The 230,686-nt window shown below is 52.6% G+C and carries 180 protein-coding genes and 2 pseudogenes (2 of these 182 cut by a window edge); 79 read left to right on the forward strand and 103 right to left on the reverse strand.

The window, feature by feature from the left end:
- The 5 genes from IMCC3135_RS17660 to IMCC3135_RS17680 form a co-directional block, all read left to right on the forward strand.
- A protein-coding gene (locus IMCC3135_RS17660; protein WP_088918807.1) for a DUF3141 domain-containing protein crosses the window boundary here: on the forward strand, positions 1-1,019 show its 3' portion. The gene continues 736 nt to the left of window position 1, outside the view; the window shows 1,019 of its 1,755 coding nt (coding positions 737-1,755); its start codon lies beyond the left edge, outside the window; it ends in the stop codon at positions 1,017-1,019.
- A gap of 179 nt (positions 1,020-1,198) precedes the next feature.
- On the forward strand, positions 1,199-3,601 hold the full coding sequence (locus tag IMCC3135_RS17665) for a copper-transporting P-type ATPase (protein WP_236994615.1): 2,403 nt from the start codon (positions 1,199-1,201) through the stop codon (positions 3,599-3,601).
- An 87-nt stretch (positions 3,602-3,688) separates the two neighbouring features.
- Positions 3,689-4,258, forward strand: coding sequence for a hypothetical protein (locus tag IMCC3135_RS17670; protein WP_088918808.1), 570 nt, complete (start codon positions 3,689-3,691; stop codon positions 4,256-4,258).
- Between the two features lie 3 nt (positions 4,259-4,261).
- A complete protein-coding gene (locus IMCC3135_RS17675; RefSeq protein ID WP_088918809.1) occupies positions 4,262-4,522 on the forward strand; it encodes a DUF2933 domain-containing protein in 261 nt (86 codons plus the stop codon).
- Positions 4,519-5,169 (forward strand): methyltransferase family protein, encoded by a 651-nt coding sequence (locus tag IMCC3135_RS17680; protein ID WP_088918810.1) that lies wholly within the window; start codon positions 4,519-4,521, stop codon positions 5,167-5,169. The genes IMCC3135_RS17675 and IMCC3135_RS17680 overlap by 4 nt, the downstream gene beginning before the upstream one ends.
- A 53-nt stretch (positions 5,170-5,222) precedes the next feature.
- Here the strand turns inward: IMCC3135_RS17680 and IMCC3135_RS17685 are convergent, their stop codons facing one another.
- Positions 5,223-5,708 (reverse strand): hypothetical protein, encoded by a 486-nt coding sequence (locus IMCC3135_RS17685; RefSeq protein ID WP_088918811.1) that lies wholly within the window; start codon positions 5,706-5,708, stop codon positions 5,223-5,225.
- A gap of 446 nt (positions 5,709-6,154) precedes the next feature.
- Between IMCC3135_RS17685 and IMCC3135_RS17690 the strand changes: the two genes are divergently transcribed.
- The 3 genes from IMCC3135_RS17690 (at position 6,155) to IMCC3135_RS17700 (ending at position 9,281) form a co-directional block, all read left to right on the forward strand.
- Positions 6,155-7,483, forward strand: coding sequence for an APC family permease (locus IMCC3135_RS17690; RefSeq protein WP_088918812.1), 1,329 nt, complete (start codon positions 6,155-6,157; stop codon positions 7,481-7,483).
- Positions 7,484-8,129: 646 nt separating this feature from the next.
- Positions 8,130-8,291, forward strand: coding sequence for a hypothetical protein (locus tag IMCC3135_RS34190; RefSeq protein ID WP_157736078.1), 162 nt, complete (start codon positions 8,130-8,132; stop codon positions 8,289-8,291).
- Positions 8,292-8,813: 522 nt separating this feature from the next.
- The gene (locus IMCC3135_RS17700) at positions 8,814-9,281 is read left to right on the forward strand and encodes a hypothetical protein (RefSeq protein ID WP_205737586.1); all 468 of its coding nucleotides are present in this window, start codon (positions 8,814-8,816) and stop codon (positions 9,279-9,281) included.
- Between the two features lie 185 nt (positions 9,282-9,466).
- Here the strand turns inward: IMCC3135_RS17700 and IMCC3135_RS34525 are convergent, their stop codons facing one another.
- Together IMCC3135_RS34525 and IMCC3135_RS17705 are read right to left on the reverse strand one after the other, a co-directional pair.
- Positions 9,467-9,886, reverse strand: a complete 420-nt coding sequence (locus IMCC3135_RS34525; RefSeq protein WP_335589276.1) for a GNAT family N-acetyltransferase — start codon at positions 9,884-9,886, stop codon at positions 9,467-9,469.
- Positions 9,789-10,127: pseudogene (locus tag IMCC3135_RS17705) on the reverse strand (transposase); the annotation flags it as partial. The gene IMCC3135_RS34525 and the pseudogene IMCC3135_RS17705, both read right to left, overlap by 98 nt.
- 579 nt (positions 10,128-10,706) lie before the next feature.
- Between IMCC3135_RS17705 and IMCC3135_RS17710 the strand changes: the two are divergent.
- Entirely contained in the window at positions 10,707-10,985 is a 279-nt protein-coding gene (locus IMCC3135_RS17710) for a hypothetical protein (protein WP_088918814.1), read from the forward strand.
- Positions 10,986-11,289: 304 nt separating this feature from the next.
- Here the strand turns inward: IMCC3135_RS17710 and glgB are convergent, their stop codons facing one another.
- The 5 genes from glgB to IMCC3135_RS17735 all read right to left on the reverse strand — a co-directional run bounded on the left by glgB (position 11,290) and on the right by IMCC3135_RS17735 (position 19,610).
- A complete protein-coding gene (gene glgB / locus IMCC3135_RS17715) occupies positions 11,290-13,470 on the reverse strand; it encodes a 1,4-alpha-glucan branching protein GlgB (protein ID WP_088918815.1) in 2,181 nt (726 codons plus the stop codon).
- 53 nt (positions 13,471-13,523) lie between these two features.
- On the reverse strand, positions 13,524-14,798 hold the full coding sequence (gene glgC, locus IMCC3135_RS17720) for a glucose-1-phosphate adenylyltransferase (protein ID WP_088918816.1): 1,275 nt from the start codon (positions 14,796-14,798) through the stop codon (positions 13,524-13,526).
- A gap of 10 nt (positions 14,799-14,808) precedes the next feature.
- The gene (locus IMCC3135_RS17725; RefSeq protein WP_205737587.1) at positions 14,809-16,344 is read right to left on the reverse strand and encodes a mannitol dehydrogenase family protein; all 1,536 of its coding nucleotides are present in this window, start codon (positions 16,342-16,344) and stop codon (positions 14,809-14,811) included.
- Positions 16,345-16,449: 105 nt separating this feature from the next.
- Positions 16,450-18,222 carry a purine-cytosine permease family protein gene (locus IMCC3135_RS17730; protein ID WP_088918817.1) on the reverse strand — a complete coding sequence of 591 codons (1,773 nt, stop codon included), beginning with the start codon at positions 18,220-18,222 and terminating at the stop codon, positions 16,450-16,452.
- 68 nt (positions 18,223-18,290) lie between these two features.
- The gene (locus IMCC3135_RS17735) at positions 18,291-19,610 is read right to left on the reverse strand and encodes an ABC transporter substrate-binding protein (RefSeq protein ID WP_088921915.1); all 1,320 of its coding nucleotides are present in this window, start codon (positions 19,608-19,610) and stop codon (positions 18,291-18,293) included.
- A gap of 458 nt (positions 19,611-20,068) precedes the next feature.
- On the opposite strand from IMCC3135_RS17735, the gene IMCC3135_RS17740 reads away from it, so the two are divergent.
- On the forward strand, positions 20,069-20,956 hold the full coding sequence (locus IMCC3135_RS17740; protein WP_088918818.1) for an AraC family transcriptional regulator: 888 nt from the start codon (positions 20,069-20,071) through the stop codon (positions 20,954-20,956).
- A 50-nt stretch (positions 20,957-21,006) separates the two neighbouring features.
- Here IMCC3135_RS17740 and IMCC3135_RS17745 read toward each other — a convergent pair whose 3' ends face one another.
- The 8 genes and pseudogenes from IMCC3135_RS17745 to IMCC3135_RS17775 all read right to left on the reverse strand — a co-directional run bounded on the left by IMCC3135_RS17745 (position 21,007) and on the right by IMCC3135_RS17775 (position 32,574).
- Positions 21,007-22,833, reverse strand: coding sequence for a bifunctional protein-serine/threonine kinase/phosphatase (locus IMCC3135_RS17745; RefSeq protein WP_088918819.1), 1,827 nt, complete (start codon positions 22,831-22,833; stop codon positions 21,007-21,009).
- A gap of 125 nt (positions 22,834-22,958) precedes the next feature.
- Positions 22,959-24,425: a NarK family nitrate/nitrite MFS transporter gene (locus tag IMCC3135_RS17750; protein WP_088918820.1), complete on the reverse strand. Its 1,467-nt coding sequence runs from the start codon at positions 24,423-24,425 to the stop codon at positions 22,959-22,961.
- A gap of 189 nt (positions 24,426-24,614) precedes the next feature.
- Positions 24,615-27,050 (reverse strand): molybdopterin-dependent oxidoreductase, encoded by a 2,436-nt coding sequence (locus IMCC3135_RS17755; RefSeq protein ID WP_236994828.1) that lies wholly within the window; start codon positions 27,048-27,050, stop codon positions 24,615-24,617.
- A gap of 39 nt (positions 27,051-27,089) precedes the next feature.
- Positions 27,090-27,250 (reverse strand): annotated as a pseudogene (locus IMCC3135_RS35585) (hypothetical protein); the annotation flags it as partial.
- Positions 27,250-27,579, reverse strand: a complete 330-nt coding sequence (gene nirD / locus IMCC3135_RS17760) for a nitrite reductase small subunit NirD (RefSeq protein WP_088918821.1) — start codon at positions 27,577-27,579, stop codon at positions 27,250-27,252. The gene nirD and the pseudogene IMCC3135_RS35585, both read right to left, overlap by 1 nt.
- Positions 27,576-30,011, reverse strand: a complete 2,436-nt coding sequence (gene nirB, locus IMCC3135_RS17765) for a nitrite reductase large subunit NirB (protein WP_088921916.1) — start codon at positions 30,009-30,011, stop codon at positions 27,576-27,578. The genes nirD and nirB overlap by 4 nt, the downstream gene beginning before the upstream one ends.
- 13 nt (positions 30,012-30,024) lie before the next feature.
- On the reverse strand, positions 30,025-30,969 hold the full coding sequence (locus IMCC3135_RS17770) for a GAF domain-containing protein (RefSeq protein WP_088918822.1): 945 nt from the start codon (positions 30,967-30,969) through the stop codon (positions 30,025-30,027).
- 498 nt (positions 30,970-31,467) lie between these two features.
- Complete coding sequence (locus tag IMCC3135_RS17775; RefSeq protein ID WP_088918823.1) at positions 31,468-32,574, reverse strand: sulfite oxidase; 1,107 nt, start codon at positions 32,572-32,574, stop codon at positions 31,468-31,470.
- Positions 32,575-32,893: 319 nt separating this feature from the next.
- Between IMCC3135_RS17775 and IMCC3135_RS17780 the strand changes: the two genes are divergently transcribed.
- Complete coding sequence (locus IMCC3135_RS17780; RefSeq protein ID WP_205737589.1) at positions 32,894-34,216, forward strand: NAD(P)/FAD-dependent oxidoreductase; 1,323 nt, start codon at positions 32,894-32,896, stop codon at positions 34,214-34,216.
- Between the two features lie 114 nt (positions 34,217-34,330).
- On the opposite strand, the gene IMCC3135_RS17785 is transcribed toward IMCC3135_RS17780, so the two are convergent.
- The gene (locus IMCC3135_RS17785; RefSeq protein ID WP_088918824.1) at positions 34,331-36,613 is read right to left on the reverse strand and encodes an NADP-dependent malic enzyme; all 2,283 of its coding nucleotides are present in this window, start codon (positions 36,611-36,613) and stop codon (positions 34,331-34,333) included.
- A 256-nt stretch (positions 36,614-36,869) separates the two neighbouring features.
- On the opposite strand from IMCC3135_RS17785, the gene IMCC3135_RS17790 reads away from it, so the two are divergent.
- Together IMCC3135_RS17790 and IMCC3135_RS17795 are read left to right on the forward strand one after the other, a co-directional pair.
- Positions 36,870-39,227: a DUF3772 domain-containing protein gene (locus tag IMCC3135_RS17790; protein ID WP_088918825.1), complete on the forward strand. Its 2,358-nt coding sequence runs from the start codon at positions 36,870-36,872 to the stop codon at positions 39,225-39,227.
- On the forward strand, positions 39,224-40,297 hold the full coding sequence (locus IMCC3135_RS17795) for an alpha/beta fold hydrolase (protein ID WP_088918826.1): 1,074 nt from the start codon (positions 39,224-39,226) through the stop codon (positions 40,295-40,297). The genes IMCC3135_RS17790 and IMCC3135_RS17795 overlap by 4 nt, the downstream gene beginning before the upstream one ends.
- A 617-nt stretch (positions 40,298-40,914) precedes the next feature.
- Here IMCC3135_RS17795 and IMCC3135_RS17805 read toward each other — a convergent pair.
- Both IMCC3135_RS17805 and IMCC3135_RS17810 read right to left on the reverse strand, forming a co-directional pair.
- Positions 40,915-42,561 carry a hypothetical protein gene (locus tag IMCC3135_RS17805; protein WP_205737590.1) on the reverse strand — a complete coding sequence of 549 codons (1,647 nt, stop codon included), beginning with the start codon at positions 42,559-42,561 and terminating at the stop codon, positions 40,915-40,917.
- A 285-nt stretch (positions 42,562-42,846) separates the two neighbouring features.
- Positions 42,847-43,434, reverse strand: a complete 588-nt coding sequence (locus IMCC3135_RS17810; protein WP_088918829.1) for a hypothetical protein — start codon at positions 43,432-43,434, stop codon at positions 42,847-42,849.
- Positions 43,435-43,789: 355 nt separating this feature from the next.
- Between IMCC3135_RS17810 and IMCC3135_RS17815 the strand changes: the two genes are divergently transcribed.
- A complete protein-coding gene (locus IMCC3135_RS17815; protein WP_088918830.1) occupies positions 43,790-45,556 on the forward strand; it encodes a fibronectin type III domain-containing protein in 1,767 nt (588 codons plus the stop codon).
- 527 nt (positions 45,557-46,083) lie between these two features.
- On the opposite strand, the gene IMCC3135_RS17820 is transcribed toward IMCC3135_RS17815, so the two are convergent.
- The 5 genes from IMCC3135_RS17820 to aldA form a co-directional block, all read right to left on the reverse strand.
- Positions 46,084-47,058, reverse strand: coding sequence for a hypothetical protein (locus tag IMCC3135_RS17820; protein ID WP_088918831.1), 975 nt, complete (start codon positions 47,056-47,058; stop codon positions 46,084-46,086).
- Positions 47,059-47,315: 257 nt separating this feature from the next.
- Entirely contained in the window at positions 47,316-49,745 is a 2,430-nt protein-coding gene (locus tag IMCC3135_RS17825) for a GcvT family protein (protein WP_088918832.1), read from the reverse strand.
- A 92-nt stretch (positions 49,746-49,837) separates the two neighbouring features.
- Positions 49,838-51,460 carry a GMC family oxidoreductase gene (locus IMCC3135_RS17830; protein WP_088918833.1) on the reverse strand — a complete coding sequence of 541 codons (1,623 nt, stop codon included), beginning with the start codon at positions 51,458-51,460 and terminating at the stop codon, positions 49,838-49,840.
- 2 nt (positions 51,461-51,462) lie between these two features.
- Positions 51,463-52,698: a mandelate racemase/muconate lactonizing enzyme family protein gene (locus IMCC3135_RS17835; protein ID WP_088918834.1), complete on the reverse strand. Its 1,236-nt coding sequence runs from the start codon at positions 52,696-52,698 to the stop codon at positions 51,463-51,465.
- Positions 52,699-52,836: 138 nt separating this feature from the next.
- Positions 52,837-54,261: an aldehyde dehydrogenase gene (gene aldA / locus IMCC3135_RS17840; RefSeq protein ID WP_088918835.1), complete on the reverse strand. Its 1,425-nt coding sequence runs from the start codon at positions 54,259-54,261 to the stop codon at positions 52,837-52,839.
- Between the two features lie 301 nt (positions 54,262-54,562).
- On the opposite strand from aldA, the gene IMCC3135_RS17845 reads away from it, so the two are divergent.
- Positions 54,563-55,324, forward strand: a complete 762-nt coding sequence (locus IMCC3135_RS17845) for an IclR family transcriptional regulator (protein WP_088918836.1) — start codon at positions 54,563-54,565, stop codon at positions 55,322-55,324.
- Between the two features lie 17 nt (positions 55,325-55,341).
- On the opposite strand, the gene IMCC3135_RS17850 is transcribed toward IMCC3135_RS17845, so the two are convergent.
- From IMCC3135_RS17850 to IMCC3135_RS17885, 8 genes are all read right to left on the reverse strand, one after another.
- The gene (locus tag IMCC3135_RS17850; RefSeq protein WP_205737591.1) at positions 55,342-55,482 is read right to left on the reverse strand and encodes a DUF1016 N-terminal domain-containing protein; all 141 of its coding nucleotides are present in this window, start codon (positions 55,480-55,482) and stop codon (positions 55,342-55,344) included.
- A complete protein-coding gene (locus IMCC3135_RS34530) occupies positions 55,479-55,742 on the reverse strand; it encodes a Rap1a/Tai family immunity protein (RefSeq protein WP_088918837.1) in 264 nt (87 codons plus the stop codon). Before IMCC3135_RS34530 ends, IMCC3135_RS17850 begins: the two co-directional genes overlap by 4 nt.
- Before the next feature lie 101 nt (positions 55,743-55,843).
- On the reverse strand, positions 55,844-56,215 hold the full coding sequence (locus IMCC3135_RS17860; protein ID WP_088918838.1) for a hypothetical protein: 372 nt from the start codon (positions 56,213-56,215) through the stop codon (positions 55,844-55,846).
- Positions 56,216-56,306: 91 nt separating this feature from the next.
- Positions 56,307-56,624, reverse strand: a complete 318-nt coding sequence (locus IMCC3135_RS35590) for a GNAT family N-acetyltransferase (RefSeq protein WP_418251400.1) — start codon at positions 56,622-56,624, stop codon at positions 56,307-56,309.
- Between the two features lie 284 nt (positions 56,625-56,908).
- Complete coding sequence (locus IMCC3135_RS17870) at positions 56,909-58,534, reverse strand: FAD-dependent oxidoreductase (protein WP_088918840.1); 1,626 nt, start codon at positions 58,532-58,534, stop codon at positions 56,909-56,911.
- 99 nt (positions 58,535-58,633) lie between these two features.
- Positions 58,634-58,960: a YnfA family protein gene (locus tag IMCC3135_RS17875; RefSeq protein ID WP_088918841.1), complete on the reverse strand. Its 327-nt coding sequence runs from the start codon at positions 58,958-58,960 to the stop codon at positions 58,634-58,636.
- Positions 58,961-59,019: 59 nt separating this feature from the next.
- Positions 59,020-59,763 carry a MauE/DoxX family redox-associated membrane protein gene (locus IMCC3135_RS17880; protein ID WP_088918842.1) on the reverse strand — a complete coding sequence of 248 codons (744 nt, stop codon included), beginning with the start codon at positions 59,761-59,763 and terminating at the stop codon, positions 59,020-59,022.
- 159 nt (positions 59,764-59,922) lie between these two features.
- Positions 59,923-60,231, reverse strand: a complete 309-nt coding sequence (locus tag IMCC3135_RS17885; protein WP_088918843.1) for a BON domain-containing protein — start codon at positions 60,229-60,231, stop codon at positions 59,923-59,925.
- A 522-nt stretch (positions 60,232-60,753) separates the two neighbouring features.
- On the opposite strand from IMCC3135_RS17885, the gene IMCC3135_RS17890 reads away from it, so the two are divergent.
- Positions 60,754-61,200 (forward strand): DUF305 domain-containing protein, encoded by a 447-nt coding sequence (locus IMCC3135_RS17890; protein WP_088918844.1) that lies wholly within the window; start codon positions 60,754-60,756, stop codon positions 61,198-61,200.
- A 22-nt stretch (positions 61,201-61,222) separates the two neighbouring features.
- Here IMCC3135_RS17890 and IMCC3135_RS17895 read toward each other — a convergent pair whose 3' ends face one another.
- From IMCC3135_RS17895 to IMCC3135_RS17905, 3 genes are all read right to left on the reverse strand, one after another.
- A complete protein-coding gene (locus IMCC3135_RS17895) occupies positions 61,223-62,602 on the reverse strand; it encodes a heavy metal sensor histidine kinase (protein WP_088918845.1) in 1,380 nt (459 codons plus the stop codon).
- On the reverse strand, positions 62,599-63,291 hold the full coding sequence (locus IMCC3135_RS17900; RefSeq protein ID WP_088918846.1) for a heavy metal response regulator transcription factor: 693 nt from the start codon (positions 63,289-63,291) through the stop codon (positions 62,599-62,601). The genes IMCC3135_RS17895 and IMCC3135_RS17900 overlap by 4 nt, the downstream gene beginning before the upstream one ends.
- Before the next feature lie 117 nt (positions 63,292-63,408).
- A complete protein-coding gene (locus IMCC3135_RS17905) occupies positions 63,409-63,837 on the reverse strand; it encodes a heavy metal-binding domain-containing protein (RefSeq protein WP_169727383.1) in 429 nt (142 codons plus the stop codon).
- A 289-nt stretch (positions 63,838-64,126) separates the two neighbouring features.
- Between IMCC3135_RS17905 and IMCC3135_RS17910 the strand changes: the two genes are divergently transcribed.
- Entirely contained in the window at positions 64,127-64,426 is a 300-nt protein-coding gene (locus tag IMCC3135_RS17910; protein WP_088918847.1) for a BON domain-containing protein, read from the forward strand.
- A 106-nt stretch (positions 64,427-64,532) separates the two neighbouring features.
- Positions 64,533-64,808 (forward strand): hypothetical protein, encoded by a 276-nt coding sequence (locus IMCC3135_RS17915; protein WP_088918848.1) that lies wholly within the window; start codon positions 64,533-64,535, stop codon positions 64,806-64,808.
- Between the two features lie 263 nt (positions 64,809-65,071).
- Here the strand turns inward: IMCC3135_RS17915 and IMCC3135_RS17920 are convergent, their stop codons facing one another.
- On the reverse strand, positions 65,072-65,617 hold the full coding sequence (locus IMCC3135_RS17920; protein ID WP_088918849.1) for a cupredoxin domain-containing protein: 546 nt from the start codon (positions 65,615-65,617) through the stop codon (positions 65,072-65,074).
- Between the two features lie 308 nt (positions 65,618-65,925).
- Here IMCC3135_RS17920 and IMCC3135_RS17925 point away from each other — a divergent pair, with 308 nt between their 5' ends.
- From IMCC3135_RS17925 to IMCC3135_RS18000, 16 genes are all read left to right on the forward strand, one after another.
- Positions 65,926-66,612 carry a hypothetical protein gene (locus IMCC3135_RS17925; RefSeq protein WP_088918850.1) on the forward strand — a complete coding sequence of 229 codons (687 nt, stop codon included), beginning with the start codon at positions 65,926-65,928 and terminating at the stop codon, positions 66,610-66,612.
- Positions 66,609-68,042, forward strand: a complete 1,434-nt coding sequence (locus tag IMCC3135_RS17930) for a TolC family protein (RefSeq protein WP_088918851.1) — start codon at positions 66,609-66,611, stop codon at positions 68,040-68,042. The genes IMCC3135_RS17925 and IMCC3135_RS17930 overlap by 4 nt, the downstream gene beginning before the upstream one ends.
- Before the next feature lie 105 nt (positions 68,043-68,147).
- Positions 68,148-69,557, forward strand: coding sequence for a multicopper oxidase domain-containing protein (locus tag IMCC3135_RS17935; protein ID WP_088918852.1), 1,410 nt, complete (start codon positions 68,148-68,150; stop codon positions 69,555-69,557).
- A 34-nt stretch (positions 69,558-69,591) separates the two neighbouring features.
- Entirely contained in the window at positions 69,592-70,098 is a 507-nt protein-coding gene (locus IMCC3135_RS17940) for a cupredoxin domain-containing protein (RefSeq protein WP_205737592.1), read from the forward strand.
- A gap of 77 nt (positions 70,099-70,175) precedes the next feature.
- On the forward strand, positions 70,176-70,481 hold the full coding sequence (locus IMCC3135_RS17945; protein WP_205737593.1) for a copper-binding protein: 306 nt from the start codon (positions 70,176-70,178) through the stop codon (positions 70,479-70,481).
- Positions 70,482-70,639: 158 nt separating this feature from the next.
- Positions 70,640-70,873 carry a hypothetical protein gene (locus IMCC3135_RS17950; RefSeq protein WP_157736082.1) on the forward strand — a complete coding sequence of 78 codons (234 nt, stop codon included), beginning with the start codon at positions 70,640-70,642 and terminating at the stop codon, positions 70,871-70,873.
- Positions 70,874-71,042: 169 nt separating this feature from the next.
- The gene (locus tag IMCC3135_RS17955; protein WP_088918854.1) at positions 71,043-71,849 is read left to right on the forward strand and encodes a DeoR/GlpR family DNA-binding transcription regulator; all 807 of its coding nucleotides are present in this window, start codon (positions 71,043-71,045) and stop codon (positions 71,847-71,849) included.
- A complete protein-coding gene (locus tag IMCC3135_RS17960) occupies positions 71,846-72,802 on the forward strand; it encodes an N-acetylglucosamine kinase (RefSeq protein ID WP_088918855.1) in 957 nt (318 codons plus the stop codon). Before IMCC3135_RS17955 ends, IMCC3135_RS17960 begins: the two co-directional genes overlap by 4 nt.
- A 14-nt stretch (positions 72,803-72,816) precedes the next feature.
- Positions 72,817-74,094: an extracellular solute-binding protein gene (locus IMCC3135_RS17965; protein ID WP_088918856.1), complete on the forward strand. Its 1,278-nt coding sequence runs from the start codon at positions 72,817-72,819 to the stop codon at positions 74,092-74,094.
- Positions 74,095-74,124: 30 nt separating this feature from the next.
- On the forward strand, positions 74,125-75,030 hold the full coding sequence (locus IMCC3135_RS17970; protein WP_088918857.1) for a carbohydrate ABC transporter permease: 906 nt from the start codon (positions 74,125-74,127) through the stop codon (positions 75,028-75,030).
- Positions 75,030-75,908 (forward strand): carbohydrate ABC transporter permease, encoded by an 879-nt coding sequence (locus tag IMCC3135_RS17975; RefSeq protein ID WP_088918858.1) that lies wholly within the window; start codon positions 75,030-75,032, stop codon positions 75,906-75,908. Before IMCC3135_RS17970 ends, IMCC3135_RS17975 begins: the two co-directional genes overlap by 1 nt.
- 107 nt (positions 75,909-76,015) lie before the next feature.
- Positions 76,016-77,098 carry an ABC transporter ATP-binding protein gene (locus IMCC3135_RS17980; RefSeq protein WP_088918859.1) on the forward strand — a complete coding sequence of 361 codons (1,083 nt, stop codon included), beginning with the start codon at positions 76,016-76,018 and terminating at the stop codon, positions 77,096-77,098.
- A gap of 101 nt (positions 77,099-77,199) precedes the next feature.
- Positions 77,200-78,162 (forward strand): SIS domain-containing protein, encoded by a 963-nt coding sequence (locus IMCC3135_RS17985; protein ID WP_088918860.1) that lies wholly within the window; start codon positions 77,200-77,202, stop codon positions 78,160-78,162.
- A complete protein-coding gene (locus IMCC3135_RS17990) occupies positions 78,159-79,466 on the forward strand; it encodes a D-tagatose-bisphosphate aldolase, class II, non-catalytic subunit (RefSeq protein WP_088918861.1) in 1,308 nt (435 codons plus the stop codon). Before IMCC3135_RS17985 ends, IMCC3135_RS17990 begins: the two co-directional genes overlap by 4 nt.
- Before the next feature lie 353 nt (positions 79,467-79,819).
- Positions 79,820-80,188, forward strand: coding sequence for a phasin family protein (locus tag IMCC3135_RS17995; protein ID WP_157736083.1), 369 nt, complete (start codon positions 79,820-79,822; stop codon positions 80,186-80,188).
- 133 nt (positions 80,189-80,321) lie between these two features.
- Positions 80,322-80,678 carry a phasin family protein gene (locus IMCC3135_RS18000; protein WP_088918863.1) on the forward strand — a complete coding sequence of 119 codons (357 nt, stop codon included), beginning with the start codon at positions 80,322-80,324 and terminating at the stop codon, positions 80,676-80,678.
- 182 nt (positions 80,679-80,860) lie between these two features.
- On the opposite strand, the gene kce is transcribed toward IMCC3135_RS18000, so the two are convergent.
- The 10 genes from kce to IMCC3135_RS18050 form a co-directional block, all read right to left on the reverse strand.
- A complete protein-coding gene (gene kce / locus IMCC3135_RS18005) occupies positions 80,861-81,790 on the reverse strand; it encodes a 3,5-dioxohexanoate:acetyl-CoA acetone transferase (RefSeq protein WP_088918864.1) in 930 nt (309 codons plus the stop codon).
- Between the two features lie 2 nt (positions 81,791-81,792).
- Complete coding sequence (locus tag IMCC3135_RS18010; RefSeq protein WP_088918865.1) at positions 81,793-82,818, reverse strand: branched-chain amino acid ABC transporter permease; 1,026 nt, start codon at positions 82,816-82,818, stop codon at positions 81,793-81,795.
- Positions 82,815-83,678 (reverse strand): branched-chain amino acid ABC transporter permease, encoded by an 864-nt coding sequence (locus tag IMCC3135_RS18015; RefSeq protein WP_088918866.1) that lies wholly within the window; start codon positions 83,676-83,678, stop codon positions 82,815-82,817. Before IMCC3135_RS18015 ends, IMCC3135_RS18010 begins: the two co-directional genes overlap by 4 nt.
- 2 nt (positions 83,679-83,680) lie before the next feature.
- Entirely contained in the window at positions 83,681-84,388 is a 708-nt protein-coding gene (locus IMCC3135_RS18020) for an ABC transporter ATP-binding protein (RefSeq protein ID WP_088918867.1), read from the reverse strand.
- Complete coding sequence (locus IMCC3135_RS18025; protein ID WP_088918868.1) at positions 84,381-85,109, reverse strand: ABC transporter ATP-binding protein; 729 nt, start codon at positions 85,107-85,109, stop codon at positions 84,381-84,383. Before IMCC3135_RS18025 ends, IMCC3135_RS18020 begins: the two co-directional genes overlap by 8 nt.
- 59 nt (positions 85,110-85,168) lie before the next feature.
- Positions 85,169-86,467, reverse strand: a complete 1,299-nt coding sequence (locus IMCC3135_RS18030; RefSeq protein ID WP_088918869.1) for an ABC transporter substrate-binding protein — start codon at positions 86,465-86,467, stop codon at positions 85,169-85,171.
- Between the two features lie 122 nt (positions 86,468-86,589).
- Positions 86,590-87,516, reverse strand: coding sequence for a 3-hydroxyacyl-CoA dehydrogenase family protein (locus IMCC3135_RS18035; RefSeq protein WP_088918870.1), 927 nt, complete (start codon positions 87,514-87,516; stop codon positions 86,590-86,592).
- A 3-nt stretch (positions 87,517-87,519) separates the two neighbouring features.
- A complete protein-coding gene (locus tag IMCC3135_RS18040; protein WP_088918871.1) occupies positions 87,520-88,317 on the reverse strand; it encodes an SDR family NAD(P)-dependent oxidoreductase in 798 nt (265 codons plus the stop codon).
- Positions 88,314-88,664, reverse strand: coding sequence for a cupin domain-containing protein (locus IMCC3135_RS18045; protein ID WP_088918872.1), 351 nt, complete (start codon positions 88,662-88,664; stop codon positions 88,314-88,316). Before IMCC3135_RS18045 ends, IMCC3135_RS18040 begins: the two co-directional genes overlap by 4 nt.
- Before the next feature lie 147 nt (positions 88,665-88,811).
- Positions 88,812-89,648: a cyclase family protein gene (locus IMCC3135_RS18050; RefSeq protein WP_169727482.1), complete on the reverse strand. Its 837-nt coding sequence runs from the start codon at positions 89,646-89,648 to the stop codon at positions 88,812-88,814.
- A 220-nt stretch (positions 89,649-89,868) separates the two neighbouring features.
- Between IMCC3135_RS18050 and IMCC3135_RS18055 the strand changes: the two genes are divergently transcribed.
- On the forward strand, positions 89,869-90,642 hold the full coding sequence (locus IMCC3135_RS18055; RefSeq protein WP_169727483.1) for an IclR family transcriptional regulator: 774 nt from the start codon (positions 89,869-89,871) through the stop codon (positions 90,640-90,642).
- A gap of 84 nt (positions 90,643-90,726) precedes the next feature.
- Here the strand turns inward: IMCC3135_RS18055 and IMCC3135_RS18060 are convergent, their stop codons facing one another.
- Positions 90,727-92,454: a putative bifunctional diguanylate cyclase/phosphodiesterase gene (locus tag IMCC3135_RS18060; protein ID WP_088918874.1), complete on the reverse strand. Its 1,728-nt coding sequence runs from the start codon at positions 92,452-92,454 to the stop codon at positions 90,727-90,729.
- 560 nt (positions 92,455-93,014) lie between these two features.
- Between IMCC3135_RS18060 and IMCC3135_RS18065 the strand changes: the two genes are divergently transcribed.
- On the forward strand, positions 93,015-93,389 hold the full coding sequence (locus IMCC3135_RS18065; RefSeq protein WP_088918875.1) for a hypothetical protein: 375 nt from the start codon (positions 93,015-93,017) through the stop codon (positions 93,387-93,389).
- A gap of 115 nt (positions 93,390-93,504) precedes the next feature.
- Here IMCC3135_RS18065 and IMCC3135_RS18070 read toward each other — a convergent pair whose 3' ends face one another.
- Positions 93,505-94,731: a S8 family peptidase gene (locus tag IMCC3135_RS18070; RefSeq protein WP_088918876.1), complete on the reverse strand. Its 1,227-nt coding sequence runs from the start codon at positions 94,729-94,731 to the stop codon at positions 93,505-93,507.
- 189 nt (positions 94,732-94,920) lie between these two features.
- On the reverse strand, positions 94,921-97,065 hold the full coding sequence (locus IMCC3135_RS18075) for an endonuclease (protein WP_169727484.1): 2,145 nt from the start codon (positions 97,063-97,065) through the stop codon (positions 94,921-94,923).
- 476 nt (positions 97,066-97,541) lie between these two features.
- Between IMCC3135_RS18075 and IMCC3135_RS18080 the strand changes: the two genes are divergently transcribed.
- Both IMCC3135_RS18080 and IMCC3135_RS18085 read left to right on the forward strand, forming a co-directional pair.
- Positions 97,542-98,126: a hypothetical protein gene (locus IMCC3135_RS18080; protein WP_157736084.1), complete on the forward strand. Its 585-nt coding sequence runs from the start codon at positions 97,542-97,544 to the stop codon at positions 98,124-98,126.
- A 181-nt stretch (positions 98,127-98,307) separates the two neighbouring features.
- Positions 98,308-99,096, forward strand: coding sequence for an IclR family transcriptional regulator (locus tag IMCC3135_RS18085; RefSeq protein WP_169727485.1), 789 nt, complete (start codon positions 98,308-98,310; stop codon positions 99,094-99,096).
- A 104-nt stretch (positions 99,097-99,200) separates the two neighbouring features.
- On the opposite strand, the gene IMCC3135_RS18090 is transcribed toward IMCC3135_RS18085, so the two are convergent.
- On the reverse strand, positions 99,201-100,499 hold the full coding sequence (locus tag IMCC3135_RS18090; protein WP_088918880.1) for an NAD(P)/FAD-dependent oxidoreductase: 1,299 nt from the start codon (positions 100,497-100,499) through the stop codon (positions 99,201-99,203).
- 261 nt (positions 100,500-100,760) lie between these two features.
- Here IMCC3135_RS18090 and IMCC3135_RS18095 point away from each other — a divergent pair, with 261 nt between their 5' ends.
- The 3 genes from IMCC3135_RS18095 (at position 100,761) to IMCC3135_RS18105 (ending at position 103,903) form a co-directional block, all read left to right on the forward strand.
- Complete coding sequence (locus tag IMCC3135_RS18095) at positions 100,761-101,762, forward strand: taurine ABC transporter substrate-binding protein (protein WP_205737594.1); 1,002 nt, start codon at positions 100,761-100,763, stop codon at positions 101,760-101,762.
- Between the two features lie 69 nt (positions 101,763-101,831).
- The gene (locus IMCC3135_RS18100) at positions 101,832-102,638 is read left to right on the forward strand and encodes an ATP-binding cassette domain-containing protein (RefSeq protein ID WP_205737595.1); all 807 of its coding nucleotides are present in this window, start codon (positions 101,832-101,834) and stop codon (positions 102,636-102,638) included.
- Entirely contained in the window at positions 102,635-103,903 is a 1,269-nt protein-coding gene (locus IMCC3135_RS18105) for an ABC transporter permease (protein WP_088918882.1), read from the forward strand. Before IMCC3135_RS18100 ends, IMCC3135_RS18105 begins: the two co-directional genes overlap by 4 nt.
- 156 nt (positions 103,904-104,059) lie before the next feature.
- On the opposite strand, the gene IMCC3135_RS18110 is transcribed toward IMCC3135_RS18105, so the two are convergent.
- The 5 genes from IMCC3135_RS18110 to IMCC3135_RS18130 all read right to left on the reverse strand — a co-directional run bounded on the left by IMCC3135_RS18110 (position 104,060) and on the right by IMCC3135_RS18130 (position 109,971).
- A complete protein-coding gene (locus IMCC3135_RS18110) occupies positions 104,060-105,655 on the reverse strand; it encodes an FAD/NAD(P)-binding protein (protein WP_088918883.1) in 1,596 nt (531 codons plus the stop codon).
- A gap of 152 nt (positions 105,656-105,807) precedes the next feature.
- Complete coding sequence (locus tag IMCC3135_RS18115; RefSeq protein ID WP_169727486.1) at positions 105,808-107,937, reverse strand: ATP-binding protein; 2,130 nt, start codon at positions 107,935-107,937, stop codon at positions 105,808-105,810.
- A gap of 103 nt (positions 107,938-108,040) precedes the next feature.
- On the reverse strand, positions 108,041-108,799 hold the full coding sequence (locus IMCC3135_RS18120; protein ID WP_157736086.1) for a substrate-binding periplasmic protein: 759 nt from the start codon (positions 108,797-108,799) through the stop codon (positions 108,041-108,043).
- A 187-nt stretch (positions 108,800-108,986) separates the two neighbouring features.
- On the reverse strand, positions 108,987-109,454 hold the full coding sequence (locus IMCC3135_RS18125) for a DUF2383 domain-containing protein (protein ID WP_088918886.1): 468 nt from the start codon (positions 109,452-109,454) through the stop codon (positions 108,987-108,989).
- 37 nt (positions 109,455-109,491) lie between these two features.
- On the reverse strand, positions 109,492-109,971 hold the full coding sequence (locus IMCC3135_RS18130; protein ID WP_205737596.1) for a DUF4112 domain-containing protein: 480 nt from the start codon (positions 109,969-109,971) through the stop codon (positions 109,492-109,494).
- A 271-nt stretch (positions 109,972-110,242) separates the two neighbouring features.
- On the opposite strand from IMCC3135_RS18130, the gene IMCC3135_RS18135 reads away from it, so the two are divergent.
- From IMCC3135_RS18135 to IMCC3135_RS18145, 3 genes are all read left to right on the forward strand, one after another.
- Positions 110,243-112,195, forward strand: a complete 1,953-nt coding sequence (locus tag IMCC3135_RS18135) for an AsmA family protein (protein ID WP_088918887.1) — start codon at positions 110,243-110,245, stop codon at positions 112,193-112,195.
- 44 nt (positions 112,196-112,239) lie between these two features.
- Positions 112,240-112,551 (forward strand): BON domain-containing protein, encoded by a 312-nt coding sequence (locus tag IMCC3135_RS18140; RefSeq protein WP_088918888.1) that lies wholly within the window; start codon positions 112,240-112,242, stop codon positions 112,549-112,551.
- Positions 112,552-112,806: 255 nt separating this feature from the next.
- The gene (locus IMCC3135_RS18145; protein ID WP_088918889.1) at positions 112,807-114,360 is read left to right on the forward strand and encodes a Ppx/GppA phosphatase family protein; all 1,554 of its coding nucleotides are present in this window, start codon (positions 112,807-112,809) and stop codon (positions 114,358-114,360) included.
- Between the two features lie 85 nt (positions 114,361-114,445).
- Here IMCC3135_RS18145 and IMCC3135_RS18150 read toward each other — a convergent pair whose 3' ends face one another.
- Both IMCC3135_RS18150 and IMCC3135_RS18155 read right to left on the reverse strand, forming a co-directional pair.
- Positions 114,446-115,513, reverse strand: coding sequence for a polysaccharide lyase family 7 protein (locus tag IMCC3135_RS18150; RefSeq protein WP_088918890.1), 1,068 nt, complete (start codon positions 115,511-115,513; stop codon positions 114,446-114,448).
- 267 nt (positions 115,514-115,780) lie between these two features.
- Complete coding sequence (locus IMCC3135_RS18155) at positions 115,781-116,278, reverse strand: MarR family winged helix-turn-helix transcriptional regulator (RefSeq protein ID WP_088918891.1); 498 nt, start codon at positions 116,276-116,278, stop codon at positions 115,781-115,783.
- 144 nt (positions 116,279-116,422) lie between these two features.
- Here IMCC3135_RS18155 and IMCC3135_RS18160 point away from each other — a divergent pair, with 144 nt between their 5' ends.
- From IMCC3135_RS18160 to IMCC3135_RS18175, 4 genes are all read left to right on the forward strand, one after another.
- A complete protein-coding gene (locus IMCC3135_RS18160) occupies positions 116,423-117,370 on the forward strand; it encodes a TRAP transporter substrate-binding protein (protein ID WP_088918892.1) in 948 nt (315 codons plus the stop codon).
- Positions 117,371-117,446: 76 nt separating this feature from the next.
- Positions 117,447-117,923, forward strand: a complete 477-nt coding sequence (locus tag IMCC3135_RS18165) for a TRAP transporter small permease (RefSeq protein ID WP_157736087.1) — start codon at positions 117,447-117,449, stop codon at positions 117,921-117,923.
- Positions 117,920-119,221: a TRAP transporter large permease gene (locus tag IMCC3135_RS18170; RefSeq protein ID WP_088918894.1), complete on the forward strand. Its 1,302-nt coding sequence runs from the start codon at positions 117,920-117,922 to the stop codon at positions 119,219-119,221. Before IMCC3135_RS18165 ends, IMCC3135_RS18170 begins: the two co-directional genes overlap by 4 nt.
- A gap of 18 nt (positions 119,222-119,239) precedes the next feature.
- On the forward strand, positions 119,240-122,446 hold the full coding sequence (locus IMCC3135_RS18175; RefSeq protein WP_088918895.1) for a 2Fe-2S iron-sulfur cluster-binding protein: 3,207 nt from the start codon (positions 119,240-119,242) through the stop codon (positions 122,444-122,446).
- Positions 122,447-122,511: 65 nt separating this feature from the next.
- On the opposite strand, the gene IMCC3135_RS18180 is transcribed toward IMCC3135_RS18175, so the two are convergent.
- The 5 genes from IMCC3135_RS18180 to IMCC3135_RS18200 all read right to left on the reverse strand — a co-directional run bounded on the left by IMCC3135_RS18180 (position 122,512) and on the right by IMCC3135_RS18200 (position 127,968).
- A complete protein-coding gene (locus IMCC3135_RS18180) occupies positions 122,512-124,788 on the reverse strand; it encodes a hybrid sensor histidine kinase/response regulator (RefSeq protein WP_088918896.1) in 2,277 nt (758 codons plus the stop codon).
- Positions 124,789-124,986: 198 nt separating this feature from the next.
- Positions 124,987-126,240 carry a type II toxin-antitoxin system HipA family toxin gene (locus IMCC3135_RS18185; RefSeq protein WP_236994830.1) on the reverse strand — a complete coding sequence of 418 codons (1,254 nt, stop codon included), beginning with the start codon at positions 126,238-126,240 and terminating at the stop codon, positions 124,987-124,989.
- Between the two features lie 3 nt (positions 126,241-126,243).
- Entirely contained in the window at positions 126,244-126,462 is a 219-nt protein-coding gene (locus tag IMCC3135_RS18190; protein ID WP_088918898.1) for a helix-turn-helix domain-containing protein, read from the reverse strand.
- A gap of 304 nt (positions 126,463-126,766) precedes the next feature.
- Positions 126,767-127,567 carry a metallophosphoesterase gene (locus IMCC3135_RS18195; protein WP_088918899.1) on the reverse strand — a complete coding sequence of 267 codons (801 nt, stop codon included), beginning with the start codon at positions 127,565-127,567 and terminating at the stop codon, positions 126,767-126,769.
- Between the two features lie 77 nt (positions 127,568-127,644).
- Positions 127,645-127,968: a hypothetical protein gene (locus IMCC3135_RS18200; RefSeq protein ID WP_088918900.1), complete on the reverse strand. Its 324-nt coding sequence runs from the start codon at positions 127,966-127,968 to the stop codon at positions 127,645-127,647.
- Between the two features lie 821 nt (positions 127,969-128,789).
- On the opposite strand from IMCC3135_RS18200, the gene IMCC3135_RS18210 reads away from it, so the two are divergent.
- The 8 genes from IMCC3135_RS18210 to IMCC3135_RS18245 all read left to right on the forward strand — a co-directional run bounded on the left by IMCC3135_RS18210 (position 128,790) and on the right by IMCC3135_RS18245 (position 135,985).
- Positions 128,790-129,272, forward strand: coding sequence for an MSMEG_0572/Sll0783 family nitrogen starvation response protein (locus tag IMCC3135_RS18210; protein ID WP_088921923.1), 483 nt, complete (start codon positions 128,790-128,792; stop codon positions 129,270-129,272).
- Positions 129,260-130,303 carry a Nit6803 family nitrilase gene (locus tag IMCC3135_RS18215; protein ID WP_088918902.1) on the forward strand — a complete coding sequence of 348 codons (1,044 nt, stop codon included), beginning with the start codon at positions 129,260-129,262 and terminating at the stop codon, positions 130,301-130,303. The genes IMCC3135_RS18210 and IMCC3135_RS18215 overlap by 13 nt, the downstream gene beginning before the upstream one ends.
- The gene (locus IMCC3135_RS18220) at positions 130,248-131,366 is read left to right on the forward strand and encodes an MSMEG_0568 family radical SAM protein (RefSeq protein WP_088918903.1); all 1,119 of its coding nucleotides are present in this window, start codon (positions 130,248-130,250) and stop codon (positions 131,364-131,366) included. Before IMCC3135_RS18215 ends, IMCC3135_RS18220 begins: the two co-directional genes overlap by 56 nt.
- Positions 131,366-131,908, forward strand: a complete 543-nt coding sequence (locus tag IMCC3135_RS18225; RefSeq protein WP_205737597.1) for an MSMEG_0567/Sll0786 family nitrogen starvation N-acetyltransferase — start codon at positions 131,366-131,368, stop codon at positions 131,906-131,908. Before IMCC3135_RS18220 ends, IMCC3135_RS18225 begins: the two co-directional genes overlap by 1 nt.
- Positions 131,905-132,897 (forward strand): sll0787 family AIR synthase-like protein, encoded by a 993-nt coding sequence (locus tag IMCC3135_RS18230; protein WP_088918904.1) that lies wholly within the window; start codon positions 131,905-131,907, stop codon positions 132,895-132,897. The genes IMCC3135_RS18225 and IMCC3135_RS18230 overlap by 4 nt, the downstream gene beginning before the upstream one ends.
- 67 nt (positions 132,898-132,964) lie before the next feature.
- Positions 132,965-133,243, forward strand: a complete 279-nt coding sequence (locus IMCC3135_RS18235; protein ID WP_088918905.1) for an MSMEG_0570 family nitrogen starvation response protein — start codon at positions 132,965-132,967, stop codon at positions 133,241-133,243.
- The gene (locus IMCC3135_RS18240; RefSeq protein WP_088918906.1) at positions 133,240-134,514 is read left to right on the forward strand and encodes an MSMEG_0569 family flavin-dependent oxidoreductase; all 1,275 of its coding nucleotides are present in this window, start codon (positions 133,240-133,242) and stop codon (positions 134,512-134,514) included. The genes IMCC3135_RS18235 and IMCC3135_RS18240 overlap by 4 nt, the downstream gene beginning before the upstream one ends.
- Before the next feature lie 103 nt (positions 134,515-134,617).
- The gene (locus IMCC3135_RS18245) at positions 134,618-135,985 is read left to right on the forward strand and encodes an aminotransferase-like domain-containing protein (RefSeq protein WP_088918907.1); all 1,368 of its coding nucleotides are present in this window, start codon (positions 134,618-134,620) and stop codon (positions 135,983-135,985) included.
- Between the two features lie 28 nt (positions 135,986-136,013).
- Here IMCC3135_RS18245 and IMCC3135_RS18250 read toward each other — a convergent pair whose 3' ends face one another.
- A complete protein-coding gene (locus IMCC3135_RS18250; protein ID WP_088918908.1) occupies positions 136,014-136,964 on the reverse strand; it encodes a LysR family transcriptional regulator in 951 nt (316 codons plus the stop codon).
- A gap of 131 nt (positions 136,965-137,095) precedes the next feature.
- Here IMCC3135_RS18250 and IMCC3135_RS18255 point away from each other — a divergent pair, with 131 nt between their 5' ends.
- On the forward strand, positions 137,096-137,854 hold the full coding sequence (locus tag IMCC3135_RS18255) for a class II aldolase/adducin family protein (protein ID WP_088918909.1): 759 nt from the start codon (positions 137,096-137,098) through the stop codon (positions 137,852-137,854).
- A 30-nt stretch (positions 137,855-137,884) separates the two neighbouring features.
- Complete coding sequence (locus IMCC3135_RS18260) at positions 137,885-139,021, forward strand: TauD/TfdA family dioxygenase (protein ID WP_088918910.1); 1,137 nt, start codon at positions 137,885-137,887, stop codon at positions 139,019-139,021.
- A 186-nt stretch (positions 139,022-139,207) separates the two neighbouring features.
- Here IMCC3135_RS18260 and aqpZ read toward each other — a convergent pair whose 3' ends face one another.
- A complete protein-coding gene (gene aqpZ, locus IMCC3135_RS18265) occupies positions 139,208-140,062 on the reverse strand; it encodes an aquaporin Z (RefSeq protein WP_088918911.1) in 855 nt (284 codons plus the stop codon).
- A 408-nt stretch (positions 140,063-140,470) separates the two neighbouring features.
- Here aqpZ and IMCC3135_RS18270 point away from each other — a divergent pair, with 408 nt between their 5' ends.
- The gene (locus IMCC3135_RS18270; protein WP_088918912.1) at positions 140,471-142,066 is read left to right on the forward strand and encodes a gamma-glutamyltransferase family protein; all 1,596 of its coding nucleotides are present in this window, start codon (positions 140,471-140,473) and stop codon (positions 142,064-142,066) included.
- A 9-nt stretch (positions 142,067-142,075) separates the two neighbouring features.
- Here IMCC3135_RS18270 and IMCC3135_RS18275 read toward each other — a convergent pair whose 3' ends face one another.
- The gene (locus IMCC3135_RS18275) at positions 142,076-144,349 is read right to left on the reverse strand and encodes a methyl-accepting chemotaxis protein (RefSeq protein WP_088918913.1); all 2,274 of its coding nucleotides are present in this window, start codon (positions 144,347-144,349) and stop codon (positions 142,076-142,078) included.
- Entirely contained in the window at positions 144,346-145,422 is a 1,077-nt protein-coding gene (locus IMCC3135_RS18280; RefSeq protein ID WP_088918914.1) for a cytochrome-c peroxidase, read from the reverse strand. The genes IMCC3135_RS18275 and IMCC3135_RS18280 overlap by 4 nt, the downstream gene beginning before the upstream one ends.
- 417 nt (positions 145,423-145,839) lie before the next feature.
- On the opposite strand from IMCC3135_RS18280, the gene IMCC3135_RS18285 reads away from it, so the two are divergent.
- The 5 genes from IMCC3135_RS18285 (at position 145,840) to IMCC3135_RS18305 (ending at position 150,172) form a co-directional block, all read left to right on the forward strand.
- A complete protein-coding gene (locus IMCC3135_RS18285; protein WP_088918915.1) occupies positions 145,840-146,991 on the forward strand; it encodes an endo alpha-1,4 polygalactosaminidase in 1,152 nt (383 codons plus the stop codon).
- 106 nt (positions 146,992-147,097) lie between these two features.
- A complete protein-coding gene (locus IMCC3135_RS18290) occupies positions 147,098-147,625 on the forward strand; it encodes a YaeQ family protein (protein ID WP_088918916.1) in 528 nt (175 codons plus the stop codon).
- 231 nt (positions 147,626-147,856) lie between these two features.
- A complete protein-coding gene (locus tag IMCC3135_RS18295; RefSeq protein WP_088918917.1) occupies positions 147,857-148,366 on the forward strand; it encodes a chalcone isomerase family protein in 510 nt (169 codons plus the stop codon).
- Positions 148,366-148,917: a DUF3833 domain-containing protein gene (locus IMCC3135_RS18300; protein WP_088918918.1), complete on the forward strand. Its 552-nt coding sequence runs from the start codon at positions 148,366-148,368 to the stop codon at positions 148,915-148,917. Before IMCC3135_RS18295 ends, IMCC3135_RS18300 begins: the two co-directional genes overlap by 1 nt.
- Positions 148,918-148,987: 70 nt before the next feature.
- A complete protein-coding gene (locus tag IMCC3135_RS18305) occupies positions 148,988-150,172 on the forward strand; it encodes a BaiN/RdsA family NAD(P)/FAD-dependent oxidoreductase (protein WP_088918919.1) in 1,185 nt (394 codons plus the stop codon).
- Positions 150,173-150,221: 49 nt separating this feature from the next.
- On the opposite strand, the gene IMCC3135_RS18310 is transcribed toward IMCC3135_RS18305, so the two are convergent.
- From IMCC3135_RS18310 to IMCC3135_RS18375, 13 genes are all read right to left on the reverse strand, one after another.
- Positions 150,222-151,703: a tripartite tricarboxylate transporter permease gene (locus tag IMCC3135_RS18310; protein ID WP_088918920.1), complete on the reverse strand. Its 1,482-nt coding sequence runs from the start codon at positions 151,701-151,703 to the stop codon at positions 150,222-150,224.
- Positions 151,700-152,200 carry a tripartite tricarboxylate transporter TctB family protein gene (locus IMCC3135_RS18315; RefSeq protein ID WP_157736088.1) on the reverse strand — a complete coding sequence of 167 codons (501 nt, stop codon included), beginning with the start codon at positions 152,198-152,200 and terminating at the stop codon, positions 151,700-151,702. The genes IMCC3135_RS18310 and IMCC3135_RS18315 overlap by 4 nt, the downstream gene beginning before the upstream one ends.
- Before the next feature lie 45 nt (positions 152,201-152,245).
- The gene (locus IMCC3135_RS18320) at positions 152,246-153,208 is read right to left on the reverse strand and encodes a Bug family tripartite tricarboxylate transporter substrate binding protein (protein ID WP_088918922.1); all 963 of its coding nucleotides are present in this window, start codon (positions 153,206-153,208) and stop codon (positions 152,246-152,248) included.
- A gap of 88 nt (positions 153,209-153,296) precedes the next feature.
- Positions 153,297-154,448 carry an enolase C-terminal domain-like protein gene (locus IMCC3135_RS18325; protein ID WP_088918923.1) on the reverse strand — a complete coding sequence of 384 codons (1,152 nt, stop codon included), beginning with the start codon at positions 154,446-154,448 and terminating at the stop codon, positions 153,297-153,299.
- A 3-nt stretch (positions 154,449-154,451) separates the two neighbouring features.
- Complete coding sequence (locus IMCC3135_RS18330) at positions 154,452-155,123, reverse strand: GntR family transcriptional regulator (RefSeq protein ID WP_088918924.1); 672 nt, start codon at positions 155,121-155,123, stop codon at positions 154,452-154,454.
- A gap of 204 nt (positions 155,124-155,327) precedes the next feature.
- Positions 155,328-156,569, reverse strand: a complete 1,242-nt coding sequence (locus IMCC3135_RS18335; RefSeq protein ID WP_088918925.1) for an MFS transporter — start codon at positions 156,567-156,569, stop codon at positions 155,328-155,330.
- 82 nt (positions 156,570-156,651) lie between these two features.
- Positions 156,652-159,675 carry a bifunctional diguanylate cyclase/phosphodiesterase gene (locus IMCC3135_RS18340; RefSeq protein ID WP_088918926.1) on the reverse strand — a complete coding sequence of 1,008 codons (3,024 nt, stop codon included), beginning with the start codon at positions 159,673-159,675 and terminating at the stop codon, positions 156,652-156,654.
- Complete coding sequence (locus IMCC3135_RS18345) at positions 159,668-178,216, reverse strand: DUF4347 domain-containing protein (protein WP_088918927.1); 18,549 nt, start codon at positions 178,214-178,216, stop codon at positions 159,668-159,670. Before IMCC3135_RS18345 ends, IMCC3135_RS18340 begins: the two co-directional genes overlap by 8 nt.
- 8 nt (positions 178,217-178,224) lie before the next feature.
- Entirely contained in the window at positions 178,225-179,160 is a 936-nt protein-coding gene (locus tag IMCC3135_RS18350) for an efflux RND transporter periplasmic adaptor subunit (protein WP_088918928.1), read from the reverse strand.
- Positions 179,157-181,265: a preprotein translocase subunit SecA gene (locus IMCC3135_RS18355; protein WP_088918929.1), complete on the reverse strand. Its 2,109-nt coding sequence runs from the start codon at positions 181,263-181,265 to the stop codon at positions 179,157-179,159. Before IMCC3135_RS18355 ends, IMCC3135_RS18350 begins: the two co-directional genes overlap by 4 nt.
- Positions 181,262-183,409 carry a M50 family metallopeptidase gene (locus tag IMCC3135_RS18360; protein ID WP_157736089.1) on the reverse strand — a complete coding sequence of 716 codons (2,148 nt, stop codon included), beginning with the start codon at positions 183,407-183,409 and terminating at the stop codon, positions 181,262-181,264. The genes IMCC3135_RS18355 and IMCC3135_RS18360 overlap by 4 nt, the downstream gene beginning before the upstream one ends.
- Positions 183,406-184,881 (reverse strand): GAF domain-containing protein, encoded by a 1,476-nt coding sequence (locus IMCC3135_RS18365; protein WP_088918931.1) that lies wholly within the window; start codon positions 184,879-184,881, stop codon positions 183,406-183,408. Before IMCC3135_RS18365 ends, IMCC3135_RS18360 begins: the two co-directional genes overlap by 4 nt.
- Positions 184,882-185,414: 533 nt before the next feature.
- A complete protein-coding gene (locus IMCC3135_RS18375) occupies positions 185,415-185,603 on the reverse strand; it encodes a hypothetical protein (protein WP_157736091.1) in 189 nt (62 codons plus the stop codon).
- Between the two features lie 217 nt (positions 185,604-185,820).
- Between IMCC3135_RS18375 and IMCC3135_RS18380 the strand changes: the two genes are divergently transcribed.
- Entirely contained in the window at positions 185,821-186,837 is a 1,017-nt protein-coding gene (locus tag IMCC3135_RS18380) for a lipoate--protein ligase (RefSeq protein WP_088921925.1), read from the forward strand.
- 389 nt (positions 186,838-187,226) lie between these two features.
- Positions 187,227-188,951, forward strand: a complete 1,725-nt coding sequence (locus IMCC3135_RS18385; RefSeq protein WP_088918934.1) for an ABC transporter ATP-binding protein — start codon at positions 187,227-187,229, stop codon at positions 188,949-188,951.
- A gap of 27 nt (positions 188,952-188,978) precedes the next feature.
- Here IMCC3135_RS18385 and IMCC3135_RS18390 read toward each other — a convergent pair whose 3' ends face one another.
- The 4 genes from IMCC3135_RS18390 to IMCC3135_RS18405 form a co-directional block, all read right to left on the reverse strand.
- Positions 188,979-189,350 (reverse strand): hypothetical protein, encoded by a 372-nt coding sequence (locus IMCC3135_RS18390; RefSeq protein ID WP_157736093.1) that lies wholly within the window; start codon positions 189,348-189,350, stop codon positions 188,979-188,981.
- Between the two features lie 8 nt (positions 189,351-189,358).
- Entirely contained in the window at positions 189,359-189,955 is a 597-nt protein-coding gene (locus IMCC3135_RS18395) for a DUF411 domain-containing protein (RefSeq protein WP_088918936.1), read from the reverse strand.
- 75 nt (positions 189,956-190,030) lie between these two features.
- Positions 190,031-190,240 carry a heavy-metal-associated domain-containing protein gene (locus IMCC3135_RS35595; protein WP_088918937.1) on the reverse strand — a complete coding sequence of 70 codons (210 nt, stop codon included), beginning with the start codon at positions 190,238-190,240 and terminating at the stop codon, positions 190,031-190,033.
- Between the two features lie 95 nt (positions 190,241-190,335).
- Entirely contained in the window at positions 190,336-192,063 is a 1,728-nt protein-coding gene (locus IMCC3135_RS18405; protein WP_169727488.1) for an adenylate/guanylate cyclase domain-containing protein, read from the reverse strand.
- Positions 192,064-192,193: 130 nt separating this feature from the next.
- On the opposite strand from IMCC3135_RS18405, the gene IMCC3135_RS18410 reads away from it, so the two are divergent.
- Positions 192,194-193,189, forward strand: coding sequence for a tyrosine-type recombinase/integrase (locus IMCC3135_RS18410; RefSeq protein ID WP_088918939.1), 996 nt, complete (start codon positions 192,194-192,196; stop codon positions 193,187-193,189).
- Positions 193,190-193,275: 86 nt separating this feature from the next.
- Here IMCC3135_RS18410 and IMCC3135_RS18415 read toward each other — a convergent pair whose 3' ends face one another.
- Positions 193,276-194,319, reverse strand: a complete 1,044-nt coding sequence (locus IMCC3135_RS18415; RefSeq protein ID WP_088918940.1) for a LacI family transcriptional regulator — start codon at positions 194,317-194,319, stop codon at positions 193,276-193,278.
- A gap of 196 nt (positions 194,320-194,515) precedes the next feature.
- On the opposite strand from IMCC3135_RS18415, the gene IMCC3135_RS18420 reads away from it, so the two are divergent.
- The 6 genes from IMCC3135_RS18420 (at position 194,516) to IMCC3135_RS18445 (ending at position 200,718) form a co-directional block, all read left to right on the forward strand.
- Positions 194,516-195,745 carry an ABC transporter substrate-binding protein gene (locus IMCC3135_RS18420; RefSeq protein ID WP_088918941.1) on the forward strand — a complete coding sequence of 410 codons (1,230 nt, stop codon included), beginning with the start codon at positions 194,516-194,518 and terminating at the stop codon, positions 195,743-195,745.
- Between the two features lie 103 nt (positions 195,746-195,848).
- On the forward strand, positions 195,849-196,742 hold the full coding sequence (locus IMCC3135_RS18425) for a carbohydrate ABC transporter permease (protein WP_088918942.1): 894 nt from the start codon (positions 195,849-195,851) through the stop codon (positions 196,740-196,742).
- Positions 196,735-197,655 (forward strand): carbohydrate ABC transporter permease, encoded by a 921-nt coding sequence (locus tag IMCC3135_RS18430; RefSeq protein ID WP_088918943.1) that lies wholly within the window; start codon positions 196,735-196,737, stop codon positions 197,653-197,655. The genes IMCC3135_RS18425 and IMCC3135_RS18430 overlap by 8 nt, the downstream gene beginning before the upstream one ends.
- A gap of 4 nt (positions 197,656-197,659) precedes the next feature.
- Positions 197,660-198,736 (forward strand): ABC transporter ATP-binding protein, encoded by a 1,077-nt coding sequence (locus IMCC3135_RS18435; RefSeq protein ID WP_088918944.1) that lies wholly within the window; start codon positions 197,660-197,662, stop codon positions 198,734-198,736.
- 68 nt (positions 198,737-198,804) lie between these two features.
- A complete protein-coding gene (locus IMCC3135_RS18440; RefSeq protein ID WP_088918945.1) occupies positions 198,805-199,548 on the forward strand; it encodes a sugar phosphate isomerase/epimerase family protein in 744 nt (247 codons plus the stop codon).
- A gap of 3 nt (positions 199,549-199,551) precedes the next feature.
- On the forward strand, positions 199,552-200,718 hold the full coding sequence (locus IMCC3135_RS18445) for a Gfo/Idh/MocA family protein (protein ID WP_088918946.1): 1,167 nt from the start codon (positions 199,552-199,554) through the stop codon (positions 200,716-200,718).
- Positions 200,719-200,724: 6 nt separating this feature from the next.
- Here the strand turns inward: IMCC3135_RS18445 and IMCC3135_RS18450 are convergent, their stop codons facing one another.
- Positions 200,725-201,162, reverse strand: a complete 438-nt coding sequence (locus IMCC3135_RS18450) for an Rrf2 family transcriptional regulator (protein WP_088918947.1) — start codon at positions 201,160-201,162, stop codon at positions 200,725-200,727.
- 132 nt (positions 201,163-201,294) lie between these two features.
- Between IMCC3135_RS18450 and hmpA the strand changes: the two genes are divergently transcribed.
- On the forward strand, positions 201,295-202,482 hold the full coding sequence (gene hmpA / locus IMCC3135_RS18455) for an NO-inducible flavohemoprotein (RefSeq protein WP_088918948.1): 1,188 nt from the start codon (positions 201,295-201,297) through the stop codon (positions 202,480-202,482).
- 44 nt (positions 202,483-202,526) lie between these two features.
- Here the strand turns inward: hmpA and IMCC3135_RS18460 are convergent, their stop codons facing one another.
- The 6 genes from IMCC3135_RS18460 to IMCC3135_RS18485 form a co-directional block, all read right to left on the reverse strand.
- Entirely contained in the window at positions 202,527-202,850 is a 324-nt protein-coding gene (locus IMCC3135_RS18460; protein WP_088918949.1) for a Dabb family protein, read from the reverse strand.
- Positions 202,847-203,896, reverse strand: a complete 1,050-nt coding sequence (locus tag IMCC3135_RS18465) for an oxidoreductase (RefSeq protein ID WP_088918950.1) — start codon at positions 203,894-203,896, stop codon at positions 202,847-202,849. The genes IMCC3135_RS18460 and IMCC3135_RS18465 overlap by 4 nt, the downstream gene beginning before the upstream one ends.
- Positions 203,893-205,014: an ABC transporter ATP-binding protein gene (locus tag IMCC3135_RS18470; protein ID WP_088921926.1), complete on the reverse strand. Its 1,122-nt coding sequence runs from the start codon at positions 205,012-205,014 to the stop codon at positions 203,893-203,895. The genes IMCC3135_RS18465 and IMCC3135_RS18470 overlap by 4 nt, the downstream gene beginning before the upstream one ends.
- A gap of 20 nt (positions 205,015-205,034) precedes the next feature.
- Positions 205,035-205,982 (reverse strand): carbohydrate ABC transporter permease, encoded by a 948-nt coding sequence (locus tag IMCC3135_RS18475; RefSeq protein ID WP_088918951.1) that lies wholly within the window; start codon positions 205,980-205,982, stop codon positions 205,035-205,037.
- Complete coding sequence (locus IMCC3135_RS18480; RefSeq protein WP_088918952.1) at positions 205,979-206,854, reverse strand: carbohydrate ABC transporter permease; 876 nt, start codon at positions 206,852-206,854, stop codon at positions 205,979-205,981. The genes IMCC3135_RS18475 and IMCC3135_RS18480 overlap by 4 nt, the downstream gene beginning before the upstream one ends.
- 142 nt (positions 206,855-206,996) lie before the next feature.
- Complete coding sequence (locus tag IMCC3135_RS18485; protein ID WP_088918953.1) at positions 206,997-208,244, reverse strand: ABC transporter substrate-binding protein; 1,248 nt, start codon at positions 208,242-208,244, stop codon at positions 206,997-206,999.
- A gap of 130 nt (positions 208,245-208,374) precedes the next feature.
- On the opposite strand from IMCC3135_RS18485, the gene IMCC3135_RS18490 reads away from it, so the two are divergent.
- Both IMCC3135_RS18490 and IMCC3135_RS18495 read left to right on the forward strand, forming a co-directional pair.
- On the forward strand, positions 208,375-209,418 hold the full coding sequence (locus tag IMCC3135_RS18490) for a LacI family DNA-binding transcriptional regulator (protein ID WP_088918954.1): 1,044 nt from the start codon (positions 208,375-208,377) through the stop codon (positions 209,416-209,418).
- A 22-nt stretch (positions 209,419-209,440) separates the two neighbouring features.
- The gene (locus tag IMCC3135_RS18495) at positions 209,441-210,697 is read left to right on the forward strand and encodes a YbiU family protein (protein WP_205737599.1); all 1,257 of its coding nucleotides are present in this window, start codon (positions 209,441-209,443) and stop codon (positions 210,695-210,697) included.
- Here the strand turns inward: IMCC3135_RS18495 and IMCC3135_RS18500 are convergent.
- Positions 210,642-211,874, reverse strand: coding sequence for an MFS transporter (locus tag IMCC3135_RS18500; RefSeq protein WP_088918956.1), 1,233 nt, complete (start codon positions 211,872-211,874; stop codon positions 210,642-210,644). The two genes, IMCC3135_RS18495 and IMCC3135_RS18500, sit on opposite strands and share 56 nt — an antisense overlap.
- 76 nt (positions 211,875-211,950) lie before the next feature.
- Between IMCC3135_RS18500 and IMCC3135_RS18505 the strand changes: the two genes are divergently transcribed.
- Complete coding sequence (locus IMCC3135_RS18505) at positions 211,951-212,748, forward strand: AraC family transcriptional regulator (protein WP_088918957.1); 798 nt, start codon at positions 211,951-211,953, stop codon at positions 212,746-212,748.
- Between the two features lie 46 nt (positions 212,749-212,794).
- Here IMCC3135_RS18505 and IMCC3135_RS18510 read toward each other — a convergent pair whose 3' ends face one another.
- The 9 genes from IMCC3135_RS18510 to dctP form a co-directional block, all read right to left on the reverse strand.
- Positions 212,795-213,268, reverse strand: a complete 474-nt coding sequence (locus IMCC3135_RS18510) for a hypothetical protein (protein WP_088918958.1) — start codon at positions 213,266-213,268, stop codon at positions 212,795-212,797.
- 89 nt (positions 213,269-213,357) lie between these two features.
- Positions 213,358-215,454, reverse strand: coding sequence for a M35 family metalloendopeptidase (locus IMCC3135_RS18515; RefSeq protein ID WP_169727489.1), 2,097 nt, complete (start codon positions 215,452-215,454; stop codon positions 213,358-213,360).
- A 472-nt stretch (positions 215,455-215,926) separates the two neighbouring features.
- On the reverse strand, positions 215,927-216,871 hold the full coding sequence (locus IMCC3135_RS18520) for a glutathione S-transferase family protein (RefSeq protein WP_088918960.1): 945 nt from the start codon (positions 216,869-216,871) through the stop codon (positions 215,927-215,929).
- Positions 216,872-216,997: 126 nt separating this feature from the next.
- The gene (locus IMCC3135_RS18525; RefSeq protein ID WP_088918961.1) at positions 216,998-217,687 is read right to left on the reverse strand and encodes a hypothetical protein; all 690 of its coding nucleotides are present in this window, start codon (positions 217,685-217,687) and stop codon (positions 216,998-217,000) included.
- Positions 217,680-218,066, reverse strand: a complete 387-nt coding sequence (locus tag IMCC3135_RS18530; protein ID WP_088918962.1) for a hypothetical protein — start codon at positions 218,064-218,066, stop codon at positions 217,680-217,682. Before IMCC3135_RS18530 ends, IMCC3135_RS18525 begins: the two co-directional genes overlap by 8 nt.
- 32 nt (positions 218,067-218,098) lie before the next feature.
- On the reverse strand, positions 218,099-220,798 hold the full coding sequence (locus tag IMCC3135_RS18535) for a DEAD/DEAH box helicase (protein WP_205737600.1): 2,700 nt from the start codon (positions 220,796-220,798) through the stop codon (positions 218,099-218,101).
- A 67-nt stretch (positions 220,799-220,865) separates the two neighbouring features.
- Positions 220,866-222,707 (reverse strand): DUF2264 domain-containing protein, encoded by a 1,842-nt coding sequence (locus IMCC3135_RS18540; RefSeq protein ID WP_088918964.1) that lies wholly within the window; start codon positions 222,705-222,707, stop codon positions 220,866-220,868.
- The gene (locus tag IMCC3135_RS18545; RefSeq protein WP_205737601.1) at positions 222,707-224,635 is read right to left on the reverse strand and encodes a TRAP transporter large permease; all 1,929 of its coding nucleotides are present in this window, start codon (positions 224,633-224,635) and stop codon (positions 222,707-222,709) included. Before IMCC3135_RS18545 ends, IMCC3135_RS18540 begins: the two co-directional genes overlap by 1 nt.
- A gap of 87 nt (positions 224,636-224,722) precedes the next feature.
- Entirely contained in the window at positions 224,723-225,721 is a 999-nt protein-coding gene (gene dctP / locus IMCC3135_RS18550; RefSeq protein ID WP_088918965.1) for a TRAP transporter substrate-binding protein DctP, read from the reverse strand.
- Between the two features lie 239 nt (positions 225,722-225,960).
- Between dctP and IMCC3135_RS18555 the strand changes: the two genes are divergently transcribed.
- Both IMCC3135_RS18555 and IMCC3135_RS18560 read left to right on the forward strand, forming a co-directional pair.
- On the forward strand, positions 225,961-227,145 hold the full coding sequence (locus IMCC3135_RS18555; RefSeq protein ID WP_157736096.1) for a glycoside hydrolase family 88 protein: 1,185 nt from the start codon (positions 225,961-225,963) through the stop codon (positions 227,143-227,145).
- Between the two features lie 5 nt (positions 227,146-227,150).
- Positions 227,151-228,182 (forward strand): LacI family DNA-binding transcriptional regulator, encoded by a 1,032-nt coding sequence (locus tag IMCC3135_RS18560; RefSeq protein WP_088918967.1) that lies wholly within the window; start codon positions 227,151-227,153, stop codon positions 228,180-228,182.
- Positions 228,183-228,295: 113 nt separating this feature from the next.
- Here IMCC3135_RS18560 and IMCC3135_RS18565 read toward each other — a convergent pair whose 3' ends face one another.
- Positions 228,296-229,255 carry an FG-GAP repeat domain-containing protein gene (locus IMCC3135_RS18565; protein WP_088918968.1) on the reverse strand — a complete coding sequence of 320 codons (960 nt, stop codon included), beginning with the start codon at positions 229,253-229,255 and terminating at the stop codon, positions 228,296-228,298.
- A 751-nt stretch (positions 229,256-230,006) separates the two neighbouring features.
- Positions 230,007-230,686, reverse strand: partial view of a multidrug effflux MFS transporter gene (locus IMCC3135_RS18570; RefSeq protein WP_157736097.1) — the 3' portion only. Its footprint extends 535 nt past the window's final position; 680 of the gene's 1,215 nt are visible here — the last part of the coding sequence; the start codon falls outside the window, past its right edge — the gene reads right to left on this strand; the stop codon is at positions 230,007-230,009.

A 230,686-nucleotide genomic window follows, 5' to 3' on the forward strand; every position in this document is an offset into this window, starting at 1 on the left:
GCGATGGGCGCTTCGACGGAGCCTGGCTGGCACAGAACTTCGAGAACCTGAAGCCGGAAAAGGCGATCTGGGAGAAATACGCCAACCTGCTGACGAATGTGGACACCGAACGGGACCGCTTTCTCGACTTCGAGCGCTGGTGGAACGGGTTCTACACCCTCAGCCGCCCGGAAATCCTGTCGATCACCCAGAACCTGTTCATCGGTAACCGGCTGGAAAGTGGCGAAATGCCGATCGGCGATCACTGCATCGCCGACCTGCGCAAGATCAAAAGTCCGATGATTGTCTTTGCATCCTACGGTGACAATATCACCCCACCGGCGCAGGCACTGGGCTGGATCCCTGCGGTCTACAAGGACACGGCAGATCTGAAGGCGGCAGGGCAGCGCATCGTTTACTTGACTAATACCCATGTCGGACATCTGGGAATCTTTGTGTCGGCGTCGGTCGCACGGCTGGAACATCGCGCCATTCTGGAGAGTCTGAGCAAGATCGAAAAGCTGAAGCCAGGCCTTTACGAGATGAAGATCGACAATCCGTCAGGCGATCCGGATTGCCACGCGCCACAGTACAAGGTGCGGTTTGAAGCACGCGAGGTGAGCGACCTGGACCCTCATGTGCCCGAACAGGCGTTCGAGGCCGTGCAGCGAGTATCAGAGATCAACGAGGCGGTCTATTCCACCTTCGTAAGCCCCTGGGTGCGCCTGATGACAACTCCGGCCAGCGCCGAGATGCTGAAGTGGATGCATCCCATGCGTACCAGCCGCCTGATGTTTTCAGAAAGCTTTAATCCCTGGATGCGTTTAGTCCGGCACAGCGCAAACAGCGTTGCCGAAACGCGTCAGCCCCTCGCGCCAGACGATCCAATGATCCTGCGCGAGCAGGCGACAATCGCAGCCGTCGGAGATGCTATCGAACGAGCCCGCATCGCACGCGACGCCCGTTTCGAGCGCACGTTCAGAGCGCTTTACGGCGGCAACGCCTCGAAAATCGAATTCAACGCCCAGATGCCGGTCTGATGAGGAAGGACACGAATAATGCAATGGGTTAGCGAAAAACGGAGGCTGCTGCTGGTCAGCGGCGGGATGGTTGGCGATGCACCTGCTCGGTTATCGTCGACCGATAGGGAGGAAAATCCCTGCCTGCACAGGTCATCCTGGCACTCAACGCACGGTCGACAACATAAAAGGACAATAAGATGAACGTCACCAAAGGCCATTTCGGCAAAACTGCCGTCGAGGAACAAACCCTCGATACCGTGCCGGACGGGTATTCCGGTACGATTTACACGTGTTCTATGCACCCCGAGGTGCGAAGCACCAAAGAAGGATCCTGCCCCAAATGCAGCATGTTCCTGGTGCCGGAGGACGAAGTGGCGGAACACGGGCAGCACGACCATTCCGGCCACACCCATGCACATGATGCAGCAAGCATGGAGGTGAAGGACGGCGAATACGATACGGTGCCAAACGACTACTCTGGCACAATCTATACTTGCCCGATGCACTCACAGGTGCACCATCCCGGGCCCGGTTCGTGCCCGATCTGTGGCATGGGTCTGGAGCCGGAAACCGTCAGCCTGGAGGACGAAGGTCCAAACCCCGAACTGGTCGACTTTACCCACCGGTTCTGGGTCGGCGCGGTGCTGACCGTCCCCTTGCTGGTTCTGGCAATGGGGCCGTTCGTGGGCTTTATGTACTTCATGGACTTGTTGGGCGAACGCACCTCGCTCTGGCTGGAATTCGCACTTGCAACCCCTGTGATCCTGTGGTCGGGCTGGCCATTCTTCGTGCGCGGCGTTCAGTCCTTCCGCACGATGAACCTGAACATGTTCAGCCTGATCTCGATGGGGGTCGGCGCAGCCTTTCTGTTCAGCATCGTTGCCGTCGTCGCACCGCAGATATTCCCGGCAGGCTTCCGGGACGCGAACGGCAATGTGGGTGTCTATTTCGAGGCCGCGGCTGTGATCGTGACACTGGTCCTGCTGGGCCAGCTGATGGAGCTACGTGCCCGCGAGGGCACCGGCAAGGCCATCCGGGCACTGCTGAATATGGCCGCCAAGACCGCGCTGGTGATCCGCCCCGACGGCACCGAAGAAGAGATCGAGCTTGAACAGGTGCAGCTGGGCGATCACGTGCGTGTGCGCCCCGGCGACAAGGTGCCCGTTGATGGTGTGGTTCTCGAAGGCCGGTCGTCAGTGGATGAATCCATGATTTCAGGCGAACCTGTGCCGGTGGAAAAAGTCGCGGGCGAGCCAGTAACGGGGGCCACGATCAATGGCACCGGCAGTCTGGTGATCGAGGCCACACGCATTGGGGCTGATACCATGCTTTCCCAGATCGTACAGATGGTCGCCAACGCACAACGAAGTCGTGCGCCGATCCAGAAATACGCTGATCAGGTGGCGGGCATGTTCGTGCCAGCGGTCATCGCCGTTGCCGTCGTGTCGTTCATCGTCTGGTCGATCTGGGGGCCGGTGCCCGCGATGGCCTACGGGCTGGTCTCGGCGGTAGCGGTGCTGATCATTGCGTGCCCTTGCGCGCTGGGTCTGGCCACACCGATATCGATCATGACGGCAACGGGCACCGGTGCGCAGATGGGCGTGCTGATCAAGAACGCCGAAGCGCTGGAACGGTTCGAGAAGATCGACACGCTGATCGTGGACAAGACCGGCACCCTGACCGAAGGCAAGCCCAGGCTGGTCGCGGTTTTGCCAGAAGTCGGGCATGACGAGGCCGAGGTACTGCGCCTGGCAGCCTCGCTGGAACGCGGCTCGGAACACCCATTGGCCGAAGCCATTGTGCGCGGCGCTGAAGAGCGCGGCGTCGAGTTTGCCAAGGCCGAAGAGTTCGAGGCGGTCACCGGCAAGGGCGTCAAGGGTCGCGTGGATGGCAAAGCCGTCGCCCTGGGCAATGCTGCACTGATCCAAGACATGGGATTGGACAACGGCGCGCTGGTCGACACCGCCAATGCACGGCGCGATGAGGGCGAGACGGTGATGTTCATTGTGCTGGACGGCGCTATCGCCGGGCTTGTCAGCGTAGCAGACACGGTCAAGGAGACCACACCAGCCGCCCTGAAAGCGCTGCACGAGCTGGGGTTTCGCATCATCATGGCCACAGGTGACAACGAGCGCACCGCCAGGTCGGTGGCCAAACGTCTGGGCATCGATGAGATTCGCGCCGACGTGCTGCCTGAAGACAAGGCCCGCATCATCCGGGAGTTGCAGGAACAGGGCAAGAAAGTCGCCATGGCAGGCGATGGGGTCAATGATGCCCCTGCCCTTGCCCAGGCCGATGTCGGTATCGCGATGGGCACAGGTGCAGATGTAGCGATTGAAAGCGCCGGGTTCACGCTGGTCAAGGGCGATCTTGATGGCATCGTACGAGCTCGCAAGCTGTCCCATGCGACCATGCGCAATATTCGGCAGAACCTGTTCTTCGCGCTGATCTACAACGCCGTCGGCGTGCCGATTGCAGCTGGTGTCCTATATCCGTTTCTCGGCATTCTGATCGGCCCAATGTTTGCGGCTTTCGCGATGAGCGCATCATCGCTATCGGTGGTTCTGAACGCGCTGCGACTGCGGCGACTGAAGTTCTGAACAGGAGTCTATGGCGTGAAAAAATCTGAACGATCTACCGCGATGCGGATCTGTCAGCGCCAGGCCAGCAACAGGTTAGCCCGGCGGATGCCTACGAGATTTGGGGCGATGCTGACTGTGGCGCTGGCCGTTTCATTGCCTGCAACCGCCGCCTGCGCGCACAGCTTTTCGCTCGCCGTCGTGGCGGACGGAGAACAGGCGGCGATGCAGCTGAACTCTGCAGTCAATGGCATTCTGCTGGCCTCGCAAGAGCGAGATGGGCATGCGGACGAAACATCGGACGGGCATCTTGGCGGGCTAGATGTCTTTATCGTGCCCTTGCCGACCCGTGCGGCTGAGACGATCCAGGGACTCAAGCGCGCCCCTCAGAGCTCCATCGACATTGCAATCCTGATGAGCACCGAAGCCGGAGCAGATCAGCTGGATCTGCACACCGTCACAATCCGGCCGGGGACGATCAATGCGAACCCGACAGAGACCAGCAAGCTGTTTGCAACCCGGTTTCAATCGGCCTTTGGGATGATGCCCGATCAGTCGGCAATTGAAGGCTACAACGCCGCGCGGCGTATTGACCTGGCGGTGCGCACGCTGGGTGGTGTCGATGATCGTCGTGCATTGATCGCAGCACTGGCTGCCACAAACAAAGGGAGTGAATAGTAGATGGAACATGATAAACATAGCGTCCCCGAACAGTCGGAAGAAACTACAGCGGCACCGCAACCGGAACCGCAACAACCGTTCTGGAAATCACGCGTCGGGATCAGCCTGATCATTGCATTGACAATCGCCGCCCTACTCCTGGGGTTTGAACACCGTGTTCATCTCTTTGCTGGTAATGGTTTTCTGGCCCTGTTGCTATTAGGCTGCGTTGTGATGCATCTGTTCATGCATGGCGGCCACGGTGGAGGAGACAAGCGATGACTGACGCGCCCGCCTATGGCTTGTGGTTTTTCGCCCTGTTAAACGCCGCGATCTTCATCATGTTCGCGTTCAGCTTCTTCAAGCCGCAGACGTCGCGTGACTGGCGCAGCTTTGGCGCCTTCAGCGCGTTTCTCGTGGCGCTCTTTTCAGAAATGTATGGCTTTCCGCTGACCATCTATCTGATGTCGGGTTGGTTGCAGACTCGTTTCCCGGGCGTCGACTGGTTCTCCCACGATGCAGGCCACTTGCCGGAAATGATATTCGGCTGGGAGGCTAACCCGCACTTTGGCCCCTTCCACATCCTCAGCTTCATCCTGATCGGGGTGGGGTTCTGGATGATATCCACTGCCTGGCAGGTCCTGTACGGCGCACAACGCGGCGGGACACTGGCCACCAGCGGTCCCTATGCGCGAGTACGCCATCCCCAATATGTGGGTTTTATTCTGGTGCTGACCGGGTTTCTCGTTCAGTGGCCAACACTGCTGACACTGGCTATGTATCCGGCGCTGATCTGGATGTATGTGCGCTTGGCTCGTTCTGAAGAGCGGGAAACAAAAGCGACATTCGGCGCGCAGTTCGACCTCTACGCAAACCATGTTCCTGCCTTTGTTCCCACGCTTAAACGAACACCTGTCGCAACACAATGAACACTAACCGCCAGGTCATCAGGAAGCTCAAGCACAGCAGTTTAGCTTGAACTTCACTGAACAACGACAGCCCGTCGTGCCCACCAGATCGCTGCCGAAGGTACCACTATCCATTGCAGCAGAGGTGACAGTCCAACTTCCAGTACGGGTACGATAGGCATGGCCTCACTGTACGCCCAGCTTTGACGGATCACAATATTCAACCATTCGCTGAATACGGTATACCCGATTCCCAGAATGATCATCGACAACGTTACCGCTCCAAAGGTCTCACTTGGCCACTGATTATTGCCAAACAACAACAGTGCCACCATCAATGTTGCCGAAGCGATCAACAAATCTCCACCGGTACAGTGCACCGCAGCAAATACAATTTGATTTCGAGTCCCCGTCTCCCATAGCGTATACAGCGGCATATGGGCAAACTCCCAGACCAAATGACCGAATGCTGTGACGAGAAAAAAGCGGCGAAGGAAAGTATGCCAGGCGCAGTCTGGTCTTTTGACAGTGGCCTGGAGAAGGGTGTCTACACGAGTCATAGTGGTCAGCGGTTAAGGAGCTTCATACGGATGTCAGATTCAGGATGCCATTGCAGACATCTTGAAGATAAGATCATGAAACGATTGGATGATAATATTCCAGGATGATGGCGCTGCAAACTGCGATTGAGCTATCACCCGGAATGAACATTGTAGCCCCTCTCTCGAGCAAAGCTTTTTAAACAGAGCATGGTTCTTCCCAACACTGCTGAGTGTCATGCTTGTTACTATCCGTTGCTTGAAGTGATGTCCAGCACTACGATCGTAGAGAGAATTTCTGATTGACCCACTTTGTTCTATTCGCAGTGGTTAGTTTAACCTGACTATTAATAAATCCAGCAGTCGGTCTGATCGTACTTTTCAGTTCGAATCATCAGCCGATCCAAGCCCGCGTCAGATAAAACAGCAAAAAGCAAACATGCGTTCAAACAGGCTGAGATCACCACATGACTGATGAGTACAAAAAAGGCAGCTTGAGTCTGACAAGCACCGTTGCCATGGGCACCGGCGTCATGATTGGAGCGGGTATCTTTGCGCTAACCGGGCAAGTAGCCGAGCTGGCAGGCACCTGGTTTCCATTGGCATTCGTTATTGGTGCAATCATCAGTGCCTTCAGCGCATACAGTTATATCAAAGTGTCAAGTGCCTATCCGTCCTCGGGCGGGGTAGCCATGATATTGCACAAGGCTTATGGGAGCACGACGATTACCGGTGCAGCGGCACTGCTGATGACATTCTCGATGATTATCAACGAAAGCCTCGTAGCACGCACATTTGGCAGTTACTCCGCAAAGGCTCTCAATATTGATTCTGGTAGCCTATGGGTGCCTGTATTTGCGGTAGGCCTGGTGGTATTTGCCTTTGGTGTGAATATGGCCGGTAACAAAGTGATCGGTGCGATATCCAAACTGACCTCAGTGCTCAAGGTCGGAGGAATTCTCGGATTTGCGCTGATCACTTTATGGGCAACAGATCTGACGATTGATCTCAATGCGGGCAGTGATACGAGCACTACTTCGTTAAGTGGTTTCGTGGCAGCAGTCGCACTCGCCATACTGGCCTACAAAGGATTTACCACGATCACTAATAGTGGCGACGAGATTGCCGATCCGAAGCGAAATATCGGACGCGCGATCGTGATATCTCTCTTGATTTGTCTGGTTATCTATTTGGCTGTCAGCGTAGCAGTCCTGCTGTCGCTTTCCATAGAGTCGATCGTGCAGTCCAAGGACTATGCCTTAGCTGAGGCAGCAAGGCCGGTAATGGGACAGGCTGGTGTCTGGTTCACCGTGATAATTGCAATCATTGCCACCACCTCCGGTTTGTTAGCCAGCATGTTCGCGGTATCGCGGATGCTTGCCATGCTCACTAGAATGAATCTGATTCCACACCGACATTTCGGAATGCCAGGCACCGTACAGAACCACACCCTGGTATACACCATGGTAGCTGCAGGACTATTAGCGGCGTTTTTTGATCTGAGCCGGATTGCATCCCTGGGTGCGATTTTTTATCTGTTGATGGATATCGTTATTCATTGGGGTGTGCTCCGACATCTGGCATCAGAAGTCAATGCCCACAAGGGCATACTCGCAACTGCCATCATCCTGGATGTAGTGGTGCTCCTTGTTTTTCTAACGATCAAAGGCACGAGTGACCCATCGATCATCGTAATAGCGGCGGTCGGCATCGGAATCATCATATTACTGGAATTTATATTCCTCCGAAAAATGCGGGGAGAGCAAGGCATTACATCTCCCCACTCACATGGTTGAATCCACAGCACTGCGCCTGCGACAAATCGGATTACAACTTATGAGCTAAGCGGGAATTTTTTGGTAAAACAATCTTTCACTCGGGTGACTACGGAAAAGGTGACTGATACTGTGCAAGTAACCGCGATACCGTCGTCGGATGCACCCGAAATAACCGGGCTGCATTGGCGGCGCACTTTTTTCCGGAGCTCACCAAGTCAGTGATTTCCTTCTGCTGGTCGTCGGTCAGCTTGGGACGGCGCCCCTACCCGTTCAGCTCTACGAGCCTCTTCCAGACCGACGCGTGTCCACTCACGGAAGGACGACTGGAGAGAACAGACAAAACGGTACGATCAGCGAGACCATTATTGATTTCTCGCCTGGTAGACAACGCTATGATCCGCCCTGTCATCGCTATATGTGGCGGTTAGCTCAATGATAGTTTTATGACCAAAGCGGTACTGATGCACGAGGGTCGTGGTGCCCAGGAAGGAATCTTCGCCGAGCTCAAGAGCGATAACGCACTTGCCTACGTGCCGACGAAAACCTGGCTGGGTAACCGAGCATTCATGCGTGCCGTACTGATAGCCCATAACTTGACCCGAGAGCTGACGATGATCAGCGAAAAGACGACCAGCAGCGTTCACAACGCCAAACGGGCACCGCTATGGACATTCCCACGCATCAACCACCCTCCGCGGAGAGCTACTACAGTGGGCCGGGCCGTCTTATTCCCCCGCAAAGCAAACTGACATTCTCAATGAGTATTAATGAGGCGGTGAAATCACGCATCGAGGCCGCGTTGCATATTCTTGAAGCGACTACTTGATGACTCAAAATCGATAATAGCTAATGGAACGTTAGAATATAGGAAGGATAAACAGTACTTTTTGCCACCGCAAGCGTTTACTATGCCATAGTTGGGTCAGTCCCGCGTCGCTATTCCACCCCTATACCGGACGGTCAGCCGGCTTGAATTGGTGACATTCTTATATTTTTGATTTTGGCCGATAGCGGCGATTCTGAAGCACCGCTCTTGAACATATTTGTGGCGTTTTACAACAGGCCAGCCAGTGCCAATCGCTGCCGGTCAAGAGTGGAATTCGGATTCAGTCTGATTTTTCTGTCGATGAAACTTCATTCAACCTTGAACGCCTAAGAAGTACGTGGCATTCAACGGTTGATCATCAAGCGTGTGAAAATCCCGAACGATGAGCACGAGCGTTCAGCCGTCAATCTCAGAATTGACTTGTATCAACGTCAGAGGAAGCGGCTTCGGCTAGTCTTTCAGGAAGATATTCGATGTCGGCAGTCGTTATCTGTCAGATTCAACTACAGTGAGCAGAGCATTATGCGTTTTCAACAGATCCGGGAACTGGTACGCTGGGCCGCTGATTACCATGCCCGCTTCGCCAGGTTGTATTCTGAAAAGGCGTCCAGCGGTGAAGGAGGTGAACGGCTTCGCATGTCTCTTGAATATCTTGCCAAGCACGAGCAACAGATGCAGTCTGAGCTGGAGCAGTATCTCGCCGAGGACAGCGATCATTGCGGCGTGCTGAACACCTGGTTCGACGATGCGGTAGATATTCCTCATGCTCCGGTACTCGACCGACTTTCCGAGAGTCTCAACAGCGACACTGTGCAAACCGTTCTCGCGACCGCCCTGGTCGCTCACCGAACGCTGCAGGATCTTTATGCTCAACGTGTCGAGCATGCGGTTACAGGCGCTGAACGCGAACTTTTCGAGTCACTGTCTGGACGGCACGAGGGAGAGGTACGCCGGCTCGTCAGGGATATGCAGCGATTGGAAGATTATTGAGTTCGTCTCGCCTATATGACCTTTGTTGATCAGTGCTCTTCCTCTGTCCGTGATACCTGCTGCTCGCTGGATAGCGTGGTGCTAATGGTGATGCCCGCGACCATGCGGCCTTCTAGAGTGCCAAGGAAGTGATTTTGACGCCTGCCTGTGACACTTGTCCGCAAGGTCGTGCTAACCACACACACTCAACCCGACTCAAAAGAGGTCACACCGAACAACCCATCCAACCAATAGTCCGGTCGACCACCCTTGAACATTCGGGCCGTCTCGAACACCAGCAGTAAACCGAATCCTTCTGCCTGTGCCTTTGCCGGCCGGTTAGGCTCTGGTACATCCAGCACCACATTTTCTGCGCCGAATCTTTTGACAAGCTCGATCAGTAAAGCATGGGCGATCTCTGGAGACATCCCGATCAACGGCCCCACCTTGAACCCTTCAAGGTATTGTCGAATGGCTGTAAAAGCTGCAACAGCCCCCTCCACCTGAAAAACCAGAGAGAAGCGCGTTTTACTCTTGGACAGCCTGGACGTGAGGGCGTTGAACCGATGAAATATCAGCTGACCATTGCTCTTTGGGCAAAAAGACGCCATCAATAAACAGCACATGAAAATGCAGGTTCAGGTTCAACGCTGAGCCAAAGCGCTGGATCAACGTCACCACACCCGTAGGAGCCTGCGATACCTTGAAGCCCGCCTTGTTTATCAAGTACGTTGCGATCGCGCGGTGAACGATGGCTAATACCTTGCCCATCACCTGCGGCTGGTTGGCCAACACAAAACTCAGCGGATACGGAAAACTCAATACCTACTGGCGGATCGGTCTGTGCGGCAGGACATGATCTACCAAGCGGAGAATTTCCTTCGTACCTATAACGCTTCCTGAAAAGCAGTCTCTGGTAGCAAAACTCGATGACAAATGCAGCTCCTCCCCGGAGAGATCTGGGCCAGTACGGGTGATCAGCGTCGACGGAATATGAACTGGCTACGGAAGCTGATTGCTTCAGAGGTTCTGGCCTTCAAGATCATAGGCCTGTGAGCGCCGCTTCTGGGAATTCTTTGCCGCCACCCTCCGCAACAAGAACACGCGTCAGGCCTATCTGAACGCGTGCTTTCGCTTCGCTGACTGGTGTGAGGTGATCCTCCCCTGAACTAACAGGCAGTCAATCAAGCGAGAACATGGCTACTGAGTGCTCTATGACAACACGCAAGAAAGCCAAGAAACCGCAGCAACTGGTGCGCTTTAACAAGAAGCAAGAAAGAACCCGAGGAGCTCACTGAAACAGAAGAGGTTGCCGAAGCGGCCAGCCAAGCTTGGCATCCACACAACTCAGATCTACAACTGGCTGAACAAACTCAGAGTCAAAGAATCACGTTCTGATGCGGAGATCCAACTAATGAAGGAGAGTGCGCGTGGCTACAATATTTGATGGTCTTTCAGGAACATCCGAAAGTATGGTGGTTGCAGCGAATTAATTCGCCAATGTGGCTGAATGCTTTCGTGCAAGAAAAGCATGGCAAAAGGCAGGGTACATTGCGGCGACGGCTGAAAATCGCACCATACCACTCACGCCATCCTCTTATCAAACCGGAAATGGATCACGTACCGACCAGGCTCATCATCAGCCTCTTTACCGTTCAATATCTCGCCGCCAAGGTAACAAAGCACTTGCTGGGCGGTGTGAAGATAGGCGGTGCCGCCTATTAGAGAATTAGCAGTACTCTCGTTCTCCAGAAACGAACGGTGTCGGCATCTAGGCCGATGTATTTCATAGTTACCGCCGTTTTGGGGTTGCCAGCAAGGAGAACGGATCAGATTGCATGCCAGGAACTTCCAAGCTATTGATTTTTAAAGAACGTCCGCGAGCCACCTCGGCGTCTCCGAGCAATCGATGATGGAATTCGTAAACCATTGAAATATTGATTATTAATTACGCTATCGTACAATCTGATCCGTTTCTCGAATTCTCCACTTATACAACCACTTACGCTTTAACGAACAACGAACCTTTCTAGCTGGCCGCTGGCTTCGCTTGCAACACAAGCGCTGCCAGAGGTGGCAGAGTCAAGCTCAGTGAATGAGACTGGCCATGAGAGCAAATGGCCTCGGCCATCACGCCTCCCGGATTACCAACACCGCTGCCGGCATAGGATGAACTGTCGCTGTTGAGCCGTTCCTGATAAGTACCTGGTCCGGGCACACCAATGCGGTACTGCTCATGCACCATCGGGGTGAAATTGCAGACGATGACGACACAGTCCTCGATCACTTTCGCTCGCCGGATAAAGGCGATGACGCTATGCTCGTTATCAGTGCAGTCGATCCATTCAAAGCCTTCGGCCTCGCAGTCCCGCTCGTAGAGAGCCGGTGTCATCTGGTAAAGCTGATTCAGGTCACGCACCAATCGTTGTATGCCAGCATGTTGTGGGTCGTCGAGCAGAGCCCAGTCCAACGCACTTTCAAAGTTCCACTCGCGACGTTGGCCAAATTCACACCCCATGAACATCAGCTTCTTCCCCGGGTGTCCATACATGAAGGTATAAAACAGGCGCAGATTGGCAAACTGCTGCCAGGCGTCACCGGGCATGCGAGTCAGCATTGAGCCTTTTCCGTGGACCACTTCGTCGTGGGACAATGGCAGAACAAAATTTTCACTGAACGCATAGGTCAAACTGAAGTTGAGTTCGCCCTGATGAAATCGACGGTGGATTGGCTCTTCCTTGAAGAAGTTCAACGTGTCATTCATCCAGCCCATATTCCACTTGTAGGTAAAACCCAGCCCGCCAAGATACACCGGCCTGGAGACCATCGGCCAGGAAGTGGATTCCTCTGCAATTGTCATCCCTCCATGCGAGTGAACCAGAGTATTCATCTGCTTTAGAAATTCGACAACCTCAAGGTTCTGATTGCCGCCATGCTCATTGGGAATCCATTGATCGTGCTCACGTGAGTAGTCCAGATACAGCATGGAAGCCACGGCATCGACTCTCAGTACATCAATATGGAACTCCTCTAGCCAGAACAACGCATTGGCGAGCAGATAGTTAACAACCTCTTTGCGTCCGTAGTTGAAAATCAGCGTACCCCAATCGCTGTGCGCGCCTTGTCGCGGATCGGCATGTTCGTACAGATGCGTACCGTCAAACTCACCGAGTCCGTGGGTGTCGCGCGGGAAGTGGGCCGGCACCCAGTCCAGAATCACACTGATACCTTCTCGATGACATTGATCGACAAATACCTTGAAATCATGTGGCGTACCGAACCGCCAGGTAGGGGCATACATTCCGATAGGTTGATATCCCCACGAGCCATCGAAGGGATGTTCGGTAATCGGCAACACCTCGATATGCGTATAACCCATTTCCTTGACATAGGGTACGAGCTCATCCGCCAACTGTTTATAGCTCATCCAATGTTGATTCTCGGGGCTTTGACACCACGACCCGAGATGCACTTCGTAGATGGACATCGGGGCATCCAGAGAGGACAGCTGAGCACGGCTGGCCAGCCAATCCTTATCCTCCCAGTTCATCGAGCGGTTGTCCGGCACAATAGAGGCATTGCCCGGTGGTGGTTCGAAACGACGCCCGAAAGGATCTGATTTGAGGGGCAGCACGTCGCCGTTACTGCCTTTGATCTCGAATTTGTACAGTTCGCCGGGCACCAACCCTGGGATGAAGATATCCCAGACCCCATTGTCAGGGTGTGCTCGCATCACATGCCTGCGCCCGTCCCACTCATTGAACGGCCCGACGAGACTGACCCGTTGGGCGTTGGGAGCCCAAACGGCAAAATGAACACCAACAACGCCATCCAGCTCGATTGATCGAGCCCCCAGCTTCTCGTAGAGCCTTAAGTGAGTCCCCTCCCCTAACAAGTAACGATCTATGTCACCCAATGGTGAGGGAAATCGGTAAGGATCATCAATCGTGTCTGTATTTCCTCCTGCGGACAACCTCAGTCGATAGCCAATATCAGTCGAAATCGTGGCTTCAAACAGTCCGGGGTAGACAAGCGTCATGTCCGCCAACACGGCATCGTTACGATCAACGACAGACACAGCTTCAACCTGAGGCTGGAAGGTACGCACTACCAGATTTCTTCCTTCCTCATGTGGCCCCAGAACCGAAAAGGGATCGTTGTGCTCCCCCTGCGATATCGCCGAGAGAACATTCTGATCAACGGCTGTCATGGCAATCTTCCAGTGATAGGGCTTCTCCTCATCAAACAGCGCATCGAGGCGAGTTAGCGGACACTGTGCAAACTCTGTCCCAGCATATCCGGTGTAACCAGAACCACACCGTTTTCTGTCACGCGAAAGCCGCGCGCCTTATCGGCTTCATGATCCTCACCAATCACGGTGTTCTCCGGTAGCTGACAACCTCGATCGATGATTGCCTTGGTGATTCGGCAATGCCGCCCTACGTCAACTTCGGGTAGCAAGACCGAATCGGTCACCGTAGCGTATGAGTGCACGTTGACGTTGGAAAACAGTAACGAGCGATTGATCTGCGCACCGGAAATGACACAACCACCTGAAACCATGGAATCGTGAGCCTCACCGCGGCGTTCACTTTCGTTGAACACAAACTTGGCGGGGGGCAGTTGCGATTGGTATGTCATGATCGGCCACTCCTGATCGTACAGGTTCAGCTGGGGTGCCACCGACACCAGTTCCATATGGGCCTCCCAATAGGCATCCAAGGTGCCCACATCGCGCCAGAACGCCTGTTGACCGGTTTCGGGATCTCGAAAGGGATACGCGAACACACGGTTGTTTTCGATCATGGTAGGAATGATATCGTTACCAAAGTCATGCTGCGAGTCTTCATTGTCGGCATCGGCAATCAACTGGTCAAAGAGAAACTGTGTGTTGAATATATAGTTACCCATGGATGCCAGTGTCAGCGAGTCGTTACCCGGAATTGCTGTGGGCTGCGCGGGTTTCTCATCAAAACGCAGTACGCGACTATCCTCGTTCACGGTCATGACACCAAAAGAGCCTGCGGCCTCCGCAATGGGGACTTCCAGGCAAGAGACAGTCATGTCTGCCTGATTCTCCACATGAAAGGCGAGCATGGGACCGTAATCCATCTTGTAGATATGGTCTCCCGAGAGAACCAGTACAAATTCAGGTTTGTGGGTACGGATTATGTCCAGGTTCTGATAAATTGCGTCAGCCGTGCCGGCATACCATGTATCGCCTGTGCGCTGAGAGGCAGGCAGGACTTCGACAAATTCGCCAAGCTCGCTCTGAAAGTTGCTCCACCCCTGGCCCAGATGGCGGATCAATGAGTGTGCTTTGTACTGAGTGAGCACACCTATGCGGCGGATGCCTGAATTGACACAGTTCGACAGTGGAAAATCGATGATGCGAAACTTTCCGCCAAACGGCACACCAGGCTTTGCGCGCCAATCCGTGAGCTCATACAAACGTGAGCCGCGCCCGCCTGCCAATACCAGCGCCAAGGTCTTTTTGGTCAGACGGCTGACATAGCGATGATCCTGATCTAACGGCATAACTTACTCCTTAGCGGTGAGAATGGTCTGGCAGAGCAAACAACGTCCCGTCCAGGTATCGCTGCAGCACACTTTCTGTGCCCTCGGCCCACAATGCGTCAAGCGCTTGCGTAAACGGTTTTTTGAAGAGCATGACATGGGCTAATTCACCATAAATATCCCGCATGCCAAGCCAGGCCCCCGGGTCTGTGCGTGCTGCATGAGCACGCTCAACAAGGTGATCCCAGGAAGGGTCATTGGGTTCAATAATGGCGCCACTCTCTGTTTTGCCAAAACAATAACGACACCAGAGGGCAGAAGCGAGTGCAAGCCCCTCGACGCGTTGTCGATTGGTGGTACGGTCGACAATACTGGGCACGATGAATTTTGGCTGCCTGTTGGATCCATCCAGACAGAGTCGACGTATGGTATCGACCACGTGAGGATTGGAGAAACGCGACAGGATTATCTTGTAGTAGTCTTCAAGGTTGGTGTCCGGCACAGGCGGCACGATCGGCAATATTTCCTCAAGCTCTACTTTGTCGAGAAACCCCCGAATCAGAGGATGGGCCATGGCCTCACCTGAACCTTCGATATCGAGCAGTCCGGCTGGATAGGCAATCAAAGCATGACCGCCATTGAGAATGCGAATTTTCATGGTCTCGAACGGCGTTACATCATCGACGAATTGAACGCCAACCTCCTCCAGTCGAGGACGACCGTCAACAAACTTGTCTTCAAGTACCCACTGCAGATAGTCTTCGCAGAACACTGGTGCAGCATCGCCTATACCGATCTTGTCAACGACAAGGCTACGTTCCCGATCGCCGGTGGCCGGGGCAATGCGGTCAACCATTCCATTGGGAAAACTCGAGTGTGCGTCGATCCACATGGCCAGAGCAGGCTCGATCAACTGCGCCAGACCCACAACGGCACGGCGCGTCACCACACCGTTATGTGGCAAATTGTCGCAGGACATAACAGTGAAGGCCTGATGACCTTCGTTCCGACGTGTCCTCAGCGCTCGTACAATCAAGCCGAACACCGTAGAGGGCGAATCAAAGTTCGACACATCCGCCTGAATTGCCGGGTGCTGATCATCGAACAGGCCGGTATCAGCATCGACGAAGTAGCCACCTTCGGTCACCGTCAGGGACACAATACGAATCTCCGGATGCTCCAGTGTAGCCAGAATCGCTGCGCTGTCAGCAGGTGGCAGGTAGTCGATCATCACACCCGTGACGCGAGCATCACTACCCGTTGCAGATTGCGCAGTCACGGAGCCTAGCCAGTCTTGCTTCATCAACAAATCGCGCACTCGAGCGTCACCAGGCATGACACTCGCTCCAATAACGGCCCAGTTGTGGTCACGCCCGTCGTTCATCAAAGCATCCAGGTAGACGCCTTGGTGAGCACGATGAAAATTGCCCACTCCGAAATGCACGATCCCCGCGGACAATGATTTTCGATCATAGTTCGGTCGGACAACCGTCTCGGGTAAGTCGTCAAGCGTTCCTAATGAGAGCGGTACCGCTTTATCTCGCATTGCAACCTTGTCTGTTGTCATGGCCGTGCCTCCCATCAGATGTCATGGTCGCCAACGAGCGATGCGGATAAACCTCCGCATCGCTCAGCTTTCTACTTGTTTACGCGATCAGCCTGACTTTACTGACTACACCGCGGGTGTCGCCTGCATCGGCTCAGCAGAGGCCGCGTTGCCCCTCTGCAGTGCCTTGGAACGCTGCAGATCCCACCAGGAGAAGACGAAATAGATGAGTGTGCACCAGATGGTCACGCTATAGAACGTTTCCCGATTCACATAGTAGGCGTAGAGATCCGGGCTGTTGAACAGAACTCGCCATGCAAGAACAGCCGGTACTAACAGACCGATAATGCCCCATACTGCCCGAATTCCCATGGTCAACGCTGATTTGTCCTTGACATCATGATGGGTTTCCGTCGCGGCCAATTGCGCATGGTACTTATCGATCTTTCTATTGAATTCCTCCTCCCGTTGCTCTGCTTCCGGATAGCTCTTGTCGGCACCAGCCTGCTTCGCCAAAATGGTGTAGCAGACGATCGCGACGAACCAGGTCGGTAGGAATAAATACACGAAGTACAGGACGTTAAGGGCATTCAGCCCGAAGCCGAACACCAGGCAAATAGCCCAGGTAATCAGTGCAGGCTTGTTATCCTTGAGACCCTTGAGTCGATGCCAGTTGCTCTTGTAGCCGAGACGGGGAAAGACATGTTGCTCGGCGAATACGATGCCGCCAATCGGCACGAGTACGAGTCCCGCATAGGCAAGAATCGGCAGAATCTGGCGATAGATGAATGGAAAACAGCTACCGACCACAACCACTGCACCAACGGCAAGCGTCACCTTTTGTCGTGGAACTTTGGGAAATACCGCTTGAGCTGCGAGTCCTGCGCGATAGAGGTTGGGGTTAGCCGTTGTCCATCCCGCAATAATGACGATGACAAAGCCTGTAGCGCCTAGTGCGTAGTAGGCAACGTCCCCGGGGGACACCACTGCGATACTCAGTTTCATCATGGAAGCCGTCGCTGCACCCATCAGTGCTGCGGAAATCCAGGCGACATAATGGCCAAACATCATACCGGTTGCTGTACAGAGACCGTAGACCGATTTTTTCGCGTAACGCAGCATCGCCATGTCTACCAGACCAAAATGCGCGAAAGTGTTCGCCGCCCAGGCAAAACCAATCACTTCTATCAAACCGATCCCGGGCTCACCATTAGCATTGATGCCGGTAAAAACGGTCGCGCCCGCCAGGTTCACGAATTCGGAGAAACTTGAAAGCGTCGTGTACCCTGTCAGGGTTTCATTCAACGCCGGTATCAGCACCATACCTCCGGCAGTGAACATAACCATCAGCCAGGGTGTGCAAATAGTGGCAAATTCGGCCACCACGTTGAAACCGTAATAGGCCACCAGCACTGCGATCACGCTCGCCGAAGCGGCAATGGCGGCAAAGGCAAAGTTGCTGGGATACGGATATATCTGCGGCGGGATATCAAACAGCACCCGAACCGCGGTCGCCGACACCGTAATCATGGCTGCCGAAATAGCCGCAAATATCAGCACATTCGCACCGTTGTAAATCCGTGAGGTCATATCCCCCAAGTTGTACTCGATATAGGTATAGAGACTGAGCCTCGTTTTGACCGCGATTGGTGCGGTGATCAGCCAGAAACTCATAGCGGCAAGTGTGTTGCCGATGAGGAGCCCAAGCAGAATATCCTTGATGCCGGCGCCCATTGCCACAAATGCAGCGCCTATGACGAACTCCGTTGCCGCGACATGCTCCGCACCATAAAGGCCAAGAAAGTGCTTGGGCCCGTGCAGCCTGTGCTTCGGCACGGGTAGTAATTCGTCGTCCATTTCCGCTACGGACCGACCTTGATCGGTTGCTGTGTCTACCATCGGTTTACCCTCTCCTGATTGATGATTGTCGGAACGCAACCTTCTGGCTGCGTGCCCATCCCTATTACTTACCTGTTAAGCATCTCAACTCGCACCATCTGCTTCTCTGTTACCCACTGGGAGTTCTTGAGCGCATCCTCAATAGTTGCAGCGTCCTCCAGGACGTTAGCGAACTGTTGGCCGACCGCTGTGGCGATTCCCGTAAATTCGGGCATGGCCACGAATTGCACACCGGTATAAGGCACCTCTTCTACTGTCGGTTTAGTCGGATCCGCCGCTTCAATACTGGCGAGTGTCATGGCAGCAAAAGGGACTTTCTGGTATTCAGGATTCTCATACAGAGACTTTCGGGTACCCGGCGGCACACTAGCCCACCCATCAGTCTCGGCAACCAGAGCGAGATATTCTTTAGATGTTGCCCAAGCCACGAATTTCTTCGCAGATTCCTTACTGTCGGTACTCTGAGGTATGGCCAAAGCCCATGCCCATAGCCAGTTGGCGCGCTTGCCCAGCCCATTGTCAGGTGCCATAGCGAAGCCCACCGAATCGGCTACCGTGGATTCCTTGTTCGTGACGAACTGACCAGCAGCAGTGGCATCTATCCAGATTGCACACTGGCCTTGTTGAAACAGTGCCAGGTTTTCCTGGTAGCCTTTGGTTGATGCCTCCACAGGACCATTATTTTTCAACAGATCTGCATAGGTAGTCAGCGCGCTATTCCAGGCCTCACTGTCGAGCTGGGGTTTCCAATCCATATCAAACCAACTGGCTCCGTAAGAATTTGCCATGGATGTCAACAGCGCCATGTTCTCGCCCCAGCCTGCCTTGCCCCGTAGACAAATTCCGGAGACACCCTTGTCTCGATCAGTCAGTGTATTTGCAGCCTCTTTGATGAAATCCCAAGTGGGCTCATCGGGCATTTCAAGCCCTGCCTGCTCAAACAGATCGGTGCGATACATCGTGAAGGAGGACTCTCCATAAAAAGGCGCGCCGAACAAAACACCATCATGCGATAAACCCGATCGGATCGGCGGTAGAAGATCACCAATGTCATAATTACCCGGCAAATCGTCCAACGGCATCAACCAACCACGCTCAGCCCAGATCGACGCCTCATAGGTTCCGATCGTGACCACATCGAACTGCCCACCACCAGTGGCTATGTCTGTAGTGGCACGTTGGCGAAGTGTATTCTCATCCAGAGTCACCCATTCGACAGTAGTGTCAGGATTGTCTTTTGTAAAATGTTCTGTCAACGCTTGCATTCGAACCATATCGCCATTGTCTACGGTGGCGATGGTGATCGTGTCAGCGACAGCCGTTGACAGGGTTGCACTGAAGGCAAGGCACGCTATGGACGTTGCAGAGATACGTATGGAATTCATCATGGATCCTCCTGTACATGACAACACCTCGATCATACGAGAGGCAATGAGCGCTCATTCGAACCTGATATGCAAGTGCGTATTTTTTACATCAACGTCTGCGGATTCGGAAGAGCAATGTCGTGCCACTAGTCAGTCACTAGAATGATGACTATCACTCATGACATCCGATCTAGCCAGGCACAACTCAAACATACGCTGGTTACACATGCCAAACCAGTACTTGGATGTTCGGAATTTGTACTGAGATGCGAACTCCAAAACGGCTCAAGGCCAAATACTCGTTGAAAGTTACATTGGGAGCACGTTGAGTCATGTAATTAATCGTGTATTGAAGAACTGCACTTTTATGGATAAGATAGATTTTCTGAGAGAAGCTGCAGCGTTCCGTTCCTACCTCACTCGACATTTCAGGACACAGGAAAAGATTTACGAAGTCCTGTTTCGGAGATATTTTCAATATGCCTGATCCCGTCTACTCTCACCTGGATCCAGAGCTGGGACCGCCAGAGGTTGATCCGCGTTCTATACATGCTTTTTGGCATGGCTTCCCCAGCCCACTGGTCCGATGGCACTTTCACCACGAATTCGAGCTACACCTGATTGTCGCCAGCGAAGGCAAGGTATTTGTGGGAGATCATGTTGGCGAATTCTCACCAGGGCATTTGGTTTTGATGGGCCCTCGGCTGCCACACAACTGGATCAGTCAGACACAAGCCGGTGACACCGTCGAGATGCGCGATGGGGTAATACAGTTTCGAGAGAATCTAGTGCAGTCCATGGCGGCATTTGCTCCTGAGCTGAAGCGCGTACTGCCGATGCTTGACCGTGCTCGCCACGGTATAGAATTCCGAGATAGTCTTTGTGCTGAAGCAGTGAAGTGGTTTGAAGATCTCATCAGTAGCGACGGACTTCGTCGTATCGGACTACTATTCGAAATACTTGAACGCCTGTCACGTGAGCGAGAATATCGAACGCTATCAACGGCACCACTGAGTTCTGGCAGGAACATCGCGCTGGTGAGTAAACTCGAACGAGCGATGAACCACATCAAAGAGCATCACGATAGCAGTATGAAAATGGACTCCGTGGCCGAACTTATTGGCATGAGTAATAGCTCGTTTTCGCACTATTTTACAAAATCAACGGGAGGCAGTTTCACCCAATTTCTGAACAATGTACGAATTACTCATGCGTGTGAGCTGCTCAGCACCACAGAGAGTCAAATCACTGACATCTGCTACACAGTGGGTTTTAATAACGTCGCCAATTTCAATCGACGCTTCCGAATGATCAAGGGCATGACGCCCAGGGAGTATCGAAAACGAATATTAGTAGGCCATTGTTGATCGTTGCAGGTCAATTCTCGTGCTCTCTGACTATTTGCAGCTGCAGTTCGCTAGAAACTCCTTGAAATAATCGAATAACACAGCAGAAGCATTAACACCGCTGAAACGCATTGCCAGAAACGCACTGGGTGCCGTTCAGCCAGAGGCATTCTACCGGCTTGCCGACTAGCCTCTATGCTGGGTCGTCGCAGATCTTCAAGAAATTCAGAATATGAAGTGTGACGCTGCTCGGGGCGAGCTGCCAGAGATTTCCTCAGCGCAAACTCTACCCAAGGCGGCAGGTCTGACCTGATCTGCGATAACGGCTTGGCCAGATACGCCGAACTACCCGCACGCCCTTGTGTCTTGGGTGAACTATCTGTCGGCAGAGAACCGGTCAAGGCCTCAAACGCGATCGTTCCCAATGAAAACAAATCTGAACGCCAATCGACAACCCCATTGAAGTTCTCTGGTGCAACATAACCAACCGCCCCGACAGGGACCTCTTCAACAAGCGATATACCAAAATCCTCCAGACCATCAACTCTGGCTGTGCCAAAATCAATAATCGTGCAGCCACCTTCGGCGCTGACGATGACATTCTCAGGCTTCAAGTCCCGATGGACAATGCCCGCACGCCGCAGAGCTCGCAAGCCATCAACGATACTCGACAATAACGGTCTGAGTTCTGCCAAGGTAGGGGTTGGATGATCAATCATCCATTGGCGCAAGGACTCACCGGGAAGCTTTTCGGATAGCGAATATAAAAAGGGAGAGTCACTTGTGGGGCTGACACTTCTGGGTAACGAGGAATGATCAAACCCTTCCATAAGCCAGCATTCTCGTGCGAATCCCTGCAGATAGAGAGCATCATCGGCAAAGTTCCTCGACGGAGCTTTCAGCACAAATTCTCGTTTGTCTGTATCGCGACGCACAAGGTATACGTGGCTACGCGTGCTTTGATAGATAGTGCTGATGACTTCCAGATCATCGATGCGCATTCCCGTACTCAGAACCGGAGGAATGATGACCGCAAGCGCTCGCCGGCGAATCTCTTGTTCGTCGTGCGAAGGCAATGAAACAACACGAGCAAACAAACAAGTCGCATCGTCATATTCAATTTCAGTACCCGAACTTGACCTTGCAGTATCCAGTACCTGTGCAGATGCCGATTCAAGATCGTTGTCAGCCTGTTTCAATGACTCAACCAGAAGTTCGCGAACAGTTGAAACCGGCAAATCCCCATGAACACCATCAGTGGTGAGGGCGATCACATCACCTTCAAGCAGACTGTGTTCTATATGGTCCAGTTCAACTGAGAGGTCTGCTCCAAGTGCTCTGGCAAGTAGCAGTCGGCCGCTGCTTCTTACCTGATGGTCTCGTGTCAGTTGCTGCGCGTTTTCGTCTCTGATAAGCCAGGCACGACTATCGCCTGCATGGAAAATATGTGCTGTGCAGGATTTAACGACAACGGCTGTGAACGTTGTCATCAGCCCATCGCCTTCCACTTCTCTGGCTCGATTCGGGGCATTCTGCGCATATAGCCACCCGTTCAGCGTATCCACAGTTGCAGCTGCACAATCTCGTACGCTTCGGGTAGAGCCTGAGCCCAGGTATTCGTTGATAAATTCGGTGACAACCAACTCGCTGGCGATACGCGATGTCTGGCTTGATCCGACACCATCGGCGATAGCCATGACAACGCCACGATGACTGCGAAGTGCTACTTTATCTGGCTGACAAGCTGCAAATGCATCGCGGTTTGGTCCATGGGCCCCGGCACGACTTGTGCCACCGAATACCAACTCGGGCGCATCGACCTTGGCCTTCTCTTTTACTTCACCTGTCGTGTCAGGTGCTGTATAGCCGGTGTCACTATCAATCAGCTTGTTCACCATCGTTTGCAAACCATAAACGCCTGAACAACAGGCAGGCTTGTTTTCACGCGTTATACGTCAGTAGAAATTAAGGGATATCAGAGCTTGTTGCTCGGGCACCCTTGCAGGTGCCCGAAACGTCAGTCTCAGCTTACAGCGATCAGTTTGACTTTGCCATGCTCGTCAATCTCGGCGATCTCACCGCTAGGCTCTTCCAGCAAGAGCAAGGCACAGAAGCCAACGACGGCGGTACCTGCAATGACAAGAAAGAAGGTGCTGGCAGGGACCATTGAATAAACCAGCAAGTACACGACTGCACCTACATTGCCATAGGCACCCGTCATACCCGCAATCTGACCTGTCTGACTACGCTTGATCAAAGGCACTACTGCGAACACTGCCCCTTCCCCTGCTTGTACAAAGAAAGAACAGGCCATGACAGCGATCACTGCCAAAGCCAGTGGCCAGCTAGAGCTCACTGTCGACATCAACAAATAGCCTATTGCCAATCCAGCAGTCAGGATGAGAAGTGTACGACGTCGCCCGTATCGATCAGAGATCCAGCCGCCTCCAGGTCGAGACATCAGGTTCATGAATGCATAGCCTGATGCCAGCATACCCGCTAGTACAGGCGTCAATTCAAAAGTATTGGCGAAGAACAATGGCAGCATGGAAACCACAGCCAGCTCTGAACCGAAAGTGGCAAAATACAGTACACAAAGGACCGCTACCTGCTTGAAGCTGAATTTCTGAACGGCGGGAATCTCTTCACTAAATACCTTTTTATTGATCTTCCAAACCAACGACACTTCGTAGACAAACAGCAGTACCAAACCCGTGTAGATAAGGTTCGACGTCATTTGGGAGATCATGTCAACGCGTGCCGGGGACAACCGCCATGCGAGTACAGCCAGGGCAATATACATCGGCACCTTCATCACAATGAGAAAGAAGAAATCGTTCTTACTCGTGATTTCCATTGCACCGGACTGCTTTGGCTTGTAGTACGTCGAACCTTTAGGCGTGTCACTGGTACCCGCATAATAGATAAATCCCATCACCAGACTCATCAAGCCGGTTATCGCCACCGCCCAGCGCCAACCGTCTTCACCGCCAAACATCAATGCAACGGTAGGCAATGTGAAGGCCGCAGCAGCTGAACCGAAATTGCCCCAGCCGCCATAAACACCTTCGGCTGTACCCAGCTCGTTGTGCGGAAACCACTCACTGACCATTCGAATACCAATAACAAAACCAGCTCCAATTGCGCCAAGTGCGAATCTGGCTATTGCGAGTTGCGTATAGCTTTCTGCAAAAGCGAAAAAGAAACAAGGTATCGCCATGATCACCAACAGCGAAGAATAGACCAGTCTCGGACCAAAGCGATCGGTCAGAATTCCAATGATTACACGGGCTGGAATGGTCAATGCGACGTTCAGGATCAATAAGGTTGTAACTTGTGCTTTCGTTAAACCAAAGGTCTCCTTGATAGCTTGCAGCATCGGCGCAAGGTTAAACCACACGACAAAGGTGATAAAAAAAGCGATCCAGCTCAGGTGCAGGATCTTCATCTTCCCTGTGAAAGCAAGCAGATTGAAGCGTTCTGTTGTCATAGTTTTGTTTACTCGATTATCACTTTCTGGATGTTCGATAGTCTTGAATACTCGGAGTAGCCTACCGCTGGGCAAGATTCACGGCTGCTGCCCATTTCACAGCATATTGCTGCACAATTTGCATCGCGCTAAGTGAGCAACCCAAAAGCAAGTGTTCCAAGCGGCTGCTCTGCGACATGACGTTATTATCTAGGTTGATTCCGCTACCGCTGGCTCATGGCAATCTTTCAAGATCGACGCTAGCTCTGACTTGCACGAGCCACAGTTTGTCCCGGCCGACAAGCTCCGACCAATCTGATCGACACTTATCAGCGCCTCATTTGCGATGGCTCGCTTGACGGTGTTACGTCCAATCGCATAACACGAACAAACGACAGGTCCGGGGTCAGGAGTATCGCCACGTGCCTGTCCTGCCAATGCCCACGGGGCCTCGTGCCCTGGCAGACCAACAAGAAAATCACGCATCAGAACCACCGGCTCTGCCCCTACATAAAGAGCTGCAAGTAGTATTTCACCGTCGAACAAACCAATACTGTGACGCCCACGCTTGTTATCCGACATGTGCTGAATCGCAGCATCGGGTAGTCCAAAAAGTAACCGGGCATAGTCTTCCCAATTATCAGGAGTACCAAGACCTGCCAGTTCGCAGCGGTATCCTGTATTTGTACGGGCCTGAGCCCAATAATCGCTTTCCGGTATGAATTGTGTCGTTGACATCGCGAACCCATACCATGCGGCCGCAAATTTTTTGGCAGCAACGGTAGACGCCTTGCTTTCCGGCTGACCCGATACAGGGTCTGTAACCGGCGCCACTAAAGCATCAACTCGCGCAGTAGGAGCGTTCATTCCCGTCCAGTGCATCGGCACGAACAGATCACCCGGCACCACATCATCGGTCTGATGCAATCGAAGAATAGCGCTACCGTGAGTGCTGCTGAGTCGCACCAGATCACCATGATCGAGACCCAGCCGCTTTACATCTTGCGGGTTCATGTCGACGAAGGGCTCCGGCAAATGTGCCGAAAGACGTGACGACAAGGATGTACGTGTCATTGTATGCCACTGATCACGAAGCCGACCGGTATTCAAACGGAACGGCTGTGCTTCAGAAGGCGTTTCGGCCGGCCCACGAGGCGTGAGAGCCAACATCTTCGCCTTGCCGCCAGGGTGAAAGAACCCCCCGTTGGCGAAAAATCGACCACCCTGCTTCGATGCTGATTGAGGCCAGCGAATGGGGTCAAGTTTTTCGTATGCTTGAGTGCCTATCTCTGCCAGAGCGGAGATATCAAAGTCCTTGCCCAACTTTCCCGCGATACCGGAAAGTGCTGCATATTCAGCGAATATCTCGGCGGGACTCTCCCAGGCAAATGAATCGGACCAGCCCATACGGCGAGCTACTTCTGCCAGAATCCACCAATCCGGTTTTGCCAACCCGGGCGCAGGCAGTACAGCACGTTGACGGCTGATCAAACGTTCCGAGTTTGTGACCGTGCCCGACTTCTCAGCCCAGGCGGCCGCAGGCAGGATTACATCAGCCAGCCGTGCCGTATCGGTGTTACCGGTAATATCGCTGACAACCACAAAAGGACAGGCAGCGATGGCATCACGTACGCGATCCGCATCAGGCAGAGTCACAGCCGGGTTGGAATGGATGATCCAGAGTGCCTTGATTCGCCCATCTTCGACGCCCTTGAACATGTCAACGGCTCTCAATCCTGCTTGTTCTGGCATAACCGGGGCTTTCCAGAAATTCTTCACAGCAGCGTTATGTTCGGGATTCTCGATATCCAGATGGCAAGCCAGCATATTGGACAGCCCCCCTACTTCACGTCCACCCATGGCGTTAACCTGGCCGGTGACCGAGAACGGGCCTGTGCCCGGCTTGCCGATCCTGCCGGTAGCCAAATGACAATTGAGTATGGCATTGACCTTGTCGGTACCTGAGGATGATTGGTTCACGCCCTGACTGAAGATGGTCACCACCTTCTCAGTGCCAATCCACAGATCCAGAAATTCTTGAAGTTGCTCTGTACTCAACCCAGTGAGTGAGGAGTCAGAATCCTTTGCAGTAGCTATGGATTCGCTCAAACCCTCGACATGGGCGTCAGCGTAGTTGGTATCGATTGCACCGCGTCGGTCGATCTCTGCCAAGAGCGCATTGAACAAGGCCACGTCACTACCCGCCTTCAACTGCAGGTGTAGTGCTCCTGCGCAAGAAGCAGTACGGCGTGGATCGATCGTCACTATTCGCGTGCCGCGTAACTCATGGGCGGCAATGACCCTCTGATACAGCACCGGATGACACCAGGCCAGATTTGATCCGACGAGAACCACAAGCTCTGCCTCGTCAAGATCATCATAGATACCTGGCACGGTGTCGGTGCCAAAGGCACGTTTGTGCCCCGCCACAGTCGAGGACATGCAGAGTCTTGAATTGGTGTCGATATTGGCCGAACCAATGAAGCCCTTCATCAGCTTGTTGGCGACGTAGTAATCCTCTGTCAATAACTGGCCTGCGACGTAGAAGGCCACCGAGTCAGGACCGTGCTCTGCGATCACATCACCAAATCGATTCGCAACCCCGTCCAGCGCAGTATCCCAGCCGACGCTCTCACCATTGACCACCGGCGACAACAGCCGGTGGTCTGTGCCAACGGTTTCTCCAAGAGCAGAACCCTTTGAACACAGCTTGCCTCTATTGGCAGGGTGATCGGGGTCCCCCTTAGCGTGATGCCACCGCTACTATCTGCCTTGATCAGTACGCCACACCCAACCCCACAATAAGGGCAGGTGGAGCGCGTTTCGCCGCTGGCAATAACGCTCATCACGCGACCTTTGCGATCACCGCATCAAAATCCAGTAGTAGGCGACCGTTTTCAATCTTTACCGGATAAGTGGTTATCTGGCCCTGATCAGCGCCCTGCGCTTCACCGGTTTCCAGCGAAAAAATCCAGTTGTGCAAAGGGCACGTGATCTTGCGATCGTGCACGATCCCCTCGGAAAGTGGCCCACCCTTGTGCGCACATTTGTTAGAGGTTGCGAATACCTCGGCTTCTGCCGTTCGGAACACAGCGATGCAACCTACGGCGGTTTTCACGATACGTGAGCCGCGAAGCGGTATGTCATTCAAGGTACCAATATCAGTCCAGCTCATGTCACGGCCTCCTTCGTCAGATCTGCAATAGGTTTGTATTGATCAGCACGGTTGCGAACATGGTCCGCCCACGGGTCTTTCTGGTAGACGCTTTGGCTGATATCAAAGCGATCAACCAGTGCTTTACGTGTGTCCGAATCAGAGAGCTCTTCTTTCACCCAGTCGAGTCCCACCTTGGCAACCCACTTGTAGGCCCGATCCAGATACTTGCCATTCTCGCGGTAAAGCTGGACGAAGGCGGTGACCCACTCTTCCACTTCAGCTTCCGTGGCGACATCAACCAGACTCTCGGTCATCTTCACATCCATGCCTGCAGCACCAGCGACGCTGATCTGGTAGCCGGAATCCACGCAAATGATGCCGACATCCTTACAGGTCGACTCGGCACAGTTGCGCGGGCAACCCGACACGCCCAGCTTGACCTTGTGCGGTGTCCAGGAACCCCAGAGTTTTTTCTCCAGTTTGATACCCAGGCCTGTACTGTCCTGTGTACCAAAGCGACACCAGTCCGTACCGACGCATGTCTTGACCGTCCTGAGTCCTTTGGTATAGCCGTGGCCCGATACCATGCCAGCATCGTTCAGATCAGACCAGATTGCTGGCAGGTCTTCTTTCTTGATACCCAGAAGATCGATCCGCTGACCGCCGGTTACCTTGACTGCCGCGCTGAACTTCTTGGCGGCAGTAGCAACTGCTATCAACTCATCGGGCGTTGTCATACCACCCCACATGCGTGGCATGACCGAGTAGGTACCATCCTTCTGAATGTTGGCGTGATTGCGCTCGTTCACAAAACGCGACTGCAAATCGTCCTGATATTCCAGCGGCCAGTCAGACAGTAGATAATAATTGACCGCTGGTCGGCAGACATGGCAACCATTAGGTGTTTTCCAGGCCAGTTCCTGCCAGACCGCAGGTTGTGTTTTCAGCTCCTGCGCCTTGATCAGACGGCGCACGTCTTCATGCGTCAGATCCGTGCATTTGCAAATGGGCTTTTCGGCTTTTATCTCAAACCCGTCGCCAAGACTCACAGCCAGAACCTGCTCAACCAATCCTGTGCAAGTGCCGCAGGAGGCAGACGCCTTTGTTTCTGTTCGCACCCCATCGAGAGTCTGCACGCCGCCCTCTATGGCCTTGATGATATCGCCCTTGCATACGCCGTTGCAGCCACAAATCTCCGCCTCAAGAGGCAATGCTGCAACGGCTGCCAGCGGGTCCACCGAAGCTCCACCACCCCCTTGAAAAGAAGGTCCGAAGATCAGCGTCTCGCGCATCTCTTCAATGTCAGTGCCATCTTTTATCAGTCCGAAGAACCAGTTGCTGTCAGCAGTATCGCCATACATCACTGCACCAATCAAACGATCATTTTCAACAATGAGCCGTTTGTAGACGCGGCGTTTTGGGTCACGGAAAACAATATCCTCGCGACCTTCGCCCTCGGCAAAATCGCCGGCACTGAAAAGATCGCAGCCGGTCACTTTCAGTTTTGTTGAGATCTCACGTACTGTGAATGTGTCTTCCTTACCGAGCAAGGTATTGGCCAGCACCTTCGCCTGATCGTACAGCGGAGCAACAAGACCGAAAATATTGTCATCGAATTCAACGCATTCGCCAACGGCAAAAACATCGGGGTCAGAGGTGCGCATTTGTGCATCAACTTTGATGGCTCGCCCCATATCCAGGCCGGCTTCATGGCCAAGTTGCACAGCCGGTCGGATGCCCGCGGCCATCACGACGATGTCTGCAGGAAGTTCGGTACCGTCGTCGAGCAATACTTTTTCGACTTTACCGTTACCGACGATTTGTTTGGTATTCGCTTCGACTATGACTCTGATACCACGCTTTTCCAGATCATTTTTCAGCAGGTAACCAGCAGCTTCATCCAGCTGACGATCCATCAGGTGTCCGGCGATGTGCAAGACGGTCACTTCCATCCCTTGCATGCGTAATCCGGCAGCCGCTTCAAGACCCAGCAATCCGCCACCAATGACGACGGCTGAAGCTTCCCGATTGGCAGCAGCATCGATCATTGCATTGGTGTCTTCCAGATCACGATAGCCAACCACGCCTGGAAGGTCGTGACCGGGCATTGGGATAATGAAAGGCGCAGAACCCGTTGCAAGGATCAGCTTGTCATAAGCCACCTCGCCTTTCTCCCCGATAACAACCTTACGCTCGCGATCGATTCCCGTGACTTTTTCACCAAAGCGGGTAGTGATGTTGTTGTCCGCATACCAATCGTCATCATGGGTGACGATCTCTTCGAAACTCCTGTCACCAGCAAGCACTGGCGAGAGCATGATGCGGTTGTAATTGCCGCGCGGTTCAGCATTGAAGATTGTAACCTCGAAAGCATCTGGCTGTGCTTCGTGGATATGCTCCAGCAGGCGACCCGAGGCCATTCCTGCGCCGATGATGACCATTTTCTGCATAGAATTTTCCATCTCAGAGGTAGCAGGCGACCACATAGGCCAAATCGGCCTCGTGGTAGATTGGCAAAGCGAACATGGAGGTATAGCCTGCAGGCAACCCGGTACCTTCCCGCTGAACATAAGGCAGACCGTTGCCCAGTACTTGACCGATAGGACCTTTCCAGGCGCTGGCCATGGGGGGATCAACTGGCGGATTTTGTTGCGCCCAAAGAGGCCCATCACGCTCGCAAAGGCCGTCGATGAGCTGCGCCTTGCGGCTGGCCCCGACACATTCGGGCCGAGCATCCCAGATCTCGAAACGGTGAGCTATCGGTGTATTTGTCGCGGACAACAAAGTCAGGACAAAGGTGTTATCGCCAGGTGTCGGAATAGGCAGCCCCAGCCCTGTCTTGAGGCCTATGTTGGATGCCTGTTCACTACGCAAGAAACTGGCAGCACGGGCAATATTACGTTTGAGTATCGGCGTATTCGATGACCAGACACCGCCAGGTAGACCCTGACCGTGACTGAAGGCAATGTCCTTACTGGCAGCTTCGAACTCAGTCGCAGCGCCATAGTAGCCATCGGCAAGCCTCAACCGCTCCTCCCTATACTCCCAGACTTCGATGGCACCCATGTGATCGACATCGGAGCTGCAAAGTAGGACCAGTACAGCCTTCAAGATATCTTCTGCAAAAACCGGTATCGCTACAGCACTGGTCAGCCCAGCTTCTGCCGCGGCCTCTGTTCGCTTGAAATATGAGCCGTCGAATTCTTTCAGTACGATCGGCTTGCCGCTTTCCCAGACCTTGCCCGGCAATCCTTCACCTTTGGCAAAACTTGTCGCAACAGAGGCATCAGCGAATGCCTGAGAATGAGCATAATCACCCTCGGCATGAACGAGCCTGCCGTCTTTGGGTATCCAGACTTCTGCCACTCTGACAAAAGTATTGGGTACGGAGTCTGTGTTTGTGTCCATGAATTATTCCCTTGGCAATCTGGTCTGATGTCGTCTGCGGACGTTTACAGAAGCGTTACCCATGATGGCGCTGGGATAGGCAGTAGAATTCTGTGCAACTTATCGTGACAATATTGTTCAAAACTGACACTGCTGAAGCTCCGTATCAAGACAGTGATATACGGTAAAGAATACGGTCAGAGTTGTCGTGGGCTCATTTTGCAGCATGGTGCTGCACTACTTGCAGCAGAGCATAAACATGCGCTATTTCAGCCAGTTGGAGCTGCCTTCTTACCCGGTCACGAACGATTAGTGATACATATTCGTTGATGTTCTGGCGCGCCGATAACAGCTTGGGAGGTATTCTGTTTCGGCTTGCGTGGCTGTGTCCTCAGGCGCTTCGCATGGTTTTCTAGAAACTTGTCGATGTACTGCAGTTGGGTAGTCTTCAAGATACTGCGCAACCGAGCCCAGTTGCACAGTCAATCATCAATCAAGGTGATCCTCTATGTTCGCCTGTCAAACATCATCAACGTAGACCTGTACTTTTTGTACGGCATTGTTGCCAAAGCCCGATGCATCCCAACGAGGCTCCAGAGGTTGAGAATCGCCATTGCTGTCGGTTGCCCTGCAACTCAACACATGTTCGCCCGGTCTGGCATCCCACGCTATTGTCCACTGCGTCCAATCATATTGTCCTTGTGGAGGCGTCAGCTCTGCTACCTTCCAATGCTGACCATCATGAAATTCAACCTTTTCAATTGTGGCCCCATCGCCTGACCAGGCTCGCCCAATCACGGTCACCGGACCTGATCGAATATGGCGCAGACGCGTTGTCCAATCGGGAATTCCGGGAGGTGTCATCAAGGATTTCACACGCATGGCTGTAACCGGCCGTCCGGGATCGTTCTTGTGATCACGGTAGCGGTAGGTACGCACTTGCTGGAATCCTTGATAGGGACTGTCCAATGCTTCGATGGTTGTCAGCCATTTGACCGAAGCCATGCCATACCAGCCTGGCACAATGATTCTGAGCGGTGCTCCATGTTGGGGTAACAATGGCTGACCATTCATCTCATGCACGAGAAGAACGTCCATTGATTCAATTTGTTCCAGGGTTAAACTACGACCAAACGCGTGTTCGACGCCTTTATCAAATCCACAGTCAGCACCGGTAAATGATATCTCTATGGTGCCTGCCTTGGGTTGTGCTCGCTCAATCAGCGGTGCTAAGGGAGTGCCTGTCCACTCTGATGTACCCACAGCTTCCACGCCCCAAGGCATGGAATGGGTACGCGGCGATAAACCGGTTCGGCCATTACCTGCGCATTCGAGCGTCACCGGCATGGTGTGTTGGGGTAATACGCGAATATCATCAACGCTTAAACTAAATGGCGCATCAAAACCTTTGCCAAATTCCAGTGTGTGTGATTGCGCATTGATACTGGGTACATCGAAGTGAATCAACAGATAATGTAATCCCGTCGGTGTGATGTTGTACTTGAGCGTCTCGAGTAATATCCCCGAATTACGGTTGGACAACCGTACTTCGTCTTCGGAAAATATGCCATCCCGGGTGTCAGGACGCGTACCAAAATTCTTGAATATATCGCTCAGGTATGACATTCAGTTACCTCAATCACTACGCTCAATTGACTCTTGAGAGTCTACTCCACACGATTCGGAACTCGACATAAAAGTAATCATCTCTGTACCACAAGATTCCTTCTCTTGAGGGCTACCTCTGTTGTAGTTATGCAGATCCGCACTATTCCCCCAAACCTGATGAACATTCTTAGGGCTTGCTGAGATGTTGGATCACTTATCTTTCAACTCCAATGCAATGGTGGTATATATAATTAAGTAAAAACAGCGGCTCGATGTTCACCTTCAGCAGTTTCTGTACTTTGATTATGTCTATACAATAGAGTTCTTCAGCTTCATCATGAGCGTGCACTTTCACCTGTCAGTGGCTATTCAGGGCATCGGATTATCACGCTCAACTCCGGAAAATACACAAGGTGTTTCAATGTCTGAATTTCTAGTACTGGGTGCCGGCATCGTGGGTATCTCAACCGCTCTGGAGCTGCAATCCAGAGGCCATTCTGTGGTTGTCGTGGATCGCACATCTCCGGGCCTGGAAACAAGCTACGGCAACGCTGGCGTCATTCAGGGCGAGGCAGCCGAGCCCTATCTACTACCGAGAAATCTGCCCACGCTAGTACGTATGGCTCTGGGAATGACGAACGATCTGAGCTGGTCCAGTGCAGGAATTCTGGCAAATGCTTCGGCTCTGTGGAAATATTATCGCTTTTCTGAAACCCGACGTCATCGGGAAATATCTCAAACCTATGCACAGCTCACCTCTAGTGCAACGGCAGATCACGCTAGCTGGATCACAGCGGCGCAAGCAGATGATCTGATCACCCGAGATGGATTCTCTTGTGTGTACAAGGACGCCAGGGCATTTGATGCAGCGGCACAGGAAATGGACAGGCTTTGTACCACCTACAAGCTCAAGGCACGATTGCTGACCGGGACTGAGTACGCCGGAGAAGAACCTGCTCTCACTGGTGAGTTTGCAGGCGCCATCCACTGGCACGACAGCTGGACGTGCTCGGACCCTGGCCGCCTGACCCAACTGTACGCAGACCTGTTTGTCACTCGGGGTGGAGAGATTCGAACCGGAGATGCCAGTTCGTTAAAGCCGAATGGTTCTGGTTGGAGCGTCGACACCATAGAGGGCGTCACGGAGGCCTCCTCCGTCGTGATTGCCCTCGGCCCCTGGGCGCCACAGACACTCAAAAGGTTTGGCTACAAGATCCCCATGGTGCTCAAACGGGGCTATCACGGCCACTTTAATGCGCCTGTAAAACTGCAGCGTCCAATCCTGGATGTGGCCAACGGGGTTGTGGCCTCCTCCATGGTAAAAGGACTTCGAATTACCACAGGCGTAGCACTGGTCCCACAGAATGAGCCGGCAAATCCGAGTCAGTTGATACGAGGTGCAAAAGGCCTTGCCCAGATCATGGAGTTGGGAGATCGAGTAGAAGAGCCTCAATGGTATGGTACTCGCCCCTTCATGCCTGACATGCTACCGGTAGTTGGAAAGGCTCCGAAGCATTCGGGCATGTGGTTTAACTTCGGCCATGGCCATCATGGACTCACTCTGGGACCGACGACAGCAAGGCTATTGGCGGATGCTATCGAAGCTCAGACTGACACCTTGCCGGTTCAATCAAAACTGGATCCGCAGCGACTCTTTTGACACGATAACTGACAGGCACCCGCCTATGTTTCATAGACGAGCACCTGTCAGTTTTAAAGATCGCTTCAGAAACCACATGGGTTTCCCCAGCCAGGGAGAGACGCCTGTTATTCCCTACTCCGCCAACACGCCGTGAGCAGTTGCATCAACGGAGGCCAGTGCCGTCATGTTCACGATACGGCGTACCGTGGATGATGAGGACATGATATGAACCGACTTGGCAGCACCCAGCAGAATGCCACCCATCGTCACACCACTGCTGACCACACGTAATGCGTTATACGTGATATTGGCAGCATCGACATTAGGCATGACGAGCACATTGGCATTGGACGTCAGTGTGGAATCGGGGAAATCCCGCTCCCGGATGGATGCCGACAAGGCCTGATCTGCGCGCATCTCACCATCGACTTCAAGATCTGGCCTGCGAAGCTTGATAATGGTCAAAGCGTCACGCATTTTCTGGGCAGAAGCAACCTCAGCACTGCCAAAGCTGGATCGGGACAGTAATGCAACACTGGGTACTATGCCAAAACGACTGACTTCATCTGCAGCCAGAATCGCTATTTCAGCAATCTGCTCGGCACTCGGATTGTCATTGACTTGCGTATCGCAGATGAAAAGCTGCCGGTCGGAAAGAACAATCATTTGCAGCTCTGCAAACGTGTTGACACCCGATGCTCTCCCGATCACCTTGCGCACATAACCCAGATGCTCGGCGTAGTGACCCGTGGTACCGCAAAGAAGCGCATCTGCATCGCCACGCTGTAGCAGCATGCAACCGATCAATGTTGTTCGTGTTCGCGTCTCCTCTTTGGCCTGCTCTTTGGTTACGCCCTGGCGTTTGCACAACTCGTAGTACTCGCTCCAGACTTCATGATAACGCGGGTCGTCCAGTACATTGACGCTCTCATAATGAACCCCTTCCCTTAGCCGTAAACCAAGCCGCTCTATGCGTGAACTGATGATGTCAGTACGGCCAATAAGCAGTGGCTGTGCAAGCCCCTCATCAACGGCAACCTGAGCAGCACGCAGTACACGCTCGTCCTCGCCTTCTGCATATATGACGCGTTTCGGATTGTTCATCGCTGCCAGGAAAACCGGCTGCATCGGTGAGCTTGACTCATAGACAAACTGAGACAACTGGTTCCGGTAGGCTTTCATATCACTGATGGGTTTTGTAGCTACCCCCGTGTCCATGGCAGCTTGTGCAACCGCGGGTGATATTTGAGTAATCAGACGCGGATCAAAAGCCCGTGGTATCAGGTAATCCGGGCCAAAGGGTGGCGTGGGCTCACCATAGGCCTGCGCAACAATTTCTGATGTTTCCGCCTGAGCAATGGCGGCCAGTGCCTTGACGGCTGCCACCTTCATGGCCTCGTTTATTTCAGTAGCGCCAACATCCAGAGCACCACGAAAGATGAACGGAAAGCACAAGGAGTTGTTGACCTGGTTGGGATAGTCAGATCGCCCTGTACCTATCATGCAATCCGGCCTCACCTGCTTGGCCAGTTCCGGACGTATTTCGGGCTCAGGATTCGCCATGGCCAATATGACAGGATTGGCGGCCATCTGCTCCAGCATCTCGGGCTTGAGGGCTCCGCCCTTGGATAAGCCCAGGAATATGTCTGCCTCAACGATCGCCTCTGACAAGGTTCGCAGATGGGTATCACGTGCGTAGCCCGCTTTACTTTCATCGACATTGTCGCGCCCCTTGTAGACCACGCCCCGCGAGTCACACAACAGGACGTTTTCGCGCTTCAGTCCCATACTGATCAACAGGTTGAGGCAGGCCAGTGCAGCAGCGCCTGCGCCTGAGGCAACCAGTCGAACATCCTCTATCTGCTTGCCTACCAGCTGCAGTGCGTTGGTGACCGCTGCGGCTGTAACAATGGCCGTACCATGTTGATCGTCATGAAACACGGGGATTTTCATGCGCTTGCGCAGTTCCTTCTCGATATAGAAGCATTCAGGCGCTTTGATATCTTCAAGGTTGATGCCGCCAAAGGTCGGCTCCAGTGCTGCGACTACTTCTACGAATTTGGCAGGATCAGTCTCTGCCACTTCGATATCAAAAACATCAATACCGGCGAACTTCTTGAACAGACATCCCTTGCCTTCCATGACAGGTTTGCTCGCTAGTGCGCCAATATTGCCCAGGCCCAGCACGGCAGTACCATTGGTGATGACTGCCACCAGGTTTGCACGCGAGGTCAGCTCTGCTGCCAGCAAGGGATCTTCCTGGATTGCGGTGCAGGCATACGCCACACCGGGCGAATAGGCCAATGAAAGATCGTGCTGTGTCGTCAAAGCCTTGGTGGGGGCTAACGATATTTTTCCTGCGGTGGGCAGCCGATGGTAGTCGAGAGCCTCCTTGCGGATATGGTCTTCGCTCACTGTGTGAATCTCCTTGTTAATAGTCGTCACAGACTTACAGTAACGCAAACATTATTTACCCGATAGTGGCGGACGGCCATAATCTCCCTTTTTTGCTGCAGCCTGCCCCACTGCGAGGCTCAACGTCACACCGATCAGCAAATGGGGACCGAGAAACACGGATTGCAGAATATCGATTACGCAAAGCTTGCACTGGATTTGCAACCGTTGCTCGCTACACTAGACTGACAGGTCAGATTCTGGTGGCCTCAAAGCAATGACGATGTGTGTTCGGGAAAGGCGTACCTTCTTTTTAGCCACTGTGATCTGCTATTCCCTGCTATTGATCTGCAACCTTGCCTACGCTCAACCCACGGAAAATACCGAGCTTTCCCTACAGCAGCGTTGGGGCGTGACACTCGACTGGATCGAACTCGAGCTGGAGCAAAATGAGGAGGTAGCCGCCGATTACGAACGCTACGAGAGCCGCTTAGGGACGCTGATTGATGCGGTTGAACAGCACAAAGCCCAGGCAAGCGATGCTCTGAAAATTCCGCAGCTGGAATTGGAAGCTTTGGGTGCACCGCCAGAGGACAACGAGCCTGCCGAGACCGCTACCATTAGTGCACAACGCACTGAGATCGACGGACAGATTGCCGCACTGCAGCAGCAGGAAAAACAAGCTGAACTGATGATTGTGCGCGCCGAGCAGCTCCTCGAAAAGCTGATCAGGAGTCGAGGTCAGCGCTTGCAGGCAGAACTGCTTACCCGTTCGCCAGCCATCTACACAAGTGGATTCTGGAAAAAAGTATTGACAGATTCAACGGCCATGAGCGCCAAGCTTGCGCAAGACGCACGTGAGCTACTGAACGGTCAGAGACGCCATGTCTGGACAGCCTGGCTGGCACTGGTGTTGGTACTGCTTTGTGCGCTCAGTGCATTGCCCTTCGGAAGCTGGTTGAAAGGCCGGTACGGACGTCAGCCTCAGGCAAACGAGACATCCTATACGCAGCGTACGCTGAGCGCTTTTGCTGAAGGGGTTGCCAGCGGACTGCTGCCCGCGGCCATCTTCGGCGGCATTGGCCTGACTCTCGTCCATCAGGAGCTAGTCGGCGAACAGTCCATGACGCTGGTCAAGGCTGTCACGCTGAGCCTTGTACTAGGTGTTGCTGCCGCAGCGCCTGTCAGAGCAGCCCTGGTTCCTTATGCCCCCAACTGGCGTCTGCTTACCATTGACTCAACCGTTGCCGCCAGACTCACACGACGAATACAATGGCTGATCGCCTTTTGTGCCGTAATGCTCGCCTTATATCGGGCGAGCGAGCCTTATCGCCCCTATAGCGTTGAACTCGATATCGTCGGAAAATTGCTCATCGCTTTCACGGTTGGTCTGATGCTACTGGATCTGCTTCGTCAACACTTCTGGCGGCCCGCAACCCTCCAAAGTGACGAAGCTCAACCATCACGACTGCCTGTTGCATTGCGCCGATCTCTCATGGTGGTCGTCACGACAGCCCTGATACTGGCCTTGGCCAGCTACGTCGAGCTGAGCGCTTTCCTGGTGTCACGCCTGGCGTTGACTCTGATTACGCTAGGGACCCTGCTACTCATACGCCGCCTGTTACACGACCTTTTGGATCGTCTGATCAGCGCGTGGCAGGATTTCATCAGAATTGAGCGCCTGTCGGGTGGTAGCTCTTCAGAATTCTGGCTTGGCAGCTTGCTGGATTTTCTCCTGCTGGGTCCCGTACTGTATGTCCTGGCCAGTGCCTGGGGCTTGCCACAGACATCAATCTATCTCTGGAGCCGACGCCTGCTGGAGGGTGTGACGATCGGGGAATTGACTCTCTCACCGGGCCGCTTCCTGCTTGCCTTGCTGGTGTTCACCATGACATTCGTTGCATCGCGATTATTACGACGAGTCATCTACGAACATGTTCTGACTGAATCTCGAGCCGACTTTGGTGTGCGTCATTCGGTGTATGTCGGTATTGGTTATCTGGGCTTGGCCATGGCGCTCATTCTGGCCATTGTGACGCTCGGCGTCGGCTTGAGCAATCTGGTGCTGGTCTTTGGCGCTTTATCAGTGGGTATCGGCTTGGGCCTACAGAGTGTCGTCAACAATTTCATGTCGGGACTGATATTACTGGCCCAGCGCCCTATTCGGGTTGGCGACTGGATTGAAGTTGGCGGGCATGAGGGCATCGTCAGGAACATCATGGGGGTATCAACCGAAATCGAAACGTTTGACAAGGCCTCTATCAATGTTCCCAACAGTGAGCTGGTGTCCAACTCCGTCGTCAACTGGACTCATACAGATCGCACCGTGCGCGTCATCATCAAGATTGGTGTGGCTCACGGTTCCGATATACAACAGTTCCAGAAGCTACTTCTAAACAGTGCGACAGCACACGAAGAAGTACTGGAGGCTCCCGAGCCCTACGCCTTGTTTGTTGATTTTGGCGAAAGTGCGCTACTCTTTGAACTGCGTGTTTTTGTACGCGATGCAGAGCGCTATCCTATCGTTGCCAGCCAACTACGCTTCATTATCGACCAGGCCTGCAGAGACGCCGGGATCAAGACCCCCTATCCACAGCGACACGTTCATATCGACCCCGGACCCAAAAACGTATGAAGCCCTACTTTGTCTGGATAATCTCTGCGATTTTTTTATTTAACGCCGCATTGCTTATTGCTTCGTATTTTCTCTCCCAACGTTCAATGCAGCACTATCCGGCAATTGGGCAATTGATTTGCGTCGATGGTGTGACCATGCATGTCGTTGATACCGGAACGCCAGAACTTGTCGAAAACAACGATCAGCAAACCGATGTTCCCGTCGTTGTTCTTATCCATGGTGCCAGCACCAGCTTGCTGGACTTTGAGAAAGGCATCAAACAACACCTGGCGCAAAACATGCGCATCATCAGTATCGATAGACCGGGACACGGTTATAGCGAGCGAGGCAATGCAGACGCACCAGCGCTGTCCGCATCATCTTCAACAGCATCCGCTGCAAATGAGGAGATAGCTCTACTGGATACCCCGGACCCGTGGACGAATCCGCAACGCCAGGCACGCTTGATCGCAGGCGCATTGGAAGCACTTGGTGCCGAAAACAGCATCTGGGTTGGGCACTCCTGGGCAGGTTCTGTAGTGATGGCAGGCCTGCTGAAGGAAAATGTCAGAGCTGGCGTGTTGCTGGCCGGAGCCACTCACCCCTGGGAAGGAGGCTCTGCCTGGCATGTGGAGTTGGCCGCAACCCCCATTATCGGTCCGCTGTTTAGCTGGCAGTACATTGAGCCGATCGGCAACCTGGCGCTTGAGGGTGCCATCGCCAGTGTATTTGCCCCCGAAGCTGTCCCCGACAATTACCTTGAAGAGATGGGTGTGGTGTTATCGCTAAGGCCTCAGACCTTTCAGCATAATGCTCAGGACTTGACTCGACTTAGCGGTTATCTGGAACAACAGTCCCTGGAGTACGGCAGTATCAGGCAACCGATACTGTCAATCACTGGCAGCAAGGATACGATCGTGCCTGCATGGAATCACGATGCACGTCTGGCCTTGCAAGTACCGCAATTACAGTCAGTCGAGCTGGAGGGCGCCGGCCATGCCCTGCACCACTCCCGTAGTCGGGAAGTCGAGCAGCTGATAGAGGCGTTTGTGCAATCTTTGCCGGATTCTGTTGGCTTGAGCCGGTGAGTGATTGCCGAGATTTTCACAATCTGGACCGGACGAAGTGGGTACGACGTCTTTCCCCCTTTCTTGATCAACAGTGTCTGGTGGATGCTTCGCACGTTTTGGGTGTTTGGGCGTGCGGATATAAGCGGCGCATAGCAATGGTGGTATATTTTTAGCCTTTGAGAGCCTGCTCTACATAACCCGGAACTTGAAATAATAGTAATTCATGCGCATGGGATCATCGTCTGCGGTGCCATCGTTGTAGCCGTTGCGATTGAAGAAATCATCACCAATCCGGCACAGACGGCACCTCTTCCAGTTATTGCTATCGCGGTTGCCGGGCCACTCATATTCGTGCTGGGCAATGCACTGTTTCGCCGGACGATTGCACGTCGGATACCGTTGACTTACCTGTTACCGTTCATTGCACTACCGATTTTGGGCTATCTTGTACATATGACACAGGCGTCAGGTCTGATACTGGGCGTTGGAATAATGGTTACCCTGTTATTGACCGCATTTTTTCAGCCCAAAAACCTACCTGTCGTGTGAAAGATACGAGCCAGGGCAGTGCAGATGCACACTACCCCGGCGTGCTTAGATTCAAGCGTTATCGAAAATAGCGCTCATGCCCGTTTTTATTCGTCTAGCCAATCCAGACTGTCGTATGCTGCAAGTGGCAGATCAACAAGTTGAGCGCCGATTGTTTCACGCTGTTCGCCATCTGCATCCAATAAATTGTAGTCAACGAACAGATACTGGCCTTCACTGGCTTCAGGATTGGCACTGATGGTCAGTACAGAATCGTCAGAGCCAAGCATTTGCAGCTGGCCACTGAAGGGAACATTTTCGCTTTCCAATGACCCCACTCCCAGAACACGGTTCAGAGGTGCGATGGTGGTTACGCTAACCGCGGTATCATCGGTCAGCTCGCCCGAAATCCAACCTTGCACATCCAGTGAAGAACTCTGGAGCGCACCATTGGATGTATTCGAAAACTCCTGGATGAAATTGGCATCAGCGATTGTCAGTGAAGGTGCGGAGAACGGTACACTGCTCTCCTGCAGTACATACTGTGGAATCGAGACGCTTCGCTGCCGATTGATACTAACGCCAGAAGTGTTGTCGCTGGCCTGCACACTGGCGTTGACAGTCAATGCGAAACCGTCCGTCCGTATATCGAATCCCGTGAAGGCAATCGAATTCTCGATGGTGTTAAAACGGCTGCCGGAGACGAAATCTCTCTGAACTGCCAGCTTGCCAATGATTTCATAGGAGCCTGCGACAGGAACACCGGCGTCGAGTTCAGTCTGACAGTTGTCAAATTCCCAGATGTTGTAGCTGGTATCGTGCGAGTATTCAGATTCGCGGATACGCGTACGTCCGGTCTCCAACGTCATGGTGCCGCCTTCAGCGCAGGCATACTGCGTTCGTTCCGTGGGTTGTGCGATTTCATCAACCTCGTACTGTCCTGCTTCCAGTACCGTGACGCCGATATTGCCAGCAATGATGCTAGCGGCGACTTCGGGGGCCGCGGCCGCCGCCTCGTCCAGCCTGTAGCCAGCCAGCTCGGTAATAAGCTCGTTCGACTGTGTGTCCAACACCAGTCCCGTGCCTGCCCCATCATCGCCTTCCACCACGATGCCCTCGTGGCGTTGACCGGTTGTCAGGTTGATGACAATGTAAACACCGGCAGCTACGGTGCATGACCTCCCGCCCTCGCAAAAGGATTCGTAAGTGTCGGCCGACTGCACCTGATACCAGCCATCGTCCGGCCAGCTGATGGTGTTGCCATCAACGAGTACCTCGTCCGTAGCCTGTGAAGATGAGACCGTGACATCGGTGAAACGCTCACCGGTGGTATGGTTGATCACAATGTAGCTGCCTGGCTCAACCTGGCAGGATCGAGTGCCCTCACAAATATTGGTCAGGCCATCGGCGCTCTGCACTTGATACCAGCCATCGTCCGGCCAGCTGACGGTGTTGCCATCGACCTGAATGCTGCCCGTTGCCGGTGAAGCCGGAACCGTAACATGGGTGAAACGCTCACCGGTGGTATGGTTGATCACAATGTAGCTGCCTGGCTCAACCTGGCAGGATCGAGTGCCTTCACAAATATTGGTCAGGCCATCGGCGCTCTGTACTTGATACCAGCCATCGTCCGGCCAGGATATTTCGGATCCTGAGACCACCGGCTGCGCCTGCGCCAGTGGCGCTGCCAACAAGGCGGCTACTGCAGCGGCGACAAGGCTTACCTTGTTTGTCAAGACATACTGACCACTCACGTGTCTGTCCGTCTTTTTGCACATGATCATAACTGCGGTGTCTCTGGAGAATTGATAGGTTCGAACCGTTAAGGAGAAACGGCATCCGTGAAGAGATCGGCTTGGCCGTCTTGTTCACTGACGAGATTTTTACTCCTTTAAGCGATCAAATACCATCCCGGACATTGGTATTTTTACACAGTTTCCGATCAACTAATCGACCCGCGAGTGCCTGGAATAATGTCTCTCCAGCCATCCCTTTTTTCCATCTCAGCGCCCTATAAAGGGTGATTCAAATCAGAACTTTCAACCACCGTAGCTCTCCTTGAAGTTTCGGTAAACATCATTCGATATACTTAAATAATAGGTTTCCGAGTAGTCAGCATATACAAGCTCGTAGTAAAATTCGTCTTTGCCTAACCAGCGATACGAGGCGTCCCCATCATCGTATACTTCTTCCCCATCTCCTAATGACTCTGTTAGAAAATTGAAGAGGCGATCTCTGTTTTCATCACCTTTGAACGAGACATTAATAAGACCTATCTCTTTATCGAAAAGGCTGATAGTACAGTCTTCAAGCGTGAAATCCAACAGCTTGAAACTTGGCGAACCTGAGCTGTAGTAAGAGTCAGTAGAGGTATCACCATATTTTGCTGAAGAATGATCAAGCGTTTTCGCCAAGGTAATAGCCCCACTTGGGTTATCAGCCTTCAAGTAGGTAGACAGGTCAGGATTGTCTTTAGCCATTCCTACTTGAAAAAACAGGCTTGACGAGAGCGCGAATAGTAGTAAAAAAGGTTTACGTATATTCATATTTTTATAATTGCTTCGACTTATTACCCGGTAATTGAAAGCAACATGATAAACCAACAGAAACATGGTTTCCATAGCCATGAGCTGCCAACTACTTTTCCCATACTCCTTTCAAGACCTCAGCCAGCTGCTCCATCACACATCTGGCACAGAATCAATCTCCACCGAGCAGCCATTACCCTTGCTACTCCTTTCTGGTGCAGGACCCATCGACCGCAGTCAGATACATTTTCTCCAGCTAACCTACAACCTTGTATTGTGGGCACATCGTGCGACGATGTACGAAACCCTCACTAATCAAACCAACATTACAAATATGATTTAGTAACAGATAGGCCTCTGGATAAGGTACTAATACCCATCAATGGTAAATCAATCATGATTCAATGTGCAGGCACATTTGATGGGTTCAGTGCTTCAATAACAAGGAGTTTTCATGAAGACAATACGTCTGTTACCTGCTTTACCTTATCCCGCTATCGGCTTGTTGGGAGTTTTTATAGTTCCGGCCAGTTTGTTTGCTGCGCCAGTTGCAGAGGCTCCCGAGAACCTGAGAGCCAGCAATTACAGCTCGAGCCAGATCAGCTGGTCATGGGATGAGGCCATTGATGAAACCCGCGGTAAAGCCACAGGTTATTCTCTATATCTGGATGGCCAGAAGTTCGTGGATGATCGTCTGCTGACGAGCTACGCAATTGGGCAAGCTACTTTGTATAACGGTCACACCTATTCAATTGAAGTGAAGGCACACTACGCCAATGGTGATGTGTCTGAACCAACCAGCTTTTCCTATACCAGTGACTACAGCCTGTCCAATGTCAGAGCTAGTGTTTATTCCTCCACTGCGGCGGAGTTGTTCTGGGACAGACCACCCTACAGTAGTTCTACACTGTTTGACATCTATCGCGATGGTGAGCTGGTCAGTACACAGAATAACAACAGCTACTTTGATGACGAGTTACAGCCAGGAGTCACTTATACTTATCAAATCGACTATCGGGATAGCTATACCAGTAGCACACCCGCTATTTTGATCATATCCACATCTGAGCCAGATCGAACAGACTCTCCTGATTACAGTAGTGCCGGAATTCTTGTTGATGGATTGGATATCAGTTGGCCAGATAATGGTTGGTATCAAGTTCAAAGCGCTACTGATTACACTGCATTTTGCGAGGGCGGAAGATCGTGTCGTGTCACGCCGGGGGTCTATAACGTTATCAATCTTACCAGTGGTGAGCGATTTGAAGGTGTTGTGGTTGCGGCGAGTGAAAAAAGAGGCAGTAGCATCAATCAGGATAATTATGCGGCGCTATTGTCGCAGGTGTTCAAAGTCTACAGTGGTCAAGCCTATGACCATCGTATTGATGTGTATTATGATGATATTCAGACCAATTATCTCAGTGAATTCGATACGCAGGACGAAGATGGAAACCCACGCACATATGTAACGCGTAGTTGCATGGGCCCGTTGTCTGGTGCCGAGGAAGAAACGGTGGAACGTGCAATAGATGCTTTTAATGGCATCGTATTTGACTCGATGGACTTCAATCGATGCACGTTGAGCGGCTATGAGACGGCTGAGCAGCAGAATGATGTGGGAGATGTTCGGAACGGGCAAATAATTAATCATACTGATCAAGTTGCCAGTAGGTCTGATTTTGCAAACTACTCTGTCTTACTCGACAACGCAGTAGGGTTCGGACGAATGTATATCGACGGCAGTGCTCAACGTGCATACGGACGAAGTACTAATGATTTAATCTCTGGATGGACAAGTGATGGCTTGAACTATGCTTTCACCCTTGATAGTGATACTTTGTTGATCGATACAGACAAGACAGAGTTCTTCTCCGGCATTGATCTGCATCAGTTCATCGCGGGCATGAGTGGTAGTTTCACGATGCAGACTGAGGTGTTGCAAGGCCTCAAGGTTGCAGCGACGATCGAAAAAATATTTTCCTATCAAATCCAGGATCCCGAGGAAGGTATCTTGGACTCATGGTCTTTCGGAGAAGGCAAGCTCAGGCTTGTGGCGGCAGATAATAGTGAGCTGGTGCTTGATGCAGATAACGGTGATCAGAGCACCGTCGAGGTTACTATCATCAATTCTTCTGGGGAGCACGTATTAACAGACTCATGGGAGAACTGGCGATCTGATTTACTTGTCAGAGAGCCTGCTACTCCGGCCTTGTTGTATTAATCTTCACGGCTTACTCGCTTTCGATTGATAGAGCGAATACCGTAGTATTTTTATTATTAGCTACAGTAGTGAGGCGGGTGGTTCATGTCAGTGTGCCACCCGTTTTTTTATTATATTGAGGCATACGCTGATCGCCTGACTGTCAATAGCTCTAGCAGCTTGTGGTCAAGAAAAGCCCACTAAGGGGTCGTGAAATAATTAACTATACTTTTCGGTTGGTCCTGCGCCTGCCCGGCAAGGCGTGAGGAGGGCGAATAGCGGGCTATTCAACCGACAAACAACGCAGAAGGGCAGGATGCAGGGGCGACTGAAAAGTATAGTTTATTGTTTCACGACCCCTAAATACTCATGGAATACGCCGTGGATAATAGAACATGCCAGTGGTGACGTGTCGGTTGAAAACTACTGAACAATCAACAGAGCCTGACTACAGGTTCCAACAAATGCTTTTGCATGGTTGAAAAGCACCTTGTCAGAATCTAAAAGGGCAATGCCAATGGGCACTGCCCGCGCTACATCCTCAGCAATCAGAACCCAGTAACGGTGACGAACCTGAAACTGTCTGACAATAACGACCAGGGTTCAATCACGGTATCTGTCACCCCATCAGAGGTGATGCTTACTTCCACTGTGTTGACATCCCCGGTATCGGCATTGAAAACAAGAACATTGTCGTCACCATTGCGTACCTCAAACGACCCTTGATCGATGATTACGCCAGCGGAATCCACCAATAGCAGATTGTCAATCGTACTCACTGCCAGTTCAATATCATTAGTCCAGTTGGCTTTCACATGAAACCCACCAGAAGTTCCGGTGAATGTGCCCGCGTAATAGTTCACATTGGATTCTGTGATAACCAGATTGTCAACATTGTTTGAGTAGGTGAAGTCAACATCCTCGGTTATAAGGGTGCCAACACCGTCAGCTCTTTCGGTAGCGAAAGACGAGTAGTACAAATCACCTGAAAATTCGATCTGCCTCGATTGCGATGTATTGGAATAGTCAGCGGATGTAAATCTGACCGACTCGTATATCTCTCTCTTGAGCTGCCCTTCTCGTACCGCCTCGCCCTTCTGACAATTATCAAATTCGAAGTCCCAGGAGGTAACAGCGTCAGCGGGTTGGCCATCGGTGGCTGGAGTGATACTGACCGTGCCACCATTTTCACAAACGATATCAACGGGGGTTGATATCAGATCGCCAGTCCCATCGGCCGCATATTCAACACCCGTGGGTACCAATCGGTCACCACTGTCAGGCTCTATCAGAACTTCGTCGGCCCAAAGTTTGCCTGAATAGATGGAAAGAACGTTTCTCAGCAGCTCGACGTGGTTATCCATCGTAATGAAATCAGCAATTGTTTCCTGCTCTGTATCCGTTGTGCCGTCATCCCCTGGGATTGAAGGGTCATTCTGCGATACCGGAATGTCATCATCGTCAGAGCTACTACAGCCAACGGCAAAAACAGCAGTAGCCAGTAGCAATACGCTAATTTTCATTGTATGAACGTCCTTGAAGAATATGAAGGGCTGCATGATAAATCAGTTAGCACTTTGGAAAAAGCGGGAATATTAACCATTTCACATTTCCGGGTTCTAGCCCGATCGCGTCAAGGGCAAACTTCTAACCACGAAAATGCATCTCGTTACATTGTGCACCCACCGTAATATCACTCCGATTCATTACTGATCACGCATAGACACGACACTGTTGATACTTTTCGTGCTCTAACAAGGAGGACTGGACATCAGGCTTTTCAGCCCCTCATTCTGCTCCCATCAGCATCAAACACAGGCGCTCTTTGCAATCTGGCGGGCAATCGTTCTCCCAGAATCTCAACTTCCCAGCCGATCTGTGTATCGGCAACGTCACGCGGCACATACCCCATCGCCATAGACAGTTGACTGTGATGGGCATAACCACCCGATGTCACCCAGCCACAGACTTTGCCCTCAAGGTAGATAGGCTCATCCCCAATGACATCGGCATCGTGCACATCGACTACAAACCCGCGCAGACGCATGGGGCCACCCTTGTTGTCATGGGCCTCCACAGCGGCGGCCTTACCAATGAAATCTGCTGATTTATCCAATGCCACGAAGTACCCCAACTCTGCCTCAAAAGGGGTATAGATGGGTCGATATTCACGAGCCCAGCCACCGTAGTTCTTCTCTAATCGTAAGGAGTTAAGTGCACGTAACCCGAACAGACGAATACCGTACTGCTCGCCCGCTGCCATCAGCACATCATAGACATGACGCAGGTCTTCGGGTTTGGTCCAGATCTCGTAGCCCAGATCACCTGTGAAACTGACTCGCCCCACAAGCGCCTGCGCCATGCCAATGGACAAGTGACGGATGTCCATGAACCGGAAACTCTCGGCCGATACATCCTCATCAGTCACCGCGGCAAGCACCTCACGTGCACGCGGCCCGACTATCGAAACTCCCATCAAGCTCATACCGTAGGGGCGTACATCAACCCGCTCGCTATCGCTGATCTGCTGCCTGAACCAGCGCATGTGATAATCCTCGGCAATACCCGAACCTGCAATGAACCACTCCCCATCCCCCAGATTAGCGACAGTAAAATCTCCGATCAACTTGCCATCGTGCTTGAGCATCGGTGCCAGTGTCATGCGCCCCTCAGCAGGCAGCTGACAGGCCAGCACACGATCCAGATAAGCCGCTGAGTCTGCCCCGGTCACCGAATACTTTGCAAAGCCGGATATTTCAATCAGTCCCACGGCACTGCGTACCGCCCGTACCTCGTCACCAACCGGTGCAAAGTCGGTAGAGCGGCGCCATGAGAATTGTTCCTCAGTGCCCGGCGGTGCAAACCACAATGGCACCTCCAGGCCGTGGCTTGCCGTGAACTGTGCACCAGCAGCCTTCATCGGCTCATACAATGGGCTTGTTTTCAGAGGTCGCCCGGCAGGTAACTCCTCATTCGGAAAGCGTATCGAGAAACGTCGAGAGTAATTCTCACGCACCTTCTTGTTTGTATAACTGCGACTGGCAAAGTTACCAAAGCGTGCGATGTCCATTGCAAAGACATCCATACCCGGATCACCATCAATCATCCAGTTGGCCAGTGCCAGCCCCACACCACCGCCCTGGCTGAAGCCTGCCATCACCGCACAGGCGGACCACAGATTGCGTTTTCCAGGTACAGGCCCCACCAGCGGGTTACCGTCAGGGGAGAAAGTGAAGGGGCCATTGATGACCTGTTTGATACCGGCATTATTGAAAGCAGGAAAGTGCGTAAAGCCGACCTCCAGCTCAGGGGTGATGCGATCAAGGTCAGATTCGAGCAACTCGTGGCCGAATGTCCACGGCGTGGTATGGGCAGACCAGGGCCGACAGTCTTTCTCGTAGGTCCCCATCAACATGCCGCGCCCTTCCTGACGCAGATACAGCTCACCATCAAAATCCACGGCATGCAGCATCTCACGCCCGGTACGCTCGTTGAACTCGACAACCTCGGGCATCTGCTCGGTAATCAGATACATATGCTCCATGGCCAGCACTGGCAACTCCAGCCCCGTCATGCGCCCCACCTCACGTGCCCACAAACCTGCGGCATTCACCACATGTTCAGCATGTATGTTCCCCTTGTTGGTAATGACATCCCAAGTGCCATCAGCGCGTTGCACCAGGTCTTCCACCATGGTGTGCAATTCGATCGTTGCACCATTTTTCTTCGCAGACTTGGCGTAGGCATGGGTCGTCCCATAAGGGTCCAGATGTCCCTCCACTTTGTCGTACAGAGCGCCAACAAACTGATCGGGGTCGATCAATGGCATCAGTTCGTGGGCCTCGGTGGGCGATAGAATCTGTGCCTCCAGACCCAGGTACCGACCTTTGGCCGCGATTGATTTAAGCCAGTCGAAACGCTCTCTGGTAGCAGCCAGCATTATTCCACCGGTCATGTGCAAGCCGATGTCCTGACCGGAGTATTCTTCTATTTCCTTGTACAGTTCGACGGTGTACTTCTGCAGCTTGGCAACATTCGGATCACCGTTGATGGTGTGCATGCCGCCTGCCGCATGCCAGGTTGAACCGGAGGTGAGCTCGGAACGTTCCAGCAGCATCACATCCGTCCAACCGAAGCGCGTCAGGTGATATAACACTGAACAACCGACCACACCGCCACCGATGACGACAACTCTGGCTTGTGATTTCATGGGCAGGGTTTTTCCTTGAATGTTCTTTATCGAAGTTTGATATCCGTGATGTATTTATACGCCGATATCAGCCCGGTATTAACTGGCCTCTATCAGACACCTGACGGGCTATCTTCCAGAATCATATCGGCACCTTTTTCCGCAACCATCATGACAGGAGCATTGATATTGCCCGACGGGATGCTCGGAAAAATGGAGGCATCCACGATTCGCAGGCCTTTGACTCCATGGACACGTAGCCGATTATCGACCACCGAAGTTGCAGCATCGGATCCCATGGCACAAGAGCCACACAGGTGGTAGATAGAACCACCATTTTCCCGAAAGTACTGCAGCATCTGCTCGTCGCTGGCAACGGCGGCACCGGGAATCACTTCAGCTTCAGTGACCGATTGCAGAGCGCCCGAGTTCATGATCTTGCGAATCAATCGACTGCCTTGAATGACTTCATTGATATCCTTTTCCGTACTCAGGTAGTTCGGCTTTATCAAGGCAGCATCACTCACTGAAGCCGAGGCCAGCTCGATACTGCCTCGACTGCTAGGACGGCAGGCGTTGAAGGCCAGCAGAAAACCCGAGTACGGCTCTGGAACCAGATCTGCTTTGGGATCCACCGGTATCTGATACGACATCGGATTGAAGTAGAGTTGAATATTAGCTTCCGCTTCACTGTCATCCCCCTTGAAGAAGCCGCCCGCCTGATTGACACTCATGGACAGCGACCCCTTGCGTGTCAACAGATACTGCAAGGCCGCTTTCACCTTGCCACTCAATGATAGAAACTCATCATTCAAGGTGCGTATATTGGCCCGATAGTAATAACTGACACACAGATGATCTTGCAGATTCTTTCCAACTGCCGGTAGGTGCTTCAGAACAGCAATCTGATGCTTCTCCAACTGCGCACTATCTCCTATTCCCGACAGTTGCAGCAGCTTGGGGGTATCCACTGCACCTGCCGACAGAATCACTTCAAGCCTGGCAGAACAGGTCTCAACACCCTCAGGGGTACGCACACTGACCCCACTCACGCGGCCACTATCATCCAGTAGCAACTTCTCTGCGACGGCATGGCGCTTGATCTGCAGATTCTTGCGCTTCAGGGCAGGCTTCAGGTAAGCCGTATTGCTCGAGGCTCGCTGCCCCTTCGCTATATTGGTCTCATAAATCCCGGCGCCTTCAAATTCGGCTCCATTGAAATCATCGTTTGCCGGGTAGCCCAACTCTTCAGCCCCATCCAGAAAATTCTGGCAGATCGGATGCGCACCCACCTTCATGGGCGTGATCCCGATCAGCCCTTGGCTCGAATGATGATCGTTATCGCCCAGTGGGTGATTTTCAAGTTTCCTGAAGTACGGCAACACCTCCTGATGTGACCACCCCTCGTTGCCAGCCGCCGCCCAGCTGTCAAAATCTGCAGCAGCGCCACGTACATAGATCATGGCGTTGATGGAACCCGAACCGCCCTGCACCTTGCCTCGAGGCGCATAGAGCTTGCGACCAGCCATGGATGCTTCCGGTTCGCTGTAATACATGTAGTTGTATTGCGGGTTGTAATAGGTCTTGGCAAAACCCACTGGCAGCTTTATCCAGGGACTGGAATCCTTGCCGCCTGCTTCGAGCAACAGGACCGAGTATTGCCCGGAGGCGCTCAATCGATGCGCCAGTATGCAACCGGCGGAGCCTGCACCGACCACGATGTAATCAAACTGCATCTCTAACGCTCCGCAGGCTCGTTCCAGCTGCTTGAAGATTGCCTCTGGTAATCATAGGGCCTGGAGTCCATCGACAGGTGCAAGGCTTTACCCGTATAAGGCGAGTGGGCCTTGACCACCTCCATATTCAATTCAACGCCCAGACCCGGCTTTTTGGAGGGAATGATGTAACCGTCTTGCCACTCGATCTTCTCCTGCAGCACCTCGGCATGAAAGCCATCCCAGCTACCAATGCTTTCCTGAATCAGAAAGTTGGGAGTGGCCGTTGCCAGCTGGATACTGGCGGCAGCGCCAATGGGCCCGTTATACAAATGAGGGGCAATCTGCACGTAATAGGCCTCGGCAATACTGGCAATCTTCTTGGCTTCAAGAATGCCACCCACACGCCCCAGGTTCATTTGCAGAATGGCGGCGGCGCCATTTTTCAACAAGTCATGAAACTCATATTTGCTGGTCAGTCGCTCACCCGTGGCAATCGGAATGCTGGTGTGTTGTGCCACTCTGGACATCGCCTCACTCTGACCCGGAGGGACCGGCTCTTCGAACCACATGGGGTCGTAGGGTTCCAGACGCTTCGCCAGGCGTATAGCCGAGGCTGGCGTCATTTGCCCGTGGGTACCGAACAACAGATCACAGCTATTGCCTACGGCCTCGCGAATACGCCGACAGAAGGTGGCGCTCTTGTCCATGTCTTCCAGCGAAAGCATATGTCCTGAGTAGGCCGTGTAGGGGCCAGCAGGATCAAACTTCAAGGCCGTAAATCCACGCTCCTTGTTCTCTAGGGCACAGTCAACGGCTAATTCAACGTTGTCATAGTCATAGTCGCCGTGCTTGTTTTTCGGGTAGAGATAGGTATAGCAGCGCAGTTTCTCATTCACCATGCCACCAATCAGCTCGTACACCGGCTTGCCTGCCGCCTTGCCGATAATGTCCCAACACGCCATCTCCAGCCCACTGACAATACCCATCATGGTCAGGTCGGGGCGCTGCGTAAAACCACTGGAATAGGCTTGCCGGAAGAAGCGTTCGATATGGTGCGGATCATGCCCCTGCAGACAGCGCTCGAAGACATCACTGATCGCCGGCACCATCACTTTGGGGTGGAAGGTGGCCGCGTAGACCTCCCCGACGCCTTCAATGCCACAATCGGTGCGCAAGGATACGAAGATCCAGTACATACCACCCACGTGGGGAGCGGGTGTTGCTACGACATGTGTCTCGCAAGAAATAATTTTCATCAGAGTGCCTTTTTACGTGCTGTCATTGATTTCAATTTTAGAACTGCCAATGTGCCAATGCCACCCATCAGCGCGATATAGCTGACATGAAGAGCCTCTACCGGGTGAGGACACCAGGCAGAGACGGGTATCGCTCACTCAGTAATTCAGAACAACCAGTCTTGTCTGGGTGTAGTCCAGCATGCCGTGCTTGCCATCATCGCCACCCAGCCCCGAGCGCTTCCAACCGGCGTGATAGCCCTGATACGGATCGGCCGGTGTGCGATTGACATACACCTCACCGGCTTCGATATTGTTGGCAAGCTTCATCGCCGTACGGTAGTTCTCGGTATAGACAACCGAGGCCAGTCCGAACTGATGGTCGTTGGCCAGCTGCAAAGCCTGGTCAGCATCACTGTACTTGAGCACCGGCAGTACGGGGCCAAATATCTCCTCCTGCACGATCTCCATTTCCTGGCGGCAGTTGGTCAGCATTGTCGGTGGGTAGAAATGCCCTGGCCCTTCTGGAATGAAGCCGCCCATCTCAAGCTTTGCGCCATCATCAATCGCGCGCTCAACCATCTGATGAATATTCAGGCGCGAGCTTTCATTGATCAGTGGCCCCATATCACCGGGCTCTACACTGCGATCGCCATACTGGCGTGCCGACATATGCGTGCGCAGTAGCTCGACAAAGCGCTCATAGACCGCTTCATGCACATAGACGCGTTCAATGGCGGTACACAGCTGTCCGCAGTTAGTCGTCTTGGAGGCCACAATCTCCCGTGCCGCCTTTTCCAGATCCGCATCGGCCTCAACGATAGCCGGGCTCTTGCCACCCAGTTCCAGTGAAGACTTGCAGATATTGACCTGGGAATACTCCAGCACCTTGCGGCCCGCACCCACACTACCGGTCAGCGTGATCATGCCTACGGCAGGGTGCGTACAGACCTGTTCGGCAATAGCGTGATCCATGGTCAGAATATTGATCACACCAGCAGGAATGCCTGCCTCAAGCACCGCCTGTGCGATCTCGAAGGCTGAGCCTGGTGTGTTGTTACTGGGTCGAACAACAACCGTATTACCGGTAATCAGTGCTGGGGCGATCTTTCGCAACAGAGTATAGACGGGATAGTTGAAGGGAATCAGACAGGCAATGACACCGATCGGCTCTCGCTGTAACAGCAGGGTCTCATCAGGGGTATCACTGGGAACAATCTCCCCTTCAATCCGACGTGCCCACTCGGCATGATAACGGGTGATATCCCCGGCATATACAGCCTCATTGCAAGCATCCTCCAGGCTCTTGCCAGACTCATCAGCCAGCGCCTGCCCGATCAGCTGCTTGCGTGCCACCAGAGCATCGGCCAGACGGTGCATATAGCCTGCGCGTTCCACACTTGTCAGCTTGCGCCAGTGCTTTTGTGCCGCAGCCGCAAACTGGACAGCCTCGATAGCCTCCTCGGCGGTTGCCAGCTGTACCTGACCAACCAGCTCTTCGGTGGCAGGATTATAGACAGGCAGCGTTTGCGCCTGACTGGACACTACAAATTCGTTATTGACAAAGTTCTGGTCAATGCGCATGACGGGCTCCACAGGATCGATGGCGGCATCCTAAGAGCTGGAAAAACGGGAGTCAATAGAATTTTCACATATAAAATAAGATTTTCATATATGAAAATATTTTGATGAATGATAAGCTGGGATAAATGATTTCAGTCGTGATAGGGCCCATACAAGGACAAACTGTACAGGCTGTTCTCAGCAGATACGGATCAAAAATGGTGCTCTCTCAAACGTTACAGCCATCATCGTCGTCAGCTCACAACCGGGTGTCACCAAGACAGGGGCTTTTGCATTTTTTCCGCTTATGAAAAACAGCTCTATGCAACCCTCAATAAAGTCCAAAGCCCCTGCCGTAGACAGCACGGTGATGATTCTGGATCTACTGGCAGCCACTTCCTACCCGATGACCTTGTCCGAGATCTGCGAACAGACAGGCATTGCCGTGGCAAGCGGTCATCGTCTCGTCAAGACGCTTCTGGATCATCAGCTTGTGGCTCTGGATCCGAGTCGAAAAAGAGCCTATTGCATTGGCTCACGCATTTTTCAGATAGCCTCCACCATCTACAACAAGCAGAGTCTGATCCCCTACTTTCATCCCATTGCCGAGATTCTGAAAAACGAGATCCACAAACCGATCTTTCTGTGTGTCCCTATCGGCAACAGGGTTGTGGTGGTCTCCAAGGTCGAGCATTCAGCCAGCAGCGCTTTCAATATTCACATTGGCCTGACCATGCCCCTGCATCAATCGGCATCCGGCAAGGCCATACTCTCCATGCGCTCCGAGTCATTCCAGCAGGATTATTTCAAGAACGAACAGAGCAGCCACCCCGATAGCAAGCCACTGCTGGAACGCAGCCAGGAGGACATCGTTCGCGCCAAGCGCCTGGGGTATGCAGTCACACAAGGGGAGATCGATAGCCATGTCAGCTGTATCGCCGCCCCCATACTGAACTTGCGTAACGAGCCTGTGGCCGCCATCAGTGCCGCCATCAATGGCGAGCTTCTCAACCGGCAATCGGCCCGGGATTATTCCAAATACCTGGTGCAATCAGTGCGTCAGCTTTCGTCCAGGATTGTTTGAAGCAGACTGAGTGCTGGCTATTGTGCAAGCACCGCTTGCACAAATTCGTTGTCATGCCAAGCCTCTGCGAAGGCCCTCATGTACTTGTGATTACGCGGTGAAAAACCTTTCATGTCCCGAAATACTGCCCGTAAATCCTGCGCTAAGCGCTCGATCACCTTCGAGCCCCATCCTTGATCTGCTTGAAGTACTTGTTAGCCATGCCGTCCTTGTGTCCCAGCTCAATCTCGATAGCCAGCGACTTCTCGACGACCTTTGTTAGCTGTCCGACCGTTACCATGTCGGGCAAGCAAAGATCATCGTCATAGGCATCGGTTTGTGTGATCGTATCGACCACGCCGATAACATAGCCACTACATCTAGCATTTTCACTGTAATAGCTCGAAGATGTCTTGCCAGTTCCGCAGAACTTGGTCATATCGTTGCCAGTGTAGAAGGTCGCATAGCTCGTAGTGGTAGTCAGAGCGAGAGTGAGAGTGAGAGCACCAAGAGATTGGGTTAGGTGTTCATGATGCCTCCTTACTGGGTTTCGAACTGCACAGTCTTCTGTGCCTCTTTTAGTTCCCGCGACTGCCTGACTTGTTCATTCAAGCGCCTGATCTGTAGCCTCTGTTCTTCTAGCTGCTCGTCCAAGCGGCCTATCTCTATCTTCATGCTGTTCGTAATTTCTAGTTCCTTGCGGTCTGCCTGGGTCATCGGACCAGACTCAACGTCACTTGCTAATACGGTTACGCATTCTACATACCTCCTAACCTTCACCGCTTTGTAGTATGGATACTCTCTCTCCACCTGTAACAACGCTTGAATATCAGTTTCCGCCATTGTCTTGATGTCGCCCATAGACTCGCAAGGCTTTCTTCTGCGCACAACTTCTATGTAATAGACTCTCATTTTTTGATGATTGCTCTGATTTGCTTGGTAACTATCGAGGACACGTTAGTTCTCCTTTTTGTTCGCTTAAGTGATGGATCATCGCATGATGCTATAAGAGCTCGCAAAGCACGTCAGGACACTTCTCCTCATTGTTTTCGCCATTCGTGAGTTCCAACTCTCCGAATCCATTTCTTTTGTAGAATCGTCGCGCTCCGTGATTGTCTTGGAACGTCCATAGGCGTACTGGCCGGCCGAGTCCTCCCAGAGCATCTCTCAACAACGACGTGCCTATTCCCTTGCCAACGAGATCAGGGGCGACATACAAGTGATCGATCCAGTCAAGGCCCTCGTCGTGTGAGGTCGCGACCATGCCGACGACGGCACTGTCTAGTGTGGCGACGCGCACCTTACCCCCGGGCATTAGCACATCCCGAATCCAACGTCGAACGCCATCGTTAGCGTGCGCAAGCGGTGCGAAGGCGACGTGCCGCTCGCGCGAGCCGATGTTTGTGCGCAGCCCTGGCCATGTTTCAGTTCAAATGGCCCTCCCTGCTGCAGTTCGATGAAGCTGGCCACGACGACGAGACTATCCGCGGTAACTGCGTCGACTCTATGGGCTAGACGATGTCGCTTCGGAGAGCTACCGGAGTGCTTCAAACAACGTTACGGCAGTATCGAAGTGGGCAATCGGGGCGGGATCATCACCTGACACTACTGTCGATGAGCGTCCACATACTCCCATACCCGGGAGATCACCACCGAGCCTTCGCCCACTGCCGAAGCCACCCGCTTGATTGAACCGGAGCGCACATCTCCAACAGCGAAAATGCCATCGTGCGAAGTTTCATAGGAGGAGGCCCGGCGCACATCAGAACCCGTCATCACGAAACCGCGCTCATCAAGTTCCACGCAACCGTTCAACCAACGGGTATTGGGTGCAGCCCCCACCATGACAAAGACACCCCGGGTCTCTATTCGCCTGGTCTGGCCACTGGTGCGATCAAGGACATCGATCGCCTCCAGATGCTCATCGCCATAAACAGCACTCATCTGCGCGCCGAAATGGATTTTTATGCGAGGGTCACTTGACAGCCGATGAGAAAGATAATCGGACATGGATGCCGCTAGCGACTCTCCACGTACCAGCAGATGAACGCAGTTGACCGTGCGCGACAGGAACATGGCAGCCTGGCCTGCAGAATTGCCCCCACCGATAATCACCGCATCCGTGTTGCTACACCAGCGTGACTCGACCGAAGTTGCCGCATAGTAGATACCCAGGCCTTCAAAACGTTCCAGATCCGGTATTGGCAATCGGCGGTACTGCACACCAGTTGCCACCACCACGGCATGAGCACGCACCACTTGCTCATCCTCGAGCGTGATCTGAAAGACACCATCCTTGCCCTGCTTCAGAGAGGTAACTTGTGAAGGCACAGTGAAACGGGTACCAAATTTCATGGCCTGCAGCTCACCTCGCCAGATCAGATCACCTCCCGAAATACCGGTGGGAAAGCCCAGGTAATTTTCAATGCGACTGGAGGTGCCTGCCTGACCACCAATAGCCATGCCCTCGACAACCAATGCAGACAAGCCTTCGGCCCCTGCATAGACGCCAGCGGCCACCCCTGAGGGTCCGCCGCCAACGATGACGACATCCATCAATTCGCAATGGCCAAACTCGATGCTAAGACCGATCTGCCTTGCAATCTTGCGCGGAGTCGGCTCCTCGATCACCTCATTCTTACCAAGGATGACGGCTGGCCTCCCAAGCTCGATGCCACACCGGGTGGCGATCTGTGCCGCTTCGGGCTCACCGATTGACAGCGAGCGAACCGGAATCCGGTTACGATCGGCAAAAGCTGCAATCTGGCGAATATTGCGATCGATCTCAGCACCCAGCAGCGTCAATCCAATATCGTTAGCCTCCAGGAACCGCCGCCGGCGTGCAGCGAATACGGTGACAATCCGATCACTGAGCTCGGGTATACGGCTCATCAGTCGCAGCATGTCGGGCCGCGGCACCCCGATCAGCTGGCTGCGACATACAGCGCGTGCACTGACCATTTGTCTGCCGCCCGAGAGAAACGAAATATCACCGATGTACTGTCCCTCTCGCAGTGTTGAGTCGCCATAGCGAGCATCGGTTGCAGGATCAACAATTTCGATTTCTCCCTGCTCGACGTACCAGAACGTATCGATCGGATCGCCCAGGGATATAGGGCACTCGCCCGCTTCAAAGACCTGGCACCGACCCACTTTTCGCATCGCCTCGATATGCTCGTCGGCAAGCGGTGTACGGATCATTGTTTTCAGATCTTCGGCCAGTGATTCCATGAGTCCTTTGGGTCTATCAATACAATATCGGGAAGGCCTCAGACTCGCACAGTCACTGCGTATTGTCCAACTGACAACCAGGGTGCGGAAGTTTGCTGATTAGGCCGCTCTGGGTCCCCAGAGAATGATAGCGGCACCCAGCAGACACAGAGTGGCGCCGGCAAGATCCCAACGGTCGGCCCGCACGCCCTCAACCGCCCATAGCCACAGCAGAGAGGTAGCTATATAGACACCCCCATAGGCAGCATAGGCTCGTCCGGCAAAATCAGCCTCAACACGGGTGAGCAGATAGGCGAACACGGCAAGCGCCAACAAGCCAGGGATAAGCCAGAAAACCGATTTTCCGAGCCGCAACCAGGCCCAGAAGGAGAAGCAACCAGCGATTTCGGCAAGAGCCGCACCCAAATATAGAAATAGAGTCGTCACGGAGTTGACCTGGTTGTTGATCAGAGGATCGGCGATCGGTCATGATACAAGACAGGCTATCACCTGATAAGCATCCAGACGGCCATGACCATCATCATGATATTTTCAGTCAGCGAAATAAAACCAAGTGGCACATTGCTGTCACCACCGACACAGGCGCATTTAAGCTCTCGCTTGTCGATATAAACAGCCTTGACTACCGACACTGCTCCCACGGTACCAATAAACAGCGCCACGGGTATGGCGAGCCAGAGCAGCGCACCTGCGATCATCAAAATACCGGCCAGAGCTTCTCCGAAAGGATAGACATAGGCATACCGGACGACACGCTTGGCCAGCAAGTCGTAACCGAGAAACATATTCGAAAAACTCTCAAGATTCTGCAGCTTCTGAATCGCCAGAATACACATGCTGATCGCAATGAAGAATTCAAAGCTGCGCATGGTCATAATCGACCCTGAAAGAGCCCAGTTTGTTGCCAGCGCCATCAAAAAGGCCACGCTAAAGATGGCGATAACAGGCTTGTAGCTGGTGCTCTCGGTGTCCTGTACAGGCATATCCAGATGTCGGCGCAATGCCTCGTAGCCACCAATCCGCGTATTGTTGATAAATATTTGCGGTGTCGTCTTGACCTGTTGTTCTTCCTTGAAACTGTCAGCCTCTGATCGAGAAGTCAGGCGTTGGTCATCAACCTGGTACCCCTTGCGTTCAAGAAGGTCTTTCGCCTTCAGTCCGAACGGACATACATGCTCGTCCGTCACCATCCGGAAAAGAGTGGCTTTCTGTTTAACTACTGTTGACATGGATTTACTCCTCAATTGAGCATTTCGCTTCACAGCGTGAAGTATTCGAAAATACCTATTCCTCGTGCAGATCTACAACACAGCAGGCATGCCTGAAACAGCCTGCGTTCTATTGTTGTAATCTGATTGCCAGTGGGTCGTATCTTCTGGCCCGCCTGGCTACTTCATTCCAATACTGTTGACCACTTTAGTTGCATTCTCTACCCGATTTGCCAGCTCCTCAAGCTCGCCATTTTCGAAAGGACCTTTCACGAATCCCTGAAGTGTAATGACGCCCTCATCACTCATAGTGACGTTGACACGAGGGTAGCTGATTAACCTGTCCTGAAAATCCTGCCAGCTGATATGCGAATCCATTTTCACGGCTTGCTCAATCGGCGCCGGCTCTTCGATCAACGCATCCTCTGCATTGACAACATTGAACATCAGTGACAGAAGCAGCACGGTGGAGGCGGTTATTACTTTCATTAGTCTATATCCTCTAAAAATTTATAGATGATTGCAGATGCGGCATACCTCACCTGCTTGGAGGCGATCGCACAAAAACCTGGAAGGGTCATGGCGTCGTTGCATACATGTTAGGCCAGCAACCTGACAAACAATCGACATCAGGATGACAATTGCAATCATTACATGAGGCACAGCCGTGCTGGATGCTTGTCTCAAGCATGAAATCTAAAACGGCGCTCCAAATTGCTATTTTTACAGACAGTTAATGACACTTATTAAATTATTTAATACAAGCATGTCATATCTGGATATCAGAAATTAATTTCCCCTGGCAATCGATTCCAGCCGGTGGAAGGTCAATCACTATCGCCTCGATCAGTAATTTTCATACTGCCTCAAGAGGACCAACTCGGTCCTCGAGCTGATGGGTAACTTCATTTTTACAAATATTTCCTACTTGAACAGGGCCTTTGGGTTTGTCTCTTACCATTAGCGCTGAGTCCACAACACAACTCTGCTCAAACAAGATGGAGATAAAAAATGTCTAAGTACGCCAGATTTTTTTTGATGATTGCAACCTCGACCCTTGTGATGTTCGGTCTGATGTATCTGAACACCTATCAAACGGATCATCTTTTTTTCAGTGAAACGCGTTTGTACATGGCCTTTTACATGGGAGCTGCGATGGCCGTCATCATGTTGCTCTTCATGCTGAAAATGTACACATCAGCAGCTAAAAACAGCGCAATTTTCGTGACTGCAATCGTCATTTTTTCAGGCTCATTATGGCTGCTGCGCAGTCAATCTACCGTAGAGGACGTGTCATGGATGAAAGCGATGATACCGCACCATTCTATCGCCATACTGACCAGCAGCCGAGCTAACATCAGCGATCCCCGAGTGAAGGATTTAGCCAACAGGATCGTCGAGGCACAGAAGAAGGAAATCGATGAGATGAAGCAACTGATAGAGGGTCTGAGCCAATAGTCTGCGCAGAGCCTCTGACAGTCTATCGGAGCTCTTCATCCGGTGCCGACACAGCATCCTGCCCTCGGTGCCTGGCCAGGGTGAACCCTATACATGTCAATCCATTCTCCGAGCGAGCGAAGTGATGACCGCCATGCATACGGGCGATAGCGGCAACAATGGACAGACCCAGACCATGGTGTTTTTCTGACAACGAACGAGCGATATCAGAGCGATAGAAACGATTGAAGATCAGTGCTAGCGCCTGTGAGTCGATCGTCTGTCCACGATTGCACACCGAGACACTTATGCAATCCTCTTTCAATAGCGAGATTGTGACCTGTATTCTTGATTCCGGCGTTGCGTATTCACTGGCGTTACCCAGAAGATTGGATAAAGCACGCTTTAGCAACGAGACATCGAATTCACCATTGGCATCGCCTTTTACCTGGACCTCAAGCTCAGACTCTGACAACAACGCTTCATGGTAATCGATCACTTCTGAGGCTATCTGCGCAATGCTGCCTACTTTCTCGCAGCGAGCCTGAGAGCCTCGCTCAGCCTTGGACAGAAACAGCATGCTGCGTATGATTTCAGACATACGATGCAATTCTTCCAGATTCGAGCCTACTACGGCACCCTCGACCAGCCCCTTTTGCATCGTTCGTAGCGACAGCTCCGAACTGGTAATCAGGTTGGTTAACGGTGTGTTCAATTCATGTGCAACATCGGCATTGAAATTTTCCAGCTGTTTGTAAGAACTGGACAAACGTTCAAGCAGGTCGTTGAATTGCAATACCAGCGGTTGTAATTCCGTCGGCAGCGATGAGCCATCCAATCGGGACTCAAGGGTACTGGCTGTCAGCTGGTCAATCTGTTCCACCAGACTATCGACCGATTTCAATTCATGCCGAACGATCCAGTAAACACCGTAGACTACCGCTATTGTCGCCAGCAATGAGGCCACGGTTAACGCAAAGACCAACCAGTGCAGCAGCTCGTCGTCGGCGTGCTGATTAACACTGATAGTCACCAGGCCCGGCTGTGTATCACCACCAAAGGCTGGCACCACAAAGCTCACCTCTTTGACATCGGGATCTCCTGCAAAAGTGTCGTCACCCTCATAGACAACAGGGCCGTTCTGATACCGGAGAGCGACTTGAAGCTCTTGATGCCCTGCCAGAAAATCGTCCAGCTGATGACGCAGTTCGTCCATATTCGGGTCCAGTCTGGACTCAACCATCAGGTGTTCGATAATGTCCTGCTTCTCAAGCAGGCTGCTGGCTTGACGGGAAGTAAGATAGTTTGCAATGACCAGATAGACCACCAGAGAAACCAGTGTAAAGCTGATCAATACCTGCAGTGCCAACCAGCGTGAGAGTCGCTGACCTAATGAGAGTGAATTTGAGCTAGCAAGCTTCACAGCGCAGAACGATCTTCCAGCACATAACCCATACCCCGTTCGGTATGTAAAAGCGTGTGCTCAAAGGGCACATCCAACTTGGTACGCAGTCGTCGTATGGCCACTTCGACCATATTCGTATTGCTATCAAAGTTCATATCCCAGACCTGCTCTGCAAGAGAGGTACGTGAAATCACTTCGCCTTTTCTGCGTAGAAGCAAGATGAGCAATGTGAACTCTTTAGCGGTGAGTGCCAATGGCTGACCTGCCCGGGTCGCTTTGCGCCGAACCAGATCCACCTCCAGATCAGCCAGGTTCAGCTTTGTGGCTTCTGAAGGCTTTTCTGCCAGGGAGGAGCCGCGTCGGGTAATCACCTGCAATCTGGCCACCAACTCACTGAAGGCGAAGGGTTTGACCAGATAGTCATCGGCTCCTGACTTCAACCCCTCAACTCGATCCTCTACGCCACCAACCGCTGTCAACATCAGTACAGGGGTCGATTTTTTACTACGTAACGCTGACAATAATGCCATGCCATCAAGCCCAGGCAGCATACGATCAAGCACAATGACGTCATATTCGCCTTCGAGTGCCAGATGTAACCCTTCCAAGCCATCGTTGGCGACATCGACCACGAACCCTTCGGCGTTCAACCCCTTCCGAAGATACTCTGCGAGCTTGGCCTCATCCTCTACCACCAGCAGCTTCATCGGTTTGATCTCACGTGTTCTTGTATTTCCAATTTCAACGGCAAAAAAAGAGCCAATCAGGATATTAAATTTACCAGTCGCAAGCTTACACGTATGTAGCCGTCCAACGGCACCTGATCAGGCTCGATCTCTTCTTCTGTTGCTGTCGGAGCGGATCATTTGCGCGATTTTGGCGGCCATATCGAGCATTGCCCGAACCGCCTTCCCCATCCCCTCGCAAGCACGTAACTCCATGACCTGCCCCAGCAACACCAAGGTGACGATCACGGCAGCCACCTCGAAAAACACGCCGACCTGACCATTGGTAGACAGTACCAGCAGCGGTACGCTCAACCCGATACCCACCCACAATCGCCGTGTAATGTCGTGCAGCTCCGAATCAGGCCCCTCACCTTGCAGGCCGACACACTCAAGCCCCATGCTGCAAAGAGGACAGGCGCCAGGTCCAGGGTGACGAACCTCAGAATGCATTGAACAGGTGTAGATGGCACCAACATAGCCTTCTGGTAGCACATCAAACTCGCCACTCTTCTCCTTCATATGCATTGCAGTAGCTCATGTCCGACCCAGCCATCCTCGGATGACAACAAGAATCAAATCACCGTGCTTCACAACAAGCGATCTGTTATCTATCAGCAGTATATGAAGTGCGTCTTACCGACAGCTAACTCAGTGATTACATTCCTGACGGTTACGCACTCTCAGGCTCTACTCAGTGTTGCAAGAGTCATACGAATGTAATCTCAATGAACTCTAAATGACAGGCTACAAACACTATCGTAGATGGCGGTAACACCGTAATTTTTTGACTTAACCTTTGTTTCGGAGAATCGCCATGAAAAAATTAACATCCGCTTCAGTCGTCGCCTTACTGGTACTCGCAAGCCCCACTTACGCCTCTCATGACCTGGCAAAGCCTCCTGCTGAGCAGGCACCGGTCGACAACCATATTTCATGGCATGAGTTCCGACACGAGCTGGGCTCCTATCCTGGAGTAACGGCAACAATTGATCATCACGGCGTCATTACACTGGCCGGGCATACCGACTCGTCTCCTGAAAAGCAGAGAATAAGCAATCTGGCCACTCAAGTCAGAGGAACGATCGAAGTGAATAATCTTATCGGCACCGACTGAACCCATTGACATGGATTCCACCTCAAACGTCCTGGCTTGCAAGATGGATCCCGGTTGATCGGATGAAGCGGATATTCGTGTACTGACAAATGCACGGATAGTCACCATGGATTCGGCTCACCCACGGGCCGAAGCCATGGCCTGGGACTCGGCAGGCGTCATTCTGGCAATAGGCATGGAATCCGAGGTGCTATCGGCCATTGGTCATGACTATGAGATGACAAGCGCAGAAGGAAATCTCGCTCTACTAGGGTTCGTTGACACTCATGTACATGTCCCCGAAGCCGGTATTAACGAAAGTCTCTGCTTTCTCCCCCCCGGCGAAGGCATAGACGTCTATGAGACTTTAAATAGCGGAGTGCGCCGAGAAGCAGCGCACTGATGACTGGGTTCGCGCAGCGGGTGCAACGCTATTTCTCCTTGCGTGATTCACCGGATGAATTTCCATGCCATTGGCGATCGAGCAGTGCGCCTGGCATTGGATTCGATCGAAGCATTGGGCGATCAGCATGCCTCCTTGCCGGTGCGGCCTCATCGCACCACACATACCTACCTGATACCGATCCACTGTCCCCATTTGGCATCATTGAGCGCGCACTAACCCGTAAAACCTTTTCAGTACCGGATGTAGTTACTGGCACGTGATTATTGGACAGTCACTGATCCTTTCATGCCACCTTCCAGGTGCCCGGGTTTCAGACAAGCGATGTCAACCACACCTGCGTTGGTAAACGACCAGGTCACCGTACCAGCCCCATTGGTATCGAGCGATATCGAATTGGGTTCATCATGCTCCATTCCCGGAAACTTCTTCATCAGTTCGTGATGCTCTTTGATCTCTTCGGCAGAACCCAAAACGAACTCATGTGCAAGTTTGCCTTGGTTCACGACATAGAACTGTATCGTTTCACCAGCAACAACCTCGAAACTATCGGGTATGAATCTCATGGTGTCATCCATAACCACAGAGATAACACGATCCACTGAATTGGCATCACCCGGTTTGCCAATACCACTGTCGTGATGAGCTTCATCAGCATGGCTATCGTCATGCCCATGCCCCTCTGACACCTGATGGCCCCCTTCCGAGTGGTGATCCTCATCCTCGCCATCCGACTCGTGACTCATGGAGCATCCCGTCATGATCAGCATCGGAGCCAGTAGTGCGAAGACAAGGATTGGATGACGCATAGTTGAGATATCGTTTGGCAATGGGGATGGGGTGAGCGCTTATCAGCACCGTCGCATCGAAGCCTAGTGTTTGCAGATGTCGCCTTGCCAACAGTCAGATTACTTTTTTGTCAGCTGAGAAGAGCGTCGCCTGAGGCCTCTGAGCCCAGACCTCAATGCCGATACCGTTTGTCGGTGTTTTGTAATCCTGGTGCAACTCAACTGCAAACTGCATAGGGCAACATCAGTCCCTGTTGTGCCGCTATGTATGATTGTGGCACCTACTCTGCTGGCTTATCCCTGATCATCAACAAAAACACAGCGAACCCATGCTCTTGACAATACAGCACCATCAACCGATCAAATCACCAGGCAAATTACTCACGCTGGCACTGTCGACAGCCTCTCTGGGGATCGCTGCAATGAGCCCCGTTCTCGCTGATTCTCATGCAACAACACAGTCCACGCCCAGTGCTCTGGACTATGAATCTGCGTTGACAGGTTACAAGTCGCTGGATGGCGATGAGCGCACAGACTGGAAACAGTCCAACGATACCGTTGGCAAGATCGGTGGATGGCGCAGCTATGCCAACGAGGCGTATCAGGCGAACCAGGCTGACGCCAAAGCGCAGAGTGATGCCAAGCTCCTTGTTGAAGGGTCGAGCAAGCTTCAGGAGCCTGCTGCTGCCCCCACACCAGATACCGATAGCAAACACATGGATACCACCTCGGTCGCATCCAGCAACACGAAAATGACGCCCATGCAGGACGATTCGCAAACACAGCTTGATGTGCAATCCAACACATCCCCGCTGACGATGAACTACCAGTCGGCAATGACGAGCTACCGTCTCTATGACGACAACCCTCCGGGAGACTGGAAAGCGGCCAATGATCGTGTCAGAGAAATCGGTGGCTGGAGAGCCTACGCACAAGAAGCCTACGAGGCTTCCAAACGAGATGCTCAGGCGCAGGCTGAGTTCGAATCCGGGGCCGGGACCGGAGACTCACAATGAAACTGACACAAAGACGGATTACCAGGCCACTGAGCATTGCTTTTCTGACAACCACGGTATTGAGCGGTTGTGCCACCTTTGACGTCAATGAATCCATTGGCTGGACGAATGAGGAGGCGGCGACGTTCACGGGGGGCAATCTGGAACTCGCCCGTACCGCTGGCCAACGCGCTGCACGTACCGAGGCGGCCACCGCCTTGCTGGCAGAACCACTGACACGTGACAGCGCGGTGCAACTGGCCCTTGTCAATAGCCCCACCATTCAGGCCTTGATCGCACGCAGCTGGGAGACCGGGGCGAGTGCGGCGCAAACAGGCCGTATCCCCAACCCGGTTTTCTCGTTTGAACGCCTGGTCTCTGACGACAGCCAGACCAAGGATCTGGAACGCTTTATCGCTTTCGGATTGCTGGATGTACTGCTGCTGCCAATGAAAAAAGGGGTTGCGGAACGCGGCATGGAGAGTGCCCGGGTCAAGCTTACCTCTGATGTTGTCGCCGAGGTCACAGCCGTACGGCAAGCATGGACACAGGCGGTCGCAGCCAAACAACTGGTCGCGTTCGCCGAACAGGTCAGAACCAGTGCCGATGCCTCTGCCGAGATGGGTCGCCGTCTGGAGAGCGTCGGCAACTTCAGCCGCCTGGAAAGAGCACGCCAGCAGGTGTTCTACGCCGATGCCACCATGCAGCTGGCAACCACTCGTCACGAAGCGGTGGTAGCCAGAGAAAAACTGATTCGCGCACTGGGGCTCGATGACAGGCAGCTAGCGATGCTCAAGCTGCCTGAGCGACTGCCCGATCTTCCTGCTCAACCCATACTGCCCGGCGAGGCCACCCAGACGCTTGGCGACAGACGCCTGGATGTGCGGATGGCCAAAGCCTCGCTTGATCGCGCCGCCCGCGCACAAGGCATCACCAACATAACCTCCTTTACCGATATCGAGGTGGGCTATCGCGAAACAAAAGCGACCGGGCCTGAGGAATCAGAGGAGCTGAGCGGCTATGAAGTCGAGATCAGTCTGCCTTTGTTTGATTGGGGGAACATGAGACGCGATGCCATGAGTGCGCAAACGCTCGCTGCTGGCAACGAATATGCGGCAACACTTCGAAATGCTTCTTCCAGCCTGCGCGAAACCTACTCGGCCTACCGCACCAGTTTTGATCTGTCCAGCTTCTACCGTGATGAGGTGGTCCCGCTGCGTACCCTTATCTCCGAAGAGAACGTCATGCAGTACAACGGCATGCTGATTGGCGTCTTCGAGTTACTCGCCGACTCACGCACACAAACCTCATCGATCATGTCGGCGATCGAGGCATCCGAACAATTCTGGATGGCCGATGCCGCCCTGCAAGCAGCCATGATGGGTCGCCCCATGGATGCCTCCGTCGGCACGATGGCGGCAGCCGGTGGTGGCGAAGAGGCAGGCCACTAGCGTGCTGAGCCTCGCCCCGACAACAACATCAAGATCAGCGCTACAGGGCAACATAGCCTGGAGCGCGTTGATCGCCTACTCAATTCACACGGATATCGATCTGACATGAGTTCAAGACGTGATTTCATGAAGTACGCCTCCATGACCGGCGGGGCTGTGGCAGCAGGCAGCGTCAGTCGCAACCTGATGGCAGCCTTGCCTGAGGCAGTCATTCAAACAGAGGTGAGCACCATGCCACCGCTGTTTCCAGACAGCGGTCCAGACTACAACCCGGTGGTCACCCCCAACGGTTGGACCCTGCCTTTTCGTATGCGCAACAACGTCAAGGAATTCCACCTGATTGCAGAGCCTGTGGTTCGAGAAATGACGTCTGGCTTCAACGCCAACCTGTGGGGCTACAACGGCCAGAGCCCCGGACCCACAATCGAGGTTGTCGAAGGTGACAGGGTACGAATCTATGTGACCAACAACCTGCCCGAACACACCAGTGTTCACTGGCATGGACAACGGCTGCCCAATGGTATGGACGGTGTCACAGGTTTGAATCAGCCTGCAATTCCTGTGGGCAAGACCTTTGTTTACGAATTCGTGGCAAAACGCCCCGGCACGTTCATGTACCACCCCCACGGTGATGAGATGGTGCAGATGGCGATGGGCATGATGGGCTCCTGGGTCACGCACCCCAAAGGCAAGAACAATCTGATCAGCGATGTTGATCGGGATTTTTGCGTCATCATGAATGCCTACGACATCGTGCCCGGCGCTGCAACGCCCAAGATCATGACCATGCTGGATTTCAACCTGTGGTCCTGGAACAGTCGGATCTTCCCCGGCATTGACTCGTTCAACGTGCGCCAGGGTGACAAGGTGCGCATGCGATTCGGCAACCTGACCATGACCAACCACCCTATCCATCTGCATGGCCACGAGTTTGTCGTCTCAGGAACCGACGGTGGACCGGTTCAGACATCGGCACGTCAGTGGGAGGTGACCACCGATGTCGCCGTGGGCCAGATGCGACAGTTTGAGTTTGTTGCCGATGAGCTAGGCGACTGGGCCTTTCATTGCCACAAGAGTCACCACACCATGAACGCCATGGGGCACGATGTACCCACCATGATCGGTGTGGATCATTCGGGCATGGCCCAGCAGATCGGTAGCGTCATACCTGACTATATGGTGATGGGCGAGCGCGGCATGGCCGACATGACCGAAATGGAGATGCCCATACCGGACAATACGGCCAATATGATGACAGGCGACGGCCCGTTTGGCTCGGTGGAGATGGGCGGCATGTTCTCCATGCTCAAAGTACGAGCAGATCAGCCTCGTGGTGACTACACAGACCCAGGATGGTATGAACATCCTCCGGGCACGGTGGCATGGGAATACACGGGCGAACTGGACCAGCCAGAGCGCTTCAAATCCGAAGTGTCATCCTCGAATATGGCCCCTGCACCACCCACAGAGAGCGTCGAGATTGATGTCAGAAAGCCAAGACGCCGACTCGGTTAGGCAGCGGAACCATTCACACACCAGAGACCTGATCATGACAAAAACTGTACTTACGGCACTAGCGCTTGTTGCCGCCCTATCTGCACCTGCTGTTTACGCCCATGGAACCAAGGCCGGGAAAGACGATCACAAGGCGTCTACGGACGTGGTCAAGGAACAAAAACCATGGGGGATCGCAGGCGATGCCACGCAGGTATCACGCACCATTGACGTTTCGATGATGGACAGCATGGAGTTCCAACCCAGCTCACTGACGATCAAACAGGGTGAGACCATTCGTTTCATCGCAAACAACCAGGGGCAGGTACTGCACGAATTTGTACTCGGAACCTCGGCGACCAATGACGAACACGCCAAAATGATGATCAAATTTCCGGGCATGGAACACGATGAACCCTATATGGCTCATGTCGGGCCCGACGAACAAGGCGAAATCATATGGACCTTTAATCAAGCAGGTGATTTTGATTTTGCCTGTCTTATCGCCGGGCATTACCAGGCTGGCATGCGAGGAACTATTTCGGTGCTCTCGGGCAGCTGACTCAGTCTTGTTACCCAGCGGTATCAGGTAACTGCATTACTCACTAACACACACAATCAAACAGAAACCATTCATACATGAAGATCCGAACACTACTATTACCTATTACGCTGCTTACAGCCATTTTCACCACAGCTGCAGTATTCGCCGAAGGCGATCATCCGATGACTGAGGGTGTCGTCAAGAAGGTCAACACCAGTACTGGCAAAATCACCATCAAGCATGGACCCATCGTCAACCTGGATATGCCTCCGATGAGCATGGTGTTTACAGTTCAGGACGCTGCCATGTTAGAAGGGTTTGCAAAAGGTGATAACGTGAAATTCTACGTTATCGACAAGGATGGCAAGATGGTCATCGAAGAGCTTGAAAGCGCCAACTGAGCGATTGTTCGCGCAGGCGTCTATATAGTATTTGGCAACAGGTGCATAGAGAGAAATTCACACTCTCTGTGCGCAGAACTTCCTGCTCTATAGCCATCTTGTGCTTTGCGTGTTTGCAATCAGTGCCGTTCTCAAAACAGATATCGCACTGGTTCTCGGTGATTTCACTCGCAGCGGGTGAATCGGTTCTATTGGTCACAACCGGTGCCTTGAGCACCAGTCACTGGATGCTGGCAGCCTTTGTGGGCATGTCAAAACCACTGGGCCGTTTACCGTTTGCCACACTGTTCGGTGCCTACAGCCTGTTCGTCATGGCGGTTCTGACTACCTCGCTGTTTTTCATACCCTTGTTGGCTCGTATCAAGCCTGCTCCGGTGGTCATGAATCAATAGAGGCTGGCATTTCGGGGGTTGCTGGCTCATGAGCACAGCCCTGGGCCACCTGCACACTCCTTGGTCATCAATAGATCGAACATTCAATCACAAACAATCATATTAATGATTGTTTGTGATTGTAATTTCTGTATACTCGATCGAAATCTTGCTCTATTGGACTTCAGGGATGACGAAAAGTGAACGTTTCACATCCATACGTAAACATCTCTACAGCACAACCTACAGCTCCGTTCATGCCATAGCGACAGCCGTCGGCGCCTCCTTGGCCACCGTTCGTCGTGACCTGCAAGAGCTGGAACAGGCCGGTGTGATCATTCGTGAGCATGGCGGTGCCAGCATCTCGGAAAGTGTTGAAATCGAGGTAGCTTTCGAGCAGCGTGTTCAGCACAACCTGCTTGCCAAGCGGGTCATTGCAGATGCTGCCTATCGGGAAATTCTGCCCCACAGCTCCATATTTCTGGATGCGGGCACCACCGTCTACCAGCTGGCTCGACGTATCCGTCTGGAGCCCTTCCCGGTCAACATCTTCAGTAACTGTATATCGGTTGCCCAGGAATTCTCGAACATCGATGGTGTGAGCGTGACACTGCTGGGTGGACGAGTGCGCCCGGAGAATGCCTCAATGGTCGGTAGCATCGCTGAGCAGACGCTGGACCAGTTGTGGTTCGATCACTTGTTTCTGGGCTGTGGTGCGATTGCGGATGATGGCTGCATCTACGGTGTTGATGCTGATGAGTCGCGCCTGAATCAGAAGATGTTAACGCGGGCAAGCAAAAAACACCTGTTGGTCGACTCCAGCAAATTCGGTCGTCACCTGACCTATCGCGTCGCCGAATTAGGCGATGACATCAACCTCTTTACCGACTCGAACCTGGACGCTTTATGGTCTGAAAAGCTTGAAGAGAAAGGCGTGCATGTCACCATCGTCTATCTTCCTGCCGCAAATGAAGACAAGCTCGATGCCACGCAATGAGCATCGTAGCCGGCATTGATAGCGGTGGTACCAAAACCATCTTCGCCGCCTGTGACAAGAACGCCAAAGTCACCTCTTTTCATTTGGTCGATAGCATCGCCCCCACACCCAATGCACCTTGGGTCGGCAAATTCGAAGACCTGCTGTCGCTTGATAGCTCTGTTGTCAATGACGCTGAACGCTTAGTGCTGGGACTGCCTTTTCATGGCGAAGATCAGGCCTACAGCGAGCATCAAAGCGAAACAGTCAGGCGCTGTCTTGGTGATCGGGCCGTTGTACAAAACGATGTACACATCGCTTTTGATGGCGCTTTGGCAGGAAGCGCAGGCGTTTTAGTACTCGCGGGTACAGGCTCCATGGCCTGGGGAAGTTTGAATGGCCCGAATGACAGGCATTTTCGAGTCGGCGGCTGGGGAGAGACCATCGGCGATGAAGGCAGCGCCTTCTGGATTGGTCGATCGGCATTACAGACCCTGTCAAGGCACCTGGATGGTCGAGAGACAGCGGCTGAGTTTTCACAACATATCCTGAGCGATCTTGGCATTGAGCCCACCCAGCTACACAGCTGGATACACAGCTCCAAGGAGCCACGCAAACACGTTGCAACGCTTGCGATCATCGTCTCAAAGCTGAGCCAATCGGGCAATGCAACAGCGCATACGATACTGACGCAGGCAGCAGATCATCTGGCTGAGCACGTTCTGACGCTATGGCGTCAGCTCAAGACAGACAAACCTTTGGCTTGGAGCTATGCAGGCGGTGTATTCAACAGCCCCTACATAGTGGAACGACTACAGGAGCGTTTGAGCAGCGCCCCTCTATTACCACGACTACCTCCGATTGGAGGTGCGCTACTGCAAGCTTCGCACAAGGCAGGCTGGTCAATTGATGATGCCTGGATCTCGCAACTTGCACTGTCGCTCGAAGCCAGGCTCAAAACCACATCCAACTGATAGGGACATAAGTAATGCGTTATCCAAAAGCAGGAAGTACGTTTCTGGTTGCAGCCATTGCAGCCACTCAACTGATGGGTGCAGCACCGACGTGGGCTGCCGACGATAAACCATTTGATGGACAGACCTTGTCTGTTCTACTGCCACCCTGGGGCACGCTACCCAAGGATATGACAGACCAGTTCACTGCCGATACGGGAATTTCTCTGGATGGTCAGACCTTGGGATGGGATGAGATTCGAACAAAGATCGTCACCTCGATGATCGCCAATACAGCACCGGCCAGCGCCGTTGAAATCGATTGGTCATGGGTGGGCCAGTTCGGGGCTGCAGGCTGGTTCCAGCCACTGGATGGCCTGGTCGATGCAGCCGCCATCAAGGATGCCCCGACAGCCAAGATCTTTGTCTACGATGGAGCCCAGCTGGCGGTGCCCTACAACAATGACTTTCGCATCCTGATCTACAACAAGGCGCACCTGAAGCAAGCTGGCATCAGCGCGCCACCCACCACCCCGAACGAGATGCTCGAGGCTGCCCGCACCATTAAGGCTGAAGGTATCGCAGACTATCCAATCGGCTTGCCATTGTCCGCCACCGAAGGCAGTGCCACCGCCTGGTATCTACTGACCAAGGCCTTTGGTGGTGATCTGTTTGATGCCGATTTCAACCCCTTGTTCACCACACCCGATTCTGCCGGGTACAAGGCCATGGCTTTCGAGATCGAAGCGCTTAACGAAGGGCTCATCAGCCCAGCGGCTACGGGTCTGAAAGATGTCGACATCCAGGAGCTGTTCAAAAATGGGCAGACCTCATTTGATGTAGCAGGCTGGGCAGGTTCTATTTCGGTCTACGAGGATCCGGAAAAATCAACAGTTGCAGGTGATGCCGCACTGGCACTCATGATTTCAACCACCGGTACGCCACGCTCATTCGGTCTGCCAGAGGCGGTCGGTATTCCATCAAACGCCAAGAATCCGGGTGCAGCAGCTGCATTTATAGACTGGATCCAGACTGCCGAGACTCAAATCGGTGCCTACCACTCGCTGGGCAATCTGCCGCCACGTCTGAGTGTCCTGGAGACGCTCAATACTGCCGGCGAATTGAAAGATGGCGACATTCTGCTTGAGCAAGCCGCATTCGCAGAGCCGCTGTTTGCACAAGGGACACCAGGCTGGTACCCGGAGTTCTCGGCCGCGGTTGCAAGCAACCTGAACCTGGCTGCCAAGGGTCAGATCAGCGTGCAAGAAGCCGTTGATCGCATCGCCGATCAAGCTACTGCAGCGATGCAATAAGCGCTGAATCCAGCAGAGGCCACAGACACCATGAACACAATACGAGAAAAACTGTGGCCTCTACCCAAGCTGAAGGCAAGCCTTCTGGGCTGGGGCTATGTCGCCCCGGCGCTGCTGATCATGGGCGCCCTGGTGCTTTGGCCCCTGGCCTCGACAATCTGGGATAGCTTCTACAGCGTCAACCCCATGAAGGTAGGCAAGCCCTTTGTTGGCCTGGACAACTATATAAACCTGCTCTCCGATCCCAATGTCCGACAAGCATGGAGCAACACTTTCCTCTATGTGCTTTTCACGGTCGTCATCGAAACCGTTCTGGGTGTCAGTGCTGCCTTGCTGTTGAACAAGGTCAAGTTCGGCCGAAGCTGGCTGCTGGCGGCACTGATACTGCCCTGGTGTCTACCTCCGGTAGTCAATGCCATCGTCTGGGGCTGGATCTTCAATCCAAGCTATGGCGTGCTGAACAACGCCTTGCTTTCCATGGGCGTCATTAGTGAAAACAAGGTCTGGTTCAATGAGCGCCTGTCGGCACTGTTCATGATCTCTGTGGTACATGCCTGGCGCATGATGCCTCTGACTGCCATTATCATACTGGCAGCCCTGCAAAGCATTCCAAAAGAGCTTTATGAAGCGGCGAAACTGGATGGCGCCGGTGCTATCAAGATGTTCCGCAAGATCACTCTGCCACTGATCGCCAGCGGACTGGCCATAGCCCTGAGCCAGTCAACGGTTTTCGCCTTCAACATGTTTGACGAGGCGTGGATCATGAATGGCACCGGCTACGACACCCGCTCGGTCATGATACAGGTGTATATGTCGGCCTTCCAGAATCTGAAATTCTCCTACGGGATGGCTCTGTCAATCATGGCCATGCTCGCCTCTCTGATCATCTCCGCCGTGTATGTACTGCGTGTCTATCGTGAAACGAGGTTCGACTGATGTATTCACCCACTTTGAAGATATTTGCGGGTCGCGCCGGACTTTGCCTGGCCGTATTGGTGCTGCTGCTCTGGTCAATAGGTCCGGTCTACTGGTCGCTGGTGACCAGCCTGACGCCCCCCAATGATCTGGTATCAGCAGAGCTGCATCTGTGGCCACAGACGCTGACGTTCGAGCACTACAATAAGCTGTTCGGGGCAACCAGCCAGTCACAGGGCAATGAGGTGCAGTCGGTATGGCCGCAGTTTTCACGCGCCTTTTTCAACAGCATTGTTACCTCTGTAGGGGCCACACTGCTGACGGTAGTGATTGCCGCCTTTGGTGCCTACGCCTTTGTCCGGTTCAGCTTTCCCGGTCGCGACATACTGTTCTTCATTGTCGTGGCAACCATGGCAATTCCGGCCTACACGGTCATGATCCCGCTTTATCGGCTGATGATCTCTGTGTCGCTGATTGACACCATGACAGGCGTTATTCTGATTTATGTCTCAGCCTTTCTGCCACTGGCCTTGTGGCTTATGCGCAGCATCTATCAGGCCATTCCCATCTCTCTTGAGGAGGCCGCCTATCTGGATGGCGCCGGTAAAACCCATACCTTGATCAAGATCATTCTGCCTATCGCAGCCCCTGGTCTGATCGCTGCGGCCATTCTTACTTTCCTGAATGCCTGGGGTCAGTTCATGGTGCCACTGGTCTTCTCACCCACGCTGGCAACAAAACCACTGACCGTGCTTATCCCTGAGTTCGTGACCCGCAACTATATCGACTACGGTTTGATGAACGCGGCAGGCATCATTGCCGTGGTGCCCCCCATATTGCTGGTGATTTTCCTCAACCGGTTTCTGGTCAGCGGCTTGATGGCAGGTGCGGGAAAATAACGCTCCCCGCGCACATCAGAACACCTTAACCGCCGCGCCGGGCAATACACAGGTGCAGGCCACTCTACACACTTGCACTTGCGTGCTCTTTGGAAAAGGATAGAACTTTGGCCAAGCTGGAAATATCACAACTGAAGAAGCGTTACGGTCGGGTCGAGGTGATCCATGGCGTCGACATGACGGTTGAGGATGGCGAGTTTGTCTCGCTGATCGGCAGCTCGGGATGTGGTAAATCAACCATGTTGCGCATGATTGCAGGCCTGGAATCGGTGAGCTCGGGGAGCATGTCGCTCGATGGGCGGCTGATCAATAGCGTTGAACCCAAAGATCGTGATATCGCCATGGTCTTCCAGAACTACGCACTGTACCCTCACCTGAGCGTTGCACAGAACATGGGGTTCAGTCTCGAACTTCGCAAAGTGCCCAAGAAAGAGGCAGCCATTGCGGTTGCCAAAGCGGCAGAGATGCTGGGTCTGACCCCCTACCTGGACCGAACACCCAAAGCACTGTCAGGTGGTCAGCGTCAGCGGGTGGCCATGGGGCGTGCCATCGTGCGCAATCCTCGCTTGTTCCTGTTTGATGAACCGCTGTCAAATCTTGACGCCAAACTGCGAGTACAAATGCGCATGGAGATCAAGGCGTTGCAAAAGCGCCTGGGCACAACCTCGATTTACGTCACCCACGACCAGGTCGAGGCGCTGACCATGTCCGATCGCGTGGTTCTGCTCAACGCCGGACGTGTCGAACAGATCGGCACGCCGATGCAGGTCTACAAACGTCCTGCAAACGTATTTGTTGCAACCTTCATCGGATCCCCTGCAATGAACCTCTTGTCAGGCACCCTGTTGCGCGACGCTGATCAGTGCTTTGCCAAGGTGGATGGAAAAACGTTTGCCCTGCCCGAATGCGAAGGCGTTGCCGATGGAACAAGCATCAAACTGGGTGTGCGGCCCGAGCACCTGAGAATTGTCGATGGCCCTGATGCTCAAGACACGTTCAATATGAGCGTTGAGGTGGTTGAGACAACGGGCGCGGAAACCCATGTCTATGGCTGCCTGGGGGCTGACAACATGACGGTCACCCTGGATGGTGAAATATCCCCCACAGTGGGTGAGACGATCCGCTTGCAATCCCCCACAAAAACTCTGCACGTGTTCGATGCCGCCAGTGGCGCACGACTCAATTCCTGAAGAATGCACACCCAGCCCTTAGGGCTCGTGAAATATATAGCTAATTATTTCACAAACCCTTAGTGCAGCTGAACTTAACAATGAGAGAAAAGGAGAGAATAATGTCCCCGACCTTAACCAGTATCACTGGTCAATTCGACTATTGGCGCGACGCCAATATGCCTGCGCCACTGCCCCCGGCAGAGGGTGTGCGGATCATCATCGGCTGCGGCACATCCTACAACCTTGCCCTTGCCGTGGCAGCGGCGATGAATGCTTGCGGCTTGCACGCCTTGGCGGTACCGGCCGGTGAGTGGACGATACGCTCCCATGCCTATCTGGCCAAAGGGGTGAAGATCGACTGTGTCATCGCCCTGTCTCGCAGTGGCGAGACCACTGAAACGGTTCAAGCAACAGCTGCCAGCAATGCCCGTGGCCAGAAAACCATCGGTATAACCTGTGCGCAAGATTCTGCATTGAGCACCGTGGCACAAACAGCTATTGAGTTTGCAACCCATTCAAGTGAAGGCATCGTCATGACCTGCTCTGCCAGCCTGATGCTTCTGGCAGGCTACGCACTGGCAGGCCTGAGCATCGATGATGCCCTGGCAACACAGGCGCAAGCCGCACTTCAAGCTCTGGATGCGATACCGCCCAGTGCTTATTCAGAACGAACCCATTTTGTCTTTCTAGGTGGTGGTGCCCACTACGGTGTCAGCCTGGAAGGTGCCCTGAAGCTGCAGGAAATGGCCATCTGCTATACACAGGGTTTCCATCCCGGAGAATACCGTCATGGGCCTGTTAGCCTGGTTGACCAGCGTACGGCTGTGATCATGCTGTATCACACTGATACCTGTGAAGAAGAGGCGCTACTGGTCAAGGAATTACAGGCAAAAGGTGCCTGGGTACTGGGTCTTGGCGGCCCCGGTGATGCCTCTATCAACGTAACGAGCGTCGGCGATCTGTCCGGCGCCGAAGTGCTACCGGCCTTACAACTGCTCGGGGAGCGCTATGCACAGGCACACCGAATCGATACAAGCACACCCCGTCATCTGACAAAAGTCGTCATGTTGGATTCAGAATGATGCAGCCATTGAACACCTTGCTGGATCTTCCGGCACAACATACAGCGGGCCATCGTACAGGGATCACCTCGATATGCAGCGCGCATCCCCTGGTCATAGAGGCAGCGCTTCTAGAGGCTGCAGATACAAGCGGCACAGTTCTGATCGAAGCCACCTGTAACCAGGTCAATCAGGACGGCGGTTACACCGGTATGAACCCGGCCGGGTTTCGTGATTTTGTGCTCAATATCGCGGCCAGCATCGGCTTTCCGGCTAAGAATATTCTGTTCGGTGGTGATCACCTCGGCCCCAATCCCTGGCGTAAATTGCCAGCCGCCGAAGCAATGGAAAAAGCCTGTGTGATGACGGCAGCTTATGCGCAAGCAGGGTTTTCAAAGATCCACCTGGACGCCAGCATGGCCTGTGCCGACGATCCTGACCCCTTGCCCGCCACAACGATTGCGCAACGCGCCGCCCGACTTGCCCAGGCCGCTGAGACCGCCGCAAGTTCAGCGGGTCACCCGATGCCCGCCTATATCATCGGCACCGAGGTCCCAGTGCCCGGTGGTGCCGCCGAGGAGCTTGATGTGCTGATAGCGACCACCTGTGATGACACCACAGAGACACTGAACCTGCACCGTGAGGCGTTTCATGCAGCAGGCCTTGATGAGGCGTTCCAGCGCTCAATCGGACTGGTCGTCCAGCCCGGGGTTGAGTTCGGGCATGCCAATGTCATCCATTTCGACAATGAGGGTGCGCAGGATCTGGCCAGCTGGCGTGATGCACAAGAGCGTGTTGTGTTCGAGGCTCATTCAACGGACTACCAGACACCTCAGGCTTTGCACCAACTGGTTAGCGGTGGCTTTGCGATCCTCAAGGTCGGACCGGCTCTCACCTTTGCACTACGTGAAGCCTATTACGCCCTGGATCAGATCGCCGGAGAATTATCCACCGATTATCAGGCAGGAGCACTTCGGGCAAGTCTGGAGCAGCTCATGATCCGCAAGCCTGAATATTGGGAAGATTACTACCGCGGCTCTGAGACACACAAGCACCTGCTCCGGCATTTCAGCTACAGCGATCGTATCCGCTATTACTGGACCGACCCGGATGCCCTCAAGGCCGTAGAGCAGCTTTTCCAGACTCTTGAGGGCGTGCAGATCCCCGAGACTCTGGTGAGCCAGTACCTACCACAGCTCTACCGCTCTGTTGCGCTGGGCACCGCATCCAGCCTGGGGCGGGATCTGGTGCTCGCCAACGTACGCACCGCCATTGCCCCCTACACGGCCGCCTGCCAGCCAGACAACAAACAGGCTCTTGCCTGACGTCCGACCCACAGCCGGTGAATATCGCTTGTTCGCCGGCTACCGCCCAGCCCGTCGCGTCGCGGTGGCAAATGGGCCAACGGCGAGCCATGCGTACCGAGCTGCACACTTGAACACCACTAAAAACCCTCTTGCAGCGCACCACAGAGATTCTGTAGTGCCTTTTAATTCAGTTATTATTAAAATTCACAAAACCAGTGAATATCTTATCTTGTTGTTTACACTGATATTTATAAATTTCTCAGGTTTTTACGTGAAACTGTTCCGTTTGATGTTGCAATGCAAAATGATTAGCCCCATAATTCATTTCAACAGGGCAGGCAACTGTCTGTATGACCAACCGGAGCCAGACCATGAAAAACGTATTCGAAAACCTGAACCTGACTGACAGCATGAACGAGCAAATCAAGCAGCTGACAGACATGCAATCCAACGCCCTTGAGCCAATGCGCGACTTCGCAACACTGGCTGCCGATGCTCTTGAGCAAATTGCTCGTCAGAACTACGCTGTTATTGGTGACGTTCTTGAATTCTCTACCAAGCAAGCCCATCTGCCTATGTCCAGTGATAACGTGACAGATGTGACTTCAGCCCAGGCAGATGAAGCCAAGGCGCTGGTAGAACTGTTGAACAGCCGTGCGGCTGAATACACAGAAATCGTACAGCAGTTTTCAGCCAAGGCGAAAGAAGCCGCTGAAAGCGCTTCAGCCTCTTTCAAGTAAATCGACCACTGGCGCTGTAACCCAACGCCATTGATTGCAAGCCAAATTTATTACCGTAGGCTTACGATAGCCGGTTAATCTGAATTGCCGGTTATCGTGAGTTAGAACCTACCCACATCAGGAGTCAAAACAGATGAAATCCATAAACGAACAATTTGCAGAAATGCAGAAAAAGACACTCGAAAGCCTTGAGCCCATGCAGAACATGAATGCAGTGGCTGCAGAAGCATTTGAACGTATCGCTCGCAAGAACTACGAGCTGATGGGTGAGCTGGTTGACTACACTGTTGCTCAAGTGAAGACACCTGCTGATCCTACCAACCTTCAGGAAGCCTACGAGCAACGTACAGCTGAAGCCAAGGCATTTGCTGAAAAAGTCAATGCCAGCGCCGCAGAATACGTAACGCTTGCTACTGAACTGGGTGAAATGGCGAAAGCCAAAGCCGCTCCTGAAGCAAAGAAAAAAGCGGCTCCTGCCAAGTCCAAGTAAGTAACCGCGCTTTATTGTTCGATCGTAGTCAAACTTGCCAGCAACACGGATTTTTCATCCTGTTGCTGGCAAGTCAGTTTTCGTGCAAGTAAGCTTGCGCCAATTATCGGCAATGACACCTTAGAGAAGGTTGCGGTGCAAAGTTGCAATCGGCTCGATCAGCAACCCCCTTCGTCATAGCCCTAGAATTGCACCTTGTCGCCACCTTTGAGCGCCAGAATTTCACGTGCTTCATCAGGTGTTGCAACCTCACAGCCCAGATCTTCGATAATTCGTTTTATCTTGGTCACCTGCTGTGCATTATTGGCGGCAAGTTTTCCTCGAGATATAAGCAAGCTGTCTTCGAGCCCAACACGCACATTGCCACCCATCTGACTGGCCGTCGTTGCCAGGGACATCTGAACACCACCGGCACCCAGAACCGACCAGCGATAGTCATCACCAAACAAACGGTCGGCTGTCTGTTTCATGAAGATCAGGTTTTCCACTTCCGGGCCAATGCCGCCAAGAATGCCGAAGATGAACTGAATGAATATCGGTGCCTTGAAAAGGCCGATATCCATGCAGAATCTCAGGTTGTAGAGATGACCAACGTCGTAGCATTCGTGCTCGAATTTGATCTGATGAGGTTCCAGCGTTCTGGCTACTTTCTCGATATCGTTGAATGTGTTGCGGAATATGTAAGTATCAGAGTTTTGTACATACTCTTTCTCCCAGTCAAAATTCCATGTGTCATAGCGCTTGGCAAGTGGGTGGAACGAAAAATTCATCGAACCCATATTCAAGGAACACATTTCGGGTGAGAACTTGAGCACCGGAGCTATACGTTCCTCGATAGAGGTCTTCAGGCTGCCACCGGTAGAGATATTGATGACAGCATCTGTCGACTCCTTTATTTTTGGCAAGAAGGCGGCAAAGTGATCCGGATTGAGTGAGACCGAACCGTCCTCTGGATTGCGTGCATGCAGATGCAACACTGATGCCCCGGCTTGTGCCGCAGCAGTTGCCTGTGCAGCAATGTCTTCAGCCGTGTAGGGCAAGGCGCTCGACATGGTGGGCGTGTGAATAGCACCGGTGATAGCGCAAGTGATGATGGTCTTTTGTCGTGCCATTGTCATTCTCCCTTGTTGCTGGATGTAGATTCGACTCGATAGCCGAGTGGAAAGAGTTGCAGGTCAAATCGGCTACGAATCAGCCCCCAGAGTCCTTTGGGAGCCACCAGCATGATCGCAATCGCCACTACCCCAAGCAGGATCAGATAGATTGTTCCCAAATCTGCCATGGTTTCACGCAAGGCAAAGAACACCAGGGTGCCGATGATGGGTCCTTCTACCGTACCGATTCCGCCTATTACGACGATAAAGATGACAAACGCTGTCCAGTCGTTCACCGCAAAGGCTGCATCAGGTGAGATTCGCAGTTTTTGCAAAAAGATCAGTGCACCGAGCACCGCCGTCAGAGATGAGGCCGCAACATAAACCAGAAACTTGGTTCGCCAGATATTGATACCCAGTGAACCGGCTGCCAGCTCATTGTCTCTAATGGCGGTCAGTGCCAGCCCTTTGCGGGATCGCAGCGTGAATACCACGGTGAGTATGACAATCACGACGGCCGCCAAGGCCAGCCAGTAACTGAGCGATTCGCGTGATGAGCGTGATGCAGACAATGACTTGACGATGGCAACCGGAAGCGAACTGCCGGAGCCTCCCCCCAGCGCTGAAACCTGTGCAAAACTGAGACGGAAGACTTCGGCCATGACCCAGGTGCCAATAGCGAAATAGGCACCACGCAGACGAAACATCAGAGCTGCAACCGGAACTGCAATGATGGCCCCAAGAACACCTGCCATGGCAATGGCTGCCAGCGGATGCAAGCCTCCGAACATGGTCAGGGCAAACAGCATGTAACCGCCAAACCCGACATAAGCCTGCTGACCGACGGATACCAGGCCTGCATAGCCTGCCAGCAGGTTCCATAGACTCGCCAAGGCCAGATAGAGAAAGATCTCTCCCAGTAGTCGCATCTCGGCCCGCCCCGCCCACCACGGCACCGTCACCAGAACGACAATCAGCAAGACGGCCAACAACATGGAGATGTGAGTAGCGGTAGAACTTCGGGTCACTCGGTAATGGGTATTCATTCGCTCATCCTCGGGAACAGCCCATTCGGACGAATGGCCAGAATGATCAGAAAAACAATATGGCCAGCCAGCAATTGCCATCCGGGGTTGATCAATGCCCCCAGTGTCTGGGCAACACCGAGTATCACACCACCTGCCAACGTGCCCCATAGATTGCCCAGACCGCCAATGATGACGGCCTCAAAGCCGAATATGAGTCGACTACCGCCAACCGCCGGATCAAAACTTGTGCGGATTCCAAGCAACAAGCCGGCAATCGCCGTCACCGCCAGTGACAATGCCAGAGCCAGTCCATAGATATGATGCTTGTTGAGCCCCATCAGCTGGGCTATGTCCTGATTGTCCGAGACTGCGCGAAAGGCGCGACCCAACGCAGTCCGGTAAAATATCCATTGCAGCCCGGCAATGACCGCAATGGCGATGACAAACGTCAGTAGCGGCAACACACCAAGAGACACCGTACCGATCTTGACGCTCGCCGTTTCCAAGGCTCCCGCTCCCATTTTCTGAGGATCAGCCGAGTACACATTGAGCAAGACATTCTGGATGATGACGGATAGACCGAAGGTCACCAGCAAGGGGGATAACAGATCGCCACCCAGGGTGCGGTTCAGCACAACGCGCTGCAGAACATAACCCAGCGCTGCCATAACCGGGATGACGACAATCAACGCGAGCAGTGGATGCATACCAAATGCAACAGTGGTACTCAGGCCCAGATAGGCGGCCAGAATGATCAGATCACCATGCGCGATATTAACCAGCCGCATGACACCGAAAATCAGTGATAACCCGGCCGCAAACAAGGCGTACAAACCACCCAGAAGCGTACCTTGAATGACTGCATTTACCCATTCCATAATCAGGATATCCCAAAGTAGGCGCGTGATATGTCCTCACGCGAGACGCTGGATGAATTGCCCTGCAAGGAAACTCTTCCCTCCTGCAGGCAATACACACGTGAAGAGACAGACAGTGCTTTGGTAATGTCCTGCTCTACAATCACGGCTGTCATGCCATCCTGAACGATGCCCGGCAACGCCTCGTAGATATTCTTGATGATGACGGGGGCAAGGCCCAGGCTGATTTCATCAAACAGAATGACACTGGGGTTGGACATCAAAGCTCGGCCAATAGCGACCATTTGCTGTTGTCCTCCCGACAAGGAGGTCGAGGCCTGCTTGCGACGTTCACTGAGCACGGGAAATAGTTCGTAGATAGCATCCAGCGACCAGGGCCCTGCGCGTTTGATGCGCCCTCCGATCAGCAGGTTTTCCTCTACCGTCAGTGATGGGAATAACTGGCGCCCTTCAGGCACCATGGCAATACCGGTGGCAGCTATCTGGTCGGCCCGCAAGCTGCCGATGGCCTGGCCTCGATATTTTACCTGTTCGGATTTGCTTTTGATCAGTCCGACGATTGAACGTAGCAAGGTTGTCTTACCCGCACCGTTGGCACCGATAATGGCAACGACCTCGCCCTCGTTCAATGTCAGACTTACCTTGTACAAAGCCTGAAAATCCTCATAGTAGGAGTCCAGTGCGGTGACGACAAGAATGGGCTCACTCATCTGCTTCAATCCCCATATAGATTTGCTGAACGGCTGCACTGCGCATGATTTGCTGCGGTTCACCATCGGCGATCTGCTTGCCAAAATCGATCACGATCAGCCGATCCACCACAGCCATCAAGGCATGCACGACATGTTCAATCCAGATAATCGAGACACCACTGGCATGGATCTCCTTGATGGTTTCTATCAGTGCGGTACACTCCGCTTCGGTCAGACCCCCTGCTATTTCATCCAGTAATAACAAACTGGGTTCAGCACACAGTGCGCGTGTCAATTCAAGGCGCTTTCTGTCCAGCAAGGTCAGTTGACCGGCCGGTTTGTTGGCTCTGGCCATCAGGCCAGTTTGCTCCAGGACACTCAGGCTCTTTTGCTCGGCCTGACGCCCGGACAAGCCAGCTGCCTGGGTAGAGGCAATCATTGCATTCTCGAATACCGTCATATGACTAAATGGCTGGGGTACCTGAAAACTGCGAGCGATGCCCATCCTTGATCGACGCGCAGCGTTGTAACGCGTCACATCCTGCCCCTTGAACAGGATGCGTCCTTCATCCGGGTTCAAGGTGCCGGTAATCAGATTGAACATGGAGGTCTTGCCAGCCCCGTTGGGGCCGATCACACCCAATGCCTCCCCCTGCTCCAGCTCATAAGTCAGTGAGTCGGCGACAGTAATGGCGCCAAAGGATCTGCTCAGTTGCTGTAATTGAAGTATCTTGCTCATGGACTCAACGTCCTCATTAGCCACAGGGGGTTGCAGGCAGACATGATTTCGTAATCCGCCTACAAGAGTTTCAGTTCACCCGTTACCGGGATCATGGGTGCCTGCTTGTTGGTGACTATCTTCAGGTCGAACTCACCGTTTTCACGCTGCCATTGCCCGGCCACCAGTGGGGTCTTTGAGATATTCTTGACAGGGCCATTGGACCAGTTGACGGGGCCAACAATAGTGTCCATATCGGTGGATGCGATGGCCTCGACAATCGATGCCGGATCGTCCAGATCAGCAGCGCGTTTGATCACATTGGCAACCACTTCAAACAGTGCGTGTTTGAAACCGATCGGTTGCGTCCAGGGACGAGACGATGCCTGACTGTAGCCATTGGCCAGTTCCCCTGCACTAACACCTGTCAGCGAGGAGGCAAAAGGATGGTTGGGTGACCACCAGACTTCTGAGCTCAGACCATCACCCCGATCACCCAGCGATTCGATAACCGAAGGGAATAACAAGGCCTTGCCGATGGTGACAATCTTCGGAGAGAATCCCTGTTGTGCACACTGGGCCCAGAAGGTTGCAAAGTCGGGCGGAATCATATTACCCGTGACAATTTCACAGCCTGCAGCCTTGTAGGCGCTGATCATGTTGGAAAAATCCTGTGACATTGGCGAGTAACGACCCGGGTCGGTCAAGGCATAGCCGGCAGCAGCCAATGGTTTGGGCAGGCCTAATTCAGCATCACCCCAGGCATTGCCATCCGCATCATTGGGAAACAGACCGGCAACGCTCTTGTTCACACCCGCGCCATCCCACATGTCGAGAAAATTGGCAATCACATCTTCAAGGCCCCAGAAGAAGTGAAAGGTGTTTTCGAAACCAACTGCCGGATCACCATTTCGTCCAAAGAAATAGGGCTGCCACGGGCAGTCAGTTGTAATGCAGGGAACTTCATTGATCTCGGCCTGATCCGCTACCGGATTAGTCGTATCGGGCGTAGATGCGGCAACCAGAATGTCCACTTCATCTGAAAGAATCAGATCGGCAGCCACTTCGGCGGCGCGGTTGGGATTCGACTGGCTGTCCTTGGAGATGATCGATAGCTTCCAGTTCTTGCCGTTGTTTTCAAGCCCTGCATTGAATGCCTGCTGGATAGCCTCTAGCACATAGTCATCGGCTTCGGCAAAACTTGCCAACGGACCTGTACGAGGACTGACGTGACCAATGCGCAGAGTTGGTGTCTCCGCATAGGCGCGAGTATTTTTCAATATGGCAGGGGCTGCAAACGCAGCTGCAGTACCACGGATAAGAAAATCACGCCGGGAAAGGTCATGACGACTTGTACGCGGCTTGGGTGATGACTTCATGCGTAATCCTCACTGGGTTTGAATGTGGGTGGTGGTGTTTGTGGCTTGCTTGTTATTGATCTGATCTATCTGACTTTCTCTATTTCTCTATTGCCCTACTAATACTTGTTTCCAGCACTGATTCAGTCAGGCAGGATCTTTTCCAGACGCTGCAGATGTTGATTGACACGATCACGGCTTGCCTGTGCATCCTCGGTACTCCAACGACGAAAGCCTTCACCGGATTTCATGCCCAACTTGCCATCGGCAACCAGTTTTTCCAGATAAGGTGAGGGTCCCTGACGACTCTCCAGATCGAACAGCACGTTTTCATGGATATCCAGAGTCAGGTCTGTCCCGACCAGATCCGCATTCTCCAATGGACCCAGCACAGCCAGCCGACGGCCGAAGCTGGACCTGATGACGGTATCAACAGCGGCTGCATCACAGACACCGTTCTCAACCAGGCTGATAGCTTCGCGCCACAGTGCGTGCTGTAAGCGATTACCGATGAACCCGGGAACATCCTTCTCCACCAGGACAGGCGTTTTGCCAACCTCGTGAAGCAGCTCCATCATCGATTGCGCCACTTCATCGTGAGTCCATTGCGTCTTGATGACTTCAACCAGCGGAATCAGGTGCGGAGGGTTCCACCAATGGGTTCCCAGTGCGCGCTCACGCAGATCAAGATTCTGCATGATGAGCGTAATCTGTATGACGGACGTATTCGATGCCAATACTGCATCTGCAGGTGCCAAGGCTTCGATCTGTTTGAAGATATCCTGCTTCAATGCCAGCTTTTCCGGAGCCGCCTCAAAGACAAAGGTGGCCCCCTCCACCGCTTCACCGATCGACTCACAGACACTGATTCGAGCCGTCGATTCAATCACATCAGTCTCAGTACAAGACATCGCCTGCATGCTGTCTGTAATGCGTGACTTGCAACTCTTGCGAGTGGCTGCATCCGGGTCACTGACAATAACCTGATAACCAGCCCTTGCCATGGTCAATGCAATACCGTGCCCCATCAAGCCGGCGCCGATAACACCTATCTGTTTTGTCTTTTTCATGACTTAGCCCGCTGTGTAGCCGCCATCGGCATAAAGTATGTGACCGGTATAAAAATCCGAAGCATTGGAGGCTAGAAACAACAAGGGGCCAGCCAAATCCTCAGGCTCTCCTAATCGCCCCTTGGGCACCCGTGCCAGAAAACCTTCGCGCACCGCCCGTGCCTTGTCGGTGTCATCAAACATCCAGGCTGTCAAAGGTGAACGAAATACAGTCGGTGCTATGGCGTTGACAGTGATACCTGTCGGCCCAAGCTCACAGCCCAGTGCCTTGGTCATGCCATCAACCGCCGCCTTAGAGGCACAATAAGCGGTGTAACCGGCCGGATGACCCAGCAAGCCACGTGCGGATGAAACCATGACTATTTTGCCGCCATCGCCTTGAGCCTTCATCTGACCAGCGGCAGCCCGTGACAGCAACCAGCTTTGCGTCACATTAGCGTCCATCACCGCCGTGAATGTCTCAGGCTCCATATCATTGATCAAGGCAACCTTGTTCATGCCTGATGCCACCACCAGAATATCAAGCCGTCCATAAGCCTTGACGGCCTGCTCGATCAGAGCGCTACAGGCCTGCTCGTCAGTCGGACGTGTGTTGACCGTCGTTACCTCAAAACCACTGGCTCGACATTCTTCGGCGATCTCATCCAGTGCAGACTCATTGCCTGCTGCCAGTACCAACTTGCAACCGGCCCCTCCCAGAATACGGGCGGCCACCATGCCGAATGCACCCGAGGCTCCGGTAATGAGCGCCACCTTGCCACTGACATCGAACATCGACAGCGGGTTCATTAGCGCATTCATGCTGATTTCTCAGGTGGGTAAGGGATGACGACCATCATCGTGCAGATCTCGTTGCACTGGTTCTCGATGGTGCGAACCTCATTGGGAGGGATGGTGCAGCTGTCGTACTTGCCCAGAACCGTTACCTCGCCGTCGATGATCACGCTCATTTCCCCCTCCAGTACAACGTAGACTTTCTCGAACGGTGTCGAGTCTGGCCCTGCACCGCCGCCAGGTAGAAAATGGCTCAATCCGACCCACTGATTAGTAGGTCCCTTGTCCTCAAAACCCTGAAGGCGCAACCCCGTCATATGAAAATGGTTGGGTGCTTCGTACGGTTTTGCATCCGTAAATCGTTTCAGGTGCATGCTGGCCTCCAGGTGTCTGGTCTGACTACTGTGGTGTGTTTGATAAAGGGCTGGCACTTCGTGTGGTGATCAGCCCCGGCTTTAAACCTGTACCTTCCGCCACTTCCATTAATGAAAGCGTTCAGAAGACTTTCTGATCTACTACAGCTAGAAGCTCTCGCCAGCATCGATACGGAACTTCTGACCCTTGTCGATCATGGCAACCAGTCTGATAATACAACCGTCACCCCTATCCCAGTTCCATGGAAAAAATGCAAAGGTGCAACGCTTGCCAGTGACAGCATCCAGATCACCACCAACGTTTTCGATCCCCAGAATGCCGTTCTTGAACAATATGTTGTGTACCGGCTCCCACTCAGGGAAGGCATCTTTCCAGTCAACACCGCCAGACCACTCTTTATATTCTTCAGCCAGATGAGGCATCAAAGGCCCGTTTCGCTGAGGACCGATCGCTGTTGCCAGAGGGTGATCATTGGCTTGAGTATCGTGCCCCACAACCTTGATACCTTTCTCCACCATCCACTCACCCGCCGATTTCACCAGACCCGGGCAATAGGCAAAGTAGTCACCGTCTTCATACTGCTTGTGCCAGCCGGTGTTGATGAGCAGAACGTCGTTCTTGCGAATGACGTGACCACAGGCCTTTTCCAGATCATCTCCGGTGATGGGTTCCCATTTTTTCTTGGGTATCGATACCACGATCCCTGTACCGAAGAAATGCGGTAAAGGAACTTCGTCGATAAACGGTGTGCCCTGCACCACATGGGCTGGCGCATCGATATGGGTTGTGGCGTGCATGGTCGTCGTGATCCGCTGGCTCAACACCCCGGACTTGGCCATGTAGTGAATGCGTTCGATCTTCGTATCTTCAAAATATGGCCAGTTCGGATTCTGGAATCCGAATCGATGACTGAGGTTGTAGAACTCAAGCCCCATGTCGTTATCAGTATTGGCCTGGAAATCAATGCCGCGGATATTGATCATTTCTCAGTGCTCCTGGTTACGCCGATGAACAGGCGTTGATATTGATGATTTGTCTGTACTGTTGTGCCTTGATGTTCACAATACGGTACATTGCAACCATATCGTGGTCAAGTAATAATCACATTACGGATTATTAAAACCACATTGTGGTTTTTAATGAAGGCGTTTCAAACCTGAACAATCATTCCGATTCGCGTGATAAAATCCTTAAATGACTGATATGAAAGATAAAATCAAAAATTCCGAGAAGAATGGCATCCAGGTAATTGCCCGCTCGGCAGCCATATTGAGAACACTTCGTGACCATCCCAACGGTGTCAGCATTGGTCAGATTGCGGTCCATGTCGATTTACCGCGCTCTACGGTGCAACGTATCGTCGGTGCACTGCAGAATGAGCGCCTGATCATCAGTGACGGGCAACGAGGTCACCTGTTCATTGGCCCCGAAGTCAAAGCCATGGCTGATGCCTCTCGATCGGACATCGTGCGCGAGTGCCAACCTTTGCTGGCCGAATTGACCGCCATGACCGGTGAGACAACGGATCTTTCCGTCATGCGATTACAAGGTATGGTGTTCCTGGACCAGGTCATCGGTAAGCATCGCCTGCGCGCGGTATCAGCCGTTGGTGAAATATTCCCGTTCACAACCACCGCCAACGGCCGGGCCTGCCTGGCAAAGTTGACAGATACCCTGGTTCGCAAGCGTGTCACGGCTGAATGGAAACAACAGGATTTTGCCGGTGATATGGAAGAATTTCTGACTCAGCTACAAGAAGTGCGTCGCTCCGGCCTGGCCTATGACATGGGCGAACACACGCTCGGCCTCTCCGCTATCGGTTGTGCATTCAAGGACCGCCTGGGTACACTGCATGCCATTTCGGTTCCGATTCCGACACCGCGTTTTGACGAAGCACGTGAATCGGTGGAAGCCGCGCTGTCAGAGACCGTGAAGCGGCTTGAACTCATGATGACTGATGGTTTGACAGGAACCTGATAATACATATCCCGAATCAGAAACCGGAACTGCAACTCTGGACATCTGTTCGCTATAGAGCCTGAAACTGCTCAATAGATAAAGTCACGCAACCCGGTGACTTCCAGATATTCTGCTCTTTGAAAAAGTATTGATATAGGAACGAAAATTCTCTACCGAACAGGGTTTGGCATAATGATACCCCTGAACCTTGTCGCACCCGATCTCTTTCACTATCTCAAGCTGTGCTTTGGTTTCCACACCTTCTGCGGTGCTCAGAATTCCCATGGTTCTACCCAGCGCAACGATTGTTCGTGCAATTGACAAGGCATCCACATCGGTTTCGATATGGCTGACGAACGAGCGATCTATTTTCAGGTGATCGAACTGGAAACTGCGCAAATACTGCAATGAGGAGTATCCGGTTCCAAAGTCATCGATCGCGGTGGTCACCCCCAGTTGTTTCAAATCTCGCAAGACAGCGCAAGATTTATCAACATCATCCATGATAGCGGTTTCTGTCATCTCCAATTCGAGCCTGTGAGCAGGCAAACCTGACTGTTCAAGCGCCAGCTTCACTTCCTGAAGCAGGTCCACACCCAACATACCCACATTTCCAAACTGTACGCATGAGACGTTAACCGCCACATTGATCGAGTCAGGCCAATTCAAAGCCTCTTTGCAAGCCTGTTTAAGCACCCAATTGCCGATCGGCACGATGAGCCCTATCTTCTCGGCCACTGGAATGAACTCGTCGGGCAATACCTGGCCACGCGTGGGGTGATTCCATCGGATCAAGGCCTCAGCACCGCAGATCTTCATCGTATGCAGATCTATCTGAGGTTGGTAGTAGAGCTCAAACTCATTGTTCTGAATCGCATTGCCCAGATCAATCTCCAACGTACGACGGATACACGCGTTGTGTTCCATGTCCTCGACAAAATGTCGAAAGACGCCACTGCCAGCCGACTTCGCCTCATACAGTGCCATATCGGATCTTTTCACGATGTCATCTGCGGTTGCATTGCCGTCTGAAATGCCGGTTATGCCAATACAAGTACTGGTGTAGACATTCCTGCCGTCAATATCAAACGGTTTTGATAACGACTCTATGATACGGCCCGACAGCAATTCGGAACCTTTTGCAGATTCCAGGTGGGTCATGATGATGGCAAATTCATCGCCACCCAGTCGAGCAACCAGGTCCGTCTCCTTGCAGCAAGACCTTATTCTCTGGGCAACCATTACCAGCAATTTATCACCAACAGGATGACCCAGTGTGTCATTAACCTGTTTGAATCCATTCAAGTCGAGATACAACATCGCCGCAATGCCCTGATCCTTGTTTGACAAAGTGGCTTCCAGCTTCTGGTACAGCATGCCGCGATTGTAAAGACCGGTAAGCGCATCGAATTGTGCCATTTGAGCGATGCGATGCTCAGCCTCCCGTTTCTCAGTAACATCCTCGTGCAGTGCCAGCACGGTGCCTTCGGAAAGCACATGAACCAGAACGTCTATTCTTCGTCCATCGCTCGTCAACCATTCACGGCGTTTTTGACCCGCATCACCTAACTTTGAATCACCAGAGAACGATACTTCTTCGCCATGACTGTGCTCCATGATCGTCCTGAAATGAGTGCCCTGCTGGCAGACTTCAAGTGGAAGATTCCATACATCAACAAACTGCTGATTGCATAGCTGCAAACGATCGTGCTGATCAAGCATGCAGAACCCGATAGGCATGTAGGCGAGTACATGTCGCAAGATCTCATTTTCAAGCAGAATGAATTCCAGGGACGAATTCTGATGGTCGCGCTCAGCTCCCAATGACACCAGGGCCGTGCCCGAGTAATCACTGCTCTCCTCACTCTGTAAAGTGTCAGTATCTAGTTGCTTGATGTTCAGATGAACAGACTCCTACAATGTCTGCTCAACGGCGCATCGATTGCTGTCGGGTTCAGACTCTGACCACTCACAGTTTGCCTCATAGTGATTATCCATCCTCAGACCCAACTATCGGACACGTGCTGGATAGCTAAAAGTAACATTGTGACTTGACACCGATTTCTGAACAACTGACTGCCTTGTCTTGCATCGAAGTTTGTGCAGAATCACTTGGCGCAAGATACCCCTAAGGTACAGCAAACCTCAGGCTGTGGAATTTTGACAGGTTATGAAAAATTGACAAACTCCACTGCTCCAGTGGTGTCAATATTCTGTCCTGCCATGACTCCCACCAAAAGAATAGGGGTCCATAACTGAATCGTTTTGAAGATGTGTAAGACGGTGCGCTTGACAGTGTGCCTGGGATGAAATGGTTTACACTGATTCTGTAAGGCGAGATTGTAGGTGCTTTGAAACACTCATCTGTTCAAAAGTAAAGAGGAATCGTGATGGCTGCTTACAAGATAATCGCCTCGTCATTACTATTACTGACTCAACTTTCGGCATGCAATGATGTGTCGGAGACAACAACAGATCAATCCAGTGCAGCGGAGGATTCAGTCATCGACATATCACTCGATCTTACCCAACGCTTCTCCCAAACAGACCTTGATCCCGAGCATCGCGAAGCTGTGATCGTCACTCTGACTCCCGGGACCGATCCGCAAAACCTGCAAGCCGCCGGTATGCGTATAGAACATACAATGAAGAACAGGCCTATCGTTTCTGGCACTCTCAATGCGGCGGCATTCAATGATTTAAGATCGCTTGCTGGAGTTGAGCGGATCGAACGGGATGGCCCAATGAAGGCGCTCGACCCTTAGCCCCGGATGGCGTTGGCGTATGTTACCCCGGTGGCGAAGGCAATGAGCGCCCCGGCTCGCTGACCAGGGACGCTGTGAGCTTCAACTAGTGCCACTGACTTGATCAGCCAGGTCTCTAGAGTTCATGTTCTTCCGCTGTGCCTATAAAAAAAGCGGAGCCGTTGGCATTGACACTGCCGTTGCCATATTTCTCCGGATCATGGTCGGCAATCTTGTTTGCGAACGAATTGAGCAGCCACCGAATCTGCTTGTTATTTGCACCTCGATGCGAGCCCCAGGCAAGTGCTGCTGCCCCCGAGACATGAGGACAGGCCATCGAGGTACCACTCGAATAGTCATAACCCCCTCCACGAACAGTGGAAAGCACCTTCACACCCGGTGCAGCAATCTCCACTTCTGGTCCACGACTGGAGAAGTCGGCAATCATGTTGGTGTCGTCCACAGCCGATACAGCCATGACATGTCGATATTTTCCCGGAAAGCCGACCGTATTGTCGGCAGGGCCTGCATTTCCAGCAGCTGCAACCAGAAGAACCCCGTCATCATAGGCGGCCTCGCACATATCTGCCAATGCCTGGGGCGCACCGGCACCACCAAGACTCATGCTGGCGATGCGCGCACCCTTTTTCTCTGTTATCCAATCCAGCGCCGCGATCATCCAACTCCAATTGCCACTACCGTTCGCAGCCAGAACCTTGACAGGATAGAGGTAGGCATGTGGTGCGACGCCAACCACACCGATGTTGTTGAGCGCTGCAGCTACCGTTCCCGCGCAATGCGTGCCATGACCATTAAAGTCTTCGGTGCTGCTCTCATCGGTAACAAAACTCTTGCCTGTCTTGAGGTTTTCAACCAGATCCGGGTGATCCGAATCAATACCGGTATCGCAAATAAACACCTTGATCCCCTCGCCCTGACTGCACGCCCAGGCATCGGGTGCGTTGATCTGGGATATGCCGTGGGGCACGGTCTGCGTTGATACATCAGGGGCCCCTTCATTGCGCAAATTCAGACCCGACATTGTCAGCGCATACATGATGCCGTCCTCCTCGACACGTTGCACGTCTTTGTGTTTTTTCAGCTCATCAATTTCCGCATCGCTCAGGTGAGCCATTAGAATCGGTGCCTTGAATCGATTGACATCAAAACCGACCTTGTCCAGATCGGCGCCAGAGGCCACCGCTCGACCACTTCTGGAAAAATCTTCAGTCGTCAGAAATTCAACCCTTGAAGACATGACATCCTTCATGATCTTCTGTTTGTCAGACTTGGTCGAGCGCTTGTTTTTGCGCTTGAATGTCACAATCATCGGCTTGCGTGAATGATCTGCTGTTGTTGCCATGAGCTATCTCCTGTCGGCAAATTTTCAACTGATGAAGGTCTCGAAAAATGCAGTAGCGAACTGTGCTCGCAATATTTAAAGCAACTGTCATACTTTTCTACATTCCGGTCAACACTGAAGGCGACTAAATACGCATTCTTAAACCAATGATAAGTTTTGGATATCAATGACAGGATGTCAACCAGTTCATTATCCGAAGCCACGTTCCAACAACGCCTGAGTTGCAATATCAGGAAAATCAATAAAGGGATTTCGATTACCTTGTGCCTTCTCTATGAAGCTATTCCGGTGCTTCTCGTACTCGTCAACTGGAAACTCCTTGTGCCAATCCACCAGTATTTTCACTCGGCTTTTTGTCAGCTCACCCGCCTGGTCGCCTATGACACCAGGATAGCGCATGAGAAAGTACATGGTGGCTCTTGCCACCGCGCCTTTACCCCGTTCAGGCTCAAACTTGCTCCGCCCCTCAATACGACCACAGGCCTGTCGAATCGCTTCGTCAGTGGGATCAAACTGCCAATACGGAATATTGCTTCTAAAACTGTTGCATCCTGGCTGACAGGCAAAAAGGTGATGCAAATCGGCCTTCATGGGCTGACGTTTGTCGAACCAGGATTGGCAAACAACATGTTCGCAGTTGAAACTCAACGCTGCCGAGCGTTCCAGATCATCCCATAGCGACTCATTGGCAAGCAGGCTGTCGAGCGACTTTTCCTGGCCTATATCCAGCCCGATGGCTTCGGAGAACGGAACAAGAGCGGCGATTTCAGTTGCAATGGCTTCAACTGGCGAGAATATCTCCCCAGAATAAATGTTGTGCAAATTACCATCTGGATGCAAGTCAATGACAGGGTACAAGAATTCATGTCTTGCACGAGTATACGAGTGTCTACCGGTGTGAGTCGTCTCCAGGTGCTGTCGCAAAATGGGATATATTTCAGCCGACGGCAGCATTGGATCAACGCAACCCCAATATTTTTCCATTGCTATAGCATCTGCGTTTTTATCGAAGTAAGGCTCCTCGGGCTGAAAACACTCTATGATCCGTTGCGCGGCTGATAAAGGATCAATGTATGAAGTGCCTGGGACACTCGGTGGCGTAATGACCGTCGGTGGCGTTGGCGGGGAAGTCGAAACATTTGATGCTGTTGGAGCCATTGCGCCTGCAGAAACAGGTCCAAAACTCAAGCGAAACAACCATGACGGGTTGCCAGAATCATCAACAGATAGCGCTGACAGTCCAGGCTCTGGCCTGACTTGCCGATCATATTCGTTATTGATTGACCCCACTTTCCCCTCAAAAAGTGACCAGAAGTCCATCGTGGGCGCTGTCAACTGCGCCTGTTCCCACAGAATTCGATGTTGAGCATTTAGTGATAATTGATTAACGAAGCGTACGATCTCACTGATGCGTGTACCCTCATTCGCCTCCCAGTCAATCTTGGGAATGTCGGCTTTGTTACCCGTCCAGGGTTGACCATCGATCATCATTATCTTGCCTTGCGAATTGCGCTTGGGCTTACCGGCGTGATGCAAGGCTGCAAGCTCCCACTGATCATTGAAGACCGGACTACCTGATGATCCGGGCTGTGTATCTGCCCGGTAATGCAGAAAACTATCAACCACACCAATCACCGTATTGTCGCGCACCACCACCTGCATGCGCTCACCACCCGGATGCTGGATGATGTTTACCCGCTCCCCAATCGTAGCTTTACCAGAATTAGCAATAAGTGGCGACCAGCCGCGCTCCTGGGGTTGATTGCCTGCCTCATTGGGTCCGAGCAACGCAACAATCGTAAAATCCAGACGCTCATCGGTAACGAAGAATTGCTGAGGGTTCAGTGCAAATGCCACAGGTTCGCGTACACCAGAAATGCTCGTCAGATAATCAAACTGCAAAGTGCTCGATGCTGCACTTTCCACTGTTGAAAGCACGTGATTGTTGGTCATGAATAAGCCAGGCCCAATCATTACCCCCGATCCATACCCGACAACTGACCTCATATCATTGCGTATTTGCACGCGGGCAACGGATCTTGCTGCGATAACGCCACGTTCAAAAAATTCGACACTGGATAACTCGCTGGCATCAAGAATACGTTCGAGCGGATTGAAGGATACGCTCTGATCGTCTGTAATGGCATCAGCATCGGCGTATTGACCGAGCCTTTCGAGACGAGTCCTGTATCGAGAGCGTTTATCAAGATGCTGCCAATTGGTTTTTTCACCGGCAGCAAACCTGGATAATTCGTCCAGAACCAGATTGCGTTCAGGCCTGGACTTTGCAAACCTTTCTTCAGCACTATCAATTTGAGAAATAAGTGTGCTCATGACTGTCCCCGTCGTCCTCTGCCTCATTCATTACGCTGAGACTATGACGTTGCTTTACGCGGACCATAAAACCGCTGCATACAGCTTTGCAAAAAACAGGGTAAATATCTACTAAACCTAAGCACGGTCAGTAAAATGGCGAAACGATATCAGCCATGAAATATCGTCATGTAACGATATTTTTTGACCAGAGTGCAATCTGTCATATGACCGAAAGACCACCTAGTCATTGTCACTTGTCACGGCATTGGCTCGTGAGGCAGCCCGAGGAGGGAACCGTGGTTCGCAGAGAGCTCGCAAGTCGCACCTCGGTTACAATGTGACGAACACCTTGGTAACGGCCTGCTTTTTGCTGCTCCGAAACCATTGCCGTACCGCGCTACCGTCCTGGTTGATTACGACCAGAGCGATCTTTGCGTACAAGGCCTGCATAACCTGCACTGTCGCAGGTGCACATGACAGAGGATTGCACGAGCATGATGAGTTTCAGGATTCTTGCAGCAACAATAGGACTTGCGGGCGTATTGAGCGCTTGTGACAACACCACTATTGGCAGCTTCACAGTCGATGAAGATTTGCCCGAGACTCGAGTGGAAGGCGGTGGTTTCGTCACGATATTGCCCGCCGAGCTCGCCCCCTTCAATCTGAATATAGAGGCCTCCGAAGAGTTCGGGGCCGAACAGTACGATTACCTCACCTATATCAAGTTGTCGTCACTGTCTTTCAGCATCACAGCATCCTCCGAAGACGCGGATGAGGACGTCGCCGAAAATGGTATGCCTGATGACTTCGACTTCCTGTCATCAATAGCGCTCTATATCGAAGCCAGCATCGATGGCACTGAACAGCGCGCACTGATTGCCAGCCTGGCGCAAAACGATACGCAGCTGAGCTCAGGTATGCAGAACATTCAGCTATCCACAACAGGCGTGGACATCCTGGACTTCGTCGAGGCTGATGACGGCTACACCATTGTCTCGGAAGTCTCTGGTACCGCCCCACCGGATGCAGTCATCTTTGATGGCTCATCCAGCTACCGTGTCGGTGTCGGTTTCCGTTAAGCCTCTTGTGCTGTTCAACTCTAGAAAGTTGTGCGTGCCGGACAATGTATTTCGACGAATAAGCTCATCAAACAATGTGAGCGATGTCCGGCTTCGTACCCTCTGTTAGTATGGCTGTACGCAGTGGGAATCATGATATTCCTTCATGTCCCGCGCATCTTACAGAGCAGCCGAATATCTGATGCAAAGTACCATCGTAGGAAAGCTTCTGAAGATCTTGACGATTGTCAGTGAAGCAAAAAAACCGTATACGTTTTCCGAACTGGTAATTGCCAGTGAACTCAACAAAAGCACTCTGCATAGAATTCTCGCTCTTTCTATCAAGAACGGACTCCTGCAATTTGATGAGCAAAGAAAACTCTATCTGCTAGGTCCTAAACTGTTCAACCTGGTACAGAATGCTTATAGCGGCTACGATATTCAGTTCATTGCGCTCGACGAAATGATACGGCTCAATAATCTGACAGGCGAGAACGTCACCATTGGCGTACCTTTGGGTTCGGACGTTGTTTACCTGAAAGTGCTGGAATCACTACACTCTGCAGGACCTGTCCAGCAGCCAGGCATGCGCGAATCGGCCCATTGCTCAGCATCTGGAAAAGCCCTGTTGGCTTTCCTTCCGGACAGTGCCATCAAGGCAAGACTGAAAACGCATGATTTCAAGCAATACACCGCTCGCACTATCACCGAACCTGCAGCGTTCCTGAAGGTTATTGATAAGGTTAGAGTGGCTGGTTATGCCACCAATGACCGAGAAGAATACGATCACTTTGTCGGTATATCGGCACCGATTTTCAACTATCTGTCCGAACCCATCGCCGTACTCAATATCTGGAGCCTGCACCAGAGGTGTCCACTTGAGAAGCTTTGCCAGTCAGCCAATGAACTGATGATATCAACGGCTCGGGTCACCGGATTTATTGGAGGAAGCCCACCTTTTCTCGGAAGTCTGACGGAGCAAAATAATTGATTCTGATAGTCGCTACTCTTTCAACCATTTGCCGTTACTAGACCTGACGATGGCAGCGTTGTCAAAGTGCAACCGGGAAGTCTATGCCACGCAGACCCCCAGGTTCAGCTTCGATCAATACGTTTGCCAAATTTGTCCATAAGCGTCATGGCGGGAGCCGCCAACGGTATCAGCGACTTCAGAGGCTGATGCAGTCGGATGGGCTTGATCGGTAGGACCGGAAACGGCAATGTGTTCTCGGGCTCTCCCAGTAATTTACGTGTCAGTGCACGTCCCATGACCGAGGTCATTGCAATACCTCGCCCACTGAACCCCAGGGCCGCGGTGACACCAGGAGCCGGCTCATGGATATGCGGCATCATTTCAGGAGTCACCGCTATTCGACCGGACCAGGTCCGCTCTATGGCAATACCCCGAAGCTGAGGAAAAACGGTATGCAATCCTTCTTGCAGGCGTTTATGCCCACCCAATGTGCCGACGTGATCAGTACTGCCAACGCAACCGAATATCAGCCGCCCACCCCTGTCATATCTGGTGTAATAGATAGCTAATCGTGTATCCGAAAGCGTAACCTGATCGGGCAGAACGGAAGCCTGTTGCTCCTGTGTCAAGGGCGCAGTTGCAATAGAGATACTCACCAGGGGATAGAATGTTTTTTGCAACTTTGGCCATGGTGCAGCACTTGTATAAGCATTGGTCGTCATGACGACCTGCTGCGCTGTGACTGATCCACCAGGGGTCCTCACTTGCCAACGCTCATTGCTGCGTTTCAGTTCTTTCACACGAGTACCACAGAAAATTCTGGCTCCCCTGGCAACCGCAGCAGAGGCATAGCCTCGTGTGAGTGACAGTGGCTGTACATGTCCACCTGAACGATGCAACAAGGCAAAACGATATTCTGGTGAACCTGTCATCGTCTCGACATCATCAGCCTCTATCGTCTCTATCCTGGCACCCGCTTCACTCCAACCTTGATAGAGATGCTCAAGCGTCTTGCGCGACTTACTGGTGTGTGCTGCCTGTACCCAACCGCGTTGGACGGGGTCACAATCTATTCCAAAGTGCTCGATATCCTTGAACAGATCATCTGCCGCACTTAGTGTTGTCTTTACCAGTATCTCAGCCCTGGAAACTCCGAACCGTTGAGTCAGCTGATCCGGGGTTTCTCGCCACATCGGATTGCATTGCCCACCACTTCTTCCCGAAGCTCCCCAACCGATATCACGCTCTTCCAGAAGCACCACAGACATACCTGCTTCAGCCAGTCCCAGCGCTGTTCGGCAACCGCTCAGCCCACCGCCAACTACGATGACGTCTGCCTCTATATTTTGCTCGACAGCCGGGTAATCACTTTTGGGAGTCGCAGTGGTTGTCCAGTGAATTTGCTCAGGGGGATGACTCATCTCACAATTTCTCGGTATTAACCAGACCAAAGTTTCAGCATACAAAACAAATATTTTGCCTAGTGGAACCTAACTTAAAAATGGGTTATGGTCAACTTCTCTGAATAATGGTCTACGCTTTCTCGATAGTGATCTTCACCTGAATTCTTATTCAAACAATGGGCTCACATCGTGATTGTCAAATGCCAAATTTGGGCATTCTAATCAATTACTTAGCTTGATGGTCGTTTGTACCCGCAGTTAAACTTGAAGGAGATTAATGTGAAATTTCGTACAACCCATACGCTGGTAGCCGGTGCCCTTGCACTGCTTGCCGCGCAAAGTGCTACAGCCCAGGATCTCGACGAATTGACAGTAGGGTACTTTCTGGAATGGCCCATGCCGATGCTGGCAGCCAAAGCATCCGGTGCTTTTGACGAAGCTCTGGGCATGAAGGTCAATTGGGTCTCTTTCGAGACGGGTACTGCCATGAGTGCCGCCATGGCATCAGGTGACGTACAGATCTCGGTCTCTCAGGGTGTCCCGCCTTTTGTTATCGCTGTCTCAGGTGGGCAGGACCTGCAACTGGTTGATGTCGCAGTCAGCTATTCTGATAACGACAATTGCGTTGTCTCAGCGAATCTTGAGATTGATGCTGATAGCGCCGATGAGCTGGCAGGCAAGAAAGTTGCCGTACCTCTGGGTACCGCTGCGCATTATGGATTCCTGAGGCAGATGGATCATTTTGGTATCGACGTCGCTAGCCTGCAAGTGGTAGACATGGCTCCACCTGAAGGTGCAGCAGCTTTGGGTCAGGGAGCCGTAGATTTCGCCTGTGGATATGGTGGTGGTTTTACCCGGATGATGGAACACGGAAACGTATTGCTGAGCGGCGCTGAAAAAGAAGAGCTGGGCATTCTGGTGTTTGATGTAACTTCAGCACCGGCCTCGTTCATTGCAGAGAACGGTGATGTCGTGTCAAAATTTCTTGAAGTCACCGCCGAGGCCAACAAGGAATGGGCAGAATCGGGAAATGATGAATTGCTGGAAATTATCGCCTCAGGAGCCGGCATGGACCTGGAGGCCGCCCGATCAGCAATCTCCACAATGAAGTTTCCCACTGTTGAAGAACAGCTTTCAGACAAATGGCTGGGTGCAAATGCTGCCACCTTCATGAAAGGCGTAGCCGATGTATTCGTCGACGCTGGCTCCATAGATTCAGCGCTTGATAGTTACGTTGGCACTGTCAACACTGGCCCACTGCAAGCCATTCAAGACCGTTGATCAAGTGAGTGCCGAGGTTGCTGTTCAACCCCGGCACTTACTCCGCGCCTGTAAACAACGGAGATTACTGTGGGTACACTAATACTTGAAAACCTCTCGATGCGTTTTGACATTCCCAATGGAGAGGCCGTGCAGGCGCTGGAGAATGTCTCTTTAAAGTTGAATGAGGGGGAATTGCTGAGCGTACTCGGACCTTCAGGATGCGGCAAGACAACGCTTCTGAATATTGTTGCAGGCTTTCTGGCACCTACAGAAGGAAAACTGGTTCTCAACGAGCACGATATCGTCGGGCCAGATGCTGAACGAGGCATGGTATTTCAACAAGGTGCCTTGTTCGAATGGATGTCAGTTCGCGAAAACGTCGGCTTTGGCCTACTGATGAAAGGCACTCCTGAAAAAGAGAAAAGCATCGTCGTCAATCACTTGCTGGATGTGGTTGGACTCAGGCAGTTCAAGGACAAGGCGGTCTATGAACTATCGGGAGGCATGCAGCAACGCGTCGCACTCGCCCGCTGTCTGGCCAATGACCCTGATGTCATTCTGATGGATGAACCCCTGGGAGCCCTTGATGCCCTGACACGGGAGAAAATGCAGAGCCTGGTGCTGAAGCTCTGGAAGGAGACCGGCAAGACCATCATTCTGATAACCCACTCTGTTGAAGAGGCGCTTCTGCTCGGTGAGCGATTGATCGTAATGGCACCTCGCCCGGGAAGAATCCACACCGAATACCACTTGCCGTTTGCCGAAATGGGAGTGACCACCGATTTGCGTGAAGTGAAAAAACATCCTGATTTCGCCATCAAACGCGAGGAGATACTGAACATGATCTGGGATATGGAAGAAGAGATCATGGGCGGATCGGAGGATTCAGCATGATCGCATTAACCATTTATGTTCTCATTTTTATCGTTGCCTACCTCATCGTCACCAAGGTAATCAAGAGCGCAGGAGAGCGTGGCTACGCATCCAGAAAAACAGTCACATTTGGCGATGAGAGCGCGGTTCGTCCCAACCGAATTGCCAGCGTCATATCCGTTGCATCCATCTTTCTGCTATGGGGTATGTTCACTGGCTCCAATTTGTTACCAGACTTTCTGCACGCACCCGCGCCTTTCGAAGGCAAGCTGTCATTCACTTATACGGCAGAGGACAGCTCTCAGGCAACTGACGACGCCACAGTGAATGTCGTGGTATATCCACGAGACACAAAGCCTGAAAAACTCGTCACCGAGCCAGGCGATGGTTTCGCCAAGAACGATGTGTCCTCCGTTGCACAATGGCGCACAAAGCTTGTCAACGTTGTGAAGAATGATGTAACCGAAGATGGCGGCAAAGCGAAAGTGATCGCCATCAATGGGCAGAGCATCAAACCCGGTCAGAGCGTAAAAATCGACGGCGGTGCCGTCACACTTTCGGACAAAGGCACGCCCATCGTCGAGCCTGCAGCAGGCTGGCAGATGGAATCGCTCTACCTGCCGGCACCCGAGGTCGTCTGGTCACGAACGTTAAGGATACTTGACGAAGGGTTTCGTAACTTCACGCTGGCTGAGCACCTGGGGTACTCACTGTTCCGTGTCATTGTCGGCTTCTTGCTTGGAGCCCTTGTTGGCATTCCACTCGGGTACGCCATGGGCTTGAGCAACTGGTTCCGTGGCTGGTTTGATCCGATTGTCGAGTTCATGCGCCCGGTCCCGCCATTGGCCTTGATCCCGTTGGTCATTATCTGGGTTGGCATTGGCGAGGCAGGAAAGATAATCCTGCTATTCCTGGCATCGCTCTGGATCATGGCCATTGCTGCACGCGCAGGCGTATCGGGTGTCAAGATATCCAAAGTGCATGCAGCTTATTCGCTTGGCGCCGGGCAGTGGCAGATCATGCGCTACGTCATTATCCCCAATTCTCTACCGGAGATATTCACGGGCGCACGTGTGGCTATGGGAGTCTGCTGGGGCACCGTCGTTGCCGCCGAACTGGTCGCAGCAGAACAGGGAGCGGGCATGATGATCATGACAGCCTCCAAGTTCCAGAACACCGATATCGTGCTGATGGGGATTATCCTGATCGGTATTATCGGGTTCGGAATCGATCTGCTCATGCGATGGGCAGAACGCCTTCTGGTACCGTGGAAAGGCAAAGGCTGATTTTTTTCAGACCATTGAACCTGAGGGCTGAGAGCAGAATAAAATCACATTTCTGCCCCCGCCCCTAAGGTCGAACAGGTAGCGACAATCTCTGCTCGCCGCCTGTTCGACACTCACAGGGCTCGAGCGAGCATGGCAGTTGACTTCTGCCTCTCTTTAAATGCTGCTGATTTCAAAGCCTTCCAGAATATCGCTAACCACCTGCTTCGACAAGTCAGAACAGTTCGGTAGCCCTTGCGAGAAGGGATACCGTTCAAGAACCTGTGGTAGCGCCAGACAATAAATGCGAGCGCTTGTCTCCACAGACAAATCAAGTCTGAATGGCTTGAGCAATGGCGACTCACCATCAAGCAGATTTTGAGTTAATGAAGGAAAGAGCAGTTCTTGTGGTGAAGCCGAGGATTGACCACGCGCATCGAACATCGCATCAAACTCCATTTTCTGATCGCTGAACTCGACCAGAACTTCACCACTTGGCACGGATGTGAAAGAGGAATCCTCACCCGAGGCAACGATTGTGAGTACCCCGGCTTGATGCATGGCCAGCACTCGGGCAACAGACAGGTGCGGCAACGCTGCGTAGCAATCCGCGAACACAGGCAATAAATGCTGTTTGAAGCATTGCCAGTCGGCAGCATCAAGCCACGCCAGTACAAGTTCGAAATGCTCGTGGCCTCGCAGCAACACATAGCGGTGTGCAATTGTCTCTTTGCAACGCATGGAGGCTCGCACCTCTTGCAGGTTCTGCCTGACAGCATCAAGCCCACCGCGCTCTTTTCTTCCCCTGAAATACGCCGATGAAAATCCTTCTATCGTACGAGCATCTGGGCCCAGTTGTTTCAGGTAGCCTGGATCAGCGGCATCCAGCTCATCCAATAACAACTTGAATACCCGCCACAGCAATCCGTTAGAGCCGTATTCGAGTTCGTTGCAAACCGCCTCCTGCGTTATACGGGTCAATGGTTCGTAGGGAAAGGGATAGAAAAAATCAGCTTCCGGCATGATGCCATTGCGAGAAACCATGGTCACTCGCAGATCGCAGGCTTGCTCACCAGCCACCCATAGCACATGCTCACCCTGCTCTATGAACTCACCGTGCGCATGCCCCAGTGCGATGACAATATCAACGGCGGACAGTGATGAGCCAAGAATACCGATACGACCAGGTTCGTGCTGGGTGATCTGGGTATAGGGCCAGGGCGAGAGTAACTGAGCCTGATCAATCGAGGGCTTCTTGGGCCAGAGATGCCCTGTGGCAATCACGATGGTATCCAGACTGATCTCCCGCTCTTTACCTACTTCAGTGTTGAATATCACTGTTACAGATTCGCGCTCGACAACCAGATCTATCACCTTGGTTGAGCTATGCACCTTGATCTGATGACCGGCACACTCAGCAAGCTCACACAGCTGCATGAATTCGGCCTGAAGGAATTCTCCAATCAGAAGACGCGGATAAAACGCACGAGCAGAGATATCATCAGAACTTATCTCCCACTCGCTGAGTTCACGAGCGGGCTGCGTCTCAAGCCAATGCACCAGTGATCTGGTCAGTGACGGGATCTCTCGACTGAAGGCATTACACAGCATATAGTCGGCATTCATGCCGTTGCGATAGGGCATACCTGTACCTGCAACCGCCTCTGATTCGAAGAGTTCTATAGTCAGCGCGACCCGACTCTCCAGGAGCCTCTTCAGAGTGTACAAACCCATCGCACCACAGCCGACGATGCCAACGCGTTTTCGCAACATGATTTCACGACTCACAATACCAGACAGATTTACACTAAACCGGCATTAACCAGTGGCTGAAATACTACGCTTTTGCCACATTCGAAATGGACGAATTGAAGGTTGTACCCATGAGAATTACCCCGAGTGATTCCCCGCGCAGAGGGGTATTTTCAATTAACGTGAGCCGGCAGATTTTCAGCCAGAACACGTTCAAGGTCAGCCAACCTGAATGGCTTTTGCAAGAAGATGATGCCATCGTCCAGACGACCGTTGTGAACCACTGAGTTTTCAGTGAATCCAGACATATAGATAGCTGTGGCTTCGGGATAAAAACCGCGCAGCTCTTTCACCAACACCCTGCCATTCTTGGTTCCGGGAATGATGATGTCCGACAGAATGACATCAATGCTGTCGACTTCACTAGCCAGCTTTAACACCGAGTCTTCATCGTAAGCGCTGTGTACGACACAACCCAGACTCATCATCTGCTCCGAGAACATCTCGCGTAGCTCTTCGTTGTCTTCGATGAGAAATACCTTCAGTCCATGCAATTTGTAGCTATTCTCTGGCACAGCCACAGGTGGGACAACGTCGATCTCAGACTGTTCCCGGGGCAAGTAGAGCTTGATGGTGGTACCAATGCCGAGTTCGGAGTAGATTTTCAGATGCCCTTCAGACTGCTTGGCGAATCCGAATGCCATCGATAGACCCAAACCCGTTCCCTTACCCACTTTTTTGGTCGTGAAAAACGGTTCTATCGCCTGCTTGGCAACCTCTTCCGACATGCCTGTACCGGTGTCCGTGAGGGCTATACAGACATAATTTCCAGCCTGCACTTCTGTATGCGCTTTGGCATATTCATGATCCAGCCGCGCGTTGCTCACCTCCAGCGTCAGATACCCTCCTTCGCTCATCGCATCTCTGGCATTGACAACCAGATTCAATACCACAGCTTCCAGCTGCACGGGGTCGACCTTTGTTCTCCACAGGCCTCCATCAGCAATGATCTCCAGACGGATACTATCTCCTACAGAGGTCTGCAACAGCATCGCAGAGTCTCGGATCCTTTTCGCCACATCCAGCACCTTGGGCGACAGAGGCTGCTTTCTGGCAAATGAAAGTAGTTGCTGAGTCAACCTCGCCCCTTGGTTAACGGCTTTCAGCGTAGCTTTAGCATAACGCTGCAATGAAATATCCTTGCTTCTTTCATTCAGGATTTCAACATTACCCAATATGATAGCCAGAATATTGTTGAAGTCGTGGGCCACGCCTCCAGTCAGCTTACCGACCGCTTCATTCTTCTGGGTTTGAACCAGTATTTCCTGTTTCAGAATTTCGTCAGTAACATCCTGCGCAACTGCATCGATACCAAGTTTGATTCCCTGGCTACTGAATTTTGCTAAAAAGCTTTGGCGGATATGTCTAAATTGACCATCGGGAAAATTGATCCGATAGGTTTGCGTGTCTCGGTGCTGTGTCAGGATTCGTTCTCTGGATTCCAGAGAACGAATAGTGTCCTCTGCATTCATCATCGTTTGTTCGATGTCCTCGCCAACCTGCAAGCTACGCATGGTCTCTATGGACTTACCATGAAAATCAGCATAGTTCTGATCACAATCGATTATATGATCCATGTTCGCGTCAAACGTACAGTATCCAAGACCGGCTAGTTTGGCAGCCTCCGCCAAGCGGCTTACGCCTTTATGCAACTCCTCCCTGCCACTCAGAATCTGATCACGCATTTGATGAATGGCACCCACCAGCTCATCAAGTTCATCCGCGTCTTCAGCAACTGATTCTCGCTTCAAATGCAAACGCAGGTCGCGCAGATCTTCCAAAGGCTTTCGCAATTGCTTCACCAACTCGAACATCGGTGTCAGCACTTTCAAATTGAACTGACGCATGACCAGAAAACTGACAATAAAAGCGACAGCCAGGTAGATGAGCACCAAAGTGACTACTTGCTGGCGAACAGAAGCCCATACTCCTTCCTCCGAAGCATGGATACTCAAGGAACCGATCGATTCGACATCCCCTTTGTGATTCACATACCCCAATGGAACCACAATTCGTGGAACTGACAAATCGGGTTGCGTTTCACCCGCTTCAATACGCCTGCCTGTACTGTCTTTCACCACCGCATATTTGATGCTGTCAAGAGCAATAAAACCTTGCAACTGATATTCAATATTCTCGATATCCAACTGCCACAGCAGTTCTTCAATGTACGGCTTGTAGACCTGACCTACCCGTTCAATTTTTTCATCCAGCTGATGTAATGAATACTGGTAGGTGCCCATTACAGCTAAGAAGCATGCCAACAGCAACGTGATAAACAACGGTAAAACCATCGACCATAGGGCCTTCAAACCGATTTTTGACACAGATGACCTGGTATTCAACCTATTGATTCTCGGCGATGTAATCAGCCATGATCATCTGGTAGCTTCCATCAGATTTCATTTCTCTCAGGGTTCTTTCCAGCTCTGGAATCTTCTTGTAGTGTTTTGAGTTCACATACAGATAGAATTCTTTAGTCACGCTGTATTTCGTTGTAATCAGTTGCTCCAACCCTTTGTCACGAGCCATCATCAGCGTGGGCGAAACCATCAGAAATGCGATGTCAATACGTTTTGACAACAGCATTTCCAGCAGACTGTCGATCTTTCGCACGGGAACAGCATTGGCATGCTTCCCGAACAACTTTTCAGCCAGCTTCCAACCGCGCACGTATCCAACACTATATTGATCAAAATCAGCAACTGAAATGACACTGACGTCTGGATCGAGAGTGAAGCCGGTGAAAACCAACTGGGTAACAACCTCAGATACTTTTCTCAAATTGGGGTAATTTGAAAGCGGTATGTCTATCCGAGCTGCCTCTCCATCAATCAGCCCGGCATTGGCATTGGCCAAACCCCGTGCTGCAGGTGTCGCTATGAACTCAACGTTCAGGCCAGCTCTGGCGAACCATTCATCATAGAGAATATCCAGGTAGCCATCGCCTGTCTTGGTGATCAACGGTGGTAATGTTTCGGTTGATAACACCCAGGACTCGACGACTGGCTCAGCGATGACATCTGCCGAGGCCGGTAGCACGTAACATGAAAAACACAATGCCAGCATGGCCCTGCAACGGCCGGTCAGCTGAAAGCTTTTCATGAATTCTGGCTTGACCATCATCCGTTTCCTGTCAGTACTCTGAATTTCCCCTGGCGGGACACGGACCCGAACTGACAGCGGCGGCCCTTGCATACTAGAATCAGTCTAGCACTCAAAAAGAATATCACGACCTTATAGATCTCGACATGAACGTCTTGGGGTTACCTCTGCAGACAATAATTTGGAACTAGCGTATCCCTGTAGCACGCTCGTTCAACGCGGTTTCCAATTCAGCAATAACCAGCAACTCTCTTTTGTGCAATGCCTCAAGGCAGGCCTTTGCCTCAGCTTCGAACGGCAGTTGCAATGCATCTGCAATCGCAGCTTCTATCTGCTTTTCGTGCCTCATACGATCATTCAGAAAAACCTCGTGCTCATCATCAGATAACGCCGCTTTGACATGAGTGAAAATCTGACGAGCCTCCTCCCTGTCAGTATCCTGAGCACGAGGTAGTGCTCCTGTTTTTCTAACCTGCTCAGTCAGAACATCCACCGCTTGATTGTGTCCTTCTCGAACCGTCTCGAACAGTTGCTTCGTATCATTTCGCTGCACGTAATTAACCGCATCTTCGAAATGATCAGCAGCTTCCTGATAGGTTACAAGTAACTCATTCAGCGCTATTTGCATTTCATCAAGCAACATATTTAATCCCATTATTCAGGCGTCAGACTTCTTGCAATCCGACAATAAGCTAGAAAATTACCGCATAGAGTGAGCTGATAAACCACCACAGCAATCGCAGTATCACAGCACCCACAATCACCAGAACAGACAAGGTCAACAGTAACCACCAGCCACTGCGCTTGTGGGTATTCGCAGCATTCATCTGGTGATTATGCAGTAGTTGCATATTCTTGTTGTTAGCCCGAAAGGCAAAGTCAAACAGGTCACCTATCAGTGGCACACTGCCCAGCAATGTTTCCAGCAAAACATTTCCGACCATGCGGGCAAGAACCAGACGCGAGGCACCAATAGTGGCCGCCTTGCCGATCAGGTAGCTGGAGATCAACAGCCCTATTGCATCACCGATACCCGGGATTAGGCCAATGATCCCATCCAGTCCTATCCTGAAGCCACCAGGCAGGCGAATAGAGCTGTCCATCAGATGAGCAAGCCGTTCCAGACGCAATTGCACCTGCTTTTGATCTTGTGGTGTCTTGTCGTTGATCAAGAGGCCTCGAAGCGTTGATGGTGGTTAACGGGGGTCTGATCCGGCGGATGCTGAATCGATGCACAGAAAATACTATCCAGACAACCCCCTCGATAGTCGATTGTAAAAACTGCAATTACCCATGCCTATTTGACTAGAATTGCAGACCTCATGGCTTGGCTTATCACTGATAACGTAACGTTGAGACTCTGCCACAGGATCTGGCGCGCGGCGAACCGGCTCGCTCGTATGCTGATCCTCTCCATTTCCCCAAGATCGAGCTGAATCCCCGATGCGCTGGATACCCCGACTACTCCTTGTTCTGATTGCCATTCCACTATTGTTACTGCTTGTGCTGGAATTACTGCCCGGCAAATGGCTAGCCAGACAGATAGCCGCTATTGCCACCACCACAACTGGCCTCAATGTCGACATTGAGGATGCTTCTTTGTCACTATTCTCGCTAACCCCGGCCGCCTCCTTATCGGGTGTTCGAATCACGGACGAGAACAAATCACCGGTCGCAGCCGTCGGTAATGCGACAGCGATTACAAACCTGCGCGGGCTTTTCAGCGAAGCGCCTGTGCTCGACCAAACCAGCGTGGCCGACGTATCGGTTGATTTGAGAGTGGATGCCCAGGGCAAGGCTAACTGGCTGGACTGGCAGCCAAAATCAACCGCTACGGCAACAGATGAGAGTAACAACAGTGAGCCGCTTGCCATACCAGCCATTCGCCTGATTCAGCTCAACAACATACAGATAGCCTATAAGGATGCCAAGTCAGATCGTGATCTTGAAGTCATCATCAATGTCGAGGGTTCGACCAGCAATGCCGAACAGCCTCTGAGGGCGGATATTTCAGGAACACTGAATGATATTCCCTTGTCTGTCGACGCCACGGCTCAGTCATTGCTGGCTGTAATCTCACAACAGGACGACATGTCGATCGATGTGGCAGCCACGCTGGGTGACACAGAGGCGCAGTTGAGTGGTGTTATCGGAGATGTCTCAACGTTCAAGAAGCTGGATTTTGAATTCTCACTGCAAGGTCAGGACCTGCAAGATCTGGGCGCTGTCGCAGCAACAACACTGCCCGTCCTGCCGCCTTTCTCACTGCAAGGCTCCATGCAACGTGACAATGATGAATTCATCCTGCGCAGGTTCGATGCCGTGATCGGTGACAGTGATCTTGAAGGCGATGTCCGGCTAAACCCGTTCACCCAACCACTCACCGTCTATGCCAACGTCATATCAACGGTACTTGACCTGGATGACCTGGCCGGTCTGCTTGGAGCAACACCGGATCCGGATGAGACGGCAACCGCGGAGCAGATACAAGCTGCAAAGCAGGAACGCTCTGACGGGCGATTGCTGCCTGATAACCCTATCCCACTGACGGACCTGGCGACGATCATCAATGGCGAGATCGCTTTTCGAGCAACAGAGGTTCGCACAGAGTTATTTCCGGTTGATTCGATAGATACTCGACTGGAGTTTCTGCCAGAGCGTTTGCGCATCGATACTCTGAAGATAGGTCTGGCCGATGGCCTGGTGGAGGGCTCAGTGAATGTCGACGTGGCAGCCAGCCCTGTTGACAGCACGGTGGAGTTGCGTATCAACCGGGTCAATTTACGCCAGGTCATGGCAAGTGCAGGTCTGGACAACGAAGGATTCGGCCTGATAGGTGGTCGGGCCAAGTACTGGCTAAAAGGAGATACCCTTGCCGATATGGCCGCCAGCGCTGATGGCGGTACGTTTCTACTGATGACCGAGGGCCAGATTGATGCGCTTCTGACTGAATTGGCAGGCATTGATCTGGTTGAATCGGTGACATTACTGGCCAGCGGCAAGGATGCGAATACCGACATTCGCTGCGCCTATGCCGACCTGCACTCCAGAGAAGGCCTGCTGACGCTTCAGACTTTCGTCATCGACACCGACGACACCGTATTTCTGGCAGATGGCACCGTTGATTTCAACAATGAAGCACTTGACTTGACGATCGAACCTCACCCAAAGGATGTCAGCCTGCTGGCATCACAGACCTCGTTAAAGGTCGGCGGTACGATGGCAGACCCTTCCATTCTCCCTGGTAAAGCACTGCCATTGCGGGCAGCAGCGGCGGCGATTCTGGCAACAGCGGCCACACCCGCAGCTGCACTGCTACCCTTCATCGAGGCAGGAACTGGACAGAGCAGCCCCTATTGCTCAGGGCTTGCAAGCTCGCTTGATGAGGCTCGTTAATCCATGCAATCGATTCTTTTTCCAGCCGCTATCCGAAATCCAAAATGAAGATCTCTCCTTTACTGCGTACCTTGATCCTGCTTCCACTTCTGGTATGGAATGTCGCCTGTACCAGCCTGAACCGAGAAATCGAGCAGGTCGATGAGCAGACCGCCGAACTGACCACCGAAGTCAAATCAGCACTTATTGCCAATGAGAGCGTGGATGCAGCCGCGATTCTGGTTACCAGGGATCATGAGGGGTCCCTTGTACTATCCGGGTTCGTGGCAAGCGAGGCAGAACGACAGGCAGCAATGGCAGCAAGTCGCACGGCAGCCCCCGGATCCAAACTGGTTGACGAGTTGGAACTGCGCTGAGCTCCAGAAAAATAGCCACCGCTGGTGGATATCAGTGGAAATGCTGGCTTTGCCGAACTCGTAAACCCCGTGGGTTAGCCCACCCACAAGACAGTAGATGCACTTTAGGCAGACTTGCGCCCGAAATCAGGGATGTCATGGCACCAATAGAGTGCCTCTGTATTGATTAATTGGTAAGCTTTACAAGCTGCAAAGCTTCAAGCTGTACAAAATTGTGCCATTGTTCGGCATCCATTCGTTGCAAGGGAGGCAGACATGACTGCTGGGCTTTCCAATCAAACAGACGCTGACTCGAGGATCATCACTATCGACACCACGCGAGTCATTAACCGGCAGCAATCCCACTATGGGGTAATTGACATAGGTTCGAACTCAATTCGTCTGGTTGTCTATGATGATCTTAGTCGTGCACCTTTCCCCCGCTTCAACGAAAAATCCATGGTTGCTCTGGGCGCGGGGCTTGATGCAGACGGTCGCTTTACCGATGAGACGATCGCTAGAGCATTACACGCCATTCGCCGTCTGAGTGCCATCGCTCGCGCCATGAAGGTCGAGCGTATCGATGTTCTCGCAACAGAAGCCACACGACGCGCTAAAAACGGCAAGGACCTGATCGATGCGATTCGGGAAAGCACAGGGTTGGAGACAATCACCCTCACCGGTGAGCAGGAAGCATTTTACTCGGCTCACGGTGTCATTTCCGGTTTCTTCAAACCCATGGGCATGATGGGAGATATCGGCGGAGGTAGCCTTGAAGTAGCGGAAGTCATTGCCGACCGTGTGGGCGAACGAATGACCAGCATGCCGCTTGGCGCGCTGCCGGTCACCAGGAAACTGGAAGAAGGCTATAGCGCAACAAAGAAATGGATTGATGAAATACTTTCAGAGAGCCTGCCACCTCTACTGACAAACCCGGTGTTCTTCGCCGTGGGTGGTGGCTGGCGTGCACTTGCCCGTATTCACATCGCCATGAACAACCCGACCATCAAGGTTGTTCACGGCTATGAATTACCCGCCAAGGATGTTCGCGCACTGGCCATCAGTATTGCCAAGATGTCCCCGGAAGAGGTGGCTGCCCTTCCCGATGTGCCCAGTCGTCGAATAGCAACGCTGCCGGCCTCGGCACTGGTCATGTCACGCGTCTTGAAAAAACTGGCACCAGATCGGGTGGCCTTTTCAGCCTATGGACTGCGAGAAGGCTGGCTCTATAAACAACTGGATGAAGAGGAGCAATATCGAGACCCTCTCGTTGAAGCGGCGCTTGCCATCGGCCTGCCAGCAGCGCGGGTTCCAGCGTTTAGTGAAGCACTGGCTCTGTGGACAGAGAACCTTTTTCCAGGGGAAACCCAAAATGACAAACGCCTCAGACTTGCGGTGTGCGCGCTGACCGATATTGCATGGAGAGAGCACGAAAAAATTCGTGCAACTGACAGTTTTCTGCGCCTGTTGCAGTTCCCCTTCATTGGTCTTTCACATCCGGAACGCGCCTTCATTTCAGTGGCAATTCTTGCCCGCTACGGTGGCAAGGTAGACGACATGGTGAAGGATGCCGTCAGCAATCTGATGACAAGCAGTGAGCTGCGACGCGCCGAAATATTGGGCCGTGCCCTGTTGCTGGGCCACAGGTTCTCAGCCAGCGTGCCCGAAATACTGAAACAGGCCAGACTTAGAATTGATGCCGATGCCGTTCGGCTGGAGATACTGGACGCCGGCAGTATTCCTGACAGCGATGCCGTTCAAAGCCGGCTGCGACAATTGGCAAAAGCTACAGGCCTGGAGGGTGCCGAGATAGTGACTGTCAGCGAATAATACGAGCCAGTGATGTCAACAGAAGGTGATGCAATTGCCAACTGGCATCACATCACCCTCCGTTGAACTTAGCCTGGCTAAGCCATTACTCTGTGGTGGAGTTGCTCAAGGTCAGCTTGGAAAAAGTGGCACTTGCGTAATCTCCATTAGCCTTATCAGTCGCCCAATCACCGGTACCCGGGCAGGCGGCGTACCAGATACCTTCAGCATCTTTGGTACTGCACTGATTGTAGGCACCGGCCTTGAAATACATGAAGTCCTCGGCGTATCCCTGTGGGTTGTCCAGAGCATCGACATCGCCATTGGGATCAATATTGTCGGCCAGATTGATCTCAAACGTTTTCGTCTCTTTACCGGGAGATTCAAACGTCAGGGACATGATATTGCCCTGGACGTTGACCTCATAACTGAATTCCTCACCTAATGCAATTCCGGCATCGCCTGGATTTTCCGGGTTGTCCCAGCTATTACCCCAGACCGGGAAAGCGATGTCAGTGCGGTTCGGATCTTCTTTCTCCAGATTGCGTTCGTAGTTCCAGAAAACCGACCCTTTATCATGTTCAGGCCATTTTTTGAAATAGATTTTCAACGGCTCATTACCATAGCCGAAGCCTTTGCCTTCAGCCATTTGTTCCTTGTTCTTGTCGGCATGTATCTGACCGACAACCATTGAATAAGCAGGAGGCTTGTCAGGATGACCGGCCCGTTCAGCGACATGATTGACTTTTAGCGTGGCGTTGAGTTTGCCTCCAAAAATCTCTCCAATCGGATTGGCCTGCAATGCAAAATTATTGCCGGGTGTATGAGTGCCGATGTCTTCATTTGTACCACGCAGCATCTGTCGAAGCTCACTACGGGTATTGGAAGAATTAGGCGTTGTCATGGCCTTGTTTGCGGCAGTAAAGACCATCCCCCCCTCTTCATTCAGATAGAAAAAATCAGGATGCGAGTAGCCTTGAATATCGGCAACCGATACCGAGTCAATCTTCTCATCACCATCGGCATCCAGAGGCAGGGTGATATTCCAGTGGCTGAGATCAAACTTGTCTGAAGGATTGCCGGCAGACTCGGCATGAGCAACGGCGGCCAGACCCGCGGATGCCACGGAGGCAACAGCCAAAGCCAGCACTTTGGTTCTTGAAGATGGATGCATGGTTCGATTCCCTTGAAAATTGAAAACAGCAACGAATGTGACGCTGATGTCAGCTATGACTGATCACACAGAAAGCTCGACATCATTAATGTCGACATCTGATTTCTGATATACAAGATTAGCATGCAAGCATGTCTGTTTGAACTATTCAACGGCGCGACGTCCCGAAAAAACGCTCGATTGTCGTTACCATCTGATAACCCAGCCCAGCCTCAGTACGGGTTCGTGCTGAGACTAGCCGGATTTCCGCCATCAGCTATTGTCGAATCAGGGCTCACTTCGCCTGTTCACAGATACCGAATCAGCATTCCAGACCGAATCGACATCTGTCCCAATGCGCTTCAACAATCCGATCAGCTGCCCGGTTTCATTGTCGGACAAGTCGGCAAGGTACGGGCGAGTTGCAGCCTGAATGAGACCCGGCGCTTGTTCGCATATTTGCATGCCACGAGTAGTCGGCTTGAGACTGTATCCGCGTCCATCCGCTGTATCGGTTTCACGGCGCACATAGTCCAGTTCCTCCAGCCTGGATATGAGCCTTGAGGCGGAGCTGCGCTCCAGACCGACGAACCTGGCAATCTGACTGGGCGATGTGACGCCGTCGAATCGTATACAGGCCAGGACCATCCAGGAGAGCCTTCCCAGCTCCAGTTCCGCAAGCGCCTCGTCAACGGTCGATTGCATGATCTGGGCGGCGCGGCTCAGGCAATATCCAAGCCCGTCCTGTGCGTTGTACAGAGTGCTTTTGTTTGATGAGTTCATCATACGATTCTCATTATCTATGTGTAGAAAGCACACATATTCCGGGATTGATGTTGTAACGGTATCAAGAAATAGCTTGATATATTAATTCTGCTAGGCATACTCGTAACAAATCATGTGCAATCTGCACACAAATGGAGTCGAGCAATGCCTGTTCATTTCACCGACAAGACCCTGAAACCATTAGTACTGGGTACCGTTGCATTCGCGGCGATCTGGACATCTACAGTACAGGCAGATGTACTGAAGCTGGCGCATTTCATGCCGCCGACACACCCTATGGATGTGCAGGTCATGACTCCCATGGCTGAGGCCTATAACGAGGCGGTTGCCGGAAGCTCAGAGATCAGAATATTTCCGGCAGGAGAGCTTGGCCCGGGTCCCAAGGAACAGTACAAGCGTGTTGCAACCGGTGTGGCAGATCTGACATTCATCCTGCCCGAGTTCACCCCTGATCTGTTCCCGGTATTGACCAGTTATGAGCTGCCGGGCCAGTTTGCCGATAGCATCAGCGCCACTCAGGCCATGTGGGAAAACAGGGCTGCCATCGAAGCTGAGGTGAACCGCGCAGTCCCCTTGGGCTTCTGGGCCAACAACGCAACGATTCTCATCACCCGCGACAAGATAGTGCGAACCCCCGCCGATCTGTCGGGCTTGAAGATTCGTGTCGCAGGCAGAAACATGGCTCGTGTCATTGAGGCGTGGGGAGGTGTTCCCGTGGATATGTCCCCAACAGAAGCTTATCAGGCACTCAGTACAGGAGTCGTTGATGGGATCTATATCGGCCCTACCGCCTTTTCCTCCTACAAGCTATATGAGGTTGCAAAATACGCCACGGTGAACATACCAGGCTCCATTTACAGCTTTCTGCTTGCCATGAACACAGATGCCTATGCTGCATTAAGCGAAGGTGAGCGCAAAACTCTGCAATCGGTATCAGGTGAGGAATTGAGCCTCAAAGCGGCCAAAGCCTTTGCTGATGTTGGCAAAAGTGCCCTGGGGCTTGCTGGTGAGAACGGTGTTGAGATGATTTCCCTGACCGATGAAGAAATCAATGTATTCGCCGGGCTATCACCTTTTTCTGAAGAAAACTGAATTCCAAGGCTTTCGGTCTGCTCGGTTCATCCATTCAACTGATTTGCCCTACAGAATCATCAAACAAGGTGGGATCATGCTCTTTCGAGTCTTGGGTGGAATTTTGTTCAGCATTGGCGGTGCAAGCCTGCTGGCGCTCATGTCAACATCCGTGTCTGACGCCATCATGCGTGCCACCGCCAACCCCTTCATTGGCGCAAAAGAGCTGAGCGAGGCTTTTCTTGTCTGCTGTGTCGCCATCTCGCTACCCGTCAGCGTCTATAGAGGCAAGGCCATCGCCATCGATGGTTTCGTAGCCTTTTTCCCTGACGTTGCAAAGCGCCTGATCACCGCCGCAGGAAATCTCTCAGGCGCCCTTGTTTGCGCACTTCTATCCTATGAGTTGATCAGAGCCGGAGCTGATGCTCACGATTTTGCGGAAAAATCTACCTTGCTTGGCATCCCCTATCAGCTGTACTACCAGATTTTATCCTTCGGGTTCGGCTTGACCACACTGGCCTTTCTCTTCCACATCAAGCTCGGATTCAAGAGCAATGAGCCTGCCCGATCATGACGCCTGAATGGATAGGAATATGTGGCTTTGCAGTCCTGCTTGTTCTTATTTTCCTGCGTGTGCCGGTGGGTATTGCCATGCTGGGTGTGGGTCTGGGTGGCACAGCCATTCTGAATTCACCCGATGTTGCATTGCGGCTGATGACAGGCCAGACCTTCGCCATCAGCACACTCTATTCGCTTTCAGTATTACCCCTGTTCATTCTGATGGGCAACGTTGCTTCTCAATCAGGGCTCAGCCGTGATCTTTATGATGCAGCCTACGCCCTGGTCGGCCACCTGAAGGGCGGACTTGCCAGTGCCACGATTGTAGGCTGTGCCGGGTTCGCAGCACTCTCAGGCTCATCCATAGCCTCCGCTGTCACGATGGGCCAGGTGGCCTATCCCGAGATGCAGCGCCGCGCCTACGGTGATCGCTTGTCAACAGGTGCCATTGCAGCGGGTGGCACCCTGGGGATATTGCTTCCCCCCTCTACCGGCTTTGTGCTCTACGCCATCATGACCGAGCAAAGTATCGGTCGCCTGTTCATGGCGGGTATCTTGCCAGGAATCCTGCTGACAACACTCTTTGTGCTCACAGTGACGCTCATCGTGCGATTCAACCCTGACTCCGGGGGCATTGCGCCCAAGGATCTGATCGACACTGAAAAAACATCACTGCTGAAAGCAACTCCTGTACTGGGGATCATCGTGATCACTATTGGAGGCATCTATCTGGGGTTGTTCACCCCGGTTGAGGCCGCCGGTATAGGTGCTTCACTGGCCATTCTCATGGCCCTCCTGCGACGCCGACTAAACCTTGCAGAATTTATCCACGCGATCAAAAGCACCCTTGAAACAACTGGACTTTGCTTTCTCATTCTGATTGGTGCGATGGTATTTTCGCCCTTCGTTGCACTCTCCCAACTGCCATCAGCCCTGTCGGAAATAGTGCTTGGATACAGCGACTCTCCCTATACCGTACTGACCATGATACTGGTCCTCTACCTGTTTCTGGGCATGATTATCGAGGGCTTGTCACTCATGGTCATCACGCTTCCCATCGTCTTTCCGGTCATAACGAACCTGGGGTTCGACCCCATCTGGTTTGGCGTCATCATGGTGCTGGTACTGGAGATGGGACTGATCAGCCCGCCGGTCGGCGTCAATTGTTTCGTTGTAAGTAGTGTTGCGCCCAATGTGCCTCTTTCTGATATTTTCAAAGGCATCATGCCATTCTGGGCAGCAATGATCTGTTGCATTCTGTTACTGGTAGCGATCCCTGAAATCGCATTGTTTCTGCCAAATGCAATGTTCTGACAATCCACAGGAAGCCCCATGAGCAGGTATTTTTCCACCAAGAACAGAGCGCTGCATCTGGGTCCCTATCCGGTTGAGTTGCTGGCACGTTCTGATGTCGAGGTGAACCTTGCAACAGCCCCATCCGTGGAGCCGCTCAGCTATGAGCGTCCCCATGAACCGCATTCGATTGTCAACGCGATGCGCGAGCACCAGGCCATGCTGGATGCCATTCGCAGTGGTTTGACCAATAAGGCCATGGCCGATGCCCCGACAGACCCGCTAGAGCGCGCACAGCATCTCAAATCATTCGGCTATTTTTCCGATGCCGCCATCGTTGGCATATGCAAACTGCCCAAGACGGCATTACTACCAGCCCCCTGGTTGAACCCTGATGTCGCACAGCTTGCCGAGGATTTGAAATCAACCCAGACTAAAACGCTGGCCTCGGGCATCGATATGATCATGGCTGATCTTAAAGAGTCCATGGAGGCCGAGCTACCTAGCATAGACAATCACACTCATGTGCTGGTATTCCTCTACGAAAACCCCAGAGATGTCGAACCTGGCGAAGTGGGGACCGACTGGATAACGGATGCCCATGCTCATCGAGCCGGCTTGATGGCTGCTGAAACAGCGGTCGTGCTGGCCAACTACCTGCGCTTGCTGGGACATGATTCTCGCGCTCATACGGTCACCAGTAGCGATGTTGATCTGAATAAACTTGCCCTGCTGGCCGGACTTGCAACCGTAGAGGATGGCGTACTCAAGCATCCCTATATTGGAACCCGCTTTGGTTTGTCGGCGGTAACAACCAGTTTCGAGATGGCAACTGATCTGCCACTGCTGCCACGCTCACAACAACCGGCCTCAGCCTTTGGCATTGGCTGGAAGCTGGGCACGGGATCCTCCAGAAACGCATCAAACGCGGTGCCCTATGCCAAGCGGCGATTTGTTGATGGCGCCCACCCCTTCGAAAAACTGAAACGAGTCGAAAAGCCAACAACATTCATTGATGAATTACGGGTCGCCCGCGTTCCCAAACGAGGCGATATGTTTGCCCGCGCCCAGTTTGGCGACATGGGCAAGAAGCTTCAGGACAGCGCCACAGGTGGCTACTACGTACGCAAGGCAGCTCCCTCCATGGCTCAGAGGCGAGCCTTGGGTGCCTTTGTCTTGCTGCAGGATGGCATCCCGGCGGACAAAAAAGTATCTATTGATCCAGAATCAGCTGCCAATCTGGTCAAGGCAACCAGCTATTTTCTCGGTATTGATGCAGTGGGAATTTCTCGCTGCCCCGATTGGACCTGGTACAGCCATGATGCACGCGGTGATGTCATAGATCCTCCGCACGATCAGGCCATCAGCATGGTCATCGATCAGGGCTATGAGACGATGGAAGGCTCCTCAGGCGATGACTGGATTGCCGTCGCCCAGTCCATGCGGGCGTACCTGCGCTTCTCTCTGCTGGGTGGCGTCATCGCCAAACAGATCCGCAACCTGGGTTATTCCGCCAAGGCACACACGGTGATGGATGGTGAGGTGCTGCAACCACCACTGATGCTGCTATCGGGTTTGGGCGAAGTCAGCCGTATCGGCGAAGTCATTCTCAACCCCTATCTGGGTCCGCGTCTGAAATCCGGTGCCGTGACCACGGATCTGCCCATGAGCCACGATCTGCCCATCGATTTCGGATTGCAGACGTTTTGCGAAAGCTGCAACAAGTGCGCTCGCGAATGCCCTTCCGGAGCGATCACAGCAGGTCCGAAGCTGATGTTCAACGGTTATGAAATCTGGAAATCGGATAGCCAGAAATGCACCACCTATCGAATTACGACACCGGGCGGTGCAATGTGTGGACGCTGTATGAAAACCTGTCCATGGAACCTTGAAGGCATATTCAAGGAAAAACCATTTCGCTGGGCGGCCATGAATATTCCAAAGCTGGCCCCAGTGCTTGCAAAACTCGATGATGCCGTTGGCAATGGCAGCCTCAACCCTGTCAAGAAGTGGTGGTGGGATCTGGAGGTTGAAGACGATGGCGGCTATCGCCCCACCCAGAAACCCGTCAACTGCCGTGAATTGCAGAAAGATCTGCACTTGAAGTACGAGAACCAGACACTGGCAGTCTACCCTGCCCCTTTAGCCCCTCACCCCTATCCCTACCCTTTTCCGATGGATCGTGAGGCAGGCATTGAAGCCTACCAGGCCATGATCACTGCCGAGGAGTACAAGGCCCGATTGAGGCGCGGTGATGAATCAGCCGTTCACATCTATTCAGCCGATGGGCAAAGCCCCGTCATCCAGGTACAGATCAGCAAAGCACAGGTGACAGCCAAAGGCATCACCATTTATGAATTCGAGCCTGTCAGCGGCGGCGACCTGCCATCGTGGCAGGCAGGTGCGCATCTGGATATCGTGGTAGCACCCGAGTTTCTGCGCCAGTATTCGATGTCCGGCGACCCTGCCAATCGCGCCAGTTACCAGATTGGGGTCTTGTGCGAAGATGAAGGGCGTGGGGGCTCCAGGCTTTTGCACCGGATATTCAATGTCGGTCGAAAGCTGTTCATTTCACGCCCTGTCAATCACTTTGCTCTGGATCCACATGCCAGCAAGTGCATTCTGATGGGAGGCGGCATAGGTGTGACGCCGATGATCGCCATGGCACACGAATTACAGGCTCAGGGAAGAGATTTCGTATTGCATTATTCAGGGCGCTCGAAAGAGACGATGGGCTACCTGGAAGAAATTTCGACATTTTCCTGGGCTGACAAGGTCAGAACACATATCAGCAACGAAGGCACACGCCTGGATCTGAATAGCGTGATGTCCGAGTACCAGGCCGGATGGCATGTCTACACTTGCGGTGCACAACATTATATGAGCAGCGTACTGGAGGCGGCCCGAATTGCAGGCTTTCCAGAGGATGCCCAGCATCTCGAGTATTTCTCTGTTCCTGAGCTACCTGACTATGAAAATCACGAGTTCACCCTGAAACTGGTGAAATCAGGTAAGCAGCTCCAGGTGCCAGCGGACAAATCAGCAGCCGATGTGCTTAATGAGAACGGCATACCAATCAATGTCAAATGCAGCGACGGCATCTGTGGCGTCTGTCAATGTGGTCTGGTGTCCGGAGAGGTTGAACACCGCGATTTCGTATTATCAAAATCACAGCGGGAGCGTGGTCTTATCCTCTGTCAATCCAGAGCTGCCAAGGAGAATGGTGTCATCGAAATAGATTTGTGATCATGCCAACATCTCGCTTCGCCTGAAAAATGTCTCTTCGGGTGAGCTGTTATCGACACCCGTCGCTACGCCGCTTCCAGGCTGATACAACTTTTGACTTTTTGCACAAGCTTTGCAATCGAGAAGGGCTTGTGCAGAAAATTGACCCCTTCCTCCAGAATCCCCTGGTCAACGATAACATCGTCGGTATAACCAGAAATAAACAGAACGCTGATAGAGGGCTGCAAGACAACTACTTTTTCATAGAGCTCCCGACCATTCATCTCTGGCATGATCACATCTGTCAGTAAGAGATCAATCTTGCCATTTTCCGCCGCTAATCTCACCCCATCAGCGACATCCTGCGCCTCTAAAACCTTGTACCCATAGGCCTCCAGGCCCTCTCGCAAAATATTACGCACCATCGTTCCATCTTCAACCAGTAGAATGGTTTCCGTGCCTGGCTCCAGGTTGTCGCTCGGCAACGGTTTAGCGCTCATCGCCATAGACCGGTCAAGCTGATGCAGGTATAGCTTGAAACTACTTCCCACTCCCGGTTCGCTATAAACCCAGATGCTACCCTCGTGTTGTTTGACAATTCCAAATACGGTGGCCAAGCCCAACCCCGTGCCTTTGCCGTTTGCCTTTGTCGTGAAAAATGGCTCGAACAGATTTTCACGAATATCGCTATCCATTCCATGCCCGGTGTCACTGACCACCAGCATTGAGTAACTACCAGCTGGCTGTCTCTCACCATTTTGCTCGGTATAGGGTCTGTTCAGAACGACATTGGCGGTTCTTAGCGTGAGAGTGCCACCCGATGACATTGCATCTCTGGCATTGACAACCAAATTAAGCAATACCTGTTCGATTTGCCCTCTATCAGCACTCACCGGTGCCAGTCTGGTATCCAGAATAGTTTCAATCTTGATGTCCTCTCCTATCAGCCGTCGAATCATCGGTTCGTACTCTCTGACGACCGTGTTCAGATCCAGCACCTGAACCTCCAACACCTGCTTGCGACTAAAGGCCAGAATCTGTCGCGTCAGACCCGCCGCGCGATCTGCAGCCTCACCAATGCGTTTCAGATAGACATGAACCTTGTCATCGATGGCCAAGTGCATCATTCCCAATTCGGCATTGGCGGTAATAGGCACAAGAAGATTGTTGAAGTCATGCGCAACACTACCCGCCAGCCGCCCAATGGACTCCATGCGCTGGCTCTGCAACAGTTGAGATTCCATCGCCTTGCGCTCAGTAACATCTTTTACAAGAACCGATAATCCAGTACCAAATGGGTACGCCGAGACTTCAAAGTTACGATATTGACCTATGGCGGGGATGACAAACTCGGACTGGCCGGGTTTGCCGGACTTCATTATTTGCTGGTAGAAACCGATCAATGGGGCAGCCTCAGGTTCAGGAAACACCTCAAAAATCAGCTTCCCAATCACCTCCTCCGATTGGTGCCCGTATCGTTCCGCGGCCTTGTTCCAATAGGTGCATCGCAAGTCTTCGTCCATGGAAAAAAACACGTCGTCAATACTTTCTGCCAGATTGCGAAATTTCTGATCACTTAGTACCAGAGATTTGTTTCTGCGTTCAATCTCCGCAATGAGCTTGCCCCTGGGAGCCGTGATCAGCTCCCTGAGCATCATCGGTTGTCCGATGTATTCCACCAATTGCTTGCGGTATATCGCCAGGAAAAGCAACATCAAAGTGCCATAGCCAGCAGCCATAATAAAATTACCGGCAACGCCTCCTGCCACATCACTTACCCAGTGCGAGCTGAAGGGAATGAGTATCAGAGGAAAAATCAGGCCATCCAGACATAGAATCAGAATAAACGCTGCGATATAAAGAATGGAGACGAGCGTGATATTTCTTATTCTGGACTTGATTTTTTCAAACAGGAATATCAGTGAAACCAGTTCGGCAATTGTCAGCACTCCACCGACTGATGTCACGATCAGCGAGGCATTGAAAACACTGGCAGAGGTATCAAAGGGATTAAGAATGCCCGGATTGCGCAATACTGCCGAGACGGTCATCGACAACACAAATACAAACATATTCACGCTGATGACGGTCCGGATGATGCCACGTATGATCCCGACTTCTTTCTCTATGATGACAAACAGGACAGTCGTCATCATGAAAGCGCAATACAGCAGCGTCCCACCGGATATGGCGATATTTTGTGTAATAGGGAACGAATAGATAGCGCCAAAGTAATTGGCCAGAACCAACAACACACTCAAATAGCAAAAAAACGAGGTTGAGCGGATCCTTTTATTTTGCGTGGCAAAATAGAAAGGCATACAGGAAAGTAAAATTAGCTGTATCAAGAACGCGAAGAGCATTGTTATGCCAGTCTACTAGTTTGACCTTCTTCAAATCCAGCACTAGGGAACTCTACATAAATCTGATTACGTTAAGTTTCTTGTTGCTGAACATGCAAGATGGTGAGAGTGTGAAAGTTGCACTATATATCAGAATCCTTATTCTCTGGTTTCATGACACAAACAGCATACCAGCCTGAAATGCTTGCACACCTGAATTCAAGGTAATGCGCGCAATACCAACTGCGAGCGTGTCCTGATCACCCTGGTAATGTCATGCAATATCGAATGTCCTATTCCAAGTTCCTGTACATCTGCCAGCAGTTTTTCCATTGCAGGGATAATATCATTGGCAAGTGTTTTCAGCTCTCTGATGAGCAATTTTTGTGAGCCTCTGGTCTCGGGTACCAGCGATAACCAGTGATTGCGATGGATAGTGTCAGGAACATTTCTACCGCCAATACGCATGGCCATTTTTTGAGTCAATTGTGGATAGACGGCCGTGCAGACGACATCGTAAAGCGGTGCCAGCTCAGGTAAATCAGCGCTGGATGTGTGTAGCAGTGCGTAATTCTTCGCATGAGCATCAGCGTTACCAACCAGATAGTGGAAGATTTGCATTCGCAGAAAGGCCAGCCTGTCAGCAGCAGGCTGATTGACAACTCGCTGCAACAGATTCAACGATTTGTCGATGCCAGGCCCACCTTCATCTTCGTATTTAAGCTCTGGTGGAATGCTCAAGGCCTGGCAGAAATCTTCCTGATGCAAGCGTTGCACTGACTGGTCGCTTCGCAATAATCGATCAAAGCGTTTTACCAGAATGAAATGAGTGTCGCCTGTACTGGCAAACGCAACCTCTGGTGCTGGCAGACCAACCCGTGCTGCCAGTGTCATACAAAACACTTCATTCTGTGAGGTTCCTTCAAGCCCTTGAATGCCAGGTTTCAGGATATGCGTGGTGGGCTCGCCATTCTTGACCAGTGCAATTTGATCCCCAATCACTTTGACGGCAATCTTGTCCTGTGCACCCGCCAGTGATAGACGCACATCTCGACGACTACCCAGCAACGGGTTACCGCGTAACTCCTGCAACAGTTCTTCCAGTTGTTGTTGATCAAGAATTTCGTCGGGCAAATTCTGTGGCGGCATCTGTGCGCCTGCTGGAAACAGTGCCAAGGCGCCCGCACAGTCCCCACCGATGATTTCCAGCATGCCAAACGCATTGGTGTCGGATACCCCCAATGCGGCAGCGAGTCGTGTACGGGCTGATTCATCAGGCAACAGGCCGGAGAAATAGGGTTTGGCGACAGCATTAGGGTAAGGGTCGCGGCTCAACGGCATGGAGACAGAAATTGCCCTGGCAGCCTGCGAGGCAAGATAATCCTCGTCGTAGGTAAACGTCAGATTGGCAGTGCTATCCTGCTCAAGCAGACCCGCATTGACGGATCGCAGGTAGACATCCAGCTTGCGCATCACTTACTGTTCCCGCGTGTTGGCGTCAACAGAAATGCCGAGTGTCTGCAGCACCTCCAGCGTCCGGCCAAGCTGACAACTGCTTTTACCGTGCTCCAGTTCGCGCAAAAAACGCACACCGACCCCTGCCAGTGCGGCCAGGTCTGACTGCGTCACCTTCTGTCGCTTACGCTCCCTGCGAATGACTTCGCCGAGCATTTCAGCATTGAGTATTGTTGTCATATTTCATCCCTATCGGGATTATTATGGCATCTTTCAAGCCAAATGATAGAAAATAGTCCCTATAGGGATGTTTTCTTCGCAGAATCAAAAAATATAAATAATAAGTCCCGATCGGGACTTATTCCAAGTAAGAAATAAAGCAACCACATCACTACTGATTGCGCATTAATACAACATCTTGCTGCTTGCCAGAGCTGCATGAGAATCAGAACCTGACTCGCAGGTGATCATCTATCAACTCCTGCAACAGCGCACCTTCCACCGCTCATGCAACGACGGAAGTTTTTTCATTCAGACATCGCTTCTAAAGCAATCGTATGCGGTCGTATTTTTCGTAATCGACGGTGTGGATGATGGTGGTGTCCGGTTCAATGAAACAGACGTTGTAATTGCGTTCCAACGGTCCTGTGGCAAACCGGGCTTGCTCACCTTCCAGATAGGGCCACAGAGACTCGTGAATGGAGCGTGGAGCCGCTAGCGGCACACCCTGTACAGTACCGCTCAGGGTAAAGTGACAATGTCCGAAAAAGATGTGCCTGAGGGTTGAAGCATACCTGGCAATAAGCTGTTTGAACTGTGCCGTCTGAACCAGGCCTATGCTGTCCGAGCTGGTCACATGCACCGGAACCGGATTGTGATGCATGAACAACCATACGGGCTGCTTTTCAGCCGTAGCTCTATCCAGTACTCCTTGGAGCCATTCGAATCGTTGAGTGCAGTAGTGACCCGCATCGGTACCCGGCTGATGGGTATCCAGATAGACGAACCAGCCCAGTGGCGTTTCATCGACCGATTGCACAAAACCATTCTGATCGCAGGGGGTCTCTGGAAACACAGACAGAAATTGCGGCCGCGCATCATGATTACCGATAAGCAGCCTGGGCGCCCGCTCCCCGGTCAGCCCGAATTCCTCCAGCAATGCACGCAGCAGACGGTAGCTTTGCTCATCGCCTTGATCCACAAGATCGCCCGTGATGACATACCGGCAGGCATCATCATGAAATTTCGTGACATGTGTGAGTACGCAGCGCAGATGTTCTACGGGATTGGAACCCATCACAATCCCTGGTCCGATGTGTAGATCCGACAGGTGTACAACTTTCATCAGGCCATCTCGAATGGATTCATGTATTCAGATGATACTGCCTTCAGCCGAGTAATGAACTGTCGAACAACCGGCCCTTAACGGTAAAATGCCACAAGCTGATTGAGTTCGTTCGACATATGGCTCAAATCAAGTGCGCCTTGGCTGGCCTCTCCCACCTCATCGAGGGCACTCTTCGCCTCTTCAGCGACCTGGAAGATACTACTCGCAATCGTTGAACTCCCCATGGCCGCCTCCGCAACTATACGACTGATCTCACGCGTAGTCATGCTTTGCTGATCGATGGCAACGGCAATATTGGATTGAATCTCGCTGATCTGCCGAATGATTTCACTGATGTCGACAACGGCTGTCGCCGCCACCGCCGTATTGTCTTGAATCGAGGCAACACGTTTGCTCAACCTGCTGTTCCGACTCTTGATACTGACGATAGAGAGCATCTGCTTCAGAGGCAGTATCTCTCAGGGTTGCCAGAGCTTTGGCCAGCAAACCGATTTCGTCTCGTCTATCGGCATGCACAATTGGCTGGCTATAGCCGGTTGCCTGATGCGGGACCACCTTCTATATAGCTATTTGCCATGGCTATCCCGGCAGCATAATAATTTGGAAACGCCTTCAGAACCAATACGACTTGCCGACCAATTTCAGGCAAAACAGGATCGAGGTGATGATCATGAGTCTGAACTGCTGGATCAACGAGCGCCCGGCAACGCCCTTCCTTATAGGAACCACTGATTCATTTTGACAAGACTCGTGGTTATCAGAATCTTTACTCAAGATTGTTCCTCTCGCAATTTGCACCCTGACTTCTTGACTGGGTCGCCAGGGGCCCTCCGGGTTATCGGCTGGATGCACTAGTCCTGAGGTGCTCAAGTAATTTCAAGGCCATGAACCGGCACTGTGCCTCCTGCATTTCCTCGTGATCGTAGATTAATTTCATGCCCAGTCGAAGGCATACGGCACAGCACCCTGGCTGTGCAAACCCGCTCACAGCCGAACCATCGAGGTGCATTCATGATCGGGCTTGCACTCGAAAACAGGCAGATGATGCCAATGAGTGAGTGCATTGGATGACTGAATTGAGTGCAAAGAGTGGAATTTTCCGGATGGCATAAAAACCCGCATAACACCCTGTGTACAACGCAATTGCGATAGCTGCAAATGCGTGGTTCCAGGGGTTGATGGTCAACGCCTGTTCAACACATCATTCGGAGATTCGAGCATGCCAGCAGTGACACATCCAAAGCACCAGATCGGCGATTCCCTGGTCGATTACGAAGAAAAAGTATTTGAAGATGTTCAGGCAGAGCCCGGCGAAAAAGCACTGATCACCTTTCATACAGTGGCCTTTGAAGGATCCATCGGGCTTGTCAACCTGCTGCAGGGCAAGCGCCTGCTTCGCAAGGGGTTCGACACCTCCATCTTGCTCTACGGCCCCGGCGTCACACTCGGACTCATGCGTGGTTTTCCCAAGCTGGGGGATGAGGCATTTCCGGGACACCAGAATTACAGTGCTCAGTTGAAGGCATTCATGGATGAAGGCGGCAAGGTCTACGCTTGTCGATTTGCACTTCAGGCCCTCTATGGCCACGGTGAGGGTGCGTTGCAGGAAGGTATCACTCCCATCGCACCACAGGATGTGCTTGATATCGTCCTGCTGCACCGTCGTGATGGTGCATTCATTCTGGACACATGGACACTGTAGCTAGCAAGGAACTGGTAAGAGCTGCGGCAGCGCAGCTCTCTCCCGTTCTTGACAAGCCGGGCGGTACGCTGGCCAAAATGCTGGGCTGTGTGGATGATGCGGCCAGACAAGGTGTGGACATGATTGTCTTTCCTGAAACCTTTCTGCCCTACTACCCCTACTTCTCCTTCATTGAACCTGCGGTCAGTATTGGCAAGAAGCATCTGGCGCTGTATGAACAGTCAGTGGTGGTACCCGGGCCTGAGACAGAGGTACTGGCCCGGGCAGCTCGTCAACACGGCATGGTCGTAGTTGCCGGTATCAATGAGCGCGAACACGGGACCTTGTACAACACCCAGTTGGTGTTCGACGCTGATGGCACCCTGGTACTGAAACGTCGCAAGATCACACCCACCTATCACGAGCGCATGATCTGGGGACAAGGTGATGGTTCAGGACTCAAGGTCGTACCGACACAGGTGGGCCGCGTGGGTGCATTGGCGTGTTGGGAGCACTTCAATCCCCTGGCCCGTTTTGCACTGATGACGCAGCATGAGCAGATTCATGTCGCACAATTTCCAGGCTCCATGGTCGGTGAGATATTCGCCGACCAGATGGAGGTGGCCATACGTCAGCATGCGTTGGAAGCTGCCAGCTTTGTCATCAATTCGACCGGGTGGCTGACTGATGAGCAAAAATCGTTTATCGATCCCAGTGGCAATTTTCACAAGGCCTTATCAGGCGGTTCCTGCTCAGCCATCGTGTCGCCTGAAGGGGTGCATCTGGTGGAACCACTCAGACAGGGTGAAGGACTTGTCATCGCTGACATGGACCTGGCCCTGTGTACCAAACGAAAACGCATGATGGACTCTGTTGGCCACTATGCACGCCCCGAACTACTCAGTCTTCTGATTGACGATTCCCCCAAGAACTTGTCGCACGCAAGCTCACAACACTCAGACAGGAACGCACACGATGACTCAAGACGCGATCACAATGAACCCGCAGACTCTGATCAACGAACTGCAGTCTTACGGGTTACGCCTGGTTGATCCAAACGCGGGGGCACCCAGCCGTCGGGGTGGTGCCGGCCCTTCTGATCACAAGGGTCTGATCATCAATGGGGTGACGATCATGGCCCCCGTGCACACTGCCAGTGCTTATGCCTCGCCCTATTTGGCGCTTGCACCTGATGAGGCCGGAAACAGCATCGTCCAACGTGAGGGATGCACGGTTGGCACTCTCAGTTTCCCGGCACAGCCCAGGTTCTATGACCTGCAAACCGCTGACGGCATTCCCTACCAGCAGATAGCCTTATTACACGGCACCGATGTATTGGCAACCACGGTATTGCAGACTTGCATTCGCTATGAGAGCCGACGTAAAACCTGTCGTTTCTGCTCTATCGGACAATCATTGGCCGCAGGCAGAACGCTGGCACACAAGTCACCAGCGCAATTGGCAGAGGTGGCCAAAGCTGCCGTCGAACTGGACGGTGTCAAGCATATGGTCATGACCACCGGTACACCCAACCGCACGGACAGGGGCGCAGCGGTGTTGCTCGAATCGGTCATAGCGGTGAAGGCCGCCGTTGATCTGCCCATACAGGTGCAGTGTGAGCCGCCCGATGACGATATCTGGTTTCAGAGATTACACGATGCCGGTGTTGACTCCCTGGGTATGCATATGGAAGCGGTCTCGCCTTCTGTACGTGAATCCATCATGCCAGGCAAGGCAGAAGTCCCAATCGAGCGCTACCTTGAGGCGTTCAGGGCGGCGGTGCCGGTGTTTGGGTACGGCCAGGTGTCAAGCTACATCCTGGCAGGGCTCGGCGACACGGCGAGCGAGATTCTCGACATGTGTCGAACACTGATCGACATTGGCGTCTATCCCTTCGTTGTGCCATTCGTGCCTATCGCAGGCACGCCACTGGAGGACCACCCGGCTCCGCTACCGGCTTTCATGCACGAAGTGCTGGAACCGTTGGGCCGCATGCTGAGCCAGGCTGGCATGAGCCGGGAGTCCGTCAAGGCAGGCTGTGCTCGTTGTGGTGCCTGCTCCAGTCTTTCCACCTACGAAAAGCAGGTCCCACAGCTCACCGAGGTGCTCAACTGATGTACGAACCCTTCAAACCCTTTGTCTCTCCCACGCATCGAGTCTGCATCGCCTCGCAAAACTGGCAACGAGCCGCTGCCGCCCAGCTTCGCCGGGATGTCTTTTGCACAGAACAAGGCATTTTCACGGACGATGACAGAGATGAGACAGATCAGCTGGCGACACCTATCGTAGCGCTCTCCCGATTGCTCGGCGATGATGATCATGTCATTGGTACAGTTCGGATTCACCCGGCAGCATCTGCGACAGAATGGTGGGGTTCACGACTTGCAGTATCATCAGCCTATCGGCGTCAGGCAGGACTTGGCACCTCCCTGATCAGGTTGGCTGTATCCACGGCACATGCAAGGGGCTGCACCCGATTTCTGGCCCATGTGCAGGCGGGCAATGTCTTGTTGTTCCAGCGGCTGCACTGGCACTCATTGGGTGAGATTGAGCAATACGGCAAAGCCCATCATCTGATGGAAGCCGATCTTGCGCACTACCCACCGGTGCATGATGAGATGCTGAGCACCGAGCAACGTACGGCGGCGGTTGCATGAATGAGCAACAAACTACGTTGAGGCTATTGGCTCAACGCCTGGCCGACAGCGCAGGATTGCGGGGCAAAGAGGATATTCAACCGGTTGTCAGGGCATTGGGCATCGGTGATGGTGATGCCATTCGTGTGGGTGATGATACCGCCGCCATCAAAGTGGATGGCGGCTGGAACTTGCTGGCTTGCGAAGCGATGTTGCCTGCATTCATCGAGCAAATGCCCTGGTTTGCAGGCTTTTCGTCTTTGTGGGTCAATGTCTCAGACATACAGGCCATGGGCGGTCGGGCCACAGCCGTCGTTGACGCCCTCTGGGCTCAGGATGCGGGTCAGGCAACCCTTGTCCTCGATGGCTTACGGGCTGCCTCTGCATTGACCGGGGTGCCCGTTGTCGGTGGACATGCCAACCTGCAGTCGCCTCATCTGGCGCTATCGGTGTCGGTACTCGGATTTGCCAAGCAACTATTGACAAGCTTCGATGCACAAGCTGGCGATCAGCTGGTTGCGGCCATCGACCTGCGTGGCAAACAACACGCACCCTGGCCATTCTGGGATGCCGCCAGTGATGCACCGATGGAACGCATACGAGCGGATCTTGAGCTGATGCCCACCTTGGCAGAGAGCGGTCTTTGTGTAGCGGCAAAGGACATCAGTCAGGGAGGCATCATTGGTACCTGTGCGTTGTTTGCAGAAAGTTCCAGAGTAGGCATGACGCTGGATATTGATGCGATACAAAAGCCTGCAAATTACCCATTGGAACAGTGGTTGTGCACCTTTCCCAGCTTCGGCTACCTGATGGCGGTGCCGCCCAAAAATGTTGACGCGCTCAAAGATCATTTCATTGCCCGGGGAATATCCGCGCAGGCTATTGGCAGCATTGATAACACGCAGACACTGGCCATACGCCAGGCAGCTCAGCGGGAAGTGGTGCGTGATCTGAGCCGTCACCCACTGACTGGTTGCGCATCCTCTGCAAGGCAAACGTTGAGCGCCTGAGACTGTGTGCTGCACGAAATGATATCCACTGTATTCCACGACAATTTCACACAAAGAGCTACTTGACATGCCAGAAACTCATATGGAAATTCGCTGGCCGGACCAGAGTACCGAATCCTGCTACTCCCCCTCGACAGTCATAGGCGAGTACCTGCAGGCGGGCAAGGACTATCCACTCGCAGAATTTGTCGAACGGTGCGATCAGGCATTGAACGAAGCCAGCGAACGGGTACGCAAGAAATATGGTTACGCCTGTAGTGCCGCCAGCGACCAGAACGAACATATCAAACGCCAGGCAGCTAAACAGCCTGCCGGCCAGGTCAACGTCTTGAGAATTCATTCATGAAAACACACTACATACCCGTCGTCATCGTGGGTGGCAGTCAAGCGGGCCTGGCAGCCAGCTATTGTCTGCAGCAACGCGGTATCGAGCATATTGTCTTTGAACGCAATACGGTTGCAAATGCATGGCGCGACATGCGCTGGAATACGTTCTGCCTGGTGACACCCAATTGGCAATGTACGCTGCCAGGGTTTTCCTACACCGAAGAATACGGTGGCAGCGACCCGGACGGATTCATGCTGCGCGATGAAATCATCAGTTACATCGAAGCCTATCGAGCCTATTTCAACCCGCCATTACATGAACACACCCCTGTACACAGTGTCACCTCACATGAAGCGGGATTCGAAGTGCTGGCCGGCGATCAACGCTATCTGGCCGCGGATGTCATCGTCGCAACCGGTGCATACCATCTGCCTAAACTGCCCGGCTTATCGGCAGATTTGCCTACCCATGTGCTTCAGCTACATTCTTCCACCTACAAGGATCCGGCACAGTTACCGCCAGGCGATGTGCTGGTTGTCGGCAGCGGTCAGTCCGGATGCCAGATTGCCGAGGATCTGCACCTGGCTGGACGTCGGGTTCACCTCGCTCTGGGTAGTGCACCACGCGCTCCCCGACGTCATCGAGGGCGAGATGTGACAGCCTGGCTGGTTGATATGGGCCATTACGACATTACCGTGGATGATCACCCACAGGGCGAGGCGGTAAGGCACAAAACCAACCACTACATGACGGGGCGAGATGGAGGGCGTGACATCGATCTGCGCCGCTTTGCACTGGAAGGCATGCAGTTGCATGGACGCCTGCAGGCGGTGACTGAAGACCAGATAGAATTTGACGACACAATGCTGGCGAACCTGGATGCTGCAGATGCTTCTGCCGAGCGAATAAAACAGGAAATCGACAAGTGGATCGCCGCAAACGATATCCATGCACCCGATGCCGAGCCGTGGTTTGCCTGTCATCAGCCTGAGGGGGGTAACAGTTGTATCTCTCTGGGTTTTGATGAACCACAGAATCTGGCGGCCGTTATCTGGGCAACAGGCTTCACCAGTGATTACCCCTGGCTGGAGGTAGCAGCCTTCGACGAGAAGCAGCAAATTGATCACTGGCGCGGTGGTTCTCGACAGGTGGACGGACTATGGGTGCTGGGTCTGCCGTGGATGGTGACGTGGGGCTCTGGTCGATTCTCTGGTGTCGGTCGTGATGCCCAGTACGTGGCCACGCGCATCAGCGAGCGCAATCATCAACCCCAAGCCTCATCATTGTGACCCAGGTCTTGACTTCACAAGCCAGGAAAACTGATATGACGTGCAAGCACACCTGGACGCTTTATGGTGTCAACACCTTATTGAAAAAGGTTGACGCCATACCTTGACGCAAATAATTGAATGGCTTCCGCAACTCGATGAACAGCGCCCGTTTTATCTGGCGTTAGCAGACAGTATTGCCAGGGATTTGAGTACAGGACGCCTGAATTCAGGTGATCGCCTGCCCAGCCAGCGTTCCCTGGCCGAGCAACTCGACATGAATTTTTCCACCGTTGCTCGTGGCTACCGAGAAGCCCAGTCTCGTGGATTGATCAAGACGCGCGTCGGCTCAGGTACCGAGGTGATCGGTCTGGCAGACTCTCAAAGTGCCCGGGCACAGCGAAGAGATCTATCGGACCGATCTATGAACCAGGCTCCGGAAACTGAAAACCCGGTGTTGCAGATGCGCATGATGCAGATCTGGAACGATGTGGGTGAAGAGCTCAGGGCTCTGATGCGCTACCAGTCTTCAACCGGGTCAACAGAGGACAAGGCTGCAGCCCTGCGCTGGGTTGCCAGACGCGGTATCGAAGCCAAATCGGACCAAGTGCTGGTAACACCCGGTACCCATGCCGCCATGCTGGCGATACTGCGAGCCAACACGCAACCTGGTGATACGGTCTGTTGCGAGAACATTACCTACCCCGGTATTCGGGGCCTGTGTAATCTGCTGCAGCTGAAGCTGCGAGGGCTCAGTGATGACAAGGAAGGCCCAAGCCCCACGGAATTGAGCGACTGGGTGGCCAAAGAGAACGTTCGTGTGTTCTATACCAACCCCGATGTCCGCAATCCGACCACACAAACCATTAGCCCTCGCAGGCGTGCAGAGCTTGTTGATGTATGCCGACAAAATCGTATCGTCATTATCGAGGATGATGCTTACGGCTTTTTGATGAATGATGCGCCCTCCACCCTGGCTATGCTGGCACCCGAACTGGTCTATTACGTGGCCGGATTGTCCAAGTGTCTGGGTGCGGGTCTACGTGTCGCCTACCTCATTGTCCCGCCCGATACGGCAACGTCCAGCATTGATACGCATTTGAAATCAAGCAACGTCATGGTCTCGCCTTTAACCACGCGCCTGGCCACACGCTGGATCGAAACCGGTGTCAGTGATGAGATACTGCACCAGATTCGTAGCGAGTCGATACAACGCCAGCTACTAGCCCGGCAGATCCTGCCAGCAGGCAGTTTTGATGCACATCCTGAGGGATTTCATTGCTGGGTAAGAGCCCCTCGCGAATGGACAAGGCATCGGATCGTGGACTGGATGCGAGGCCATGCCCTGGGGGCCGTGGTCAGTGATGTTTTCGTCATGCACGGCCAGGCGCCGGAGGCATTCAGGCTATGCCTTGGTGGTGCCGCCTCACGGCATCAGACTCGCAGCGCTCTGACATTTCTGCGTGATGCCTACGACACCCCACCTTCATGAGTTGCCAGAATCCATGCAAAGACGACGCTCACCCCGGCCCTTCTCGTCCAGGCTCTTCGGCTCGCAGTTGAAACACATCCGGATCAGCAAACTCTGCGATCAGCCACTCGGTCAACGCCTGCGAGGCCCAGCTGCGCATGTGATTTGCAGGCTCGTATAACGCGTAGCACTCTGACATATCCACGCTCGTTTTAAAGGGTCTGACCAGCCGTCCATCAGCCAGCGCCTCACCCACCAGTCCATCGTGAGCCATGGCAAGCCCTTCGCCTGCCAGTGCGGCCCCGATCGAGATCGCAAATGTGGAGCTCATGTGTACCTTGAGAGGCAAGACGGGCTCACGCGAGCCTTCATGCGCAAGTAACCAGCTCTGCCAACTGGACAGAACTCCGACGCAATCAAACAACGGCAACTCATGCCACGGCTCGCCGTTCTGGATACGCTCTGCAAGCGCGGCCGTGCAAACCGGAAAGGCTCGCTCCTGAGTCAGTCGCAATCCATCCTGACCAAAACCCTCGGGCCGTGTGAAACGTATTTCAACATCAGCCATCTGTGCGGTTTTCTCAGGATCCCACACCGGTGTGACGATATTCAGGCGAAGCTTGGGATGGGCCGAGGCAAGAGCGCCCAGCCTGGGTGTCAGTCGCAGTACGGCAAATCCCATACTGCATTGAAGCGTGACTGCACGCGTGCGCTGGGCGTCCCCGCCTCGTCCCACAAACGGCTGAGCGCCTGCGGCAAGCACGTTGAAGGCCTCGCGAACAGCAGGCAGGTAATTCGCACCATCCTCGGTCAGCGACAAGGCTCGGGTATGTCGTACAAACATGGGCTTGCCAAGGAAGCTCTCAAGACTACGTACGTGCTGTGATATAGCCGATTGTGTCAGATGCAGCTCAGTGGCCGCAGCGGTAAATGACAAATGCCGGGCAGCCGCTTCGAATGCGCGTAACCAGGTCAATGGTGGCAATGCGGGCGTGGACATGGAGCGATCTTCTTAGGCATACGGATGACATTAATAATACTTATGTATCGCCCTCAAATCTATCGCTTGTCCCTCACAAGAGGCAAAGCTAGTCTCCTCATGAATTAGCCAACACGAGAAAACTTGTGACCATGGGAATTGCCAGCATCCAATCAGCCGCTTTGAACTACCCGGTAGAACGGGTTGATATGGCCATAGCATTTCGTTCAGCCGCAAGACTGAACCTGCATGAAGCGGTCGCCAATCATTTCTCCCTGGCTGTCAATGACAGCGGCAGCCAATTTTTGATGAATCCCAATCAACGGCATTTCTCGACCTTGTCGGCCTCGGACCTGTTACTGCTAGACGCCAATGATCCACAGGTCATGGATCGTCCGGACGCACCTGATCCAACGGCCTGGGGCTTGCATGCCATGGTCCACTCGCTGGTGCCACATGCTCGCTGCATCATGCACGCCCACCCCATTTTCTCCACGGTACTGGCCAGCCTGGCCGACTCGCGTTTGCCTGCTATCGATCAGAATACAGCCACCTTCTTCGAGCGTGTCGTAATTGATGAAGAATTTGGTGGCCTTGCCTTTGAAGCAGAGGGGCGCCGCATAGCCGCTCAATTAGACGATCCTGAAAAACGCGTGATGGTCATGGGCAACCACGGGGTTCTGGTCATCGGCGCCACCGTCGCTGAAACATTCAATCGTCTCTACTACTTTGAACGCGCTGCCGAAACCTATATTCGTGCCTTGCAGACGGGTCTGCCGCTGCGAGTAATACCCGATGATATCGCTGCCAGAACGGCCGCAGAAATTGCCGATTACCCCGGCCAGGCTGAATTGCACCTTGCAGGCATGCGCGCGGTGCTCGACAGCCAAGGCGATGATTACGCTCGATAACAACTTGATAGAAGATAAAGAGAACAGACCATGTTAGATGACAACCTTGCACCCTCCGAAATTCCCACCGTCACACTCGCCGAGAAGGGTCTGCACATCCCCCTTTCTTCGGGTAGTTGCTATTTCAATTATTACTGGCTGCGTGATGCCGATCCCACCAACATTGATCCGGCCACCCGAGAGCGTATTTTCGATATAACCGAGATTGAAGGTGGACCGGTCGCCAGTTCGGCATTTCTGGAGGAACAGACCTTACTCATAAACTGGGTTGGCGAAAGCCATGTATCCAGAATACCCTTGACGATGCTCGATCAATTCATGGTATCGGGACGTAACCCTGACCCGGCGATGATCCCGCGACGACTCTGGAAAGCGGGAGCCTATGATACATTCGCCCGATTTGAGCAGAGCGACATCGAGGCGTCGGATTCGGTTCGTCAGAGCTTTGCACGCGCATTGATTGAAGATGGCGTTGCGCTAGTCACAAAGATGGAAGACAGCAATGAGGCCCTCACCCGGCTGGCAAACCAGCTGGGTCAAGTGACCCCGACAGCCGATGGTCACTATTTCGACGTCAGGCTTGAAATTGCCCCCACCAACCTTGCTTATACTGCCCGCGCCCTGGAATTTCACACCGACCTTCCCTCAGAAGACGCAGCACCTGGCGTACAGTTTCTACATTGTCGAAGCAATACGGTTTCGGGTGGTTATAGCCTGTTTCTCGATGGCGCCGCAGCCGCAGAAGCTTTTCGTGAAAGTGACCCTGCAGGCTTCGAACTGCTAGCCAGCCATGACATCCCTTTCTTCCGTCGCAATGTCGACTGGGACTACCGGGCCCATCAACGAGTGATCGAGCTGGATCGAGACGATCAAGTGTCGGGACTCACCATATCCCAGCATCTGCAAGACACCATGGACCTGACACAGGACGTGCTTGATGACTACTACCCGGCTTTCTGCCGCTTCTTGTCGCTGTTGAAAGAAGATCGTTTCGTAAACCGTTTCCGGCTCGAAGGTGGCAGTTGCATCGTATTTGACAATCATCGCGTTGTACATGGACGCGAGGCTTTTGAGGCCAACAGCGGATCACGTCACTTGCGAGGCTGCTATGTTGATCGCGGCGCATTGCGCAGTACTTACCGCACATTGGTAAAACGTAGCGTTTGATAAATACGCCCGGTAGACGTTGATTGACAGTTGTTTGTCTGGTCAACGCTCTACTGGCGAAAGCGCTCTACCTGAACGCCTGAGCTTGCACAACGATAATCAAAGGCACAAAAAAACCCGGGCAAACCTCAACCCGGGTTGATAGTACGAAGCCTGTTGTTATTCAACAGGCCTGGTGTTCGAAAATTACCGAACTTCCTCTTGTGCAGCCCGACTTCTTTCCAGATCTGCCATGGCAGCTCGGCTTGTCGCCTCGCCAGCATCGGTTCGGAAAACTTTCTTGTCTTCTACTTCAACATCATGATTGGCATCCATCAGAACACGATAGATAACCGCACCGATAACCGCACCGATAATAGGTGCTGCCCAGAACAGCCATAGCTGTTGCATAGGCAATGTGACGCCTTCGCCGAATACGTTGGCAATCAAAGCCTGTGCCGGTGAGCGAGCAGGATTAACACTGGTGTTGGTGACAGGGATACTGATGAAGTGAATCAGAGCCAAAGACAAACCAATGGTCAGGCCGCCCATTGCCGCTGAGGCACGCTTGGAAGTTGCACCCATGATCACGATCAGGAACACAGCGGTCATGATGACTTCGGTAAGAAACGCTGCCTGCATGCTGTAGCCGCCAGGAGAGCCGTCAACACCAAAACCATTGGTTGCGAATGTGCCTGCGCCCGGGGTAATGGCAAAACCTGCCTGACCCGACGCTATATAATAGATGGCAGCGCCACCCAGTGTGCCGCCAATAACCTGAGCGATGATGTAGCCCGGTGCTTTTGCGATTGAAAAACGACCGCCAGCTACCAGACCGAGTGTCACGGCTGGGTTGAAATGACCACCAGACACATGACCTACAGCATAGGCGCCAGTAACAACTGTCAGACCAAATGCAAGACCGACACCCATAAATCCAAGTCCAAGGTTGACGGTCGAATCGCCGGCCATGAACATCGCCGCAAGAATCGCAGAACCGCAACCACCCAGAACCAGCCAGAACGTGCCGAACACTTCTGCTGCCAATGCTTTTCCGTACATACACTAACTCCTTTCTAATTTGTCAGATTATTAACTATTTCCATCGGGCGTAATGCAAGTCTGTCATTACAAGAAGAAATCCACTAGCACTCGCCACGAGGGGCACCAAGTGTAAATAATTCAAAAACGGTTTGCATGAAAACAACAGCATTATTCAGCCTGAAACGGGCTGAATATATAGCTGTTAACAAAGCGACTCTTTTAAGGATGTTTTGTCAACGTGCGTAAATCATGTTACATCGCCAACTATCTTTCCGATTTTACTGATAGAGAAACACGTCTGTAACAACACTGAGCGACCCATTGCGATTACCAAAACCTTGCGAACGTCAGAAACCGATCGACTCTCTATGGCATGATATTACGATCGTTCACAATATCCCTCTAGCCATCTAGCAGGAAATCCTTATGCAGTTTCCATCTCCCCCGCCGTACGTCTCTCAGCGCTCAGCCACCATGGCTGACAATATGGTTGTGGCATCACAACCACTTGCCGGTCAGGCTGGCTTGTCCATGCTGGCCCAAGGGGGCAATGCAGTTGATGCGGCGATTACAGCAGCTATAACATTGACTCAGGTTGAACCCACCGGCAACGGTCTCGGATCCGATGCCTTTGCCATCGTCTGGGATGGAAAACAGCTGCATGGTCTCAATGCATCCGGCCGCTCACCTCAATCATGGAAACCTGATCGCTTTGCGGCAACAGGCTCCATACCCGATCGGGGCTGGGAGACGGTCACCGTGCCTGGCGCGGTGGCGGGATGGGTTGAATTACATAAAAAACTGGGCAAGCTGCCGTTCCAGAAGCTTTTTGAACCCGCCATCAGCTATGCGCAAGAGGGTTTTATCGTATCCCCCATTATCGGCAAGATGTGGGGCATCGCTGCAACCGTGTTGAAAGACCAGCCAGGCTTTGCAGAACACTTCCTCCCCCAGGGCAAGGCGCCCAAGGCAGGCGAAAGATTCGTCAACAAGGCTGCCGCTGCCACACTCACATCCATCGCAGAAACCCGGGGAGAGTCGTTCTATCGGGGTCATCTGGCAGAACAGATCGCAGCCCATGCGGCCAAACACTCAGCTGCGCTAAGCGTGGCGGACATGGCGGCCAATACACCCGATTGGTGTGGAACCGTCTCCCAGCAATTCGACAAATTCTCATTACATGAAATTCCTCCTAACGGACAAGGTATTGCCGCCTGCATGGCGCTGGGTATGTTGTCGCACACCCACATCAGAGATTTCGGGCCCGATGACCCGCAGGCGCTGCACCTGATGTTCGAAGCCATGAAACTGGCCTTCATGGATTCTGCCGCCTATGTGGCCGACCCCGCCTATATGCACAAGGTTGCCGCCGAACACCTGCTGGATCCAGATTACCTGGCCGAACGTGCCCGCCTGATTGACCCGAACAAGGCGCAGAACTTCCACAGCGGATCACCGAAACAAGGTGGCACGGTTTGCCTCTCAGCGGCAGACTCCAACGGCATGATGGTCTCCTTCATCCAATCCAACTATGACGGCTTCGGCTCTGGAGTCGTGGTGCCCGGAACCGGTATCCACCTGCAGAATCGTGGATGTGGCTTTACGCTTGAAGAGGGCCATCCGAATCAATTAGGTGGAGGCAAACGCCCTTTTCATACCATCATTCCAGGCTTTCTCATGGCCGGTCATGACCCGCTCATGGCCTTTGGCGTCATGGGGGGCATGATGCAGGCGCAGGGCCATGTGCAGATGGCCTTGCGCACCCAGCTGTGGGGCCAAGATGTGCAAACAGCCGCAGATGCTCCCCGGTGGCGCGTAACGGATGAGCTGGGCGTGTCCTGTGAGGAATCAATGAACCCAGCAACATTGCAGACGCTGAGCGAGCTAGGCCATGACATCGTAGTGACCAAACCGGATCTGGCTTTCGGCTTTGGCGGTGCGCAATTGATACAAAGACTTGACTCCGGGGGTTATGCCGGTGGCTCAGATCCTCGCAAGGATGGCGGGAGTTACGGGTTCTAGAAACGGGCCTCAGGCAGCTTTGCTTACTTTTGTGCCAGTGCTGTCCGCACTGGGCCACGGCGAGCACGACTGATCAGATACTACCTCTGATTCGCCTGACTGGAAGAAATCCAGCAATTCGTTCACGCGATGGGCCAGCTCGCCCAGAGATTCGCAGGTGTCTCGGTTCGTGTCCGCCAGCTTCAGATCAGAATCCATCACAACACGTGATTTACTGATGATCTGAACAATGGTATCCATGCCTTTCTCTTGCTGGTGCGATTCAGCCACAATCGTGCTGGCAGCCTGCTCGACATCGCTGATCGACTGAGCAATCGCCTGTAACGCTCGCCCCGTGTTCTCAACCGACTCGGATCCCAACTGGATGTCTGTCGCTGTCGCCTGGATCAGGGTCGTGATAAGTGTGGAGGCCTCAGTTGATTGCCTGGCTAGCTCCTTCACCTCATTGGCGACCACCGAAAAGCCACTACCGTGCTCCTTGGCACGTGCCGCCTCCACGGCCGCATTCAAAGCCAGCAAGTTGGTCTGCCGTGCAATAGTGTCCAGAACTTGTGTAATCTTCGCAATTTTCTGACTCTTCTCAGCGATATTATCCATGAAATCGATGGCCTGGTTAGCGATAACGGTACCGTTGTCCGCCGCCTGCCGAGAGCGATCGACCAATGAGTTCGCCTGCTGCACCGAATCCTGATTGGTTTGTATGGAGGCTCTCACAAGATCCACCTTGCCCAACAGCTGAGCAACCGAATCGCTATGCGAGTTGGTGTGTTCCCATAGCTGGTGCGAATTGCTTTGCATGCTGTCGGAGGACAGGCTCACCGTTCTGGACACCTGTCGTATCTGCTGAACCATCTCATGAACCTTGGAGGATGTAGCGTTGATCGAATGGGCAAGTTGTTCGAATTGTCCCTTGCCATTGACTTGAATCTGTCGACTGAAATTACCTTGAGACTGGTCTTCAGCCACCTCCACCACGGCTGAGATGGCATCTTCCATCACGATCATCGAACTGTTGATGGAATGCTTCAACTCTTGCAGCCTACCACTACAGCTAGCCTCGACCCGCGTACCAAAGCAACCATCGCGCATGTCATCCATGACCCGACAGATGTTACCAATCGTGGAGTCCAGGGTAGCGATGGTCTGATCGACCTGCTGACCAAAATCCCCCTGCACTTGTGAGTCCAGACGAACATCAAATCGACCTTCCTGGATCGCCAACATGACACGCGTCAGCTCAAGCATGATGAACTCGACACTATCAGCTGTTTGATTGATACCGGTACGAAGCAACTCGAGCTCTTCGTCGAAGGGATTCTCCAGACGATGTCCGAAATCGCCTTTGGATATTTTCGCCAACAGCTTATTGCACTGGAGCACCGCCAGTTTTGTCTCTTCTACGCGCTGTTCTGAATCCGCCTGGGCTTTTTGTGCCACCAATGCACAGCGTTGTGCATACTCCTGTGCCCTGTGACTGGTTATGGTCAGGTAGACACACAGCATCAACAACCCAACCACGACGCCGTTGATACCCCATGACAGGGTCGAGATCAAATTCACAGTCACAACGTATTGATTAACAAATGCCTTCTTGAGCAAATCAGGTTGTTTCAACTGTTTGAGCTCTGCATAGATCTGCTTTGAGGAGCTTGTACTTTGGTGCTGTTGTTTCAGCAGCATTCGAGCATGCAGACTCAACGGCTGAATCGACACCGCAGCCATGGGTAACAGTTGCTCTACTTGTTCCAGCTTATCTAGCCAGGACGCCTGGATATCGCTATAAACCAGTGCGTGATTCAGCTCATTCAACAGCTTCCTCACCTGAAGGTCATCACTTTCTGCAGCTACGCTGTTCAGATCATCGAGGTATAGCTTGAAGGCCATTTTTGCATTTTGCAACAAGCCTATACTGCGTTTGCTTTTCTCTATTTGTTCACGCAATCTGACAATGGCTGCAGAATACTGATCGAGATAATCTACGCTTTTATCGCGATACTCCGGCCCGACATAGGTGGGAACAAACTTGGCAAGCTGAGCAGAGCGCCCCATCATTTCCAGATCGGCTTCCAGGTAATCATAGTGTTTTACCAGCCCTTGGCTAACCAACAGATGATCACGTAGCAGTTGCCCCGTGAGTTCCTGCATGGTGTCAATATTTTCGATGTATGCGGTGTTGAATTCCATATCGACCCGCGGCTTACAGGCCATGAGAACAACCAGCAAAATGACCATGCTGCCAATCGCCCATTTGATTAAAGATGAGCCGTTCTTGAATATCCTCATTCTGCGCTCGTTATCTGGCTTGTTGCAAGAACGTGCGCAGGCAGCTTGCCGCTAAGTGACTCGAGAAAGGCTACCAACAGCTCCACATCTTCATTACTGAGTATGCGCCCCAGTTGAGCGGCACCCATGATCTTCACCGCATCACTCAGTCTGGATACGGATCCTGTATGAAAATAGGGTGACGTCAGAGCGACATTACGTAATGTCGGCACTTTGTAAATTGGTATTTCCTGTCTGGTTTTGCCGGTTTTTTCTATCTTATCGTCATCAACATTATCAATGATATGAAAGGCGCCAAAATACTGCATCACGTTGCCCCCCAGATTCACGCCCTGATGACAGGCCACGCAGCCGTACTCTTTAAACAGCCCATAACCGGCAATCGCCTGTTCACTAATAGCCTGCTTTTGACCATTCAGGTAAAGATCAAAAGGGGATGGCGTGATCAGTGTTCTTTCAAAGGCCGCTATTGCCTCAGCAAGCAACGTCGGTTCCAACTCACGTGTTCCGAATGCCTCTTCAAACAATGCCAACAATGCATCATCCGATGACAGCTTCGCTATTATATCCGACCAGCTTGCCCCCATCTCAACCGGGTTGACAACGGGTGCCAACGCTTGGTGCGTTAAGGAACCTGCTCGACCATCCCAGAATTGACGATAGCTGTAACCACTGTTGAGAACTGTAGGAGAATTTATAGTGCCAGTCTGCCCCTTTATGCCCACCGAGAATACCAGGCCATCGTCTCCACCCGCCTGAATATCATGACAAGTTGCGCAGGACACAGTCTCGTCACCAGAAAGCCGCTTGTCGTGAAACAGCTGGTTGCCCAAAACAACTTTTGGCGTATTGCCCAACTGTGGATCCAGAGCCTGGAGAGCTCTGACAGGCTCTGTCTCCAGAACTATTTCACGCTGTGTACCGTAGAGCCTCGTCGGCTGCGAGGCAAGCACGGAGAAGCGCTCCCACTCATCACTCTTGCTGCACGCCGACAGTCCCAGAAAGACGATGGCGAGTAACCAAAGAGTGTGACGATGTCGGCATCTGCGAGATACGCAGAGAATACATGGCATGATGAGTTTTTTCCGTTAGATCACATATCCAGATTCCAGTGAACTCGCTACAGACGAGTCCATCCATTCTGATGCGGGCATACTCTTATTTAACGTCTGCACATAACCAAAACTAGAGGTGAAACAGGTAACAAACTCGATCCCGAAAAGCCATTACCTTTTCATCGGAATCAGGACTTCCAGACAGTTCTCAAAACTGTTCGACAGAATGTGAGCCAGCCCCCAATGTAGTTAGCCAGTAATCAAACGTTAATAATCCATTAGGGAACGACTGACATTATGCCTGACTCATTTTGATGATCAGACCAGCACAAACCAACGATTATCTGGCAGTAACTGGCTAGAGTGATTCGTTGGGAAAGATGCTACTGAACCATCAAACAGACGTAGTCAGCATTTCAACAACCGCACCAGATTATGAAAGTTGCCAAGTTCAAGAACGTTGCTCTTTTTGCAACGTCCTTTTTTCTACTCTCTGCGTGCAGCGTTGATTCTGAGCCTGATCAGGATCAAACCGATAATTCTAAACAACAACCGCTTACGAGCGACGAAAATGCTCCTATCCTCGATGAGCAGAACACGGACAGTGAAGAGGCTGATAATCCCTCCCTCCCTCCAGCGCCATCACCTGTTGATGTTCCGGTAGATCTGGATGATTCGATTGTCGAAAGCCCGTCGACACAAGAGGACCTTACCCCAAACCCGATCGCGCCCTCCAAACCTCCAGTCGTTGATAGTTCTGCTGATGAAGACACTGTTACTCCCTCTACACCAGGAGTAACTCCTGAACCCGCGCCTGAACCAAATCCCGAGCCTGAGCCCACTCCTGAGCTGGATACAAGCAACCATTACAAACCACAACTGCTGGTGACCTGGCAGCTACAGTTGCAAGGAACTCTGAATACCTCCTACGATGCCGAACTCTATGTGATGGATTTGTTTGATACATCCAAATCCAAAATCGCATCCTTACAAAGCCAGGGAATTGCAGTTATCTGTTATTTCTCAGCAGGCACATACGAAGAGTGGCGTTCTGATGCCAGCAAGTTCACGGCCTCTGACCTTGGACTGGCACTGGCCGATTGGCCGGGAGAGCGATGGCTTGATGTCAGGACTCATAATGTAAGAAGCATCATGTCAACCCGTCTTGATCTGGCTAGCTCAAAGGGTTGCAACGGTGTCGATCCGGATAACGTAGACGGATACAGTAACCCGACAGGCATTGACCTTGATAGCAGTGATCAGCTCGCCTATAACCGCTATCTGTCGGAACAAGCACATAACAGAGGGTTAGCGATCGGCTTGAAGAACAACGTCGGACAGGTTGAGCAATTAGCTGATGATTATGACTTCACAATCAACGAGTCATGCGATCGTTACAACGAATGCGGTCGTCTGGATGTATTTATTTCCCAAGGCAAACCCGTGCTTCACGTCGAGTATCGCCCAGAGCTACTCAACCAACCTTCAGCCTTCAGCGCCTACTGCCAGGAATTCGTGGACAAGCAATTCAGCAGTCTGGTTCTGCCACGTAATCTGGATGATGAATACAGACTGAGCTGTCAATAACAGCTCCACCCTGATGATGTAGCTGCAAGCACCCGATCAGTGGTCCGTAGATGACCCCATTGATCGTATACAATGCCGATCTACCAGCAATAATGAGAGTTACTCCATGGCCATTGGTGCCACTATCAATAAGGTCTCGCTCAATATTGCGGATATGGATCGGCATTACTACCAGCAACATGACCTCACCCTAGCCGTCCATCCTTCAGAAAATGATTTCCGATTTATCGTTCGAATCATTGCATTTGCCCTGAATGCTCATGAGCGATTGGTTTTCACAAAGGGGCTAGGTGCTGAAGATGAGCCGGAGCTTTGGCTGAAATCGCTAAGTGGTGGTATCGAACTGTGGGTAGACTTTGGCCAGGTTGATGAAAAGCGAATTCGTCGGGCCTGCGGTCGTTCTGAACAGGTCATTATTTATACCTACCAGGATCGCAAGTCCACAGTCTGGTGGGAGCAATACCGAGAAAAGCTGGCGCGTCATAAAAACCTGGTGGTCTGTCACATACAGGCTGAAGGTGCAGAGGCTTTGGTCAATCGAAATATGCAGCTGCAATGCACGATAGATGACGGGGCGCTTTACCTGAGTGATGACTCCAGTAACATCTCGATTGTCGTTACGCCCTTGAGCTGATCACGAGCACCAGCCGCACTGTCATGCCAGTGCATGAAAGTGACGAATCTGCCAGCCTTTCTCATTGACGCCTCGAATCCGCTAATTCCGGGCTCTGGCTCAAATCAGAGCTATTCCGAGGTTTACAAAAAAATATCGTTCTGAGTGAACCAGATGTGCCTCAGCTGCGAATAGGGACTAACACTTACCCCTTCGCAGCTTGAAGCGACATAGATCAATCGGGACTCGATAATGAAACTTTCACTGCGCGCAATCTGCGTCTGCATCGCCCTGGCCCCCGGCGTTGCCAGCGCCCAGCAATCCTGGAATGCTGTTGGCAGCTCTGACATGAGCTGGATGGTTTTCAAGCTCTACAACATCACTTTACTGACTGATAACGGCAGCTACAGTCCGAAAGTACTGCCGCAGGCCCTGGAGATCAGCTACTACCGCAATATCGACAAAGAAGACCTGGTCAAGGCGACCGATGGGCAGTGGGAAAATCTGGGAATTTCGAAAGCACAGAGAAATGAATGGTTGCCTGAGCTTCTATCGCTGTGGCCCGATATCAAGAAAAAGGACACGCTCAGATTTGAAGTTGATACCAGCGGTAGCAACATGTTTCTGTACAACGGAGAACCAATTGGAGGCATTCAGAGCCCAGGGTTCTCACAAGCTTTTCTCGACATCTGGTTATCGACGAAGACTTCCCGGCCCGCCCTGCGCAAACGCCTCATCAACGGACAGTCGGGGAATGTGTGATGAAATTCAAATTCGGCCAGTACTTGCGAATCAGCGTGCTGGGAATTCTGATGAGCGCACTAACGGCCTGTTCTAGCATGCAGATCAACGATATCCCAGTCACCGATCAGCCCTTTGAGGTAGAACAGTACTTTCTGGGAAGTACGCGGGCTCAGGGCATCGTCTTTGATCGCGGTGGTGCTCCCATGCGTTACTTCAGCGTGCAGTTGGAGGGAGCCTGGGATGAAGCAACTCAAACACTGACACTCGAAGAAGATTTTCAATTTGACGATGGCGAAATCAGCGAACGCACCTGGTTCATTACTCGCGTGGCAGAAGGACACTACACGGGCAAGGCCGCCGACGTTGAAGGACAGGCCGTAGGCAGAAGTAAAGGCAACGCCCTGAACTGGCAATACACGTTGAACATTCCTTATAAAAACAGCACGTTAGCTGTACAACTTAATGATTGGATGTATCTGCAGGATGACGTATTGCTCAATCGCGCAGTCATGAAAAAATTTGGATTTCGGGTAGGAGAAATCTTCATCAGCTTTGACCGAGCTTCCTGAACTCTGTCACTGTAGTATACAGCGCTCTCCAGTTCCTCAAACCAGCGCCACCTCAGGCCGACTCCGCCCCATGCAGATCAACACACTTATCCTCGGTGCCGGCGCCGCAGGCATGATGGCCGCTGCCCACGCCGGTCCCGGCGTACTGGTTGTTGATCACGCCAAGGCTGCGGGGGAGAAGATTCGTATCTCAGGTGGGGGCCGGTGCAATTTCACCAATACCGGCACAACTCCGGCGCAGTTTCTTTGCCAAAACCCGCATTTTGCAAAGTCTGCCCTGAGTCGATACACCCATTGGGACTTTATCAGCCTGGTGTCCGAATACGGCATTGCCTGGCATGAGAAGACACTCGGCCAGCTGTTTTGTGACAATAGCGCCAAGGACATCATTGCGATGCTCCACGCAGAAATGGACAAGGCAGGTGCACAGCTCTGGATCAAGACCGACGTGGGTGACATCAGCCATGACGGCACACGCTTTCGGGTAACTCTGACTCGCGACGGCAAGCAAACCCAGGTGACTGCCAATAATCTGATTGTGGCCACGGGCGGCAAATCCATTCCCAAAATGGGAGCCACCGGGCTTGCCTATCAGATTGCCTCACAGTTCGGCATCGAGGTGATAACCCCCCGCCCCGGTCTGGTTCCGCTGACCTTCAGCGACGACAAGTTCAAGCCACTGGCAGGCGTGGCAACACCGATCCGGGTTACCACAGGCGACACCAGCTTCGAAGAGGCAATGCTGTTCACCCATCGAGGCCTGTCCGGACCAGCAGTTCTGCAGATTTCAAGTTATTGGCAGGAAGGTGAACGAATCACAGTCAATCTGATCCCAGGCGCCAACTTGCTTGATGATTTGAAAGAGACACGACGCACGGCTGGCCGCAAAGCATTAAGCAACATCCTGTCTATGCACCTGCCTGGCCGTCTTGTAGATTTTCTGAAAGACGATCTGAACTTGCAGGGCAACATTGCGGATCAAAGCGATGCTCAACTCCAAACCCTCTGCGATGCACTCAGTACCTGGCCGTTACAGCCCGCAGGCTCTGAGGGCTACAGAACCGCAGAGGTGACGCTTGGCGGCATCAACACCGATGAGCTGTCCTCCAAAACCATGGAAGCCAAATCGGTTCCCGGCCTCTACTTCATCGGTGAGTCCGTTGATGTGACAGGCTGGCTAGGCGGCTACAATTTTCAGTGGGCCTGGTCCTCAGGCTGGGTGGCCGGAACGGCGATTGCTGCAAAGGCTGTCTGATTCAGGAATAGTTTGTCGCTCTCGGCAAAGGAATCACAGACAGACCGCTTCAGCTCTTCCCCGGCTTTGCTTTCCGGAACAACGGAAGAAACAGTATCAACACCGAAATTGCCAGCAAAACGGCGGTAACCGGACGGGTCAAAAAATCCAGCAGATCATTGCGACTCAGTATCAGGGCTGTCCTGAAATTTGTCTCGGCTATTGGCGTCAGAATGAACCCGATGACAAACGGCGCAATCGGTAACTTGAGCCATCTGAACCCTATTCCAAGCAACCCGAAAGCAAACATGACCCAGACATCGAATACGCGGTTGTTGACGGCAAAGGCGCCCACCACACACAGGACCAGCAAAACCGGCACCAGGTATTTACTGGGCACATCAATCAAGCGTGCCAGAAATCGTATACCGAACAACATTACGACCAGCATCAGAATATTGGCAATCATCAGAGTGCTCATGAAGCCATAGACGATGTCCGCGTTATTTTGAAACAACAGGGGCCCTGGACGAATGTTATGCAAGGTCAGTGCGGCAATGAGAATGACGTCAATGATCGAACCCGGTATCCCCATGGTGATCATGGGTATCAATGCCCCGCCAACAGTTGCATTATTGGCAGCTTCCGAGGCCACCACGCCTTCGTCGCAACCTTTACCGAAATTCTCAGGCGTGCCTGACATGTTCTTGGCTGTGACATACGAGACGATGGAGCCCACAGAGCCGCCCACTCCCGGCAATATGCCAATCCAGGTTCCGATCAGAGAGGATCGCAACAAATTGAATCCTTGTCGGGAAATGTCTGCCATCGACACAAAGGATTCCTTGATATCCAGCCGTATCCGATCAGCTTGACGAAGCTCGCGCCCAGCATCGGTCAGCAGTTGGGTGACCGCAAATATCCCCAGCAGCACCGCCAGTAAATTGAAGCCTGCCATCATCTGTGGAAAACCGAATGTCATGCGCGGCTGAGCCGTTATCGTATCCAGGCCGGGCAATGCGACGATCATTCCGATACACGCTGACATCAGCGCTTTGAGCATGGAGCCTTCACTAAGCGAGGAAATCAGCATAAGCGCTGCAAGAACCAGTGCAAAGTACTCATGAGGCCCGAATTTAAGTGCAATCTTTGCTAACGGTGGCGATAGAAAAACCAGTGCCAGCCATGAGACCAGACCACCGACAAACGAAGCAATAATACCAAGCTGCAAGGCCCGCAGGGGTCGCCCTTTCTGAGCCATCGGGGCGGCATCCAGGGTTGTCATCATGCTCGAAGGACTTCCGGGGATGTTCAGCAAAGTGGCTGATACCAGGCCTCCGGATATGGAGCCGACATATTGCCCCACCAGCATGGCGATTGCGTGCAATGGCTCCCAGCCGTAGGTCAATGGGAGCGTCAGGGCTACCAGCATTGCGCCGTTCAAACCCGGAATGGCACCGATGACAATGCCAGACACGGTACCAATCAGAATGAACAGGAAAGGCTCCAGCCCCAGCATGTAGGAAAAGGAGCTGCTCAACTCGTTGATCATGGCAATATCACTGTAAATACACGGGTAAACAACAGAACCGCTAATGAGACGCTAACCAGTGAGACCGTTACTGCCATCAACACAGCCCTTACAGACAACTCCGATAACAGCAATATGCCGAATGCGGTAAACAGACAGCCAGCCCACCAGAAACTGAGCCACTCCTGATCCAGGCACAGAATGAATAACCCAAGCAATACGGCGCTGGTCACCATCCGCCACAGACTAAACACTCCACCTTCAGATATGCCTTCATCCGAGCCTGCCGATACCGGGCTGTCACCGACATCATCCGCATCCTCAGAGCGGTTCTTGAATATCAGCAAGAGGTGCAAACAGGCAATCAATGCCAGACTAGTCGCGATCATTTTTGGCACAAGTCCGGCACTGATTTTTGCCATAAGCGATGAAGGAATCTGATCAGCAGACCAATACACCAGAATGGCGGTGACCAGACTGATAGCGACTAAAATACTTTCCCGATATCTGACGCTCACGTGTATCTACCTCTGGTCACGATAGACCCTGATGACCTTGATTGATTACTGGCCTACGACATACTTGATAGCCAGCTCTTCTACCTGTGTGTAACGGCTAGCCAGGGCCTCTTCCAACTCAGTACCCGTCAACAATGAAGGGGTAATGGAACGTTCAATCAGATTATTCTTGAATGCCTCATCCGATACCGTTCTAGTCATAGCCTCTGCCAGAATGCTAACAACATCATCGGGTGTTTCTGCAGGTGCGTACCAGATATAGTGAAGACCCACGTTAATGTCGTAACCTAACTCCTTGGCTGTCGGTGTATCAGGCAGATCAGGATGTCGTTCATCGTTGTAAAGCGCAATCGGTACAACATCACCACTGCGGATAGCCTCTATCGACTCGGAGACTGCAAACGTACCCGCATCGATCGTACCACCCAACAAGGCTTTGAGCGTATCGGCACCGCCACCCGTAGGCACAAAAGTCACATCATGTTCGATCGCCGACAGTACATTCAAGGAAAAGAAATGATTGGCGGCACCCGGACTGATGCCAATGTTCAAACTATCGCCCGGATGGTCTTTCTGAGCTGCCGAGTAGAACTCATCCAATGAATGCATGCCTGAACCTTTTTGTACAGCTAGCACAATGACCTCTTTTGCTACCTGCGCAATGGGTCTGACGCTGGCGGGACCCATTGTATTAACGCCTAATGCTGATGATGTCAGAAATGCCTCATGCGTCGATAGCAAGGTGTAACCGTCTGGTTTAGCACTGGCCGCCTCCATCGCGCCAATTGAAGTGCCGCCTCCGCCCATATTGACAATGGCAAGCTCAGTTCCCAGCTCCTTTGTGTATGCCTGCGCCACCAGTCTGGAAGTAATGTCGGTAGATCCACCAGCACCATTTGGAACAATGATCTTGATGGGTTTTGAGGGAAATTCAGCGGCGCTGACGGTACTGGCGCTAAGCAGTAGAAACGAGGCGCTCAGTGTCGCCATTAATGATTTACGAAACATGGTGTCTCCTCCGGTTTTCTTGTTTGTCGACTCAGCGACAGGGGTATTTCAGTCGAACAACTTCACTACAGAAAATTTGAACAAGGACTCAAGCGCAGCTCATCCGATCAGCCTGTTCCATCGATTCGATGATTTTTTCATCAAGGCTGACTCCCAGCCCATCTCCATCTCCTAGTCGCAATTGACCTTCAATAACAGTACCCACAGATGGCTTTATCAGGGAATCGAAGTACGGGCTTTCGTCAAACTGCATTTCAAGGCGTGGCGCTATCGTTGATACCGCACAGACATGCAGAGAGGCGACAGCAGCGATGGGGCCTACCGGATTATGAGGGGAAAAATGCACATCGTTTTCAGCCAGCTTTTTACCGCAAATGGAAAGAGCTTCAGGGCCGCCGATGTGTCTGATATCTGGCATCAACACATCGTAAGCATGCGATTCGATAAAGGGTACTAAATCGGCATAGTCGCAGGCCGTCTCGGCACCAGCCAACAACATGCCATGGCGGCGACACATCTCACGACAGGCTGCCAGTGCTTTCATGTTGTCGGATGATTCATCAATCGGGCACTCAAGCCAATAGAGCTTCAAGTCGGCTAGTGCTGCCACCAGTGAATCCAGTCTGCCTGGCGAGAAACGCCAATGACAATCAACCATCAGATCTGGTTCAAATCCGACAGCATCTCTGATGGCGGCTATACGAGACAGACCTGCCTCCAATGCCACCGCAAATTGCGATGAATCGAGTTCGGGAGACATCTCGTCAAAAGGTGCAATCTTGAATGCACGGTGTCCAGCCTGAAGTGCATCTCTGGCACTATTGGCATGGGACAGTGCACTTCTATCGACAGTGCGGCGATTGATATTCGCATATACATCCACGGCATTGCGCTGCACGTCGCCCAGTGCCTTCGCCAATGGGACTCCATGAATACGTGCGTTGGCATCAAGCAACGCTCCGGCCAGTGCAGAGAGACAGGTGGCTTCAATAATGCTGGCCGCCAGTGATTGCGTACATTGTTTGTAAGCTGACAAAAAATCCTTATCGAGCAACGTTCTACCAGATGCCTTGATCAGCTCGCACATCCTGGCGGTATGCTTCTCCAGCGTCGCCTCGGCAACTCCCGTTACTCCTGAATAGCTTGTCACCGTAATGAATATCCAGCAACTCTTGGCTGATATCTGCGTTGTCACCACGTCGATGTGTCGTATGCGCTCTTGCGCACTCAATATAAGCATGATCTAGCCTCCTGCCATTCCTGAATTGACAACAGGCGCATCAGCCGCAAGCATCCGTTTGATCAGCATCTGTTTGGATTTCATCACATGAGCGCCCATCAGCAATTCGGCCGCCATTTCATCACCCGATTCGAGCGCTGCAATCAGGTGTTGGTGATCACTCGCCACTCCAGCAAATCGTTCATCGCTATGGCCATGTACACGCCACAGCGCGGTAATCAGCATCCAGTGACGATCAACCATATTGGCGCCATCGACACTGTCGGCAACCTGGTTGATCAAACCGTGAAATCGCTGATTGTGAACCAGTACCTCATCGTACAACTTATGCTCAATAGCGCTTTCCAGCTCGCTTTCTATTTCACGCAAACAGGTAATGTCTGTCGCTGTGGCTCGACGTGCTGCTCGGCGCGTCAGGTGCGATTCGATACCCGCTCGCATATCCATGATCTGACTGACGAATTCGGTATTGATTTCACGTACGGTTGCGCCCTTGTTGGGCTCAAGGACCAGAATGCCTTCGCCTGCCAACTGTCTGAGCGCCTCCCGGACGGGCATATGACTGATCTTGTATCGCGTTGCTAACTGGTCGATAGTGACGCGAGCACCAAAAACCAGGTGACCAGCCACGATATCGGTACGGATACATTCTGCTACGTCTAACTTGGGGCGCATTTGATGTAATCAGACTACGATTTGATCAAATACTACCACGCAGAATTCAAATGAAAAATTAATATCAATATATTTGATCAAATTAAGGGTTTTGCATACCAGTTCTGATTCTGCCACGATCGATTGCTCGTCGTAGCGAACACAATCCATCCCCGCCGCCCCTCTAGACCAATCGCAGCCGAAGCTGCAGAGTTGCAACAAGGACTAAGCGGTAGCTGGGCGATATGGCAAGACTTCCACATCGTCGCGCCGTGTAGCGAACCCAACGAGCAGCAGTGTGCCCATCCCCACCGCCACAAAACAGATACCCAGTGGAACCAAGGTTTCATCGTGAAAGCTTCCAAGGACATTAGATACAAGCACGGCAACGAGGCTGGAGACTGATGCAATGATTGATGCTCCGATACCAGCAACTGCGCCAAGCGACTCCATTGCCATTGCCCCCAGATTCCCGAACAGAATGCCGATACAGAAGAAACAGCCAGCGCAGAGTCCTACAAATATCCACAACGGTGGTGTGCCGTTTGAGAGCAATGCGGACACAAGCAATACGCCACTCGACAGCACCAGCCCCATGACTGCGGTACGTGCCAGATAGGCTGTTCCCAGACGCAGCACCAGCTTTGCATTGATCAAGGAGGCGGCACCGACAGCAAAGGCTAACAAGGCGAAAAACGTTGTGAAAAGCTCAGCACGTTGGTATGTGATCGAGAATATCGACTGTGCAACACCGTAGTAACTCAGCTGTGCGCCGAACAGGAGCCCAGCCGCCAGTGTGTAGGCCAGCACCTTGGCGTTCATCAGAATTCGCAGGGCCACGACAAAGCTCCCTCGGACACTGAACGGCAAACGATCTTCCTGCCCGAGCGTCTCTGGCTGACGAAAATAAAGCCATAGTGCAGCAAGCAGTGACAGGCCAGCATAGGCCCCGAAAAGAAATCGCCAGCTACCCAGCTCGAGAACCCACTCACCGAGTACCGGTGCGAGCATGGGTACCAAGACCAGTACGGTCATGATCAGAGACATGGTGCGTGCCATGGCACCACCAGCGTAGCGATCACGAATCGCTGCACGCGATCCGATCTTGGGTCCAGCCACACCAATCCCTTGCAGCAGGCGGCCAAACAAAAGCATCGTCAGTGACGAGGCTAGCATTGCAATCAGTGAGCCGGCAATGAAGAGTGCGATACCAATCAGGATCGCACTCTTTCGACCACGTGCATCCGCTAGCGGGCCAAAAAACAGTTCCCCGAACACCATACCCAGAACCAGTGTTGAGACGACTTTATGAACGTCCTGCTCGGCTGAGAAGGTACGACCGATGTCAGATAGAGCCGGTAGCATCATCGACAATGCCAGCGCCGTTAGTGAGGTCAAAGAGGCGAAAAGCGCCACGAATTCGAATTCGCTTGTTGATCGACCGCAGGCTTTCGTCACATTCGGCATAGCTAAAGGCAAGGTTCATTGTCGCCCGCATGAACAATGGAAAACCAACTGTGCGGACGCTATGGATTAGTCTAACAAACCTTCACGCGCGACGCGCCTGGTTACTGATTCTTTGATTGACCAGAAACGCGGTTATCTTGTCTGCCGATTGCGGTCGGCTGATCAAGTAGCCCTGCACCTCATCACATCCCAATTGACTCATGATCTCCAACTGGGCATTCGTCTCCACACCTTCTCCGACCACCCGTAGATTCAACGCATGCGCCATATTGATCACCGAACCCACCAACGCCCGTGAACGGGCACTTGTCTCTACCGCGTTGATGAACAATCGATCTATTTTCACTACATCCAACGGCAGATCAGCCAATAGCGACAGTGACGTATAGCCCGTCCCAAAATCATCGATCGATATACCCACACCGGCCTCTTGCAACCTGGCCAAAGCATGTCGAGCCTGTTCCGGATTATCCAGCACCGAGGTTTCTGTCAATTCGATCTCTAGCTGCCGACCTTCAACACCCGCCTCTCTCAACGCCATCAACGTCTCCTCTACCAGAGTTTCGGCTTTCAGCTGCATGGGCGAGATATTGATCGAGACGCGTAGATCATCAAACCCCATCGATCGCCAAACAACAATCTGTTGAAGCGTCGCCTTGAGCACTCGTTTTGATAATTTGTCAATCAGACCATTCGCTTCAGCGACGGCCACAAACAGTTGCGGCGATACAAATCCGCGTGTTTCGTGCTTCCATCGTATCAGCGCCTCCATGCCCGTCACCTGACGCTTAGCCAGATCAAACTTGGGCTGGAACCAGGTCTCGATCGCATTGTTCTCCAGTGCTTCATGCAGATCAGACTCCAGTCTGATGTAGTCGTCTGAAGCGACATGCAAGGAATTAGATGCAAATACGTGCGAGATCTTGTCCGACCTAATCGAAGCCAGCTTGCGCGCCTCACTGGCCTCGGCAAACAAGCTGGTTGCCTCTTGATCGCTTCGTGAAGAAATGGCGATACCAATATTGGCCCCAATGTAGACTTTTTCCTCACCCAGTACAAAGGGCTCTGAGAACAAACGTTTCAGACGTGTCACCACTATCATGGCACTGGTCGTATCGTTCAGTGATGACAGCAGCACTGCGTATTCGTTGGACGTTATCCGGGAGAGCGAGTGTTCTGCCGACAACATCGAGACAAGATCCGTGGATCGCAGTCCATTCTGGAGTCGATCCACGACATCCATAACCAGTTCATCACACAACACGTAGCCAAACGTGGACACCAGGCGATCCAGATCCCTTAATGCAAACGAGATGACGCCGACCAGCGTGTCATCTCTTTTGGCTCGTATCTGCTCTGTCTCCATCCGTTGCAGAAATATCGTCCGTAGTGGCATGCCCGTCAAGGCATCAAATTCACTGACCACGCTCAGCTCATGATCGCGCTGTTGTACCAAGCCTTCCAGTTCCAGCACGCGGGCTTGCAAGTGATCCGAGACAGATGCCATCAGGACGTCGTCAAGAGGTTTTTCACGAACTAGCTCCTCGTTACCGACTGATTCAATGACTGACTCGCCGGCTGACTCGGCAACAGGCTTGACCGTACCTGATGCCGATGGCGCGTGGATCACCACTTGATTACGCCCACCTTCCTTGGCACGATATAAACCCTGATCCGCGGCATCAACCAGACTAGAGCCATCAGTGGCTCCGCATGACAGATCAGATACACCAAAACTTGACGACAGTTTTTCAACAGCCAGTCGATCTCCATAGGCCAGCGCTATAACGGCAATACGGGCACGCTCTGCGACCTGCGCGGCCGCTGCTGCATCTAGGCCCGGCAGAACAATGACAAATTCCTCACCGCCGTAACGGCCCAGGATATCTCCATCCCGACACAATCCTTGCAAGACTTCTGCGGTGGCTCGGATGACATCATCGCCCACCGCATGTCCATAGTTATCATTCACCTGTTTGAAATGATCGATATCGGTCATGATGCACGATAGCGCTGTACCCTCCAGCAGCGCATGGTTCATGCGCGCGTCCAGTTCCTCCATCAATGTACGCCGGTTGGCAATGCCCGTTAACGGATCCGTGGTCGCCAGGATTTTCAACTCTCGATTCTTCTCGGCAATCAGTTCCTGCGATTGGCGCTCCTTGACTAATGAGGCCTTCAACTCACGATTCTGACGCTCCACCTTCGTCATATCGTCCAACGTCACCAGAACCCCTTTTCGCCCATCGTCGCCATCTCCGACGAAGGCACAACTAACCTGAAACAAGCGCTCCTCTTTTCCCTTGCGCACCAGTTTCAGTGACTCATCCGAGATCGCCAGACCACTGTGCAATGTCGTCGTCCAGGGCGCCTGCCATCCTGCCTCCTTTTGCCACGGCCAATCGTCGAGTGAGCGACCGGTGAGCTCGCTTGCTGTGCAATCCGCAATGCCTGCTGCCGACTGGTTAGCCATTACAATGCGCAGCTTTGCATCCAGAACAATAACTCCGGCACTGAACAGATTCATCGCAGAATCTACCCGCCCAGGTACCGCTTTGCCCGGATCCAGCTGCACCAGAGCTCGACTTAAAAAGGCGGTAAAGGCCACCAGCGAGCACAGGGCAACAAACCCTAACCAGAGCATTTCACTCAAACGATTGGCCATCGGTGCAAACACCACCCGCACCTCACCCCATAAGCGACTCTCATCGTAGATCGGCACGAGCAACTGTGTCGCTGTGGATTCTGACTCGCGGGTATCTAACTGCGTCGTATCCCCGAACTCTGCCAGTATTACACCTGTGTCTCGCACAAGTGCTGCCGCATGAATATCTCCGTTTCTCAATACGAAACGCGATACTGTGTTTTGTATATCACTCAAATCGCCGTTACTGGCCAGGGTTGAGAGTTGCACCGCCAGGGCTTCGACAACCACTTTTCGTGATTCTCTTGAGATCTCTCCAGTATCGGTTCTCAAGCCCAGCAAGTCTGCCAGAAATAGTACGCTCAGGCTAAGCATGACCAGACTGCTACCCAGAATCAGAGGGCGCGTGAACGGTGCTATATATGTTTTGTACCAGCGCCGGGCAGGCTGTTGTTTAGCCATTTTTCCTATCCTGGTTATCGGGATCGTTTGCCGCCGTCACGTGATGAGCTGACTCATCTCTTACATCGGCTTCAAACCAGGGTTCTTCATCATCCGACCGCGTCAGAATAGCGACTGTATCCAGGGGGCGCCACAGAGGGGCCGCCGTCAGGGTAGTGGAAATCAACAGCCCAGAGCGCAGTATCCAGGTCACAACACCAGCGGTTAAAGAGGCGCCAACAACGGTCGGCGATAGAGTCACCAAGGGATTGGAGTTACTCGATTTCTCAACCATCTGATCGATCTGATTACGCAGTGCGAAGATGGCATCAATAAGCTCAATAGAGCGATATTGCTCGTTCTGATTAAGCTCGAAGACTGCATCCATGTCACTCACTTTATGATCAAGCACTGTCTGCAGCAAGGCACTAATGGTTGATGCACCGAGGCGTGCCGTTGTCGATGGCAGATGCTGTACAGAGCCCCCCATCTGCTCTGTGACAAGTATGAATTCTGAGTCACTCAACGCATCCTTTGTAGTATAAGCGTTCGAGACATTACTCGCACTCGCCACAACGGGTTCACCGTACCTGAGAGCTACATCGTCAGTTGTCTCCTGACTGATCAGTGGCGTGAACACCGAGGGAACAGCTCCCAACTGAATTGAAGCTACGTTTTCAAGGTTTGCATCCAGAGCTTCTTGAACTTCGTTAGTGACCGGCTGCGCTGCGCCCAGCGTCGGGCTGCCAAGACCGAGAATCTCATCGTTCGATGCTTTGACATCAAGAAAAACCCGGGCGCTGACTACATTGCCGCCAGAATCCATCACCTCGTAGTCAAAGCTATCCAATCCGACAAAGTGGTCATCAGGCTCGTACTCCATCATTCCCGAAGTAGTCAGCGTGAGGGTGCCATGCCGAGGCTGGCTAAAGCTCACTAACGTCAAAACACCCTGTTCAGGATCAGTATCATTCGACAATAACGACTTTAGCGGATCAATAGTCAATACGCGATTATCGATGGCTTCCAGCGTGTCAGTCTGAGCCGTTGGTATTTCGTTCACATCTTGCACGTTAATCGTCAGAAATTGATCCATCGTCAAGCCGTCATTATCAGTGACAGTTACCTTCACCTCGAACGTATTTTTTATCTCATAATCTGGGGCAACATTGAACGTCAACACGCCCGTGCCAGCATCGATGGTAAATGCGGCCTGGTCCAACCCACCACTCAGACTGTAGCTTTGCGTTGCGCCAGCATCTTCATCCGACGCCATGACAGTCGTGACTGACGTTTGATTTTCATCCACAGAGACACTGGCCGTTGCACCACCTCCGTCACTGATAATGACGGGTGCATCGTTGACATTCGCAATATTGGCTGTGGTTGCACTGCTTACGGATTCTGGCGTACCTTGGGCGTCGTTATAGCTGGCCACCACCCGGAGTGTCGAACCCACATCAGTCTCGATGGTGGTGTATGTCGCACTCGTGGCACCAATGATATCCACACCATCGCGTTGCCACTGATAGCTGATCGGACCGAGGCCATCCTCGTCAGCCAGCGTGTTGGATGCCGTTAATACATCGCCTTGATCGGGAGCCGTGTTATCGATGGTCACGGCACCCGTCGGAGCATCATTCACGTTTCCGACCGCCGCTGTGGCCGTGCTAGCGACTGATTCTGGCGTGCCTTGAGAATCGGTATAGCTAGCTACCACCTGGATCGCAGTGCCCACATCAGCCTGAATCGTAGTGTAAGTGGTATTCGTGGCACCCGAGATATTCACTCCATCTCGCTGCCACTGATAAGTAATCGTGCCCAGACCATCTTCATCCGCCAGGGTATTGGATGCAGTCAAGATATCGCCCTCATTAGGCGTTGTACTATCAATCGTTACCGTGCCCGTGGGGACATCATTCACATTCCCGACCGCCACCGTCGCCGTGCTAGTGACTGATTCTGTCATACCTTGATTATCGGTATAGCTGGCCACTACCCGGATCACTACTCCGACATCTGCTTGTACGGTAGTGTAAGACATGTTCGTCGCACTAGAGATATCTACACCATCGCGCTGCCATTGATACGTGATGGCGCCCAAGCCATCTTCATCCGCTAGGGTATTGGATGCAGTCAAGACATCACCTTCATCAGGCGCTGTGTTATCAATCGTTACCGCGCCAGTGGGGGAATCATTCACATTCCCGACCGCCGCCGTTGCCGTGCTAGTGACTGATTCTGGCGTGCCTTGAGAATCAGTATAGCTGGCCACGACTTGAATCTCTGCACCGACATCTGTTTGTACGGTGATGTAGGTCATGTTCGTAGCACCCGTGATATCCACACCACCGCGCTGCCACTGGTAGCTGATCGTACCCAGTCCATCCTGGTCAGCCAGCGTGTTGGATGCGGTCAATACATCACCTTGATCGGGAGCCGTATTATCGATTTTTACCGTGCCCGTGGGGGCATCATTCACATTTCCAACCGCTGCCGTAGCCGCGCTAGAAACCGATTCTGCCGTACCTTGATCATCGGTATAGCTGGCCACTACCCGGATCACTGCCCCGACATCTGCTTGTACGGTAGTGTAAGTGGTATTCGTAGCTCCCAAGATATCTACACTATCGCGCTGCCACTGATAAGTGATGGTACCCAAGCCATCCTCGTCAGCCAGCGTATTAGACGCCGTCAACACATCACCCTCATCAGGCGCTGTGTTATCAATTGTTACCGTGCCCGTTGGGGCATCATTCACATTTCCGACCGCTGCCGTAGCCGCACTAGAAACCGATTCTGTCATACCTTGATTATCGGTATAGCTGGCCACTACCCGGATCACTACTCCGACATCTGCTTGTACGGTAGTGTAAGACGTGTTCGTCGCGCTAGAGATATCTACACCATCGCGCTGCCATTGATACGTGATGGCGCCCAAGCCATCTTCATCCGCCAGGGTATTGGATGCAGTCAAGACATCGCCTTCATCAGGCGCTGTGTTATCAATCGTTACCGTGCCAGTGGGGGAATCATTAACATTCCCGACCGCCGCCGTTGCCGTGCTAGTGACTGATTCTGGCGTGCCTTGAGAATCGGTATAGCTAGCTACCACCTGGATCGCAGTGCCCACATCAGCCTGAATCGTAGTGTAGGTCGTATTCATGGCACCAGTGATATTCACACCATCTCGCTGCCATTGGTAACTAATGATACCCAGGCCATCTTCATCCGCCAGGTTATTGGATGCGGTTAATACATCATTTTCATCAGGCGTTGTGTTATCAATCGTTACCGCGCCCGTAGGGGCATCATTCACATTTCCAACCGCTGCCGTAGCCGCGCTAGAAACCGATTCTGCCGTACCTTGATTGTCGGTATAGCTGGCCACTACCCGGACTACGGAGCCTACGTCTGTTTGTACAGTGGTGTAGATCGTATTCGTGGCACCCGAGATATCCAAACCATCGCGCTGCCACTGATAACTGACAGTGCCCAGACCATCTTCATCCGCCAGCGTGTTGGATGCCGTTAATGCATCACCTTGATCGGGAGCCGTATTATCGATGGTCACGGCACCCGTTGGGGCATCATTCACATTTCCGACTGCCGCTGTGGCCGTGCTAGTGAGTGATTCTGACGTGCCTTGACTATCGGTATAGCTAGCTACCACCTGGATCGCAGTGCCCACATCGGCCTGAATCATTGTGTAGGTCGTATTCGTGGCACCTGTGATATTCACACCATCACGCTGCCACTGATATGTAATCGCCTCCAGTCCATCTTCATCCGCCAGCGTGTTGGATGCAGTCAAGACATCACCTTGACCAGGCATTGCGTTATCAATCGTTACCGTGCCCGTGGGGGAATCATTCACATTCCCGACCGGCGCCGTTGCCGTGCTAGAAACCGATTCTGTCATACCTTGATTATCGGTATAGCTGGCCACTACCCGGATCACTACTCCGACATCTGCTTGTACGGTAGTGTAAGACATGTTCGTCGCACTAGAGATATCTACACCATCGCGCTGCCATTGATACGTGATGGCGCCCATGCCATCTTCATCCGCCAGGGTATTGGATGCAGTCAAGACATCGCCTTCATCAGGCGCTGTGTTATCAATCGTTACCGTGCCCGTTGGGGCATCATTCACATTTCCGACCGCCGCAGTGGCCGAACTAGATACCGATTCTGGCGTACCTTGATTATCGGTATAGCTGGCCACTACCCGGACTACGGAGCCTACGTCTGTTTGTACAGTGGTGTAGATCGTATTCGTGGCACCCGAGATATCCAAACCATCGCGCTGCCACTGATAACTGACAGTGCCCAGACCATCTTCATCCGCCAGCGTGTTGGATGCAGTCAAGATATCGCCCTCATTAGGCGTTGTACTATCAATCGTTACCGTGCCCGTGGGGACATCATTCACATTTCCGACCGCCGCAGTGGCCGAACTAGATACCGATTCTGGCGTACCTTGATCATCGGTATAGCTAGCCACTACCCGGATCACTGCCCCGACATCAGCTTGTACGGTAGTGTAAGACGTGTTCGTCGCGCTAGAGATATCCACACCATCACGCTGCCACTGATAACTGACAGTGCCCAGACCATCTTCATCCGCCAGGGTATTGGATGCGGTTAATACATCACCTTGATCAGGAATTGTATTATCAATCGTTACCGCGCCAGTGGGGGAATCATTCACATTCCCGACCGCCGCCGTCGCCGTGCTAGTGACTGATTCTGGCGTGCCTTGAGAATCGGTATAGCTAGCTACCGCCTGGATCGCAGTGCCCACATCAGCATGAATCGTAGTGTAAGTGGTATTCGTGGCACCCGAGATATTCACACCATCTCGCTGCCACTGATAAGTAATCGTGCCCAGACCATCTTCATCCGCCAGGGTATTGGATGCAGTCAAGATATCGCCCTCATTAGGCGTTGTACTATCAATCGTTACCGTGCCCGTGGGGATATCATTCACATTCCCGACCGCCACCGTCGCCGTGCTAGTGACTGATTCTGACGTGCCCTGACCATCGGTATAACTGGCTACCACTTGGACCGTTGAACCCACATCGGTCTGAATCGTTGTGTAAGTGGTATTCGTGGCACCCGAGATATCTACACCATCGCGCTGCCACTGGTAACTGATGGTGCCCAAGCCATCTTCATCCGCTAGGGTATTCGATGCAGTCAAGACATCACCTTGATCAGGCATTGTGTTATCAATCGTTACCGTGCCTGTGGGGGAATCATTCACATTCCCGACCGCCGCCGTCGCCGTGCTAGTGACTGATTCTGGCGTGCCTTGAGAATCGGTATAGCTAGCTACCGCCTGGATCACAGTGCCCACATCAGCCTGAATCGTAGTGTAAGTGGTATTCGTGGCACCCGAGATATTCACACCATCTCGCTGCCACTGATAAGTGATGGTACCCAAGCCATCCTCGTCAGCCAGCGTATTGGATGCCGTCAAGACTTCGCCTTCATCAGGCGCTGTGTTATCAATAGTTACCGTGCCCGTTGGGGCATCATTCACATTTCCGACCGCCGCCGTTGCCGTGCTAGTGACTGATTCTGACGTGCCCTGACCATCGGTATAACTGGCTACCACTTGGACCGTTGAACCCACATCGGTCTGAATCGTTGTGTAAGTGGTATTCGTGGCACCCGAGATATTCACACCATCTCGCTGCCATTGATACGTGATGGCGCCCAAGCCATCTTCATCCGCCAGCGTATTGGATGCCGTCAACACATCACCATCATCAGGCGTTGTGTTATCAATCGTTACCGTGCCTGTGGGGGAATCATTCACATTCCCGACCGCCGCCGTCGCCGTGCTAGCGACTGATTCTGACGTACCTTGAGCATCGGTATAGCTAGCTACCACCTGGATCGCAGTGCCCACATCAGCCTGAATCGTAGTGTAAGTGGTATTCGTGGCACCCGAGATATTCACACCATCTCGCTGCCACTGATAAGTAATCGTGCCCAGACCATCTTCATCCGCCAGGGTATTGGATGCAGTCAAGATATCGCCCTCATTAGGCGTTGTACTATCAATCGTTACCGTGCCCGTGGGGACATCATTCACATTCCCGATCGCCACCGTCGCCGTGCTAGTGACTGATTCTGACGTGCCCTGACCATCGGTATAACTGGCTACCACTTGGACCGTTGAACCCACATCGGTCTGAATCGTTGTGTAAGTGGTATTCGTGGCACCCGAGATATTCACACCATCGCGCTGCCACTGATAAGTGATGGTACCCAAGCCATCCTCGTCAGCCAGCGTATTGGATGCCGTCAACACATCACCTTCATCAGGCGTTGTGTTATCAATCGTTACCGTGCCCGTTGGGGCATCATTCACATTTCCGACCGCCGCCGTTGCCGTGCTAGCGACTGATTCTGACGTACCTTGAGCATCGGTATAGCTAGCTACCACCTGGATCGCAGTGCCCACATCAGCCTGAATCGTAGTGTAAGTGGTATTCGTGGCACCCGAGATATTCAAACCATCTCGCTGCCACTGATAAGTAATCGTGCCCAGGCCATCTTCATCCGCCAGATTATTGGATGCGGTTAATACATCACCTTGATCAGGCGTTGTGTTATCAATCGTTACCGTGCCTGTGGGGGAGTCATTCACATTCCCGACCGGCGCCGTTGCCGTGCTAGTGACTGATTCTGGCGTACCTTGAGCATCGGTATAGCTGGCCACCACCTGAAAAGCTGAGCCCACATCAGCCTGAATTGTAGTGTATGTCGTTTTTACGGCACCCAAGATGTTTACGCCGTCGCGTTGCCACTGATAACTAATGGTACCCAGGCCATCTTCATCCGCCAGATTATTGGATGCGGTTAATACATCACCTTGATCAGGGGTTGTGTTATCAATCGTTACCGTGCCTGTGGGGGCATCATTAAGATTTTCGACCGCCGCCGTTGACGTACTAGAAACCGTTTCTGCCGTACCATCACCATCGGTATAGCTGGCCACTACCCGAATAGCGGTGTCGACATCAGCCTGTACAGTAGTGTAAGTATTGCCCGCGGCACCTACAACATCCACCCCATCACGCTGCCACTGATAACTGATCGTACCCAGCCCATCATTATCAGCCAGTGTGTTACTGGCAGTGAGTACATCACCTTCATCAGGACTCGTGTTATCGATAGTCACTACACCCGTAGGAGCATCGTTAACTGATGTGATGGCAATATCACGAGATTGCGTGTTGCTGTTAGCATTGCCATCATTGACCGTAAAGCTGACGGTTCGAGTCAAGGTGTTTGGACTCTCACTGCTGTTTGAATAGGTGATGCTGCGCAACGCCGCTTCATATTGCACAACCGTCGCCTGCCCCGTCAATGACAACTCACCTGCCGCCGCATTCCAACTACCGCTAATGCCGTTTTGATTGAGGAATGTCAGAATATCTTCGCTAACGACATGGTTAGCCGTTATCTGTACGACAGCAGATTCAAGGTTCGTATCATCAATATCACTGATCGCCAAAGTCGAGGTGATCCCGACAGGACCCTGATTTTCGGTATAGGCCAGCGGCATCGCTTCAATGGTGGATGCAACAGGTGCGTCATTAACGGCCGTGATAGTGACTATCGTGCTAGCAGCGGCAAGTAAATCGCCGCCACTTCCCTGAGCACCCGCATTATTATTGTCGTTGAATATCCAGTCGATTTGCACGCTCGCTGACGGTGCCTCACCACTGTTGCTGTAGGCGATGGCCCGAATCACATTGTTGACGTCGTCGTTATCAGCTGCGGCATTGAATGTCAGTAACAATGTGCCAGCGCTATTGTTTGTGACTGTACCAACGGTCACACTGTTGTAGACAAGACCGCCACCCTCGGTCAGAGCACCCAGCAATCCCGTGCCACTAAATACATCTTGCCCGTTACTGCTCAAAGTTCGATACAACGACAATGTTGTATTTTCAAAGGTATCAACACCGTTAGAAAGTTCCTTGTCGAACAGTGTGTTGTCTGAATCCAGTACAACCGCCGAACCACCCTCTACAAAGGTCGCTTCACTCATGTTACCCGGGATATTTCGGATAGATACATTATCCAGAAAATTGTCAACGCCGACTGTATCGTCCGATACATTGGCTGTATCCGACGTGTCCGTGAAGGTGATTATGGCTGAGTTCGAATCAGCGGTGAAGCTATAGGTATAGCGTACGAATGTTGTGCCAGCGATATCAGTGAGGATCTGCGATGTGGTCAACAGATTACTGGATCCATCAACACTCACCTGCAACGATTGGTTCTTGTAAGAGCTACCGTCACGATAATCAAATGACAACTCATAGGTGCTTCCGATGATAGTATCAATGCTTTGAGAAATCGTGTGTGGACCTACCTTATCGCCACTGCCGAAACGCAGCTCTCCAAGTGCAACTTGCACGTCTACGGAGGTTGTCCAGCCACTCAAGTTGGTATCAAACGTTCCATTATCAATGAGTTCGGGGTTAACGAACATCGGCGCATCGTTGACGGCATTCACGATAATATCCATCACCGCGGAGGTGATACCAGAACCACCGTCATTCACCGTATAAGTGAAACTGGAATTCGTCGAATCGTTGAATGCCGAGATAAAGGTCAGATCTGCAAGCTGTGCAGCAGTCACTGTCATGCCATTGGTCACAGTCACTGCACCCGCACTGTGGGTCAGTGTGCCGCCATTGAGAGTCAGATCCGTGATTGTCACCGAAACGAGCAAATCGTTCTCAGCATCATTGAAATTGAAGTCTGCGACACCAATGACCAAGGGTACATCTTCATCCGCCGTAACCGTGTTACCTGTTGCTACAGGTATATCGTTTAATCCCGTGATTGAAAGATGAACTGTCGCTGTGTCGGTTCCGCCGTTGCCATCGCTGATTCGATAGACAAAGCTGTCTGACGCCGTTTGGGTGTCGTTTAAAGAATCGAATGCACCGGCGGGATCATAGTCTACGCTACCGTCTGCCATCAAAGTGACTTCGGCACCTGAAGATAATACAACCGGTATACCAACAGCTGCCGCGTTACCGTCTATCTGATCGATTGTCAGGGTGTCATTCTCGCCGTCGGTGTCGTTGTTGATTGCATCGATATTGAGTGTTGAATCTTGATCAGTGCCATAAGCGTTCCATAGCGGTGCACCTGTAGCGGCGCCATCTGTTAAAGCGCCGTCGTTACTGCCAGCTGAGTCTGCTGCGGTTGAACCCGAACCCTCATTCAGTTCCCAGTTTCCTATCAGACCGGCCTGCGCCGGCAGCTCCTGATTCAGGCTGGCCAGAATATCAGCTTCGCTGCGTGCAATATCCCACAGGCGAACATCAGCAATTTGACCATTGAAATACTGACCGGCTGCACCGTTCATTCGCCCACCTATATGGAATTCATCCTTGTCGGCATGTGCATCGCCCAAGGAACCTGAGCCTTCGTAGAAATCGACCAAGGTGCCGTTGACGAATGTGCTGACAATACCGTTGTCATTGGAAACGGCTAGATGTGACCAGTTATCGAGCGGCACCAAAAAACCCGTCTCATGCCATGCCCAACCTGGGTTAGTATTGGTAAATGCCCAACGCAATGCGCCCGTATCGCTGATTCCAATTTCATATTCACCTTCACGATTCAACACTATAGAACCATTACCGGCGTTGTAGGCTGCAGGCTTGACCCATGCCTCAAGCGTCAAGGTTGAACCGGTAATTTCCAGTGAAGCATCACTTCCAACGTTGATGTAATCATCCACACCATCAAACGTCAAACTGGCACGATCATCGACGGCGATTGGTGCATCAGCTACTGCTGTGACGCTAAGGGTTTTCTGAGTCGTATTGCCAGTACCGCCATCACCATCAGTAGCGACAAAGTCAATCGTACGCGGCGCTATTACAGGGTCATCCGAGGTATTGAAATAGACTATTTGTCGCCCCACTTCCTGTACGATCGAAGCAGTACTATTCACATTGAACGCTACCAGCAATGGAGATGTCCCCTTGCCTCCACTGAAGGTACCCACCAGTACACCACTTTGATAGAGCTCCTTGCCTGACACACTGATATTGCCACCTGACACAATAGTCAATTGATCATTCACAGTGCCGTTAACCGAGATCGTCACAGTCAGCGAACCACCATCAAAATCACCTACGTCAACATCTGAGATAGTCAACCCAGCATCCACAAAGGTGGGATTCGCATTTTCCGTATAGCCAGTGCTGCCACCTGTGCTAGTGAGAACAGGGGCGTCGTTTAGCGCATTGACAGTGATATTCATAACAGCGGAAGTTACGCCAGTACCCGCATCGTTTACCGTGTAGGTAAAGTACGAATCTGTCGAGTCATTGAACGCTGAGATGAAGGTCAAATCTGCAAGTTCGGCTGCTGTAACGGTCATACCGTTATTCACTGTCACGCCGCCCGCGCTGTGAGTGAGAGTACCGCCATTCAAATTCAGACCTGTGATCGTCACGGAGGCCAGGTCATCATCCTCAGCATCACTAAACTTGAAATCATCAGGCCCAATGATCAAGGGCGTATCTTCATTGACTACAACTGTATTGCCCGTTGCCACTGGCGAGTCTGCGACTGCAGAGACAGTAATGCTCGCAATTTCCACTTCCGCGCTAAAGGCGCTACTACCGCCAAAGGAGGATGCATCTACCTTGCTACCGACGGTACCAGAGGTCTGATCCCAAGCGGAAAAGGTCACATGTGCAACGTCTGAATCCAATCCATCAGGTACAAATCGCAAAGAATCACTGGCACGAAGTAGAAGTGAACTGCTTGTTGAAACAATCCCGACATCCGTCCAACCAGAGCCTGTATTGAACTGCCATTTACCGTTGCTGTTGGTGACACCCATTACCCCGATACCTTCGAGCGCAGCTGTGTCGGCATCAGTAATACGATCGCCACCGTCGCTGGCAATTATTTCTGAAACAAGATTTCCGATGTTGCTTGTTTCATCTTCGGTAATGGTATCGAGTACCAAATGTCCGGTGTTATCGAGAACGGGAGCATCATTGACCCCTGTGACAACAACCGAAGAAGCCACGCCGACATTAGTGGTGTCATTGACACCATCAAGATCGGAATCCGAAACCGATACCAACGTTACTGTTCTTGTAGTTCCGCTGGGAGCTTCACTGGTATTGTCATAAAGGAGGTTGTCGACGAGTATTTCAGCTGCAGAAGCCGAGATGCCAGACTCATCCGAGATACTCACTGTTGCAGTGGAACCTGAAACAGTCACCGCAACATCGTATCCCAACGTATTCGTAACTGCCGTAAAGTCATCAGTCAGCTCGATCGACTCGCCATCAATGATCAGCGATTCTTTCGCTCCATCCGCAATACCGTCAACTGTAAAGACTAATGATGATACCAATTCGCCGGCTTCAACAGGGTCAATCGATGTACTGCTGAACAGTCCCACCGGGCTTGCGTTTTCCGTCCAGATCGGCGAACTTGCGACCACGGAAACAACCGGTGCATCGTCAACAGCCTTAACTTGCATGACAAGCGTATCCACAGTCGATTCATCAGTCCCATCATCGACAACAAACGAAATTGTACGACTGCTCGTATCGGGATCATCACTGATGTTTTCAAATGTGATCGCCCGCAGCGCATTTTCATAGTCCTGAAATGCCACCGAATCTTCAACGTTGCTGGACAACGTCAGCGTGATTGTACCGTCACCTGTCAAGGCATCTGCAGGAACACCACTAACCGAGATTCCCAGACCGTTGATGGTCGTTTCATCGACCCTGAATATATCGCCAGCTTTACCACCCGACAGTGTCACGGTCAAACCTTCAGCATAGGTGTCATCGGGATCTGTCAGCGAAAACTCTTCATCAATAATGGCGACTGGACCTTCATCTTCCGTAAAGACCGTGGCACCCACTGACGAGTTGATCGTAAAATCACTGAGGTTTAACTGGTTGTTATCCCCGTTGGTGAAGTTCGCTAATGCTAAAGGAGAAATATAAACAGTTCCCTGACGAAACAGGGTTTGACTGGTAGATCCCGAATCGAACGCCCCACCCAGGGTTGTCGAAAATTCGGTAGGTGTTTCGGAAACAGGTGTTAATGATAACAATGGGTATTGGTAAGTGCCACCAATGGGAGACATATTGCGGACCGCATCTCCAGCCAGAATAGTAGGACCCGTCCACTCATTTCTCAGGGTAATGATATTCCCATCGATCGCGTTCTCATCCCAAAGATTAAGCCTGACATTTCGAGTATAGGTGTAATCCGCATAAGTCTCGCCAAGGCTGTTCGTATATCCATACCATGCAAATGATCGGTTACTACCAGCGTTCCCCTCGTACCAGCCATTTGCATCACTCAGTACGATTTCTGTTGCTCCAGCGACCAGATCGACCGCTAGAGTCGTATCAACTGCTGAAGCAACTTTTCCAACATGCTGCGCATGAATTCTTTCGCCATCAGTATCGTAACTGAAAAACCCGAGATATTGAGTTGTAGCTGGATCATGGTTTCCACCGACACCGTCACCAGAGAAGGCCGTTACCGAAACATCGTAAGTCTGGCTCGGGTCAACAGCAATCAGATTATCCGATGCCAGGGTCTGTTTGCCAATCACCGACGTAGAGGTGGAACCATCAAATTCCCCTATAAAGTTGCCAAATCCATTCTCGATAGTGGCCGCATCGTTGACCGCATCAACCGTAATAGCGACACTATCGCTGACTTCGGCCTGATCAGAGGCAAGCGCCGCGATTTCGTCTATCGATAGTGCGCGTGAATAAACGCGAGCATCGTCGATCAAACCATTAAAATCATAGAGTGAATTACCATTGGCATGGGCGCCAATATATGAATCAGTACCCAAGGTATAGGATATCGATCCGCTTGCTACCGACGATTCGATCAACGTCCCATTCAAGTACAAGGCATGCGTATTGTTTGCATCGTCAAATACATACGCCACATGATTCCAGCCAGTGCCTGCAAGGGTAACAGTATCAGTAGTAATTACGTCGATCCAGTCACTTCCGTCATAGTAGAATCCTGTGAGCCCGCCAACGGTCGTATCATCGGCGCGCAGAACCAGGCTGTCACCCAAACTGATGATTTCCGCACCATCTGCATCTGCAGAAGACAGATTCACCCAGGCTGAGAGTGTCACGTTGGCAGGATCATTGAAAGTATCGACGATTGATACATGGTCGTCCACTCCATCAAGATTGAGCACCTCTACGCGCGTGCCATCAACAATGGTTGTTACGCCACCAACCAAGGTTCCGTTGTGAACCGTACCGGCGCTTTGGTCATCCGCGTTGCCACCAGTAAACGTGTAGTAAACCTCCAGATCAGCAGCCAATGCTGTCGACATGTCCAACGTCACGTTGCCGTTGAAGTCAGCATCGGGTGTGAACGTCATTCCGTCCAGTGCTGCGTTAATATCCGACTCGGTACCGTTGAATGTAATCGAACTGCTACCTTGTCCACCTTCGACAATCGTGATTCCAACCAGACCGTCAAGAGTCAACACACCATCGTTTACCGACAGCGCGACCTGCATGAGAGTATTGGTCCCCCCCGTCGAATCGGAGACGCTCACCTGGTTGGCTCCGGTAAAAATCAGAATCTCGTCTTCGTTGACGATCTGCGCTCCGGGAACGCTCTGGTTGGCATCCAGCTGATTATCAACCGTAATTCTCATCGCCTCCACATAACTCTGGCCAGAGGCATCAACTACCGTTACATCGATATCATGCGAAGTATTTGATTCGTAATCCAGCGTATTGGTCGCCGCAACCGTAATCTTGCCTGTGCTACTGTCGATGTCAAAATTATTGGACGCATCAGCCAGACTAAAGGCGAAACTTGAAAGCACCTCTCTGGCGTCCCACTCTATAACGTAGGCATGGTCATTATTAGCACCATGATCGGCCCAATTGCCATTACTGACCAAGCGTATACGAGTTTCTCCGGCGAGTGCAGATAGAGACATACCCGAGGCATAGTTACCATCAATAGCACTACCAGCATCACCACCTGTCCAGAATTGTTCACCTACTTCGCTACCATGGAACCAATTCCAATCACCATCAATATTATCGTCTTCAGCACCGAGCCAGATTTCATTTCCGCTATCAAAAACGTTCTGACGAATCAATTCGTTCTCATACGCCGAGCCGATAGTGACGAGTTGCCCCGATATTCCATTGATATCACTGCCGATTGCTGCAGAGGATGCCGTAGCAAAGTTGGAGGGCGAATCAATGAACCGATAGAACTTGCCAGTCCCCGCGTCGTAGGACAAAGTCTGATCATTGTTCAGGATCGTCGATATATCCTGCGAAATCTCTATAACTTGAACGTCGGCGACAATAGCGCCTTGTACGCCGGAATCCAGTGACTGGAAGCGCAGTATTGCCGTTGTGTCATCAGCTGTGAAGGTGAACGAACGTTGATCCCAACGCGGATTGGACGTCGACCACTCTGAGCTATCTGCGTGAGAAAAATCTTCGCTTTGTCCGTCGACGGATACTCGGACATCTTTGGTTGCTTCACCGCCGGTGTGATTACCTGTCAGAGCAAAGATCACTTGATATTGTCGGCCTGCTTCCACCGTCAATGATTGACTGATGCTACCAGGGCTGGTTTCGTTCAGATCAACGCTGCGTCCCCCCAATGGCGATTCGGCAAAAACACTGCCCAGTAGTTCAACTTCTCCGGACTCTACAACCCAACTTCCGAAAGTCGACGGTGCCGTATAGATCTGGTATGTGCCGGGATAAGCGGCATCAAGAAAGAGCCCATCACGTACGACATCGTTATTGATATCCGGATAACCCGGCACGGCGAAACCGGCAATGGCTCCGTCGATTGCGGTCTCCGCAATATGCAAGTCTTCGACAGGTGTGCTGGCAATAAACCCAGTACCACTAGCATGGCTGACACCCAAGTTATTGCCACTAACGATATCTACAACTTCTGCTGACCCATCAAATCCATCCATCTGCCAATTGGCTATCAATCCACTGGGCAAGGCAGCGCCGTCAAATTTGTGCTGCTGATTCAGCGCGATTTCTTCAACGCTTCGCACTTCGTCCCAAACGCGAATGTCATACAGAGTTCCAAACAGAGTTTGTTCAACTTTATAGCCCGAATCCGAACCGTCTTGATCATTTCCTATCGCTAGATCGCCGCCCGTAGCGATGGTATGCCCAACTTCCAACCCTGTGATGCGTTCGGCAAACTTACCATCGATATAAAACGTCACGTCACCGTTGGTATTGTCCCAACTCACCGCAACATGGTGCCTCTCCCCATCAAACAGTTCAGAGTAGATGTTGCTGGTTGTTACGTTGGTGTTGTTTATTTTCAGGCGCAGATGATCCCCTGCATCAAAACGCAAACGGATTTCGTCCGAGCTGACGTAGTAGGAAAAAAGGGCGGGTTCGTTGTCATGATCCTCAAGGCTGAATGATGTTTCCAATGTAAACGCGGTTAGCCCGCCGAGAAGCGCACTGCCGTCACTTGCCTTTAGGTAGGCATCATTACCGCCATCGGTATTCAGCTCGATACCGTTGGACAGATCACTCGGTGCGTTGCTTGATTCGACAAAGTCGAGCAAATAAATCGCGAAGGCCTCATCATGAGTGTTCCCATCTCCGCTGGTGACACGAACGTTCAGCGTCTGCGTTGCATTGCTCTCGTAGTCCAACAAAGAACCATCCGCAACGGTAATCTGGCCATTGTCGACGTTGACAGTGAAGGCTCCAGCAACCGTTTGACTATTAATCGAATAGACCAACGGATTAGTATCATCCAGAACGTCGTCGGCATTCCATTCGATGACATAATTATGAAGAGACCCTGTGGTAGGGGAGTCATACCAGATCCCATCAGCCGAGTCGAGCCGAATTGCGTCTTCGTCACCACTGTTATTGGGTTGTGAGGATGTAAGCCAGTTGGAATACTGCCCCGCTGAAAAGCCATCAATGCCACCGTCCCAGAACTTGTCAGCCTCATCTCCGCCTTCAACCCATCGCCATTCACCCTCGACAGCAGCATCGGTACCGCCAAGAAAAACGCTGCCCGCACCAAACGAGGCATTCGCAATTTCGCGAACGAACGCGTTTTCGTATGCGGAACGAATCGTAGCCAATTGTCCATTGGCAGAACTGAGCGTAGTGGACTCGGCGTTGGATTTCGCAGTATTCCAGTCGAATGATCCCGCCACTACTTTGTAGAACTTGCCCGTTTCCGCGCTATAGCGTAAATCGGAATCTGCAGCCAACAAGGAAGCGATTTGAGCATCACGCGCCGCATCGACCCCCGCTACTGAACCAACAACGGTCCCATCAAGTGCGCTTTCATCCGCTGAAAACGTTAACCTGGCTTCACTAGCGGTAAAACCACTTTGCACCACATGCTGCACCGTCAGATTATTCCCACTGACAACCTCTGTGACAACCCCATCAACGGAGAGGTCATCAAATCGCCAATTGGCAACCATGTCAGTTTCGTTAAAGGGAAGCGTGCTTTTATAGCTGGAAGCCATTTGGCTATCAGTGCGCACAACATTGAAAAAGCGAACATCTCGAAGCTGGCCAACCAGTGTTTCGCCTGAATCGAAGGCACCACCCAGGATGTCTTGATCCTGTCCGATAATAAATTCACCATTGGCCAATGTGCCACTCGCCCCCGTAGCAGAGTCAACGTGTACTCCGTCGACGTAGTACTTGATGACACCGGAGGTTCCATTCCAACTGAAGGCTATCGTGTGATCGCCACCGTCAAAGAGCTGCATTTGTGCAACGGAACCGGTTACTCCCGCAAAAGCGAGTATCCCGCCGGAGCTCACTCTGAAATCCCCCGCACCCGACGCATGGGCGTTGGAAAACAGCACGGATGCCGTACTGGAGCTCTGCAGTCCGGACACCTGGACCTCGGCCGTGAGACGATCGCCCGTCCAGAAAGCGGCGTTGTCGGCTATCAGATAGACATCATTCCCCCCGTCCTGGTTAATACTCAGACCACCTTCGGTTGTTGACGTTGTGGTCAAATCAACCGGCGCCAATAGTCCTGACCAGTCATCTTGTATTTCGGCACTAGCTGCGACAGCGTGCTCGACCTCTCCGCTGCGGTATTCAAGATCCCAGTCTCCGCCCAATGTGGCGTGTCCCGTCAGGTCAATCGATGCCGCCACATCGGTACCTGTTATACGTGCCAGACTATCAACAAAGTTCTGCCCTTGAATCGTTGAGGCAAGATCACAACCGTATATCAGCAAATCACCGTCAACATCAAAGGCATCGCCCCAAGCAGCAAACTCGTCGGATCTGTCACTCAAAAGAGTCGAATCCAATCGGGTTGAACCTATGTCGAGGGCACCGTCAAACCCGTGCGATATGATGTGTACCGCATCCAGCGAGTCATGCTTTGCCAGCACTTCACTAATCTGCTCGATGCCATCACGGGAGTTATCAAGAACAAAGACTTCGAACTGCCGTCCGCTGTCCCCCTGATTGATCAGGTCATCCACCAGTTGCTGATAGTTGACGGTATCGGTGTCCACGAACACCAGCTCACGGACATCAATGGTTTGCCGAATCGTAGAAGCCTGTGTTTCCTCAGCGCTCGCATCATTTTGCACACGACTGCGCGAGATCAGGCTTGCCTCAACCAAAGTGTCGGTTCGGTCCGTAAATGCGACAGCTTCGGGTTCACTGACGGCTTCAGCACCCACAGACGTGCCAATGTCATTAGTGCCAATATAGCTGTCGATAAGCTGCGTAACTGTCCTGGTCATGAGTGTTTCGCTAAAGCTGGCTTGCAGCTCTGCACTCACCGCTAGCTGACTCTCGACATTGCCTCGCTGATACTCAAGCTGCCAGTCGCCACCCTTGTCCGTAGAGCCTGTGAGATCGCTGGAGGCGCCCACATCAGCTCCGGTCAAACGGGCTATCGTGTCTACGAACTGCCGTCCAGCCCCGTCTGCCGCAACTTCACAGCCGTAAAGCAGAATGTCCGCCTCAGGAACCAAGGCACTACGCCAACTCGCTACATCCTCTGCCCGAGACAATAGATCCAGTGTCTGGATGCGTTGACCGCCCAGTTCCAGCACACCACTGCTACCGTGTGATATCACATGTATGGCAGTCAACCCACGCTGTTCTGCCAGAATCTCAGTGATCTGACTCAATGCATCTGTACTTGAATCCAATACCAGAACCTGCGTACTTCCCTGCCCTGAGCGCAACAGATCATCCAGCAACGTGTCCAGATCAGGTAAGTCCGAATCCAGGATCACCAACTCTTTGCTCTGTAACCCTGCCACTTGAGCCTGAACGTCAACCAAGAGCTCACCACTCTCAGTCTTTTGGAATAAAACCAATTCGGCCGCAGGCTCGGGCACAAAATCCAATGCGTTCAATGCCGCATCCGCCGAGAACAGTATTCGCGTCTCCAGGGTCTCTAGATGAAAATCCGGAAACGAGTGCTGTTTGGACTGTTTGGGTCTACGAAACATGGGAATGCTTACTGCCCGGATGATTCTGGTTCAACAACCTCATTCTCAGGATTAGCCGCTGCCAGCCCTGGCCCGAATGTGATGCGACAACGCTGACCAGCCGGTATCTTGTAATCCGGGTTGGAGAGCTTCAGTCGCACTCCAAACGTACCGCTGCGCGTATCCAGCATTGCATCGACCACATCCACAGTCGAGAACAAGGCGGATTCACCTCCGAGCTCCGGATACAACCGCGCCAGATCGCCAACAGCAATCGTACCGAACAATCGAGCCGGCAGCATGACTTCCACACGCAAAGGATCCAGTGCGGCAATCGTCATCACCGGGTTGTCGTAAACGAACTCGCCTGCAAAAGCCAATTGCGCCACGACGACGCCATCCACTGGACTTGTCAGAATGCGCCGGGCATATAAGCGTTGTGAGCGCTTGAGTTCCAGCTGCTGTATGTTTCTGTTCTCCACCGCTAAAGTCAATGCTGCACTGGCTATTTGATAATTTGATCTGGATTCGTCGCGTTGTTGGGCCGATACCATGCTCTGTTGATACAAATCTTCCAGTCGTGTCAGTTCCATTTTCGCCAGTCTCAGGTCCGCCTCCCGGGCCTGTACTTCACTCTTTGTGGTAGCTCGTAATTCAGCCAGCGCGACCTCAGAGCTTTCCACCCCGGACTCCAACTGCGCCACCGGTTGTCCTCTGATAACCCTCTCTCCCCGATCCACCAGCAACTTGTCAATCACGCCTTGCACCGGACTTCCTACATCCGACACAACCCAGGGCTCGATCAGGCAATCCAGAGCCTCTTCCGGGATGGGCTCAGAAGCACTTGCCATGGACGAATATATGAATACCAGAAAGGCACCGCTGATCAGCACCGCTGAGCGGGAGAACAGACAACCGGGCCACGTTGATTTCACAGGCAGAGATAGAACTATTGGTAATATCATGATAAGTGATCCTTTCGCCCTCCAAAGGCGAGATGACGCTCCAGTTTCTCTCTGGAGCGATACAACACTTGAGTCTCTTTTCTGTGCCGTCGCTCCATTCGCCGTTGAGCCAGGCGAATCAACATCATGGCCGCTCTATGCCAACCACCTTCAACCAGTGTGTTAGCTAATTTCCGTAGCAATACAGGCATGGCTTCTACAAGGTAGGCATCGTCCAGGCTGCACAATCGCTGACATGAACCCGGATCACCCTGCCGAGCCGCTCGCCCGGCCAACTGCCGATCCAGACGCCGAGCGTCGTTGAAAGCCAGTGAGATAACGTGCAAGCCACCCAGTTCAGCAACTGTCTCACCCAAGGGAATATCAGTGCCACGCCCGGCCATATTCGTCGCCACTGTCACACGACCCGTCTGACCAGCATTAGCAACAATCGCGGCTTCTTCGGCATCTTGATAGGCATTGAGCACCTGATGCGAAAGGCTGTGTGCCGTCAGCAAGGCAGACACGCCCAGTGACTGTTCGACACTCCGTGTACACACCAGTACAGGTTGACCCAAGCCCTGCCTCTGGCGCACATCAATCGCCAATGCCTGCAGTTGGGATACACGATCCACAAAGACAAGGGCAGGCAAATCAACTCGGCGGCTAGGGCGATGTGGTGCGATACGAACAAGCAATCGATCGTAGACGTGATGAATCTCACCACCCACCTCACTCAATGTGCCACTGATGCCTACCAATCCCATATAGCGTCTGAAGAACTGCTGAAATGGCACCGAAGCAATGGTTTCATGCTGTGCGGAGGGTGCACATTTTTCTTTCAATTCCAGCAGCCGGTGCAAACCATGCGGCAGACGGCGATCGGGTAAAGCGCGTCCGGTGTGTGCATCCAGTAACTCCAGGCATCCCTCGCGCACGATGTAATCTCGATCACGCTCAAAGCGGTGCAAAGCCGTCAAGGCTTGCACAACACTCTCTTCACGATACCGGGAGGATTGCCAGACGTGAGCGATGCCTTCACAAATACTCATCAGCTCGGCACGCCCGGCATCGGTTAACTGAACAAGGCGAGTTGTTGACAGAATGTTGTAATCCACGCCTTCACGCAGTTGCTCAGCCAACCCCAAGGCCACTACCGCCTCGGTATCGACAACCGAGCCTGACTCTTGTGCAGCTGCCAACACCAATGGAATGCGGGCTTCATCGACCAGCAGGCTATCGGCCTCATCAACAATCGCCAGGCACAACCCTCGCAACTTGGGTCTGAGTGATGTGGGCGATGCCGGATGTGTCAGCACACGTAATCGTGCGGCCAACGACTCGGGGTTGGTACCTGATTCCAACGCATCATTCAACCAGTCAAAAGCCACCTGTTTTGCCGTGACATAAACCACATCAGCAGCATAGGCAAGCCCACGTTCAGCAGCATCAACACTTGATGCTGCACTGGCAACGCGCAAGCCAAGACACTGGTATACAGGTTCAAGATTGGAGGCATCACGCGCAGCCAGATAGTCGTTGGCCGTTAGAACATGCACAGGTGTACCGCTGAGTGCCGCCGCACCAGCGGCCAATGACACGCTGAGAGTCTTGCCTTCACCCGTTGCCATCTCCACGCAGTGGCCGTGAAGCATGGCCCGTGCCGCCAGACGCTGGTTGGGACGCGGGTCCAGACCCAGTGCCATCTCCACAGCGACACAGGCGTGCGCAAGCGCATCATCAAGTTGCTCGTCCCTTGTTACACCTTGACGCATATGTTGTACCAGTGCGACTCGCCTGGCATCGCGCTGCTCAGGACTCAGCTCGGCCAGCGTTTTGGTGCGTACGATCAGCTGGGCCAACCACTCAGACGACCTTGTCTCGGTGTATTGACTTCGTTCGCGGCAGGTAAGGCTACGAGTGAGCAGACGATCAAACCAGGTACGCCTGTCAGGCGATTCGCGTCTGACTGGCGAGGGTCCATAGCGCAGCCCCGGTCGACAAAAGCTGAGTCGTGCCTCTGCTCGCAGAGCCGGCATCCAATTGAGCAACGATGGCATGCCGAATCGATGAGCCGGAGCTGGACACAAGCTTTGTGCATCCACGTTCATTCGCGGCTTGTTCATGACGCCACTCTGCTGGCGATGGCCAGACGTAACGCGGTACTCAGCCGTTCCAGCAAGGGTGTCGATGCGTACACCAGACGTACACCCACATGCGAGCCTACCGCGGCAGAGCCTGCCATTTCAGGCCACTCCAGTTCAACATCAAAAACAGCCTGCTTCAAGAGCCTGCCATCACCGTCAGGATCAGCCGTATGCAATCCGCCCCCGTAGGAGCTCAACGCGGCACTGGCCACCCTATGGCTCGCTTTCGGGGTACGTCGCAGCACGGTGGTGTCATAGACACGGGCACGACCATTGGCCCCACTAACGCGCAATTGCACAGATTTCAGCCGATCGTCAAATCGTACAATCCACTCCTCATCAATCGCCAGTCTGACGGTTCGCACCGTCGGCGGGATGACATAACCCACCACATCTCCACGATCGAGTGATCGTCCCAGCAGAGCACTGGTATCGACAACATCAAACAGGCCATCCAGTGTCGCTCTCAGCGTTGCGGCAACGATACGTTCGCGCGTATCCGCCAACGCCGCGTCACTGGCGGCAAGCTCTGCATCCAGGGTGTTTAGCGTCAACGGATCCCGAGCCGCCGCACCTGCTCGACGAACTCGTAGCTCATCCACGCGAGCAACCAGTTCATGCAACCTGGCCTGGGCTTCCGGCTCTTTGCAGATAAACAAGGTATCGCCCGCCTTCACATTCTGACCTGGCTGTGCAAACACATCGCTGATGTCGCACTCACTACTGACACGCACAACCGCCTCGTCCGGTATCCAGACAACGCCAGGGACTACACTTGAATTCGGAACTGGCAACCAGAACAGCATCATGACCAGCAGCAAGGGCACCACACCAGCCAACAATGCTGAGCGACCTGAACGGTAAACCGGGTCTTTTATCAGAGCCGATATCGCTTTCCACACCGGTAATATAAGAACCAGAATGAGAACAACACTGGCCAGCAGCACACCCAGAAAAAACCATCGATCACTCAACATCCAGGCTATCGACAACATCAACAGCGTGCGATAGATGACCGACAACACACCGTAGGCATGCAGCCAGACTCGCTCCCCGCGATCATCGTAACGTTTGCGGGACTCAGGCTTGCCCGAGACCAGTGATCGCAAAGTCCCGAGCACCGCAGCACGTGAACGTGCTGTCAGATTAGGAATTTCAATCCAATCCGCCAACAGATAATATCCATCGAATTTCAACAGTGGATTGCCATTGAGCAGCAACGTCGATATACCACCCACCATGAACATCACTAAACCGATGTCCTGCAACATTCCCTCAGTATTGGCCCAAAGCAAGGCACCAATAGCCGCACAAGCCAATTCGACCAATATGCCGGCGGCACTCACCAGCATCCGATCATACTTGTCAGCAAACAAGGCGCTGGCACTGGCGTCCACATAGGGTAATGGCAATAGCACCATCAAGGCGATACCGGTTTCATGCACCTCGCCACCAGCACGTTTGACCGCTAGAGCATGAGCAAACTCATGCAAAAGCTTCAAGGGTGGGTAGATCAACGCAAACAGCAGCGTATAGCGAGAACTCAGCAAGCTTGAACCGGATAATGAGTCCCATAACTGATCCGCCTGAGTGAACACACTAAGACAGGCCCAGATAATCAACGTCAACCAAACCAGCCCGGCACCGCGCGAAAACAATAGCTGTGCAAACGGGGTGAACCTGGTCAGCCACTTGTCCGGGTCATGTAGTGCAAAACGCAGGTAGAGCGGATTCAGGTAGCGCTGTCGTTGCTGCGCACGTTGATGCTGCTGACGCCGATCAAACAGTTTCTCCTCAGGAACGCGTCGATCGACCACAATGAGCTCGGCTGCATGCAATTCGGCAAGCAGTGCAATCCATTCATCTTGCGTGGGCGCACCCTTGTCACGTTCGACAATTGCGCGTTCCCACAGCTGTCCGACAGTGGTGTCACCATCCAGCCGGTCCACCAGTTCGAAACTTGCCACATCAAGGCGATGACAGGCAGCTGTCGCCCGGCGGTGTAACACGTAGGCCGTGCGTCCGCGGTATACATGTCGCGAAACCGTAACATCGCTGGCCAGCCGTGGACGCACATCGCGAACTCGATGCCATTGGCTACTGAAAAGAGAGGTATCACTCATCCGACCAACCGCCACCACAACTCAGCCAGCGCGCGATTCAATCGCCGGGTCATTACTCCCATGACACTCATCCGGCCGGCATCCAGTCGAACAACGCCACTTTGTCCCGGACGTAATTTGCCAACAGGCTCAGAGAGCGTGGCCTGAACACGAAACCGGTTCATGCCTTCATTGGCTTCTGCCACGGGATACACAGACTCTACGACAATGGATAAGCCCTCTCCCGGCATGGCCCTCAGTGAGAGCATCCCTGTCTGACCCTCGAACACGTCGTACACGTCCGCCTCATCCACCAGAACGTGAACTTCGAAGTCGGCATTGGGTGCAATTTCGAATAAGGTTTCGCCACGTGATACGGCAGTACCACTCGTGCGGGCAGCATCGGCTGCAATCACAAGCCCATCAATAGGAGATGTCAGATCCGAACGATTCAGTCGCTGCTCAACGCCCTCACGCCGTGCCCTGGCTTGTGCCAGGCGTGCCCGGGCAATACCGGTAGCCTGACGATCGTAGCTGGCCATCGCCGCCCGAAACTCAGCATCTGCCATGGCAATATCGCTGTCGCGACTTGCCGCTTCAAGCTGCATTTCACGACGATCCAATCGGGCAATCACTTGCCCTTCAGTAACTCTATCCCCGGCAATCACCAGCATATCGGAGACAAAGCCATTCTGAGGTGCTGTAATCAGACGACGTTCATTGGATAGCAATTCAGCGGGGGCCACGATCTGCCAACGCATTGTCATCGTCAATGAACCGACAACAAGAAGCCCGGCCAGAATACACAGTGCTCGCATGCCAGGACGCTCATTGCCCAGGTATCGTCCAAGGTGCGTATTCAAGCTAGAACCAAAGACACGCAACCAGCCACGATCCGCCTTCTTGTGCAGTGTCAGCAAGGGTGCCAGGCACACAGACAGACGCTCAAGCGTCTGAACGGGAAACGCACGTTGATCACGTCGTTCCAGCAAGAAAGCACCGACCAACTCCTGGTTGACATACAACGGTACGCTGCAAATCGCACCTGTCAAACGTCTTCCTGCCAATGCCCGGTGAGCAACCAGCACGCCCAAAGCATCCGAGGTTGGTGGCCAGCACACGATGGATTCCTGAGCGCAGGCCTCGCACATGGCATCGACCAGCAAACGAGCCTCGGATGAAGAGGCTTCAAGCACGGCCTGTTGCGAGACAGCCGACAGGCTCAGATCATTGCCTGCTACCAGGGCAATCGCAACTCGATCACAACCGAACTTTGACTGCAGTGCTCCTGCGAATGCATCCAACGCACCTTCCAGGGAGTTACTGGCGAGCAGCTCTGCGAGCATGCCAACCAACACCGCCTGATGTCCAGCCAGTCTCTCCGCTCTTACGGCACGAGCATGCAAGGCCGCAATCTCTGGTGTTGGAGCTTCCTTAGAGTCTGCGTTCGCACCCGCGGTGGCGTACCTTGAGTTGTCAGCGAGACTACCCATTACAGATAGGTCGAAACCGGTTCAACCGAACTGCAGTAAGAATATCGTTGCATGTGAACAGATCAACTTCCAGGTTGTCGCCATGAAATGGGGATTTATGAAAGTTGTTCAGCAAGCAGCATTCCAAGCAAAGACACAAACCTGGAAATACGTCACATGTACACAAATATGTGACAGCGATAGGCCCTACGAACAGGTTACAAATCTGTTTCTGCGCATTTTCCTACAACGATTCGAGAAACCGATTCAATGCAGAACCGTCATCTGGCTAACGGTTTTCAGCACCGGCACATGGCAAGAGGTACATCCCGTTTCATCAAACAGCAATTCCCCACGTATAACCTCTGGCAATTGTTGCTACTGGCAAATCAGCTTGCCCTGCACAACCTGCCAATAGCCCGGGGTCGAGCAGACGAGCCGAGTTGAATGATCCATTACTACAAGCTCGGGTAGGCATGAGCCGTCAGCTCTTGCCTCGGCCCGCTGGCCCAAAATCAGACTGATGAAAAACGATATGCCAATCAGCGATGTGATCATGCCAATAGGAGCGAGGTACCCATGGCAATGACCATTTCCTGCGCGCTGGCAATACTCGGATTCAAGACGATCGACAAGGTACGCATGAAACTCAAGGTGGCTTGCGGGTCCAGGTCCTTGAATTCTTCCGGATGAAGCCATGCTGCGTTTTCCATGAATACCAGCGGTTTCTTATCGTTTGGCATGGACTGAACCACATTGGTGACCTTGCGCATCTGGACGATGTAGAAGTCAATTCAAGTGAGCATATGCGAATGATTATCATTTGTATTGCATTTCTGACAAATATCTCTCATTCAATCCGCAGCAGATCGACTGTATTGACAGTTGCCTCATCCAAACTCTTATTGATAATCATTCTCATTTGATTACAATAGCACCTAAATATCAATGGAAGAGTTCATGAACAAGACACGAGTGCTGGTTTCAACATCAAACAACCCCTGGTTCAACCTCGCTGTCGAGGAGGTCATATTCGAGAAAATGAGCCCTGAGCATCGTGTTCTGTTCATCTGGAGAAATATCGACACCGTCGTTATCGGGCGTGCACAAAACCCTTGGCGGGAATGCAATATTTCCCGGATGGAGGAAGACAATGTCAAGCTTGCCAGAAGACGTACAGGGGGCGGAGCTGTATTTCAAGACACTGGCAATAGCAACTTTACCTTCATGGCTGGCAAGCCTGAATATGACAAAACAGTATCCACCAACATTGTTCTTGATGCCCTGAAATTACTGGACATAGACGCGATTGCCAACGGCCGAAATGATCTGGTCGTACAGGAGGGAGATATGTTGAGAAAGTTCTCGGGATCGGCCTACCGGGAAACGAAAGACAGAGGCTTTCATCACGGGACATTGTTACTGCACAGCGATCTGAATAGGCTCGCCAGCTACCTGACCCCCAATCCAAAGAAACTTGCCGCAAAAGGCATCACTTCAGTCAAGTCACGAGTCACCAATCTTGATCAGATCAAACAAGGCATCAATCATGACGTGGTCAGTGGCGCACTGATCGAGGCCTACCTTGGCCACTACGAGGCCGAAGTGGAGATCGAGTACATTGCCCCCGGCGACAATTACGACTTACCCGGCCTGGAAGAGATCTTCCAGTTCTACAGTAGCTGGGATTGGAACTACGGGAAAACTCCGGAATTTACACATTTACTGGATGAACGTTTCAACTGGGGCGGTGTTGAAGTCTTTCTCAACGTAACAAAGGGGCGCATTCAGGACGCCAGGCTCTATACGGATAGCCTTGACCCTTCACCATTTGAACAACTGGCAGAAAGCATCAAGGGCTCCGGGTATAACCAGAGAGAAGTAGGCGCTCACCTGGACGCCTTGATTGCCAGCAATCGCGCCAACGAAGGTTCACTACAGGAATTTCGTTCATGGCTCATGGGAGCAATCGCTTGAGAACGTAAGCAAACATCTTCCTTTGTAAGGTATATGAACCAACAAGGTCGCGCATGCACATTTCATCGCGTCCGTTGGTACCCGTTGTATTGGTGACACCGGCCCCTCGACTAACCACACACGTCATGAAACCTTCTAACGCACACTCAAGATCAGATAGAACGCAATGAATGTTCTAATTCAAGTGAGCGTTTGACGTGCACATTTCATGCGAATGATTATCATTTGTATCATTTTTTTTAGAAATCTATTCGCTTTCAGTCCAAAGTGAATTGACTGCATTGACAATTATTAAGTCAGGTACCGTCAAAAAAGCTGGCATATATACTCCAACAGATTCTACGGGGCTCTTTAAGCTCGCCCTATCTCCAACAATCGTCATCAGCCCAATGTTACGAGAATTTTTTTCCTACTATCGCCCATGGATTGGATTGTTCTGGCTCGATTTTGGTGCTGCTGTAGTTGCTGGCATGCTCGAACTGGCATTTCCTCTGGCAGTCACCGGCTTCATTGACCACCTGTTGCCACAGGGTAATTTGAGGCTGACCGTATTCGCCGCCATCGGGCTGATGTTGATCTATACCGTCTCAGCAGGACTGATCTCCATCGTCACCTACTGGGGGCATATGCTGGGTATCAACATCGAAACCGAAATGCGCCGGCGTGCCTTTGCACACTTGCAGAGCTTGTCATGGAGCTATTATGACAAACAGCGTACCGGCAGGCTGGTATCCCTGGTCACACGCGACCTTGAAGAAATCGGTGAAGTGGCACACCACGGCCCCGAGGACCTGTTCATTGCCATCATGACCTTCGTCGGGGCTTTTGCCCTGATGCTCTGGATCAACGTGGAACTGGCCTTGCTCAGCGCCCTGATCGTCCCTCTATCAGTTGTGCTGACCACTGTCGCAGGCGGCAAGCTGACGCGAACATGGCGCGCTATCTATGCCAGAGTCGGCAACTTCAACGTTCGACTGGAAGAGAACCTGACGGGTATTCGTGTCGTGCAATCCTTTGCCAACGAAGAACACGAGAATGGACTTTTCGCCAAGGACAATCATGGCTATCGGAAAACAAAGCTGGAAGCCTACCGAGTCATGGCAGCCTCCGTATCCATTCAGTATCTGGGCATGCGTGCGGTACAGGTCACCATCATGGTCGTGGGCGCATATATGGTCATGCAAGACACACTGACTACAGGAGGTTTTGTTGGTTTTCTGCTACTTGTAGGCGTTTTCTTTCGACCACTGGACAAGATTGCATCCGTCATAGAATCTTATCCACGCGGCATCGCAGGCTTCAGACGCTATCTGGAATTGCTTGACACCAAAGCTGACATCGCCGACCTGCCCAACGCCCAACCAGCACCAACATTGCGCGGCGATATTCGCTTTAATAGTGTGACCTTCGCATACGGCAACGATGGCGATGTGCTGCGAGATATTCATCTGGATATCAAGGCCGGTGAAACCGTTGCCTTTGTTGGTCCTTCTGGTGCAGGAAAAACGACACTACTGACTCTCATCCCGCGCTTCTACGAGGTAGACAGTGGCGAGATATCGATAGACGGCATTGCCTTGCAAGACTTCACACTCAACAGTCTTCGCCAACAGGTGGGCATGGTCTCACAGGATGTTCTATTGTTCGGCGGCACTCTTCGCGAGAATATCGCCTATGCGAAACTGGATGCCAGCGAGGAGGAAATTCTCGAAGCGGCCCATAGCGCCATGCTCGACTCCACCATCGAGAACATGCCGGAAGGACTGGACACCATAGTCGGAGAACGCGGCTTACGCCTGTCCGGTGGTCAGAAACAACGCGTTGCCATCGCGAGGGCATTCCTGCGCAACCCCTCCATACTGATTCTCGATGAAGCCACCTCCGCCCTCGATACAGAGACCGAAAGGGAGATTCAGGCCGCACTGAGCAAACTGTGTGCGGGTCGAACCACATTGATCATTGCGCACCGCCTTGGCACCATCCGCCATGCAGATCGCATCGTGGTTATGGAGGAAGGCCGCATAACCGAAATCGGCAATCATGAAGAACTGCTGGAGATCGGCGGACGTTACAGCAAACTCCAGGCAGCAAGCGGTCTGGATCGCGTGTATTAACATCATGATGTGACGATCAAACAGCCGTCAATGCCTAATATCGCGCTCCCTATGCCCACTCATATCGAACAGTGGCTGGCGAGCGCGCAGCAGGTCAAAATCCCATTTTCGGCGAGGCAGCATTGATACCAACTCGCCAACCGCCAGTACCACATCCGATGTTTGCATATATACCGCGTTGGCCCATTGTGGCTCCAGCCAGTCAAGCAGATGATCCCGGTATTCAAGCAGCTCGCCGTGGCCCAACGCCGAAATCAGTACCAGCATGTGCGCCTCGTCGGGTGAGACTTCGGTGCAACAGATGCATCGCACATCGATCAGTCGGCTGGCACTGCAGGCCACGCGATACAAAAGTTCGCTGACAGTGTCACCCAAGGGAGCTGGCCAGCCCTCTTTCAACACATCTCCTAATACGAAGAAAATATTCGTGAGCTGCCATCTTTTCTGAAAGCCAGTACGTCATAGTCATCAGGAATCAGACTGCCCATGCCCGGCGACCTCATGGGCATTCCCGGAGCGGTCAAACCGACAATATCCGGTCGTTCAGCCAACAAGCGTTCAATGTCACTCACGGGCACATGGCCCTCGACAACATAGCCATCGATCAAGGCTGTGTGACAAGATTTCAGTCCAGGTGCGTGCAGGCCGTTTTGCGCCTTTATCTGATCGAGATTTTCGTGATTGATCGCTTCTACCTGAAAACCTTCATCTTCAAGATAGGTAACCCAGTCCTTGCAGCAGCTACAACTCGCATTCTTGTAGACAACGACATCGGGACGACTGCCTGCTGAGATCAATTGAGCGACGCTGTTTGAAACAACAGGTAGAGCAGTGACGGACGCCTCGGGCAAAGCGCCAGATGAGTCCAGTGATCCGGCCGGTGCTTCCAACTCGCCAACCGTTTGGTGCGCATCGGAACCCGTATCCTGAGCACAGGCACTCAGTGACAGCAACAGACCGGCTGTAGCCACCAGGATCACATTTGATCGACAGTATTTCTTCATGAACAACTCCAGAGTGATTGCCTAAACGATGCCGAACGTTACTACGAGATAACCAACTGATAGCGGCAACACATTCTATGCCTGCCTGGCCACGTACCCAGCCTCCGCCAAGGCTTTCAGAACATCTCCATATGGCACCTGTGTGTTGATGCTCACCAATCGCTGCTCCATATCAAACTCCGGGATTACTGCTTGATCGACTTTATGAATGGCCGCCTCAACGTACTTCCTGCAATGAGCACAAGACATTTCTGGCAAATGCAGTTTCAACATATTGCTCTTCATGACGGTTTTTGACACAAACGTCCAAGCTACAGCTTCCAGTAGGTGGAAGCTCAACCCTCAATTAGAAAATAGTTGGCAAAATCAGTACAACGGCCTCACACCTCACTGGCACCCACCTGCAAGTCCTTGGCATTGCTGAAGGCCTGTATGCCCACCTGCTGCCCTCGCCCCTTGACTGAGATCAGACTGCCGTGTCCTCCAGTGATGGGCAGTTTCGATGCCCTAACTGAAGCTTCCGACACCACCAGCTGGCAAGCAAGTTCCTTGCACGCGCCCTCCAATCGACTGGCTGTATTGACAGTATCGCCCAATGCCGTTATTTGCTGAGTAGCACCGGATGCTCCAGCAACACCGATACGACCAAGAATAGCGGGGCCGGTGTGAATACCAATGCCGATGTTCAACGGCACTTCAAGATCGGCCTCCAGAGACACGTTCAGACTATCCAGAACGCGCCCCATGGCTCTGGCTGCATTCAATGCATCCAGCACACCCAACTCGACACGCTTCTCCATGCCAAATATGGCCATGATGCCGTCACCCAGGAATTTGTCGACATACCCACCAGAGTCAGAAATCGCGGTAGACATCTGCCCCAGGTACTGATTGAGTATGAACACCACATCGTAGGGTAGCTTGTTCTCGGACATGGCCGTAAACCCGCGAATATCAGCAAACAGAATGGTGACCGACTGATCGACACCCCAGAAATATCTATCCAGCGGCGCCGCATCCGAGACTGTGATGCCATGAGCCGGCAAGATCGTCGCTACGCGAATATCCGAGCGGGGTGATAGCTGACAGGCAAGCCGGACATTGGCACCCGCCCCAACTCTCTTGAGAACTTTTCTCTCGGTCTCACCTGGCGGATGTTGCGCTTCCAGACCTTCCAGCACCCGCACACGGCAGGTAGAGCAACGAGCACGACCGCCACAGACTGACGCATGAGGCACTTTGTTCAGTCGACTGATATCCAGCAACGTGGGGCCAAGCTGGCTGGTCACGGTTCGCCCGTCTGCGTAGGACACTTTGATCGTCGGCCCGAACCTGTCAACCTGAGAACGCAGCAGCCGGAAAGTGACAACAGCAATGATGGTACTCAGAGAGAGCCATGTAGCCATATCGGCCGTACTGTAAATCCATTCACGTTGTACCACGCTCAGTGCAGACACATGGCTGTCCTGCTCCACCAGCCGTCGGCCTGCGACAGCGAAGCCTGCAAAGGAGAGCGCTGGCAGAACAACTGCAAACCCATACAGTAACCAGCCTGTCCGTGCGTACCAGGGTTTCAGACGTAACCAGAAGTGCATTCCGATACAGCCGTGCACCCACACCAATACCATCAGCAATGATTGCTTGAAAGGATTGCCTGACCAGAGCACCGATAACACATGCTCATAATTATCCTGCAAACCAAACAACTCATTGGCTAAACGGGTACCAAATATATGCGGTAGCAACAAAACCGGAATGACAAGCCCGAAGCATAGTTGCACCGCCTCCGCTCGGCTCATTCGCCACGTGCGCCGTAGTGCAAACTTGTGCAGAGCCAGATAGACATGGGTCATCAAGGCACCGAAGAGCAGGACGGTGCCGATCGGGTTACGCCAGATATAGGTTCGTACCTGGCGTACCTGCTCCATCGCCTCCAGCGACACCAGACCCACAGCATGGTTGCCAAGATGCCCTGCTGCAAAGATAAATAGAATAAGGCCGGAATAAAGTCTGAGGTTCTTGCGCCACGGAACCATGCCAATTGATTCTGGTGCTTTATTCACCTCAGCTTTCACCGCAACAGGCAATTTGTCAGTACTGTCACTCATGATATGCAGTGGCTCAAGTTGCCGCCCATTTGATTGCCTTGACAGGCCCCATGTGTTTTGAGTATGCCAGTGTCGATCAGTTTCGCACATTCCTGATTCAGTACCTGTTGTATAGCACTATACTTACCCTATGGAAAATCCCCAGGACCTTGCTCTCATCATCAGCTCGGCTGACATACCAGCCCGAGTCGCTACCGGTGAAACCCCCACGCTGTTCGCCGTCAATCCGGAATCCGAACGGCGCTTCTGGGAGTTTTTTGTCGTCACCATCCGTAATACGAATACGCGCTATGCCTATCTGAACGCGGTCTACCGGTTTTCCGACTGGTGCCAGTTTCACCGCATACAGCTCGAAGATGTCGATCCTATGGTCGTGGCCGCCTATATCGAACAGTTGAATCAGGTCTATGCCGCGCCCAGCGTCAAGCAACATCTGGCAGCCATTCGCATGCTGTTCGACTGGCTGGTTACCGGACATGTGGTAGCCGTGAATCCTGCGGTCGCCGTGCGCGGACCTCGGCACACGGTCAAGGTCGGCAAGACACCCGTACTGACAGCAAAGGAGACCCGAACCCTACTGGACAGTATCGAAACCGACACCCTGGTAGGGCTTCGCGATCGAGCCTTGATCAGTGTCATGGTGTACAGCTTCGGAAGAATATCGGCCGTGGCTGCCATGTGCGTTGCTGACTACTACACACAGGGAAAACGCTCCTACTTCCGATTACTTGAAAAAGGCGGTAGCTTCAATGTCATTCCGAGCCACCACATCGCTCAGGAGTATGTGGACATCTACGTGCAAACCGCCGGTATCAGTGATGATCGCAAAGGCCCTCTTTTTCGCACATCGGGCCGCGGCCGGCAGAAGAATGTGCTGCTTCCCAAAGCCATATCGCGCTTCTCTGCCTTGCAAATGGTCAAACGCCGAGCCTTCCGGGCAGGTCTGCCTACCGAGATATGCAATCACACCTTCAGAGGTACGGGTATAACCGAATACCTGAGAAATGGCGGCGAACTGGAAACGGCAGCCAGAATTGCCGGACACGATTCAACCCGAACCACTCAAATCTACGATCGCTCAGAACAGGAGCTGACGCTGGATGAGATAGAACGCATTCTTATTTGAGTCCGCGCTCTGAGAGGAGCCTGCCCGAAGATAGATTGAACGACTGCGGAGGCGATCTTCCCGGACAGCTTCCTTGCAGCCAGAATTCACGGTAGAACTTCGAGCGGTTTTTCAAGTTCCTGCAATGGCGGCTTATCGGGATACTTTATGGATTGTAATACCGCCTCAGCGAGAAACCTGCCAGCTCGTCTGACATCCTCGTGCATGGAAAGAAGTTCTTTTCGAAAAAGACTGCGGAACGGTATTGACTCCTTTCCAAAGACATCAATCTGGCGCGCCTGATCGGGGAAGCTTAACTCGAAAGTATCAACAGCATCGATGGCAGCCAGACTGGCCACTGTGGATCCCACAAATATCCCATCTATGCTCGGATCCTTCTGGAGTACCTCGAGTATCCGGTCACGAACTGTTTCAGCGGGAGAGTCACTACGGATCTTGTCACAGATACGCACCGACACACCGGTTTCATCGGACGCATGTTTCAGGCCCTGAGCCATGCATTGACTGTAAAACTGATCTTTGGGCGGCAGGATAGCGAAGATGCGGGAGCGGCCTCGCATTGCAAGCTTCTTTAATCCTCCATAAGCAAACGCGGTGTTGTCAAAATCAAAATAAGGATGATCCGATGACCAGTCCGTTCGCCCATGGGTGGCAAATGGAAAGTTTCGCTCCATAAGGTATTTGACCCTAGGGTCTTGCGGCGTTGTTGCGTTGAGGATCAGAGCATCCGCCGATTTGGTTTCAACGATATAACGCACCGGCTTCATGGGATCCTCACCTGAAAACCAGGGAGTCACATTCAGATGATAGGCCGTATTGCGCAACTCACTGGCAATGCCCTCGATCAGCTGAGCCGTGTGATTCATGACATCGTTTTCGATAGGCAGCACCAGACTGATCACGTTCGTACGCCCGGTTCTCAATCGCAGACCGGCACGGTTCGGCACATAGCCAATTTCGTCAGCGATACGGCAAACGGTTTTTTTGGTTTCAGCCCCGATATCGGGAGCATCACTCAGTGCGCGTGAAACAGTCGGAACTGCGAATCCACTCAGTTGCGAAATTGTCTTCAGAGTCGGCCTCACTAGATTGTGTGAAGCCTGATCTGGATTGTTGTCTTGCTGACTCAAGGGTTCCTAATCTCGTTGGGAAATACCGATTTATATTGCCTGCATTTCAGAATACACCAGTACCTGAACGTGCCTCCTTGGCGAATGCTGATGAGAAAATTTAATTTCAGCTCCGATAATACTTGATTCAAGGATCTAAAACGTTATAGGATTTTCTATATCGTTTTAGTAATTTTTTTCTCTGGAGGAAAATGGGATGAAAGCGACCACTCGTCTATTGCTCACCACAGCAATACTTAGCGCTGGCCATGTTCAGGCTACCGAACTCGAAGTCACCCACTGGTGGACATCCGGGGGTGAGGCTGCTGCCGTTGCCGAATTGGCCAAGGCATTCAATGAAACGGGCAATACCTGGGTTGACGGCGCCATTGCCGGTGGCGGAAGCATCGCCCGTCCAATCATGATCAGTCGTATTACCGGTGGTGATCCGATGGCTGCCACACAATTCAATCACGGGCGTCAGGCAGAAGAGCTTGTCGAGGCGGGATTGATGCGGGACCTCACTGACGTGGCGGAAGCTGAAGGCTGGAAAGAGGTGGTACATCCCTCATCACTGCTGGATGCCTGCACGGTCGATGGGCGTATCTACTGTGCCCCCATCAACATTCATTCCTGGCAATGGCTGTGGCTTTCACACAAGGCATTCAAGGATGCCGGCGTAACAGTTCCCACCAACTGGGATGAATATGTTGCCGCGGCACCGGCACTGGAAGCCGCCGGCAAGGTTCCTCTGGCTCTGGGACAGCAGGCCTGGCAGACCAGTGGCGCATTCAACGTACTGATGATTGCAATTGCTGGCAAGGAAATATACGACAAGGTCTACGCTGATCATGATGCCGAAGCCGCCGCTGGCGCGGATATTACCCGAGTATTCAAAGCAGCGGCTGACGCCCGCAAGATGTCCAAAGATTCCAAGGTACAGGATTGGAACCTGGCAACCAATATGGTCATTACCGGCCAGGCTGGCGGACAAATCATGGGTGACTGGGCACAAGGTGAATTTCAGGTGGCTAACCAGGTAGCCGGTGAGGACTATTCCTGTCTGCCCGGCCTCGGGGTCAATGAAATAATTTCGACATCCGGCGATGCCTTCTATTTTCCGGTGATCGACGACGCCGAGCAATCGAAGGCCCAAGACGTGCTGGCAGCCACCATGCTCAAGGCTGAAACGCAGGTCGCTTTCAATCTGAAAAAAGGCTCCTTGCCCATACGTGGCGATATCAATATGGATACAGCCAACGACTGCATGCGCAAAGGCCTTGAGATACTGGCCGCGGGCAACACGGTTCGCGACGCGGCACAGTTAATCAGCCCGGATACCAATAGCCAGATCGAGGATCTGTTTTCGGAATTCTTCAACGATTACAGCGTAACTGTTGAAGAGGCGCAAGCGAGCTTCGCCGGCATAATCGCTGACGCCGACTAGATTTTTGCCTTCTGAGCACGACAACTCAAGTACAGGGGCGGGAAACACCATGACGCATGGTTCCCGCCCCTGCTTTCATTGTTGAAGGCAGACAGACAGACTCATGAAATCAGAAAGGCGAGGCGGTAAATCATTCAGAAACATGGCTGCCAAAATTGCGGCCATTCCCATGGTTGTAACAGCCACAGTTGTTTTTCTGGGCTGCTCAATCTGGACCATCGTCTACTCGTTTACCGGCTCCAGGCTGCTGCCAAAACTCAAATGGGTAGGATTGGATCAGTATGAACGCCTGTGGGGAAGCCGACGGTGGCTGATCTCCATCGAAAATCTCGCAATCTACGGCATTCTTGCCCTGACCCTCTCCCTGCTCATCGGCTTCATGCTGGCCGCCTTGCTGGATCAGAAAATACGATTCGAAAATACATTCCGCTCGATCCTATTGTATCCCTTCGCGCTAAGCTTCATCGTGACAGGCCTGGTCTGGCAATGGATTCTGAATCCTGAATTCGGCGTGCAGAATATCGTACGCTCTCTGGGTTTCGAGAACTTCACGTTCGACCCTCTCTACGATGCCAACATCGTCATCTATGGCATTCTTATCGCAGCCTTGTGGCAAAGCACCGGACTTGTAATGTGTCTGATGCTGGCGGGACTGCGAAGTATTGATGAGGATATCTGGAAAGCATCACGTGTTGATGGTATTCCAGCCTGGAAGACCTACCTTTTCATTGTCATTCCCATGATGCGGCCCGTGTTCATCACAACGTTGGTCATCATTACATCCGGCATCATAAAACTCTACGACCTGGTTGTTGCCCAGACCGGTGGCGGTCCGGGCCTGGCCTCTGAGGTACCCGCCAAATACGTCTACGACATGATGTTCCTCAGCCAGAACCTGGGCCAGGGCTTCGCAGCCTCGACAATGATGTTGGTGGCAGTTGTCGTCATCATCATACCGTGGGCCTACCTGGAATTCGGAGGCAAGAAACATGGCTGATCATCCAGCAATCAGTGTGGTTTCTCAGGATCTGTCAGGACCACAAGGCCCCCGTCCTCGCCGTCTGCTCTCGTCTCGAAACATCATCATCTACGGCACTTTGATACTGGTCTCCCTCTACTACCTGTTACCGCTCTATGTCATGGTAGTGACCTCACTCAAGGGCATGCCTGAAATTCGCCTGGGCAATATCTTCTCACCACCGGTCGAAATCACCTTCGAACCCTGGGTTAAAGCCTGGTCAAGCGCGTGTACCGGACTCAACTGCGATGGCTTGTCACGCGGCTTCTGGAACTCGGTACAGATTCTTGTACCCTCCACATTGCTGTCAATCGCAATAGCCTCTGTCAATGGCTACGCGCTGGTCAACTGGCGTTTTCGTGGTGCCAACGTTTTCTTCACGATTCTGATTGTCGGAGCCTTCATTCCTTATCAGGTCATGATCTACCCCATCGTCATTCTGCTTCGCGAGATGGGTCTCTACGGCTCGCTTACAGGGCTTGTGCTGGTTCACTCAGTGTTTGGCATGCCCATACTGACACTACTGTTCCGTAACTACTTCAGCTCGATACCCGCAGAGCTTTTCAAGGCGGCTCGTGTCGATGGTGCCGGCTTCTGGCGCATCTACTTCATGATCATGTTGCCAATGTCACTGCCCATCTTTGTCGTCGCGATGATATTGCAGATCACCGGTATCTGGAACGACTTCCTGCTTGGCGTTATCTACACACGTCCGGAGAACTACCCCATGACTGTTCAGCTCAACAATATCGTCAACTCTGTCCAGGGAGTGAAGGAATACAACGTGAATATGGCCGCCACCTTGCTGACCGGTGCCGTACCGTTGGTCATCTACTTTATTTCCGGAAAACTTTTCGTACGTGGAATCGCCGCCGGCGCGGTAAAGGGTTGACCTTATGAGCTCAGTTGAAATCAAGGGTCTCGACCTGCAATTTGCCTCCATAAAGGTATTGCAGAACTTGAACCTGACTATTCCCAAAGGCGAGTTTCTGGTCTTGCTCGGCTCATCCGGTTGCGGCAAGTCGACATTGCTCAATTGCATTGCCGGATTATTGGAGCCCACTGCCGGCCAGATTTTCATCAACGGCAAGAACGTCACCTGGTCCGAACCATCGGAGCGAGGCATTGGCATGGTTTTTCAGTCCTACGCGCTGTACCCACAGATGAGTGTTGAGGGTAATCTGACATTCGGCTTGCGCAACGCGCGAATGCCCAGGCAAGAGATTGCCAAACGAGTCAAACGTGCCGCCGAAGTGCTGCAAATTGAACCACTGCTGAAAAGAAAACCAGCCGCACTTTCCGGCGGGCAACGTCAACGAGTTGCAATCGGGCGAGCATTGGTGCGTGACGTGGAAGTCTTTCTCTTCGACGAACCCTTGTCCAACCTGGATGCAAAGTTGAGGGCTGATTTGAGAGTGGAGATCAAACGTCTGCACCAACAGTTGGAAAACACCATGATCTACGTCACCCACGATCAGATTGAAGCCATGACCCTGGCAGATAGAATCGCCATCATGAAGGGCGGAAAAATCATGCAATTGGGATCGCCCAACGAAATCTATAACCGCCCTCTCAATCGATATGTTGCCGACTTTATCGGCTCACCCTCAATGAATTTCATTGAAGGCACTATCAAGGAGGGCACTTTTAAAAAAGGCGACATGATGGTGCCATTGAACAAGTATGAGTTCTCCACAGAGAGAGCATCGCAAAGCGCTGCCACCCTGGGTATCAGGCCAGAGCATATAGTCACCGGTGATCAGGCTCATGGCATGCCATTCAGTACAAGCGTTGAAATAGAACTGGTCGAGCCTACGGGTTCGGACACGCTGGTTTATGCGCAACTGGAAGGCACAGCGTTTCGTATCCGTATGGATGGCCAGGCAAAAGTCAGGCCTCGGGAGAAAATAACCATCGGCATTGATTCGGCGCGTGCCTCCTTATTCGATTCTTCCACTGAATTGCGCCTGTAGCAAAACCCACCAATAACAAGCAGAAAACCTGCACACCTCCACTTCGGAAAATCACCCACTGGACTCCAATGAAGCCAATTGCCTATCAGCTCTACTCTTCACGTAATCACGACCTTGATAGTACGCTGAGCATGCTCGCACGCCTGGGTATCACAGAACTCGAAGGCTATGCCCCGCTCTACCAGGACATCAATGCAACACGCAACCGGCTGGACAAGAATCAGCTGACCATGCCCACCGGGCACTTCGCCATCGAACAGGTCGAGTCCGATCCGACAGGCTGCATCGCAATTGCTCGTTCGCTGGGTCTGGAAAGTATCATTGTGCCTTTCCTGACCCCGGATCAACGCCCTGTTGATGCCGCTGGCTGGCAACAGCTTGCAACAAGAGTCACCGAGATGGGCAAGCCGGTGCGTGACGCCGGACTGGGGTTTGGCTGGCATAACCATGATTTTGAATTCCTCCCCCTCGACGATGGCACGCTGCCGATTGAATATCTGCTTGAAGCCGCGCCGCAAATTGAGCTGGAACTGGATCTTGCCTGGGTTCATGTTGCCGGCCAGAACCCTGTCAATTGGATCAAGCGATTGACTGGACAGATTCTGGCCGTTCACCTCAAGGATTGCGCACCTGAGGGTGAGAATCTTGACGAGGACGGCTGGGCTGATGTGGGCTATGGCATCATGGACTGGGAAGTAATCGCTGCCGCATTGAAACTTGCCAAGGTGCCACGCTTCATCATCGAACACGATAACCCCTCCGATCCGGAGCGATTTGCTCGTCGTTCCCTGGCAACTGTTGAAGGCCTGTAGGTTATGAAAAGCAAGAACTCATTGAGCGTCGGCATTATTGGTTGTGGCAACATTTCAACCACGTATCTGACGCTCGCACCGCTATTCAAGTCTATAGAGGTCAAGGCCGTTGCTGATATCGACCTATCAGCAGCACAACTGCGTGCCACTGAATACGGGGTCCGTGCGCAATCGGTAGACGAACTGCTGGCAGCACATGATATCGATGTGATCGTCAACCTGACCATCCCATCCGCCCATTTTTCAGTGACTCGACGCATCCTGCAAGCTGGCAAACATGCCTATTCTGAAAAGCCGCTGGTATTGACTCTGGAAGAAGGCAAAGAACTGCGAGAACTGGCCGACTCGCTTGGTTTGAGCATCGGTTCGGCGCCAGATACTTTCCTGGGCGCATCTCACCAACTGGCAAGATCAGCGGTGGATCGAGGTCTGATGGGCTCGATCACCGGTGGCACCTGCCATTTCATGACTCCCGGAATGGAAGACTGGCACCCCAACCCGGATTTCTTCTATCGTCCAGGCGCAGGCCCCGTACTTGATATGGGCCCCTACTACCTCACCAACCTGGTTCAACTCATCGGACCAGCACGAACGGTTTCAGCCATGGCATCAACCGGCTTCCAGCACCGCACCATTGGCAATGGTCCGCGCGAGGGTGAAGTCATCGATGTGGAGATTCCAACGAATACCCATGCCCTCATAGAATTCAATAGCGGAGCTGTCATCACTTTTGGCGCAAGCTGGGATGTTCGAACGCATCGTCATAGCTTGATTGAGCTGTACGGGACTGACGCAACGCTCTATATTCCCGACCCTAATTTCTTTGGCGGCGACGTCGAACTTGCCCGCAGCAACGATTGGTGCGAGGTTTTGCCAGAGCCGGGGCATCCTTTCGGTAAACAAACCATGGAAGACAGCAACGGGGTTGCTCGTGCCAACTATCGCTGTGCAGGACTAGCCGACATGGCAGATGCCATCATCAATGGGCGTAAACATCGCTGCAACATGGATGTTGCCTTGCACGTTGTTGACATTCTCACCTCAATCGAGCGCTCTGCAGCGACACGGCAATGGGTCGATATGACAACAAGCTGTGAACGACCTGAGGCGCTCTCACCTGAACAGGCACAGGCGATGCTGGACCCTGACGCCCGCCTGCCTTCGATGTAAGTCGCATCAACTCCTGGGCTGATAGGTCAGCGGAAACATGCGCTTGGGTCCAATGGCCATATCGGCCAGAGTATAACGATCCAGCGTATCCAGAAAGGCATTGGTCGCCGCAATCAGCGGCGCCGGCAACGCACAGATTGGCGTGATCGGACAGGTATTCACAGGCCGCAAACACTCGACGACGGCAAAATCGGGCTCCATCAGGCGCACGACATCCCCCAGTGGTATCTCGCCCGTCTCCTTGCCCAGCCGCAGACCGCCTGAGCGACCCCGTATAGCGACCAGCAAACCAGCGCGTGTCAGGGCATTTACAACCTTCATCGTCGTACTTCTGGAAATGCCATAAAATTCGACCACCTCCTCGATTCGAAACAAGGCGCCTTCTTTTTCAGCGGCATAGATCAAGACACGAAAAGCGATATCACTGGCATCGGTCAAGCGCATAAGACAGGTCGTCCAGTCGGGTTTTTAGCTGCAACAGCATAAGAGTTTATATTAAAGAGTCTTTTGACATGTATCATTTAATCATTCACTATACATGCTACTGACATGTATCTTTATTGAAGAGGAATCCCGATGTCAACATTGTCCGAATCCACCATCGAAATCGTCAGCGCCACCGTGCCGGCTCTTGAACAGCATGGCGAGGCTATTGTGGCCCGCATGTATGGACGACTCCTGGCTGACGCTGGCATTCGCGCCTTCTTCAATATGTCGCACCAAACCGGCAACTCACCTCAGCACAAGGCTTTGACAGGCGCTATCCTGGCCTACGCTCGGCATATCCGGGAACCACAGGTATTGGCTGCCACTATTGAGCGTATCGCCCAGAAGCACGTTGCTCTGAAGATCGAACCACCCCATTACGAAGCTGTGGGAGGCGCCTTGCTGGCGGCCATCAGCGATGTTCTCGGAGAGGCTGCAAGCGAAGAGGTGCTGACAGCCTGGGGCGAGGCGTACTGGTTTCTGGCCAACGTTCTCATCGATCGTGAAAAAGATCTCTACCAGGATCAGGCAGAAGCTCCAGGTGGCTGGTCTGGTTGGCGTAAATTCGTCATTGCTGAAAAGCATGAAGAAACGGCAGAGATCACCTCATTTATTCTGCGCCCGGAAGACGGTGCTCCCGTGCTTCGGCACAAGCCGGGTCAGTATCTGAGTTTTCTGATCGACACAGGAGATGCTGATACCGGGCCTGTGCGACGCACCTACTCCATCTCATCAGCACCCAATGGCAGCACCTATCGCATCACGGTAAAACGTGAAGCGCAGGGCAAGGTTTCAGGCTGGCTGCATAATGTCGCCCAGCAGGGCACCATTCTGGATGTCGGTGCTCCTGCTGGCGAATTCTTTCTGGATCCGGCACAAAAATCCGAGATCGTCCTGTTATCGGGTGGTGTCGGCCTTACGCCCATGATCTCCATGCTGGAGGCTAATGGCGACGGAGCTCTGCCCATCACCTACGTCCACGCAGCACGCAGCCGGGCCCACCATGCCATGAAAGAGGTGTCCAGTCGCTTGGCAACCAACACAGCCAACTTCTATGAAGAGCCAGATGGCGAACAGATATCAGACGAAGCTGCCTCTATTACGGGTCGCGTCGATACCAGCTGGCTTGCGGCAAACACCAGCCCCAAAACAGCCGATTACTACGTCTGTGGCCCCTCAGGATTCATGAAGGCGACCATCAGTGGTCTGCGATCATTGGGTGTTAGTGATGATCGTCTGCATTACGAATTTTTCGGCCCTGCCTCCGAAGCTTTGTAGAACGTTTCAGTTCAAGTCGTATTCCAGACCCGTTGCAGCAGAGCTTATTCTGCTGCAACCATCTCCAGATCGTAAACCAGAATGCCAGCAGCACCGCCTTCGGCTGCCTCTACCAGCCTGGCCCCGGCACGCTGATGCGCAGCATCGACCAGGTAGGCATCACGTGCTTCGGCTCCGGCAAAGTCGACCATGAAGCCATCGGCAAAGCCTTTGTCCATACCTGTTTCGGGGCTGACATTAGCACCGATATGCACAGCCAGAATACCAGTCAGATGTAATTGCAAGGCAGAGATTTCGGCGAACAGCTCATCACGCTGCTCAGCTGTCACGCTACTTCTGAATTGTATGAATACGCAGTGTCTGATCATGGCAGTTCAATTCTCCTACCGGTTCGAGAGGATTCGAGCATGGCTTCGATAACGGCAATGGTATTGCGAGCCTGAAGGGCGGTAACTGGCGGTGGATTGCCTTGTCTGATTGCAACACTGAGTTCACGATAGAACGCCGGCCAGTCGCCTTTGAGCGTCGGCACTTTTGATCGACTGCTCTGATCACCATCAATCTGCGTCAGAATACCGAAATGAGACTCATCCTCTAGCCCATACCCTTCATCCTGTGGTGTCATGCCCAGCTGTCGTAGCTGGTCTTCTTGCGGATCCAGATGATGTTTAATCCAGGAACCCCGTGTACCGTGAACCCGGTAACGCAAATCATTGTCCGCCACCAGCATTCCCGCCGTCAGCTCGACTCGCAATCGGCCCAAGCCCATACGCAAATGGAAGCTGTCGATGATGTCGCTCCCCTCACGCTGTTTCTGGACATCGCCTTGTACCCAGTCCGGCATTCCGAACAGAGCCAGAGCCTGATCAATGATGTGAGCCCCCAGGTCGTAATGAATACCAACACCGGGTTGCTCGCTTTCCTGCCACCGATCCTGAATCAGTAATTTGAAGCGATCAAAATGCGCAGCATAGAACACCACCTCTCCCAACTGGCCATCATCGATCAGCTGACGAAGCGTCAGAAAATCTGCATCGTAGCGACGATTCTGGTAACAGGTGGCGATTCTGCCAGCGGCCTCGGCAGCAGCAATGACCTCATCCGCCTCTTGCACGGTTGATGTAAACGGCTTGTCACTCAACACATGCTTGCCTGCAGCCAAGGCCTCAAGCATTAATGGTGCATGCGTATAACTGGGGGATGCCAGCACGACAAGCTCGACCTCATCATCGCCAAATAATTCAGCCGGCGTGGCATGTACTCGCACGTTGGGGTGATCCGCGTGTACCTTGTTTTTGTCACTGGAGGCAACGGCCACCAGTTCCACTCCCGCGGCCTGATACAAAGGTGTATGAAAGACCTTGCCAGCCAATCCATAACCAACCAGACCTATCCTCAATGGCTTCTCATTCACTGCACGCGTTCTCCACTGTCGGTATCAAAATAATGAGCTTTGCTCATATCAAAAGCCAGAGTGATTTGTTCGCCAGTTCGTGCTCGCAGACTGTTCTCTACGCGAGCGGTGAAATGCACATCGCCATCTCGCGTGGCAATAAACGTATCAGAACCTGTCGGCTCGATCAGCTCGATGGTCAGATCCAATGTGCCAAAATCCGTCTCGCCAGCTTGCTCGCCCTGCGCGTGAGTGATGTTTTCTGCCCGCATGCCCATGTCGATCGTCCCAGACTGTTCTGCACGAGCCAATAGCTCCTCACTGGGTTGATGCAGAGGCAGTGTGAATTGAGCAAACTTCAGCTCCAATCCGTTCTGCGTACGCTGCAATGTCCCGGTCACGCGATTCATTGCCGGCGACCCCATGAAGTCGGCGACAAAGGTATTCGCGGGACGATGATAGATGTCGTCTGGCGTACCCACTTGCTGCACCTCTCCGTGCCTGAGCACGGCAATCTTGGTAGCCAGCGTCATGGCCTCGATCTGATCGTGTGTGACATAGACGATCGTCGTACCCAGGCGTGCATGCAGCTTCTTGATCTCGGCACGCATATCCACTCGCAGCCGCGCGTCCAGATTTGACAGGGGTTCATCAAACAAAAACGCACGCGGATCTCGTACCAGAGCACGGCCCATGGCCACACGTTGGCGCTGACCACCGGACAACTGCCCGGGCTTGCGCTTCAATAAAGGCTCGATTTGCAACATGGCAGCAACCTCAGCGGTTTTCTTGATCCGCTCAGCCTTTGGTACGCCACGCGTCTCCATGCCAAAACCTATATTACCTGCCACAGTCATGTTCGGGTACAGGGCGTAGGACTGGAACACCATGGCGATATCTCGCTTGGACGGATGCAGCTCCTTGATAGACTTGCCACCAATCCGAATGTCACCACTGCTCGCCTCTTCAAAACCTGCAAGCATGTTCAGCAGCGTTGATTTGCCGCAACCCGACGGACCAATCAATACCAGAAAACCACCTTCTTCAACATCGATGCACACGTTCTTCAAGGCATCAACGCCTGCAAACTGCTTGCTCAGCGAATCGATTTCGAGGAAATGTTCTGTCGTGTTATTCATTGTTTTCTCGTTCAATTCCATCACCCCTTGACCGCACCGGCCATCAGGCCACGTACAAAATATCGACCTGATACGACGTACACCACCAGTGTCGGCAAAGCCGCCAGCACCGCACCTGCAAAATGCACATTGTATTCCTTGACCCCGGTCGAGGAGCTGACCAGATTGTTCAGTGCAACCGTCATGGGTACAGAATCCACATCGGCAAAACTGGCACCGAACAGGAAGTCATTCCAGATATTGGTGAACTGCCAGATGACCGAGACGACGATAATCGGCCCGGATGATGGCAGTAGAATGCGGCGAAATATGCGGAAAAAACCGGCACCATCAATCTGTGCTGCCCGCACCAGTTCTGTGGGAAATGCTGCGTAGTAATTTCTGAAAAACAGCGTCGTAAAGCCCAGACCATAGACCACATGCACCAGCACCAGGCCGGTGGTTGAACCTGCCAGTCCCATGATGCCCAGCATTCTGGCCATGGGTATCAGCACAATCTGAAACGGTATGAAACAGGACAGCAGCAACAGTCCAAACACGATTCCATCGCCACGGAAGCGCCACTTGGTCAGCACATAGCCATTCAGCGAACCCAGAATGGTCGATATCAATACCGCCGGAACCACCATGGCTATGGAGTTCATGAAATACGGCTTCAAGCCTGTCGCCTGCACACCAATCTGGGCCGTCGACCAGGCACTCGCCCAGGGAGCCAGAGTCCAAACTTCCGGCAGTGACATCATGTCGCCCCCACGAATCTCTTCAAGGGGCTTGAACGAATTCACCAGCATGACGTACAGCGGCAATAAATAATAAAGAGCAAAGAGTATGAGCACCAAATACAATAGAAAGCGCCCTGCCCGAGCCCCCGTTTTACTGCCTGATGCCGCCAGAGGTTGATTATCTTGTGAGTTTTTCTGGGGGCTATTCAGCGAGCCATTCGGCAAACTTGCCTGTGAGTTGCTCATGATTGTTTGTCCGCGCGTAGCTCTGAATACAGATAGGGCACGATGATGGAGAAGATCATGATCAGCATGATGATAGCTGACGAGGCGCCAATGCCCATCAGATTACGACTGAAGGTATAGGAATACATGAACGTTGCGGGCAACTCGGTCGCCTTGCCCGGACCACCACCTGTCAAGGCGACGACCAGATCGTAGGACTTGATGGCCAGATGGGCCAGCACCACAAAAGCGGACAAAAACACGGGCCGCATCATGGGAATGATGATGCGTCGGTAGATGCGGGCACGTGAGGCGCCATCGATTTCAGCGGCGCGAATAATGTCTGGATCGACACCTCGCAAGCCTGCCAGAAACATGGCCATGACAAAGCCCGAGCTTTGCCATACGGCGGCTATAACCACGACATAAATGGCGTGTGTTCGACTCTTGATCCAGTCGAACTGAAAACTCTCCCAGCCCCAGGCGTGCATCGTATGTTCCAGACCCATGCCCGGATCCAGAAACCACTTCCAGGCGGTACCGGTAACGATGAAGGACAAAGCCATGGGGTACAGATAGATGGGGCGCAAAACGCCTTCTGCCCGAATTTTCTGATCAAGCAGAATGGCCAGCAGCAACCCAAGCACACTGCAGATAACGATATACAGAATACCGAATATGGCCAAATTATTGAGTGAGCTGGTCCAGTGCCTCAGCTTCCACAGCTTTTCGTAATTCTCCAGACCAACAAAACCGTAGGAGGGCAGCATCTTGGAGTCTGAAACAGAGAGATATCCCGTGTACAGAATGAATCCATAAACGAAAAACAGAATGAGCAGAAAACTCGGCCCCAACACCAGCTTCGGTATCCAGGCCTGCAGGCGTTCTTTCATATCGACTATATTGCCAGTTCGCGAAAAAGGGACTGTTTGTCAGCAGCAAAGCCCCGATATTCATGGAGACATATCGAGGCTCAGCATGCAACGGACGATCAGACCAGGCGACGTACAGTCAGCCTCGCCCTCAGACTCTGCCTTACATCACCGCTTCGACGCTATTGGCCAATTCCTCAGCAGCCTCTTCGCTGTTCAACTCGCCGTTGAAGTGCTGAGTAACAACGTCATACACTGCATTCTTTACAGCCGCAGGCGCTGCATGACCATGTGCCATGGAACCAAACAGGGTGCCTGCCTCGTTTGCATCAGCCAGATCTTTCATGGCTTTCTTGCCACAATCATCAAAGGCGGCATCCGAGACATCAGTTCGTGCTGGAGCGGAGCCTTTAACCACATTGAAGGCTGACTGGAATTCAGGGTTCATGATGGCAGAAGCCATCTTCAGCTGTGCATCGGCATCGCCTTCCTGATTGAACATGACGAACTGATCCGAATTGAATGTGACAGAACCTTGCGTGCCCGGGAACCGAATGCACAGAAAATCTTCACCCGGCGTCTGTTCGGACTTGACGAATTCGCCCTTGGCCCAGTCACCCATCATCTGCATGCCTGCCGTACCATCAATAACCATGGCCGAGGCCAGATTCCAGTCACGTCCGGAAAAGTTATCGTCGACGTATGAACGCAACGTTGACATGCGATCAAAGACTTCTACCATCTTCTCACCAGACAGAACATCCATATCCAGATCGATCATGCTTTGCTTGTAGAAGTCGGTCCCCATTGACAATACAACGGCATCGAACAAAGTAGCATCCTGCCAGGGCTGCCCGCCATGTGCCAAGGGAGTAATGCCGTTGGCTTTCATGGCATCAAGTACCGAGACCAGCTCTTCCCAGGTCTCGGGAATCTTGCCGCCAGCCTCATCCAGTGCTGCCTTGTTGATCCACACCCAGTTGGTAGAGTGTACATTGACCGGTGCGGATATCCAGTTGCCGTCATGCTTGGCAAAAGCTTGCAAGGCTGTGGGGACCACTTCATCCCACTTCTCCTCAGTCGCCACAGAATTGAGGTTACCCAGCACATCTTCATTGGCCCAATCGGTGATGTCAAATCCGAGCATCTGTACCGCAGTCGGTGCATTGCCAGCGGTAACCCGCGCACGAAGCGTTGTCATGGCCGCCTCACCGCCCCCACCTGCGACAGGCATATCCTGCCAACCCACACCTTGCGACTCCAGGTCTTTCTTGAGCACTTCCAATGCTGAAGCTTCGCCGCCTGCGGTCCACCAGTGCAACACTTCTACATCGGCCGCTGCAGCGGGTGAAATTGCTGCGCCAATGCTCAGAGCGAACGTGATGCCCGCTGCCAAAGTTGTTAGTTTCATAACACTCCTATCTCCTCGGTGTGGAAGCAACTTTCGTTGCCTGCGCAGATTGTAACGTTACAAATTCATGACGTCAAAGTTTCCTTTGCAGCCTTATTGACATCTGTAACGTTACAGTTATTATTGATTAATGAAAAAACCCGAGCAACCACGAGCTGTCACACGGCCCTCAGAACGGCCAACCCTGCGCACGGTTGCAGATGCTTGCGGACTGGCGGTCACTACGGTCTCCAGGGCCCTGAACAACGCCAGCGATATCGCCCAGAGCACACGCATTCGTGTCAGGTCCGTTGCGGATGAGCTGGGCTATGTGCCCAATCGTGCAGGCCGTGGCCTGCGCACCGGGCGTACTCATATGATCAGCCTGGTGCTGCCAGCGCGTGTAGAGATCACCGGCTATACGACATCCATCATCTCCAGCCTGGGAGAGGTCTGCCGCGACGCCGGCTTCGAACTCTCGGCCACCCCCGAAATCCCTCATGACGACGAGCTGACTATCGTAAAATCCATTGTCCAGAATCATCGAGCCGATGGCATCGTCATCTCGCATACTTCGCCTCAGGATCTGCGCGTCAGGTATCTGATAGAAAACGGCTTCCCGTTTGTAACTCACGGTAGAACCGAACTGGCAAGTGCTCATGCGTCGGTGGATTTCGACAATGAACGGTTTGCAGAAATGGCAGCAAACCGTCTGGCTGAGCGCGGTCGCAAACGCCTCATGCTGGTCGGTGCCCCCGCCTCCCTGACCTATCAAACTCATCTGCTCAATGGCTTTCGCCGCTCGATCGCCCGTAATGGCCTGGACTGTCTGGAGCCCCCCGAGCCACTGGGCCTGGATATGCCACTGGACAAACTACGTGGGATCATCACCGCGCTCTTCAGGTCAGGAAATGCACCTGATGGCATCGTCAGTGCTGGCGACAATGCAACTCTGGCAATCATGGCCGGCATTCACGACGCCGGACTGACCCCGGGCATTGATGCCGAAGTGGTGACCAAGCAAACCTCTGCAACCATTGATCATGTATTGCCGATAATCGACTCCTGTTTCGAAGACATCACACTGACGGGAACTCGCCTGGGCGAAACCTTGCTAAAGCTCATCAGTGGGCAACTGCCAACCGAGCAGCTCAATACCATCATCGCGCCCGAACCCCGCTTTCGATTAGGTTAATCACCCCCCTAAAATCAAATTCATGACACCCTCTATGAACGAAGAAGCCGTCGATATTGCCCCCTTCATTGCGCAGGCCAAGCGAGATATCAAGGCGCACAATGATGTAGAAAAAGCCTTTGTCAGTATTCGGGAAAGCATCCGTCGAGCGGTCGATGAGGTTGTCGACAAGCAGGCCAAAACGGCCGCAGTCGTTCCGGAAATCTCCTACAAGGCTGTCAGTGAAAACAAGGTCAGCAAAGCCGATATGTTGGCTATCCGGCAACGAGGCTGTGCAATTGTACGCAACGTTTTCTCGCAGCAGCAAGCCACCGACTGGAACCAGGAACTGGGTGACTATCTGGATCGCAACCAGTATCTGGAGCGCGCTCGGGAAAAGTCAGGCCTTGACGACTACTTTGGTGATCTGAAAGACGCCAAACCTCAAATTTATGGCGTGTACTGGTCTCGCCCTCAAGTCATGGCCCGACAGGCAGAGTCCATGGCCAGGACCAAGTCCTTCCTGAATCGCCTTTGGGATGTATCAGCACCGGCGGGCCCTGAGTTCGACCCGGACATGGACTATGCCTATGCTGACAGAACCAGGCGCCGAGCGCCCGGAGATACCACACTGGGGTTGTCACCCCATATGGACGCCGGCTCCTACGAGCGATGGGTGGACCCGGCCTTCCAGAAAATCTATGGCAGCATCTTCGCAGGCGAGCTGGATTCATACGACCCCTGGCGAGCCGCCTATCGCACACAGACACGCGAGTATTCATCACCCGCTGTCAGCTCGATGTTTCGCACCTTTCAGGGCTGGACCGCACTCACCGAACAAGGCCCTGGAGATGGCACCCTCGAGTTACTACCTATTGCCAATGGCATTGCCCATGTACTACTACGGGCGTTGCAACCCGACATTGCCGAGAACGAACTATGTCTTGCCAAGCCCGGCCGTGCATTGGGAGTCAGTGAACAATGGCATCCGGACCTCATGCCCGGCATCGTACCCATCCAGACAGTAGCGCCTGGCGACACTGTCTGGTGGCATCCCGATGTCATCCACGCCGTCGGCAGTGAACATCGCGGCAAGGACTACGCGAATGTCATCTATATCGGAGCCAGTCCGGTGTGCGGAAAGAACAGGGCCTACGCCCTGCGACAAAGCGCCAGTTTCATAAGTGGTCGCAGTGCACCCGACTTTGCCGCAGAAGATTATGAAGTGGATTTTGAGGGCCGAGCTACTGTTGCTGATCTGACTGATCTGGGCCGACGCCAGATGGGACTCGAGCGTTGATAGCGTGCGTTTTTCCGGGCAAAAGCAACGTGCCAAGAAAAATGGCGAACGCGGCAATCGACAACACATCGAACAACATCGCGAATCCATGGGTGCCATGGATCCATGCAATCGTTGGTACAGCTGCCGCACTCACAGAGAATGATACGATGTAACTGAGCGCATACGCACGACTTCGCCATTCGCTACGAACTATTCGTCCGACCAGAACGTCGTTGATCGGGATTTGTCCGAACACAACCAGCATGAAAGCAAATGCAACCAGCAATGCGCCGATACCCTCAAGCTGGGCCATGACAAAAAAGAAGAGCACTTGCAGGAGAGCCACAGTGCCGAAGATGGTGCGCACGGAGTAATTATCGACCAGGTGGCCCACTGCAAGCTGTGCGAAGGCGGCGACGGAGAACACCAGAAAGGCATAGATGCCAACCAGGGTTGCAGTTCCGGCGATATCCGTCAGACGCTCGTCGAATACCTTTGGCAACGCAAACGTTGTGCTCTGGAAGATAAGCCCTCCGATTGCCGTGGTGAACAAGACGATGCCGAATAGTCGCAACAACATCTGTCTGGGGATGTGATGCGCCTGCATATCAGAATTGTCGTTTTGCGCCGTCGCTGCCAACGATGCAGGCTCGGCACGAAGAAAAGCCAGGTACAGCACGCCAACGCCGATAGAGGCAATACCCGGAACAATGAACGCACTGCGCCACCCAGACGTGTCCACCAGAAACCCGGTCAGTAGTGCCGCACAGGCTACCCCCATGTTGCCGAAGATCCCGTTGATCGCCAACGGCACTCCGGTCTTGTTGAGACCGTGCACAACCATCGCTATCCCGACTGGATGATATATCGCCGCGAACACGCCTACCAACGTCAGACAGAAAGCTATTTGAAGGGGACTACTTGCCAGCCCCACCAACATCGAACTGGCCCCAATGCCGAAGAAGAACACAACCATCATGCCTTCACGACTCCATTTATCCCCCAACCATCCGGCCGGGATGGCGCAGAGTCCATAGGCGATGAAGCAAGGCGTGGCGTACGGAATCAACTCCGCGTAGCTTAATCCCCAGTCAGTCATCATCCGCAGCGCAGCGGTAGCAAAAATAAGGATGATGAGGTGATTCAGAAAATGGCCGATATTCAGGAACAGGAATCTCAAGCGGGTGTGTTGCACAGTAGCGTCCTCAATTTGCGTTCACCCGTATTGTCTGCAACTATGCGATGTCGCGATACGCGTAGCAAGCCAACTTATGCCGAGAACAAGCCAAACCGAAGTGTTCATCAGTACGGACGTCAGTCGTCTGGAAGATTTCCCGCAAGCCGTGGTTGCCTACGGTCGTGATTTGGCGGCCGGAGACGTGCTGTCGTTTCATCACCACCAACGTGCCCAGCTTGTTTACGCCAGCTCCGGCGTCATGACAGTGACAACACTCACGGCTGCCTATATTGTCCCACCGCAAAATGCAGTCTGGATGCTCGCAGGTGTCCGCCACCGGATTGATGCACGAAGTGATGTCTTGATGAGAACGGTCTATGTCGATACCGAGAAAATCGCAGGCCTTCCTGAAGAGGTCTGCGTCCTACAGGTCTCCACACTGCTTCGCGAGCTGATTATTGCGGCAGTTGAGGCCGGATCAGAATATGATCCTGACAGTCCACAAGCGCGGATCATGGAGGTGATACTCGATCAGATAATCGCACAACCAGTCGCGGCTCTCGCATTGCCCATGCCGCTGGACGGGAGATTGGTACGAATCGCCGAAGCGCTTGTTTGCAACCCGGCCGACAACCGAAACCTAGGTGAATGGGCTCGTGAAGTCGGCGCAAGCAAACGAACCCTTACTCGACTTTTCGCTATACAGACCGGGATGTCTTTTCGGGCTTGGCGCCAACAGTGTCGACTCCATTGTGCATTGGAGCTGCTAGCCGCTGGGCGGAGCGTGACCGTCGTTTCCGGAGAGGTAGGGTATGAAAATGCAAGTGCGTTCATTGCCATGTTCCAGCGATGTCTCGGGACTAGTCCGTCACGTTTCCTGAATCAGAGTTAGCGCCATTGGTGCCTGCCATGCCTTTGCTTTTCACTCCCCTTCAGCTCTACCAGGGAATATTTACGTAGACTACTGGCGTGTCCAGCACCAGCTCTACAAGCTCAATTGCGAGTTCCGGCTCGACTACCAGCTGTCGAGGGATGTAGCGAATTTCATATCTGCCAGGCTGGTCCATTGGGTAATAGTCAGATAAAACAACGGTTCGCTCCAGGCGCTCATCAGGTTTCAGCTCTAGTACGTCATCGGCAGTTGCCGGTAAGCGGCGGGCCATCGGACCGATATAAGGCAGCGACTCATCCAGTAGCTTTACTTCGAATACATCAGCGTAAAGTGGTGCTTCAAAGGCCGTGTTCATGGGTAGAAACGATGCAGTCTGATCGCCTGTATTGTGCAAGACCATTTGAATGGAAACTGCATCTCCCAAGGCAATCTCTACGTCAGGAATGATGATGCTCGCATGTAGACTGGAACCAGTCTTTGATTCAGTAGCGCCTTTATCCGTAGTACCTGGATCGACCATCGAACAACTCGCTGAAAATAAAACAACGAACAGCAGGGCTATCGAGCAGAAAACCCAATACGCCCTGCATTTTTTCACTAGATACTCCATCACTGGATCTGCCCACGAGTACTTGATGGTCTGCGATGGCGGGCTGCAAGGACAAAACCTGCCAGAAACAGAAACCCTGCGGATCCAAATGCTCCTCCGCCACTAGAGCTGCTTGCAATAACGCCTTCATCGTCTGCTGGAACGGCAGGTGTGTCAGGGACGATAGGTGTGTCAGGTGTGTCAGGTGTGTCAGGTGTGTCAGGTGTGTCAGGCGTCTCAGGGACTTCAGTCCCATCCAGCGACTGAATCGTTAGCTCATATTGATTTGTGGCGCTGTACCCCAAAACGCCGATGTGTACCCTGCCGGTTCCAGAAAGCTCACACAAGTCTTGCGCAGTTACCAGTTCGGATTTGCAAACCAGACTTTCGTCAGTCAGTGTCGCAGAGCTGAATACGTACAGATCGGAATCTCCGGTTTCTGACGTAAGTACGATGCGCCCGGGCATGATTGCCGTGAACAGCGAGGCTTGTCTTTCTTCCAGTGAGCCTGTGGCAAGCTCACCGATATCAAGCTCTATGGCACCATCTGCAATCTCGGCACCCGTTCCACTTGATTGAGCCACAGCAACTAATTCATAGCTGGAATCAGTGAAACCGTAGACGATGGCAAATCGGTCGCCTTGGCCGGTGAGCTGGCAACTATCCAGGGTGGAGTTTTCGCTGAATTCCGTGGAAGAACAGACCAGTGATGCATCGGACAGGCTTTCATCATCATAAACATAAAGGTCCACATCTCCAGTCACTGAAGTCAATTCAAGTGCCCTAGCCTGTGTCACACGAAACGCGTTGAAAGTGTCCACTGACAGCGCACTGCGGGCTACTGAGCCACCTTCCAGCGAAGTAAAGTTAATTCCTGTAGCCGGTGCAACGGGAACATCATCAACGGCTTCTCCATTACCGTCATCAATCATTGACAAGAAAGGGCGGTCGTTGGTGGCGAATAAGGTAAAGCTATCAGCATTATTGAGTGACTGAATGGGGTTGTCCCGTGCAAGTACTGCCGTCGCTTCAGAGCCGTAGGCCACGTCGTCCGTATTACCAATACGCAGCAAATGTGTGAGTTCGTGCACAACGGTGCCAGAGCGGAAGGCATCATCGAGACGATCATCAAAGAACAATGGACACAAATTGACATCTTCACGCAGGAAAGGCTGGACATACGCTACCACCGACTCGCTTGAGCACAGAGTCGGCGCGCAACGATAGGTGACACTTTCATCGGACAGCATCGATGAAACTCTACCGAATACCTCAGACACAAATCCGTAGTTTGGCGCGGTATAGGATCCGAACCAGGTGGTATAGCGAGGTGACGTCGAGCGATTTTCCACCGGGGTCTCGTCAAGACTTTGCAATGATTCATTGGTGATTGCCTCACCCGTCAGTGTTGCCGTTTCAATCACGCTCCGTTGAGCGGTACTGCATTGATCATAGTTGGGTGTCAGTGCCCGAGTCTGGACAATCCGGGGCGTTGCCGGCAAGTCAAGCTCTACAGCTGCGGCGTTGGGTCGCCAGGCTTCAACCTGGTCGATCATAGCTGCCCGCGTGCGTAATGAGATTGTATTGACGACTTCGATACTGCCGTGATAAGTGATACGAAAAGCGCCGTCCAATTCCATTTTATAATCAGCAGCGACGTCAATGACAGCACGCAGAGACTTGCCGGGGGCTACTTCCAGGTAGCGGCTGGTATCTGGTGCCAATCGCTGATAAATCGGGCCGATGTAGGGAGCCCTTTGCTGGTTCATACCAACCTTGCCGGCCGGTACGATGCGCAATACATCTCTGCCTGAAACATCGTCAAAGGCTGTCCCATCGCGTAGTATGGATACCGTTTCTTCACCGCGATTGACCAATTCGAAACTGATTGTGTTCGAATCGGAGTCAGCAACCATGCTGAGTTCAAGGCCATGACCCTGTTCCTGTGAGCCTCCCTTGTTTGGTGGTGTCATGCCACTGGGTAGAACAGATATAGCGTCCTGTGCGGCTGTTGTCGGGGCTGATGCGAAAATCAAGCTAGTCGCACTTAGCAGTAACAACGCATGAAGAGATGCTCGACCAGCAGCACGGCTGCCAGCTTCTCTGTTGTCCATCATGTGTGATTCTTCCTGTTTCATACTCAACTTCATTCCTTGGTGTTGCGAATCAATGAGAACCTGACGATCACACTTGCAGTTATTGCAGTGTTCAACTGACTGAGTTTGTGCGATTTTTCGTCTATTTGATGGCGTACTTTCTTGTCGCCCATCAAAATCATGGTCAGCATGGGTGAGGCTGATTAACATGATGATCTCTGTATTATTATATAGCAGTTATGTCATGTTTAATTAGAGCAGGAAACTGAGTCTGTGAGAAAAATTCATGGAAAAAGGTACTGTAGAAGCAACCGTCGTGACGCTCTGCCGAGCTTCGAATAATAGCCTTGGCTATCGTGCTGAATGCCATTGTCGAAGTTTCCATACAGCCTGTCGAAATCAAACTTTTCAACGGTGCTTGCAATGCGCTTGACGAGCGCGCCCTCTACCCCACCTGCCCAATGCACGACAGAGCTACCGCAAGCAGCAAGCGTCAACCCACCTCTATCCGATACCCCGAGCGCGGATAATGAACACAAACATTACCGGCCACATCCGATACTCTGTCAATGGCCACGGTCTCTGAATCTGCCATGCGCAAGCGGCCAGAGACCGCCTGCTCACCACCATTGACATCGGGGCTAATACTCACAAGCTGACCCACCTTCAGGCCTTGTGGGTCATTGTCACCGACTGTCGCAGCAGTCACCGGCTCCAGCGATGTGGCCAGGGCCAGGGCATCCTCGGCACTCATCTCTGTCTGACTTCCATGACCCATCGCCAGGATGCGATCCACCCAGCGTTGCACCTGTGGAAACTGGGCTAGCAGCACCGGACCGCCGTCCCATCGTCCAACAACAAACCAGATGACGTGATACATCTGCGCATCAATGGCAGCAGCGTCATTTCCCAGTAAATACGGACGCCCATCACTCAATTGCTGTTCAAGCCAGGACAAAGGTGCCCGGAATTGGGCCACCAGATGCGGCAGTTCAATATTTGCCTTTTTCAGGCCCTCTGCCCAGTCCTCACCAAAATACAGACGCCCTCGGTCCTGCGCAAAATCCGCGGGCAGGTTGTCGCCTGCAGAACCCAGCACGATCTTGACGGCCAGATCAAATAACGCCCCATCTGTCCAGCGGCTCAGGCACCACATGAGACCCGCATCGGCTGTTGGCATGAGTGAAGGGGTCGGGTGACGTTTTTCCAGCTCGCGAATGATGCACTGACTGTCGCAGAAGATATCCGCCCCGATCTGCATGACTGGCGTACGCCTATATCCCCCAGTGAGCGTGGTAAGCAAGGGCTTGGGCGGTAAACGCGGAATCTCGACATTGCTCCAGGCGAGTCCTTTGATGCCAAAGGCTACGCGCACTTTCTCGGCCACGGGGGATTGAGGGTAATTGTGCAGAATGATCGGTGAATTCATGCCTGTCATGGTCTGTAGCCGGTTATCGGGAAACTGTGGATATCATGGACTATCGTACTAAAGCGAATGGGTCGTGAAAAACCCAAGAGACCATGGAACAAATAACTATTATTTCAAGTCGTACCTGCACCGCACTCAAGAAAACTGTAATCGAGTTGTCAAAATCGATCGAAGCTCACTCCACGCTTGTGCTTCATTCATATCAAAGGCTCTTTCGAGAGCAACTCGACTGGTATTTTCAATCTTCAATACTCCCTGGCTACTCTCCCATTCTTTCAGACTCTGAAATGATTCCCCGATCAGTTTGGAAAACTCTGCGGGGGTCATGGAGAATTGCTTACGTAATTTTTTGACATGCGAGGCACGAATTCCTCTGGAGATATTGATATGACTTTTGTTCTCTGTCGATTCTTTGCGAGTGGTACTGCTGTTACGATCCGTTTTCAAAGTCTTTTTCACACCCGCTCGCTTCCGCTTCGCGCCCGGCGCAGGCTTTGCAGAACCAGCCTCCAGTTCGATACCAAAAATATCCGCAAGATCTCCTGACACCTGCGGCTTGTTGCGATCCGATGGTGCAATTTTCAGCTTATCGGCAACCAGTTGCCGATGATCAACACCGCGTAGCAAGAACAGCGATTCGGGAGACTCATCCAGTCGCGCGCCAACGCCGTACATGACCGCAGCAATATGCTTGCATACGTGCGCCCAGTCGGGACAGTCACACTGCATGGTGATCTCTTTGGGTTGTGGAAACAGTCCTGTCTGTTGATCCGTGACGGCCTGCATGACATTGTCCGACAACTTGCCTTGCAACAATTCAAGCAATGAACCAACCTGGCCAGAACAGGCTTTTTGAATGTCGATCCACCGTTTTTTTCGCCAGTGGTTTGAAATCAATAGAGACCTGATAAAGGCTGCTACCAGAGACCAGCGCCGACACCGTTCCTTGTGCAATCTCCAGGTGACAGACCGAGCCGTTACGCACATAGGTGCGGCCCCTGGGCAGACGGTTTTCATAATCGCTGAATTTTATCAGGTGATCACACCAGGCTTTTCCCCAGAATGTGTGAGCGATTGTTCTGCCATCAATGTGGACCGGATGAATGTCCATTCCGGCTTTTTGCATAGCCTTCAGCTTTTTTTCCGTCCGAGCCCGTCTCTTGGCAACCGAAACATAAGGTGCCCAACCGTTACGATAAGACATGCGGCTTATTCCCTCCGAAGTTCATGTAGGTATCAAGCCCTGAGCTTATTGATATCAAGACTAACCAGATCAAGCAATTGCTTGTCGTTCATTTCCGTGAGCAGCACGTTCGCACCGCCTTCGAGTAAATCATCCGCCAACGCAGATTTCTCGGCAATTATCGCATCAATTTTTTCCTCAATCGTACCTCGGCAGACAAATTTGTGCACCAGCACGTTGCTTTTTTGTCCTATACGAAAGGCGCGATCAGTGGCCTGGTTTTCCACCGCCGGATTCCACCAGCGATCAAAATGAATGACGTGCGAGGCGGCAGTCAAATTAAGCCCGGTTCCACCTGCCTTGATTGACAATACAAAAAACGGCGGACCCGCTTCCCGCTGGAAAGACTCCACCATTTTCTGGCGGCTTTTTGCAGCCACACCCCCGTGCAGAACCAGGCCCGGCTTGCCAAATGATTTTTCCAGAAACTCTGCCAATGGATCACACATCTCACGAAATTGCGTAAATACCAGCAATTTTTCCTGCCGAGAACCAATTTCCTCGCAAATCTCCGCCAGTCTCAGAAATTTCCCACTGTTTTTCGCCGAGTAATCTCCATCCCCGATGTACTGGCCGGGGTGGTTGCAGATTTGTTTGAACCGCAATATATACGACAGGATCAATCCACGTCTTTTTATGCCATCCTCATTTTGCAAGGACACTTTCAGTTGGTTGACCGCCTGTTGATAGAGCGCGAGCTGAACTTTGGATAGTCCGCAGTATGCGTAAACCTCGGTCTTGTCCGGCAAATCTGCGATGATCGACTTGTCGGTTTTGAGACGTCTGAGGATATAGGGTTGCACCAGTTTTCGAAGCGGTGCAAATTGTTCCGACTCGCGGCTTTCCAGCGATTTCGCAAACGACTTGAATTGGGTAAAACTGCCCAGCAATCCCGGACAAATAAAGTCGAAAATCGACCACAAGTCCGACAGACGATTCTCCACCGGTGTTCCAGTCAGTGCAATCCGTACGCGCGCTCGAAGTTTTTTCGCCGCTTTGGTTTGCTGCGATCCTGGGTTTTTAATCGCCTGTGCCTCATCAAGCACTACCGTATTCCAGCTCACATCATATAGCCACGGCTGGCGCAGCAACATGCCGTAGCTGGTGACGACGAGATCTGACTCTTCTACTTTTTCTGCCGAAAGTGTCTGCATGTCAGTCTTGTCGATCATCGATGGATGCACGAACATAGACTTCAAGGAAGGCGCAAAGCCTGCGAGTTCTTTTTCCCAGTTTCCCAGTAAAGAGGTCGGCAGCACCAGCAACGAGGGTCCTGCAACTTTTCTTTTTTTCAGAATCAACAGCAGTGAGATGACCTGAATGGTTTTACCAAGCCCCATGTCGTCCGCCAGACATGCCCCCAGACCCAGTTGGTTCAACTGCCACAGCCAGCGCACGCCGGTCTGCTGATAATGACGCAATTCAGCCTTTAGCGCACGTCCGGGCAGCACCGGCTTCAACGTTTCAGGTTGTCTTATCTGACGCAAGAGCTCGGCAAGTTTTGCATCCGCGTTAATCGTCACCCAGTTTTTTGTGAGCGCGCTGCCATCACGCTCTGCCGACAAGTCTTTGGACGCCCCGGCCAGTAAACGCATACCTTCGAAAAACGAGATGCCATCAACATCAGCGTGTTTTTCCAGTGCTTCCATCTGCCCCATCGCTTCGACCAGTTTTTCCTGATCAACCTCAACCCACTGACCACGAATAAAAACCAGACCATCAGCAGATGCCAGCAGGGACTGCCATTCGGCGTCAGTCAGTTCAAGATCACCAATCACGGGACGTACGTCGAAATCAAGCAAACGATCGGCACTCAGAGCGTTTTTCGTTTTCGTCGACAGGGTCACCTGGACTTGCGGGCGCACACGTTTTTTCCACCAGTCCGGCAAGCGAATGATGACACCGCTTTCCTGCAACAATGGCACTGCCCGAAGAAATTGATAGGCATCCTGCGCACTCCAGGCCAAGGGGTGATAAATATCCCCGGACACTACAAGCTCGTTCACCAGCTCACTGGATTTTGCAGCCAGATCCACGGGGGACAGCAAACTCAGCAGTTGCTTGCGGTTCTTATGGCCAGCGTAATCTTCCAACGCCTTGGCCAATGGCAGATGACGAGCCTTACCGCGGCCATACTCAGGCACATAGGTCGCCATAAAGGCAAAGGGATAGTCACGATCGTTCTTGTTCTCGGCAAGATGGAAACATACACGGCCCATCTGATGCCAGCCAGGCGCACGTTTCTCTAAAAAATCATTGAAATCAGGATGGTTTTCAGTAACTTCATCCAGCAACCAGACGTCGAGGGCCTTCCATAAGCCCTGCAATACCGTAGCCGACAGATATTCAGCGCCAGGCATCGGTGGTGCATTGATCAGCCAGCTATCAAGGCTTGCCGCGTCTAGCAAATCCAAGGGTAGTAACGTCGCCTCATCGGATTCCAGACAGCGAGACTTCATATATTGTTCGGCAAAATCGCGCCAATATTGAAATGTCGAATCAAGCGGGATTCTGGTGTTAGACGAGGCCAGCTCAAACAAGCCCCGGCCATCATTATAGCCATCGAAATAGCGGGCTACTTTCTGCAGCGACGATTCGTCCTTTATGAGCTTGTCGACGAAAAATACATGCAATTTTCCCGACGGTGTAAGACCCAAAGACACCTGCATTTTCAACTCGCTGGAACTGATCAAGAGATCTTGTCGATGGTAGCAAAATATGAACAGGAATTCCTGCCGCGCAGGCTCCTTAGGCCGCCCTTTATCGTATTAGCGCAGCCCCATCCTCTACTACAAACGCCTGCAATATGGACTCCGAGTCCACCAAACCGGCGATGTCCAGTTTTCGCACCATCGTTGCAGAAATGGCGGGGTGAACTATCCCCGGCTCGGCACCGGGCGAGCCATAAACAGCTGTGCCTATCCACGTCTCGCCAGCGCCGATGTGTCCAACCAGACGCGGGAAAACGCTACGGGGATGCAGCAGATTGGTGTTGGGCGCTGCGTGAATCAGCTCTGGAGCACGGCGAGCTCCCAGATCGACAATCCCTGATCTTGCCGTCGGTGTGATGATCAATCCACCGGCTTCGCTGGGCTGCCAATGATTCGAGTCCAGCAAGCTGCGTTCAACCGAGAAACCCGATTCGGCAAGGCGTAAAGGATGAGCAGATTGGATGTGGTGCACCCGTATGTGCCAGCCATCGCCTGCGAAATCCAGCCAGCTTTCAATACTCAGAGCATCATCGGGAGACCACCGCCCCCAGGCCATCGAATCACGAATTCCGGATTCGGTTATACGCCCGCGCCGCATCCAGCAGAGCCCATCGCGCGAAACACTCAGTGAATTATCAGCAGCACTCATCTCTGGCCGCTCTGGCTGACTGGCATCACTGGGCACTGAAAAGCCAAACGCGGTTGAGTAGGCGAACCCACCGTATTTGGCATCAGCGCCGCGATGTTGTTGACCGTCCTGGCCGCCGGTGAGCATGACGGCCTGCCCGACTGATCGCTGCAAGACAACACCGGCCGATTCAACCAACAGCCTTTCGGTGCCGGCATGCTCGACAGGCCTGGTTTCCTGTGCTTGCCAGAACGGATGTTCGTCCGGCAATGCCAGTACCAGAAAAGGTTTCAATGCCCAGTACGGTGAGCCCAGCGCGTTGTAGCCTTCTGACATCAACGCATTCGGATAGGCATAACCGATGGACAGTATGCCGTCGCGATCCTGTATGGGTTGCTCTGCCCACCAGCGCAGATTAGCCAGAAGCAATTGCTTGATGCGTCCCCAGGGCAACACTTCCTCATTGGCATAGGCACAGGCTGCCCAGAAGGCGGATTGTGCCATGCGGTAGGTCATCGAGCGACCGTGAGCTATTGCCGAACCGTCATCGGCAAACCAATATTGATGCGACTGGGCAAACTGATGCGCCCGCGCCCTGAAACGCGCCGTATGCTCAGGAAATTCATCGCCTGCCAAGGCGGCAATCAACAGCCCGTAATAATGAAAAGCCATCGGGTTGTACCAATCAATCTGATGTTTTTCGCCATCACGGTAGTAACCCTCACCGATATGGAATTCATCCAGTCGATCAAGATCCTCAATACAGATTTGTCTCGACCACGGCGCACCAGCATTACGCAGAGCCAGATTGACCAGCACACGAAAAAACAGCCAGTTGTTGTCAGCAGGCGGATACTCATTGATAGTTGCCAGCCAGCGAACGGCCCTGCCCCTTGCCTCATCACTGAGCGGATCGCGAAAAGCGGCTGGCGCAATCAACCAGGCATAAGCCAGGCCCGCCATTTCAACCATACGCTGATCGATGGGCCCGACATCCCCCCAATAGCACTCAGATTCAGGGTTAGTCCCCTGATCTATACCCGCGACAAATACGGCTGCATCGACGTTAGCAGGATCAACAGCCAGCATCGGAGCCAGCCCCCACAAGGGGCGCACGAAGGTCTCCATATCCGCGGCAACCTGATCGTAAACACTGCCCCAGACACCTATCGCCGGTCGTGCTGAGTTGAACGATGGCTGATTGACAAGTGGCTTTATATAGCTGCGTGCAAGTGCCGCACACTGCTGTCGATTAGCGAGCATCAGATCAATCCAAACAGACGTGGCAAGGCTAATGATATTGCCGGCACGAATGTTACCAACAGCAGACCCACGATCTGCAAACCGAAGATGGGAACCAGTGGCGGCAGCACCTTGGTGATCTTCTCACCACTGATTGAGCAGGCGACAAACAGTATGGTCCCCACCGGCGGCGTCACCAATCCCATACACAGGTTGTAGACGAGGATGATGCCAAAATGCACCGGATCTACACCCATACTGGTCACAACGGGAAACAGAATGGGTGTGAAGATCAGCATGGCGGGCGACATATCCATGAACACACCCACCATCAGCAGCACCACGTTGATCAGTAACAGAATCACGATCTTGTTATCACTGATGGTGGACAATAATTCGCCAACCGTTGCGGGTATAGAGGCAAAGGTCATCGACCAGCTCATCATGGAAGAACAGGCAATGAGAAACAGGATGACACCCGAGACTGCCGCACTTTCAACCAGCACCTCGTACAGTGCCTTGAACGACAGAGCTCGGTAGAGCAAGGCAAGCACAAAGCTGTAGAACACCGCTATGCCCGAGCCTTCGATAGCTGTAAAGGCACCTCCCAGAATCCCGCCAATCACGATAAAAACCAGTAACAGGCTGGGCATGGCCCGCAGCAAAATCTTCAGCCTCTCAGCGTTGGAATGGCGTGTGCTATCGCTCTCATAGCCGAGTTTTTTGGCGTAGTAATAAGCCATGATCATGACTGAACCGCCCATGATGAGCCCGGGCACATAGCCTGCAACAAACAGAGCAATGATCGAGGCGCTACCACCGGTGATAAGCGAGTAGACGATCAAGGCTCCCGACGGCGGAATGAGCATGCCGGTCGGTGCGGAAGCGGCATTGATGGCCGTTGTCACTGCCATGTCGTAGCCCTTCTCGCGCGCAACCGGATTAACGATTCCGCCGATGGCGGTGGCGGCAGCGATACCCGAACCCGACAAGGTGCCAAACAGCATATTGGCCAGTATATTGGACTGCCACAGGCTGCCGGGAATACGCCCACCCATCAGCATGGCCAGATCGATCAACCGCATGGCAAGCCCGGTGCGATTCATGATGCTGCCGGCCAGTATGAAGAACGGCAAGGCCAGAAAACCAAAACTGTCTATGCCGTTGAAAATGGTCTCGCTGACCGTGGAGAACACCAGATCCGGTGGCAACTGCAGTGCCAGTGTAAAAACACCCGCAAAGGCAAGACCAATGGCAATCGGCGCTCCGATGATCAGAAACACTGCGAAGGTGACAAACAGCACAATCAGCGAAATCAGATCGATGCGTTCAGCCACCAGAGTCTGCACCCACTGTGTATTGAACAAACCTCGGGCCGCCAGCGCGATCAACACGATCACTGCAACCACCGATAACATCGAGGCAACACTGGTTCTACCGCTGGCCAGCATTCGGCTCAGCAATGCCACCTGAGAAAACAGAATCAGAACACCGCTTATCAGCACAACCACCTGCAAGGTGCCCATCGGGATTTGCAGAATCGGCGTCTTCATGAAGGCATTGCCGGTGTAACTTTGCCAACCACCCCAGATCATCACGATGCCAAAGATCAACACCAGAAACGCGTTGAGCACTTCCATCCAGCGTGACTTTCGCTCGGGCAACATATCAATCACGAGCGGCAGGTTCAGGTGCTGGGCACGCATGAAACAAAGCCCCGCCGACAAGAACCCCATCCAGATCAGTGAAAAGCGCAGCACCTCTTCGGTGACCACACTCGGTGCATTGAACAGATAACGCGAAAAGACCTGATAACAGATCGCCACTGCCATCACGGCTAACAGGCATGCGACAGAGCTGGCAAGCAGCTTTCCAATAAAACCATAGAGTCCGCCGATACGGTTAAAAATACCGTTCTGCGTCTTGACTCCGAGCTCACTGCTTTCCATTAACTGTCTCCAGTATCCACAACCAGCTAAATACAACAACGTAGTTCATATCCGAGCCGCCGCTGCAGCCCGGATTGATTCACTGAATCAGAATTCGCGATTTTCGATTTCGAAGATCGTTTCAATCAGCTCTTTCTTGTCAGCATCATTCAAGGCAGCTTCATACATCGGGCTGACCGCTTCGATAAACGGTGCGGTATCCATCTTGATTACTGTCACGCCCATTTCATCAACGGCCTTTTGCAAATCGGACGCCTCGTTTTCATCGGCAAATACGATACTGGCCAGACTGATTTTCTCGAACTCTTCGACCACTGCCTGATGATCTTCCTCAGAGAGTGACTCCTTGAAGCGGATAGAGGTAACGATAAAATCCGACAGGCGTGTCTGGTTTGTTTCCAGCGCATATTTTGCAACTTCACCAAATTTGGCAGAATACAAACCGGCCAGACCTCCTTCAGCCCCATCAACAATGCCTTGCTGCATGCCTGAATACACTTCACCAAACGGCAGTGGTGTTGGAACCGCACCGAACAGTTTCAGCATTTCAATATAAGTCGGGCTGGACATGGTGCGAAGCTTCTTGCCCTTCAGATCTTCAAAGCTTTCCAGTGGCATCGTTGTGTAGATGCTGCGAAAACCCGAAGACAGAAAACCCAGTGGCCAGAACTTGTGCTTTTCCGCAGCATTAAACAACGCTTCACGCACTCGATCGTCCGTCATGACGCTGCCGTACTCTTCAGAAGTACGAAAGACATAAGGCAGATTAACAACACCGAACGCAGGAATGATGTTCTCCAGAGCCGCCGAATTAACCAGGCCTGCGTCAACCACGCCGCGCTGGATCTGTTGGAAGTACTGCAACTGATCACCCAGCTGACCGTTGATGAACAGTTCGAACTCGACACGGCCTTCAGTACGGTCCTTGACCGCATCGACAAACTGCTGAATCTGCAGACCGGCGTTGCCGTCGGCCGATACGTTGGTTGCGAAGCGATAGGTCTTGGCAGAGACCGGCGATGCTGTCACGGCAAGTGCCAGCCCGGCAGCCACCAGTGGTGTAGATATCAATTTCAGAAATTTCATGGTTTCCTCCAAAAGAAACGACAAGCAGATAAAAATGACTTTTTCACAAGTCTCTCCAACAACTCAACAACGAAACATTTCGCTACATCTCTCGAATTCAACCAACGAATTCGTAAACATTCTGTATTGCTGACAATAACTGTGCATAAAATGGTCGAAATATAGTTTCGTGTCAAGTATAATTTCGCTATTGACGAAACATTTTCGTTATGCGACAAAGAGTTTTACTGGAGAAATACATGGATACGCGCACCTCAAGCTATTTCGACTCGGAAGCTGGTCCGGGCAACGACGACGCTTTTGCGCAGGCACTTCAGCGCTGCGTCGAGCGCACCCGTGCCGTGCTGCCACGCACCGGATTACGCAACCCGCGCGTTGGCACAGCAAACAACAGCTGGGAATATTGCCCACACGGATTTGACTGGGTGATGGGTTTTTTCTCCGGCCAGCTCTGGCTCTCCAGCCAGCTTAGTGGCGACCCGGTATTCTCTGAAGCTGCCCGGGCACGTCGTGGCCAGTTTCGTGCCGTACTGGAGAACCGCCGCTGGCAGGATCACGATATCGGCTTCCTGTTCTCATTACACGCCGTTGCCGACTGGAAGATGTACGCCAATCACGATGCCCGAGAAATGGCACTCGAATCTGCACGCTGTCTGTTATCGCGCTTTCGTGAGGAAGGTGCATATATCCAGGCCTGGTTACCGCATGGCCCGCATGATCGTGAACAGGCACGTTTTGCCAGTGGCCGTATGATTGTCGACACCATGCAAAACCTGGCACTGCTGTACTGGGCGCACGCAGAAACAGGACGCCGCGACTTTCTGGAAGTAGCAGAGCTGCATGCGGCAACAACGGCACGCCACCTGGTGCGTGAGGATGGAACCAGTTTTCACACCTTCAGTTTTGATCCCGCCACAGGTGAGCCGTTGCGCGGTGAAACCCATCAGGGCTATGCCCATGATTCATGCTGGTCACGTGGACAATCCTGGCTGTTGCACGGCTTTGCACAGTGCTACGCTGCCACTGGCAATCCACTGTGGCTGGACACCGCACGCAAGGTGGCCGACACCACCGAGAAGCTGATGGGCACAACCGATGTGCCTGTCTGGGACTATGCCCTACCCGCTGACGGCAGCCATCCGGTAGACAGCTCGGCCGGTGCTGTAACCGCCGCCGGTCTGTTTTTGCTAGCATCGCTGACTGAAGGCGAAGAGGCCGAACGCTGGGACCGCTTTGGACGACGCTGTCTGCATGGATTGTTGCGCGACTGCGATCTGACCACCGAGCCTCAAGCCGAAGGTTTGTTGGCACACGGTGCCGCCTTCGTCAATTCAGGTAAATCCGACTCGATGCTTCCCTACGGTGACTACTATTTCATGGAAGCACTAATGCGGGCGCAAGGGCATACGGCCTTCTTCTGGTAAACACTATGATCAATGAACCTACACTGAAAGACATCGCTCGCGAGGCCGGTGTCTCGGTTGCGGCAGTATCGAAGGTACTCAACAATCGAATCGGTGTGGGTGCGGATACGCGCGAGCGCATTACCGAGATTGCGCAACGGATGAGGTATCGCGGCCGTGGAGGCCGTGCCACATCTCCCAGCCATGGTCTGAGCAATGCCACGATAGTCACGCTGGATCGGTATGTACTCAACGATGCCTTTTATGGCCCGATCCTGAATGGTCTGATGGCCGCTGGCGCCGAGGCCGACATCGACATCAAAATTGCCGTCACCGCCGATGTCGCCAGCACGCCCTTGAGCTCAGTGCTCAAAGGTCATTCCACCGAGGCGCTACTGCTGCTGGGCATCGATCAGCCAGAGCTGATCGATGAGGCGGTAAAGCTGGGTTGCCCCACCGTCATCGTCAATGGCATGGATCGCACCATGCGGCTGTCGAGCGTGTCAGCGGATTATCATTTTGGTGCCTGGGCTGCAACTCGCCACCTTCTCGAGCTGGGTCATCGCGACATTCTGCACGTCACCCACCCCTATCGGGAATCCATCAAACGCCGCCTGGATGGTTTTCGCAACGCGCTGGACGAAGCGGGCATCAGATATGATCCTGATAGACATATGCTGGATCTGGGAGCCCCTGAGAAAATGACAACCGGGGCCGGCAGCATCATTGCCGATCACATAGAAGCACGTGGCAGCGTGCCCGATGCCCTGTTCTGTGTCAGCGATATCGTTGCGCTGGGCGCGATACAAGAGCTGACGGCACGTGGACTATCGGTGCCAGGCGATATATCCGTCATGGGCTTTGATGGACTCTCCATTGGTGCCCATGCATCCCCCTCATTGACATCCATGCAGATTGATCGCGATGCGATGGGTCGTATCGCCATGCAACTATTGACCGAATACGCCGCCAACCCAGCCATGACCGTACAACGCGTGACCGTGGGTGTGGCACTTCAGGAACGCCAATCCACAAGTTTGCGGAAGGTCTCCAGCTAGAGCCCTTAGACCCAATTCACTCTACACATATATAGAGGAGCAATCGCTCGTGTGGCTGCCCATACCGGATCGCAGACGCAAGCGTCACCCAATCCGGTATGTTGACATCCAATCTATCGCTGATAGGTGCCCCACCAGATGCTGTCAAGAATATTGCCAGGGCCGTACCAGAAGATATCTGAATTGTAGTCGCCATCGAAATCACCGGTAACAGGCACATACTCACTGCCTTTTACAATTGGATCATTACGTCTATCAAAGCTACGATCGTATCGCCCCCACCAAACACTGTCGAGAACGTTACCAGGGCCGTACCAAAAAATGTCGGAGTGTCCATCATTATCGAAATCGCCGGTAACAGGCACATATTCACTGCCTTTTACTAGCGGATCATTACTCCTATCAAAGCCACGATCAGTCCGTCCCCACCAGATGCTGTCGAGAACGTAGCCGGGTCCATACCAGAAAATGTCTGAGTGTCCATCATTATCGAAATCACCGGTAACAGGCACATACTCACTACCATTTACTAGCGGATCATTACTTCTATCAAAGCTACGATCGTATCGCCCCCACCACACGCTGTCGAGAACATTGCCGGGCCCATACCAGAAAATGTCCGAATAACCATCGTTGTCGAAATCGCCAGTAACAGGCACATACTCACTGCCTTTTACAATCGGATCATTACTCTTATAAAAACCACGATCGGCTCGACCCCACCAGATGCTGTCAAGAAGAGCGCCAGGGCCGTACCAGAAAATATCCGAATTACCGTCACTATCGAAGTCGCCAGTAACAGGCACATACCCGCTTCCGATCACAAGCGGACTATTGCTCCGATCAAAATCACGATCATTTCGCCCCCACCAGAGGCTGTCGAGAACGTTGCCGGGACCGTACCAGAAAATGTCCGAGTGTCCATCATTATCGAAATCACCGGTAACAGGCACATACTCACTGCCTTTTACAATTGGATTATTACTCGGATCAAATGCGGCAGCCGGACTTGCAATAGTCAGCGAACCCACAACACCGATCACAGTAGTTGTCAGTGTTAATGTTTTAAGCATGAAATTCCTCCTGAAAGTGTAGATCGCGTCACACTATTGCACAACATCAACAGAACAATCGGAAAGCTAGGATTCATTCCAGATCGCTGTCTTTTGCATTTGTCACTTATTACCGTCTTGCGATCTTGACATAGCGGCCTTGCTGACAATACTCACGGGACTTGTTGCAAGCAACAAAATATCAAACCCCTGATAGACCCCCGTGATACTGCCATCCGAAAGAACCTTGTTTGTTATAACCACTTTACCGGCAGACTAAAAGGAGCAATTTTTACCGAATCAAAATGATCAATAAGGTAAAAATACCATCTGGGTGAAAAGAGATTTCAGTAGTCGAAAATCCAGTAATACAGCAGCTTGCCTGGTGCTTTTGCCCGTACACCGTTTGGCACGCCTGCCGAGCCTCAATCAGCCCACTCCATGGCTCATCTGGATTTGCCATGAAATAGACACACCAGCGGCTGGTGCGGGAACATCTATACGTACCTCTTCATAAGTGCTGCCACTCGATACGGCCATGATCGTTCTGTGTGCGAAGAGCTGTTATACCTGCTATAGAAAAATATCCAATTTTACTTGACCACATCAGGTAGACGCTTGCCGCACAAGTGCATCGTGGGACGCAAACCACCGGACCGGTCCTCGCGGCATCAAGATTGGGCCACCACATGAATTCTGCCTCGGATTCGGAGGCAATCGGTCTGGAGTAAGTGAGAACTTTTTACACGTACTCTGCACGGACACCAGCTCGCTAAGGCGATACCACGCCCCCTTCACAATCAACCGCAATGCCCGCCTTTCGCATACTCACAAAGGCACAGCCTGCCATGAAGAGCATGACGCAGGCCAGAGGCACCGGTGTGCCATTGTACAGAGCACTGACCAGGGCACCGGCGGAGGCTCCCACCAACATTTGCGAGGCTCTCATTGCCGATGCGGCTGTACCGCTGTTCTCACCAAAGAAGTGCAGAAAGTTGACCTGACTGTTGCTGTTGACAAACCCCAGTGAGCTGATCAGTAACAGCACAAACCCCATCACCCACAGAGACCCCGGGCCTGTGAACAGTGCCGCCACCAAAAGCGCACTGGCAACGATCAAAGCCGCCATAAGCCCCCAACGCAGAATTTGCAGAGAGTCGTGAGTTCTCAGTAAGAAGGCATTACAGCGATTGGCAATCATCAGACAAACCACGAAGCCTGAAAACACCATGGGAAACTGCAATTCTGTAACCCCCATGTATTCGTACAGCAAGTAGGCGGCCTGAGTCAGATACGAAAAGAATATGGCGTTGCTACAGACGATGATGAGCAGAAACGGTCGCGCTTGTCGATGAGATAAAACGAAACGGTAGACGCTGAGCGTCTTCTTCAGAGAGAACGCGGAAGGTGGCTCACCGTTCGGTCGACTCTCGGGCATGAAAGCTCTGGTCA

Source organism: Granulosicoccus antarcticus IMCC3135 (assembly GCF_002215215.1).
Lineage (GTDB): Bacteria > Pseudomonadota > Gammaproteobacteria > Granulosicoccales > Granulosicoccaceae > Granulosicoccus > Granulosicoccus antarcticus.

Coding starts and splice junctions, on each gene's coding strand:
- IMCC3135_RS17790 (WP_088918825.1), top strand. CDS start 36,870: ATGACGATGTGTGTTCGGGAAAGGCGTACCTTCTTTTTAGCCACTGTG.
- IMCC3135_RS18230 (WP_088918904.1), top strand. CDS start 131,905: ATGAATGAGCAACAAACTACGTTGAGGCTATTGGCTCAACGCCTGGCC.
- IMCC3135_RS18225 (WP_205737597.1), top strand. CDS start 131,366: ATGTACGAACCCTTCAAACCCTTTGTCTCTCCCACGCATCGAGTCTGC.
- IMCC3135_RS18110 (WP_088918883.1), bottom strand. CDS start 105,655: ATGTTGCGAAAACGCGTTGGCATCGTCGGCTGTGGTGCGATGGGTTTG.
- IMCC3135_RS34190 (WP_157736078.1), top strand. CDS start 8,130: ATGGACATTCCCACGCATCAACCACCCTCCGCGGAGAGCTACTACAGT.
- IMCC3135_RS18000 (WP_088918863.1), top strand. CDS start 80,322: ATGAAATCCATAAACGAACAATTTGCAGAAATGCAGAAAAAGACACTC.
- IMCC3135_RS18375 (WP_157736091.1), bottom strand. CDS start 185,603: ATGCCAAACGATAAGAAACCGCTGGTATTCATGGAAAACGCAGCATGG.
- IMCC3135_RS17880 (WP_088918842.1), bottom strand. CDS start 59,763: ATGTCAACAGTAGTTAAACAGAAAGCCACTCTTTTCCGGATGGTGACG.
- IMCC3135_RS18030 (WP_088918869.1), bottom strand. CDS start 86,467: ATGAAGTCATCACCCAAGCCGCGTACAAGTCGTCATGACCTTTCCCGG.
- IMCC3135_RS18170 (WP_088918894.1), top strand. CDS start 117,920: ATGACGCCTGAATGGATAGGAATATGTGGCTTTGCAGTCCTGCTTGTT.
- IMCC3135_RS18135 (WP_088918887.1), top strand. CDS start 110,243: ATGCGCTGGATACCCCGACTACTCCTTGTTCTGATTGCCATTCCACTA.
- IMCC3135_RS18380 (WP_088921925.1), top strand. CDS start 185,821: ATGAACAAGACACGAGTGCTGGTTTCAACATCAAACAACCCCTGGTTC.
- IMCC3135_RS18260 (WP_088918910.1), top strand. CDS start 137,885: ATGTTAGATGACAACCTTGCACCCTCCGAAATTCCCACCGTCACACTC.
- IMCC3135_RS34525 (WP_335589276.1), bottom strand. CDS start 9,886: ATGTGCTGTTTATTGATGGCGTCTTTTTGCCCAAAGAGCAATGGTCAG.
- IMCC3135_RS18440 (WP_088918945.1), top strand. CDS start 198,805: ATGAAGCCAATTGCCTATCAGCTCTACTCTTCACGTAATCACGACCTT.
- IMCC3135_RS18480 (WP_088918952.1), bottom strand. CDS start 206,854: ATGAAAGAACGCCTGCAGGCCTGGATACCGAAGCTGGTGTTGGGGCCG.
- IMCC3135_RS18450 (WP_088918947.1), bottom strand. CDS start 201,162: ATGCGCTTGACCGATGCCAGTGATATCGCTTTTCGTGTCTTGATCTAT.
- IMCC3135_RS18250 (WP_088918908.1), bottom strand. CDS start 136,964: ATGTCCACGCCCGCATTGCCACCATTGACCTGGTTACGCGCATTCGAA.
- IMCC3135_RS17675 (WP_088918809.1), top strand. CDS start 4,262: ATGGAACATGATAAACATAGCGTCCCCGAACAGTCGGAAGAAACTACA.
- IMCC3135_RS17935 (WP_088918852.1), top strand. CDS start 68,148: ATGAGTTCAAGACGTGATTTCATGAAGTACGCCTCCATGACCGGCGGG.
- IMCC3135_RS18175 (WP_088918895.1), top strand. CDS start 119,240: ATGAGCAGGTATTTTTCCACCAAGAACAGAGCGCTGCATCTGGGTCCC.
- IMCC3135_RS17975 (WP_088918858.1), top strand. CDS start 75,030: ATGTATTCACCCACTTTGAAGATATTTGCGGGTCGCGCCGGACTTTGC.
- glgB (WP_088918815.1), bottom strand. CDS start 13,470: ATGACAGCCGTTGATCAGAATGTTCTCTCGGCGATATCGCAGGGGGAG.
- IMCC3135_RS18025 (WP_088918868.1), bottom strand. CDS start 85,109: ATGAGCAAGATACTTCAATTACAGCAACTGAGCAGATCCTTTGGCGCC.
- IMCC3135_RS18515 (WP_169727489.1), bottom strand. CDS start 215,454: ATGATGGACAACAGAGAAGCTGGCAGCCGTGCTGCTGGTCGAGCATCT.
- IMCC3135_RS17960 (WP_088918855.1), top strand. CDS start 71,846: ATGAGCATCGTAGCCGGCATTGATAGCGGTGGTACCAAAACCATCTTC.
- IMCC3135_RS17810 (WP_088918829.1), bottom strand. CDS start 43,434: ATGGCTATGGAAACCATGTTTCTGTTGGTTTATCATGTTGCTTTCAAT.
- IMCC3135_RS17825 (WP_088918832.1), bottom strand. CDS start 49,745: ATGAAATCACAAGCCAGAGTTGTCGTCATCGGTGGCGGTGTGGTCGGT.
- IMCC3135_RS18045 (WP_088918872.1), bottom strand. CDS start 88,664: ATGCACCTGAAACGATTTACGGATGCAAAACCGTACGAAGCACCCAAC.
- IMCC3135_RS18360 (WP_157736089.1), bottom strand. CDS start 183,409: ATGAGTGATACCTCTCTTTTCAGTAGCCAATGGCATCGAGTTCGCGAT.
- IMCC3135_RS17690 (WP_088918812.1), top strand. CDS start 6,155: ATGACTGATGAGTACAAAAAAGGCAGCTTGAGTCTGACAAGCACCGTT.
- IMCC3135_RS18195 (WP_088918899.1), bottom strand. CDS start 127,567: ATGAAAGTTGTACACCTGTCGGATCTACACATCGGACCAGGGATTGTG.
- IMCC3135_RS18280 (WP_088918914.1), bottom strand. CDS start 145,422: ATGCCATGTATTCTCTGCGTATCTCGCAGATGCCGACATCGTCACACT.
- IMCC3135_RS17665 (WP_236994615.1), top strand. CDS start 1,199: ATGAACGTCACCAAAGGCCATTTCGGCAAAACTGCCGTCGAGGAACAA.
- IMCC3135_RS18165 (WP_157736087.1), top strand. CDS start 117,447: ATGCTCTTTCGAGTCTTGGGTGGAATTTTGTTCAGCATTGGCGGTGCA.
- IMCC3135_RS17910 (WP_088918847.1), top strand. CDS start 64,127: ATGAAAAAATTAACATCCGCTTCAGTCGTCGCCTTACTGGTACTCGCA.
- IMCC3135_RS17795 (WP_088918826.1), top strand. CDS start 39,224: ATGAAGCCCTACTTTGTCTGGATAATCTCTGCGATTTTTTTATTTAAC.
- IMCC3135_RS18555 (WP_157736096.1), top strand. CDS start 225,961: ATGGATACGCGCACCTCAAGCTATTTCGACTCGGAAGCTGGTCCGGGC.
- IMCC3135_RS18290 (WP_088918916.1), top strand. CDS start 147,098: ATGGCCATTGGTGCCACTATCAATAAGGTCTCGCTCAATATTGCGGAT.
- IMCC3135_RS18505 (WP_088918957.1), top strand. CDS start 211,951: ATGCCGAGAACAAGCCAAACCGAAGTGTTCATCAGTACGGACGTCAGT.
- IMCC3135_RS18395 (WP_088918936.1), bottom strand. CDS start 189,955: ATGAAGAAATACTGTCGATCAAATGTGATCCTGGTGGCTACAGCCGGT.
- IMCC3135_RS18285 (WP_088918915.1), top strand. CDS start 145,840: ATGAAAGTTGCCAAGTTCAAGAACGTTGCTCTTTTTGCAACGTCCTTT.
- IMCC3135_RS18065 (WP_088918875.1), top strand. CDS start 93,015: ATGGCTGCTTACAAGATAATCGCCTCGTCATTACTATTACTGACTCAA.
- IMCC3135_RS18325 (WP_088918923.1), bottom strand. CDS start 154,448: ATGCTTATATTGAGTGCGCAAGAGCGCATACGACACATCGACGTGGTG.
- IMCC3135_RS17940 (WP_205737592.1), top strand. CDS start 69,592: ATGACAAAAACTGTACTTACGGCACTAGCGCTTGTTGCCGCCCTATCT.
- IMCC3135_RS17860 (WP_088918838.1), bottom strand. CDS start 56,215: ATGAGAGTCTATTACATAGAAGTTGTGCGCAGAAGAAAGCCTTGCGAG.
- IMCC3135_RS18320 (WP_088918922.1), bottom strand. CDS start 153,208: ATGTTTCGTAAATCATTAATGGCGACACTGAGCGCCTCGTTTCTACTG.
- IMCC3135_RS18560 (WP_088918967.1), top strand. CDS start 227,151: ATGATCAATGAACCTACACTGAAAGACATCGCTCGCGAGGCCGGTGTC.
- nirB (WP_088921916.1), bottom strand. CDS start 30,011: ATGCAGAAAATGGTCATCATCGGCGCAGGAATGGCCTCGGGTCGCCTG.
- IMCC3135_RS17750 (WP_088918820.1), bottom strand. CDS start 24,425: ATGACAACAGAACGCTTCAATCTGCTTGCTTTCACAGGGAAGATGAAG.
- IMCC3135_RS34530 (WP_088918837.1), bottom strand. CDS start 55,742: ATGACCAAGTTCTGCGGAACTGGCAAGACATCTTCGAGCTATTACAGT.
- IMCC3135_RS18115 (WP_169727486.1), bottom strand. CDS start 107,937: ATGGGCACCTACCAGTATTCATTACATCAGCTGGATGAAAAAATTGAA.
- IMCC3135_RS17680 (WP_088918810.1), top strand. CDS start 4,519: ATGACTGACGCGCCCGCCTATGGCTTGTGGTTTTTCGCCCTGTTAAAC.
- IMCC3135_RS17700 (WP_205737586.1), top strand. CDS start 8,814: ATGCGTTTTCAACAGATCCGGGAACTGGTACGCTGGGCCGCTGATTAC.
- IMCC3135_RS17775 (WP_088918823.1), bottom strand. CDS start 32,574: ATGTCATACCTGAGCGATATATTCAAGAATTTTGGTACGCGTCCTGAC.
- IMCC3135_RS18330 (WP_088918924.1), bottom strand. CDS start 155,123: ATGCGCCCCAAGTTAGACGTAGCAGAATGTATCCGTACCGATATCGTG.
- IMCC3135_RS18405 (WP_169727488.1), bottom strand. CDS start 192,063: ATGAGTGACAGTACTGACAAATTGCCTGTTGCGGTGAAAGCTGAGGTG.
- IMCC3135_RS17955 (WP_088918854.1), top strand. CDS start 71,043: ATGACGAAAAGTGAACGTTTCACATCCATACGTAAACATCTCTACAGC.
- IMCC3135_RS18140 (WP_088918888.1), top strand. CDS start 112,240: ATGAAGATCTCTCCTTTACTGCGTACCTTGATCCTGCTTCCACTTCTG.
- IMCC3135_RS17745 (WP_088918819.1), bottom strand. CDS start 22,833: ATGGTGAACAAGCTGATTGATAGTGACACCGGCTATACAGCACCTGAC.
- IMCC3135_RS18365 (WP_088918931.1), bottom strand. CDS start 184,881: ATGGGTAGTCTCGCTGACAACTCAAGGTACGCCACCGCGGGTGCGAAC.
- IMCC3135_RS18520 (WP_088918960.1), bottom strand. CDS start 216,871: ATGACAGGCATGAATTCACCGATCATTCTGCACAATTACCCTCAATCC.
- IMCC3135_RS18340 (WP_088918926.1), bottom strand. CDS start 159,675: ATGGCTAAACAACAGCCTGCCCGGCGCTGGTACAAAACATATATAGCA.
- IMCC3135_RS17985 (WP_088918860.1), top strand. CDS start 77,200: ATGTCCCCGACCTTAACCAGTATCACTGGTCAATTCGACTATTGGCGC.
- IMCC3135_RS17830 (WP_088918833.1), bottom strand. CDS start 51,460: ATGCAGTTTGATTACATCGTGGTCGGTGCAGGCTCCGCCGGTTGCATA.
- IMCC3135_RS17965 (WP_088918856.1), top strand. CDS start 72,817: ATGCGTTATCCAAAAGCAGGAAGTACGTTTCTGGTTGCAGCCATTGCA.
- IMCC3135_RS18545 (WP_205737601.1), bottom strand. CDS start 224,635: ATGGAAAGCAGTGAGCTCGGAGTCAAGACGCAGAACGGTATTTTTAAC.
- IMCC3135_RS18565 (WP_088918968.1), bottom strand. CDS start 229,255: ATGCTTAAAACATTAACACTGACAACTACTGTGATCGGTGTTGTGGGT.
- IMCC3135_RS18120 (WP_157736086.1), bottom strand. CDS start 108,799: ATGAAAAGCTTTCAGCTGACCGGCCGTTGCAGGGCCATGCTGGCATTG.
- IMCC3135_RS18240 (WP_088918906.1), top strand. CDS start 133,240: ATGAAAACACACTACATACCCGTCGTCATCGTGGGTGGCAGTCAAGCG.
- IMCC3135_RS17890 (WP_088918844.1), top strand. CDS start 60,754: ATGTCTAAGTACGCCAGATTTTTTTTGATGATTGCAACCTCGACCCTT.
- IMCC3135_RS17725 (WP_205737587.1), bottom strand. CDS start 16,344: ATGACAACAGACAAGGTTGCAATGCGAGATAAAGCGGTACCGCTCTCA.
- aldA (WP_088918835.1), bottom strand. CDS start 54,261: ATGCGCATTGACCAGAACTTTGTCAATAACGAATTTGTAGTGTCCAGT.
- IMCC3135_RS18125 (WP_088918886.1), bottom strand. CDS start 109,454: ATGGGATTAAATATGTTGCTTGATGAAATGCAAATAGCGCTGAATGAG.
- IMCC3135_RS17685 (WP_088918811.1), bottom strand. CDS start 5,708: ATGACTCGTGTAGACACCCTTCTCCAGGCCACTGTCAAAAGACCAGAC.
- IMCC3135_RS18145 (WP_088918889.1), top strand. CDS start 112,807: ATGACTGCTGGGCTTTCCAATCAAACAGACGCTGACTCGAGGATCATC.
- IMCC3135_RS17870 (WP_088918840.1), bottom strand. CDS start 58,534: ATGGAATCACTGGCCGAAGATCTGAAAACAATGATCCGTACACCGCTT.
- IMCC3135_RS18530 (WP_088918962.1), bottom strand. CDS start 218,066: ATGTCTTATCGTAACGGTTGGGCACCTTATGTTTCGGTTGCCAAGAGA.
- IMCC3135_RS17970 (WP_088918857.1), top strand. CDS start 74,125: ATGAACACAATACGAGAAAAACTGTGGCCTCTACCCAAGCTGAAGGCA.
- IMCC3135_RS18350 (WP_088918928.1), bottom strand. CDS start 179,160: ATGATATTACCAATAGTTCTATCTCTGCCTGTGAAATCAACGTGGCCC.
- IMCC3135_RS17780 (WP_205737589.1), top strand. CDS start 32,894: ATGAGCGTGCACTTTCACCTGTCAGTGGCTATTCAGGGCATCGGATTA.
- IMCC3135_RS18300 (WP_088918918.1), top strand. CDS start 148,366: ATGAAATTCAAATTCGGCCAGTACTTGCGAATCAGCGTGCTGGGAATT.
- IMCC3135_RS18470 (WP_088921926.1), bottom strand. CDS start 205,014: ATGAATAACACGACAGAACATTTCCTCGAAATCGATTCGCTGAGCAAG.
- IMCC3135_RS18050 (WP_169727482.1), bottom strand. CDS start 89,648: ATGATCAATATCCGCGGCATTGATTTCCAGGCCAATACTGATAACGAC.
- IMCC3135_RS18485 (WP_088918953.1), bottom strand. CDS start 208,244: ATGAAACTAACAACTTTGGCAGCGGGCATCACGTTCGCTCTGAGCATT.
- IMCC3135_RS18540 (WP_088918964.1), bottom strand. CDS start 222,707: ATGCTCGCTAATCGACAGCAGTGTGCGGCACTTGCACGCAGCTATATA.
- IMCC3135_RS17995 (WP_157736083.1), top strand. CDS start 79,820: ATGAAAAACGTATTCGAAAACCTGAACCTGACTGACAGCATGAACGAG.
- IMCC3135_RS18475 (WP_088918951.1), bottom strand. CDS start 205,982: ATGAGCAACTCACAGGCAAGTTTGCCGAATGGCTCGCTGAATAGCCCC.
- IMCC3135_RS18015 (WP_088918866.1), bottom strand. CDS start 83,678: ATGGAATGGGTAAATGCAGTCATTCAAGGTACGCTTCTGGGTGGTTTG.
- IMCC3135_RS17885 (WP_088918843.1), bottom strand. CDS start 60,231: ATGAAAGTAATAACCGCCTCCACCGTGCTGCTTCTGTCACTGATGTTC.
- dctP (WP_088918965.1), bottom strand. CDS start 225,721: ATGAAATTTCTGAAATTGATATCTACACCACTGGTGGCTGCCGGGCTG.
- hmpA (WP_088918948.1), top strand. CDS start 201,295: ATGTCAACATTGTCCGAATCCACCATCGAAATCGTCAGCGCCACCGTG.
- IMCC3135_RS18385 (WP_088918934.1), top strand. CDS start 187,227: ATGTTACGAGAATTTTTTTCCTACTATCGCCCATGGATTGGATTGTTC.
- IMCC3135_RS18150 (WP_088918890.1), bottom strand. CDS start 115,513: ATGCATCCATCTTCAAGAACCAAAGTGCTGGCTTTGGCTGTTGCCTCC.
- IMCC3135_RS17900 (WP_088918846.1), bottom strand. CDS start 63,291: ATGAAGCTGCTGGTGGTAGAGGATGAGGCCAAGCTCGCAGAGTATCTT.
- IMCC3135_RS17735 (WP_088921915.1), bottom strand. CDS start 19,610: ATGATGAATTCCATACGTATCTCTGCAACGTCCATAGCGTGCCTTGCC.
- IMCC3135_RS17990 (WP_088918861.1), top strand. CDS start 78,159: ATGATGCAGCCATTGAACACCTTGCTGGATCTTCCGGCACAACATACA.
- IMCC3135_RS18275 (WP_088918913.1), bottom strand. CDS start 144,349: ATGAGGATATTCAAGAACGGCTCATCTTTAATCAAATGGGCGATTGGC.
- IMCC3135_RS18305 (WP_088918919.1), top strand. CDS start 148,988: ATGCAGATCAACACACTTATCCTCGGTGCCGGCGCCGCAGGCATGATG.
- IMCC3135_RS18085 (WP_169727485.1), top strand. CDS start 98,308: ATGCAAAGTACCATCGTAGGAAAGCTTCTGAAGATCTTGACGATTGTC.
- IMCC3135_RS18295 (WP_088918917.1), top strand. CDS start 147,857: ATGAAACTTTCACTGCGCGCAATCTGCGTCTGCATCGCCCTGGCCCCC.
- IMCC3135_RS17915 (WP_088918848.1), top strand. CDS start 64,533: ATGGATTCGGCTCACCCACGGGCCGAAGCCATGGCCTGGGACTCGGCA.
- IMCC3135_RS18270 (WP_088918912.1), top strand. CDS start 140,471: ATGCAGTTTCCATCTCCCCCGCCGTACGTCTCTCAGCGCTCAGCCACC.
- kce (WP_088918864.1), bottom strand. CDS start 81,790: ATGGCACGACAAAAGACCATCATCACTTGCGCTATCACCGGTGCTATT.
- IMCC3135_RS18070 (WP_088918876.1), bottom strand. CDS start 94,731: ATGGCAACAACAGCAGATCATTCACGCAAGCCGATGATTGTGACATTC.
- IMCC3135_RS18510 (WP_088918958.1), bottom strand. CDS start 213,268: ATGGTCGATCCAGGTACTACGGATAAAGGCGCTACTGAATCAAAGACT.
- IMCC3135_RS18235 (WP_088918905.1), top strand. CDS start 132,965: ATGCCAGAAACTCATATGGAAATTCGCTGGCCGGACCAGAGTACCGAA.
- IMCC3135_RS18220 (WP_088918903.1), top strand. CDS start 130,248: ATGAACCCGCAGACTCTGATCAACGAACTGCAGTCTTACGGGTTACGC.
- IMCC3135_RS18190 (WP_088918898.1), bottom strand. CDS start 126,462: ATGACAACAATACTCAATGCTGAAATGCTCGGCGAAGTCATTCGCAGG.
- IMCC3135_RS18055 (WP_169727483.1), top strand. CDS start 89,869: ATGAAAGATAAAATCAAAAATTCCGAGAAGAATGGCATCCAGGTAATT.
- IMCC3135_RS17835 (WP_088918834.1), bottom strand. CDS start 52,698: ATGAAAATTATTTCTTGCGAGACACATGTCGTAGCAACACCCGCTCCC.
- aqpZ (WP_088918911.1), bottom strand. CDS start 140,062: ATGTACGGAAAAGCATTGGCAGCAGAAGTGTTCGGCACGTTCTGGCTG.
- IMCC3135_RS18075 (WP_169727484.1), bottom strand. CDS start 97,065: ATGAGCACACTTATTTCTCAAATTGATAGTGCTGAAGAAAGGTTTGCA.
- IMCC3135_RS18020 (WP_088918867.1), bottom strand. CDS start 84,388: ATGAGTGAGCCCATTCTTGTCGTCACCGCACTGGACTCCTACTATGAG.
- IMCC3135_RS17770 (WP_088918822.1), bottom strand. CDS start 30,969: ATGGACACAAACACAGACTCCGTACCCAATACTTTTGTCAGAGTGGCA.
- IMCC3135_RS18105 (WP_088918882.1), top strand. CDS start 102,635: ATGATCGCATTAACCATTTATGTTCTCATTTTTATCGTTGCCTACCTC.
- IMCC3135_RS18490 (WP_088918954.1), top strand. CDS start 208,375: ATGAAAAAACCCGAGCAACCACGAGCTGTCACACGGCCCTCAGAACGG.
- IMCC3135_RS18335 (WP_088918925.1), bottom strand. CDS start 156,569: ATGCCGAATGTGACGAAAGCCTGCGGTCGATCAACAAGCGAATTCGAA.
- IMCC3135_RS18155 (WP_088918891.1), bottom strand. CDS start 116,278: ATGATGAACTCATCAAACAAAAGCACTCTGTACAACGCACAGGACGGG.
- IMCC3135_RS18035 (WP_088918870.1), bottom strand. CDS start 87,516: ATGAAAAAGACAAAACAGATAGGTGTTATCGGCGCCGGCTTGATGGGG.
- IMCC3135_RS18430 (WP_088918943.1), top strand. CDS start 196,735: ATGGCTGATCATCCAGCAATCAGTGTGGTTTCTCAGGATCTGTCAGGA.
- IMCC3135_RS17815 (WP_088918830.1), top strand. CDS start 43,790: ATGAAGACAATACGTCTGTTACCTGCTTTACCTTATCCCGCTATCGGC.
- IMCC3135_RS17905 (WP_169727383.1), bottom strand. CDS start 63,837: ATGCATATGAAGGAGAAGAGTGGCGAGTTTGATGTGCTACCAGAAGGC.
- IMCC3135_RS18185 (WP_236994830.1), bottom strand. CDS start 126,240: ATGCGCAAGCTGGATGTCTACCTGCGATCCGTCAATGCGGGTCTGCTT.
- IMCC3135_RS18080 (WP_157736084.1), top strand. CDS start 97,542: ATGATGAGTTTCAGGATTCTTGCAGCAACAATAGGACTTGCGGGCGTA.
- IMCC3135_RS17730 (WP_088918817.1), bottom strand. CDS start 18,222: ATGGTAGACACAGCAACCGATCAAGGTCGGTCCGTAGCGGAAATGGAC.
- IMCC3135_RS18090 (WP_088918880.1), bottom strand. CDS start 100,499: ATGAGTCATCCCCCTGAGCAAATTCACTGGACAACCACTGCGACTCCC.
- nirD (WP_088918821.1), bottom strand. CDS start 27,579: ATGAGCTGGACTGATATTGGTACCTTGAATGACATACCGCTTCGCGGC.
- IMCC3135_RS18445 (WP_088918946.1), top strand. CDS start 199,552: ATGAAAAGCAAGAACTCATTGAGCGTCGGCATTATTGGTTGTGGCAAC.
- IMCC3135_RS18495 (WP_205737599.1), top strand. CDS start 209,441: ATGACACCCTCTATGAACGAAGAAGCCGTCGATATTGCCCCCTTCATT.
- IMCC3135_RS18215 (WP_088918902.1), top strand. CDS start 129,260: ATGGACACTGTAGCTAGCAAGGAACTGGTAAGAGCTGCGGCAGCGCAG.
- IMCC3135_RS18040 (WP_088918871.1), bottom strand. CDS start 88,317: ATGAATGCGCTAATGAACCCGCTGTCGATGTTCGATGTCAGTGGCAAG.
- IMCC3135_RS35595 (WP_088918937.1), bottom strand. CDS start 190,240: ATGAAGAGCAATATGTTGAAACTGCATTTGCCAGAAATGTCTTGTGCT.
- glgC (WP_088918816.1), bottom strand. CDS start 14,798: ATGCCGTTAGATCAGGATCATCGCTATGTCAGCCGTCTGACCAAAAAG.
- IMCC3135_RS18410 (WP_088918939.1), top strand. CDS start 192,194: ATGGAAAATCCCCAGGACCTTGCTCTCATCATCAGCTCGGCTGACATA.
- IMCC3135_RS18420 (WP_088918941.1), top strand. CDS start 194,516: ATGAAAGCGACCACTCGTCTATTGCTCACCACAGCAATACTTAGCGCT.
- IMCC3135_RS18210 (WP_088921923.1), top strand. CDS start 128,790: ATGCCAGCAGTGACACATCCAAAGCACCAGATCGGCGATTCCCTGGTC.
- IMCC3135_RS17820 (WP_088918831.1), bottom strand. CDS start 47,058: ATGAAAATTAGCGTATTGCTACTGGCTACTGCTGTTTTTGCCGTTGGC.
- IMCC3135_RS18160 (WP_088918892.1), top strand. CDS start 116,423: ATGCCTGTTCATTTCACCGACAAGACCCTGAAACCATTAGTACTGGGT.
- IMCC3135_RS17845 (WP_088918836.1), top strand. CDS start 54,563: ATGCAACCCTCAATAAAGTCCAAAGCCCCTGCCGTAGACAGCACGGTG.
- IMCC3135_RS17945 (WP_205737593.1), top strand. CDS start 70,176: ATGAAGATCCGAACACTACTATTACCTATTACGCTGCTTACAGCCATT.
- IMCC3135_RS18255 (WP_088918909.1), top strand. CDS start 137,096: ATGGGAATTGCCAGCATCCAATCAGCCGCTTTGAACTACCCGGTAGAA.
- IMCC3135_RS17670 (WP_088918808.1), top strand. CDS start 3,689: ATGCCTACGAGATTTGGGGCGATGCTGACTGTGGCGCTGGCCGTTTCA.
- IMCC3135_RS17930 (WP_088918851.1), top strand. CDS start 66,609: ATGAAACTGACACAAAGACGGATTACCAGGCCACTGAGCATTGCTTTT.
- IMCC3135_RS18180 (WP_088918896.1), bottom strand. CDS start 124,788: ATGCTCTTCGCGTTCTTGATACAGCTAATTTTACTTTCCTGTATGCCT.
- IMCC3135_RS18460 (WP_088918949.1), bottom strand. CDS start 202,850: ATGATCAGACACTGCGTATTCATACAATTCAGAAGTAGCGTGACAGCT.
- IMCC3135_RS18425 (WP_088918942.1), top strand. CDS start 195,849: ATGAAATCAGAAAGGCGAGGCGGTAAATCATTCAGAAACATGGCTGCC.
- IMCC3135_RS17920 (WP_088918849.1), bottom strand. CDS start 65,617: ATGCGTCATCCAATCCTTGTCTTCGCACTACTGGCTCCGATGCTGATC.
- IMCC3135_RS18355 (WP_088918929.1), bottom strand. CDS start 181,265: ATGAACAAGCCGCGAATGAACGTGGATGCACAAAGCTTGTGTCCAGCT.
- IMCC3135_RS18435 (WP_088918944.1), top strand. CDS start 197,660: ATGAGCTCAGTTGAAATCAAGGGTCTCGACCTGCAATTTGCCTCCATA.
- IMCC3135_RS18010 (WP_088918865.1), bottom strand. CDS start 82,818: ATGAATACCCATTACCGAGTGACCCGAAGTTCTACCGCTACTCACATC.
- IMCC3135_RS17740 (WP_088918818.1), top strand. CDS start 20,069: ATGCCTGATCCCGTCTACTCTCACCTGGATCCAGAGCTGGGACCGCCA.
- IMCC3135_RS18345 (WP_088918927.1), bottom strand. CDS start 178,216: ATGTTTCGTAGACCCAAACAGTCCAAACAGCACTCGTTTCCGGATTTT.
- IMCC3135_RS17925 (WP_088918850.1), top strand. CDS start 65,926: ATGCTCTTGACAATACAGCACCATCAACCGATCAAATCACCAGGCAAA.
- IMCC3135_RS18310 (WP_088918920.1), bottom strand. CDS start 151,703: ATGATCAACGAGTTGAGCAGCTCCTTTTCCTACATGCTGGGGCTGGAG.
- IMCC3135_RS17710 (WP_088918814.1), top strand. CDS start 10,707: ATGGTCTTTCAGGAACATCCGAAAGTATGGTGGTTGCAGCGAATTAAT.